We start from the raw sequence: 225,069 nt of genomic DNA on the forward strand, positions 1-225,069 counted from the left end.
CAGGACACCCCGGACGGGGCGGCGGGGCGGGAGGTACGGAGGGTCAGGCGGATCCGAGGCTGGGCAGTTCCAGGCCGAGGGCGTCGGTGGCGGCCGTCCGTTCGGCACGGATCGCCTCTTCGCGGGCGACGAGGGTCGCGTACTCGGTGATGTGTGGCGGCTCCGGTACGGCCGGCAGCCGACGCAGGAACGCCTCCACGTCCCGGGCGGCGGCGGTGTGTGCGGCGGCCGCCCGGCGGGCGGTGGCCAGCGTGCCGGTGTCGTCGGGCGGCTCTGTCTGCGTCATGTCACGGGCCATACCCGGTCGGCGCCCGTTCGCACCCGCCGCCCGGCTCCGTCCCGTCCAGGGCACGGCAAGATCCGCGTGATCAGGGGCCGCAGTGATCGACACGCCGACGACACGAGCGACTTGATCCCTGATCACGCGGATCTTGGGGGTGGGGGGCGGGGGCGTTACGGGTTGGTGAGGCCCAGGGTGTAGCTGCCGGAGCCGCTGTACGCGTGCACCCGGTAGCGGTAGTAGCCGGCGGTGCCGGAGTAGGTGACCGTCTCGTCCGGGCCGGTCGAGGTGCCGCTGGCCACGTTCAGCCAGCTGGCGCCGTTCCACTTCTGCAGGTACAGGTCGAAGTCGGTGCCGTTCGGCCCGTCCAGGCAGCCCCGGTGCTGGCCCGACGTCGACGAGTAGTAGTACGTGCCGCCCGGCTGGTAGGCGTTGCCGCCGCTGCTCAGCGAGCCGGTGTACGTGAACTCGTGGCCGCTGCACCCGGTCGGCGGGTTCGGGTTGCCGCCGGTCGACGTACGCAGGGTCAGGCCGTACGCCGACAGGATCTCGTTCAGCGGCTGGAAGTACGTCGTGCCGCCGACCGAGCAGTTGCCGGAACCGCCGGAGGTGACGCCCTGCGCCTGCTGGCCGGCGAGCCACGAGCCGCCGGAGTCGCCGGGCTCGGCGCACGCGGTGGTCCGGGTCAGGCCGCTGGCCGTGCCCTCGGCGTAGTAGACGGTGGAGTTCTTGGCCTGGACGGTGCCGCACCGCCAGCCGGTCGTGGAGCCGGAGCGGCAGACCGACGCGCCGACGGCGGCCTCGGTGTTACCGGCGACGATCACGTTGCCGCCGGCGTAGTTGTTGACCCACGGCTGCGGGGTCCAGTTGGAGTTCGTCTGCACCCAGGCGTAGTCGTTGCCGGGGAACGACGAGCCACGGAACGTGCCCTGGGAGACGTTGTTGTAGCCCTGGGTGGGGGTGCCGACGGTGCCGCAGTGGCCGGCGGTGACGAAACCGCCGGTGACCGAGAAGCCGACCGAGCAGCGGCCGCCCATGTAGTAGGCGTCGCCGCCGCGTACGTCGTACAGCGTCTTCGGGGCCTCGGTCGAGGCGACGACCCGGACGGCGGCCGCGTCGACACCACTGGCCTTGACGAAGTCCGCCGCCGCGGCGGTGCCGCCGCGGGCGAGGACGACGACGGCGTTGGTGGCGACGTCGACGTACCAGCCGGCGACCGAGGTGGCGGAGGTCTTGGCGGCGCTGCCGTCCAGCTTCGCCTTGACCGCGTCGAGTTGGGCGATGCTGCGGCTGACGATCCGGGCCTCGGCGCCGGCGGCGCGGACCTTCGCGGCCTGCCTGGCGTCGGTGACGGCGACGACGAACGAGGAGGCGTCCGCGGTCAGCCAGGCGCCGCCGAACGTGCCGCCGAGCGTCTTGCGCAGGTCGGCTTCGGTACGGCTGGCCGTGGCGTCCCTGGCGAGCCGGGTGCGGGCCTGCTCGGCGGTGAGGCCGAGGTCGCGCTGCATCGCGGCGAACATCTCCGGCGAGGCGGCGTCGGCGGCCGCCGGTGCGGGGGCGGCGTCACGGTCGGGGGCGGCGGCGGCCGGCGTGCTCGTGGCGGCGAGCACGCCGACGGGCAGCAGGAGTACCGCTGCCGCCGCGGCGAGGTGTCGGTTCATCCGTTTTCTCCTTGACAGAGGAGGCGTGGGGATCCGGCGAAGCCGGGAACGCACCCGCCTCGGGGAGCGGGTATGGGGTTGGCCCGGTCGGGGTTTGCCGCGGCCCGGTCCGGCGGCCGTGGGGGTCGCGGTCGTCGCGTGTACGGCCGTCGGATGGACGGCCGTCGGGCTCGCGGCCGCCGGGCGGACGACCGCGGGGATACGGCCGTCCCGGGCGGACGGCCGTCGGGGTACGGCCGTCCCGGTGGGCGGCCGTGGGGGTGGACGGCCGCCCGGTCGATAGAAATCGATCTACGGGCACCGTCAACTTAACGGTGGTTAATCGGCGTGGGTATATATCACCTGGCTCATACCATCGCCGATCACGGAAGGGGTCCCGACCCGCGACAGGGGCGGCGCCCGGCGCCGGCGCGAGGTGGGCGAGGCGCGGCGGTGCGCCGCGAGGTGACGTGCGGCGAGACGACGTGCGGCGAGACGACGCGGACGGCGTCCGGCCGGGCCCGCGACCATGCCGGGGCGGCGCCCCCGGGCCGGGGCGCCGGTCGCCGGGCGGGACGGGTCAGGCGGCCGCCATCTGCTGTACGCCGAACGTCGGGTTCTGCCGCAACCACGTGCGGTAGAGGGTGTTGCGGTCCAGTGAATCGCTGTAGGCGTTCATGGCATGCCCGAACACCTGGTCGGCGATCCGGGCCGCGGGCGCGTCGGGGTGCCAGCCGAGCAGCAGCCGCCAGCGCAGCGGGGCGCCGGCCAGCGGCCGGACCACCAGGCCACTGACCGCCCGGTAGGTGGCCTGGCACAGGGCTACCGCCTCGCCGGCGTCGACGAGGTCGATGCAGGCCCGGATGTCGGTCTCGTAGATCTTGCGGGGGGTGAATCCGGCGCGGGCGCAGGCGGTGGCGAAGCACTCGCCGAAACAGCCGTCGCCGGGTGCGGCCACCCACTGTTCGTCGGCCAGGGCGTCGAGCGGGACCTCGGCGGCGGTGGCGAGCGGGTGGGCCTCGGGCAGCATGACGAAGATGGGGTCGATGGCGACCGCCCGCCAGGTCAGGGCGTACTCGGCGGACGGTGTCGCGTCACCGCAGACGCCGGCCAGCACGTAGTCCAACCGTCCGCCGAGGACCATCTGCGCGAGTTCGTCGACGTACCAGGAGGCGTAGGTGCTGAGTTGGGCGTGCGGCTGGTCGGCCGCGAGCCGGTGTACGAGCCCGCCGAGGATCGGACTGTTGGCCCCGCCGAACCGGTAGCTCATGGCGGTGCCGGTGCCGGCGAGCCGGGCGGCCTCGTCCTGCAGTCCCTTCATGGCGGGCAGCAGCACCCGGGCGCGGGCGAGCACCAGTTCGCCGAGGGCGGTCGGGCGGGCGCCACGACGGTCGCGTTCGAACAGTGGCCCGCCGAGCGTCCGTTCGATGCGTTGCAGTTGTGCGGTGAGGGCCGGCTGCGCCAGCCCGAGCATGGAGGCGGCCTTCGTGACGCTGCCCGTCTCCGCGATGGCGCAGACCACCTTCAGGTGACGCAGCTCCAGGTTCATATCGTGACGGTAGGACCTTCATGGGATCGACGGGAAGACCTTCGGCCAATGAAAGATCCCCCGAACGAAAAGTGAAAAGTAACCGAACGGACACCATAGAGCATCGCAACGTGGGGTGTGGGCTACGTACGGTGATGGTCTCGCGGTGGGCGTGGTCGAAAACGTCCAGCCGGTATCGTGTGACAGTGATGAATATTTCGCGCCGGAGGGTGTAACACGGCAGCTTTTGTGGATACCGTCCGGCGCGGTCACCGCGCGTCAGTGGATCCTCCGGGGTGTCCGACGGCCACGAAAAAATTCTGTCGGATTGCCACCCGTTCGGGTGACATCCCGGCCCCCCGTGGGGCGGCCTAGGTCAGATCCTCCGGGTACGTCGTCCGGCCACCCGCCGCGTCCCGCACCTTGTCCACCACCCCGAGCGCCGGCTCGACGACCTTGTTCCACGGCGGGGTGTGCGGGGCGCCCGGGTGCGGCCGGGTCGGCGCGGCCTCCTCGGCGATCTCGACCCGGTTGCCCAGCCTGATCAGGTCCTCCATCGTGGACACCTCGAACAGCCTGGGGAACAGCATGCTGTCGGCGGCGCGGACGTGCCGGTCGAGCCGGGCGGCCACGTCACCGGTCAGTTCCGCGAACCTCGGGTCGTCGTCGGCGGCGCCCTCCAGCGCCCGCAGCGCCTCCAGCAGTTCGACGTCGGCCGCGACCTCGCGCCCGGCGAGCTGGTCGCCGTCGCCGAACGCGGCCCGCAGCCTTGGATACAGGTACTGCTCCTCCGCCGACAGGTGCCGGCTCAGCGTGGCGGTCAGCACCTCGACCAGGTCACGCCGCCGGTGCGTCGCACCCGTGGACGACACCGTGCTGCCGGCGAGCTCGCGGCACAGCGCGGTGATCCGGTCGTGTTCCTCGGTGAGCACCTCGACGATGCTGCGGCCACCCGGGTCGTGCGCCGCGTCGTCGCCCGTGTGCGGCAGCGGCGGCAGGGTCATGCCCCCACCTCGCGTTGCTCGGTCATGCGTACCCTCCGGGTTCGGTCGGCCGGCGGTGCCGGCCGATGACGGCCCCGCGATACCCCCGCCCGCGACCACCGAAACCCCGGCCCGGACAGCGCCCGGACCGGGGCCGGCGCGGGCGCCGACCCGACCCGCCCCCGTGATCCCGGCGGCGACGGCGGCACCCCCCGACTGGTAAGAAGAGCGCATGACCCTCCGCCATCCCGCACCGACCGACGAGGTCGTCGAGCTGTGCCGTGACCTGTTGCGCATCGACAGCACCAACACCGGCGACACCCGGACCAGCGCGGGGGAGCGGGCCGCCGCCGAGTACGTCGCCGGCAAGCTCGCCGAGGTCGGCGTCGAACCCACCATCCTGGAGACCGAACCCGGCCGGACCAACGTCGTCGCCCGGATCCCCGGCGCCGACCCCGGACGCGACGCCCTGCTCGTGCACGGCCACCTCGACGTGGTGCCGGCCGACCCCGACGAGTGGTCGGTGCACCCGTTCTCCGGCGAGGTCCACGACGGCTACGTGTGGGGCCGCGGCGCGATCGACATGAAGGACTTCGACGCGATGACGCTCGCGGTGGTCCGCGACTGGCAGCGCACCGGCGTACGCCCGCCCCGCGACATCGTGCTCGCCTTCACCGCCGACGAGGAGGCCGGCAGCGACCTCGGCGCGCACTTCCTCGTCGAGCGGCACCCGGAGCTGTTCGAGGGCTGCACCGAGGCGGTCGGCGAGGTCGGCGGCTTCTCCTACACCGTCAACGACAACCTGCGCCTCTATCTGGTCGAGACCGCCGAGAAGGGCATCGAGTGGCTGCGCCTGCACGCCCGCGGCCGGCCCGGCCACGGCTCGATGATCCACGACGACAACGCGGTGACCGCGCTGGCCGAGGCGGTCTCCCGGGTCGGCCGGCACCGTTTCCCGCTGGTGGTCACCCCGACCGTACGGGCCTTCCTGGAGGAGGTCTCGGCGGCGCTCGGCATCGAGCTGGACCCCGACGACCCGGAGACCGCGATCGCCAAGCTCGGCCCGATCGCCAACATCATCGGCGCGACGGTCCGGCACACCGCCAACCCGACCCGGCTCGAGGCCGGCTACAAGGACAACGTGATCCCCGGCCGGGCCACCGCCACCATCGACTGCCGCACCCTGCCCGGCGACGCCGACGAGTTCCTGGCCCAGTTGCGCGAGGTGATCGGCCCCGACCTGGAGATCGAGCACATCCAGCGGCAGCCGGCACTGGAGACCACGTTCGACGGTGCGCTGGTCGACGCCATGGCCGCCGCCCTGCGCGCCGAGGACCCGGGCGCGCGGGCGGTGCCGTACATGCTCTCCGGCGGCACCGACGCCAAGGCGTTCACCCGGCTCGGGATCCGTTGCTTCGGCTTCGCGCCGCTGCGCCTGCCGGCCGATCTGAACTTCTCGGCGCTCTTCCACGGCATCGACGAGCGGGTACCGGTCGACGGACTACAGTTCGGCGTGCGGGTGCTCGACCGGTTCCTGCGGGCAAGCTGATTCCGCCCACCCGCTCAAATTCCGCCCACCCGCGCAACCCCACTCGAAGGGACAGTCAACACCATGACCGACCAGTACGCGGAGCTCGACTCCGCCCTGGAACGGGTTGTCGAGGCCGCCCGGGGCCATCTCGCCGCCGTCAAGGCCGCCCAGGGGCGCATCGACGACGACAACGTCTGGCAGGCGTACGTCGCCCTCAACAACGCCTCCTACGCCTACGACGAGCTGCTGCTCGACGCGTTCGGCGAGGTGACGCCCTGGGACGTCGACCTGATCGACCCGGACGAGGTCGACGAGCGCTTCGCGGCCGGCGGGGCGGGCGGCGCCGAGGCGACCGACCCGCACCCCCGTGTCGTGTCGGTACGCCAGCGCCGCGACTACCGGGTGCCGAGCACCGCCGCCCTGCTGCGGGTCGCCGACGCGGCCCGCCGGGCCGGTACCCCCGACGACGTGGAGCCGGAGCCGGTGGAGAACGTCGGCGAGGCGGTGCTGGAGCTGCTGCAGAGCGGTGACGGTTCGCTCGCCGGGCTCGACGTGCCCGAGTTGGAGCCGCTCGACGGGGTCGTGCTGGTCAGCGAGATCGACGCGCCGCTGGACGTGGAGTCGTTCAGCGACGACGACAGCTCGCAGCTCTTCCAGGAGGGGCCCACCGACGTGCTGGTCGGCCGGCTCGACGAGCACCCGATGCTCTCCGACGAACTCGACCATGACCACGACCACCCGCACGACCACCCGGCGGCCCGGCCCGGCCGCTAGCCCGGCGCCCCGAACGGGGGATGTCAGTAGGACAGGCCCGGTTGCGACTTGTTGACCACGCGGCGACGCAGCACCACCTGCCGCGTGCCGTCCCGGAAGAGTCGCACCCGGGCCAGTTCCCAACCGGAATACTCGGCCTGGATCGCCAGCTGCGCCGCGGCGGTCACCCGGTCGACATTCGGCGGTAACCGCAGCGGCGCGTATTCGTAGTCCATGTGTTCCATCCTGCCGACCGCCGTTGCCGCTGACCAGTCCCGCGACTGTGGGCTCGGCGACGGAAAACGGCGGGCCCGCGCGCCAGCGCGGGCCCGGTCCGGACGGTCAGCCGTCGCGCTCGGGATAGCCGACCGGGACCGCCGACACGTCGTCGAGCGCCGCCGCGATCTCCACCGGCAGCGTCATCTGCTCCACCTGCAACGCGCCGAGCAGTTGGCCGACGGTCCGGGCGCCCAGGATCGGCGCCACCACCCCGGGCCGGTCGCGTACCCAGGCCAGCGCCACCTCGGCCGGTGAGACGCCGAGACCGCCCGCGGCGGTGGCCACCGCCTCGACGATGCTGGAGCAGCGCGGCTCCAGGTAGGTGGCGACGAACCGTTCCAGGTGTGCCGACGCGGCCCGCGAGTCGGCCGGCCGCCCGTGCCGGTACTTGCCGGTCAGCACCCCGCGCCCGAGCGGCGACCAGGGCAGCACGCCGAGCCCGAGTTCGGCGCAGGCGGGCAGCACCTCGCGCTCGATGCCGCGTTCGAGCAGCGAGTACTCCATCTGCGCGGCGACCACCGGCGCCCGGCCCGGGAACGCCGCCTGCCAGGTCGCGGCCCGCGCCGTCTGCCAGCCGGAGAAGTTCGACACCCCGACGTAGCGCACCCGGCCGCTGGCCACCGCGTGGTCCATCGCCGCGAGGGTCTCCTCCAGCGGCGTGTCCGGGTCGTAGCCGTGGATCTGCCACAGGTCGACGTGGTCGGTGCCGAGCCGGCGCAGCGACGCGTCGAGGGTACGCAGCAGGTGTCCCCGCGACCCGTCGCGCCGCCGCCCGGTGCCCGGCCGCAGGCCGGCCTTCGTGGCGATGAGCAGCTCGTCACGGGGCACCAGGGCGTCGAGCAGCGACCCGATCACCGACTCGGCGTCGCCGTCGCCGTAGACGTCGGCGGTGTCGACCAGATTGCCGCCAACCTCCAGATAACTCTTCAACTGGGCGGCCGCGTCGTCGGCGTCGGTGTCCCGACCCCAGGTCATGGTGCCGAGCGCGAGCCGCGAAACCGCCAGCCCGCTTCGGCCGAGCGGTCGCTGTTGCATGGTTGAACTTTATTCAGAACATCGCGTCACCAACATCCTTGCTTGCGTCGCATACCCGGCGGTACGCCACGCCCGGGACGGACCGGTGACCGGTGGGCGGTCGGCCCGTCCCGGTTGCGTACTCTGATGCGACTTGTGCGCGCGGCCGGGCGTCCCGTCGGGGCGTCGCGTCGTACCGCCGCGAAACGGGGAGGATTGCGTGCGACTCGGGCTCAACCTCGGATACCAGACCGCGTGGAGCACACCCGCGCACCACCTGGCGCTGGCGCGCGAGGCCGACCGGCTCGGCTACTCGGTGGTGTGGGCGGCCGAGGCGTACGGCTCGGACTCGCCCAGCACGCTGGCCTGGCTGGCCGGGCAGACCGAACGCATCGGGCTCGGCTCGGCCGTGATGCAGATCCCGGCCCGGACCCCGGCGGCGACCGCGATGACCGCCACCACCCTCGACGCGATCTCCGGCGGCCGGTTCCACCTCGGGCTCGGCGTCTCCGGCCCGCAGGTCTCCGAGGGCTGGCACGGCGTACGGTTCGCCAAGCCGCTGGCCCGCACCCGCGAGTACGTCGACATCGTCAAGCTGGCGGTGGCCCGCAAGCAGGTCGAGTACGCCGGCGAGCACTACCGGCTGCCGCTGCCCGACGGCCCCGGCAAGGCGCTGCGGCTGGGCTTCCACCCGCCGCGCGAGCACATCCCGATCTACCTCGCCGCGGTCGGCCCGAAGAACCTCGAACTCGCCGGCGAGATCGCCGACGGCTGGCTCGCCGTCTTCTTCGCGCCCGAGTTCGCCGGCGAGCAGCTCGCCGCCGTACGCGCCGGACGGGCGACCGCCGGCACCGACCTGGCCGGGTTCGACGTGGTGCCGAGCGTGCCGCTGGTCGTCGGCGACGACGTCGACGCCTGCGCCGACCTGGTCCGCTGGTACGCCGCGCTGTACGTCGGCGGGATGGGCAGCCGGAAGCAGAACTTCTACAACGACCTCGCGGTCCGGATGGGCTACGGCGACGCGGCCCGCGAGGTGCAGGACCTCTACCTCGACCGGCGGCACCGGGACGCGGCGGCGGCCGTTCCCCGCGAGTTCATCGACCGGACGTCGCTGATCGGGCCGAAGGAGCGGATCGCCGACCGGATGCGCGAGTTCGCCGCGGCCGGGGTGACGACGCTGTCGGTGTCGCTGTTCGTCGCCGACCCGGAGGCCGGGGTCGCCACCCTGCGCACCGCCGCCGAGGCGCTGGAACTCGCCGGGGTGGGCGAATGAGCGTGCCGGTCGGGGGAATCGGTGGGCGTGGTCGCGGGTCCGTGGCCACCGAGCGGAGCGAGGGTGTGGCGTGAGCTGGCTTGAGGCGATCGTCCTGGGCATCGTCCAGGGCCTCACCGAGTTCCTGCCGGTGAGTTCGTCGGGACACCTGCGGATCACGTCGGCGATCTTCTTCGAGGAGGACGCCGGTGCCTCGTTCACCGCGGTGACCCAGCTCGGCACCGAGGCGGCGGTCCTGCTCTATTTCGCCAAGGACATCTGGCGGATCAGCCGTACCTGGGTCGTCGGCATCTGGGACAAGTCGGTACGGCCGAGCCTGGACTACCGGATGGGCTGGTACGTCATCGTCGGCTCGATCCCGATCGGCATCCTCGGGTTCCTGTTCAAGGACCAGATCCGCGGCGTGGCCCGCAACCTGTACGTGGTCGCGATCGTGCTCATCGCCTTCGCGTTCGTGCTCGCGTTCGCCGAGTACTGGGGCCGTAAGCACCGGACCCTGGAGCACTTCAAGATGCGCGACGGCGTGGTCATGGGCTTCGCCCAGGCGCTGGCGCTGATCCCGGGTGTCTCCCGGTCCGGGGCGACGCTGACCGCCGGCCTGTTCCTCAACCTGAGTCGGGAGGCGGCGGCCCGCTACTCGTTCCTGCTCGCCATCCCGGCGGTGGTGATGTCCGGGGTGTTCAGCCTGCCGGACGTCTTCGACACCAGCGGCGAGGGGCTGATCCCGTCCCCGGCGCAGATGGTGGTGGCCACCGTGCTCGCCTTCGCGGTCGGCTACGCCGCGATCGCCTGGCTGCTGCGTTTCGTCGCCCACCACACCCTGTACGTCTTCGTGCTCTACCGGGTGGCGCTGGGCAGCCTGGTGCTGGTGCTGCTGACCACCGGCACGATCTCCGCCACCTGACGGCCACCCGGGCCGGCGGCGCGCACCGGGTACGGCGATCGGCCGCACCCGGCCGCGGCACCGGCCCGGCGCCCGGCCGGCAGCCGGTCGGCCGGGCTTCTGGCTAGGCTGTCGATCGTGGCGACCCTCCTGCTCCTGCGGCACGGCCGCACCACCGCGAACGCCGACGGCGGGCTGGCCGGGCGGCTGCCGGTCGAACTCGACGAGACGGGCCGGGCCCAGGCGGTGGCGGTCGGTGAGCGGCTGCGCGGCCTGCCGTTCTCCGCCGTGGTGACCAGCCCGCTGATCCGCTGCCGGCAGACCCTCGACCTGGCGCTGCCCGGTGTGGCGGCGGTCACCGACGACGGGCTGACCGAGTGCGGCTACGGCGACTGGGAGGGGCAGCCGCTGAAGAAGCTGGCCAAGGATCCACTGTGGCCGGTCGTCCAGCAGCACCCGAGCGCGGCGGTCTTCCCCAACGGCGAGGCGATGGCGGCGATGGCGGCCCGCTCGGTCGCCGCCGTACGCGGGCTCGACGCCCGGGTCACCGCCGAGCACGGCCCGGAGGCGGTCTGGCTGGCCTGCAGCCACGGTGACGTGATCAAGTCCATCGTCGCGGACGCGCTCGGCATGCACCTCGACCTGTTCCAGCGGATCGTGGTCGATCCGGCGTCGGTGACCGTGATCCGTTACACCCCGACCCGGCCGTTCCTGCTCCGGCTCAACGACACCGGGGCGGGACTGGCCGGGCTGGTGCCGCCGAAGCGGCGCCGTGGGCGCCGGTCGCGGGCCGCCGAGTCGGACGCCGCGGTCGGCGGCGGCGCGGGCGCGGGCGGTGCCGTCACCGCCGCCGACGGTACGTCGTGAGCTGGGCGATCACCCCGGACCGGCCGGTCCGGACCGGGCCGGGGCGGCCCGCCGTCGCCGCCGGGCCGGTGCGCCGCGCGGCGCCCCACCGCGCCGGATAGGGTTTCAGGCATGACGCACCAGGTGCATGCCTTCGAGCCGCCGGAGCGGTTCGTCGCGGGGACCGTGGGCGAGCCGGGGGACCGCACGTTCTTCCTACAGGCTCGAGGCGGTGGCCGGCTGGTCAGCGTCGCGCTGGAGAAGGTGCAGGTTTCCCTGCTCGCCGAGAAGCTCGAAGAGCTGCTGACCGAGGCCCACCGCCGGTTCGGCGTCGAGTTGCCCGACGCGCCGGCCGGACCGTCGGACAACGAGCCGCTGGACAATCCGGTCGACGAGGAGTTCCGGGTCGGCACCCTCGGCCTGGCGTTCGACGTCGACAGCGCCACCGTGGTGATCGAGGCGATCGCCGCCGGTGAGTCGGAGGTCGGCCTCGACCTGCCCGACGACGCGGACGACGACGACATCGACGACGAACCCGACGACGACCTCGACCGGCTCCGGGTCCGGCTGAGCCCGCAGGCGGCCCGGGAGTTCATCGACCGGGCCCGGCGGGTGCTGTCGGCCGGCCGGCCGCCGTGCCCGCTGTGCGGGCAGCCGCTCGACCCGCAGGGCCACCTGTGCCCGCGGCACAACGGCTACCACCGCTGAGTTCCGGGCATGTCCGCCGAATCGACGGGTTCCGCCGAACCTGAGACCCGGACCGCGCCGGGCGCCGAGCCGCCGGCGCTGTGCGAGCCCCGGCCGGCGGCCGACCCGGCGCCCGGTGGAACCGTCCCGTCCGGCGCCGGTGCGCAGTCCGGAGGTCCCGCGCCGGCCGGCGGCACCGCCGGGGCCGGTGGCCCGGCGGTGCTCGCCGAGGCCGACGCGCTGCCGCTGCTGCGCGCCGGCGCGTTCGAGCTGGAGGGCCGGCTGGTCGACGCCTCCAACACCACCCTGCGCGGCTTCGTGACCCTCGACGGCGTCACCGCCCGGTGCGTCTACAAGCCGATCCGGGGGGAGCGGCCGCTGTGGGACTTCCCGGACGGCACCCTGGCCGGCCGCGAGGTCGCCGCCTACCTGGTCTCCCGGGCCACCGGCTGGGGCCTGGTGCCGCCGACGGTGCTGCGGGACGGCCCGCTCGGCCCGGGCGCCTGCCAGCTGTGGATCGACGAGCCGGCCGACGGCAGCCCGCCGGTCGGCTTCGTGCCCACCTTCGAGCTGCCGGCGGACTGGTTCCGGGTCGCCGCCGCCCGCGACGACGAGGGCAACGCCTACGCGCTGGCGCACGCCGACGACCCGCGGCTGGCCCGGCTCGCCGTGCTCGACGCGGTCATCAACAACGCCGACCGCAAGGGCGGGCACATCCTGGCCGGGCCGGACGGGCGGATCTACGGAGTCGACCACGGGATCTCGTTCCACGTCGAGGACAAGCTGCGTACGGTGCTGTGGGGGTGGAGCGGACGGCGGCTGCCGGCCGAGGCGGCCGAGATGCTCGACGGCCTCGCCACGGCCCTCGCCGGGCAGCTCGCCGACGACCTCGCCGAGCACCTGACCATCTCCGAGGTGGCCCGGTCGGCCGAGCGGGTACGCCGGCTGCGGGACACCGGACGGTTTCCGCCGCCGCCGCAGGACTGGCCGGCGGTGCCCTGGCCGCCGATGTGAGCATCCCGACGGCTTGATCATCCGCCCGGGAAACGGCGGGGTGTCGGGCTGGTTACGCTTGCGGTCATGGACTCTTGGACGGGGCACGAGGTGCCGCGGCTGCCGGGGCCGGCGCAGCCGCTCGCGTTGTTCGACTCGGCGCGCCGGGGGGTCTTCCCGACCCGCCCCACCGGCGCCGCCACCATGTACGTCTGCGGAATCACCCCGTACGACGCGACGCATCTCGGCCACGCCGCCACCATGATCACCTTTGACCTGGTGCAGCGGATGTGGCGCGACGCCGGCCACGAGGTCCGCTACGTGCAGAACGTCACCGACATCGACGACCCGCTGCTGGAACGCGCCACCCGCGACGGCGAGGACTGGATCGTGCTGGCGATGCGCGAGACCGCCCTGTTCCGCGAGGACATGGAGGCGCTGCGGATGATCCCGCCGGCCCACTACGTCGGCGCCGTCGAGTCGATCCCGAAGATCGTGGAGAAGGTCGCGGTCCTGCTCGCCGACGGGTCCGCCTACCGCCTCGAGGACGGCACCGGCGACATCTACTTCGACATCTCGGCCGCCCCCGAATTCGGCTACGAGTCCAACCTCTCCCGCGAGGAGATGCTCGAACTCTTCGCCGAGCGCGGCGGCGACCCCGACCGGGCCGGCAAGCGCAACCGGCTCGACCCGCTGCTGTGGCGCGGGGCCCGCCCCGACGAACCGGCCTGGCCCGGCGACGGGCTCGGCCCCGGCCGGCCCGGCTGGCACATCGAGTGCGCGGTGATCGCGCTGGGCCTGCTCGGCGACACCGTCGACGTCCAGGGCGGCGGCAACGACCTGATCTTCCCGCACCACGAGTGTTCGGCCGCGCACGCCGAGCGGCTCACCGGCCGGTCACCGTTCGCCGGCCACTACGTACACGCCGGCATGATCGGCCTGGACGGCGAGAAGATGTCGAAGTCGAAGGGCAACCTGGTCTTCGTGTCCCGGCTGCGGGCCGACCGGGTCGACCCGATGGCGCTGCGGCTGGGCCTGATCGCCGACCACTACCGCAGCGACCGGCAGTGGACCGACGACTCGCTCAAGGTCGCCGTCGAGCGGCTGGACCGGTGGCGGCGGGCCGCCGCGGCGCCGGCCGGGCCGTCCGGTGCCGAGCTGCTGGCCGCCGTACGCGCCCGGCTCGCCGACGACCTCGACACGCCGGGCGCGCTGGCCGTGGTCGACGCGTGGGCCGACGCGACGCTCGCCGGAACCGGCGCGGACCCGGCCGCCCCGGCACTGATGGCCACGACCGTGGACGCGCTGCTCGGCATCCGGCTCTGATCCACGCCCGGCCGGTGGGGCCACCCGGCCGGCCCGGGCGCGGGGAAGGCGCGGTGCGCGCCGGGTGGCGGTGCCGGCGCGGCCGGGTCAGCCGAGGACCAGGCCGGGGTCCGGATCCGGGTCGGCGGCCGGGCCGGGGATGGCGTACTCCTCGGTGAGGGTGGTCATCGGGCCCGGCCAGGTCGCCTGGGCCACCTCGATCGGCCGCCGGTTCGCGTCGTACGCGACGTGCAGCAGGTGCAGGACGGGTGTGTCGGGCCGGATCTGGAGGAGTTCGGCCTCCTCCCGGCTCGGCTGCCGGGCGGTGATCTGGTCGGTGGCCGAGGCGTACCGCCGGCCGATCTCCTCCTCGGCCTCCTGGTAGAGCGGGCGGCCGAACGCCTCCCTGCGCTCCAGTGAGGTGCCGTTGGCGTCGTCCGGCCGGAACCAGGACGCGCCGACCTCGACCGGCACGTCGTCGGTACGCACGATGTGCCGCCGGACGAGCAGTTCGGTGCCGTCGCCGACGCCGAACGCGTCGGCGACCTCGGGCGGGGCGGGGGCCCGGCCGACCTCGGTGAGCTGCTGCCGGTAGCGGGCCGCCAGGTCGGCGTGGTAGCCGCGGTGCCCGCCGTAGCGGCCCCGGGAGAGGCGGTTGAGCCGGCGCCGGGTGCCGCGGACGTACGTCCCCGAGCCGGGCTTGGTGATCAGGATGCCTTCGACCCGGAGCTGGTCGATGGCGCGCTGGACGGTCTGCTTGGCGACCCCGAACGTCTCGGCGATGGCCGGGATCGACGGTAGTCGCTCGCCGGGCGCCCAGTCGCCGCGCCTGATCTGGGCTCGCAGATGGGCCGATATCTGCCGGTGGGGGAACTCGGCGGCGCCGGGATTGATCGACGCGGCACCCGGGTTGATCGACATGGCATCGTCCGTCCGCTCGGGAGGGGTAACTAGGTTCCTAGGATGCCCTACGGGGTGTGTGGCGTCCCACCCGACACGCCGATCGGCGGTAGAACGTTTTCTTGTCGCCCCGGTGGCGACAAACGTTCTACGTTCGCGGCCCGCACCCGGTCATTGCGCGCAGATGTGTAGGGGCATCGACGTCGGACCATCCGGCCTGTCCCAGGTGATCGTGGCAACGAGACCGATCATCGGCGGTTCTACCGGGACTGCGGCCAGCCGTTGTTGTTGATCTGGGCGGGAGTGACCTTACCCATCCCGGGTAAGGTCACTCCCGCCCAGATCAACGTCTCCTTGTCGGGCGGGCGACCTGCGAGGGCGTACCGCGCACCGGCACGGCGGCGGGACGCCGGCGACCACCGGTCCGGGCCGACGGGACGATCCGCACCACGATGGTCCCGGGGGAGAGGCGGCCCCGGGAGGGCTGACGCTGAACTGCGGGCGGCAGACCGAAACCGGGTCGTCAATCGTGAATGCGACAGGTCAAGTATCGTCACCCGCGATTCGGCCACGGGCCGATCGTCGGCCCGGTGTGAAATGTTCGATTGACAAAATCCAGCGTCCGGGCGGGCGCGACCCGGCAGAGGTGCCCGCCCGGACCAGCACGTGTACGGCCCCGGTCAGGGGCGCCGGCCGACGACGGCGCCGTTGGCGCCGGGGGCGTCGAAGGGGACGACGCGGATGTCGGTGAAGCCGGTCCGGGCCAGCCAGTCGCGGTATTCCGCGCCGGAGTAGTTCCGGCCGCCCTCGGTCTCCACCAGCATGTTCATGCCCATCAGGGCGGCGTCCGCGGGCCCGGTGCGGTCGTCGTTGAGCAGCAGTTCGCAGATCACCACGGCGCCGCCGGACGGCAGGGCGTCGAAGCAGCGGCCGAGGATGGCCAGGTTGGTGGCTTCGTCCCAGTCGTGCAGGATCATGCTCAGCAGGATCACGTCGTGTCCGGCGGGTAGCGGCGCGTCGGTGAGGAAGTCGCCGGCGACCGTGGTGATGTTGTCGGTCGGGCGCGCGTCGGCGATCTGGGCGTCGGCGAGGGTGCACACGTGCGGCAGGTCGAGGATGGTCGCCCGCAGTTTCGGGTGCCGGCCGCACAGTTCGATCGGGAAGGCGCCGGATCCGCCGCCGACGTCGAGCAGTGCCTGGTACGGGCTGAAGTCGTACGCCTCGGCCAGGGCTCGGGCGGTGAACCGGGACGTGGAGTACATGGCCTCCCAGAACAGTTCGAGCATGACCGGGTCGGCGGTGGTGAACAGCGACTCCTGTGCCTGCGGGTCCCAGGTGACCGGCTTGTTGTCCCGCAGTGCCTGGTCGACCCGGTGCCAGGGCAGGTAGGTCCGCTCGTTGCAGTAGCGGACCTGCCCGCCGAAGTAGTAGGGCCGCCCGACGACCAGGAACTCCTCGGCCAGTTGCGTGTTGCGGTAGCCGTCGCCGGCACGTTCCAGCAGGTCGAGTGACGCGCAGGCGGTGAGCAGCAGGTCGGCGGGGCGTTCGGCGATGCCCAGCTCGTCGGCTATCTCCTGCACCGTGACGGTCCGGCCGTCCGCGAGCCGGGTGAACAGGTCGAGTTCGACCGCGGTCGCGAACGTCTTGAAACTCCAGAAACCGGTCACGAGCCGCATCAGGGGAGTCGGAGTGATCATACGGACATGTGAACACTTCGATGCGTATGGTGACGGGAACTGTCAGCTATCTGACAGTTACTCCCTGCGAATCACCACGATCCGGCCGTCGGACCGGCGGAACCACCCCGCCGACGCAGGTATTTCTCGAACTCCTGCGCGATCTCGTCGCCGGTCAGCGGCTGGATGCCCGCGTCACCGACCCGCTCCTCCAACTCGCGGACGTACTCGCCCAACTCGGCGTCCTGCTCGGCGGCGGTGCGGACCCGCTGCTCCCACTCGGCCGCCTCCTCCGCCAGGTCGGCCATCGGCACGGGCAGGTCGAGGACGTCCTCGACCCGGTGCAACAGCGCCAGCGTCGCCTTCGGGCACGGCGGGTTGTTGGCGTAGTGCGGCACGTGGACCCAGAACGTCATCGCGTCGACCTCGGCCCGGTTGCACGCGTCCTGGAGCACCCCGACGATCCCGGTCGGCCCGTCGTAGCGGGTCGGCACGAGCTGGAACCGCTCGGCCACGTCCTTGTCCGACGCGCTGCCACTGATCGGCAGTGGCCGGGTGTACGGCACGTCGGCCAGCAGCGCGCCGAGCAGCACCACCCGGTTGACCTCCAGGCTGTGGCAGACCTCGAGCACCTGCTCGCAGAACGTCCGCCAGCGCATGCTCGGCTCGATCCCGCGGATCAGCACCACGTCGCGGTCGGTGCCCTCCGGGCTGGCGATCATGAACCGGGTCGTCGGCCACTCCACGCGGGGATTCTCACCCTCGGGCCGTACGATCGTCGGGCGGCTGACCTGGAAGTCGTAGAAGTCCTCCGGGTCCAGCTCGGTCACCTGGCGCGCCTGCCACACCTGTTCGAGGTGCTCGACCGCCGCCGTCGAGGCGTCGGCGGCGTCGTTCCAGCCCTCGAAGGCCGCGATCGCCACGGGCGACCGCAGCACCGGCAGCCCATCGAACTCGCTCACGGCATCTCCTTGCTGCGTTCGATCGTCGGTCGGAGCCGGACGGTGGCCCGCTCCCGGTCCGTCACGTCCGGCCCGGTCACTGAGCGCACCTTTCGTCCCGCACAACCGTCAGCCTACGTCCCACACCGGCGCGCGGCCCGACGGCCGCGCCGTCCCGACCACCGGACCGCTGGTCCCGGCCCCTGGACGGTTGGCCGTGCCACCGGCGTCGACGCCCGGTCGGCGTCGCCCGCAGGCGTCCGACGGGCGTCGCGGCGCGGGTGAGGCCGGTCACCCTGGCCGGCGGGACCGGGCGGCCACCGGCCGGTACGGGCGACACTGGACCGCACCCGGCCCGGAGGAGAGACCCGTCGTGACCACGAAGAGCGTCGCCGCCGTCCTGTTCGACATGGACGGCACCCTCGTCGACAGCGAGAAGCTGTGGGACGCGGCGATGACCGAGCTGGCGACCGAGTACGGCGGGGTGCTGTCGCCGCAGGCCCGGATGGCGATGGTCGGCAGCGCGATGGCGACCTCGATGCGGATCCTGCACGACGACCTCGGCCAGCCCTGGCGCGACCCGGCCGAGGGGATCGCGTTCCTGCACCGGCGGGTCGCCGAACTGTTCGTCGGCGGGCTGGAGTGGCGGCCCGGCGCCCTGGCCCTCCTGCGGGCCGTACGCGCCGCCGGGATCCCGACCGCCCTGGTCACCTCCACCGCCCGGCAGTTGGTCGAGGTGGCGCTCGACACGCTGGGGCGGGACAGCTTCGACGTGGTGGTCTGCGGTGACGAGGTCGGCGCCGCCAAGCCCGACCCGGAGCCCTACGTGACCGCGGCGCGGATGCTCGGCGTGCCGGTGGACCGCTGTGTGGCGATCGAGGACTCGCCGAGCGGGGTGGCCAGCGCGCTCGCCGCCGGTGCGGCGGTGCTGGCCGTACGGGGCGAGGCGCCGCTGGACCCGGCGCTCGGCGTACGCCTGCTGGAGACGCTGACCGCGGCGGACCTGGACCTGCTGACCAGCCTGCTGACGCCGCTGGAACTGCCCAGCTGACCCCGCGCGGCCGGCCTCCGCGCGGCCGACCCCACACGGCCGGCCGCGTCGACCGCCGCCCGGCACGACGCGGGGCGGCGTCCCCCGGAACGCCGCCCCGCCCTCCCGACCCCCGCCGTGCCTCGGGAGAGTCCGTGCCGGATCAGTCGTGGGCGATCGCGCCCAGCACGTTGATCCGGGCCGCCCGCAGGGCCGGCAGCGCGGCCGCGATCACGCCGATGACCGCTGCCAGGGCCAGGAACAGCGCCATCTGACCCCACGGCAGCACCAGGTCGGTGATGCCCTCGTCGCGCAGGGCGTACGTGACGGCCGAGCCCAGGCCGAGACCGACGACGACGCCGAGCAGCGCCCCGAAGACCGAGATGACGACGGCCTCGACGGTGACCATGCGGACCAGTTGCGGTCGGCGCAGGCCGATCGCCCGCAGCAGGCCCAGTTCCCGGGTACGTTCCAGCATGGACAGGGCGAGCGTGTTGACGATGCCGAGCACCGCGATCACGATGGCCAGCGCCAGCAGGATCTGGATCATCTGGAGGATGACGTCGAACTGGCTGGCCTGCTGCGCGATGAAGGAGCTGCGGTCGGCGACCGCCACCTCGGGGCTGTCGGCGACGAGGGCCTCCAGCGCCGGCTGGACCGATTCGACCGAGGTGCCCTCGTCGAGGCGTACGAACGCCATGATCGGCTGCGGGATCGCGAAGTCGGCCGCCGCCTCGCGGGGCAGCACGATCGAGCCGGGCAGCCGGTCCTGCGGGACGATCGCGGAGACGGTGTAGGTGTGCGGTTCGCCGCGCGACAGTTGCACGGTGATCTGGTCGCCGACCGACAGGCCGCGTTCGGTGGCGGTGGGAGTGCTGAGCACGACCTGGTCGGGGCGCAGCGTGTCCAGGGTGCCGGAGTCCGGCGTGGCGGTGTAGATGTCGCGCGCCACGGCCATGTCGGTGGCGGCGATGACCCAGGTCTGTTCGCCGTCGACCAGGGCGGCGTCGTTGTAGAGGCCCACGACGCCGGCGACCCCGGGCAGGGCGGCGGCCTGGTCGACGACCGCCGGGTCGAAGCTCGGCGGGCGGGGACCGGTCTGGATCCCCGACACGACCAGTTCGGCGTTGATGGTCTCCTCGGCCTGGGCAGAGAGGCTGGTCTTGGCCGAGTCGAGGATGACGGTGACGCCGGTGACGAGCGCGATGCCGATCATCAGGGCGGCGGCGGTGATGGCGGTCCGGCGCGGGTTGCGGCCGGAGTTGAGCCGGCCGAGCTTGCCCGGCACCGACCAGGCGAAGAGCCGGCCGAGCAGGGACACCACCGGCCGGCTGACGACCGGGGTCAGCAGGGCGACGCCGACGAACGAGGCGAGGACTCCGCCGAAGACGGCGGCCAGGGTGTTGCCGCCGGCGTTGCCGGTGAGGCCGAGCGCCAGCAGGGCGGCGCCGATGGCGGTGACGACGGCTCCGGCGACGGTGATCCGGGTCAGCGGCCGGTCCGGGGTGGCGACGTCCTGCATCGCGGCGATCGGTGGGATCCGGGCGGCCCGTAGCGCCGGGAGCAGGGCGGCGACGACGGTGATCAGGATGCCGACGGCGAAGGAGCTGATGACGGCGCTGGCCGGTACGGCGATGCTGGCCAGGGTGAGGCCGCCGATGAACTGGCCGGCGACGTACGCCAGCAGGGCGCCGACGCCGACGCCGGCGGCGAGGCCGAGGACCGACGCGATCAGACCGACGACCACGGCCTCGACCAGTACGGACCGGATGACCTGCCGGCCGCTGGCCCCGATGGCGCGCATCAGGGCGAGTTCCCGGGTCCGCTGCGCCACGATGATCGAGAAGGTGTTGAGGATCAGGAACGTGCCGACCAGCAGGGCGATGCCGGCGAAGCCGAGCAGGATCTGGTTGAAGAACGACAGACCCTCCTTGAGACCGGCGGCGCTGTCGGCGGAGAGCTGTTCGCCGGTCTTGACGTCGTAGTCGGCGCCGAGGGTGGCGGCGAGCCGGTCCCGCAGCTCCTGGGCGGTGACGCCGTCGGCGGTGGTGACGGTGATGCTGTTGTAGACGCCGGTCTCGCCGAGCATGAGCTGCTGGGCGACGGGTTCGGTGAAGAAGATCTCGTGCGCGCCGCCGATGCTGTCCCGGCCGCCGCTGTATTCGAAGACGCCGACGACGGTGAAGTCGCGGCGGGGTTCGAGGGTGAGTACGCCGACCCGGTCGCCGACGGCGACCTTGCCGGCCTCGGCGAGCCCGGCGTTGACGACGATCTCGTCGTCGGCCTGCGGGCCGCGCCCCTCGCGCAGTTTCACCAGGTCGTTCTCGCCGAGCCAGTTCTCGCCGAGCTGCGGCGGCCCGAACGAGGCGACGACCTTGCCGTTGGCGCCGATGAGGCGGGCGCCGTCGGCGGCGACGACGCCGGTGGCCCCGGCGACGCCGGATACGGCGCGGACCTGCTCGACGGTGGCGGCGGGCAGCGGCGGCGTGACGGCTTCGCCGCCGAACTCGCCGGCGGAGACCTTGGGCTTGCCGGCGACGTTGACGTCGACGCCGGCGTACGCGTCGGCGAACACCGAGTCGAATGAGCGGCCCAGGGTGTCGGTGAGCACGAACGCCCCCGACACGAACATCACGCCCAGCACCACGGCCAGGCCGGAGAGGACCAGCCGCACCTTGCGGGCGAGCAGGCTCTTCAGGGTCGCGCGCAGCATCAGCGGGCCGCCTCGACGAGCACGTCCAGGCGCTTCATGGTGTCGAGCACGGTTTCCGGGGTCGGGTCGAACAGTTCGGAGACGAGTTGTCCGTCGGCGAGGAAGACGACGCGGTCGGCGTGCGAGGCGGCGACCGGGTCGTGGGTGACCATGACGATCGTCTGGCCGTGTTCGCGTACGGAGTTGCGCAGGAAGTTGAGGACCTCCGCACCGGCGCGGGAGTCGAGGTTTCCGGTGGGTTCGTCGGCGAAGATGACCTCGGGCCGGGCGACGAGGGCGCGGGCGCAGGCGACCCGCTGCTGCTGCCCGCCGGAGAGCTGGGCGGGGCGGTGGCTGAGGCGGTCGCGCAGGCCGACGGTGTCGATCACGGTGTCGTACCAGGCCGGGTCGGGCTTGCGACCGGCGATCGACAGCGGCAGCAGGATGTTCTCCTGGGCGCTGAGCGTCGGCAGCAGGTTGAACTGCTGGAAGATGAAGCCGATCTTGTCGCGGCGCAGCTTGGTGAGGCCGCTGTCGTTGAGGCCGGTGACCTTGGTGTCGCCGACGAAGACCTCGCCACGGGTGACGGTGTCGAGTCCGGCGAGGCAGTGCATCAGGGTCGACTTGCCTGATCCGGACGGGCCCATGATGGCGGTGAAGGCACCACGCTCGAACTCGGCGGTCACCCCGCGCAGCGCGACGACCTGGGCCTCACCGGTTCCGTACACCCTCCATACGTCGCTCGCCCGGGCTGCCACCTGGGGGCGGCGGGGGTCGGTCGGCGTCATTGCTCCTCCATCGTCACGTTCGTGTGGCGCGGCCGTCGAATGCTCTGGACCGGCCGGACCGTCGGTCCGGCCGGCAGCTTCCATCCTCGGGGCGGCCGGCGGCCGGTACGTCCGACCTGGGGCGGACCGGTCGCGGATTTCTCGGTGCGGGTCGGCCCCGAGCGGTGCTCAGGGTTGCCCCTGAGAGCCGTTGGAAACACGCTATTGCCCGCCGGCGGCGGTGCCGTCGTGCGCGGGAACGGTCCTGCGGTACGTCGGTCGTGGTGTCCGGCTACGACCCGCGGAGTACGGCGGGCGATGCCGGCTCATCCTCGAGGTGTCCGCCGGTCGGGGTCGGGGAGGTGTCCGCCGGCCGGGGTCGGGTCGTCGTCCGCCGGCCCGGGCCAGGCCGCGCCGGACGGGGTCAGGCGCCGGGGCGGACCAGGCCCGTCTCGTACGCCATGACGACCGCCTGCACCCGGTCGCGCAGGCCGAGCTTGGTGAGTACGTGCCCGACATGTGTCTTGATCGTCGTCTCGCTGACCGTCAGCGCGCGGGCGATCTCCGCGTTGGACAGTCCGCGGGCCACGTGGATCAGGACCTCGCGTTCGCGTTCGGTCAGCACGTCCAGGCCCCGGGGCGGTGCCGCCGACGGGTCGGGCAGGGTGTCGGCGAACTGGTCGAGCAGGCGCTTGAGGATGCGGGGTGCGACGACGGCCTCGCCGGCGGCGACGGTGCGGATCGCGGTGACCAGGTCGTCGGCGGGCACGTCCTTGGCCAGGAAGCCGCTCGCCCCGGCCCGGAGGGCGCCGACGACGTACTCGTCGAGGTCGAAGGTGGTCAGGATGAGCACCCGTACGGGCAGGCGCGCGTCGACGATGGCGCGGGTCGCGGCGACGCCGTCCATCCTCGGCATCCGGATGTCCATCAGGACCACGTCGGGCAGCAGCCGGCGGGCCAGGTCGACGGCCTCGACGCCGTCGCCCGCCTCGCCGACGATGTCGAGGTCGTCCTCGGCGCCGAGCACCATCCGGAAGCCGGTACGCAGCAGCGGCTGGTCGTCGACGAGCAGGATCCGCACCGGCCGCTCGGCCGTACCGCCCGTTCCCTCGCTCCGCTCGGTCACGCGTCCACCCCGCTGCGCTCGGCGGTCGCGTGACTGCGGCCAGGTTCGTTGGTTCCCTCGCTCCGCTCGGTCACGGTGCCCCCTCGCTGGTCGGTGCGCCCAGATGCTCCATCGGGATCTTCGCGTACACCCGGAAGCCGCCGCCGGGCCGGGGGCCGGTGCGTAGCGAGCCGCCGTACAGGGCGACCCGTTCGCGCATCCCGACCAGGCCGTGCCCGAGCCGGGCCGGGGTCAGCGACGGCCCGCGGCCGGTGTCGAAGACCTCGACGACGAGCCAGTCGATGCCGAAGCTCAGCCGGACCTGGGCGGTCGCGGCGCCGGCGTGCTTGAGCGTGTTGGTCAGCGCCTCCTGGACGATCCGGAAGATCGTCAACGCGACCCCGGGATCGAGCGGCGCCGGCGCCCCGTCGACCCGCAGCGCCACCGGCAGGCCGGCGTCGCGTACCTGTTCGAGCAGGGTCTCGATGCCGGCCAGGCCCGGCTGCGGGCTGAGGTCGGCGACCGGCTCGTCGGTACGCAGCACGTCGAGCAGGCGGCGCATCTCCCGCAACGTCGTACGGCTGGTCTCCTCGATCGTGCCCAGCGCCTCGTCGGCGGTGTCCGGGTCGCGGCGCAGCATCCGTCGTGCCCCGGTGGCGAGCACGCCCATCACGCTGACGTGGTGGGCGACGACGTCGTGCAGTTCGCGGGCGATGCGCCGCCGTTCGTCGGTGACCGCCTGCTCGGCCAGTGACCGCTGGTTCTCCTCGGCGGCGCGGGCGCGTTCCTCCAGTGCCCGGTGCCGGGTCTGCCGGCCGTGCACGGTGCGGCCGACGAAGAACGCCACCAGCACGACGAGGACGTTGTTCAGTGTCAGGTAGACGCCGTTGACGTCGACCCGGTCGGGTGGCGTGACGACCAGGTTGGTCACCAGTACCGGCAGCCACAGCAGCAGGGCGGCGGCGATCGCGGGCCGCAGCCGGAACCGGGCCGCGCCGTGGTAGGTCAGCACGACCAGGCTGATGACGATGGTGAGGGCCTGGTATCCGATGGCGATCGTGGCGAGCATCGTGAGGGTGCACAGGATGATCGCCGGCCAGGCCGCGACGGTGCGCAGCGCGAGGGGTGCCGCCGACAGCACGCTCCAGGGCACCGCCAGCCACCAGCTCGTGGTGCGCAGCTCGGCCGGGCCGGTCAGCCGCAGCACCAGTTCGGCCGCGACGGCCGCGGCGGCGAACAGCAGGTCGTACGGCAGGGCCCGCCGGGCCGACCGGGATCGCCACCGGCGCGGCACCGGCGGGCCGGCGCTCGGTGCGGTGGCCGCGGTCATGACCGCGACGCTATCCGCTGGCGGGGCCGTCTCGATCGTCACCGCTGCCGAGCCGGGTCTCCTCCTCGCGGAGGATGCTCACTCGTCCGCGCCGGGCGGCAGGGCGGTGCCCGGATCGCCGGGCCGGCCGCCACCGGCGACCGGATGCTCGGGAAACGGCGGGGGAGTGCCGCCGAAGCTGGGGCAGTGCGCCTGGTGGCTGCACCAGTCGCAGAGCCGGCTCGGCTTGGGCCGGAAGTCGCGGGCGGCGGTCGCCTGCTCGATGGCCCGCCACAGGGCCAGCAGGGTCCGCTCGAAGCGGGCCAGTTCGTCGGCGTCGGGGGTGTAGTCGCAGACCTCGGTGTCCTTGAGGTAGATCAGGCGCAGCACCCGGGGCACGACCCCGCGGGTGCGCCACAGCACCAGGGCGTAGAACTTCAGCTGGAACAGCGCCCGCGCCTCGAACGCCTCGCGCGGCGCCCCGCCGGTCTTGTAGTCGACGACCCGCAGGTCGCCGGCGGGGGACACGTCGAGCCGGTCGACGTAGCCGCGGATCAGCAACTGGTCGTCGACCACGGTCGAGATCAGCGTCTCGCGTTCCGCCGGTTCCAGCCGGCGCGGGTCCTCGATCCGGAAGTAGCCGTCGAGCAGGCCGCGGGCCGAGGTCAGGAAGGCGGCCTGGCCGTCGGTGTCGTCGGGGTCGAACAGGCCGGCGAGGTCGGGTTGTTCGGCGACCAGCCGCTGCCACTGGGGTGCGACCAGGTCGCCGGCCGCCGCCGGGGTGCGCTCGTCGGCGGGCAGGTCGAACAGCCGCTCCAGGACGGCGTGCACCAGGGTGCCGCGGGCCTGGTCGGTGGTGGGACGTTCGGGCAGCCGGTCGATGCTGCGGAACCGGAACAGCAGCGGGCAGGTCTTGAAGTCGGCCGCCCGTGACGGGGACAGGGACGGCTGCGCCGGCGGCACCGGGCCCGTCGTCGCGTCCACCGTCGTCGCTGTCGTCCCGGCCACCGCTGGCACCGTCTCCGTCGTCATGCACGAAAGGCTATTCGAGGGGTACGACGGTGGCGGGGGCCGTGTGCCGGTGTCCCCGTAGCATCGACCCGATGGAGGACAACTCGTCGCCGCAGCGGCCCGCCGAACGCCGTACCGGCCTCACGGTCGGCCGGGTGTTCGGGGTGCCGGTCCACCTCAACGCCTCCATGCTGCTGCTCGCCGTCCTGGTGACCGTGCTGTACGGCTCGTTCGTGCGGGAGCGGCTCGACCTGGCGCCGCTCGCCGGCTACGCGGTCGGGTTCGGGTTCGTCGTCTTCCTGCTGCTGTCGGTGCTGCTGCACGAGCTGGGCCACGCGCTGACCGCCCGCCGGTACGGCATCGGGGTGCGCGGGATCACCCTGGAACTGCTCGGCGGCTACACCGAGATGGAGCGTGACGCGCCCAGCCCGCGCGTCGACCTGTACGTGTCGCTGGCCGGCCCGGCGGTCTCGTTCGTGCTCGGGTTCGCCGCGGTCGGGCTCACCGTCGCCCTGCCGAACGGCACCCTGCTCCACCAACTCGCGTTCCAGTTGGCGGTCAGCAACCTGCTGGTCGCGGTCTTCAACAGCCTGCCCGGGCTGCCGCTGGACGGCGGCCGGGCGTTGCGGGCCGCGGTGTGGGCGGCCAGCCGCGACCGGCACCTGGGCACCGAGGTCGCCGGCTGGGTCGGGCGGGCGGTCGCGCTGGCGACGGCGGCGGTCGTCGTCTGGCTGACGGCCGCCGGCGTGCTGACGACGTTCGGGCTGCTGTTCATGCTGCTGGTGGCGTTCACCCTGTGGCAGGGGGCCGGGCAGTCGATCCGGGTCGCCCGGATCAGCCGCCGGTTCGCCCTGGTCGACCTGGCCCGGCTGGCCCGGCCGGTGTTCGCCGTACCGACCGGGATGCCGCTGGCCGAGGCGCAGCGCCGGGCCGGCGAGAACGACGGGGCGGTCAAGGACGGCATGCCGGCGGCGCTCGGTGTCGCCGACTCGTCGGGGCGGCTGGTGGCGCTGGTCGACCCGGCCGCCGCCGACGCGGTGCCGGCCGAGCGTCGGCCGTGGGTGTCGGTCGACACGGTGGCCCGCGGCCTGGACGGCGTACGCCGCATCCCGCTGGGGCTCGACGGGGAACGGGTCGTGCAGACCGTTCAGGCCCACCCGGCCGTGCAGTACCTCGTGACGTCAGGCGAAGATGTCGTCGGCGTACTGCACGTCGCCGATCTGGCGCGGCTCCTCGAACCGAAACGGAAGATTGTCACGTGACGCAGCACAACGCGGGCACCACCACCGAGCCTCGTGCCGTACCGGCCGCCGACGGCGGCGACGAGGCGCCGGTGCCCGCCCACCGCGGCCCGTTCCGCCCCGGCGACCGGGTGCAGCTCACCGACCCCAAGGGCCGCATGCACACGATCGTGCTGGAGCCGGGCCGGGCGTTCCACACCCACCGCGGGGCGCTGGACCACGACGCGCTGATCGGCCTGCCCGACGGCAGCGTGGTGACGTCGACCGGCGGCACCACCTACCTGGCGCTGCGGCCGCTGCTGTCGGACTACGTGCTGTCGATGCCGCGCGGCGCGCAGGTGATCTACCCCAAGGACGCCGCCCAGATCGTGGCGATGGGTGACGTCTTCCCCGGCGCCCGGGTGCTGGAGGCCGGCGCCGGTTCCGGTGCGCTGACCTGCTCGCTGCTGCGGGCGGTGGGCGCCACCGGCGAGGTCCACTCGTACGAACTGCGCGACGACTTCGCCCAGATCGCCCGCCGCAACGTCGAGGCGTTCTTCGGCGGTCCGCATCCGGCGTGGCACCTGCACGTCGGTGACGTGGCCGGCTGCGACCAGGTCGGCTTCGACCGGATCATCCTGGACATGCTGACCCCGTGGGAGGCGCTCGACCTGGTCGAGCGGGCCCTGGTGCCCGGCGGGGTGTTCATCGGCTACGTGGCGACCACGCCGCAGATGTCGGAGCTGGTCGAGGCGTTGCGGGAGCGGGGCGGGTTCACCGAGCCGCGGGCGTGGGAGTCGCTGGTGCGCGACTGGCACGTCGACGGGCTCGCCGTCCGCCCCGACCACCGGATGATCGCGCACACCGCGTTCCTGGTCTCGTCGCGCCGGCTCGCCCCCGGGGTGACCGCGCCGCCGCGGCGGCGCAAGCCGAGCAAGGGCGCGGAGGCGTACGCGCTGCGCCGGGCCGCCGCCCGGGTCACCGCGGCGACCGAAACCGACACCGGGGAGGGAGCCCGCGACGTGAGCCGCAGCGGAACCGATGAGTAACCCGTCGTCCGGCGGCGGTGACCTGCCCGCCGTGTTTCCGGACTGGTCGCCCTACCAGGAGCTGGACTCGGCGGCGCGGGCCTACCTGCGTGACCCCGACGTGGCGATGGACGCGCTCGGCGGGGTGCTGCGGGGCGGCCGGGTGCTGTGCTTCACCCTCGAACGCTTCGTCAACGAGGTGAACGGGGTGTGGCAGGAGGTCGTGGTCTGCGACGGCAGCCGGCTGGTGCTGTGGCACGGCGAGGACGTGCCACCCGGCGACGGCCCGTCGGGGGCGATGACGTCGTCGCTGCGGGTCGTGCCGCTGTCGACGGTCACCGAGGTCGGTTGCCGGCGCCGGGTGACGCGTACCCCGGGCGGCAAGATCCAGGTCGACAGCATCGACGTGTATCTGCTGCTGCGGTCGCTGGACGAGGCGGGTGCGGGTGACGAGCACCACATCGGCCCGCGGCACGACGCGTTGCGGTTCGGCAAGACGCTCGACGACGGCGGGGCGGGGCAGATCGCCCGGCTGGAGGAGTTCGCCCGGCAGGTCGCCTCGATGGTCGGCCGGCCGCTGCTCTGAGGCGCGCCGTCGCCGGTCGCGGCCGGCCGCGGTCCGGACGGTCCCCGCGACGGCCGGCGGGCTGACGAACCCCGCGGCCCCGCCCGGCGGGGTCAGTCGGCGTCGGGGCCGGCGATCTCCACGTCGTCGCCGCGGCGCACGACGTGGATGCAGTCGCCGGGGCATTCCTTGGCCGCGTCGATGACGTCCAGGCGCAGGTGGTCCGGCACGTCGACCCGGCTGCCCGGGGCCAGCTTGAGGTCGCCGTCGCCGTCCTTGACGTAGGCCAGCCCGTCGACGTCGAACTCGAAGACCTCCGGCGCGTACTGCACGCACAGGCCGTCGCCGGTGCACAGGTCCTGGTCGACCCAGACCCGTAGCTCGTCGGTCTCCGTGCCGGTCTGCGTCACCACGTACCTCCCGCGATCCTCGGTCCGGCGGGCCCGGCCGCGGTGTCGCCGCGGATCCCGCCGGGCGGGCTCGCACGGGGCCGACGCTACCCGAACGGGCCGGCGACTCCCCACCGGACCACCCCCGGCGATCAAGCTTCAGTGACGAGGGCGTTGCGTGGGTTCGAATCGGCCGCAAACCGGTTAGGGTTATGGCAGAACGTTCGAGCCCCGGGGAGGTGGGACGTGGCACGCAGTGACGACGCGGACTCGCGCGCCGCACGGTGGGAGAAGGAGGCCAACGATCTCTCCACCCAGGTTGCGTTCCTCCAGGAGGAACTGGCCTTGGTGCGGCGTAAGTTGACCGAAAGCCCCCGACACGTCCGGCAGCTCGAGGAACGGCTCGCGGCAACGCAGGCGCAGCTGGCCCGGCTGACCGAGAACAACGAACGCCTCGTGACCACGCTCAAGGAAGCGCGGTCCCAGATCGTCACACTCAAGGAGGAGATCGACCGCCTGGCGCAGCCGCCGAGCGGTTACGGCGTCTTCCTGACCCGACATGAGGACGGCACGGTCGACGTGTTCACCGGCGGCCGCAAGCTGCGGGTGGCGGTGTCGCCGTCGCTGGAGGTCGACGAGCTGCGTCGCGGCCAGGAGGTCCTGCTCAACGACGCGCTCAACGTCGTCGACGCGTTCGGCTTCGAGCGGGTCGGTGAGGTCGTGATGCTCAAGGAGGTGTTGGACAACCCCAGCGGCGGACCGGGCGACCGGGCCCTGGTGATCTCCCACGCCGACGAGGAGCGGATCGTCCACCTCGCCGACACCCTGATCGGCTCGCCGCTGCGCGCCGGTGACTCGCTGATGGTCGAACCCCGTTCGGCGTACGCGTACGAGCGGATCCCGAAGAGCGAGGTCGAGGAGCTCGTCCTCGAGGAGGTTCCCGACGTCGACTACACCGACATCGGTGGACTCCAGGCCCAGATCGAGCAGATCCGCGACGCGGTGGAGCTGCCGTTCCTGCACGCCGACCTGTTCCGCGAGCACCAGTTGCGGCCGCCGAAGGGCATCCTGCTCTACGGCCCGCCCGGCTGCGGCAAGACGCTGATCGCCAAGGCGGTCGCCAACTCGCTGGCGAAGAAGATCGCCGAGCGGCGGGGCGAGGAGAAGCACACCAGCTTCTTCCTCAACATCAAGGGCCCCGAGCTGCTCAACAAGTACGTCGGCGAGACCGAGCGGCACATCCGGCTGATCTTCCAGCGGGCCCGGGAGAAGGCCGGCGAGGGCACCCCGGTCATCGTGTTCTTCGACGAGATGGACTCCGTCTTCCGCACCCGCGGTTCCGGTGTCTCCTCCGACGTGGAGAACACGATCGTCCCGCAGCTGCTCAGCGAGATCGACGGTGTCGAGGGCCTGGAGAACGTCATCGTCATCGGCGCCTCCAACCGGGAAGACATGATCGACCCGGCGATCCTGCGGCCCGGCCGGCTCGACGTGAAGATCAAGATCGAGCGTCCGGACGCCGAGGCGGCCAAGGACATCTTCTCGAAGTACATCCTCACCGGGCTGCCGCTGCACCCCGACGACCTGGCCGAGCACGGCCAGGACCCGCAGGCCACGGTCGGCGCGATGATCGAGTCGGTCGTGCTGCGGATGTACTCCGAGACCGAGGAGAACAAGTTCCTCGAGGTCACCTACGCCAACGGTGACAAGGAGGTCCTCTACTTCAAGGACTTCAACTCCGGCGCGATGATCCAGAACATCGTCGACCGGGGCAAGAAGATGGCGATCAAGGAGTTCCTCTCCTCGGGTCGCAAGGGGCTGCGCCTGCAGCACCTGCTCGACGCCTGCGTCGACGAGTTCCGCGAGAACGAGGACCTGCCCAACACGACCAACCCCGACGACTGGGCCCGGATCTCCGGCAAGAAGGGCGAGCGGATCGTCTACATCCGCACCCTGGTCTCCGGTGGCAAGGGCGCCGAGGCGGGCCGGTCGATCGAGACCGCCAGCAACACCGGCCAGTACCTGTAACGGAACGACGGTGACGGGGTGGCAGGGATGCCGCCCCGTCACCCGTATCCGGAGACCGCCGCGCCGCGACGTGGCCGGCGCGGTGGCACCGGCTCCGACTACGCTCGACAGTATGGGCGTGCAGAGCGGGGAGGCGGCGTGAGCGTACGGCGGATCATGGGCAGTGAGGTCGAGTACGGCATCTCGGTGCCCGGCCAGCCCGGAGCCAATCCGATGGTCACCTCGTCACAGGTGGTCAACGCCTATGGCGCGCGTCCCGAACTGAACCGGGGCGGCCGCGCGCGGTGGGACTACGAGGAGGAGTCGCCGCTGCGCGACGCCCGCGGCTTCACCTACTCCGGTTCGGCGTACGACCCGGCCGAGGCGCTCGCCGACGACGACCTGGGGCTGGCCAACGTCATCCTGACCAACGGCGCCCGGCTCTATGTCGACCACGCGCACCCGGAGTATTCGACCCCGGAGGTGACCAACCCGCTGGACCTGGTCCGGTGGGACAAGGCGGGGGAGCGGGTGATGGCCGAGGCGTCGCGGCGGGCGGCGACGATCCCGGGCACCCACCCGATCCACCTCTACAAGAACAACACCGACAACAAGGGCGCCAGCTACGGCGCCCACGAAAACTACCTGATGCGCCGGCAGACGCCGTTCGCCGACATCGTCGCCTACCTGACCCCGTTCTTCGTCACCCGACAGGTGGTCTGCGGTGCCGGCCGGGTCGGCATCGGCCAGGACGGCTCCCAGCCGGGCTTCCAGATCTCCCAGCGTGCCGACTTCTTCGAGGTCGAGGTCGGCCTGGAGACGACGTTGAAGCGGCCGATCATCAACACCCGCGACGAGCCGCACTCCGACGCCGACAAATACCGCCGGCTGCACGTGATCATCGGCGACGCCAACCTGTCGGAGATTTCGAGCTATCTGAAGTTCGGCACGACCGCGCTGGTGCTGACGATGATCGAGGAAAAGGCGATGACGCCGGACTTCGGCATCGCCGACCCGGTCAGCGAATTGCGGGCGGTCAGCCACGACCCGTCCCTGAAGCACCTGATGCGGCTGCGCGACGGCCGCCGGCTGACGGCGCTGGACCTCCAGTGGGCCTACTACGAGCGGGCCAGCGCGTTCGTCGAGGACCGCTACGGCACCGACGTCGACGAGGCGACCGCGGACGTACTGGCCCGGTGGGAGAGCGTGCTCGACCGGCTCGGCCGCGACGCGATGCTCTGCGCCGGCGAACTCGACTGGGTGGCCAAGCTGCGGCTGCTGGAGGGCTACCGGGAGCGGGAGAAACTCGCCTGGGCCTCGCACAAGCTGCAACTGGTCGACCTGCAGTATTCCGACGTACGGCCGGAGAAGGGGCTCTACCACCGGCTGGTGGCCCGCGGCTCGATGGCGACGCTGCTGTCCGACGAGGAGACCCGTTCGGCGATGGTGCAGCCGCCGGAGGACACCCGGGCCTACTTCCGGGGCCGCTGCCTGGCCCAGTACGCCTCCGAGGTGGTCGCCGCCAGCTGGGACTCGGTGATCTTCGACGTCGGCCGGGAGTCGCTGGTGCGGGTGCCGATGATGGAGCCGGAGCGGGGCACGAAGAAGCACGTCGGCGCGCTGTTCGACCGGTGCGTCAGCGCCAAGGACCTGCTCGAGGTCATCACCAACTGATCCGCCGGGCCGGTTTCGGTCCGGGCCACGCGGTACGACGGGAACTCCGGACAGTCCATGCCGACGGCAGGTCTCCCGCCGCCGGCATGGACGGGCGGCGCCGGTCGACGCGAAACTCCCGCCACACGGGTCGCCGTGTGGCGGGAGTTCGCTAGTCCTCAGGGTGCCCGCATATCTGCGGGAGTGGTGGTCGTACCACCAGTGCCACGACTGGGCAGCAGGGGAGCCGGAGGCGCAGGCCCAAACCTGTACCTTCGCGCCGTTTCCGCTCGTTGAGGTATCGGCATCCAGGCAACGGAATCCGGAGTTGCCGGTGTAGAGCTGGAGCGGGCCGTATGCGTACCAGTTCTGTGGCTCCGAGAAGGTCGGGCTGCAGTCCCAGAGCTGAACTTTCCCGCCTTTCCGGTCGAGTTCACGTCCTGGTCCAGGCACCGTCCACTGTGTGCGTTCTGGATGACGAACCGCTGGTCCGTGTACTGGTAGACGTACCACATCTGTAGGCTGGCTCCGGGCTGACAGTTCCAGAGCTGAACCTTGGTGCCATTGGCGCCGACAGTGGCGCTGTCCGCATCCAGGCACCTTCCGGTGGTGGCATTGCCGTTTCGGATGTAGACCTCGGCGTAGGGGACGGCGGTCTGCATCGGGGGTACGAGGTTGGCGGCGGCCCGCTCGGCCTCGGGAACGGGAACGAAACTCAGGCCGTTCGGCGTCGCCGCCTGGTTGATTCTGGTGGCCTCGTTCTGCGGAGCGGCCGTGGCCGGCGCCGCGATCGCTGTTGTGGCGGTGAGCACCGTCAGGATCAGTGCTGCCGTGGACCAGAATCTCCTGGGTCGAATCACGTGAAACTCATTCCGCAGAGGCAGCGATGCCCCGATCGATCACTGCGCCGTGTGGTCATGGTATTGCGCAGCGTATTGGCAAGCGAGGGTGATATCGCTTTGCGTCATTGTTTAATAACTGTGTGTTGGCTGCGTGCGGGTTGAATATTGGATCCTCCGGTTGATCGGCCCGCCGGCGCCGCCCCCGCCGTCCGGCCGTGGACCGTCCGGCCGCTTCGGTGGTGCCGCTGACCCCTTCGTGGCGGTCGGGTCCGGATCAGCGCAGCGCGAAACCTGGCGTGCGGTCGGGCGCCGCGGCGGCGCGGCGAGGTAGATTTTGACCAGGCGATGTTGAGGAGGCACGCACATGGCTACTCGTGACACCGGCGGTCAGTCGCAGTCCGGAAAGGCCCGTCGTGACGAAGAGGTCGACGAGGTAACGGCCGAGGCGAATCCCGAGGTCGCCGAGCGGCACGCCGAGATCACCGAAGACGTCGACGACCTGCTCGACGAGATCGACTCGGTGCTCGAGGAGAACGCCGAGGAGTTCGTCCGCGGTTACGTCCAGAAGGGCGGCCAGTAGCCGTCCGGTCCTGTTAGGACTGGTCTGTCCCGGTGGCCGGCGGTGGTACGCCGGCCGGTGGTCACCGGGACGGCCGCGGCCGGCGTCGACACCGCCGACGCGATGATCGCGTCGGCCGGACCGGCGAGATAGTCTGCTTCAACTGCACCGGCGGCCCGGGTCGTCCCGCCGACGACCGGACGGCCGTGGCCCAAAGGCGATCCAACCTGAGAGGAACCACGTGGCAGCGGGTTTTGATCCATCCGGGCGGCTTCCTGATGTGTTCACCAACGTGGGGACGTCCTCCTTCACACAGTTCCTGAGCCTGGCCGCACCCGAGCTGCTGCCGGGCCGCCGGCCGCTGCCGCCGGGCACGGCCGCCGACCTCGCCCCGCACGCGACGACGATCGTGGCCATCACCTGCGCCACCGGCGTGGTCATGGCCGGCGACCGGCGGGCCACGATGGGCCACCTGATCGCCCAGCGCGACATCGAGAAGGTCCACCCGGCCGACGCGTACTCGCTGGTCGGCATCGCCGGCACCGCCGGCATCGGCATCGAGCTGATGCGGCTGTTCCAGGTCGAGCTGGAGCACTACGAGAAGATCGAGGGCGCGATGCTGTCCCTCGACGGCAAGGCCAACCGGCTCGCCGCGATGATCCGGGGCAACCTGGGTGCCGCGATGCAGGGTCTGGCGGTGATCCCGCTCTTCGCCGGCTTCGACCTGTCGGCCGCCGACCCGGCCAAGGCCGGCCGCATCTTCAGCTTCGACGTCAGCGGTGGCCCCTACGAGGAGACCGGCTACGACGCGATCGGCTCCGGCTCGCTGTTCGCCCGCTCCGCGCTGAAGAAGCGGTTCCGGGCCGGGCTGCCCACTGGCGAGGCCGTACGGCTGGCCGTCGAAGCCCTCTACGACGCCGCCGACGACGACACCGCCACCGGTGGTCCCGACCTCACCCGGAAGATCTACCCGGTGGTGATGACCGCGACCGCCGAGGGCACCCACCGGCTCACCGACGCCGAGACGGCCACGGTCGCCGAGGCCGTCGTCGCCGGCCGGATGGAGAACCCGGGCGGCTGACGTCCGGCCGGACCGCCCGCCGTAACAACCCGTCGTCACCAGGTCGAAGGAGAGCCGCTTCGTGGCCATGCAGTTCTACGCCTCGCCCGAGCAGATCATGCGGGACCGCTCCGAGCTGGCCCGCAAGGGCATCGCCCGCGGGCGCAGCGCGGTGGTCCTCAGCTACTCCGGCGGGGTGCTCTTCGTCGCGGAGAACCTGTCCAGCGCGTTGCACAAGGTCAGCGAGATCTACGACCGGATCGGCTTCGCCGCCGTCGGCCGCTACAACGAGTTCGAGAACCTGCGCCGCGCCGGCGTGCGGATGGCCGACATCAACGGCCTCAGCTACGACCGCCGCGACGTCACCGGCCGGGCCCTGGCCAACTTCTACGCCCAGATCCTCGGCACCATCTTCACCGAGCAGTCCAAGCCGTTCGAGGTCGAACTCTGCGTCGCCGAGGTCGGGGCAACCCCGGACGACGACGAGATCTACCGGCTGACCTACGACGGGTCGGTCAACGACGAGCCGGGCCTGATGGCGATGGGTGGCCAGGCCGAGACGATCGCGTCCGCGCTGCGCGCCGACCGGCAGGACGACATGTCGCTCGGCGACGCCGTCAAGCTCGCCGTCAAGGCGCTCGGCAGCGTCGGTGGCGAGGGCGGCGCGGTCCGGACGATCGCCGCCAACCAGCTCGAGGTGGCGGTCCTCGACCGGCGCCGCACCGGGCGTACGTTCCGGCGGATCACCGGTGCGGCGCTGACCGCGCTGCTCGACGGCGACGACGCCAAGGCGGGCGAGTCGACGGCCGACGACGGGCCGAAGCAGCCGGCGGCCGGCCCGGAGAAGCCGACCGTGTCGGCCGCGTCCGCCGACCTGGAGGGCAAGCCGGAGCCGGAACCCGACGCCGGCGAGTGACGCCGCCGTGAACCACACCGCCCGCCCGGGATCGATCCCGGGCGGGCGGTCACGTGTGGAGCGCCGGGGCGCACGGGGTCAGATCCAGCGCCGGACCAGCCGCCAGTAGGCGGACATCGCCGCGTTGAGCACCCCGACGCCGGGCGGGCTGATCAGCGGGGTGTCGAACCGGTCGGTCAGCACCCGCATCCACTCCCGGTCCGGGACGGTCCGCTCGGTCTGCAGCATCCGCCGCCGGGTCCGCAGGTGCCGGCGGTGCTGCCACAGCCAGCGGTAGCCCTTCAGCTTGTCGCGCAGCCAGCCCTCCTTGGTCGCCAGCAGGAGCATCACCAGCTCCAGGGCCAGGAACGGCCCGCCGAGCAGGAAGAGGGCGCGGCCGGACCACAGGGTGCTGACGAACATCAGCCGGTTGCGTTCCACCAGGTAGTACTTGAAGCTGTTGCGGCTGAACTCGTAGCGGTGCAGGGCGACCGCGTCCGGCACGTTGACGACCCGCAGCCCGACCCGCCAGGTGCGGATCGACAGGTCGGCGTCCTCGTGGTAGGCGAAGTAGTGGTGGTCGAAGCCGCCGAGGCGGTCCCAGTGCGCCCGGCTGGTGACCAGGCAGGCGCCCATCGCTCCGGCCGTCTCGGTCGGCTCGGACCGGGTCTCCCGCTGCCGGAAGCCGCCGATCCAGCTCACCCCGAGCACGTGCACCTCGTTGCCGCTGGAGTTGAGCAGCTCCGGCTCGTCGGCCAGCCGTACGGCGCCGGCGGCGATGCCCACGTCGGGCCGGGTGACCAGTTCCTCGACCAGCCGGGCCAGGGTGGTCGGTTCGACGATCGCGTCACCGTTGACGAGGGCGACGTAGTCGCCGGAGGAGGCCGAGACGCCGAGGTTGCAGCCGGCGGAGAAACCGAGGTTCTCGCCCTCGCCGACCACGACGACGCCGGGCAGTTCGGCCAGGACGGTCACGTCGTCGGTGGTGCAGCCGTTGTCGACCAGCACCACCTCGACGTCGACCTTGGCGGAGGCGAGCAGCGACTCGACCGACCGGCGCAGCAGCGGCTCGGCTTTCCAGGCCAGGACGATCGCACTGACCCGGGGCAGCCCGCCGGTGTCGGTGTCGGACATGTGCAGGTCTCCTGGGGGATTCGGGTGCGGAGGCCGGCGGCCGCCGGCCGGGGCGGGACCGGCGGCCGGGCCGCCGGGGTTCAACCGGATTCAGGTCGGCCAGTCGCCGGACAGCGCCTGCGCCAACTGGTCGTGCCAGTCTGGCATGGGGGACAGCCCGGCGAGTGCCCAGCGGGCGTGTCCGAGGACGCTGTACGCGGGCCGGGGCGCCGGCCGGCGGAAGTGTTCGCTGGTGGTGGGGCGGATCCGGTCCGGGTCCAGCCCGCGCAGCGCGTACGCGGCCCGGGCCAGTCCGTACCAGGTGGTCCGGCCGGACGCGGTGCCGTGGTAGACCCCGGCCGGGGCCCGGCCGGCGCGGGCGGCGTCGCCGAGCGCGACCAGGCGGCCGGCGAGCGCGTACGACCACGTCGGCTGGCCGTGCTGGTCGTCGACCACCTCGAGGGTTTCCCGCTCGGCGGCCAGTCGCAGCATGGTGGCGACGAAGTTGCGCCCGTGCGCGCCGTAGAGCCACGCGGTGCGCACCACGTAGCCGGTGTCGGGCAGCAGCCGGGCGACCGCCTGCTCGCCGACGAGCTTGCCGCGCCCGTACGCGTTGACCGGCGCGGTCGGGTGGTCCTCCGGGTACGGCTCGCGGCCGTCGCCGGCGAAGACGTAGTCGGTGGACACGTGCAGCAGCCGGGCGCCGGTGGCGGCGCAGGCGGCGGCGAGATTGGTGACGCCGGTGCCGTTGACCTCGGTCGCCTCGGCCTCCCGGGTCTCCGCGGCGTCGACGTCGGTCCACGCCGCGGCGTTGACGACCAGGTCGTGCCCGGCGACCGCGGACTTGACGGCGGCGGCGTCGGTGAGGTCGAGGTCGGCGCGGGTGGCGGCGGTGACCCGCGCGCCGGGGTGCCGGCCGAGGACGGCGAGGAGATCGTGCCCGAGCATGCCGCCCGCGCCGGTGACCAGCCAGCGGGCCGGGCCGGTGCCCGGCGTGGCGGGGCCGGCGGTGTCGAGGTCGCTCACGGGTTCGGCAGTCTACGCGACACCGGCCGGGCGGCGGTAAAGCGCGGGGGACCCGGGGGAGGGTGTCGCGGCCGTGCGGCCGGTAGGCTCCGCCGGTGCGTGGAATCCTTCTGGCCGGCGGGACCGGCTCCCGCCTGTGGCCGATCACCCGGGCCGTGTCCAAGCAGCTCATGCCGGTGTTCGACAAGCCGATGATCTACTACCCGCTGTCCACACTGATCATGGCGGGGGTCAGCGAGATCCTGGTCATCACCACTCCCGACGACCAGTCGCAGTTCCGGCGGCTGCTCGGTGACGGCAGCCAGTGGGGGTTGCGGCTGGAGTACGTCGCCCAGCCGCGACCGGAGGGCATCGCGCAGGCGTTCGTCCTCGGCGCGGACTTCATCGGCGACCGGTCGGTCGCGCTGATCCTGGGCGACAACATCTTCCACGGCGTCGGGCTCGGCCGGCAGCTCGCCGACCCGGGGGAACTCGTCGGCGGCCGGGTCTTCGCCTACCAGGTGGCCAACCCCGAGGCGTACGGCGTGGTCGACTTCGACAGCGACGGCCGGGTGCTGTCGATCGAGGAGAAGCCGGCGAAGCCGAAGTCCCGGTACGCGGTGCCCGGCCTGTACTTCTACGACAACCGGGTGGTCGAGATCGCGCGCGGCCTGACCCCGAGCGCCCGCGGCGAGCTGGAGATCACCACGGTCAACGAGACCTACCGCGAGGCCGGCGAGCTGTCGGTGACGGTCCTGGACCGGGGCACCGCCTGGCTCGACACCGGCACCTTCACCTCGCTGGTGCAGGCGGCCGAGTTCGTCCGGGTGATCGAGGAGCGTCAGGGGCTGAAGATCGGCTGCGTCGAGGAGGCCGCCTGGCGGGCCGGACTTATCGACGACGATCGTTTGCGTGAACTGGCCGAGCCGTTGACCAAGAGTGGATACGGCGACTACCTGCTGGAACTGCTGGCCTGATCGGCGGGGGCGGGACGTACCCGGGATTTTTGCCGGCGGGTCGGCGCGGCGTGCCGGTCGCGACAGTGACCATCGGCGGCTCCGGCCGGCTAATGTCTGTTCATGGAACGGCGAATCTTCGGTATCGAGACCGAGTACGGCGTCACCTGTACCTACCGCGGCCAACGGCGACTCTCCCCCGACGAGGTGGCCCGCTACCTCTTCCGCCGGGTGGTCTCCTGGGGCCGGTCGAGCAACGTCTTCCTCCGCAACGGCGCCCGCCTCTACCTCGACGTCGGCTCCCACCCCGAATACGCCACCCCGGAATGCGATTCGATCGTCGACCTGGTCGCCCACGACCGGGCCGGCGAGCGGATCCTCGAAGGGCTGCTCGTCGACGCCGAGAAGCGGCTGCACGACGAGGGCATCGCCGGCGAGATCTACCTGTTCAAGAACAACACCGACTCGGCCGGCAACTCCTACGGCTGCCACGAGAACTACCTGGTGTCGCGGCACGGGGAGTTCGGCCGGCTCGCCGACGTGCTGATTCCGTTCCTGGTCACCCGGCAGTTGATCTGCGGCGCCGGCAAGGTGCTCCAGACCCCGCGCGGCGCGGTCTACTGCCTGTCGCAGCGGGCCGAGCACATCTGGGAGGGCGTCTCGTCGGCGACCACCCGGTCCCGGCCGATCATCAACACCCGCGACGAGCCGCACGCCGACGCCGAACGCTACCGGCGGCTGCACGTGATCGTCGGCGACTCGAACATGAACGAGGTCACCACGCTGCTGAAGTTCGGCAGCGCCGACATCGTGCTCAAGATGATCGAGGCCGGTGTCGTCATGCGCGACATGTCGCTGGAGAACCCCATCCGGGCGATCCGCGAGGTGTCGCACGACATCACCGGGCGGCGCAAGGTCCGGCTGGCCTCCAACAAGGAGATCAGCGCCCTGGAGATCCAGCAGGAATACCTGGCCAAGGCGACCGAGTTCGTCGAGCGGCGCGGCGGCGACGAGACCGCCAAGCGGGTCGTCGAACTGTGGGGCCGGGTGCTGCGCGCGGTCGAGACCGGCGACCTGGACCCGGTCGCCCGCGAGATCGACTGGGTCACCAAGCTGAAGCTGCTGGAGCGCTACCAGAACAAGCACGACCTGCCGCTGTCCCATCCGCGGATCGCCCAGATGGACCTGGCCTACCACGACATCCGACGCGGGCGCGGGCTGCACGGCCTGCTGGAGCGCCGGGGCCAGGTCGACCGGGTCGTCAGCGACCTCGACGTCTTCCAGGCCAAGGAGACGCCGCCACAGACCACCCGGGCCCGGCTGCGCGGGGAGTTCATCCGGCACGCGCAGGAGAAGCGCCGCGACTTCACCGTCGACTGGGTGCACCTGAAGCTCAACGACCAGGCCCAGCGCACCGTGCTGTGCAAGGACCCGTTCCGGGCGTACGACGAGCGGGTCGAGCGGCTGATCGCCAGCATGTGACACCGGCCGGGGCCGTCCGCCCACCTTCGCGGGCGGCCCGGACCGGGCGGGTTCCGGCCGGCACGGTAGGCTCTGCTGCCTATGGCCGAGCCGGACGAGGAACGCCTTGAGGACAGCCCCGAGCGGGTTCGTCAGGGCTGGGTCAACCGTCGGCGGGAGAAGATCGCCGCCGAGATCGAGCGCAACCGGCGCGGCGACTACAAGGTGCCGACGTGGGTGCTCGCCACCATTCTCCTGCTGGTCATCGCCGCCTGGGCGGCCCTGGTCATCCTGAGCTGACCGCCCGCTCGCGGCCGCTCATCCGAGCAGCGCCGCCGCGTGCCGGCCGGCCGCCGCCGCCGCGAGGAAGTAGCCGTGGTCGGCGTCCAGGCCGCGGCCCATCGTCGACAGGCCGACCGGGCTCGCCCGCAGCGCCGCGTCCAGCCCGGCCGGATCGACCCGGACGATCCGGTGCCGGTCCCGCAGCGGTGCCAGGGCCGCCTCGACCTCACCGGCCAGATCGGCGTCGAGCCCGCCGGGCAGCACCAGGTCGGCCGGCGCCAGCGCGACCCGGCCGTACGCGGTCACGCTGTGGTGCGACAGGCCCCGGTGGCGGGGGCGCGGGTCGGCGGCCGAGATCCGCAGCGACCCGACCGGCCGCCCGCCGAGCGCGGCGACGGCGTTGACCGCCTCACCGACCGCGACGCCGGAGAAGCCCCAGCGGGTGCCGGTGCCGAGGTTGCCCGGCCCCTGCGCGACGACCGCGACGTCGGCGCGCAGCGCGTGCCGGGCGGCGAGCAGCCCGCTGTGCACGTTGGTCGCCTCCAGGTCGCCACCGAACGCCTGACCGACGGTGACGGTGCCGGCCAGCGTGCCGCGCAGCCCGTCCAGGGTGCGGGAGAACCACGCCGGTAGCGCACCGCCGTCGGTCATCACGTACGCCACCCGGACGTCGGGCCGGTCGGCGCGGATGCCGGCGACGACGGCCGGCAGCGCCGAGTGCAGGTCGGCGGTGACGACCGGCATCCCGGCCACGTCGTGGGCGTCGGCGAGGACCGCCCGGTGCGGCGACGCCTCCTCGTCGGCGCCGAGCAGGATCGGCTGCAACGGGGTGTAGCGGGCCTTGACCAGGTGGCCGGCGTCGCGGGTGGTGCCGTCCTGCGGCGGGTCGGCGGGCAACCGGTCCGGCAGCGCGACGACCAGCGCGTACCCGCCGGTGCCGAGCCCCATCACCAGGGCGCCGACGTTGAGCAGCACCCGGTCGCCGGGCGCCGGGTCGCCGACCAGTTCGGGGTAGGCGAGGGCACGCAGGGTCGCCCCGTCGGGCAGGGCGACGTCGAGTTCGGCCGCCCCGTGCCACCGCCGCCGTACGGCCACCACCGTCGCCGACCGCCACCGCACCATGCGTGCACGCTATCCGTACGGCGCGGTGGGACGCCCCGGCGGGGTGTACGCACACGCGTACGGACACTGCTAGCGTCTGGGGCGTGTCCCGGACCCGCACCGAACGCCTGGTCAACCTGGTCATCTGCCTGCTGTCGACGCGCCGGTTCCTGACCGCCGCCCAGATCGCCGCCACCGTGCCCGGCTACGAGCACGACCCCGAGGACGCCCGCGACCACGAGGCGTTCCAGCGCAAGTTCGAACGGGACAAGGCCGAACTGCGTGATCTCGGCGTGCCGCTGGAGACCGGCACCGCCAGCGCCTTCGACACCGAGCCCGGCTACCGGATCGCGCAGCGCGAGTACGCCCTGCCGGAGATCCCGCTCGAACCCGACGAGGCCGCCGCCGTCGGCATCGCCGCCCGGCTGTGGCAGCACGCCGGGCTGGCCGCCGCGGCGTCGTCCGGGCTGGCGAAGCTGCGGGCCGCCGGCATCGACGTCGACCCGCAGGCCACGCTCGGTGTCGAGCCGGTCGTCACCGTCGACCCGACGTTCGCCCCGCTGACCGCCGCCGCCCGCGACCGGCGCACGGTCACCTTCGACTACCGGATCCCGGAGAACGACGCGGCCAGCACCCGCAAGCTGCAGCCGTGGGGCGTGGTCTGCTGGCGGGGCCGGTGGTACGTGGTCGGCCACGACGTCGACCGCGACGCCACCCGTTGCTTCCGGCTGTCGCGCATCGTCGGCGCGGTCAAGGCCACCGGCCGGCCGGGCGCGTTCACGCCGCCGGCCGGGGTCGACCTGATCAGCCACGTGGCCCGCTGGTCCGGGCCGGTGGAGCGGACCGGGCGGGCCCGCGTGCTGGTGCGGCCGGGCCGGGCCGCCGGGCTGCGCCGCTGGGCACAGGAGACGGAGACCGGTCCGGCCGGCGACGTGCTCGTGCTGCCGTACGCCGACCCGGAGCGGCTTGCCGGCGCGCTGGTCGGCTACGGTGCCGACGTACGGGTCCTGGAACCGCCCGAGGTACGCGAGGCCGTTGTGCAACGACTCAAGGAGATCGCCGCCCGGCACGAGGCGGCGACGGCGGGAGCGCTTCGATGACCACCTCCTCCCCGGCCCGCCCCTCCGGGCCCCGGCCGTCGGCCGACCGGCTGGCCCGGCTGCTCAACCTGGTGCCCTACCTGCTGGCCCGGCCCGGCATCGAGGTCGCCGAGGCGGCCGCCGACCTCGGCGTCACCGAGCGGCAGCTCCGGGAGGACCTGGAACTGCTGTGGGTGTGCGGGCTGCCCGGCTACGGCCCCGGCGACCTGATCGACATGGCGTTCGACGGCGACACGGTCACCATCACCTACGACGCCGGCATCGACCGCCCGCTGCGGCTCACCCCCGACGAGGCGCTGGCACTGGTGGTGGCGCTGCGGATGCTCGCTGAGACTCCTGGGATGGCCAACCGTGACGCGATCGAGCGCGCCCTGGCCAAGATCGAGAGCGCGGCCGGCGACCTCGGCGGCGCCCCGGTGGCCGTACGCATGCCCGGCGACGGCGACCGGGCCGACACGCTGCGCGGCGCGGTCGAGCGGGGCCGGGCGCTGCGGATCACCTACTACACGGCGACCCGCGACGAGACGTCCGAGCGGGTCGTCGACCCGATGCGGATGCTGATGGTCGGCGGCCACGCCTACCTCGAGGCGTGGTGCCGGCGGGCCGAGGCGGTCCGGCTGTTCCGCGCCGACCGGATCGACGCGCTGACCGAACTCGACGAACCGGCGGTGGCGCCGCCGCAGGCGCAGCCGCACGACCTCACCGCCGGGGTGTTCCAGCCGACCCCGGAACTGCCGCTGGTGACCGTACGCGTCGGTCGGGCCGGCCGGTGGATCACCGAGTACTACCCGTGCGAGCAGGTCCGGCCCGGCGACGGCGACGAGTGGCTGGTGTCGCTGCGGGTCAGCGACCTGGACTGGGCCCGCCGGTTCGTGCTCGGGCTCGGCCCGGAGGCGACCGTGGTCAGCCCGCCGGAACTGGTCGCCCAGGTCCGTGACGTGGCCCAGTCGGCGCTGGACGCCTACGCGGTGCCGTACGAGAGCGGGCCCGGGTTCGTGGTGGACGCCGCGCCGCCGGCCGTGCCGCGCCCGGCGAAGGCGGTCGCGACCCACTAGGCTGACCGGCGTGGTGAAGTGGATCGTGCTCGGGGTGGTGCTGTTCGCACTGCTCGTCCTGTTCCTGGCCGTACGGCCACTGCTGGGCCGGCTGCCGGGGTTGCAGCGGGCGGCGCTGACGTTGCAGAGCCGGCAGGCCGAGGTCGCGTCGCTGCAGCACACCGCGGTCGACCTGCAGGACCGGATCGAGAAACTTCAGGAGAAGCTCGAGGTCACCCAGCGTCGCATGGAGGTCATCCAGGCCCGGCGCGGCAAGTGATTCCAGGCCCTCGTCGGCCCGCTCCGGGCGGCCTGCTCACTGTCCGTGCGCGACGGGACGGCCCGGCGCGCACGGTTAAGCTCGTCGACGGGTTGACGCGGCCCGAGTAGTTGGTCGAAACTTCACCGACCAGGCAGAACCGTAATAGACCTGGCGGGTGGCGACTGCCGTCTACGGACGTACGATGGGGCTCGACCAGCCGAGACCGACAGAACCAACTGGAGTTTCCATGGGCGCCCTCAAGCCGTGGCATATCGCTGTACTCGTGGTGGTGCTGATCCTGCTCTTCGGCGCCAAGCGTCTTCCCGACGCGGCCCGTTCGCTCGGTCGGTCTCTGCGGATCATGAAGGCCGAGACGAAGCAGCTCGCCGACGACGACAAGGACCTCGCCGAGAAGGCCGACGCGCAGGCCGCCCGCCAGCCGCTGCCGCCGAACGCGGCTCAGCAGCCGCCGGCCGCGCAGCAGGGACAGGTCGTGGACCCGGTGCAGCGGCACCGCGACACCATCTAGCCCCACCGCCGTGCGCCTAGCACTGCCTCGCCGCCGCGGTCCCAGCAAGTTCCAGCAGGCCGCGGACGGCTCGATGACGCTCGTCGACCACATCCGCGAGTTGCGGGACCGGCTGTTCCGCGCCTCGATCGCCATCGTGCTCGGCTTCATCGTCGGCTTCTGGCTCGCCGACCCGGTGTTCGACCTGCTCAAGGAGCCCTACTGCAACCTGCCGGGGATCACCAAGGCCGACGGCAGTTGCCCGATGACGCAGCTCGGCCCGGCCGACGGGTTCCTGCTCAAGCTGAAGATCGCGCTGTGGGTCGGCCTGATCGTGGCCGCCCCGGTGTGGCTCTACCAGTTGTGGGCGTTCATCGCGCCCGGCCTGCACCGCAACGAGCGCCGCTACGCGTACGCGTTCGCGGCGATCGCGGCGCCGCTGTTCGCGGCCGGCGCCGGACTGGCGTACTTCGTCGTCGACAAGGGCCTGGCGTTCCTGCTCGAGTCCGGTGTCACCGGGCTGGACACCCAGCTCGAGGTCACCCGCTACATCGCGTTCGTCACCAACATGATCCTGATCTTCGGGGTGGCGTTCGAGTTCCCGCTGCTGGTCCTGATGCTCAACTTCGTCGGGGTCGCCAGCGCCAAGCGGCTGCTGAGCTGGTGGCGGGTCGCGGTGTTCGTGTTCTTCCTGTTCTCCGCGATCGTCACGCCGACCCCCGACCCGTTCGGCATGACCGCCCTGGCGATCTGCCTGTGCGCGCTGTACTTCATGGCGGTCGGGGTGGCGTTCCTCAACGACAAGCGCAAGGGCCGCGGCAAGGAGATCTACGCCGGGATCGCCGACGACGAGGTGTCGCCGCTGAGCCACGACCCGGAGCCGGTCGAGGCGGGCAGCCGGGCCGAGACGGTGGCCCCGGTCGAGGCGCCCAAGCCGATCCAGAGCCGCTACGACGACATGACCTGACGGACCCGCCGCCGGAGGGCGGGGCGGTACGGTGCTCGCCGTGACCGCTGACGATCAACCCTCCGGCGCCGGGCCCGCCGGTCCGCCACCGTCCGAACCCGACCGGCCGCTGGCGGTCCTGGTCAACCCCACCGCCGGACGGTCCCGGCACAGCGGGCTGCTGCCCGACATACTCGACCGGCTGGCCGCCGCCGGCCGGCCGCTGGCGGTGCTCGACGCCCGTACCCCCGAACAGGCCCTGGCCCGGTGCCACGCCGCGGTCGCCGACGGCGTCGCCGGGCTCGTCGCCGTCGGCGGCGACGGCACCGTCCACCAGGCGCTCCAGGCGGTCGCCGGCACCGGCGTGCCGTTCGGGCCGGTGCCGGCCGGCACCGGCAACGACTTCGCCGCCGACACCGGCTTTCCCACCGAGCCGCTCGCCGCCGCCGGCGCCATCGCCGCCGCCTTGCGCGCCGGCCGCGGCAGCCCCGTCGACCTGGCCCGGATGACGACCGCCGACGGCACGGTCCGCTGGTTCGGCGCGGTGCTCGCCGCCGGCTTCGACGCCGTCGTCAACGAGCGCGCCAACCGGATGCGCTGGCCGCGCGGCCCGCTGCGCTACGACATCGCGATCCTGGTCGAGCTGGCCCGGCTGCGGGCCAGGCGCTACCGGCTGGTGCTCGACGGCGCCGAACGGCACGTCGACGCGGTCCTGGTGGCGGTCGGCAACTGCGCCAGCTACGGCGGCGGGATGCGGATGTGCCCAGGCGCCGACCCGACCGACGGGCTGCTCGACGTCGTCGTGGTCGGCCCGGTTAGCCGGACCACGCTGGTCCGCGTCAAACCCCGGCTCTACAGCGGCACCCACGTCACCCACCCGATGGTGCGCACGTACCGGGCGGCGACCGTCGAACTGGCCGCCGACGGCATCGTCGGCTACGCCGACGGGGAGCGGGCCGGCCGCCTGCCGGTCACGGTGACCGCGGTCCCGGCCGCCGTACGGCTGCTGCGGTGAGGTCTCAGCCGCGCCGCCCGCCGCGTTCGGCCCAGGCGTGCAGGGCGTCGCGCTCCTGCGCGGCGTCCAGGTTGACGGCCGCCTCGATCAACGCCAGGTGGGTGAACGCCTGCGGGTAGTTGCCGAGCGCGGTGCCGTCGGCGGCGAGTTGTTCGGCGTACAGGCCGAGCGGGCCGGCGGCCCCGGCGAGCCGTTCGAAGATCTCGCGGGCGGCGTCGTGCCGGTGCGCCAGTACCAGCGCCGAGACCAGTTCGAAACAGCAGAGCAGGAACGCGCCCTCCTCGCCGGGCAGCCCGTCGTCGGCGGTGTAGCGCCGGACCAGTCCCGGGCCGATGGCCAGCCGTTCCTGGATCCGGTCGATCGTGGACAGCATCCGCGGGTCGTCGCCGGGCAGGAAGCCGACCAGCGGGATGCGCAGCAGCGCGGCGTCCAGTTCGGTCGACCCGTACGCCAGGACGAAGCCGCCGACCTGCGGGTCGTAGCCGCGGTCGAGGACCTGCGCGTGCAGGTCCGCGGCCTCGCGCCGCCACGCGTCGACCGGTGCCGTCGCGTCGCCGAGCAGGCCGGCGAGCCGGATGCCGCGGTCCAGGCAGACCCACGACATCACCTTGGAGTAGACGTACTGCTGGCGCGGTGCCCGGATCTCCCAGACGCCGTGGTCGGGTTCGCGCCACCGCCGGGCGATCGTCTCCACGTGCCGGCGCAGCGAACCCCACTGGTCGGCGGCGAGGTCGCCGGTCAGCTCGTGGAAGGCCAGCGCCGCGTCCAGCACGTGCCCGTACGTGTCGAACTGCACCTGTTCGGCGGCGCCGTTGCCGACGCGGACCGGCCGGGAGCCGGCGTAGCCGCCGAGGTGGGTCAGGATCCGCTCGTCGTCGCTGGTCGTCTCGCCGCCGATGCCGACCAGCGGGTGCAGGGTCCCGGCCGGCGCCTGGCAGACGTCGATCAGGAAGCGCAGGTAGCGCCCGCCCTCCTCGTGGTGGCCGAGCCGGAAGAGGGCGAGCAGCAGCAGCGCGGCGTCGCGGTGCCAGGTGTAGCGGTAGTCCCAGTTGCGTACGCCGCCGATCTCCTCCGGCAGCGAGGTGGTCGGGGCGGCCAGCAGCGCCCCGGTCCGGTCGAACGACAGCCCCCGCAGCACCAGGGCGCTGTGCCGGACCAGGTCGGCGCCGTACCCGGCGTAGTCGCTGCGGGCCGACCAGTCCCGCCAGGTGCCGACGGTCTCGTCGAGCAGGCTGGCGGCATCGGCCGGGGCGGGCGGTTCGCCGTAGCCGAGCAGCAGGGTGGCCCCGTCGCCGGCGGTCAGTTCCAGGTCGGCGGTGAGGGTGGTGCCGTCGGTCCGCAGCGGCAGGTCGGTGGACAGCCACAGCGGTGTGCCCGCCGCCCGCCACCGGTCGCCGTGGCGCTGCCAGCCCGCCGGCCGGGCGCCGTGGTCGGCCCGTACGTCGAGCCGGACCCGCAACCGCACCGTGCCGCTTTCCACGCTGATGTGGCGGACCAGGACGTGCCGGGCGCGGACCGGGCGGTCGGGGTGGCCGGTCGTGGCGGCGAGGAAGTCGTGTCCGACGGCGACCCCGTCCGGCGCCGTGTGCCGGGTCTGGAGCACCAGTGTGTCCGGCAGGTAGCGGCGGTCGGGGGCGTCGGCGCCGTCGACCCGCAACTCGAAGGCGCCGCCGGCCCGGCGGTCGAGCAGCCGGGCGAAGACGGCGTCGCCGTCGAACCGCGGCACGCAGAACCACTCGACCGCGCCGTCCGGCGCGACCAGCGCCGCGGTGTGGGTGTCGGACAGGAAGGCGTACGAGTCGATCGGCGGGAACGCGTCGCTCACGTCGCCTCCGGGCGTGTGGCGGGCGGCCGCCCGGTCCTCCCGTCGCGCCGGATCGCCGGCCTGTGCCGCATTATCGTCCACCGCCCCTCCTGATCTCCCGGGAAGGGGCTACCCCGGCCCGCGGCGGCGAAAACTCCTCGGCGGCGGGTCAGCGGTCGGTGACCGCCAGGTCCAGGACGGCGGCCAGGCCGTTGGCCCGTCCGGGGTCGGCGGCCGGCAGCACCAGCACCGCGCAGCCGGCCCGGACCGCCCCGGCGTCGGCCGGGGTGTCGCCGACCATCAGGACCCGCTCCGGATCGACCCGCAGCATCCCGCACGCCCGGTGGAAGATCGCGGGATCGGGTTTGCAGCGCCCGACCTCGTACGACAGCACGAAGGCGTCGACCAGGTCGGCCAGCCCCCACGCCTCGAACAGCGGCCGGACGTCGAAGCCGATGTTGCTGACCAGTGCCACCGGCACCGACGCGTCGCGCAGCGCCCGCAGGGTCGCGGCGGTGTCGGAGTACAGCAGCCAGCCGTCGGGACGCAGCAGCCGGTCGTAGAGGGCCTCGGCGAGCCCGTCCACGCCCGAGTCGACGGTGGCGGCCAGCCCGGTGTAGGCGGACCGGTGGGCGTGCTCGTAGAGGTCGCGGTCGGCCCACACCTCGGCCAGGTGGGGCGGCACCCGGTGCGGCAGCGGGCCGCCGGCCCGGCCGGCCGTCACCAGCCGGTCGGCGAGCACGGTGGCGCGGCCCCGGTCGAGTTCGACGCCGCATTCCCGCGCGCCGGCGCGTACCCAGGCGACCGGGTCCTCGACCTGGGCGAGCGTTCCGTGGAAGTCGAACAGGACGGCTTCGACCGGTCGGCGCGGGGGTGTCGCCGGGGCGGCCGTCGCGGGTCCGCTGGCGTGGCGAGGACTGGGCGGTTGGGGATGGTCCGGCACGCCGTGCACCTTACCGAGCGCGCTCACACCGGCCGTGGTCGGCGGCCCACCGCGAGTGTCGGGGCATGACGCACTAATCTTGGTGGTATGTCGAGCCCAGCCGAGCGGTATGCCGCGGCGCGCCGCCGGGCCGCACAGGCCCGCGCATATCCGGCCCTGGACGAGTTCGTTCCGGAACTCGGCTTCGACCTGGACGAGTTCCAGCGTGAGGCGTGCGAGGCGCTGGAGCGCGGCAGCGGCGTGCTGGTGTGCGCGCCGACCGGCGCCGGAAAGACCGTGGTCGGCGAGTTTGCGGTGCACCTGGCGCTGCGGGCCGGCACTGCGCGGCCGTCGGCCGTCGGCCCGGCCGGGCCGGTCGTGCCGCCGTCGGCGGTCGGGAATCTGACCGCCGGAGAGGGCGCCTCGGGCGCCGCGCCCGCCGGGCAGGCCCCACCGGGGCGGTCGGTGCCGCGCAAGTGCTTCTACACCACGCCGATCAAGGCGCTGTCGAACCAGAAGTACCACGACCTGGTCGACCGGTACGGTGCCGAGCGGGTCGGCCTGCTGACCGGCGACAACGCGATCAACGGCGACGCGCCGGTGGTGGTGATGACCACCGAGGTGCTGCGCAACATGCTCTACGCCGGCTCCAGCACGCTGGAGGGGCTGGCCTACGTGGTCATGGACGAGGTGCACTACCTCGCCGACCGGTTCCGGGGCGCGGTCTGGGAAGAGGTGATCATCCACCTGCCGGACTCGGTGACGCTGGTGTCGCTGTCGGCCACCGTCTCCAACGCCGAGGAGTTCGCCGACTGGCTGGTCACCGTACGCGGTGAGACCGAGGTCGTGGTCAGCGAGCACCGGCCGGTCCCGCTGTGGCAGCACATGCTGGTCGGGCGCCGGATGTTCGACCTGTTCCACGACGCCGACGCGGCCCGCAAGCACGACGTGCACCCGGAACTGCTGCGCTACAGCCGGGAGCAGATGCGCCGGCTGGAACTGGGCGACGGGCGTACCCACGGCCCCGGCTGGGGCCGCTCCGGGGGGCGCGGGCCGCGCTGGCGTGGCCCGCTGCGTTCCGAGGTCGTCGAGCGGCTCGACCGCGAGGGGCTGCTGCCGGCCATCCTGTTCATCTTCAGCCGGGCCGGCTGCGACGCCGCCGTGCAGCAGTGCCTGGCCGCCGGGCTGCGGCTGACCAGCCCCGACGAGCGGGCCGAGATCCGCCAGGTGGTCGAGGAGAAGATCACCGCCATCCCCGGCGAGGACCTGTCGGTGCTCGGCTACTGGGAGTGGCTCGACGGGCTGGAGCGCGGACTGGCCGCCCACCACGCCGGGATGCTGCCGGCGTTCAAGGAGGTCGTCGAGGAGCTGTTCGTCCGGGGGCTGGTCAAGGCGGTCTTCGCCACCGAGACGCTGGCCCTGGGCATCAACATGCCGGCCCGGTGCGTGGTGCTGGAACGGCTGGTCAAGTTCAACGGCGAGGCGCACGTCGAGCTGACGCCGGGGGAGTACACCCAGCTCACCGGGCGGGCCGGCCGGCGCGGCATCGACGTCGAGGGGCACGCCGTCGTCGTCTGGTCGCCGGAGGTCGACCCCCGGCACGTCGCGGGGCTGGCGTCGACGCGTACGTATCCGCTGCGGTCCAGCTTCCGGCCGTCGTACAACATGGCGGTGAACCTGGTCGGCTCGGTCGGCGCGGCGCCGGCCCGGGCGCTGCTGGAGTCGTCGTTCGCGCAGTTCCAGGCCGACCGCTCGGTGGTCGGCCTGGCCCGGCAGGTGCAGCGCAACGTCGAGACGATGGAGGCGTACGGCGTCGAGACGCAGTGCGAGCACGGCGACTTCGACGAGTACTTCGCGCTGCGGGTGGCGATCGGCGACCGGGAACGGGCCCTGGCCCGGCAGGGGCAGACGCAGCGTAAGGCGGCGGCGGTCGCGTCGCTGGAGCGGTTGCGGGTCGGCGACGTGATCCGGATCCCGTCGGGGCGGCGGGCCGGGCTGGCCGTCGTGCTCGAACCGGGCACCGGTGGTTTCGGCGAGCCCCGGCCGCTGGTCCTGACGCAGGACCGGTGGGCCGGGCGGGTCACCGTCGGCGACTTCACCGCCCCGGCCGAGGTGCTGACCCGGCTGCGGGTGCCCAAGCACTTCAACCACCGGTCGCCGGCCGCCCGCCGGGACCTGGCGGCGGCGATCAGCGGTACCGGCCTGGACCGGCACGCCGGACGGCGTGGCGGGCGGTCGCGGGCCAGCGGCGAGGACCACCAGCTCACCCAGTTGCGGGCGCAGTTGCGGCGGCACCCGTGCCACGCCTGCGAGGAGCGCGAGGAGCACGCCCGGTGGGCGGAGCGGCGCCGGCGGCTGGAACGCGACACCGACGAGTTGCGGCAGCGGGTGGCCGGCCGGACCGGCTCGCTGGCGCGTACGTTCGACCGGGTGGTCGGCATGCTGACCGCGCGCGGCTACCTGACCGCCGAGGGGGAGATGACCGACGCCGGCCGGATGCTGGCCCGGATCTGGACCGAGGCGGATCTGCTGGTCGCCGAGTGCCTGCGGCGCGGAGTGTGGGACGGGCTCGACCCGGCCGAGCTGGCCGCCGCGGTGTCGGTCGTGGTCTACGAGTCCCGCCGTGACTCCGACGAGCGGGCGTCGCTGCCCCGCGGGGCGGTCACCGACGCGGTCGACGCGACCCTGAAGATGTGGGCCGAACTGGAGGCCGACGAGGCGGCCCGGGGCCTGGAGGCGACCCGCGACCCGGATCTGGGGTTCGCGTGGCCCATCTACCGGTGGGCCCGGGGTGAGGCGCTGGCGAAGGTGCTGGCCAGCGGCACCAACCTGGACGGCGAGATGCCGGCCGGCGACTTCGTCCGGTGGGCGCGTCAGGTCGTCGATCTGCTCGGCCAGCTGTCGACGGCCGGCGGTGCCTCGGCCCGGGTGCGGGCCACGGCCAGGCAGTCCATTACGGCGATCAACCGCGGCATTCTCGGCTATCTGCCGACTGCCTGAACACCTTTCACATCACGCGGAGTAGCCGCCTCGGCCTCGGCCGGGGCGGCATGCCGGCTCCACCGTCCGGGGTGAAAACCGCCCTGTCGTCTCATTGTGAGGACCGCTCGTATTCCGGATTATCCCTTCTGAACTGCGGATAGTCCCGTCCGTGGGACCAAGGGGGCGAGTGGTGGGGGAAATAGATCATTTCGGGTACGGGTGGGTGACACCCGTTCTCAGCTATGTACTGTCGGTGATGGGAGCGATGCTCGGGCTGGTCTGCACGGTCCGGCTGCGGGACGCGCCCACAACCGGCCGCCGGACCTGGTGGCTGGTCCTGGCCGCCTGGGGGATCGGCGGTACGTCCATCTGGACGATGCACTTCATGGCGATGCTGGGCTTCCGGGTCTCCGGCACCCAGATCCGCTACGACATCGGGCTGACCGTGGCGAGCGCGGTCCTCGCGATCGTCTTCGTCGCGATCGGCCTGTTCATCGTCGGACTCGGCCGTCCCACGGCCGTCAAGATTGTGACCGGAGGTGTGCTGACCGGGCTGGGGGTGGCCGCGATGCACTACACCGGGATGGCGGCGATGCGGCTCAACGGCCGCATCGAATACGACCCGCTCCTCGTCGGGGTCTCGGTCGGGATCGCGATCGCCGCGGCCACGGTGGCGCTGTGGATGGCCGTACGGGTCCGCCGGCCGGCGGTGATCGTGGTGTCCGCGCTGGTCATGGGCCTGGCGGTGAACGGGATGCACTTCACCGGAATGTTCTCGATGTCGGCCCACCTGCACGGCACGCCCAGCCGGCTGGGCGGGGTGACCGCCGCGACGCTGATCGTGCCGATCGTCTTCGCCGTGATCGTGGTGGCCGTCGGGCTGGCGTACGCGCTGGTCGCCGCGTCGACCGACGAGGACCGGGCCGGCCTGGCCTTTCTCGAGGCGCAGATCGCCGACCGCGACACGGCGGCCGCACCGGCGCCGACACCGGCGAGGACGGGGCTGCGGGTCACCGACGCCGGCCGCTTCAACCGCCCGCGCTGACCCCGGCGGCCGGCGCGGTACTCCCGGGCCGGCCGCCGTACGGCGCGGAACTCCCGGTGCCGGCCGGCAGCCGGCGCGGACCCACCGACCGCCACCGGGCCGGCCGGCCATCGGCCCGAGACCGGGTGACCGGCCCGGTGGCGGTCAGCGTTCGGCGATCGCGTCGACCAGGCGCCGGCACGGGCCGGCGAGATTCCACCGCTGCGCCGTCGCCAGCAGCCGGTCCGGGTCGACCGGCCCGCGAGGCAGGTCGGTGACCAGGTCCGGCAACGGCACGTCGAGGGCCACCCGGACCACCTTCGGTGCCACCGCCAGGTAGTCACGGGCGGCGAGCAGCTTGCCGCGCAGCCCCGGCGCGAAACCCGACGCCGGGTCGTCCAGCGCGGCGAGGATGCCGTCCAGATCGCCGTACCGCTCGACCAGGCGGGCGGCGGTCTTCTCGCCGACGCCGGCCACCCCCGGCAGGCCGTCGCTCGGGTCGCCGCGCAGCGCGGCGAAGTCGGCGTACCCGGCCGCCGGCACGCCGTACTTGGCGCGTACGGCCGCGTCGTCGAGATCCTCCAGCTTCGCCACGCCCCGGCCGCAGTAGAGCACCCGTACGCCCCGGGCGTCGTCGACGAGCTGGATCATGTCGCGGTCGCCGGAGGCCACCTCGACCGGCCCCGGCTGGCCGGTGGCGAGCGTGCCGAGCACGTCGTCGGCCTCGTAGCCGTCGGCGCCGACGGCGGGGATGCCGATCGCCGCCAGGATGTCGAGGATCAGCGGCACCTGGGGGACCAGGGTGTCGGGGACGACCTCGCCACCGGCCGGCGCCACCCGGTGCGCCTTGTACGTCGGCAGCAGCGCCACCCGCCACGCCGGCCGCCAGTCGTGGTCGAGCGCGCACACCACCCGGTCAGGTCGCCGGGTGCGGATCAGGGTCGCCAGCATGTCCAGGAAGCCCCGGACGGCGTTGACCGGGGTGCCGTCGGCGGCCTTGGCGGCGGATTCGGGGATGCCGAAGTAGGCGCGGAAGTACAGGCTCGGCGAGTCGACCAGCAGCAGGGGGCGGGCGTCGTTCACCCGGACAGCCTGGCACAGCCGGCCCGGCCGGTCACGCCCCGACCCGCCGCCGGCCCGCACCCCGACCCGCGACGGCGACCGGTGGCCGGCGGTGCCTCAGTGGCCGAGGACCGGGTGCGGCACGTACGGCGCCTCCAACTCCGCGCACTCCTCGTCGGTCAGGTCCACGCCGACGGCCGCCACCGCGTCGTCGATCTGGCCCGACTTGGTCACCCCGACGATCGGCGCGGTGACCGCCGGCCGGCGCAGCAGCCAGGCCAGCGCGACCTGTGCCGGCGGCAGCCCGCGCCGGGCGGCGACCGCGGTCAGCGCGTCGACGACGGCGAAGTCGGACTCGGCGTACAGGGCGTCGGCGAGGGTGTCGCTGCGGGCCCGGGTGGTGTGCCGGGCACCGCCCCGGGCCCGGGTGCCGGCCAGCACGCCGCGCGCCAGCGGGCTCCACGGGATGACCCCGACGCCCTGGTCGAGGCAGAGCGGCAGCATCTCCCGCTCCTCCTCCCGGTAGACCAGGTTGTAGTGCGGCTGCATCGACACGAACGGGGTCCAGCCGTGCTCGCGGGCGACCTGCTGGGCCTTGGCGAACTGCCAGGCGTACATGCTCGACGCGCCCAGGTAGCGGGCCTTGCCGGCGCGTACGACGTCGTGCAGCGCCGACATCGTCTCCTCGATCGGAGTGTCGGGGTCCCAGCGGTGGATCTGGTAGAGGTCGACGTGGTCGGTGCCGAGCCGGCGTAGCGAGTCGTCGATCGAGGCCATGATGTGCTTGCGGGACAGGCCGCGGTCGTTGGGGCCGTCACCCATCGGGTGGTAGACCTTGGTCGCCAGGACGTAGTCCTCGCGGCGGGCGAACAGGGCCCGCAGCAGCCGGCCGGTGACCTCCTCGCTCGCGCCGAGCGAGTACATGTCGGCGGTGTCGAAGAACGTCACGCCCAGCTCGACCGCCCGGCGGACCAGGGGCAGCGCCGCGTCGTACTCCAGTACCCAGTCCCGCCACGCGGACGATCCGTAGCTCATCATGCCGAGGCAGATTCGGGACACCTTCAGGCCGGTCCCGCCGAGCCGTACATAATCCATACCCACCCGGCAGAGCCTATGCGGCGGCCGGTCGGGGTCCGGGCCGGTCCCGGTGCCGGGTGGTCGTCACCAGGCCGGTATGTGACGTACCTCCCCAGCTACCCGAACGAGCGTTAAGCTTGCGGGAAGTCGGCGCCGTCCACACCCTGGACGCCGCCGGAAGCCCGACACCCCACGGAGCCTGCCGCACCATGACAGTCGACCGGATTCTGCCCACCCCCGAGGCGTACGACCTGATCGAACTCGCCACCGAACTCGCCGACCGCGAACTCGCCGGCCGCGCCGACGACTTCGAGAACCGGGGCGAGTTCCCCCGCGAGGTCCTGCGCACCCTGGGCCGCTCCGGGCTGCTCGGCCTGCCCTACCCCGAGGAGTACGGCGGCGCCGGCCAGCCGTACGAGGTCTACCTCCAGGTGCTGGAGGTGCTCGCCAGCCGCTGGGTGACGGTCGCCGAGGCGATCAGCGTGCACACCCTGTCCTGCTACCCGGTCGCCGCGTACGGCAGTGAGGAACTGCGCAAGTCGCTGCTGCCCGACATGCTCGGCGGGGAACTGCTCGGCGCGTACTGCCTGTCGGAGCCGCAGGGTGGGTCGGACGCCGCCGCGCTGACCACCCGCGCCAAGCGCGACGGAGACGACTGGGTCGTCGACGGCACCAAGGCGTGGATCACCCACGCCCACTCCGCCGACTTCTACAACATCTTCTGCCGCACCGGCGGCCCCGGCGCCGCCGGCATCTCCTGCCTGCTCGCCGACCGGGGCACCGCCGGTATCGAGCCGCTGGCGGCCGAGCGCACGATGGGCATGCGCGGCTCGCCGGTCGCGCAGATCGCCTTCGACGGCGTCCGGGTGCCCGGTGACCGGCTGGTCGGCGCCGAGGGCGGCGGCTTCACCATCGCGATGACCGCGCTGGACTCCGGGCGCCTCGGCATCGCCGCCTGCGCCGTCGGGCTGGCCCAGTCGGCCCTGGACTTCGCCACCTCGTACGCCAAGGAGCGGACCCAGTTCGGCAAGCCGATCATCGACTTCCAGGGGCTGGGCTTCATGCTCGCCGACATGGCGACCCAGGTGTCGGCGGCCCGCGCGCTGACCCTGGCCGCCGCCCGGCTGCGCGACGCCGGCCGGCCGTACTCGATCGAGGCGGCCAAGGCCAAGCTCTTCGCCACCGACATGGCGATGCGGGCCACCACCGACGCGGTCCAGGTCCTCGGCGGCTACGGCTACGTCGCCGACTACCCGGTCGAGCGCTACATGCGCGAGGCCAAGGTGCTGCAGATCGTCGAGGGCACCAACCAGATCCAGCGGGTCGTCATCTCCCGCGCCCTCGCCCGGGCCTGACCGGCCGGCACGGCGGCGGGGGCACGCCGGGTGCTCCCGCCGCCGCGTTCCACAGGCATACCTCGGGCCGGGTGTCATGACGTCGCCGTCAAGTGATAAGCGCGCTTGTCATATAGTCAAGCTGGCTGTACTTTCTCGGGTATGACGAGTCTGAGCGTGCGTGAGCGGGTCGCGGTGGTCGCCGGGACGGTGATGTTCTTCGCTGGCGCGGTGGTGGCGGGCGTGTTGCACGCGCTCGACGCGCTGCCGCCGTGGGCGGGATGGGCGCTGGTGGTCGCCGCGAACCTCGGTCTGGTGCTGCTGGTCGCGGCGACGGTGAAGGCGCTGCTGCGTGGTGACACCGAGGGCGTGGAACGTCAGGATGCCACGCGGGCGTCGATGGTCACGGTGCTGGTGATCGTGGTCGCCGGGTTCGGGTATGCGCTACTGGAGGCGTTCGTCGGGGCTCCGCGGGTGACAGCCGCGGTGCCGGCTGCGGCCGCCGCCCTGGTGTGGACCATCGCGTTCGCGTGGGGCCGGCTGGCCGGTGAGGAGGAGTGATCACGAACCGGCTTCCGGTGTTGCGCGCGGAGCGCCGCTGGAGTCAGGCCGAGCTGGCGGACCGGATCAACGTGTCGCGTCAGACGGTCGTATCACTGGAGAACGGCCGGTACGAGCCCACGTTGAAGATCGCGATGCGCTTGTCGGCGGTGTTCGGCGTTTCCATCGAGGCGATTTTCACCCCTGACCCACAGGACCTCGGGCTCGTCCGGGTCGAGTAGCGAGGTTCGCGCGGCGAGATGACGCCGTCTGTCTGACCTCCGGACCGGCACGGCCGCCGTGCTCCGGCGGGCGTGTCCGGTCGTGTCCGGCCGGGCTCCGAACCCGGAAAGGTCAGCCGGCGTCGCGGGGCGCCGGGACGGTCGCCGCGCCGGCCGGACGCAGCGCCGCGCCGGTCGCCGGGTCGTAGAAGTGCATCCGGTTCGGGTCGACGGCCAGCCAGACGGTGTCGCCGGCACCGACCCGCTGCGTCGGCGGGGTCTGCACCTTCACCTGCCGGCCGGCGAGGTCGACGGTGAGCAGGATCGCCGCACCGGTCGGCTCGACCACCTCCACCCGCGCCGCCACCCGGTCCGCCGCCGCCCCGCCCGCGACCGCCACGTTCTCGGCGCGTACGCCGACGGTGACCTCGGTGCCGGCGTGCCCGCGCAGCGTGTCCGGACCGGGCAGGCGCTGGTCGCCGAGGACCAGTTCGACCCGGTCGCCGTCGTGGTCGACGCGGGCCGGCAGGAAGTTCATCGGCGGCGCGCCGAGGAAGCCGCCGACGAACTCGTCGGCGGGCGCGTCGTAGACCTCCAGCGGCGGCCCGATCTGCGCGATCCGGCCGTCGCGCATGACGGCGACCCGGTCGCCGAGCGACAGCGCCTCGGCCTGGTCGTGGGTGACGTAGACGGTGGTGGTGCCGAGTTTGGCGACGATCCGCTTCAGTTCGGTGCGGAACTGCATGCGCAGCAGGGCGTCGAGGTTGGACAGCGGCTCGTCCATCAGCAGTACGCCGGTGTCGACGACGATGGCGCGGGCCACCGCGACCCGCTGCCGCTGCCCGCCGGACAGTTGTGCCGGGTAGCGGTCGAGGTAGTCGGTCAGGTGCAGCATCTCGGCGGCCTCGGCGACCCGCCGCTCCACCTCGGCCTTCGGGGTCTTGCGCATGGTCAGCCCGAAGGCGATGTTCTGCCGTACCCGCATGTGCGGGAAGACCGCGTACGACTGGAAGACCATCGACAGGTCGCGCTGGCGGGCGGGCAGGTCGGTGACGTCGCGCCCGCCGATGTGCACCGAGCCGGCGTCCGGGTTCTCCAGGCCGGCGATCATACGGAGCAGGGTGGTCTTGCCGCAGCCGCTCGGGCCGACCAGGACCAGGAACTCGCCGTCGCCGACGCGCAGGCTGATGTCGTCGGTCGCCCGGTTCTTCGTACCGGGGTAGGTCTTGACCAGGTTGGTCATCACGATCTCGGCCAACGCCCGTCCTCTCTAGCCTCGGCGCGGCGCCCGCGCGCCGGTCACCGGATGGTGGTGCCCCACATGTTCAGCAGGTAGCGCCGCATGAAGGCGATGAAGATCAGCGCCGGTACGACGAGCGCGAACCCGCCCGCGAACCGGAACGCCAGCGGCGAGTCGGGCAGGGTGGACAGCACCTGGGCCGGCAGCGTGCGCCGGTTGAGGGTGAGGATCGCCGCGCCGAGCACCTCGTTCCAGCTCGTGACGAAGGTGAAGATGGCGGCGGCGGCGATGCCGGGCAGCGCCTGGGGGAGGACGACGCGGGTGAAGGCCCGGGCCGGGGTGGCGCCGAAGACCATCGCCGCCTCCTCGTGTTCGGCCGGTACGGCCACGAAGATCGCCGAGGTGATCAGCACGGTGGTCGGCAGCGCCAGCGCGGTGTGCAGCAGGGCGACCCCGTACGTCGTGTCGTACAGGCCGGTGCCGAGGAAGACCCGGGCCAGCGGTACGGACAGCACCACGATCGGCAGCGCCCGGGTGAGCAGCAGGAACAGCTGGTACGGCTCCCGGCCGCGGAACGCGTAGCGGGCGACGGCGTATCCGGCGGGTACGCCGAGCGCCAGGGACAGGGCGAGGCTGATCACCCCGACCTCCATCGAGTTGACGAAGGCGCCGGTGACCCCGGTCGAGGTCAGGAACACCCGCATCGTCTCGAACGACGGGTCGGTGGGCAGCAGCGCGAGCGGGAACTCGTTGAGCGCCTCGCGGCTGGACAGGGCGGCCAGCGCCACGAGGTAGATCGGCACGCCCATGAAGAGGGTGATGGCGATGCAGGCGGCCTGCACGAGCACGGTGTCGCGACGGGCCCGCCGCCGCCGGGCGGTCACCGCCGTCCTGCCGGTGCCGGTCATCGCCGCCCCTGGATGCTCGGGTCGCGCAGCACGCGCAGGTACACCATCGCGGTGCCGATCGACACGGCGAGGATGACCAGCGCGATCGCCGCGGCGACGCGCTCGTTCTGCAGCACGACGTACCACTGGTAGGTCTCGCCGACCAGAAGCGGGAAGTTGCGGCCGGTGAGGGCCTGGGCGACGGCGAACGTCTGCAGGCCGAGGATGGTCCGCAGGATCAGCGCGACCTGGAGGCTGGGCCGCAGCTGGGGCAGGATGACGTGCCACAGCCGCTGCCAGTAGCCGGCGCCGAACACGGCGGCGGCCTCGTCGTAGTCGCGGGGGATGTTCTGCAGCCCGGCGACGACGATGACCAGCACCAGCGAGGTGGCCCGCCACAGTTCGGCGAGCAGGACCGCGACGAACATCGTGGTCGGGTTCTGGTAGGACAGCCAGGCGAAGCCGTCGCCGAGGCCGAGGTGGGCCAGCACCGAGTTGAGGTAGCCCCGGTCGGTGAGGATCGACAGCCAGATCAGGCCGGCGGCCAGGTCGCTGACCGCCAGCGGCACGCACCAGACGTAGAAGTAGAACGACGACAGCCGGGGCCGGCTGCGCAGCAGCAGCGCCATGGCCAGCGCGAACGCGAACTGCAGCGGGATCAGCACGACGATGAGCAGCGCGGTGTTGCGTACGGCCGGCCAGAAGTACGGGTCGTCGACCATCCGGCGCAGGTGGGCCAGGGTGGCGCCGTCGGTGCCGGTGAACGCCTGGCTGACGCCGACGACCACCGGCCACAGGAACAGCGCGGCCAGGAAGACCACCGACGGGGCGATGAGCAGCACCGGCACCGGGAGCCGGGGCCGACGCCGGGCGGCCCGGGCCGGGCGGTCCGGCCCGGCGGGCTTACGGTCGGGTGGTCGGGGCACCGTCGCCGGTGCGGCGCCCCCGGCGGCGCCGCCCGGGTCGCCGGTCACGCCACCCGGCACGTCTGCTCCGCGCCGACCGGGTCGGGCCGCCAGCACGGCACCTTGACCTCGTCGAGGATCGTGTTGAGCTGGGTCGCCTGCGCGTCGAGCACCTGCTGCACGCCCCGCCCGTCGAGGCAGATCTCCTTGAAGGTGTTGAGGAAGATCTGCGACACCTCGCCGTCGCGGGCGCCGATCCCGACCGGGGGCAGCGCGACGATGGTGCCCTCGGCGTCCTGCTGGCGGCGTACGGCCTCGGCCTCGAGGGCGACCGCGGGCGGCAGGTCGGCGGCGGGCGGCGCCTCGACGACCGGGAAGAAGGCGTTGCGGCGCAGCACCTCGGTCTGGACGTCGGGGGTGGTCAGCGCCTCGATGACCGACTTGGCGAGGTCCATCTCGGGTGCTCCGCGCGGGATTCCGAGGCCGGCGACGATCAGCATGTAGCCCAGGCCCTTCGGGCCGCGCGGCGCGGGTGCCATCACCCAGTCGTCGGGGCTCGCCGCCGGGGCGTTGACCAGCCGGGCCACGTGGTCCCAGGCGACCAGGACCTCGCCGCGGGCGAGCGGCTCCTGCATGTACTCGAAGTTCGTCGAGGCCGGTGCGGTCACCGACCACAGTTCCTTCATGTACTGCCAGGCGGTCACCGCGTCCGGGTTGCGGAAGGTGGTGATCTGTCCGCCGGTGAAGCTCGGCAGCAGGTAGCCCTGGTAGAAGCGGTGGGAAAGGCCCTTGGGGCCGCAGGGCAGGCCGAGCACCGGCTTGCCGCCGTTGCCCCGTCGCGCGTCGCGCATCCAGGTCAGGAACTGGTCGTACGTCAGGTTCTGCACGTCGGCGCCGGCCGGCAGCCACTCCAGCGCCCGCTTGTGTACGGCGAGCACGTACGACGCCTGCATCCACGGGATGTACATCGTGCCGGCGCCGCCGATCCGGCCGAGTTCGGCGATCTCCTCCGGGAACCGCCGGTCGGCGAGCTTGTTGGCCAGGTCGTCGAGGTTTTCCAGCCGGTGGGCGTGCGGGGCGAGGTTGCCGTGTACGCCGCCGACGAGGCTGATCTGCATGTTGCCGCTGTCGGCCTGGGTGGTCAGGGTCGAGGCGAAGACGCCGGGGTTGACCGGGTTGAACGCCACCGGGGCGACCTTGACCCGTTCGCTGAGGATCGTCTCGAACCGCTGGCGTTCCTCGACCGGGGTGAATTCGGTGGACAGGAAGTTGACCGCGCCCTCGCCGCCGTCGGCGCCGCTGGTGGAGGCGCCGCCGCAGGCGGTCAGCAGCGGCGCGGCACCGGCGGCGAGGCCGAGTCCGAGCAGGGTACGTCGGGCGAGTCGGGCGTCGGCGAACGATCCAGGTAGAGCTGCCATCGTGCCTCCCCGTATGGGTGGCCGGCGTCGGCGCGGGTCACGCCGGGGCCGACCAGAAACGGTCGGGTTCCCTTGGTGTCACAAGTGGACATATTTGTTGGCCTATGTGTCAAGCGGAGGAAACATTTCCTCGTCGTGTCGACTGTCGGGTTACCGTCAGTAGGCGCGCGGGTACGGGTGCACACTGGCTTGTGACGACGGTCACATGATCGCTGTCGGTGCCGCACCCGTCGGGTGAACCACTTGCCACGGCCCGCCCGGCCGGGTCACCACCGGCTTCCGGCACCCGCCGGAAACCGGACCGACCGGATCCCAACCGACCGCAGGCGGGCGAGGGGGCCACACCTTCGGCGGTCGGGTCCGGTTCGGCGACACCACGAGGCGGTCCGCCGCCGCCCGTCAGTGACCGGCGTCGGCGCGCTCCCGCCGTATCGTGACCTTCTTGCCCTTGACGGTCGTGCCGCGCAGCGCCGCGATCACGTCCCGCGCCGCCGACTCCGGCACCTCGACCAGCGAGAACCGGTCGGCGATCTCGATCGCGCCGATCTCGCGGCCGGACAGCCGCGACTCCCCGGCGATCGCACCTACCAGGTCCTGCGGCCGGATGCCCGCGCTGCGCCCGGCACTGACGAACAACCGGGTCATGCCCTCGGCGGGAGCCCGCCCCCGCCGGTCCTCCCGGCCACCGGGCCGGGACCGACCCCGACCCGCCGGCCGGGCCTGGACCGCGACCTCCGGAATCTCCTCCTCGTCGGCCGCCGCACCGCTGGCCTCGTGCGCCAGCTTCACCGCCGCGAGCGCCACGTCCATCACGTCGAACTCGTCGGTCAGCGACTCCACGACGACCCGGAACCGGGTCAGGTCGTCCTCCAGGATGCTCTCGTGCAGCGCCGCCCGGGTCAGCTCCAACCGCCGGGCCCGCAGGTCCGCGGTCGTCGGCACCTTCTCCATCGCGATCCGCTGCCGGGTCACCCGTTCGATGGTCCGCAGCATCCCGTGCTCGCGCGGCTCCGCCAGGGTGATCGCCACCCCCTCACGACCGGCCCGACCCACCCGGCCGATCCGGTGCACGTACGACTCCGGCGCCGACGGGACGTCGTAGTTGACCACATGGGTGAGCTGCTCGATGTCCAGGCCGCGGGCCGCGACGTCGGTGGCGACCAGCAGGTCGGCGGTGCCGTTGCGCAGCCGGGTCATCACCCGGTCGCGCTGTTCCTGGCTCATCCCGCCGTGCAGGGCCTCGGCCCGGTAGCCGCGCCCGTTGAGCGTCTCGGTCAGCTCGTCGACCTCGTCCCGCCGCCGGCAGAACACGATCGCCGCGGTCGGCGCCTCGACATCGAGGACCCGGCCCAGCGCGGCCGGCTTGTGGGCCCGCGCCACCAGGTAGGCCGCCTGCCGCACGCGCGGCGTCTCCCCGGCCGGCGCCGGCTCGCGCCCGATCTGGATGCGGACCTCGTCCCGCAGATGGCTGCGGGCCAGCGCGTCGATCCGCGGCGGCATGGTGGCCGAGAAGAGCACCGTCTGCCGCCGCTCCGGCACCTCCTGCAGGATCGCCTCGATGTCCTCGGCGAATCCCATGTCGAGCATCTCGTCGGCCTCGTCGAGCACCACCGTCCGGATGTCGGACAGGTCGAGCGTGCCGCGCCCGATGTGGTCCAGCGCCCGCCCCGGCGTGGCGACGACCACGTCCACCCCGCGTTCGAGGGCCCGCAACTGCCGTACGATCGGCTGCCCGCCGTAGATCGGCAGCACCCGCGCACCCAGCTCGCGGCCGTAGCGGTGCACCGCCTCGCAGACCTGGATGGCCAGCTCCCGGGTCGGCACCAGGACCAGCGCGTCCGGGTTGGGGCCACCGCCCTCGGCCCGCATCCGGTGCAGCAGCGGCAGCGCGAACGCCGCCGTCTTGCCGGTGCCGGTCGCCGCCTGACCCAGCAGGTCACGGCCGTCGACCAGCGGCGGGATCGCCTCCCGCTGGATCGGGGTGGGTTCCTCGTAACCGAGACCGGAGATCGCGCGCAACAGTTCCGGCCGCAGTCCCAGTTCGGCGAAGCCGGTCGCGTCGTCCATGTGTTCCCTTCCCCATTTTTGCTTTGTGGCGCGGCCACCGCACCACCGGCGGCGCCCTCCACATCCTCCCCTGCCGGCCGGCCCGCCGCTGCGGCACCCGTCGACCGCCGCCGTCGACGCCACCGCGCGTCGGCCCGGAGACCGTACCGTGCCTGGTACCACCGGGCGTACCATCGCTGGTATGGCAGAGAAGGTCACGCTCAGCCTCAACGCCGATACCCTGGCCCGCGCCCGAGTCGCCGCCCGGCACGCCGGGCTCAGCCTGTCCGCCTGGATGGACCGGGTGGCCCGGCGGGAGGCACTACGCGACGCCGCCCGCCGGCAGGACGACTGGATGGCCGCCAACCCCGGCATCCGCGAGGAACTCGACGGATTCGACCGGCTCGCCGACCGGATCGAGGCCGACCGGACCGGATCCGGCTGGACCGACCTGTCCGAGGCGGCGTGAACCGCGGCGAGATCTGGACGATCGGCAGCGGTCGCGGAGATATGCGGTACCGGGTCGTCGTACTGTCCGGAGACGCGCACAACGACCGGCCGAGCGCGGCGCCGTACTGCGCGCCGATCGTCCGCCAGCGCGGCGCGACCGAACTTCCCCCGTTCGTGGTGCCGCTCGCCGAGAGCGACCCGCTGTCCGGGGTCGTCGTCGTCAACCGCATGCGCCGGATGCCGATCGTCGCCGGCGCCGAACGGCTCGGCATGGTGACCGGCGCGAGCATGGTCCGGCTGGGCGAGGCGATGCGCGACCTGTTCGAGCTGTGAGCGGCGCACCCCGTCGGTGACAGCGCGCGGGAGCGGCGCGGGCCGGTCGTCGTGGTGGCGCCGGGATCAGCGGGCCGGCCCGCGCGGGCGCGCCCGGCGCGGCCGGATCACGGCGGGGGCGGCGTGGGCGCGGTGATCGTGCTGATGCACAGTCCCACCGGAACCCTGCTGACGGCTGTTCCGTGGCTGGTCCCAAACAATCCGGAGTAGGACAGGGTCCAGGGCGTCTGCGTGTAGCGGACGGTGAGGTTGAGAACGGTGCGCGCCGGGATCGCCAGGCTGATCTGCTCGCTGAGGGAGACGGTCTGCTCGTTGGTGTAGCTGATCTCGGATTCGACCACCCCCACGCCGCCGCTGATCGAGGCGCTGATCGTCACCTTCGAGGTCGTGGTCGTCGTCCGGGTGTACTGGACCGGAGCCTGGGTGCTGTTGGCGTACGACGACACGTCGGCGCTGCTCGCCGCTGCCGAGGTCCGCAATTGATCGACGGTCGTGAGTTTATCAGTGGGCGGTCCGCCGCCACCAGACAGCCGTGTCGGGTAGTGGCGGCCCCGCCTTCCGGGTTTGTCGGCCGGCCCGGTGGGGAGTCCCGGTACTCGGCGACCGCCGGCGGTTGGAGGCGTGCATGACCACCGAAACGACCCGGATCCTGCCCGACAGCGAACTCGTCGCCCTGCGCGACCTCGCCGCCCAGCTCAGGGTCGACTCGATCCGCAGCAGCGGTGCGGCCGGCTCCGGCCACCCGACGTCCAGCCTGTCGGCGGCCGACCTGCTCGCCGTCCTGCTCGCCCGGCACCTCCGCTACGACTGGTCCGCCCCGAAGGCCCCCACCAACGATCACCTGATCTTCTCCAAGGGGCACGCCTCCCCGCTGCTGTACTCCGTCTTCAAAGCCGCCGGCGTGATCAGCGACGACGAACTCGTCGGGACGTACCGCAAGTTCGGGTCGCGGCTGCAGGGCCATCCGACCCCGGCACTGCCGTGGGTCGACGTCGCCACCGGCTCGCTGGGCCAGGGCCTGCCGGCCGGCGTCGGCATCGCGCTCGCCGGCCTGCGCCTCGACAAGCTGCCGTACCACGTCTGGGTGCTCTGCGGCGACAGCGAGACCGCCGAGGGCTCGATCTGGGAGGCGCTCGACAAGGCCGGCCACTACGGGCTGCGCAACCTGACCGCGATCGTCGACGTCAACCGGTACGGCCAGCGGGGGACCACCGAACTCGAATGGGACCTCGACACCTACCGCCGGCGCGCCGAGGCGTTCGGCTGCCGTGCGATGGTCGTCGACGGCCACGACCTGACCTCGATCGACGACGCCCTGCGCACCGCCCGTACGGCCACCGGCCCGACCGTGCTACTCGCCCGCACGATCAAGGGCCGGGGCGTACCCGACGTCGAGGACAAGCCCGGCTGGCACGGCAAGGCCCTCCCGGCCGACATCGCCGACCGCGCCGTCACCGCCCTCGGCGGCGTACGCTCGATCACCGTCGCCGCGCCGATGCCGGCCCCCGGCCAGCCCGCCGTGACCACCCCCGCCCGCGGCCCCGCCCCCGACCTGCCCCGCTACGAGCGCGGCGCCAAGGTCGCCACCCGCAAGGCGTACGGGGAGGCGCTGCTGGCGCTGGCCGCCCGCCCCGACGTCGTCGTACTCGACGGCGAGGTCAGCGACTCCACCCGCACCGAGGCGTTCGCCGACGCCTTCCCGGACCGCTTCTTCGAGATCTACATCGCCGAGCAGCAACTGGTCGGCGCCGCCGTCGGCCTGCAGGTACGCGGCTACCGGCCGTTCGCCGCCACCTTCGCCGCGTTCCTGTCCCGGGCGTACGACTTCATCCGGATGGCCGGCATCTCCGGCGCCGAGATCAAGCTCGCCGGCTCCCACGCCGGCGTCGAGATCGGCGCCGACGGCCCGTCGCAGATGGCGCTGGAGGACATCGCCGCGCTGCGGGCCGTGTACGGCTCGACCGTGCTCTACCCCAGCGACGCGGTCTCCTGCGCGGCGCTCGTCGCGCAGACCGTGGACCTGCCCGGCGTCAGCTACGTGCGCACCACCCGCGGCTCCTACCCGGTCCTGTACGACAACGGCGACACCTTCCCGATCGGCGGCAGCAAGCAGCTGCGCGGCGGCCCCGGCGACCAGGTCGCGCTCATCGGTGCCGGCGTCACCGTGCACAACTGCCTGGCCGCCGCCGACCGGCTGGCCGCCGACGGCATCGCCGCCCGCGTCATCGACCTCTACTCCGTCAAGCCCATCGACCGGGACGCCCTGGTCGAGGCGGTACGGATCACCGGCGGCCGGCTCGTCGTGGTCGAGGACCACTACCCGCAGGGCGGCATCGGCGCCGCCATCCTGGAGGCGCTCGCCGACCTCGGCGAGCCGATCCGGATGAGTCACCTCGCGGTCCGCGGCCTGCCCACCTCGGGCACGACGGCCCAGCTCATGGACGCCGCCGGCATCGGCGTCGACGCGGTGACGGGAGCCGCCCGTACCCTCGCCGCCCGCTGATCCCGCGCCCGGCGTCCGTCGGGGCCGGGAGGAACGGCGGGACCGGGCGGGCGAAACCGATCAGGCGAGCACCCTGGCCGCGATCTCCGTCGGTGGCAGAGCGGCGTCGACGCAGATCAGCCTGCCAAGCGACTGGTAGTGGTCGACCACGTGCGCCATGTGCGCCCGGTACGACCGGAGTTGGTCGGCGACGAGATCGGCGTCGTCGTCCGGACGCTGGAAGATCTCGCCGCCGCAGCCGTCGCAGACCTCACGGCCGGGGACGGCGTCGTCGGCCGACCAGCGTCTGCTGCAGCCCCGGCAGACGCGGCGCCCGACGATCCGGCGGACCGCCTCGGCGTCGGGCAGGACCAGGTCGACGACCCGGTCGACGGTCGCCCCGACGTCGGCGAGCATGACGTCGATGGCCTCGGGCGATCCGGCGTGGCTCGGGAAACCGTCGAGGACGAATCCGGTGACGGTGGCGGGCCGCGTCAAGCGGTCGCGGAGCAGGGCCAGCCCCACCCGTTTCGGTACGAGACGGCCGGTCCTCATCAGGCGCATGGCCTCGACCGCAGCGGGGGTGTTCGCCCGGACCCCGCTCTGAAAGGTGTCTCTGGCGGTGATCGTCGGGACACCCATATCCGCGGCGAGGACTTCGGCGACAGTTTCCCGGCCGGAGCCGGGTGGCCCGAGGATGATCAGGCGCATCGAAGCAGCCTAGCTGTCCGCGTCCCGTGCGTCCGCGCCCTCGCGATCGAGGAGAAGTCGTGCCGGAATGTCCTGACGGGGGCTCGGGTCCCAGGATTGCCCGGGGGCACGTTCCATCGAGGGCACGTACTGCTGTCCGCCCCCACAGCGAAAACGGCGTATCGACAGCGAATTTGCTGTTGCCCGCGACAGCGGCACCGGCAATTGCCGGTCCGTCGAGCGTCGACCCGCTCCGCCGGCCACCTTGCCAGCCGGCACCGCCGCCCGGACGGGCGGCTGCCGTCCGTCGTCGGGATGTGAGCCGGCCCACCGTTGCGCCGGGCGGGAATGATCCACCGGGAGCCGGTCTTGGTGGACGGTGGGACGTGTTCCCACCCATTGCCGCCACCCGGACGGAAGACAGCCATGACCTCGGTCGACAGCCGTGAATCGGCGCCCCCCGCACCGGCGATGCCGGGCGACCTGATGACGCCGTGGCAGCGGGTGAAGACGGTGCTGGTGCTCGGCTCGCTGATCGCGGTGGGCCCGCTCACCATCGACATGTATCTGCCGGCGCTGCCCGCGATCACCGAAGACCTGCTCACCAACGCCGCCGCGGTCCAGCTCACCCTCACCGGCACGCTCGCCGGTGTCGCACTCGGCCAGTTGCTCATCGGCCCGCTCTCCGACGCCGTCGGCCGCCGCCGCCCGCTGCTCGCCGGCGCGGTCGTGCACGTACTCGCGTCCCTGCTCTGCGCGGTGGCGCCGAACGTCGCGGTCCTCGGCGCGCTGCGGGTGGTCCAGGGGTTGGCCGTGTCGGCCGCCGCCGTCGTCGCCATGGCCGTCGTACGGGACCTGTTCAGCGGCCTGGGGGTGGCCCGGGTGCTGTCCCGCCTGATGCTCGTCATGGGGGTCGCCCCGGTCCTCGCCCCGACCCTCGGCGGCGAGGTGCTGCGGTGGACCGACTGGCGGGGCGTGTTCGTCGCCCTGGCCGGCATCAGCGTCATCCTGCTCGCGGTGACCGCGTTCGGGCTGCCGGAGACGCTGCCGCCCGAGCGTCGCCGCCGTGGCGGGATCGCCGGCACCGCCCGGGCGTACCGCTCGTTGCTGCGCGACCGGGTCTTCGTCGGCCTGGTCCTGGTCACCGGCCTGGCGATGGCGGCCGTGTTCGCGTACGTCTCCGGGTCGTCGTTCGTCTTCCAGGAGCAGTACGGGATGAGCGAACAGGGCTTCGCCGTCGTCTTCGGCCTCGGCGCGATCGGGCTGGTCGCCGCCAGCCAGGTCAACGTGGTGCTGCTGCGCTACTTCCGGCCGGCACGGATCCTGGCCGCCTCCGTGGTGGCCGGGGCGCTGTGCGCCCTGTTCCTGCTGCTGTTCGCGGTTACCGGATTCGGTGGCCTGCCCGCCATCCTGGTGCCGCTGTGGGGTGTGCTGGCCACCGTCGCGCTGATCAACCCCAACGCGGCGGCCCTGGCGATGAGCCGGCACGGCGAGGCGGCCGGCACCGCCGCCGCGCTGCTCGGTTCCGCCCAGTTCGGTGTCGGTGCGGTCGCCGCGCCCATGGTCGGCGCGATCGGCACCGGTGGCGGCGCCATGGCGGCCGTGGTCGCCGCCAGCATGGTGCTGGCGCTGGCCGCCTTGCTGCTGATCGTCCGCCCCGCCCGCCTGGTCACCGAAGTCCCGGCCGTGGCACCGGTGGCCGCCCACTGACCGACCCGGCGGCGCTTGCCGACGGCCGCGCGACCGGCGCACCGAGTGCGGCGGTGACCGACGCCGCGAGCCGACCGAGCGCCGCCGCACCGTCTGGAGCCCGAGGACATGCGGCGAAGCCGTCATGCCCGCAGGGCGAAGACGGTGCACTTAGGCGGCGCGAAGCGGAGCGAGCCGCCCGAGCGAAGCGAGGGCCAGAAAATTCAGCGCCGCTTGAAGCGGCTGGCGAGGTTGCGCAGCTTCTGCTGGTTTTCCGGCTTGGAGAGCTGCTGCTGGGCCTGGGAGGTCAGCTTCCGCCCCTGCGGGCTGGACAGGAACGTGCGGATCTTCTGGACGATCGACATCTGCTGCTCCGGTGGTCAGGTGGCCGGTCGTTAGGTGGCCATCCGTCGCAATGATGACAGTCGAAGCTGGCAGTTTGCTGCGAGTACGCGTCGCCTCACGCTCGGCCGCACCCCGGCGGGCACTCGGCCGTGCGGGACGGTGCCAGCATCACCGGCGACGGTGTGACGTGGCGGGCACGCCTGGCCCTTCCGCAATGAACGGTGTCCCGGTGTGACGGAGTTGATCTGGGCGGAAACCACCGAACGGGCGGCGGATAGGGTGGCTGGCGCCCAGATCAACGACGACAGCTTGCGGTGACACCGGCCGGGCCGGAGGGGCGATGGGGGCACTGGATACGGCCGTACTCGTGGCGGCGACCGGCACGGCCGGCCTGCTCGGCGGGCTGTTCTACGCGTACGCCTGCTCGGTCATGCCGGGGCTGCGCCGCACCGACGACCGCACCTTCGTCGAGGCCATGCGGAACATCAACGTGGCGATCCTGAACGGCTGGTTCGCGCTCAGCTTCGGCGGCGCGCCGCTGCTGGCGATCGTCGCCGTCGTCCTGTTCTGGGGCACCGGCGGGCCGACCCTGTGGTGGATCGTGGCGGCGGTCGCCTGCCACGCGGTGACGCTCGGGGTCACCGGTGCGGTCAACGTGCCGCTGAACAACCAGCTCGACGCGGTCGGCGAGCCGGCCGATCTCGGCCCGGTCCGAGCCGCGTTCGAGGCGCGGTGGGTCCGCTGGAACCTGGTGCGTACGGTCGCGTCGGTCGCCGCCTTCGGCTGCCTGCTCGGCGCGCTCCTGCACGGGTAGCGCGGGCGGCGGGGCTCACCCCGGCGTCAGGAGCCAGTGGCCGTACGGGTTGTAGAAGAAGTCGTCGTCGGCGTACCGGTGGCAGGCGCGTCTGGTCAGGATCCAGCGTGGTGCCTCGGGGGCGAGCCGGAAGCCCTCGCCGCTGCGGATGTCCGGGGTCCTGACCTCGGTCAGCAGGTAGACGGCCAGGCCGTCGATCAACTCGACCCAGTCGTCGAGCCGCTCCCGATCGGCGAGCCCGTCCGCCTCGATCTCGACGTCCGGTTCGCCGAGCAGGTGCATCCCGCAGGTGTACATGCGGTCGTCGTCCGACAGCGGCCGTTTCACCCAGGCGTAGTAGAGGATCTTGGTCAGGTCGGCGAGCGACGGGGCGTCGGCGGCGAGGTCGGCCAGTTCCAGCCAGCGGTCCCGACCGTGGGTCAGGCCGCTGCTCTCGCATTTCACGGCGGTGGCGCCGGCCCGCAGCAGCGCCGCGGTGAGGGCCAGCATCCGGGCCGCGACGAGGAACGACACGTCCTTGTCGCCCATCGGTGGCGACAGGATGTAGGCGACGGAGTCGTGACCGGACACCGCCTGCCGGTCGGCGGCGGTGAAGGTGGCGTTGGTCAGGCAGGACTCGAACGACTGGAGCATCCGGGGGTCGGGCGTCGTCATGACGAACTCCCGGTCCAGGCTGAAGCCCGGTCCGCCGACCTCGGCGACCAGTTTCTCGACCAGGTCGAGGTCCAGTCCGGCCCCGAGCACGCAGATGACCTGCCGGGGTTTCACCGCATGATTCTCGACGAACACGGCGCAACCGTAGCTAAGCCCTGCCAGCGGCCCCGATGAAGAGCCGACCGATCCGGCCCAGGTGCTCGCGGAACTCGGCCGGTTCGAGCACCTCGAATTCGGCGCCGATCGCGGCGAGCAGCAGCACCGGCCAGTCGAACTCGTCGACGTGCATGGTCAGCACGCAGCCCTCGCCGTCGGCCTCGACCTCGGCCCAGCGGCCGACGACCCGGGCCACGTGGTCGGTGCCGGCCTCGACGCGGATCCGTACCCGGTGGCGGGTCGGGATCGACGACAGGCCGGCGCGGACGAACTCGGCGGCGTCGGCCGCCGGCAGGTCGCGGGGGCGGAACCGGGCGCCGGTGGTCCGGGCCGCCGACAGGCGGTCGACCCGGAACGTACGCCAGTCGTGGCGTTCGACGTCGAACGCGACCAGGTACCAGCGCCGGCCGTACGACACGAGCCGGTGCGGCTCGACGAGCCGGGTGGTCGGGGCGCCGTCGCGGCTGGTGTAGTCGAACGCCAACCGCTCGTCGTCGCGGCACGCCTGCGCGATCAGGGTCAGGGTGGTCGCGTCGACGGTCGGACCACCGCCGGTCAGGGCCGGTTCGGTGTACGTGTGCAGTGCGTCGACCCGGCGCCGCAGCCGGGGTGGCATCACCTGCACCACCTTGGCGAGGGCCCGTACCGAGGTTTCGGCGATGCCGGCGACGGCGCCGCCGGCGGCGGTGCGCAGCCCGACCGCGATGGCGACCGCCTCCTCGTCGTCGAGAAGCAGCGGCGGCAGCGCGGCGCCGGCCTGTAGCTGGTAGCCGCCGGCGACGCCCCGGGCGGCGTCGACGGGATAGCCGAGTTCACGCAGCCGGTCGACGTCGCGGCGCAGGGTGCGTTCGCTGACCGCGAGCCGGCCGGCGAGTTCGCTGCCGGGCCAGTAGCGGTGGGTCTGCAACAGCGACAGCAGTTGCAGCATCCGGGTGCTGGTGTTCGCCATGAATCGAGGTTCCCGCGCATTGAGGTCAGGTTCTGGCCGGAATCGATTCTAGCGTGGTGGACATGACCACGACGATGATCGAGGCGAAGGGCCTGACCAGGCACTTCACCGTGAGGAAGACGACCGTCGAAGCCGTACGCGGCATCGACCTGACGGTCGGTACCGGCGAACTGGTGGCGCTGCTCGGCCCCAACGGCGCCGGCAAGTCCACCACCCTGCGGATGCTCACCACCCTGATCCCGCCGACGTCCGGCACGGCAAGGGTCGCCGGCCACGACATCACGACCGACCCGCGCGGGGTCCGCCGCCGGATCGGGTACGTCGGCCAGGGCAACGGCGCCGGCCACAGCCAGCGCGGCCGGGACGAGCTGATCAACCAGGGCCGCTGCTACGGGCTGAGCCGGACCGACGCCCGCACCCGTGCCGCCGATCTGATCACCACCCTCGACCTGGCCGGCGTCGCCGACCGGGTCGTCTCGTCGCTGTCCGGCGGCCAGCGCCGCCGGCTGGACATCGCGATGGGGCTGATCCACGCTCCCGAGCTGCTCTTCCTCGACGAGCCGTCGACCGGGCTCGACCCGCAGAACCGGGCCAACCTCCAGGACCACATCCGCAAGCTGCGCGCCGACCACGGCACGACGGTGGTGCTGACGACGCACTACCTCGACGAGGCCGACTCGATGGCCGAACGCGTCATCGTGGTCGACAACGGCCGGGTGATCGCCGACGACACCCCGGCCCGGCTCAAGGCCGACCTGGCCGGGGACCGGGTCACCCTGGTCTGCGCCGACCCGGACGCCGCTCGGCGGGCCGCCGTACGCGCCCGCGAGGTCGCCGCCCGCGCCGGCGGTCCGGCCGGCCGGGCCGCCCTGGCCGGACCGGCGGGTGCCGCGGTCGAGCAGATCGGCGACACGGCGACGGTCCGGGTGCCGGACGGCCCCGGCCTCCTGCCCGGCCTGCTGCGGGCGCTCGCCGACGACGGCGTCGACGTGGTCCGCGCCGACGTCGCCCGGCCCACCCTCGACGACGTATTCCTCAACCTCACCGGCCGCAGCCTGCGTGAAGGCGGCATCGCCGGCACCGAACAGGAGAGCAACCGATGAACGGCAGCCTGGTCACCGACACCGTCACCGTCTTCAGCCGGGAACTGCGCCCGGTGCTGCGCAACCCGTTCTCGGCGATCTTTGGCATGGTCCAGCCGCTCGTTTTCCTCGGCCTGTTCGCCCCGCTGCTGCCGGACGCCGTCGGCGCCGGTCAGGGCTCGGCGTTGCAGTGGTTCGTGCCCGGCATCGTCGTCATGTGCTGCCTGTTCGGCACCTCGATGACGGGCTCCAACCTGCTCTTCGAAATCCAGACCGGCTCGCACGAGCGGATGCTCGTCGCGCCGCTGCGCCGGCCGGCGCTGCTCATCGGCCGGGCGCTGAAGGAGATCGTGCCGGTGCTCGTCCAGGCGCTGATCATTGTCGCGGTGACCGTGCCGTTCGGGTTCGAACTGCACCCGGCCGGCGCGCTGCTCGGCCTGCTGATCCTCGCGCTGTTCTGCGTCGGGCTCGGCGCGCTGTCGTACACGCTGGCGCTGGCGTCGAAGAACCAGGAGTGGTTGTTCTGGACGGTGCAGCAGACGCTGCTGTTCCCGTTGCTGCTGCTGGCCGGGATGCTGCTGCCGGTCGACTCCGGGCCGGGCTGGCTGGCGACGCTGTCCCGGTTCAACCCGCTGACGTACGTGGTGGACGCCGAGCGGGTCCTGTTCGCCGGTGAGATCGCCTCGGTGACGGTGCTGTGGGGCATGCTCGCGGCGGTCGCGGTCGCCGGGCTCGGGCTGGCCGTCGGCACCCGCGCCATGCGTCGCGCCGTCTGACACTCCCGTCCGCCGGCCGGTGCCGTTCCGGGTCAGCCCGGCCGGTGCCGGCTGGCGTACGCGCGTACCTTGGCCCGGTTGCCGCAGGCGGCCATGCTGCACCAGCGGCGCCGGCCGCGCGGGTCGAGGAACAGCCAGCCGCACATCTCGCCGGGGCAGGCCCGCACCCTGGTCCGGTCCGGCGTGGACAGCAGGTCGGCACCGGCGCGGGCGGCGGCGAGGACCGGCAGGGCGGGGCCGGTGTCGGCGGGCAGCGTCCAGCGGGCGACGCCGTCCGGCCCGTTCTCCAGCACCGCGTGGCCGGCGGCCCGCCGGGCCTGCGCCGCGACGTGCCGGAACGCCGCCTCGTCGGTCGGGTCGAGCAGTACGTCGTGCAGCGCGGACCGCAGCCGCCGGGCGTCGTCGACGGCTTGACGGGCGCCGGCGGGGTCGAGATTTCCGGCGTCGCGCAGCCGGCGCACGGTGTCGGGGGAGAGGAGCCCGGCGTGGCCGGCCCACACCGCGAGCCGGTCGAAGTCGCCGAGCCAATCCTGGTCCGGCCGCTCGGGCGTCGGGGGAGCGTCGGGCGTCGGGGACTGGCCGGGTGTCGGGGGGCGGTCGGGCGTCGGGGGTGTGTCCCAGCCGGCCCAGGTGTTGCAGAAGTCCAGGGCCGGGTGCCCGCCGAGCAGGACGGGCATCGGGTAACCGTCGACCTCGACCCAGTGCACGCCGTCATTATGCCTTGACGCGCTTCGGTTAACCAGTAATCTGCCAAACACCGGTTAACTCGCATCTACTGGTTAGGTGATCGTATGGTTCTCGAACGTCGGGCCCTCGTCGGGGCTCTCGTCGTTTCCACCCTTGCCCTGGTCCCCGCCGCTCCGGCCGCCGCCGCCCCCGCGTCCGCGTCCGTCCCCGCCGTCACGGCCGCCGCGCAGGCCGCCGGCTGGACCGGCCACCGGCCCGAACCCTGGCGGCCGTGGATCCAGGAGGAGTGGACCGCGCCCGCCGGCCGGTACTGCTCCTTCCCGCTGGAGGTGCGCGTGGTCTCCCAGGACATCCGGGTCCGGGTGCTCGCCCGCCACCCCGACGGTGCCGTCAAGCGGGAGGAGTTCGCCGGGCCGCTGACGGTCGACTTCGTCAACGCCGACACCGGAGCGTCGGTACGCCGTGATGCCGGCGGCTCCGGGGCGGCCGAGTACCGGCCCGACGGCAGCTACGCGTGGTACACGATCGTCGGCCCGGCCGGCTTCGGTTTCCGGGCCGGCGACGGCCTGCCGAAGGGCTACTACATCCTTGACGGCCTGCACGTCATCTCGTTCGACGCCGACGGCACCCGCCGGCTCGCGGTCGGCATCGGCGACCGCGAGAACGTCTGCGACCCCCTCGCCTGACTCCGTAGCCGTCTTTCCCCATGTATCCCCGCGATCTTGCGCTTGTCTCCTCCCTTCGCGGCTTTTGTCCGGCGACAAGTGCAAGATCGCGGGGGAGGTGGGGGTGGGGCGGGGTGGGGCGGGGGTCGGGAGACGGCTTGGTTCAGCCAGGCCCGCCAGGCATTCTCGGCTCCCGCAGGCGGGGCGAAGAGGTGGTGGCCGGCCCGTACCGTCTCGGGGTGGGCGTGGAAGCGGTAGAGGGCGTCGGTCGTACGGATCCCGAGCATGTTGGGCGTCGCGTAGTCGGCGACGCCGTCGATCGGCGGTAGCCCGGCCGGGGCGACACGCACCGGGTCGCCCGTCGCCACGGTGTCGGGTACGCCGAGCGCCCGCCGCACCACCGCCAGCGGGCCGGCCGGGTCCGACGTCTTCGGGCTCTCTCCGTAGACGAACGTCGCGGTGCGGCCGGTGAAGTGGGTCAGGTACCGGACCAGGGTGTGCAGGTACATGTCCCGGCCGGCCGCCGACTGCGCCTCGAACTCGTCGCCCCAGTCGGGGCTGGCCAGTCCACTGTGTACGAAACGCGGCACGGTGGCGCCGCCGTCGCGGCTCTCGATGAGAAACTCCATCGCCTCGACGAGCCGTCCTCGGCCGCCGGCCCCCGGAACGCGAAGCGGTACGGCGGCTCCCACACGGTCACCGTCGAGTCCTCGCGCTCGCCGCCGAGTTCCACCGTGACCCGGCCGCCCGCACGGGGCTCGACCTCGTACGGCATCAGCCACGAGGTGATGCCCGGACCGGGTCGCGACCGCCTCCCACACCTGCTCCGGTGTCGCGTCGAGGGGTATGTCCTGGCGGATCTCGAACTCGCGGGTCATCGCGGTGCGCTCCTCGCTGGTCAGGTGTGCCGGTCGGCTCGACCCTCGCGCCGACAAGAAAAGTTGCCAAGGAGGCCGACCGGCGCACGTTCCGGAAGGTGCAGGTGCCACGTCGGCCGCGAGCGGCACCAACTCGCGGCCGACATAGGGCAGCCGTGCCGATCGTGATCAGGTGGCGCGCCGCCGACGATGATGAATCCCGCGTAGCGGCAACACCACCGAGGCGAGAACCGCGGCGGTGGCCGAGGCGATCAGAACGGCGCCCTTGGCGTGGTCGAGCATGCGCTCGTTGCCGGGGTAGGACAGTTCGGCGATCAGAAGTGACACGGTGAAGCCGATCCCGGCGAGCATGGCCATGCCGACGATGTCGAGCCAGCCCAACTGTGGATTCAGTTCGGCGCGGCTGACCTTGGTGGTCAGCCAGGCACCTCCGGTGATGCCGACGACCTTGCCCACCACCAGGCCCACGAAGACAGCGATCGCGACCCGGTCGGTGGCCAGACTTTCCGCACCCGTGAAGGCGACGCCGGCTGCGAAGAACGCGAAAACCGGCAGGACCAACCCTGCCGTCCAGGGCCGCAGGACATGCTCGGCACGATGGCTCGGGTCCGACATCTCTCCGGGAAACGTCGTGGTCCGCATCAGCAGCCCCATGGCAGCGCCGGCGATGGTGGCGTGCACGCCACTGGCGTGCATGACGGCCCAGATCACGACAGCCAGCGGCACGATGACCACCCAGGCCGGAACCGGGCCGGTCCACAACCGGCGGGCAGGGCCGCGCCCCGATTGCAGCCACCCGAAGACCACGAGCAGGACGATGGAGCCCAGTAGCGGTGCCCAGGCCAGACCGGCGGAGTAGAACACGGCGATTACGATGATCGCCACAAGGTCGTCGACGATCGCGAGCGTGAGCAGGAACGTGCGCAGCGACGGTGGCAGGCCTCGTCCCACGACGGCGAGGACGGCGACCGCGAACGCGATGTCGGTGGCCATCGGGATACCCCAGCCGGCCGCCGCGTCACCGTGGCCCGCCGTGATCGCGGCGAAGATCAGAGCGGGTACGGCGACCCCGCCCACAGCGGCCACGATCGGCAGCACCGCCCGCCGGGGGTTGCGTAGCTCGCCGTTCACGAACTCCTGCTTGAGCTCGTTACCGACCACGAAGAAGAAGACCGCGAGCAGGCCGTCAGCCGCCCACGCGTGTGCCGGCAGATCGAGGTGCAGGCTGGCCGGGCCGAATGTCACCGCACGCAGCGCCTCGTAGGCGCTGGCCCAGGGAGAGTTCGCCCAGCCCAGGGCGATCACCGCGAAGACCACGAGGAGCATTCCGCCGACCGTGTCCTGGCGCAATGCCCGCGCCGTACGGCCCAGCAAACCGTTACTCGGCCGAGGCGCGCCCAGCCCCGGATCGTCGACGCTCATGAAACCACCTGCGGCGGGGTGTGGGATGGCCGCACGGCGAACCGTGCCGGGAAAAACGACATGGAAACCTTCCAGCAAGGCGACCGGCGGCCACGCCGCGAACTCGGATGACCATCCGAGTGACGACGCGCGGCTACCGGAGAGGGGAACGGGGCTCGCCCTGACACGGGCGGGTCGATCGAGCGCGCTTACGCACGCAGCCCTACGCCCGGCGGGCAGCCGGCGATCTCTCCATGCGCGTTCGTACCCCAGGACGACAACCAGCCGTTCGTGCCCGGATGCCGCAACACCCCAGGCGGCCGGGTCGGCTCCCAACGCTGCGCAGCCCCCGGTACGCCCCTTGCGGGGACGACGCGATCGGGGCAACTGCTCACCTGCGTAAGTCTAGGGCGTCTCTGCTTGCGCACCCCGTCAGATGTGGCCAGCGGAGCTGGCAGATGTCGTCCTCTCGTTCGCGTTCACCAGGCCTCTCGCGATGCGCCTGGATTCGCGTGGACGGTTCGGTTCGAGGTGGATACCGTCGCGCGGTGGAGCGCACCAGGCGGTACCGCTACGTCGGCCCCGCCGAGTTGCGCGATCAGGCGATCGCGGCGGACGCCGTAGCCGTCGATACACCCACCGTGCTTGCCCGCTGGCTCGCCGCGCGGAGGCGGGGTGAACTCGCCGAACCCGTCACGTTCGTCGTGGCGCTCGACGGCGGGCTCAGGCTGGCGCCTCGTCGCACCGAACACGTGGCCCTCGCCGGCGGGCGGGACGTTCTCGCCGCCGGGGAAATGATGTTCGCCCCGACCGCCTCGGGTTGGGGCGTGGTCGAGGTGACCAACCAGTCGACCGGGTACTGCCCTGATCCGGATTCCTGGCCGGCAGTCGGCAGCGCGCTCGACCGTATCGGCGTCGAACATCCCGGCGACTTCACCGACAAGGTCATTTTCCGATGCTGCCCGGCTTGCGGCGAACGCAATGTCGTGCGGGACAAGGACTTCACCTGCGCACTGTGTGAGAGCGCCTTGCCCACTTGGTGGAACTTCACGTCGACCTGATCCACAGTGATCGGCCAACCGTTACCAGTGTCAGTGTTTCCGCCGGCGGATCTTGATGTCGTCGAGGTCGGTCGACACCGACCTTAGGTCGCGGTAGCCGGCACCGAGTTTCGAGACGGCGGCCGCGGCGAGCGCTTCTGCCTTGCCGATCACGACCGCTTCGGTGTCCTCTTCGGCGGCCGGGACCACGCAGCGGAAGGTGAACGCGAGCAGGGACCGCTCGTACGTGACGGTGCCTTCCTCGGTGAACCTCGCCCGGAACACGTCGTGTTCGTCAGCCCGGGCGAGCAGCGCGGTCCGCTGCTCGCCATCGAGTGGCGCGAACCTGCCGCGCACGATGACCTGATAGGTCTTGTGGGCCATTGCCGGAGGCCTCCGGATCCGGCTGAGCATCACGACATCGGTCGGCGGGCTGGAGCGACGGGCAGGTCACCGTCGTCCTGCCGCTGCCCGAGCAGTACGGTGCTGGCGACCATACTCGGAAAGAACGCCGGAACGCATGGGCGTTTTCACGGCGGTTGACCGGCCTGTCCCGCCGAGCGTCTCGCGGATGGAACCCTGGCGAAACCGGGTTGCGGCTGTCGGCGAGGGCTACCAGGCTGCCAGTCGTGCGGATGCACGAGGACCAGATCAGCGTCGCCGACGAGACGGTGCGTCAGTTGGTCGACGCCCAGTTTCCCCGGTGGCGACGCCTGCCGATCAGGCGTGTGGCCGCGCAGGGAACGGTCAACGCCATCTTCCGGCTCGGGGAACGGCTCACGGTCCGGTTCCCGCTCCAGCCCCGTGAGGTCGGGTCGGCGCGGCGCTGGCTGGAACGGGAAGCGGAAGCGGCCCGGGAACTGTTGGGGCGTACCCGGTTTCCCACTCCGGAGCCGGTCGCGATCGGTGCACCCGGCGCCGGTTATCCGCTTCCCTGGTCGGTGCAGACGTGGCTGCCCGGGGTGGTGGCCACCGACCGCGATCCGGGTGACTCGTTCGCGTTCGCCCGCGATTTGGCCGAGTTCATCGAGGGCGTACGGGCCATCGACACCGGGGGACGCACCTTCGAGGGCCAGGGGCGCGGGGGCGAGTTGTGGGTGCACGACGAGTGGATGGAGACCTGCCTGCGGCACAGCGAGGCACTGCTGGACGTCCCGCCGCTGCGCCGGTTCTGGGCGACGATGCGGGAGTTACCCCGGGGCGGGTCCGCGGACCGGACGAATCACGGTGATCTCATACCGGGGAACGTCCTGGTCGCCGACGGACGGCTGGCCGGGGTCCTCGACGTGGGCGGCCTCGGGCCGGCCGATCCCGCCCTCGATCTCGTCGGTGCCTGGCACCTGCTCGAGCCCGGGCCACGCCAGACGCTGCGGCGGCAACTCGGCTGCGACGCTCTCGAATGGGAACGCGGCAGGGCGTGGGCTTTCGTGCAGGCGATGGGAGCGGTCTGGTACTACGACCGGACCAATCCGGCGATGAGCCGGATGGGCCGGCGTACCGTCGCGCGCATCGTCGCCGACCCGCCGGCCGGGTGAGCCGGGCCGGCGTGGTGGGCCGTCTGGCAGGATGAGCCGTACATGACCATGCTGGACCTTTGTTACGACAGCCTGGACGGACTGTCGGTGGGCGACGCGCTGGGCGCCCAGTTCCTCCTTTCCGGCGGCGTTTCCGTACGGAGCGACTGGTACCTGCCGGAGCCGCCGTGGCGGTGGACCGACGACACCGAGATGGCCTGCTCGATCGTCGACGAGTTACGGGAACACGCCGGTATCGACCAGGATCGACTGGCCGTACGTTTCGCCGGACGCTTCGATCCCTACCGTGGCTACGGCGGAGGTACGGCCGTTCTGCTGCGCCAACTCCAGGAAGGTGTGACCTGGCAGGCGGCGGCCGGCGCCGCGTTCGGCGGCCGGGGATCGATGGGCAACGGAGCGGCCATGCGGGTGGCGCCGCTCGGTGCCTTCCACGCCGGGGACAGCCGTACCGCCGCACTGCAGGCCATGCGTTCGGCGCAGGTCACCCACACCCACCCCGAGGCCGTCCTCGGTGCGGTCGCGGTGGCGGTCGCCGCCGCCGAGGCCGGATGGGCCCGGCTGACCCGGCACCGGCCCGATCCCCACGAACTGTTCGAGGTGGTGCTGGCCCACCTCATCGACAGCCGGGTCCGGACCGGGATCGTCCGGGCCGGGCGACTGCGGGGCGTGGGTGTGGCCGAGGCCGCCTACGAACTCGGCAACGGCTCGAAGATCCTGGCCTTCGACACGGTGCCGTTCGCGTTGTGGGTCGCCGCCACCCGGATCGACGACTATCCGGCGGCGATCCGGGCGTGTGTCGAGGCCGGTGGCGACGTCGACACCACCGCGGCGATCGTGGGCGGCATCGTCGGGTCGTACACGGGGGTCGGGCCGGGCGGGATTCCGGCCGGATGGCTGGAACACCGCGAGCCGCTACCGGGTGTTCTGCCGCCGGCGACATGACGCCGTGCCACGAGGGTCTTTGGCTTCGTCACCAGTGCGGACGACGTGTGGTCGGGCGATCAGGCCGTGGGGCCGCCGGTGTTCCGGATCATCTGCCGGAGCACCTTCAGGGCCGTGACGTAGTCGGAATCGTCGATTCCCTGGTGGATCTGGTCGCGGATGGCCGGGGCGTGCTTCTTGAGGTCGGTACGGGCCTCGTCTCCGACCTCGGTGATCCACAAGCGGTTCGCGTCGTCCCGGGTGAGCCAGCCGCGTTCCAGTAGGACTTCCGCCTCGGCCACCAGGTCGTCCCCGGGCCGAAGGTAGGTGCTCATCGCGTGTTCGAGTTCGGGGATCGTCATGCCGTGGCCGTCGGGCGAGATGTCGTTCTTCGACAGGTTGCGCAGCAGCCAGAACTGGGGCTGGGTGAAGCCGAGCTCGGCCTGTCGGGCACGGGTGAAGGCGATGAGGGCCTCGTATGCCACGCCGGTCCAGTATGCGGCCGGTTGAGCGGCGAGTCCGGCGTCGGAAACGTGCTGCGTCGTCATGTGCGATGCCTCCGGTGACAGATGGCTGGTGGGACGAACGTAGAAGCTCAAGTTCGGTCGAGGTCAAGAGCCGGGACCGATACGGCGACGTTCATCCATGGCCTGGTCAGCGGAAGACACCGGCGGTGGTGGGGCATTACCACCGCTCCACGAGGTGTTCCCGGCCCGGTGGCGGTTCGTACGGTTCGGGCCAGTAGTCGACGACCCGGCTGATCAGGCCGTGCTCGGACACATCGAGCCAGACGCACGCGTCCTGCTGGTCGGCGCCGACCCGGAAATCGAGCCACAGGGCGGCGACCCGGCCGTCGGCGGCCAACTGCCGTATCCGTAGGTGCCAGTCGCCGGGATACTCGATGTTGAACCGCACGAACGCGTCCCTGCCACGGAGTCGCTCCCGGGTCTGTGGCATCTCGTAGACGACGTCGTCGGTGAGCAGGACGGCCAATCCGGGCCAGTCGCGGTTTTCCAGACGATCGACGTAGTCGAGCGCGGCCTGCCGGGTCGTCGAGGTCTCATCCACGGCGTGGACCCTAGCGTCCACCGATGACATTTCCTGGCTGGGAACCGGTGTCTGAGGGTAACCGGAAGGAGTGCGACGACTCCCTGCCACTCTCAACGTATAGCGCACCGGGGGGCTTGCGGCAAGACCCGGGTTGTGCCGCAGAATCGCCGGCCGAGGCCAGAACACCAGGCCGGAACATAAGCAAGCGGGGCGTGAAGGTGCGTCTGTCGATGCCGACGGCCCGCGATCGGAGCTGATGACATGAACCCGCCGACCACCAGCGCGTTCGATCTTCCCGACCACCTCTCCGCCAAGGCCGACCCGGGGCTGGTCGCCGCCGACGAGCGGCATTTCGCGGCGATCGCGGAGAGCCTCGAGCGGTCGGTCGCCGACCTGTCCGACCGCCTGGCCGCCGCCCGCAGGGCGCCCGGCGGCCTGGGCCAGTCGGCGCTGGACCGGGACCAGGAGGTCCACCGGCTGACCGCACGCCTGCGCACCCTGCGTCGCTTCGGCCTGGACCTGTGCCTCGGGCACATTGTCCTGGCGGACGACCCGGAGCCCGTGTACGTCGGACGGCTCGGCCTCACCGACAGCGCGGGCCGCCGGCTGCTGGTCGACTGGCGGTCACCCGCGGCGGAGCCGTTCTTCGGCGCGACCCACGCCAACCCGATGGGTCTGACGAGCCGCCGCCGGTACCGCTGGACCCGTGACCGGATCACCGACTACTGGGACGAGGTGTTCGTGCCCGACGAGTTCACCGGGCATGCCGCCGCGCTCGACGACCAGTCCGCCTTCATCGCCAGCCTGAGCGGCAGCCGGTCGGCCCGGATGCGGGACGTGCTCGGCACCATCCAGGCCGACCAGGACGCCATCATCCGGGCCGGATCCAGCGGCGCTCTGGTCGTCGACGGCGGCCCGGGCACGGGAAAGACCGTCGTCGCCCTGCACCGCACCGCATACCTGCTGTACTCCGACCCGCGCCTGGGGCACCGCCGCGGCGGCGTGCTGTTCGTCGGGCCGCACCAGCCCTACCTGGCCTACGTCGCCGACGTCCTGCCCAGCCTCGGCGAGGAGGACGTACAGACCTGCACGCTGCGGGACCTGGTCGCCGAGGGAGCCGCCGCGGCGGTCGAGACCGACCCGGACGTGGCCCGCCTGAAGTCGTCCGCGGACCTGGTCGAGGCGATCGAGGCGGCGGTCCGGTTCTACGAGGAGCCGCCGACCGGCGGGATGAGGATCGCGACCGACGAGTCCGACATCCGGCTGACCGCCGACGACTGGGCCGAGGCGTTCGAGGCGCCGGCACCGGGGACCCCGCACAACGAGGCGCGCGACGAGATCTGGGAGGAACTGCTCACGATCCTGGTGGACAGGTACGACGGCGACGAATCGCCCGACCTGGTCCGCGGGTCGCTGCTGCGGAACAGCGAACTGCGTACGGCGTTCAACCGCGCGTGGCCGCTGCTCGAAGCCGCCGACCTGGTCGGCGACCTGTGGTCGGTACCCGCCTACCTGCGCCGGTGCGCCCCCTGGCTCGACGCCGACGACGTCCGGCGGCTGCAACGCCAGGACGCCCAGGCGTGGACCGTGTCCGACCTGCCGTTTCTCGACGCGGCGCGGCAGCGGCTCGGCGACCCGGAGGTGTCCCGACGCCGACGTCGGCACAGCGCCGCCGTCGCCGCCGAGCGTGAGCGCATGACCAGGGTCGTCGACGACCTGATCGAGTCCGTCGACGACGAATACGGTGTGGGCCTGGTGACGATGCTTCGTGGCGAGGACTTCCAGGACGCCCTGGTCGACGAGACCACGTTGCCCGCCGGCGCGCCGGACCGGCTCGCCGGCCCGTTCGCGCACATCGTCGTGGACGAGGCGCAGGAGTTGACCGACGCGCAGTGGCAGATGTTGCTCCTGCGGTGCCCGTCGCGGAGCTTCACCATCGTCGGGGACCGGGCCCAGGCCAGGCACGGGTTCACGGAGTCGTGGCGGGAACGGCTCGAGCGGATCGGACTCGACCGGATCAACCTGGCCTCGCTGACCATCAACTACCGCACGCCGAAAGAGGTCATGGCACAGGCCGAGCCGGTCATCCGGGCCGTGCTGCCGGACGCCAACGTACCGACCTCGATCCGCGACGGTGACGTCCCCGTCGTACACGGGTCTGCTTCGGATCTGGGCTCGATCCTCGACACCTGGCTCGCCGCGCACGCCGAAGGGATCGCCTGTGTCATCGGGGATCCGACGTTCCGGGCCACCTCCCGGGTCCGGTCGTTGACCCCGGAACTGTCGAAGGGGCTCGAGTTCGACCTGGTCGTCCTCGTCGATCCGCAGTCGTTCGGCGAGGGCATCGAGGGAGCGGTGGACCGCTACGTGGCGATGACCCGGGCGACCCGGCAACTCGTCATTCTCACGAGTTCCTGACCTCGGCCGGGACAACGTGAGCCGCGTGGCTGAACAGCGCGATTCCCGGCTGGTCGTGGCATCGGCCAGGGACAGGCGGTCGTGACGACAGGCGGGCGGACTGTGCTCGAGGAGGGGCCGGCGCCAGGACCGGGCTGGAAAGTGGCTACGGTAGTCGGCCCGGCGGGACCCGGTAGGGTCGCGGCGTGCGTGCGGTGGTGTTCGACGAGTTCGGCGTACGACCCGAGGTGCGGACGGTCGCCGACCCGGTGCCGCCGCCGGGCGGCGCGGTGGTCCGGGTGCTGGCCACCGGCCTGTGCCGCAGTGACTGGCACGGCTGGCGCGGGCATGATCCCGACATCCGTCTGCCGCACGTGCCCGGTCACGAGTTCGCCGGTGTCGTCGAGGCGGTCGGGGCGGGGGTGACCGGTTGGCGGCCCGGCGCGCGGGTCACCGCCCCGTTCGTCTGTGCCTGCGGCCGCTGTCCGGCCTGTCTGGCCGGCGACCAGCAGGTCTGCGAGCGGCAGACCCAGCCCGGCTTCACCCACTGGGGTTCGTTCGCCGAGTACGTCGTGGTCCGGGACGCCGACGTCAACCTCGTCGGGTTGCCCGACGGGATCGACTTCCCCGCGGCGGCGGCGCTCGGCTGCCGGTTCGCCACCTCGTTCCGGGCGGTCGTGCAGCAGGGCCGGGTCGCGGCGGGGGAGTGGGTGGCGGTGCTGGGGTGCGGCGGGGTGGGCCTGTCCGCCGTCATGATCGCGGCGGCGGCCGGTGCCCGGGTCGTCGCCGTCGACGTCGCCCCGGCCGCCCTGGACCTGGCCCGGCGGTTGGGTGCGGCGGAGGTCGTGGCCGCCGCCGGGCTTGCCGGGCCGGACGAGGTGGCGGCGGCCGTACGGGACCGTACCGGCGGTGGGGCACACCTGTCCCTGGACGCGCTGGGCAGCGTCGACACCTGCGTGGCGTCGATCGCCGGGCTGCGCCGGCGTGGCCGGCACGTGCAGGTCGGCCTGCTGCCGCCCGCGCTCGGCCGGCCGGCGGTGCCGATGGAGCTGGTCATCGCGTACGAGCTGGAGGTGCTGGGCAGCCACGGCATGGCGGCGCACGCCTATCCGGGGCTGCTCGGCCTGATCGGCGCCGGGCGGCTGCGTCCGGCTGACCTGGTCACCGGCACGCTGGGCCTGGCCGACGCGCCGGCCGCGCTCGCCGCGATGGAGGGTCCGACCCCGGCCGGCGTACGGCTGGTCGACCCGGCCGCCTGACCCGAGACCCGGCCCGGTGCGGGGTCCTCGCACGGCCGAACCAGTTGTTCATATGAACAGTGTTCTTGCGTGTTCGTACAGTGATGCGTATCTTTTTCCGTCATGGACGTGCAGGAGCGGCAGCGCCGGATCGAGCAGACCGTCGCGACCGAGGAGGCGGTCACCGTCGCCGACCTCGCCGCCCGGCTCGCCACGTCGGAGGCGACGATCCGCCGCGACCTGATCGAACTCGACCACAAGGGCGTGCTGCGGCGGGTGCACGGCGGCGCCCGGCGGCTCGCGCTGCGCGGCGCCGAGCTGTCGTACGCCAGCCGGGCCACGGCCAACGTCGACGCCAAGGCCCGCATCGCCGCGGCCGTCGCCGACCGGCTCGGCACCGACGAGGCGGTGCTGCTCGACAGCGGCACCACCTGCGTCGAGATCGCCCGTGCGGTCGGCGACCGGCCGCTGCGGGTCATGCCGCTGTCACTGACCGCCGCGAACGTGCTCGCCGGCCGGCGCGACGTCCGGCTGATCTGCCCCGGCGGCGAGGTGCGGGCCGGCGAGCTGGCCTTCGTCGGGCCGCTCGCCGAGGCGGGCATCCGCCGGCTGCGGTTCGACACCGCGGTCGTCTCCGGCTGCGGGGCGTCGGTCGCGGGCGGGGTCACCGCGTACGACCTCGGCGACGCGGCGGTCAAGACGGCCGCCATCGACTGCGCCGAGCGGGTGATCCTGGTCTTCGACCGCTCCAAGTGGGAGAAGTCCACGTTCGCGTGGGTCGCCGACCTGAAGACGTTCGACCTGGTGGTCACCGACCACCGGTTCACCGCGGCCGAGTCGGCCTTCTTCGAGCGCAACGGTGTGGAGGTGGTCGCGGTATGACGACCGTGAAGAGCCCGGCCGGTGATCCGGCCCGGCTGCGGCGGGCCCGGGTGTCGGTGTTCGGCACCTTCGGCGTCGGCGGGCTGCTGCTGGCGATGTGGGTGGTCAACATTCCCGCCGTGCAGCAGCGGACCGGGGTGTCGCACGCGACGCTGGGCCTGCTGCTGCTTCTCATCGGCGCCGGTGCCTTCGCCGGGATGCAGGTCAGCGGTCCGCTCGCCGACCGGATCGGCTCGCGGACCACGACCGTCGCCGGTGCCGCGCTGCTGTGCGTGACGGTCAACCTGCCCGGTCTGGCGTACGACGCGGTGACGCTCGGGCTGGCGCTGTTCTTCTTCGGGTTCGCCAACGGGGCGCTGGACGTGGCGATGAACGCCCAGGCCGTCGTCGTCGAACGCGCCTACCGGCGGCCGATCATGTCGGCGTTCCACGCGCTGTTCTCGATCGGCGGGGCGGCCGGTGCGGTGCTGGGTGCCGGGCTGATCGCGGCCGGCTGGTCGGTGTCGGCGATCCTGCTGGCGTCGGCGCTGGCCGGCGTCGTGGTCATGGCGGCCTGCGTACCCGGCCTGCTGCCCCGGGGCGACGAGAACGCCCCGACCGCGCAGGCCGCGTCCGGGGTCCGTCGGCGGGCCGGCATCCCGCGTACGGTGTGGCTGCTGGGCGCCACCGCGTTCCTGCTGATGCTCGCCGAGGGCGTCGCCAACGACTGGAGTGCCCTGCAGATCACCGAGCATCTCGGCGAGGCGGAGTCGGTGGCCGCGCTCGGTTACGGCGCGTTCGCGGTGACGATGACCCTGGGCCGGCTGGTGACCGACCGGATCGTGATGCGGGTCGGTCCGGTCGCCGTCGTCCGGTACGGCTCGCTGATCGGTGCCGCCGGTCTGGTCCTGGTCACCACGTCGGACTGGCTCTGGCTGACGCTGGCCGGCTGGGCGGTGCTCGGCCTGGGGCTGTCCGGCAGCGTTCCGCAGCTCTTCACCGCGGCCGGCAACCTGCGCGAGGGCACGCAGGGCGTGAACATGTCGCGGGTGGTCGGCATGGGCTATCTTGGCCTGCTGGCCGGCCCGGCCCTGGTGGGCTGGATCGCCGAGTTCACCTCGCTGAACGTGGCGCTGTTCGCGCCGCTGCTGTTCTGCCTGGTGGCCGCCGTCCTGGCCGTGAGCCTGCGGCCGACGTCCGCCGAGCCGGCGGCCGGTTCCGCCGTGGGTCCGGCCGTGGACGCGCCCGTGCGCTGAGGCGCGGACCGTCCGGTGCCGGGTTACCGTCGGCGGACATCCGGATCAAGGCGAGGGAGCGGCCGGTGGCGTACGACGAACTGTTCGAGTTGGAGGAGCAGGGCTGGCGGGCGCTGTCGTCCACCCCGGGGGAGGCGGCCGCGTTCTACGGCCGGGTCCTCGACGACGAGGTGGTCATGCTGCTGCCCGGCGGGCTGGTGATCGACGACCGGGCGGCGGCGATCGAGGCGATGTCGGGGCAGCCGTGGTCGTCGTACCGGCTGGAGGAGGTGCGGGTCCGGCGGCCCACCCCGGACACGGCACTGGTCGCGTACGGGGTGGTGGCGGTGCGGGTGGGCGCGGCGGAGTATTCGGCGCTGGTCGGCAGCGGCTACGCGCGCCGGGAGGCCGGCTGGCGGCTGACCTTCCACCAGCAGACGCCCCGCTGACCCGGGCTCCGCCGACCGGGGCGGGTCCGGGGTTCAGCCGGAGGGGACCGGGCCGGTCGAGTCGCGTACGACGAGCTGGTGGCCGGTCGACTTGCGCCGGGGGCGTTGCGACTGCGGCTTGAGCGCCATGGCCAGGGCGAGTTCGCCCATGGCGGCCATCGGCAGCCGTACGGTGGTCAGGCTCGGGGCGAGGTCGGCGGCGACGGAGACGTCGTCGAGGCCGACCACCGAGATCCGGTCGGGCACCGCGATTCCGTGTGCCCGCAGCGCGGACAGCACGCCGATGGCCATCGCGTCGGTGAGCGCGATGATCGCGGTGGTCTCGGGATGGTCACGCAGGATCTGTTCGGTCGCCTGGAGTCCACTGTCCCGCGTAAAACTGGTGGGTATGACCGGGATGTCCGACCAGGTCAGTCCGCCCCGCTGGATGGCCCCCGCGATGCCGGCCAGCCGGTCCTCGACCGTGGTCAGGCTGTCGGGGCCGGACACCACGGCGATGCGGCGGTGGCCGAGGGAGAGCAGGTGTTCGGCGGCCGAGCGGCCGGCGGCCTCGTTGTCGGGCAGCACGGCGTCGGCGGTGAGGTGGTGGCGGCCGATCACCGAGACCCGGCCGCCGCTGGCCTGGAACGCCGTCAGGGCGGCCTTCGAGCGGGCCTGTGCCCGTGGGTCGCAGTAGCCGGAGCCGGCGACGATGATGATCCCGGCCCGGTGCGCGATGATCGTCTGGATCTGCCGGAACTCCTTCTCCGGGTCCCGGCCGGAGTGGCAGATCTGGACCATGAGGTCCCGCTCGCCGGCGACCCGGATGACGCCGCTGGCGATCTCGGAGAAGTACGGGTCGCCGATCTCGTGGACGATCAGCCCGACGGTGGAGGTCGAGCCGCCGGCGAGGGTGCGGGCGTGCATGTTGGCCACGTACCCGAGCTGGTTCGCGACCTGGCGGACATGCTCGGCGACCTTGTCGCTGACGCCGTCGCGACCGGCTAGCGCGCGCGAGGCCGTGGCCAGCGAAACGCCGGCCAGCTCGGCTACATCGGCGAGCCGCAAGGCTGATCGAGATCTAGGCATGTTGACGCCCCTTCACGCCGGTGACTCGGGACCGAAATCTCCTTGTGACGCTTGCCACCCCATGGGTGCCGTAGTTATCTTACGGAAGCGCTTTACGAAAGCGCTTCCGTAACACGGATGCGAGGAGTTACTCATGAAGGCAACGGCTCGAGCCCGGCGGGGTGTGATCGCTGGAGCCGCGGTCGCGGCACTGGCCCTCTCCGGCTGCTCCGCCGCGGGCGGCTCCGGCGATTCAGCAGACGATCCTATCGTGATCGGCATATCCCTCCCGTTGACCGGCGACTTCTCCGAGCCCGGCAAGGGTGTCCAGCGTGGCTACGAGGCCTGGGCGAAGGTCGTGAACGACAAGGGCGGCCTGCTCGGCCGCCAGGTCGAGTTGAAGATCCTCGACGACCAGTCCAGCGCCGACCGGGTCGTCGCCGACTACGAGCAGTTGATCGGCCGTGACAACGTCGACCTGGTCTTCGGCCCGTTCTCCACCCGGCTCGTGGTGCCCTCGGCCCGGGTGGCCGAGGAGTACGGCATGCTCTACGTCGAGCCGGCCGGCGCCGCCCCGGAGGTCTTCGAGCAGGGCTTCAAGAACCTGTTCTACGCCGCCCCCGCGGTCGCCAACGACCACTACAACTACCTGGCCGAGTACATCCTCGCGCTGCCGGCCGACCAGCGTCCGCAGACCGCGGCGTACGCGGCCATGGACGACCCGTTCGCCCAGGGCACCGCGTACGGCCTGAAGGAGAAGCTCGAGGCCGGCGGTGTGCGGACCGTGGTCGACGAGGTCTACCCGCCGAACACCACCGACTTCAACAGCATCGCCGCGAAGATCGCCTCGTCCCGGGCGGACATCGTCGTCGGCGGCACCCAGTACCAGGACGCGGTCAACCTGATCGTCGCCCTCCAGCAGCTCAACTACCAGCCGAAGCTGGCCGCGTTCTCGACCGCGCCGACCAACCCCGAGTTCAGCAAGGCGATCGGGGCCAAGACCGAGGGCATCCTCGCCCCGACCGGCTACACCACCAAGGCCACCTACCCCAGCAACACCGAGTTCGTGCAGGCGTACACCGCGCAGTTCGGCACCCCGCCCGGTGAGGACGAGGCCAACGCGTACACCACCGGCCAGGTCGTCGCCGCCGCCGTCGAGGCGGTCGGCTGCGCCGAGCAGGGCGACTGCCAGCAGAAGCTGGTCGACTGGCTGCGCGGCAACACCGTCGACACCGTCGTCGGCCCGCTCTCCTGGGACGCCCAGGGCCGCCCGCAGGGCGCCCACATGATCCAGCAGTACGTCGACGGCCAGATCCAGATCGTGCTGCCCGGCGAGACCAAGGAAGCCGACATCATCTACCCCAAGCCGAGCTGGTGATCATTTCGTGTCCGGCACCCTGATCTTCCAGAGCATCGTCCTGGGCATCCTGCTGGGCGGCCTGTACGCCCTGCTCGCCGCGGGCCTGACGCTCTACTTCGGCGTCATGCGGGTGGTGATGATCGCGCACTCGGCGTTCCTCATCCTCGCGGCCTACCTCGCCTGGTACTTCCACCAGCAGACCGGGCTCGACCCGCTGCTGTCGCTGTTCGTGACCGTCCCACTGTTCTTCCTCGTCGGCGTGGTGATGCAGCGACTGCTCATCACCCGGCTGCGGCCGGCCACCCTGACCATGATGTCCGTGCTGCTCACCTTCGCGATCGCCCTGATCATCGAAGGCATGCTCGGGTACGTCTTCACCGGCACCCAGCGCCGGATCAACCTGAGCTACAGCGGTTCGAGCCTGGACCTGTTCGGGGCCCGGGTCGCGGTGGTCAAGCTGATCGCGTTCGGCCTGGCGGCCGTCTCGCTGCTCGCCCTCTACCTGCTGCTGAAGAAGAGCCGGTTCGGGTGGGCGCTGCGGGCCACCATCCAGCACAAGGAGGCCGCCCAGCTCACCGGCATCGACACCGACCGCATCGCAGGGTTCGGCTTCGGGCTCGGCCTGGCGTCGGCCGCGATCGGCGGCACCGCGCTGTCGCTGGACTCGACCATCTACCCCTCGCTGCACTGGCACTGGATCGGCCCGCTGATGGCGATCATCGTGGTCGGCGGGCTCGGCAGCGTACCCGGCGCCGCGATCGCCGCCATGGTGCTCGGCCTCGGCCAGAGCCTGCTGCAACTGCCGCTCGGCACGACCTGGGCGCAAACCGTCTTCTACGTCGCGCTGTTCGGCACGTTGGCCTTCCGGCCGCAGGGATTCTTCGGAGGTCGCCTTGCCCAGAGGTTCTGAAACGACCGCGCCGGCGGGCGGCCTGCTGCCCGCCCGGCTCGGCACACCCGTACGGCTGATCGCCCTCGTCGTCGGTGCGGCGCTGGTGCTGTCGTTCCCGCTGGTGGCGCCGAACCCGTACATCCTGTCGGCCGGCGTCGTCGTGCTGAACTACGCGATCCTGTCGACCGCGTGGAACTTCGTCGGCGGCTTCACCGGCTACATCTCGCTCGGGCACGCCGCGTACTCCGGCCTCGGCGGGTACGCGACCGGGCTGCTGATCACCAAGGCCGGCGTACCGAGCTTCGTCGCGCTGATCCTGGCCGGTCTGATCGTCGCCGCGCTGGCGGTGCCGATCGGCATCGCCGCGCTGCGGGTCCGCGGCGCGTCGTTCGTGATCGTGTCGATCGCGCTGGTGCTGATCCTGCTGCTGGTCTTCCAGAGCTGGGCGGCGTTCACCGGCGGCTCGAACGGCCTGGTCGTACCCCGGCCGTTCCCGGACCTGCTGCGGCCCGAACACCACATGGTGTTCTTCTACCTGTACGCCGGCCTGATCGCGATCGCGCTGCTGGCCTGGTGGGCGATCGACCGGTCCCGGTTCGGCATGGGCCTGAAGGCGATCCGCGAGGACGAGGACAAGGCCCAGTCGCTGGGTACGCCGACGTTCACGTTCAAGCTCATCGCGTACGTCGTCTCGGCGCTGTTCACCGCGCTCGGCGGCGGCCTGTACGCGCTGTGGTTCGGCGACCTCGACCCGATCTTCCAGTTCTCCATCCTGACCGGCTCCTACATGGTGCTGATGGCGCTGCTCGGCGGCATCCGGCACCTGTTCGGTCCGCTGCTCGGCGCGTTCATCGTCGGCACCGCGCTGGAGATCTTCAAGCTGGAGTTCGGCAGCACCCAGCTCCACCTGGTCGCGGCCGGCCTGCTGTTGGGCATCGTGGTGCTGTTCATGCCGGACGGCATCATCCCGGCGGTCGGCAACCTGGTCAGACGGTTCCGGCCGACGGAGAGTTCGATCCGGGAGGTCACCGCGGCCGAACTGCTGGAGCAGAACAAGGCCCGGGCGGCGGCCGCCGGCAAGCCGGCGGCGCCGGCCGCCGACGCCGACGCGGCGTCCGAGACGAAGGCGGAGGTCAAGCGATGACGGCCCCGACGAAGAGCGGGATCCGCAGCCTGGAGACCGTCGAGCTGACCAAGTCGTTCGGTGGCGTCACCGCCGTCAACAAGGCCACGGTCACGTTCCACCACGGCAAGGTCAACGCCCTCATCGGCCCCAACGGCTCGGGCAAGACCACGTTCTTCAACTGCGTCACCGGCATGATCAAGCCCGACTCCGGCCAGGCCACCTACCGGGGGCAGGACATCACCGGCAAGGCGCCGCACAGGATCGCCCGGGCCGGCATCGGGCGCAGCTTCCAGCTGTGCCGGGTCTTCCCCCGGATGACGGTGCTGGAGAACATGCTGGTCGCGGTCCGCAACACCAGCCTGCGGGCGCAGCTCGCCAGTTCCCGGCACTCCGGCGACATCGAGCGGGCCCGCGGGCTGCTCAACCGGGTCGGCATCGACCACCTGGAGCACGCCGAGGCCCGCAACCTGTCGTACGGGCAGCAGAAGCTGCTCGAGCTGGCCGGCGTGCTGATGGGCGACCCGGAAACGATCATGCTGGACGAGCCGGCCGGTGGCGTCAACCCGGCGCTGATCGGCCGGATCGGCACCCTCGTGCAGGAACTCAACGCCGAGGGCAAGACGTTCCTCATCGTCGAACACAACATGGACATGGTCATGAGCCTCAGCGACCACGTCGTGGTGTTCGACCGTGGCCGGCCCATCGCCGACGGCCCGCCGTCGGTGATCAAGACCGACCCCCGAGTGCTGGAGGCCTACCTTGGCGTCTGAGTTTCTCCTCGAGCTGAACGACATCGAGGCGGGCTACGGCCGGGCCGCCCTCGTGCTGCGCGGGCTGACCGTCAAGGTGCCGCCGGGCACCGTGGTCTGCCTCGTCGGCCCGAACGGCGCGGGCAAGTCCACCGTGCTCAAGGTCGCCAGCGGGCTGCTCAAGCCCCGCTCCGGAACGATCAAGGTCGACGGCAAGGACGTCACCGGCCAGGGACCGCAGCAGATGCTGCGCTCCGGGCTGGCACACGTCCTGCAGGGACACAGCGTGTTCCGCGAGATGACGGTGGCCGAGAACGTCAACCTCGGCGCGTACACGCTGCGCGACAAGGCGGTCATCAACGAGCGGATCGAGTTCGTCAAGGAACTCTTCCCGGTCGTCGCCGACCGCTGGAAGTCGCTCGCCGGCCTGCTCTCCGGCGGCCAGCAGAAGCAGGTCGAGTTCGCCCGGTCGCTGATGGTCAGCCCGAAGGTCGTGCTCCTCGACGAGCCGTCGATGGGGCTGGACCCGAAGACCACCAGCACCGTGTTCGAGCAGGTGGTCCGGATGCGTGAGGCCGGCGTCGCCGTACTGCTGGTGGAGCAGAACGCCCGGCGGGCGCTGGAGACCGCCGACATCGGCTGCGTGCTCGACCTGGGGCGGGTGCACATCACCGGCCCGGCGCCGGAACTGCTCGCCGACCCCAAGCTCGGCGAGTTGTACCTCGGCGGCCGGCCGGCCGACTCGACCGCGGACAAGGCGCCGGCCGGCAAGGGGGTGACCGTCGATGGCTGAGCGGCTGATCCGGGTGGTGATGAACGGCGTCACCGGCCGGATGGGGTACCGGCAGCACCTGCTGCGCTCGGTGCTGGCCATCCGCGCCGACGGCGGCGTGGTCACCCCCGACGGCGACCGGGTCCAGGTCGAGCCGGTCCTGGTCGGCCGCAACCGCGACAAGCTGGCCCGCATCGCCGCCGACCACGACGTGGCCGAGTACACCACCGACCTGGACGGGGCCCTGGCCGACGACACCGCCACGGTCTACTTCGACACCCAGACCACCAGCGGGCGCAAGAAGGCCATCCTCAAGGCGATCGCCGCCGGCAAGCACGTCTACACCGAGAAGCCGGTGGGGGAGACCGTCGCCGACGCGCGCGAACTCGTCGAGGCGGCCGCCACCGCCGGCATCATCAACGGTGTCGTGCACGACAAGCTCTACCTGCCGGGGCTGCTGAAACTCAAGCGGCTCGTCGACGCCGGCTTCTTCGGCCGGATCCTGTCGGTACGCGGCGAGTTCGGCTACTGGGTCTTCGAGGGCGACCTCCAGCCGGCCCAGCGGCCGAGCTGGAACTACCGCGCCGAGGACGGCGGCGGCATCGTCCTGGACATGTACTGCCACTGGAACTACGTGCTGGAGAACCTGTTCGGCAAGGTCCGGGCGGTGACCGCCAGGGCGGTCACGCACATTCCGGAGCGCTGGGACGAGCAGGGCAACCGGTACGACGCCACCGCCGACGACGCCGCGTACGGCATCCTCGAACTCGAGGGTGACATCCTGGCGCAGATCAACTCGTCGTGGGCGGTCCGCGTCGACCGGGGCGAACTGGTCGAGTTCCAGGTCGACGGCACCCACGGCTCGGCGGTCGCCGGCCTGTTCGGCTGCAAGATCCAGCCCCGGGTCCGGACCCCGAAGCCGGTCTGGAACCCGGATCTGCCGACCGACCAGGACTTCCGCGCCCAGTGGGAGCAGATCCCGGACAACCAGGAGTTCGTCAACGGGTTCCGGGCCCAGTGGGAGCAGTTCCTGCTCGACGTCGACGCCGGGCGTCCGCACCGGTACGACTTCGCCGCCGGCGTACGCGGTCTCCAGTTGGTCGACGCGGCGCTGCGATCGTCGAACGAGGGGCGCCGGGTCGAGTTGCCCGGCCTCTGACGGCGTGACCGGTGCCCGCGGTGGTGACGCCGCCCGGGCACCGGTCTTTCACCAGTGCAGGCGTTTGGCGTTAAGGTCGACGCCGCGGTATTCGCGCCCCGGGTCGGTCGGCCGCCACCAGACGAGATACGCCACCAGCATCGCCACGGCCTGTAGCGCCCACAGGGCGATCTGCCAGTTCGTCGCATCCGGGTCGAGGACGAACGCGCGAATCGTGGCGAGGACCAGGAAGGCGCCGGTCGCGGCCCCCGCGACGGCCCTCCGCCCACTGCTCATCAGCCGCCACCGTCGCATGACGAGAACCTACCGGCCGCCACCGCACGGGCACATCCGGTGATCGGCGGATGTCGACCCGCCGGCCCGCGAACCGGTCGGCGGCCCGCGACGCCTGATTTGACCGGGTCTGGCATCATCTGACAGATGCCAGCTCTGGATTGTGGTATTTCCATCCCCCCGACCGGCTCATGAATCCATGACCTCACCGGCGTGGACCCACGCCGGTGCCCCCGTCGACGGGAGACAACTGTCATGGCGATTTCGGGTAGCCGACTTCGACGCGCGGCGACGGCCCTGCTCGCCGGCGTGGCCCTGGCCGGCCTGCTGGGTGCCACCGCGACCGCCGCACCGCCGGAGGCCACACCGGACCGGCTCATGACCGTCACCGACGTCTGGATGAGGGACGTCGCCGGCGACGTCGGACTGCAACCGCACTCGGGCTACGTGATCTGGGCCAGCCCGGACCTGAAGATCTGCCCGACCGCGGCGGGGTGCTCCAGCAGCGTCCCCCCGGTCGTCGGCGGGACCAACCACATCGTCACCACGTTGCGGAACCCCGGACCGTACGGCGAAGGCGCCGACAGCGGAACGCTGGCGTTCTACCGCTCGTCCCCGAGCGGCAGCCTGGTCTGGCCGACCGCCTGGACATTCGTGACCTCGGTGATCGTCACCGTCCCGCCCGGTGTCACCACGGTGAGCGTCCCCTGGATCAGCGTGCCCGGCCCCGGTCACTTCTCCCTGATCGCCGTGTGGCAGTCACCGACCGACCCCCTGGTGCTGGTGACCCCCGACATCCTCACCAACGTCCGGCACAACAACAACATCGTCTGGCGGGACCTCGACTCCGTCGCCCTCCTCGCCGGCGGTGGCCTCGGAGCGAAGCATCCGCCGGCGGTGCGCACGACGTCGGTGGGCTAGCCGGGCGCCCGGGGTTCGTGCCAGTTCGTGGACGGCGGCACGAACCCCGAGTGCGGTCCGTCCAGGCGATGGCCAGAGACCGTCCAGCGCCCGTCGATACGTTGCGGCCAGCCGGCGGTCCGAGGGTTCTGCGACAGGTGGCCGCCACCGACCTCGGAGGAGGACACATGCCCCATTCCCACGTACGAAGGCGCCTGCTCGCCCTGGCCACGGCCGCGATGTGCGTCGTGGCCCTGCTGCCGGGGCAGTCGGCGGTGGCGGCGCCCGCCGATCCCGCCGCGCTCCCGCTGTCGCAACGCGCGCTGCCCGAGTCGTGCGCGCCGCGGCTGGCGGAGGCGTCCCGCGAGGCCGCCGGTAAGGGCGGCACCGGGACCTGTGTCGAGATGGGCAAGCTGAATCGCGCCACCGCCCCCGCCGACGCGGCTTCGGGCGGTGCCGGTACCACGGCCGTCACCTGTGGTAACGGAGCCTGGGCGATGGCCCGGTTCGGAGCCTGTGCCACCGCACCGGTCAGGCTCTACGTCTACCTCGTCCCGTCCGGGGCTCTGGTCGGCATCATCGACATGACGGCCACCTTCATGGCCGACCTGGGATCGATCGACGGCCGGCCCCGGTACAACGTCACGGTGCGGGCCACCGCCCTCGCGGGCCAGGTCCTCGGGACCCTGATCACCCACGAGGGCTACTGCGAGTACGGCTGCAACGGGTTCACCGGCGGCAGCGCCTACCGCTTCGACTACGTCGGGGCACAGGCGAACTTCCTCCTCAACGCCGCGCCCGGCGCCACCGCGCCCGGTGCCGTCCACACCGCCCAGATGATGCTGTACTTCTGGTTCGTCAACGCCGCCTGGAGCCCGCCGGCGTCCAACGCCGTCGGCGCGTCAAGTCCGCAGTTCCGCTGCGACAACGCCGTACCCGGGTTGAACCAGCCGGGCTGCGTCTATCCGTCGATCCGGCCGGTCTACACGCCGAGCCCGGCCAACAACAGCTACCGGCAGCACATCCAGATGGCACTCGCCCACAACCTGCCCCGGACCCTGACCCGGACCACCGACTCCTTCAACCAGACCCAGAACCACAACCGGGCCTGCCCCGGCATGCACACCGCCCCGGCCGGATACAGTTGCGACGAGTACCCGTTCCAGTCCACCCTGCAGGGCGCCTTCACCGGCGGGCACGCCTACGGGCGTACCTTCTCGGGCTGTCAGATCAGCTGGGTCGACATCCGGCAACCCGGTGACAGCGGCGGGTGGAACGTCTGCTACATCCCGGCGTTCGAGAACAGCAGCGGTGGCAACGAGCTGAACCGCTTCTACGTGAACAACCGCGTGATCAACAACGACTCGTTCGACGTCGTGGTCTGAGCCGTCGGCCGGGCGGCCGCCTTCGGGCCGCCCGGCCGACGCGCGCGACCGTCGACCAGGTCGCCGGGAGCGTCAGTGTGCGAGCCGGTCCTGCCCGATGCGTTGAAGCGCCTGCGCGGCACGGTCCCGCTCGTCGTGGTCGCCGGTGTCGGTGGCGATGGCCAGCGCCAGCCGGTGCCGCTCACGGGCCTCGTTGTCGCGGTGCATGGCGTGCAACGCCTCGCCCATCGCGTTCAGGACGCTCGCCTCGCCGTAGCGGTGCCGCAGCCCGCGGAAGATCTCCAACGCCTCCTCGAAGTGGGCGATCGATTCCCGGTGTCGGCCCTGCCGGCTCAACGCGGTGCCGAGGTTGCTCAACGCCGTCGCCTCGCCGTCGCGGTGTTCGATCTCCCGGAAGAGCCGCAGGGCCGCACGCAGGTGCCCGGCGGCGACGGCACCCTCGCCGAGCATGTTGTGGATCTCGCCGAGATTCGTCAGCGCGATCGCCTGACCGGCGCGTTCGCCGAGTGTGGCGAAGAGGTCGTGAGCCGCCCGGAACCGTTGTGCCGCCGGCCCGTGCCGGCCGATGGAGGATTCGAGGTTGCCGAGGTTGGTCAGGGCCGACGCCTGCCCGAATAGATCGTCGATCTCCTGGTAGAGCGCGATGGCCTCGCCGTGACGGGCGATCGAGGAGGCGAAGTCGCCGAGCCGTTCCTCGATGATGCCGAGATTGGACAGGGCCCGGGCCCGGCCGTGCCGGTTGTCGGTACGGCCGTACAGCGCCAGCGCCTGCCGGAGTTGCGCGGTCGCGGCGGGGTAGCGGCCGAGCAGGCGTTGGACGACTCCGGCGTTGGTGCGAAGGTGCGCCTCGGCGACGACGTCGCCCATCGCCCGGGCGGCCTGGACGGCGTGGTCGTGGATCGGCACCGCTTCGACGCCGTGGCCCGCCTCGAGGTAGCGGTAGAGGGCCGCGGCGAGGTGGACGGCATGTTCCGGCCGCCCGTTGCGCAGGGCGATCTGGCACACCGTGGCGAACGACGGCAGCTCGGCGTCCAGCCACGACAGTGCCGTGGCCGGTGACATCGGTGCGCCGTCGGGTTTGAGGGCGAGCCCGGCGTGCCGCCAGCTCGCGCTCCACCCCGGATACAGGACGTCGCTGGCGGCGATGGCGGTCGCGACGTAGTGCCCCAGCAGCCGGTCGACGGCGGCGGCCCGCTCGGCCCCGCCGTCGACCGCCAGGCTCAGCTCGCCGGCATAGGCGCGCAGCAGATCGTGCGGCGCGTATCGCCCGAGCGGGTCGCAGCGCAGCAGGTGCGCGCTGGTCAGCCGGTGCAGCAGCCGCGCCGCGGCGATCTCGTCGACGTCGCCGAGCGCGGCGGCGCAGGCGAGGGTGGCGGCGGCGGGGGTCAGGCTCAGCAGGCGGAACAGGCGTTGCGTCTCGGCGTCCAGCCGCTGGTAGGAGCAGCCGAAGACCTGCCGGATCGCGGTGCCGCCGCCCGGATCCAGCAGGTCCAGGGGGCCGGCCCGGTGCAACTGCGACACGATTCCGGACAGCGGCAGGTGCGCCTGCGCGCCGGCGTACTCGGCGGCCAGGCGCAGGGCGAGGGGGAGCCGGGCGCAGACGGCGGCCAGCGAGTCGACGCTGTCCGGTTCGGTGCTTGCCCGCTGACCCACCAGTCTGGCGAGCAGGTCGACGGCGTCCGCCGGCGGGAGCAGGTCGAGCGCGATGCGGCGGGCGCCGTGCAGGGCGACCAGCGCCGCCAGGCTGTCCCGGCTGGTGATCATCACGAGGGTGTCGTGGTTGCCGGGCAGTAGCGGGCCGACCTGCTCGGCGGAGGCCGCGTTGTCCAGCAGGACGAGCAGCCGGCGGCCGTCGGTCTCGGTACGCCAGCGGGCGGCGCGCGACTGCGGGTCGGCCGGGATCTCCTGGTCGGGTACCGCGACGGCGGTGAGCAGGCGGCCCAGCGCCTCGTGGGGCGGCGTGGCCTGTTCCGGGTCGTCGCCGCGCAGGTCGAGGTAGATCTGGCCGTCGGGGAAACGGTCCCGGTGGAGGTGCCCCCAGTGCACGGCGAGCGCGGTCTTTCCCACCCCGGCCGTGCCGCAGACCATGACGATTCCGCAGCTGCGGGTGCCGTACGCGGCATCGAGCAGGACGAGTTCGTCGGCCCGGCCGACGAAGTCGGGAACCGGTGCCGGAAGCTGACGCGGGGTTCTCGACCCGGGGAGGGGCACCGTCTCCTCGACCAGATCGCGGTGGGCCCGGGACAGGTCCGGCCCCGGGTCCACGCCCAGCTCGTCGGCGAGGGTACGTCGGGTCGTCTCGTAGCGTTCGAACGCGAGCGTTCGTTGTCCGGTGGCCTGGTAAGCCCTGATCAGGGTGGCCTGCACCGTCTCGTCGAGCGGCTGGGCGGCACCTTCCAGTGTCAGCGCGGCGACGATCTCCGCGGCGTTGCCGGTGCGCAGCATCAGGTGCCAGTAGGACAGTTGGACCCGGCGCCGCTCCGCCTTGAGGGCCGAGACCTCCGGGTGGCTCTCCAGCGCCGGTACGTCGCAGAGCGGATCGTCCTCCCACAGCCGCAACGCCTCGCGCAGCAGCGCCATCGCGCCGGCCGTGTCGCCGTCGCTCTCGGCCGCCCGGGCGGCGTACGCCAACCGGCGGAAGCGGCGCAGGTCCAGGGCGTCTTCGGGTAGCCGCAGCAGGTATCCGTCGCCTACGGTCGCCAGCACACCGTCCTGGCCGCGTGGGCTGCGCTTCGGGTCCAGCAGCCGGCGCAGGTGCTTGGCGTGGGTGTGCAGGACGTTGACGGCGCTCGGCGGCGGTCGCTCGCCCCACAGCGATTCGATCAGCTCGCGCCGGGTGGTCAGCCGTCCGGCGTTGAGTGCGAGGACGCCGAGCACGAGGCGACGCGCGGGCGGGCCGGTGTCCACTTCGCGATCACCGTGCCACACGCGTAGGCGGCCGAGTACCTGGATCGCCAACACCGCCGACAGTGTAGTGGTGAGCGTCGATTCCTGGATAGCGGTTGCCCGCGCTTGGCGCCCCTGAATCCAGTGGGAGGACGCGCCTTTGCGGTAAGGGCTTGAATTCGGTACCCGGGTACAGCCTTACCGTCGAACGCGAAGGACGGAAGTGACTGTTGGAGGTCAAGGATGAATCGGGTCACGCGTGACGATCCCCGCCGCGGCGCGTGCGGTGGGCAGGGCAGGTCGAGGGAGGGTGCGGGCCGCCGGGTGACGGTCGTGGGCAGTGCCCTGCTGCTGGCCGGGCTGCTTGCCGTCGGGCAGCCGCCGCAGGCGTCGGCTGGCGAGCACGGGACCGCGAACACCGCCGGCACGGACCTCCAGGTCGGCTTCGACGGGGCGGACCGGACCGCGCCCGGCCAACAGTTCGGCTACGCGCTGCACCTGATCAACCACGGGCCGGAAGCCGCGGTCGCCAGAGCCACCGTACGGCTGCCCGGGGGAACCACGTTCGTCCGCGTCGCCACCAGGGGCATGACCTGCGACGCCCCCACGCCCGCAGCCCCACGGGTGCTGACCTGCGGCACCAGCGGCAGCCTCCGGCCCCGCAGCCTCGCCGGTCCGACGCTCATCACCGTCACCACCGACGCACCCGCCGGGTCGAGCCTCACGGCCACGGCCGTCGTCTCCTCCGACCAGCCCGATGTGAACCCCGCCGACAACACCCGACAGGTCGTCACCAACGTCATGTGACGCCGGCACGGCAGGCGCTGCCGGTGTGCCCGCATGGCGCACCTTCGGGGCGCCGGTGCCGATTCTCGCCAGCGGCCGTCGGATCAGCGGAGGTGGAGGACGACCACCGCGATCGAGGCCAAGCCGAAGGCGGCCGCTGGCAACATCCTGGCCGCAGGATCACCGGCACGGAGGTGAACGATGACCGCTCCGGCCATCATGAGCGTGAATCCGATCGCCGCGGCCACGCCGATGGGCTTCCAGATCAGGCCGAGGCCGAGGGCCGCCGCGCCGAGGATCTGCAGAACTCCCAGCGCCCGGTAGTTCCGGGCGGAGAAGCCGAGGTGTTTGCCGTGCTCGATGGCGCTCGGCTGCCCGGTGGCCTTGGGCAGGCCGGTGAACAGGAACGACACCGCGAGGATGATGGCGAGGGTGTTGGCCATGTCTTTCCAGATCGCCTTTCGGATGCGTGTCGGGCCCTCTCGCGGGGCGGCGACAGGTGGGAGATCGGTCGCCGTCACCCGTCCAGGGTGATCCGGTAGCGTCGTACCGGGACGTTCCCGGTGTCGCGGATGCCCTCCAGTACGCCGCCGTTGCGTTCGATCGTGCGGGCCGAGCCCGCGTTGTCCGCGAGGCAGACCACGAGGACGGCGTCCAGGCCCAGGGCGTGGGCCTCGCCGAGCATCTCGCCCAGCGCCCAGGTCGCCAGGCCACGGCGGCGTGCGGACGGGCGTACGCCGTAGCCGATGTGCCCGGTGTCGTCGTTGAACCCGTGCCGCAGGGCGATGGCCCCGAGTACCTCGCCGTCCTCGACGATCCAGCGGGGCGAGCCGTGTGGTTCGTCGGGGCAGGGATCGCCGGCCGGGTGGGTCAGCCGGACCCGTCGGTGCACCCAGGTGGCGAAGCCGGCGGGTGAGTCGACATCGTCGTCCGTGCCCAGGCCGAAGCCGTCCTCGTGGACGCCGGGACCCCAGTCGTCGCGGCACCGTAGGAAGGCGGCGTGCAGGCGGGTGGTGGGCAGGACCAGTTCGGGCATGTGGTGATCCTGCCGTGGCGGTCGGGGCGCGGCCAGTGTCGCCCGGGGACGGGTCCGGCAATCGTGGGTGGCCAGACACCGGATGTTGGCCTCGCCGTCCACCGCAGGTCAACGAACGTGCGTAGGCAGAGCAGGCCAGAACTGCCCATACCCTCGACGGAGCATTGATGCCTCTCCCCACATCGGCCGCCCGGCGTACCCGGGCGGCCGCGGCCGCCGCCGCCCTCGGGCTCGTCGCGCTGCCGGCGCTGGTCGCGCTGGCGCCGGCCGCCCAGGCGGTGCCGCCGCTCGGTGCCGCCCGCGCCACCGACGCCCCGGCCTTCCAGCGCCTCGCCACCGTGCCGGCCTACCTCAACAGTTCGATCGACGACGAGGCCGTCGCCGAGATCAGCGCGGTGAGCGCCGACGGCAACACCGTCATCTCCACCGACAGCGCCGGCCGGCGGGTCGGCTTCATGGACATCAGCGACCCGGCCAACCCCCGGCCCGGTGGCGTATTCGACCTGCCGGGCGAGCCGACCTCGGTCGGCGTACACAAGGGGTTCGTCCTCGTCGCGGTGAACACCAGCGAGAGTTTCACCGACCCGTCCGGGGTGCTGGTCGTGCTCGACCTCGCCTCCCGCGAGGTGGTACGGGAGATCGACCTCGGCGGCCAGCCGGACTCCGTCGCGGTGGCGCCGAGCGGCGGGTACGCCGCGATCGCCATCGAGAACGAGCGTGACGAGGACCTGAACGACGGCGAGATCCCGCAGTTGCCGGCCGGGTGGCTGACGGTCGTCGACCTGTCCGACGACGTCGACGCGTGGGAGCTGTCGAAGGTCGAGCTGACCGGCCTCGCCGGGGTCGCGCCCGGCGACCCGGAACCCGAGTACGTGTCGATCAACGGGCGGGACGAGGCCGTCGTCACCCTCCAGGAGAACAACCACCTGGTGGTCGTCGACCTGGCCGGCAAGGAGGTCGTGCGGGACGTCTCCGCCGGATCCGTCGAGCTGTCCGGTGTGGACACCGTCGAGGACGGCAGCATCGTCTTCGACGACGCCGTCACCGTGCCCCGCGAGCCCGACGGGGTCGCCTGGATCAGCGACACCATGTTCGCCACCGCCAACGAGGGCGACTACCGGGGCGGTTCGCGCGGCTTCACGATCTGGGGCGCCGACGGCCGGGTCGTCTACGACGCCGGCAACTCGTTCGACCGGCTCGCCGCCGCGCACGGCCTCTACCCGGAGGGCCGCTCCGACGCCAAGGGCAGCGAGCCCGAGGGGATCGCCTTCGGCCGCTTCGACGGCCGGCCGTACCTGTTCGTCGCCTCGGAGCGGGGCAACTTCGTCGCCGTGTACGACGTCACCGACCCGGCCGCACCGGCGTTCGTGCAGATCCTGCCGACCACCAACGGTCCGGAGGGGGTGACCACCGTCGCGTCGCGCGGGCTGCTCGTCGTGTCCAGCGAGGAGGACCTGCCCGACGACGGTATCCGCGCCTCGGTGCAGATCTACCGGATCGGGCAGGCCGGTGCGTTCCCCTCGATCCGGTCGGCGTACGAGCCCGGCCAGCAGGCGGCCCCGATCACCTGGGGTGCCCTGTCCGGCCTCAGCGCCGTGCCGGGCCAGCCCGACAAGCTGGTCGCCGTCAACGACAACGTCTACACCCCGACCCGGCTGCTGACCATCGACGTCGCCCGGACCCCGGCCTTGATCGAGAAGGAACTGACCGTCACCAGGGGCGGCGCCCCGGTCGGCTACGACGCCGAAGGGGTCGCGGCCCGGGCCGGGGGCGGCTACTGGATCGCCGTCGAGGGCGCCCCGGCGTCGGACGACGACCCGGCCACCCCGAACCTGCTCGTCCGCGTCGACGACGCCGGCGCGGTGCGGGACGAGGTGCCGCTGCCCGCCGACGTCGCCGCCGCCGTCGGCGGCAACGGGCTGGAGGGTGTCGCGGTGACCGGTGCCGAGGGCGCCGAGCAGGTCTGGGTCGCCGTACAACGGGAACTGAAGGGCGACCCGGCCGGCACCGTGCGGATCGGCCGGTACTCGGTGGCCGACGGGAGCTGGGCGTGGCTGTCGTACCAGCTCGACGCGGCGCCGGCCGGCGGCTGGGTCGGCCTGTCGGAGCTGGTGGCCGTTGACGACGACACGTTCGCGGTCGTGGAGCGGGACAACCGTCGCGGCCCTGCCGCGACGGTCAAGAAGGTGTACGCCTTCGACGTGCCGGACGGGTTCGGTGCCGGCGACGACATGCCGGCGGTGACCAAGCGGCCCGCCGTCGACCTGCTGCCGCTGCTGCGGGCCGACAACGGCTGGGTGCAGGACAAGGTCGAGGGGATGGCGATCGCCGGCAACGGCCAGGTGTACGCGGTGACCGACAACGACGGCCTCGACGACGCCACCGGTGAGACGGTGTTCCTGCGGCTGGGCAAGGCCACCGACGTCTTCGGTGCCGACGGCGGTGGCGGCGGTGGCCTTCCGGTGACCGGTGCGCCGGCCGTCGCGCTCGCCGGTGCCGGCGTACTCATCGCGGCCGGCGGGATCCTCGCGGTGGTGCGGGCCCGGCGTAACCACATCCGTTTCACCGCCTGACCGGTGCGGCCGTCGCCCCCGCCGAAGCGGCGGGGGCGACGGCCGGCCACGCCGAGGACTCTTGACATCGGGGGAGTCCGATGCCCTACGATCCATGATCCTGAAGGCCATTGAAGGCCGTCGTTCGATCGTCGGAGGGCGACCGACCGCATGCGATCAGCCGATGAAACACCGTTGGAAGAAGACGGACCGGGCCTCGACCGCCGACACCTGCTCGGCCTGGTCACCGCGGCGCTCGCCGCCGGCATCATCCCCGAGGCCTGGCTCGCGGAAGCGGCGTACGGCGCCACCCCGAGATGGAACCGACCGTTCGACCGGTGGGTGCCGATCACCTCGACGTTCGGGCCCCGCCGAGACCCGATAACCGGCGAGACGAGGCAGCACAACGGCACCGACTACAGCTTCTCCGGAATCCTCGGCTACCCGATCCGTTCGATCGCGGCCGGCACCGTGAGCGGCGTCAGCTACAACGCCAGCGGACTCGGCCACAACGTCACCATCACCCACGCCGACGGCTGGCGGAGCGTCTACGGACACATGCGGGCGGCTCCCGTGGTCGGGACGGGCACCCAGGTCGCCGCCGGCCAGCACGTCGGCAACGTCGGCTCGACCGGCCGTTCGACGGGCCCGCACCTGCACCTCGAGGTCGTCCACCCCAACGGCGGGAGAGTCGATCCCGAGTCGGTTCTCGCCGGAGCCCCGTACGCCGGGGCACCCGGAACTCCCCCTGAAATCCTCACCAAGGACGGACTCATGTACCTCATCTGGAGCACCGGCGGCACCGGCTACCTGGTCACCCCGAACCGTGTCATCGGGCTGCGGTCGATGGCGCACTACAACCTGTTCAAGCGGATCATCAACTCCAACCAGGCCGCCGACCAGCCGGAGGTCTTCAACGCGCTGGAGATCGACCAGATCAAGGCGTACCTCGCCGGGACGGTGCCCGCCTGACACCACCCCGGCCCCGAGCCGCCGCCGGCGGGCCTACCGGCCGGGCGCGGGCACCTCGTGGAGCGCGCCGTTGTCGGAGCCGGCGAGCAGGGACCGGCCGTCGGGAAACCACCACACCCGGTGGACCAGTGGTGGGGTCGGCAGTTCGTGGACCATCTTGCCGGCGTCGAGGTCCCACAGGCGGATCGCGTCGAGGTGCGGGGCCGCGAACACACCCTCGGCGGACAGGTCGCCGTACCCGGTGAACTCCGGCGTCTCGACGCGGTCGTGCCGGACGGTGCCGTCGGACAGGTCGGTCACGGCGAGCCAGTGCCGGCACGACGGGTCACGCCTGTCCGGGTACGAACACATCTCGACCAGCATCGACCGGCGCGGGTAGAGGTGGTGGCTGCGGGCGTACGGCCGGCCGCTGTACGTCCTCCACCGGCCGAGACGGTGCGCGACGGTGTCGTACTCGACGGCGCCGAGGTCGCCGCGCAGCAGCAGGCGGTGCTCGTCGAGCGGGTCGGCGGCGTGGACGGTCCACTCCAGCGCCGACCGCTCCACGACGGACAGGGTGGTGGCGTCGAGCAGGCACAGCGCGCCGGAGCCCCGCTGGGCCGCGCGTACCGCCGCCAGCACCAGGTCGCTGCCGGGAAGCCGTCGGATCAGCGTCACGTCGTACCGTAACGGGGCGCTCTGCGCCGCGGTCGTCGCCGGATCGTCCAGCGACCACCGTTGGACGCAGCCGCCGAAGCCGGTGTAGAGGTCGTCGCCGGCGAGGTGGACCGCCTCACCCGGCCGGTCGTGGCGGGCGCCGTCGATGACGGCGGCCGAGTCGGCCCGACCGCGTGACCACACGTACGCCCAGCGGTCACCGGCGACCGTGGCGAACCGGTCGCCGTCGAAGGAGACGTCCCGCACCGGGCTCTCGTGGCCGGCCGGCGGCCGGGGGGCGTCGCCGTGTGCGCGGAGCAGTCCGACCCGCGCGTCCCAGCCGAACGCCACGAGTCGGGGCGTGACCGCGTGGACGAGCACCGGCCCCCGTACGGGCCAGGTCCGGCGGACCGTACCGGCTTCCGGGTCCCGGTCCTCGACCTCCGTGTACCCGGCCCAGATCAGCCGGTCGCCGGCGAGGGCTACCCGCGACGCCCAGCTCATCTTCTCCGACCACACCACCTGTCCCGTCGCCGGGGCGACGGCGGCGACCAGATGGCCGTCGTGGGCGAGAACGAGCCCGCCGGGTGTGACGCCGAGAACCGTGGCCCGGTGCTTCTCGAAGGTGTGGAGCACGATCGCCTTCGGCACGGCCGTCGAACGCCGGGTGCCGGTCGCCGACCCGGTCGCGGGCGGCAGGGGCCAGGCGAGGAGCCGGTTGCCGGCGGCCGCGACCACGAGATCGCCGCGTACCGCCACCGACCCCACCGCCGCGCGCGGGCCGCTCAGGGCGTACCGGACGGTGCCGGTCACGGCGTCGACGACCAGCACCCTGCCGGTCCGGCCCTGGGCGGTGCCGACGACGACGATGGCGCCGTCGTCGGAGACCGCCGCGCACAACGGTGTTCCCGCAACGTCGACGTGCCGAGCCTGCCAGGTGCCGGTGTCGAGCACGACGAGCTTGGCGGACCTGCGGCACGGCATCGCCACCGTGCCGCCGGCGGCGGCTAGCCGGTCGTCTTCGACGGCGGGCACACCGACGGGCACGGTACGCACCCGAGCGAGGTCGCGGATCCGGTACACGCCGAGCGTCGACGGGTCGTCGGCGGGCGTGGCCACGACGAGGTCGCCGACCGGCACGAAATCGAGGACCGCGTCACCGGCCACGATCGCGCCCGTGTCGGTGTCCATGGCCTGCAGAAGTGTGCCGGGGGCGGGCGCGTATCCGTTGTGGAGCAGCAGGGTGCGGCCGTCGGCGGCGAACATCGCCCGGAACGAGCGGGACAGCGGGCGGAACGCGTCCGAGCCGTAGCGGTGCATCCCGCCGACGGTAGCAACGGCGCGACTGTCCGCTGTGGACGGAAGCTGACCGGTCCGGCTAACTGTTCGGATGCCTGACTGCCGGGTTCAAGTGGCAACTATGCGATGGGCATGCGAACCGCTTCGTCGACGAGTGCCTGGAGCCGGTCCCGGCAGCGCAGCAGAAGGCCAGTGATCTCGTCGATGGTCACCGCGTCCACCCGGCTGCGCTCCGACCACATAGCTCGAACGGCTCGCTGGCTCTGCGTCAGATACAGTTCTGCGGAGTCGAGCAACCTGCTGAACTCGTTGTGGTGGTCCGCGGAAGCGAACCGGACCGAGCCGCGTGCGGCCAGCAGGGACGCCCCGGGGGCGGCGAAGAGAGGGGCAGGATCGTCGCCTGCCTGATCGGCGGCAACCCGCGCGAGGACATATTCAAGTTCGGCTGCGGCCAACGTCAGCCTGCCGACCGCCAGGACCGTCTCCTCGGTGAGCCGCTGCATCGGCTCACCGTATCGGAGCGTCGGTCCATGCGTCCTTGCGGCCAAGGTGCCTCGGTGTCATGTTGGCCGGTTCCTCACCGGCTGGCGAGGTGTGTCCGGTTCGGGTTCGCCGTACGCCGACGTCGCCGAGGTCGACCGCTTGGCGAGCGCGTCGCGCGCGGTTGTGAGAGGTTGGAGTGGCCCGGTGAGGCCGTAGCGGCCCCGAGGCACCGGTCAGCCGCGACCCGGGCGTCGGGGCCCGCGCCGGAAATGTCTGCACCGAGACCGGCAAAACTTGATTGACTCCAGAAGAGTGGGCTATGTTTGCCGCATGACGTCCGACTTCGAGGCTCAGCTGCGGGCGGTCTCGTTGCGCGTGACTCGGCCCCGGTTGGCGGTGCTCGCGGCGCTGCGCGACCACCCGCACGTCGACACCGACACGGTGATCGCCCTGGTCCGTGCGGAGCAGCCCACGGTCTCCCACCAGACGGTTTACGACGTGCTGCGGGCGCTCACCGACGCCGGTCTGGTGCGGCGGATCCAGCCCGCCGGCGCGGTCGCCCGGTACGAGTCCCGGGTGGGGGACAACCACCACCACGTCGTGTGTCGTTCCTGCGGCGTGATCGCCGACGTCGACTGCGCTGTCGGCCACGCCCCCTGTCTCACCGCCTCCGACGACCAAGGCTTCGCGGTCGACGAGGCGGAGGTCGTCTACTGGGGCATCTGCCCCGACTGTGCGACCGAACCTACCTCCCAGTGATCGGCCAGTCGGAAGGAAACAGATGAGCGACACCCATGAAAACACGCCTGCGAGCGCCCAGGGTGTGGACCAGAAGGCAGCCGCCGGCTGCCCGGTCGCGCACGACTCGGTGACCGCGCACGGCAGCGAGAGCGAGAACCCGGCGATCGACTCGCCGACCCCGAAGACCGGCGGGCGTCCGCGTACCAACCGGGACTGGTGGCCCAACCAGCTCGACCTCTCGGTGCTGCACGCCCAGTCGGCCAAGGGCAACCCGCTGGGAGAGAACTTCAGCTACGCCAGGGAGTTCGCCAAGCTCGACGTCGAGGCCCTCAAGCAGGACATCGTCGAGGTGCTCACCACCTCGCAGGACTGGTGGCCGGCCGACTTCGGTCACTACGGCGGCCTGATGATCCGGATGAGCTGGCACGCCGCGGGCACCTACCGCATCCACGACGGTCGCGGCGGCGCCGGCGACGGCGGCCAGCGGTTCGCCCCGCTCAACAGCTGGCCGGACAACGCCAACCTGGACAAGGCCCGCCGGCTGCTCTGGCCGGTCAAGCAGAAGTACGGCCAGAAGATCTCCTGGGCCGACCTGCTCGTGCTCGCCGGCAACGTCGCCCTGGAGTCGATGGGCTTCAAGACCTTCGGCTTCGGCTTCGGTCGCGAGGACGTGTGGGAGCCCGAGGAGATCTTCTGGGGTCCGGAGGATGCCTGGCTCGGCGACGAGCGCTACGTCTCCGAGAAGGAGATGTCGACCGGCGTCGGGGCGACCGAGATGGGTCTCATCTACGTCAACCCGGAGGGCCCGCGCGGTAACGCGGACCCGGCCGCCGCGGCGCACTTCATCCGCGAGACCTTCGCCCGGATGGCGATGAACGACGAGGAGACCGTCGCCCTCATCGCCGGCGGCCACACCTTCGGCAAGACCCACGGCGCCGGCGTCGCCGACGACCACGTGGGTGCCGAGCCCGAGGGCGCCCCGCTGGAGGCGCAGGGCCTGGGCTGGCTGAGCACCAACGGCAGCGGCAAGGGCGCGGACACGATCACCAGCGGCCTCGAGGTGACGTGGACGGACCTGCCGACGCAGTGGAGCAACCGCTTCTTCGAGATCCTCTTCGGCTACGAGTGGGAGCTCACCACGAGCCCCGGTGGCGCCAAGCAGTGGGTCGCCAAGGACGCCGAGGCGATCATCCCGGACGCCCACGACCCGTCGAAGAAGCACAAGCCGACGATGCTCACGACCGACCTGTCGCTGCGCGTCGACCCGGCGTACGAGAAGATCTCGCGCCGCTTCCTGGAGAACCCGGACGAGTTCGCGCTGGCGTTCGCCAAGGCCTGGTACAAGCTGCTGCACCGCGACATGGGCCCGGTCAGCCGCTTCCTCGGCCCGTGGGTCCCGGAGACCCAGCTGTGGCAGGACCCGGTGCCGGCCGTCGACCACGAACTGGTGGGTGACGCCGACGTCGCCGCCCTCAAGGCGAAGGTCCTGGAGTCCGGCCTCACGACCGCCCAGCTCGTCTCCACCGCCTGGGCCTCGGCCGCCAGCTTCCGCTCCACGGACAAGCGCGGCGGCGCCAACGGCGCGCGGATCCGTCTCGAGCCGCAGCGCGGCTGGGAGGTCAACCAGCCCGAGCAGCTCGCGACGGTACTGAGCGCCCTCGAGGGCATCCAGCGCGAGTTCAACGAGGCCGGCGGCGCGAAGATCTCGCTCGCCGACCTGATCGTGCTCGCCGGCTCGGCCGCCGTCGAGAAGGCGGCGCGGGACGCCGGCGTCGAGGTGACCGTGCCGTTCCGCCCGGGGCGCACCGACGCCACCGCGGAGCAGACGGACGTCGAGTCCTTCCGGGTCCTCGAACCGCGCGCCGACGGGTTCCGCAACTACCTGCGTGCCGGGGAGAAGACCCAGCCGGAGGTGCTGCTCCTCGACCGTGCGTACATGCTCGACCTGACCGCGCCCGAGATGACCGTCCTCATCGGCGGCCTGCGCGCCCTCGGGGCCAACCACGGCGGTACGGCGCACGGCGTCCTCACCGACCGGCCCGGTGTGCTCACCAACGACTTCTTCACCAACCTGCTCTCTCCGGGCACGCGGTGGAAGGCGTCGGGCTCCGACGAGCACGTGTACGAGATCCGGGATCTGGCCACCGACGAGGTGAAGTGGACCGCGACCGTGGTCGACCTCATCTTCGGCTCCAACTCCCAGCTGCGGGCCCTCGCGGAGGTCTACGCCAGCGAGGACGCGCGCGACAAGTTCGTGGCGGACTTCGTCGCGGCCTGGACCAAGGTCATGGAACTCGACCGGTTCGACCTCGCCTGATCCGACCGCACCCGACGAGCCCCGGTCGATCCGCCAAGGATCGACCGGGGCTCGCCCGGGCATGGGTTCGCTGAATCGCCAGGGGCGACGCCGGCCTGGCGAGGTCGCGGGAGCTACGCCGGCGCGGTTTCGCAGGAGGAAGCGCCCCGGCCGGGGCCGGTGGTGGCGGTCAGGCGCGGCGGTGCAGGTAACGGGCGCGCCGTCCGGCGTCGTGGAAGCCGAGCCGTCGATAGAGGGCGGCGGCCGGGTTGTCGTCGTTGACGCAGAGCCACGCCTCCCGGGTACCGTCGGCGGCCAGCGACCGCAGCGCGATCGCCACCAGGTGGGCCCCGACCCGCCGGCCCCGCCAGGCGGGAACCACGCCCACCTGGTCGATCCAGTTGTCGATGACGTTGAGGAAGCCGACCGCCGTGCCGTCGGGACCGCGTGCGATCAGCGACAGGTCCGGCCGGTACGCGTCGTCCTCCCGTAGCTCGTCCAGCCACTCCTCGGCCACCGGCTCGACGAATCCGGGCCGGTCCGCGAAGGACGCCCGGTAGGTCGCGAACAGCTCCGAGTCGAGCGTCACCGGCCCGGTGGCCACGCCGTCGGGGTGGGTGACCTCCGGCAGGGCGGTGAGCTCGTGCCGTAGCACCCACTCGGTGAAGGTCCGCTCGAAGCCGCGTGCCGTGAACAGGGCGTCCGCCCCTGGACTCCACGACTCGGTGGTCGACAGCAGGTCGGCGCCGCCGGCCTGCTCGTCCGCCCAGCTCAGCAGCCGGCTACCGACGCCCTGCCCGCGCCAGGCCGGATGCACCAGGCCGGTGCTGGTGGCCGGCTGCCGGTCGGTGCCGACACTCACGGCCGCGATCAGGCCGCCGTCGTACCAGGCGCCGAGGGTACGGGCCTGGAGCAGCCGGGCCCGCAGCAGCGCAGAACCGGTGAACAGCGGCAGCCCACCGTCGACGGCCAGGCACGCCTCGGCCAGGTCGGTCAGCGCGGTGAGGTGTTCCTCGCCGAACTCTTTCCAGGTCAACACGTCCATGCCCGGGTCCGCCATCATCCTTTGCCCTTCACTGCCGTCGATTGCCCGCCCGCCGGCCCTGGCGGCTGACGCCGGGCCGGCGCGACGGCGCCGTTGGGCAGTAAGTAGGCGTCCCCGCCGGTATCGCTGTCAACGCGGTTTCAGCCCGTCCGCCCGGGAACGACAGCAAGAAGACGGACTGTCGGTGAGTTGGAACTCTGGGCATGAGGGGGTCTCGACGGCCGGCTCGGTGCCTTGTCGTCCGGCTGGCCCGTGTCTACTGTGCGGTGATGTTCTCGCGCCTCTTGACGGTGACCTTCGATGCGCACGACGCGACTCGCCTGGCGCGGTTCTGGGCCGGCATGCTCGGCCGGGGAGTCGTCGAGGACGCGGATGGTGCGCTGCTGCCCGGCGACGACACCCAGCTCAGCCTCCGGTTCGTTCCGAGCCGCACGGAGACGGTGGGGTCGAACCGCATGCATCTTCACCTGACCAGCGCCAGCCGCGCCGACCAGGAGCGCATGGTGGCGACGGCGCTGGGGCTCGGCGCCGGCCACGTCGACGTCGGGCAGCGCCCCGAGGAGGGGCACATCGTCCTGGCCGACCCCGAGGGCAACGAGTTCTGCGTGATCGAGCCGGGCAACGCCTTCCTCGCCGGATGCGGCCTGCTCGGAGAACTCGCCTGCGACGGCACCCGGGAGGTCGGCCTCTTCTGGAGCGAGGCACTGGGCTGGCCGCTGGTGTGGGACCAGGACCAGGACCGCGGTCCAGTCACCGTACGGCGGCACGAAGGTCGCGTGGGGAGGCCCACCCGTGGCCCCGAAGGAGGCGTGGAACCGGCAGCGCTTCGAACTCGCCCCGGTTGAGGGCGACCAGCAGGCGGAGGTCGACCGGCTGGTCTCCCTCGGCGCCACCCGGCTCGAGGTGGGGGCGGACGGCGCGGTCGTGCTGGCCGATCCGGACGGCAACGAGTTCTGCGTGAAAGGGAACTGATCACATTCCACGGAGGTGCCCCTGAGGGCGGGGGGTGGGGTGACCTGGTGAGCCTGTGATCGGGAGGTCGTGGTTACCGCGGCGCATCCGGTCGACGATCGACCGGGTAGCCCGGGGATCCGGACATCCAGAAGAGGGAGCAGAGCCGATGCCACGTAAACCGATCGACATCACCCTCCCCGGCCTGTCGGGGAAGCGCGCCGTCGTCACCGGCGCGAGCGACGGGATGGGGCTGGGGATGGCCGTACGGCTGGCCGCGGCCGGTGCCGAGGTGATCCTGCCCGTCCGCAATCCGCGCAAGGGCGAGGCCGCGATCAGCACGGTCCGGCAGGCCGTGCCCGGGGCAAAGGTCTCGTTGCGCAGCCTCGACCTGTCCTCGCTGGAGTCGGTCGCGGCCCTGGCCGACGCCCTTCGCGGGGAGGGCAGCCCGATCCACATTTTGATCAACAACGCGGGCGTGATGCGACCGCCGAGCCGGCAGACCACGGCCGACGGGTTCGAACTGCAGTTCGGCACCAACCACCTCGGCCACTTCGCGCTGGTCGCCCGGCTGCTCCCGCTGCTGCGCGCCGGCGGTGCCCGGGTGACCTCGCAGGTCAGTGTCGCCGCGCGTCGTGGCCGTATCAACTGGGACGATCTGAACTGGGAACGTTCGTACGACGGCATGCGTGCCTACAGCCAGTCGAAGATCGCGTTCGGGTTGTTCGGCCTGGAGTTGGACCGCCGCAGCAGGGCGCACGGTTGGGGCATCACCAGCAACCTCTCGCACCCCGGGGTTGCCCCCACCAGCCTCCTGGCAGCCCGCCCCGAGCTCGGCCGCAGCCAGGACACCCCCGCGATACGCCTGATCCGGGCGATGTCCGCTCGCGGCATCCTGGCGGGCACCGTCGAGACCGCGAAGTTGCCCGCGCTCATGGCCGCGACCGACCCGGATGCCAAGCCCGGTGTGCTCTACGGGCCCAGCGGCCCTGGCAACCTGGGCGGTCCGCCGGCCGAGCAGCGGATGTACACGCCGCTGCGTAGCAGCGAGGAGGCCCAGCGCGTCTGGCAGGTGTCCGAGCAGCTCACCAGGACGTCCTTCGTCAGGGCCTGACCACCGGTCGCCCGACCTCTCCCGAAAAGCCACACGGGTCCTCGTGGTCGGCGCGACTCCATCGCCACCCTCGGCCGCTACCCATCCCGGGCTGTCACCACTGCCCGGGCCAGGGATGAGCCCTGAACTGGATCGGGGGCTGATACAGCACCGGAGGCCGGCACCGCACCCGCGGCTACCTCAGCCTTGCCGTTCATGGGTACACCGTCACGACTTCTGCCGGAGCCCCGGGCGTGGCGCCGCGATCAAGGCGACCGTCTCCATGGGCAGCTCGGCCCTCCGTTCGATCTCCAGGCCGGCCCGGTTCAGCAGCGTGGTGATCCGGTCAACGGTGCGGTGGCCGCCGCCGGTGGTCATCAACAGGTGCAGATCCCACAGCGCGGGCAGCACGGTCGGGGCCTCATCGTCGACGAAACGGTCGAGGAGCAGCAGTCGCGACGAGGAGTCGACCATGGCGCGACGGCACTTCTCGAAGACCTTGACGACCGCGTCGTCGTCCCAGCCGGCCAGAACGCGACAGAGGATGTAGACGTCTCCGCCCTGGGGGACGTCGGTGAACATGTCGCCCCCGACCAGTTCGACACGGTCGAGTCCGACGGCGGCCGCTAGGTGCTCACCCGCCTGGGGCAACATGTGTTCGCGGTCGAAGAGCGTGCCCCTGGCATCCGGTGTGGCGCCGAGGATCGTGGCGAGCAGTTGGCCGCCTCCGCCACCCACGTCCACGACCATCTTGCCGGAGAAGTCGAAGATCTCGGGTACCTGGTGGAAGAACATGCTTGCGGCGTTCAAGGTGTGCTGGAATCGCCGGGCGGTGGCCGCGTCCTCACCGAGGTATTCGTAGAACGGCCGGCCGTAGGCGGCCTCGAAGCCCGAACTGACCGTGCTTATCGCGTTATGGGCGTGCCCCCAGGCGGAATAGAACTCCTCGCCGTAGAGCAGGCACATGCCGCGCAGGGACTGAGGGCCGTCGAGCAGTGCTGCGCTCACGTCGGTGTTCCTGTAACCGGTCGACTCGTTGCCCTCGAATACGCCCATGGCCACCAGAAGGCGCATCAGGCGGTGAATGCCCTCTTCATTTGCCCCGGTTGATTTAGCCAGTTCGCCGCGGGTGGTGCGGCCGGCCTTGATGTGATCCGGCAATCCGAGTTTGACCGCGGTGTAGAGGGCCTGTGCCCGCCAGCCGCCGGTGATCATTTCGATTACGTCTCGAGTGGCCTGCAAGTCGACTGTCATTCCGCCCCGCTAACCGACTGATATCAACGTTTGTCACTGTACCGCAAAGACGATCGCCGGCGGAAGGGTCTCACTTGCCCGGGGTGAATCCGGCAAGTAATCCGACGGTCTACTGTGGGCTTGTGAACACTTGGTGACACTGTCTGGGTGCATGGTTGGACGACGATTGTCGTAGGACTACGTCCGCCCCACGAAGCGTGGTGCGGGGAATGCGCTATGCGTACAGCGTTCCCCGGGCGACGACGACGGCGGACCCCGCCACCTGGACCGACTCGATCCGTTCCGGCGTTCCCGTGGCCCGAGCCCGCATTGTCGAAGGACGGCCGATCTCGACGCCCTGGCGGATCTCGATCCATTCCCCGAAAGGGATCAGACCGTGCCGGGCCAGGTGCACCGCGAGCGAGCCGGCGGCCGAGCCGGTGGCCGCGTCCTCGACCACGCCATAGGCGGGCGAGAACATCCGCAGTCTCCATCGCGTGCCCGATCCCGCGAAGCAGTTGGCGGCCATGTCGGGCAGCCTGGCGAGAGTCCGTTGGTCTGGCTCCACGGCGGAGAGCGTGGCCACGCTGCCCAGGCCGACGAACACGTGTCGCGGCCCGTTTCGGTAGACCTCCACCGGCAGGGTGCAGGCGGACGCCGCCAGGCCGAGACCGGCGAGCAACTCGTCCGCGCGGTCGTAGGGCTCCCACGTGGGGATGGGTTGCCACATGCTGGCCGTGCCGGCCCGGCCGCCGCCGGCACACTCGAGATCGAACGCCACGGTGCCCATGGCGGTCTCCATCCGGATCCTCTGCGCCGGGTTCGACTCGCCGAGCACAATGGCAGTGCCCAGGGTCGGATGCCCGGCGAACGGCAGCTCGTTCACCGGGGTGAAGATCCGGACCCGCACGTCACCGTCGTCTTCCGCCGGGAGGACGAAAACGGTCTCCGACAGGTGCATCTCCTGCGCGATCCGCTGCATGCGCTCGGGAGAGAGATCGGCGGGATCCACGAAGACCGCGACCGGGTTACCTTCCAGCGGAACTTCGGTGAAGACGTCGGCCACGACATACTCGTACGTACCCATAGGTCCCCCTTCTCGAAGGTCAGTGGGTGTCGGACAGGGTCTGGTACGCCCTGCCTACGGTGTTGCCGCGGCCGGTGCGTACCACCGGCATGCCGGCGAAGACAGCGACGCTCAGTTCGGTGTTCTTCGCCGGGTCGACCATTCCGAACGGCGACATGCCTTCACTTCTTGTGCAGGTGATTGGGCAGCTTTCAGGTAGGGATCCCGCCACGCCTGATCACTGGCACCTCGATCCCCAGTGCACGCAACTGCTGGAACGGGTTCATGAACTCGCGGTTCTGCTTGATCTTTCCGTTCTCGAGCAGGAAAGAATGGATGAAGTGGTTCCTGTAGTAGCCGGGCGGGTAGTCGGGATAAAGGATCTGTCCTTCTCCGTCACACTCGACCCAGAACCTGTTGGGGTCCTGCGTGTCGAAGATCTCCACGTTCTTCCATTCCCAGTCGGGGAACATCCGCAGTGACCATTCGCCGTGCGCCTTGAGTTTCTCGTGGCCCTGGGAGGCGACCGGTTTGCCGGTATCGCTAGTCCACAGGCCGGCGCTGCCGTCCTCGGTGAAGAGCAGGTATCGCGTCAAGCGGTTCTCGCCCTTGCGGCTCATGTAGTCCGCGACGACGGCACGGTTGCGGTCTCTCAGGTCGAGGTCGGTGGCGAACGCCTCGGACTGGGTGTGGTTCGTCGTCAATTCTGGATCCCTTCGGCTCGTGATTGCGTGCATCGGTGTGCTGGTTATCGTCCGGCGTTCGGTGTCGGAGCCGGAGTTGGAGCCGGTAGACAGTGCGTTGTCCCGGGCGCGGTCAGGGCTGCAGCCGGCCGGTACGCCAGCCCGTTCCGTCGCGTTCGTACAGCAGCCTCTGGTGCAGGCGGCCGGGGTCGGCCTGCCAGAACTCGACCGATCCGGGTTCGAGCAAGTAACCCAGCCAGGCGGCCGGGCGAGGCAGCGGCAAGCCAGCACCGGCCAGTTGTTCGGCCCGTCTCCTCAGTTCGTCCTCGTCCAACAGGGGTGCGCTCTGGTGTGAAGCCACCGACATCGGGTGCGTGCTGACCGGCCGGGCGGCCCACAAGGCATCAGCTTCCTCGTTGGGCAACGCATAGGCCGGACCGGTCACGATCACCTGGCGGCCGGCCTCGCGCCAGTAGAAAACGCCGGAGGCCCAGCCGTTCTCGGCCAGGTCCCGGCCCTTGCGACTGTTGGCGTGCGTGGCGAACACCAGACCCGTGTCGCGGACCTTGAGGACCTGCACGATCCGGTTGGAAGCGTGGCCACGGGCATCCGCGGAGGCCAGCGCCAGCGCACCCGGCTCACGGACGCCGTCCGCGACCGCGCGGTCGAACCAGGCCCGGAGCAGGCCCATCGGTTCGGCGGGCGGGGTGGAGAACTCATCGGTGCTCAGGGGGTGGGTGGATGTGCTCACTACGACTTCTTCACCGGCTCGAAGGCCAGGCCGCGGTCGAGCAACTCGCCGGAGTGGACACCTTCGATGATGGCCTCGATGTCGGTCTCCATCCGGTGATTCGGCGGGTATCCGATGAGTTCGGTGGCCCGGTTCGGGGGCATCGGCGCCGTCAGGTCAGCTGTGGACTCCCACAGCGTCACCGCACCCCAGCGGTTGGCCTGCCGGTCGGAGATCCAGAACTTCAAACGCAGTCCGTGGATCCGCTCCCACGGCTGCACGCCCTCTTCTCGCAGGTAGACGCGCAGGGAGTCGATGGTCTGGCCGGACCCGGACAGGTCCCACCAGGAAATGCTTGCTTTCATACGTTCAGTACCTCCTCGGTCTGTGTCAGCGGCGCCAGCAGCTCACCCAGGACGCGTTCGCCGTCGCGGGTGAGTACCGACTCAAGGTGGAACTGCACCGAAGCAAAGTGCGGCCCTCGTAGGGCATGCACCTCGCCCGTGCCGGCGTCCAGGCTGGCCTTCACCCCGCCGATGCCAGGACACTCCAACTGCTCAGCGCGTCCGTAGGCCTCGTAGGAGTTGTAGAAGCCCACCTGTTCCCGCGAGCCGAACAGGTCGATCTCGCGCTGGGTGCCCTGGTTCGGGACCGTCCGGCGCCTCAGCCGGAGCCCGAGGCGCCGGCACAGCAACTGGTGGCTCAGGCACACCGCAAGGAACGGGATGCGTCGGGACAGCAGGTGCTCGATCGCCGACGTGAGGTGGGCCATCCTCGGGTCATCGGCGTCCCGTGGGTCGCCGGGACCCGGGCCCAGGATGACGAGATCGTGGTCGTCGAAGCGGTGGGGCGCGTCGAAGCGGTCGAGTCGCACCGTCAGCCCGATGGCCCGCAGTTGGTGGGCCAGCATCGAACTGAAGGTGTCCTCGGCATCGATGATCAGCGCCCGGCGGCCGCTCAGCGCCGGGTGTGGCTGTGCGCGCGAGCCGGCGTCGCTGAGCCAGAAGCGCGCGATGGTCGCGTTGCGCCTGCCCAGCGCCTCGCGGATCCGCGGGTCTCCGTTGAGACGCTCGTTGGCACCGAGCGCCGAGAGCAGGCCGGCGGCCTTGGTGCGGGTCTCGGCGACCTCGGCGGTGGGGTCGGAGTGCCGGACCAGGGTTGCCCCGACCCCGACCTCGACGCGAGCGCTGTCATCGAGCTCCGAGGTGCTGATGTCGGCGGTGCGGATGAGAATGGCGGAGTCCATCGTCCGCGCGCCATCGGCGTCACGGCCGATGAGGGCCGCGACGCCGCCGTAGTACCCGCGGCCGCGCGGCTCGTAGCGGGCGATCACTCGGCAGGCGTTCTCCAGCGGACTGCCGGTCACGGTGGGCGCGAACATCGTCTCCCGCAGGATGTCCCGGGGATCGAGGTCGCTGCGCCCCTCGATGACGTATTCGGTGTGCGCGAGCCAGGCCATCTCCCGCAGGAACGGACCCACCACCCGGCCACCGCCCTGGCAGACCCGGGCCATCATCTTCAGTTCCTCGTCCAGGACCATGTACAACTCGTCGGTCTCTTTGCCGTCGTCGAGGAAGTCCATGACCTCCGACAGGACCGGTCCCGTCGGCGGGTAACGGTAGGTGCCGCTGATCGGGGTCATCGCCGCGACGCCGTTTCGCAGGCTGACGTGGCGCTCCGGTGTGGCGCCGACGAAGGTCCGGGTGCCGGTGTGCACGAGGAACGTCCAGTAGGTACCGGTCTCCCGGGTGAGTAACCGACGGAACAGGCTCAGCGCGCTGCGCGTGGAGTAGCCGGTGATGGTGGTGACGAACGTCCGCTTGATGACGAAGTTCGAGCCCTCTCCGGTGCCTATCTCGTTGTCGAGGACCGCGCGAACGATGTCAGCGTAGGCGTCGTCCTCGGTGTCGAACCGTCCACCGGTCAGGGCGATCGGCTCGTCCGGGAGGTGTCTCAGCGCCTCGGTGGTGGAGATCTGGCCCTGGTCCGTCACCGACATCGCGAGCAGCGGTGAGCCGTCCGCGGCGGCGGCGAAGCCGCGCTCGGTGATCTGCCGGTGAGGCACCAGGACCAGCGCCTCCTGACGAGCCTCGCCGGGCCGCCCGGCCTGGTCGGCCAGCGGGATGTCAGCGAGCCGGGCCGGCGTGCTGACCCGGCCCAGCAGGATCTCCAACCGGTCCGGGCCCAGGGTCTCCGGGCGGTGCAGCAGGGCGAAGGCGCCCGGATCGGGTCTCAGCACCTGCTCGAGCAACTGCTGCGGCTTCATGCGAAGACCTCCCCGGTGGTGGTGACCACCGAACAGCGAGTGGCCGCGTAGTCGAGGGCCAGCCGGTGATAGTCGGCCGAGAAGTCGCCGAGAGCGTCGGCGACCAGGAACGACTGGATGTCGTTGGTGAACGCGTCGAGGGCCGTCGCCAGTACACCGACGTGCGCGTACACCCCGCAGACGATCAGCTGGTCGCGGTCCTGCTCGCGCATCTGCGCCAGCAGGTCCGAGCGGAAGAACGCGCTGTAGCGCCACTTGGTGAGCACCCGGTCCGGCGGCCGCGGTGCAAGCTCGGCGACGATCGACCGATCGAGGGGGTCGACGCTCATCCCCGGGCCCCAGATGTCCTTCAGCAGGCCGCGTTCCTGCTCGGTCATGCCACCGGGCTGCGCGGTGTAGAACACCGGGATCCCGAGCGCGGCGCAGCGCTTCCTCAGTTGCACGCAGTGGCGCACCAGCGTGTCACGCACCGCCGGGGGAAAGGGTGCGAGGAAGTAGCGCTGCATGTCGTGCACGAGTAGTACCGCCCGGCGTGGGTCGGGGGTCCACCGTGCGGTGCTGACGGGCAGCTCACCGCTCGTGGGAAGTGGGTAGGCGGGGATCGGCGCTATGCCCGGCACGGTGTCTCCTCGGCCCGGTTCATCATCATCGCGTCTGCCAGGCCGAGACCACCGCTACCGCCTGGCGAGGGTTGAGACGCGGGTCGCACAACGTCGTGTATCTCTCGTCGATCCGGCCGGTGTCGTGGCGGACGTCGATGCATTCGGTCACGTCGTCGGGGCTGGTTTCGAGGTGCATTCCTCCCGGTGTTCCGCCGGCTGCGCGAACCGCTGACTGGAACGCCGTGACCTCCCGGATGATCGTCTCCACGACTCGGGTCTTGCGGCCCTCGGCGGTGGTCACGGTGTTGCCGTGCATCGGGTCGACCAGCCAGATCGCCGGGTGTCCGGCGGCACGCACGGCGCGGACCAGTGGGGGAAGCAGATCCATGGTCGCGTCAGCGCCCATCCGAGCGATCAGGGTGAGTCGGCCCGGTTCCCGTTCCGGATCCAGCCGCGTACACAACGCGAGCAGGTCGGCGACCGTCGTACGCGGCCCGATCTTGCACGCAACGGGGTTGATCACATTCGCGAGTAGCGAGACGTGCGCCCCCTCGACCTCGCGGGTGCGTTCCCCGATCCACGGCCAATGGGTGGAAGTGAGCGCGGCCCGACCCTGCCGGTCCCGGCGTAGCATCGGGATCTCGTAGTCGAGCAGCAGAGCCTCGTGACTGGTCCACACGGCCGGCTCGATACGCGCCTCCGGCGTCGGGGCGAGGTGGTCCATGAGTTGGCTCGCCGCCCAGTATCCCGCCAACATGCGTAGTGGATCGGGCCGCCGCACCTGTGGGTCCGGCTCGGGACCGTTCACCATGTGCCCTCGGTACACCGGGATCTCGACGCCGTCGACCCACTCGGTGGCCGCCGACCGGGGTTTGGCGTACTGGCCCGCGATCCGGCCCACCCGTACCACGGGCTGGTGCGTGACAGCGCTCATGACGCCGGCGAGCACGTTGAGGAGCCGGGTCTTCCGTTCCACGTCACCCGCGGTGCATTCGGCGGGGTCCTCCGCGCAGTCACCCGCCTGCACCACCTGCGCCTGGCCGGCGGAAACTCCGGCGAGCAACCCTCGGAGCCTGCTCAGGGATTCGACCTCGACGAGTGGGGGAAGGCTCGCCAGCACCGCCCGGACGTGCTCGACCTGTGCCGGGTCGTCCCATTCAGGCTGCTGCCGCGCAGCCAGGGGGTGCGAAACCTCGAGCGAGGTGGCGTTCAAGTTTTCTCCAAACCACGAACATGCCGGCAACTCGTTATTCGCGCATCAATGGGGTGGCCCGCCGGCGATGGCCTCCGGCCGGTCCATCGAGGTGGCAGGGGGTGGGGTTGTCCTGGATGCAAAGCCGCGTACCGTTCGGCTGTTCACGAACGATGTCGCCGAAATTACCAGTGCGTTTCTGAACCGTCCCGGTCGACGATCGCTGCTTCGGGATCCTGGCGGGCGACGATCCCGTCCCGGTCCTTGGCGGCGATCCTTTCGCTCAATAGTTTGAGCAGCGCCTCCGGGTTGGCGGCGCCTTTTGCGAGGGTGTCGGCCGGGGCTGTGACGGCAGTCGAGCCGGTCGTGGCCGGCGACATCTGCGCGCGATGATGCCGACCGCGAACGTGCGGGTGACTTGGTTCATGACATCTTCCCTGAACTGGAGATGGCAGTCAGGTGAATACGGCACGTTTATCCAGTGCCGCCCTGTTTGCCATCCTGATCTCGCTACGGCATTCATATAACAGTGCGTAACTGGCTCGTGTCAAGGTTCGGATGGCTATGACGAGTGTCAATGTCTTTCTTCATTCGGTAGAGAGTCGAAGCCTAATGCCCGCATGGCGACTCCCACCTGCGGGAACATGGTTCCGGAAAGTTCTGCCCCGGCATGAGGTCCGCGCCCCGGCGCCATGCGGCTCGGGTTCCTACAGTTGCGGATCTTCACGGCTCGAATGGCTTCTGGGCGCTTTTCCTGTATGCGCAGTGTCGACAATCCGCCTAAATCGCAGGCGGTCGCACGGTCTGTGCGCGCGGATCACGCAAGTTGGCGATGGTTGCGGGGGTGGGCAGGGGAAGGCTCGGTCACCCGGACCCTCTGCCGGCTGTTGAAGGCATGCCTGTCCGGGCTCGTCACCTCGGCATCCGCCGTGCTGTCGAGGACGGTCCCGGCTTCGGTGTGCAGAGCCGCGCGAAACGCGTGGGCGAACATGCATGCGGTGACGGTGTGGTGCCAGGCGGTCCATGTGCGGACCTGATGCTGGTCGATGCCGATGAGGCCCTTGCCCTGCCCGTCACCCTCCTTGATCCTCTGTGGGGTCTCCGCGATGCGCCGCAGGACAGGCACGGACGCGCGGTGGCGGGCGTGGGCGAGGAAATAGGTGACTTCGCCCGGATCGCCGACCGAACGCCGTACCAGCAGGGTGTGCGCGAACCCGTCGGCGGGGATCTCATCGCTGACCCGCAGGTTTCCGCCGAGACTGATCAACGCCCAGTCGTGGGAGCGATCGTCTTCACCGCCCCGCGCGCGGGTTCGGGGCTGCCAGGCGCTGTCAGCGATCCGGGTGAGCAACTGACCGACACGGGTGACCGGGACGGTTCCGGGTGCGACGCTGATCTGCGTCAGCGGCAGGGCCGCCGACACGGCTACCACGTACGGCAATGACCGCTGCGCACACCAGTTGCGGACCCGTGGATGCTGCCCGTACCCGTCGGCCATGGTGACCCACCCGAACGGGACGGCCGCGTCGGCCGCCTCGGTCAACAGTTCGACGGCCTGGTCGTGTTTCGTGGCGAACCCGACACCCACCGGAATGCCGGCCTCACGGCAGCGCCCCGGATCGTCGGTCCACTGTGTCGGCAGATGAAGGCGACGACCGATGTACGCGTGCCCGGCCCGGCCGGCGTACGACAGCATGACCGCGACCTGGCAGTTCTCGATCCGATTGGTGGCGGCGCAGTACTGCGGGGCCACCCCCACCGACTTGTCACCCTTCTTCGGCAGCTGGGTCTCGTCGATGATCAGCACCCCGTTCGGGTCACCGAGATGCTCCACCACATGGGCGCGGACCTCGGCCTCAAGAGCGTCGGCGCTCCACGCGCCCCGCGACAGCAACGCCTGCATCCGGCCCGGGTGGGTGTGCCCGGCCCGCCGGGCCAGGGTCCAGCAGTTCTTCCTGTCCAGATCCGACAGCAGCCCCTCGATCAGATCATGGAACACCTCTCGAGGCTCCGGCCGGGCGAACAAGTGCCCCACCTTGCCCGTCAGCTCCCGTAGCCGCAGCTCCCAGCCCGACATCAGACCAGCCATCCCGCGAAAGTGCCACCCCGGCGGCGCCCAGACGCGACGCCAGCGCGCCGTAGTGCGGGATCAGTTTATCCGCATCGATGGCGTGGACGTTGAGCCGGACGAGGTCCTCCAGGGAGATTCCGGCCGCGGCGATTCCTCGTTGAGCCGAAGACCGACCTGCTCTCCCCGAACCGGCACAGCGACCGAGCCAGGTCGATCTCGGCCGGGCCTGGCGGGAGCACCGAGGAGCCTGACGCAAACGGCTGGCTGCGGCTGGAGGTGACCCTCCAGGATCTACGCCATGCCGAGTGGGCACTGTGGCAGCTCGGCGTGCGTGCCGAAGCGCTGCCCCGCAGCCGTTGCGTACCGCCCTGCGCAGCCGCGCCCGTTCGCCGCACGCTACGAAGAGACATGCTGAGAGTTGTCGCCTGGTGACCCGTTTTCCTGCCGACGAGCCGGGTCGATCGGCCTCGGCCAGCGAGCTTGGTCGCTTACGGCTTGCACCCGCGGCGGTAGTGGGCTGATGACGGGTGGCCGTCGGTGGAGAATGGGGACGCGTGTACGGTCCGCCGCAAACACCCGTTGGCCGAAGCGGAAAGGCACCTTGCTCTGATGGGGTTCTTCCTCGGCATCGGCGTCGGCTCCTACGACGGCGACCGGCATCCACTGCTACGCCGCGCCGTCCCCGACGTCGAAGCGCTCGGCGAACTGCTTGGCACCGCCTTCACCCCGCTGCTCGTTCCCGACCCCGACGAGGACCAGGTACGCCAGCGACTTCGAGCCCTGGAAACCACCCCGACCATCGGCGGAGACGACGCCCTGGTGCTGCTGTGGAGCGGACACGGGCGCGCCGCACCCAACGGCCTGCGCCTCCTCGCCCGTGACAGCGGCACCAGCCCGGCGGCCGGAATCGGCGTGGACGACATCGCCGGCTACATCGCGGTGTCCGGCGCCAGTCAGCTGCTCCTGATCCTTGACACCTGCTTTTCCGGCAAGGCCCTGCCTACGACGGAGGTCGCCGGCAAGGTACTCGAGCTGGTGCCGCCCGACGGCCCGCACGTCTGGGTCGGCGTACTGAGCTCATGCCACGATCTCGAAACCGCCCAGGACGGGCTATTGGGGCAGCGACTGCGGACCCTGCTCCGCGACGGACCGTGCACGCCGGCGCTACGGGTGCGGTGGTCGGTACACAACGAGTTCATCCGCGGCGACGACCTCTGCGACGCCATCCTCAAGGAGTGGGACAGCGACCGCCAGACCCCGCAGTTCCAGGGCCGGGGGAGCGCCTGGTGGATGTTCCACAACCCGCTGTACGACCCGGGCGCACCCGAACAGGTCGTCGAACACCTCCTGCTCGCCGCCCGCGGCGGCCGGCCGGGCGACGAACGGTCCTGGTTCACCGGCCGCACTGTCGAGGTCGACCAGGTCGTTGACTGGATCCGCAGCGGCAAACCGGGTGTATACGTCGTGACCGGCGCGGCGGGCACCGGTAAGTCGGCGATTGTTGGCCGAGTTGTCAGCCTGTCCAACCCCGACGAACGCGCGCGACTGCTCGCCGACGGCCTGGAGTGGATTCACGCCGATCCTGGCGAGCGGTCAGTACACGCTCACCTGCACGCCCGTGGACTGGCTGCGGATCGAGCAGCAGAGGTCATCGGCGGTCAGATGGTTGGTCGTCGGATGCTGGCTGCTCAGGCCGATCGCCGCAATGCGCCGGAGTTGGTAGGGCAGATACAGCGGTTCGTTGAGGCGGGAAGAAAGCCGCCGGTCGTGGTGGTCGATGGGCTGGACGAGGCGAGAAGCGCCGCGTTTCCGCTCGCGGAGGAACTGCTGGCCCGCCTTGCCCGGCACGCAGTGGTCGTGGTGGCCACCCGGGATTTGCCACATCCCGGCGGGGGCATCGACCTGGTGGCGTCACTGTCCCCGGCCGCCGTTCTGGATCTGGACGTAGAGGGAGCACGCCAGCGGCTACGAGCCGACCTCACCGACTATGTCCGAGCCAGGCTGGCCGGGGTCGACTCCCGGATGGATCCGGAACTGGTCGCTACCCACCTCGCCGCCGACGTCGACGGTGGCCAGGCGTTGGCCGGCAGCCCGTTTCTGCTCGCCCGGATCGTGACCGACCAACTCCGTGCCGATCCCGTCGATACCTCCATCGGCGGATGGCGAGATGAGTTGGTCGGATCAGTCGAAAAGGCGCTCGACAGGGATCTCGGAAGCGTCAGCACGGCACCGGTACTTGCATGGGCGGACGGGCTTCCGGCCGCGAACGCGGCGAGGCTGCTGTTGGCGGCGCTAACCCGGGGCTATGGTGCGGGGCTGCCCGATCAGGAGTGGCTGACGGTGGCCAACGCCGGCCGGCCGGAATCGGCATGGTTCGGCCAGGACGACCTAACCTGGGTACTCGGTCAGCTCGGTCGATACGTCGTACAGGACGGCGAGGCCGGGGAAGCGGTGTACCGGATGGCACATCAGAGCCTGGCCGACCACGTACGCCCGCCCTATCAGGCGGTGCACGAGACGCCGTTTGACCCGGACGCACTGCCGATCGCGGCGGCACTGGCTGAGCGATATCGGAGCCTGCTCGGTGACGGGAGCGTCGCCGTTACACCCGGATACCTGCGGCGGTACCTCTGGCAGCATGCAGCGGATGCAGGGATTCCCGGGCTGGCGCTGATGCGGGAACTGGCTGACATGGACAGGACGCTGAGTAGCGATGTGGGGATGGTGGCGCAGGCAGTCGCAGAGCGGTTCGCGCATTGGGGGTACTGGCAGGAGGCCGTGGCGCCGGTTGAAGAGGCGGTGGCGACGTACCGTGGATTGGCGGCCGCTAACCCGGCTTTCGCGCCCGATCTTGCTGCTGCACTGGACAACCTTGGTAACTGCTACAGGGAGGTTGGGCGTCGGCTGGAGGCGGTGGCGCCGGTCAAGGAGGCGGTGGAGATCTCCCGTGGGCTCGCGGCGGCTGACCCGGTGTTTGCGCCCTACCTGGCTCGCGCGTTGAGCAGCTTGGGTGGACGCTACGGCGACGTCGGGCTTCGGCAGGAGGCCGTGGCGCCGGCTGAAGAGGCGGTGGCGTTGTACCGCAGGCTGGTGGCTTCTAATCCGGCTTTCGCGTCCGATTTGGCCGGCGCGTTGACCAATCTCGGTTTTGCTTACCGGGAGGTTGGGCGCTGGCGAGAGGCGGAGGCGACGACTGAGGAGGCGGTGGAGGCATACCGTGGGCTGGCGGCTTCTAATCCGGCATTCATGCCCAACCTGGCTGTGGTGTTGAACAACCTCGGTGTCGTCATCAGAATCAATGGGCGCCGGGGGGAGGCGGTGGCGTCAACCGCGGAGGCGGTGGAGATATACCGTGGGCTGGCGGCTTCTAATCCGGCTTTCGAGTCCGGCCTGGCTATGGCGTTGACTAACCTCGGCATCCGCTACAGGGAGGCTGGGCGCCGGGTGGCAGCGGTCCTGGCAAGCGCGGAGGCGGTGGAGCTTCGCCGGAGGCTGGCGGCCTCTAATCCGGCCGTCGTGTCCGATCTAGCCGGCGCGTTGACCCACCTCGGTCTTGCTTACCGGGAGGTTGGGCGCGGGGAAGAGGCGGTGGCGCCCGTCGAGGAGGCAGTGCAGACGTACCGTGGGCTGGCGGCTTCTAATCCGGCTTTCGAGTCCGACCTGGCAATGGTGTTGACCCACCTCGGTGCCGTCTACAGCGAGGTTGGGCGTCGGCAAGAGGCGGTGGCGGTGACTGAGGAGGCAGTGCGGATGTACCGCCGACTGGCGGATGACACCCCACGGTTCGTCGCCGATCTAGTGCTGTGACCGGAAACGTTGGCCGGGTTGGGTGACACGCCGGTCATCGTTACCGGTTCGGTGTCGGGCGGGGTTCAGGCTGTCGGGATGGCAGATGCTGTTCGGGCGCGTCGGCTCACCGATGACGAGGGTCGGCGACTACAACAGATCGTGCGGCGTGGGACGGGATCACCGGTCCGGCTGCGACGGGCGATGGTCATCATGGCCTCGGCCAGTGGGAACACCGTCCCGGCGATCGCTCGTTTGGTCCAGGGCGACGAGGATGCGATCCGTGAGGTCATCCACCGGTTCAACAAGATCGGTCTGGCCTGCCTGGACCCTCGGTGGGCGGGTGGCCGTCCCCGCCGGATCAGTGAAGACGACGAAGCGTTCATCGTCGCGACGGCCCGTACCAGACCCCAGGCGCTCGGTCAGCCGTTCACCCGGTGGAGCCTGCGCAAACTCGCCGACTACCTGGCCCACAACCGCGGTCCGCGCCGCGTGGTGGTCGGCCGGGAACGGCTGCGGGAGTTCCTGCACCGGCACGACATCACGCTCCAGCGAACCAAGACCTGGAAGGAGACCAACGACCCGAACGCCGAGGCGAAGCTCGCTCGGATCGAGGCGGTGACCACCGCGTTCCCGGACCGGGTCTTCGCCTTCGACGAATTCGGCCCGTTGAGCATCAGGCCGCACGCCGGCGCGTCGTGGACGCCGGCCGGGCATCCGGACCGGTTGCCCGGCAACTACCACAAGCTGCACGGCGTGCGGCAGTTCCACGCCTGCTACAGCGTCGGCGACGACACCATGTGGGGCGTCGTGCGGCGCCGCAAGTCCGCGGCGAACACCCTGGCCGCGCTCAGGTCGATCCGCAAGGCGCGGCCGGACGGGGCCCCGATCTACGTGATCCTGGACAACCTGTCCGCGCACAAAGGCAAGAAGATCCGGGCCTGGGCCGCACGCAACAAGGTCGAGCTGTGCTTCACCCCGACCTATTCGTCCTGGGCCAACCCGATCGAGGCGCACTTCGGACCGCTACGGATGTTCGTCGTCGCCGGATCGAACCATCCCAACCACCCGGTCGCGACCCAAGCCCTGCACAACTACCTACGCTGGCGTAACGCCAACGCCCGCCACCCGGACATCCTGGCCGCCCAACGCCGCGAACGCGCCCGCATCCGCTCCGAACGCCAACGACGCTGGGGTCAGACCACCGCCCGGGCAGCGGCCTGACCAACCCGGCCAACGTTTCCGGTCACAGCACTAGCTAGTGCGTTGACCAACCTCGGTGTTTTCCAGGGCGAGGTTGGAAACCGCCAGGATGCGATGACATTGACTGAGGAGGCGGTGGAGCTTCGCCGGAGGCTGGCGGCTATTAACCCGGCCATGGTGCCCGAACTTGCTATGACATTGGGCAACCTTGCTAGCGGATACATGAAGGTTGGACGTCAACAGGAGGCGGTGACGGTGACTGAGGAGGCGGTGCAGATCTACCGTCAACTGGCCGCTTCCGACCTGACTTTCCTACCTTACCTGGCTGACACGCTGAACTACCTTGGTGCCCGCTACACGGAGGTTGGGCGCCCAATGGCAGTGGAACCGGTGTGGCGTGCCGTGCTTGCCGACGTCGCACCGGAGGTCGCCGCCCGACTGCTGCTGGCACGTTGCGCTTCGGCCGACGCCGGCGACGGCCAAGCCGCTGGCTGGGTGGCGACAGCGCTGCCACTTGCGGATGGAAATAGGCGCTTGACCGCTGCTATTCGCGAGCAGGCACGGCGTCACCGCGATGCCGACTCAACCTCATTTGACGCACACTGGACCGGACCCCGGCCGGATTGGCTGACGGTCGACACCCATCTGCTGGCCGTGGCCCGTTCCTGGGTCGCGACCCCGACGTTGCTCGACGAACGCGACTTCCTGATCACGCACATGGAGCTTCTGGGAAAGGAAGCCGACAGCGCCGTAACCGAGGCACTATTCATCCTCGAAGATCAGGAAGCCCAGCGATACGACGGCCTGCGGACCCGTGCCCGAACCGAGGGGGTGGCAGCTGCGTATGAGCCGCTGCTGCTAGGCGAGCTCGCCTACGAGTTCGTCACAGCCGACCCGGCCGGGCAGGCGACGCTGATGACCGACCGTCGCGACGGCCTGCTGACTGACACCGTTCGTACCGCCATCACGGAACTGGCGGGACGCAGCAATGACGTCCGCCCCGCCCGGGCCCACGCGCTGCTGGAATTGGCAGCGGTCGGCGACGGCGAGCCCGGCCTTCTCGCTCTGGCGGAACCGGCCCGGTTCCCGGCACTACTGGAACAACTCGCCACCGGCGACGATATCGCTCCACTTGGCCCCACTGCGCAGTTGGCGTCGACTGTGGCCGCCACCGCCTCCGACCGGGCATGCGCCGTCTTCCACCTCGCAGTCGCTACCGCCGTCAGCGGCGACACCGATCAGGCAAAGACGCTCCTTGCCCAAGCCCGCCAACTCGACCCCGACCGGACCGGCGACTGGAAGACGAAGCTGGTCCGGATCGGGCAGCGCCACCCGGTAGTACTGCCCCTCCTCGCATTACTCACCCAGCCTTTCGATGACACATCCGGAGCCGATTGATGACCATGCCGACCGACTTCGTCGTCGTCCTGCCCGGCATCCTCGGCAGCACCCTGCGACATGACGACCACGTCGTCTGGGCGCCGTCGGCGGGCTCGGCCGTGCGCGCCATCAACACCTTCGGCCGGTCCCTCAAACGCCTGCGACTGCCGGATGACATCGGAGACGAACCCCCCGAGGACGGGGTGCAACCGGTCGGGCTGATGCCAGACCTGCACGTGCTGCCCGGCCTCTGGACCCCGGTCAAGGGCTACGACCGGCTCCTGAAACGGCTCCGGTCACTCGGCTACCAGGAGGCCACCGCCGACCCGGATGCCCCGCCCGGCAACCTGCTCCCGGTCGCCTACGACTGGCGGCTGTCGAACCGGTACAACGGCCGCCGGCTCGCCGGAATCGTCGAACCAGCCCTCGAACGCTGGCGGGCTCAGGGCGGCCCCTACGCCGACGCCAAGATTACCTTCGTTTGCCACTCCATGGGCGGCCTGGTCGCACGCTGGTACATCGAACACTGTGGCGGCCACGAGATCACCACCAGGCTGATCACCCTCGGCACCCCGTACCGCGGCTCCGCCAAGGCCCTAGAACAGCTCGTCAACGGCGCCCGCAAGGGACTCGGCCCGCTCGGCGTGGACCTGACCGACCTGGTCCGCAGCATGCCGTCGATGTACCACCTGCTTCCCGAGTACGCGTGCATCGAGCACGCCGGTGACCTGGCCAAGACCGTCGAGACGACGCTTCCAGAACTCGACACCAAGCGGGTCGTCGACGGGGCACTGTTCCACCGCCAGCTCGCCGACGCCGAGGCCGCCCGGCCGGACAGCCTGGACAGCACCCACGCGATCGTCGGGATCCGGCAGCCTACGGCGACCACGGCCCGGCTGTCCGGCGGCCGCATCGAACTGGTCGACGGCTACCGGGGCCAGGACCTGTTCGGTGACGCGACGGTTCCGCTGGTCGCGGCCTGCCGCGGCGACGTGTGGATGGACAGCCCGCTGCTGCGCCGGATCCCGGACCGGCACGGCAACCTGCAACGCAACCGCGCCGCCCTCGACGAGATCGAGGGCATCCTCACCGCCCGTCCGATCGTGATCCGCGCGCCCGGCACCGTCGACCTGTCCGTCGACATGCCGGACCTGATCCTCGCCGGCGAGGACCTTGCGGTGGGGGTGGCTACGGTCGACGGGAGCCGGCAGGCGGTACGAATCACCGTCACCGACGAGATCGGCCGAATGGTCGACTCCCGCACCCCGAAACCTGCCCCCGGCGGAACCGTCACCACGATCACCGACCTGCCTCCGGGCGCCCACACCGTCGAGGTGGGCGGCATTGCTCCTGGCTCGCCTGTTTCCCCGGTCACCGGAATGGTCCTGGTCTGGGGCTGACGGCTCCCCGGCTGCTCCGGACTGTCAGCCGACGGGGCCGGGATCGGAAACGCGAACTCCGCGTCGATCTGGTCTGTGCCAGGGACCGGCGGTAGCCCGTATCCGGTCCAGGCGTCGTGCGGCCAGTTCCACGCGAACTTGGAGGCGGGGGCGGCGTCGAACCACAGCACCTCTTGCCCGGCGCGGTGTCGCTCACGGTCGCGGCGTGACCTCGGCTGGGCCGTAGCGGGCGAGGAAGGTGGCGGTGGCGGCGTCGGCTGTGGCGGTCAGGTCGTCCGGTGGTGTGACGTCGCCGCGCAGGGTGTGGTCGTTCAGGGCCGCGCCGAGCAACAGCCAGGTGAACTGTTGCGCCGCGACAGCCGGGTCGTCCACCCGGAGGCTGCCACGGTCGGCCAGCTCGGCGAGGGCGGCGGCGAGAGCGTCGATGTTGCGGTCCCAGCTCTCGGCGACGTAGCGGGCGGCCACCTCGGGGTGTCGGTCCGCCTCGGCCGCGACCAGCCGCCGCATGCGGAGCACGCCCGGGCTCAGCACCGCCGCCTGCAGCGTGCGCCCGAAGCGGCCGAGCGCGGCCGGCAGGTTCTCCGCGGCGAGCAACGCGTCGAGATGCGGCCGCATCGCGTCCCGTCCCCGGCCCGCCCAGCCGACGACCACCGCGGCGTAGAGCGCGTCCTTCGACGGGTGCTGTGCATAGAGTGACGCCTTGGAGATGCGAGCCGCGGCGGCGACGGTGTCCATGGTCGTGGCCGCGAACCCGTGCTCGAGGAACAACTCACGGGCGACGCCGAGAAGCTCGGCGCCGCGGCTGCCGCTGGGACGTCCACGCCGGCGTGCGGTGGATGCGATGATGGCCGACCTCCAATTGAGTACTTGACGGTACTTTAATCGCGCTCCTATGCTGGTCGCAATAAGTACTAGTGGGTACTGAAAAGAGGGCGAAGCCATGGTCGTCGTGGGGATCCTGGTCGCGACGGTGGTGGCGTTCAGCATCAGCTTCGCGTTCTACTCGGTCGCGCCCGCGGCGCCGGCCACGGTGGAGACCCCGCCCGCGCGCCCTCGGGCGTGGCAGGTCATCGTCGAGGTGCTCCGGAGCGCGGTCATCGCCACGCTGGTCACCGGCCTGCTGGTCGCCGGGGCCTGGTCGGGCCCAGCCGCCGGTGCGCTGCTGGGCCTGGCACTCTGGGCCCTGCCGGTCGTCCTGCTGACGGGCTCGGTCGTCTGGGAGCACGTCCCGGTTCGGGACGCGGCCTTGCACACCGTCGACTGGCTGATCAAGTTGCTCGCCATCGGCGCCATCATCGGCGCCTTCGCCTGACCCTCCTCCCGACGTCGGACCGACCCGAAAAGGACCTGTCATGGCCGCCGGACCGCTCGACATCACCTTCACCGCGACCCTCGGCAAGATCAGCGAGGGCGACACCTGGACCTGCGTCAAACTGCCCGGCTCGGCCGAGATCTTCGGCACCCGGGGCCTCGTCAAGGTCGCCGGCACGGTAGACGGTGTGCCGTTCGAGGGTGCCTTCATGGCGCTCGGCGACGGCACGCACAAGTTGCCGGTGAACGGCGCGGTGCGCAAGGCGATCGGCAAGATCGACGGCGACGAGGTGGTCGTGCACCTGACGCAGCGCCGGAACTAGGGGGCGATCTGACCTTGGACCCGACGCGTCCACCGGCCTACGACGTAATGGTGTCCTCGCGAGTGGGCAGTGTGCGCGACGTGCCGTAGGTGGTGCCGGCCCGGTCGCGCTCCAGCCAGCCGGTGTCGACCAGCATCCGCCGGGCGCCGGCCACGTCGTCGGTGACCGCGGACAGCCGCCGGTTGATCTCGTCCTCGTCGCACGGGCCGTCGAGGTCGAGGAAGCGGGTGAGCATCTCGGACAGCAGCTCCCACCGCTCCGACAGGGTCGGCGGGAAGGTGGTCAGCCGGCCGTGCGAGAAGAAGTTGCGCAGCTCCGGATACACCACGAGCAGGCGGCTGATGGGCTGCTGACGGTCCAGGTCCGCGGCGGCCTCGCGCAGGGCGTCGAGCCGGGCCCGGTAGACGCCGGTCCCGGTGCCGGTCACCACGCCGATCGCCTTGAGCCGGGCGAGCGCGTGCCCGGCCTTCGGCACCGGGACGTCGAGGGCGTGCGCCAGCTCGGCGGCGGTCGCGCCGTCCTTGCCCCGGCGGGCGAGCTCGGCCAGCGCCCGCAGGCGCCCGGGGTCGGACAGCTGGGCGAGGACCTCCGCGGCGTGCGCGGCTTCGGCGGACATCCGGTCATTCTGCCCGGCGTCGCTCACGGCCGGCGACCATGTTTCATGCCGGGCGGGGCAGCGCGACCGCCCTCCACGGTGGGCCCCCGGGGCGGGGTCACCGCGGCCCGTACGGGTCGGAAGGTCCTTCGAGCGCGAAGACCGCCAATGGTCTGACCTGCCCATACGACGGTCAGGGCGCTTGCTTCTTTCGTCCCCTGTGGCTGGTCGGGTGCTCGGAGGGTGCGACGAGCATCCTCCTGCCGCTGTCTGTCGGTGGAAGCGTCAGGGTGAACACCGCGCCGGCACCGGGCGTGCTGCTCACCCTGAGATCCCCGGCATGGGCCTGCGCCAGCTTCCGGGCGATGGCCAGTCCGAGTCCGCTGCCGCCGGTGGTACGGCTGCGGGAGGCGTCGGCTCGCCAGAATCGGTCGAAGACGCGTGGCAGATCCTCCGGCGCGATGCCCGTTCCGGTGTCCGCCACCTCGGCGCCGTGTGGGACGGGCCGCAGGGTGACGACACCGCCCGGGGGAGTGTGCCGGATGGCGTTGGAGACGAGATTCCCGATGATCTGCCGCAGCCGGTCCGGATCGGCCACGACGTACGCCGGTGGCCCGTCCGGAAGGGACAGCGTGACCCCGGCGTGCGCGGCCGTTCCGCGATGGGAAGCGGCGACCTGTTCCAGCACCTCGTGCATGTCGCAGGCGACCATGTGCAGCCGCAGGTCGCCGGCGTCCGCGGCGGCCAGGTCGCGCAGGTCGTCGATGACCCGCTGCAGCAGCACCGCCTCCTCGAGGAGCAGGTCGACCAGGGTCCGATCGATCAGGGCCAGCCCGTCCTGGGCCGCCTCCAGCCAGCTGCGGATGTTGGTCAGCGGCGTGCGCAGCTCGTGCGCGACGTCGCCGACCATCTCGCGTCGGCGCCGCTCCACCGCGATCCGCCGGGCGTCGAGGTCGTTCAGCGCGGCGGCGAGGTGGCCGATCTCGTCCCGGCGGTCGACCGCGACGACCGGGAACCCGCCGGTGTGGGCCGCGGCCTCGGTGAGCCGGGTCAGTGGCCGGACCAGCCGTCGCCCGGCCACGATCGCCGGCTCGGCTTCGTCTTCCAGCGCTTCCACCTCACCGACGGTCTGACCGCGGCAGAGAACGTGGCCGTCGGGCTGCTCTACGCGGGCGTACCCCGGCGCCGGCGGCACGCGATGGCGTTGTCCGCGATCGCCCGCGTCGGCCTGTCGCACCGGGCCGGGCACCGCCCGCACCAGCTCTCCGGCGGCGAACGGCAGCGGGTGGCGATCGCCCGGGCGCTCGCCAACGACCCGGCGCTGGTGCTGGCGGACGAGCCGACCGGCGCGCTGGACACCCAGAACGGCCGGGCCGTGCTCGCGCTGCTGCGCCGCCTGCACGCGGAGGGCACCACGATCGCGGTGATCACCCACGACCGGGAGATCGCGGCGTCGATGCCCCGGTGTGTGGAGATCCGCGACGGCCGGCTCGTCTCGGACACCGCCGCATGAGCCCGGTCGACCTGCTCGGATTGGGTCTGCTCGGCCTGCGCACCCGTCCGGCGCGCGCCGCGCTCTCCGCGCTCGGGATCGCGATCGGCATCGCCACCATGGTCGTGGTCACCTGCATCCCGGCGTCGAGCAGCGCCACGCTGATGCGCGAGCTCTCCACGCTCGGCACGAACATGCTGGAGGCCACCGCCCCCGCGGGACAGGCGGCCCTGGTGCCGTTGCCGGAGGAGTCGGTGTCCATGGTGGAGCGTATCGGCCCGGTGGACGCCGTGAGCGCCGTGGCGAACACCCACACCGTGGTACGCCGTTCCGACCGCTCCGATCCCGGTGACGGGGCCGGGCTGACCGTCCTGGCCGCGCACCTGAACCTGCCGCAGGTCCTGGAAGCGCGCGTCGACCGCGGGGCGTGGCTGACCGAGGCGACCGCCCGATTCCCGGCCGTCGTTCTAGGCGCGGTCGCCGCGACCCGGCTCGGCATCACCGACCCGGCCGTGCCGGCGGGCGGGCCGCAGGTGCGCATCGGCGATCACTGGTTCACGGTCGTCGGCATCCTGGCGGCCACGCCGCTGTCACCGGACGTCGACCGGTCGGCGCTGATCGGCTGGGAGTCCGCCCGCGCCCTCACCGGCTTCGACGGGCACCCGACCGTGCTGTACATCCGGGCACACGAGCCGGCCATCGAGGACGTACGGGCCGTACTACCCGCCACCATCAACCCGCAGAGCCCGGCGAACGTGCAGGTGACCCGCCCGTCGGACGCGCTGGCCGCGAAGCGGGCCACGGAGAACACGTACGCCGGGCTGTTTCTGGGGCTGGCCGCGGTGGCGCTGCTGGTCGGCGGCGTCGGGGTGGCGAACACGATGGTGGTGTCCGTGCTGGAACGCCGTGGTGAGATCGGCCTGCGTCGCGCGCTCGGCGCCAGCCGCTGGCACATCCGGGCCCAGTTCCTCACCGAGTCGGTGGCGCTGGCAGCGCTCGGCGGTGTCGCGGGCACCACGTCGGGCGTGCTGGCCGGGGCCGGATGGGCGGTGCACCAGGGCTGGCTGGTGGTGATCCCGGCGTCCGCGACCGCGGCCGGGCTCGGCGGTGCCCTGCTGGTCGGTGTGCTGGCCGGTGTCTATCCGTCGTCGCGGGCGGCCCGGCTCACCCCGGTCGAGGCGCTCGCCTCCGCGTGACACAGGTTTCACACACTTTTCGAGAAGGATCATCACCTATGAAGTTATTTGCGCGTATTGCAGTAGTTGTTGCGGTAGCCGGCGCGCTCGCCGCCTGCGGGGAGGCGGACACCTCCTCACCCGGGGTGGTGACGCTTCAGTCGCCCGGCGTCGGCACGACCGGCGGCACGCCCGCAGCCTCGGGGGAGGAGCGTCCGGTGATCCGGCCGGACGCCACCGAGGGCGACATCCAGTTGCTCTGGAACGGCTGGGGCAAGTGCCTGGAGGACGCCGGCGTGCCGATGAACAAGGACGCGGCCGGCAACTACGGTAAGCCGGACGGTGACCTGTACGGGCAGTACCGGCCGGCGGCCGACAAGTGCGCGGTGAAGCAGCCGGAGAGCTGGATGGACCGGGAACGGCGCAGCGATCCCGCCTTCGCCGACCGGCTACGCGACGCCGTCGGCTGCCTGAAGGAGAAGGGCTACCAGGCGCGCGTCGACCCGGAGGGTCCTCGGATCGCCTATTCCAGCACCGAGGAGTTCGCCCGCGCCGACGCGGACCAGGCCGCGTGCGAACGCGAGGCGTTCAGTGAGGCCATCGCCAGCTACGGCAACGGCTGAACCGCCGTCCGGGACGCGGCCGGCCGGGCGGCCCGGCCAGCCCTTCGAGCCGACGACACGCGAACGCGGGACAGGACGAGCCGCCGCCGGCGGGCCGAGCATTGGGCGTGACCTCCCCGCCGGGTTCGGCCGTCGAGAACGGCCCGCGTGCCGTCGTGTCCGGCACCGATCCGGTCGGCCCCTCGTGTCGTCGGGGCCGGCACGGACCGCCGGACACCGCCGGCGACCTGGAGGAGTGGTTCGCGGTCGTCCTGCGGGCCACCCACGGGTTGCGGACGGCGGCCGTACTGCGGCGCATGAGTGCCGCCGCCGCCCTGCTGCACACCACCGAGCAGGTCGACGAGGCGCTGGACCGGGCGATCCTCGAAGTGGTGCGGCAGGGTGTCCCGCCTTTACGGGACGTGTCATGACCGGCAAGTGATCCGATCCTTACTGTCAGCCATCGATCAGCCCTGTCGCCGACGGTCCAAGGAGTCGGATAGTGGAATCCGGTCACCATCCCGGCCCGCGTACCCGGTTCGGTCATCCGGACCAGGATGCCCTGCCGCCGGTCACCGAACTTCTCGGCCGACCGGAGATGGAGATCGACATCTCCGCGTCCGCGCAGTTCGTCTCGGGCCGACGGGTCCTGGTCACCGGTGCCGGTGGATCGATCGGCTCGCAACTCTGCCAGGCGCTGCTGTCGCTGGCGCCCGCGGAGCTGATCATGCTCGACCACGACGACTCGGCGCTCGAAGCCGTACGGCTGGCCATGCCGCCGGATCACGCGCGGGCCGCGCGCCTCGTGCTCGCCGACATCCGGGACGTCGGCCGGATCGAACGGGTGGTCCGCGCCGGCGGGCCGGACGTGGTGTTCCACGCGGCCGCGCTCAAGCACGTCCCGCTGCTCCAGCACCATCCGGAGGAGGCCCTGCTCACCAACGTCTTCGGCACGCACAACGTGCTGCGGGCGGCCGCACTGAACCGGGTGCCGCTGGTGGTCAACCTCTCGACGGACAAGGCGGCGGACCCGATCAGCGCCCTGGGACACACGAAGTACATCGCCGAACGGCTCGTCGCCTGGTACGCGGAACAGGGCAGGGAGACGAGGTACGTCAGCGTCCGGCTCGGGAACGTGCTCGCGTCACGCGGTTCCGTCCTCGAGGTGTTCGCGGTCCAGGCCGCCACCGGACAGCCGCTCACCCTGACCGACGAGCGCGCCACCCGGTACTTCATCACCCCCGCGGAGGCCGTCGGCATGCTGCTCACCGCCTGCGCCGTAGGCAGGAGCGGGGACACCCTGCTCCACAACCGGGGCGTCCCGGTCAGGATCAGCGACACCGTACGACGGTTCATCACGCACCACGGCGGCGACATCGACCTCCGCCAGACCGGCCTGCGGCCCGGCGAGAAGCTGCACGAGGTGATGTCCGGGGTCCACGAGCGAATCGAGGAGCCGGACGGGTCACCGCTGTCCCGGGTCCGCGTCGCACCCCTGGAACCGACGGCGGTCCGGTCGGCCTACCAGTCGACCGAGGGCGCGGTCACCGTGGGGTGGCTGCTGCGGTTCGTCCGGACCACCGGCGCGGCCGTGGCCCGGCACGCACCGCCGGCGTCCGGCGGCGACCCGGGCCACGGGCATCCCACCCAGGACCGGTTCGGGTTTCCGATGGCGTGGGCGATCGACTTCCGGCGGTCGATGCACCGCTTCGACCGGACCGTGGCGCGGTGGCGCCCCGAGCAGGCCGCCTCGGTGCGGGCCGCCACGCTGCTCTGCGACGGCGAGGACCGGGCCGCCCTCGACGTACTGCGCGCCGGTCCGGGGGAATCCTTCCGTGACCTGTTCAACGCCGGTGTCGCGTACGAACGGCTCGGTGACCACCGGGCCGCGGGCCGGTCGCTGGACGCGGCCCGCCGCCTGCGCCCCGACACGTTCGCCGCCCTGCGGGCACAGCCCGAACTGCGGCGCGCGACCCTGGTGCTGCCGTTCCCCGTCACGAGCGGAGGAATGCGGGTCCAGGTGAAGGTCGCCCGAACCCTCATGGAGATCGGCTTCCGGGTCACCGTGTGCCAACTGCGCGGCGACCCGACCTGGATACCGGACGCACAGGACTTCGAACGTGTCGTCGCCGTGGACAGCCACGCGGAACTCGCCGGCGAACTGGGGCGTTTCCCCGATTCCCTGACCCTGGTCGGATGCTGGGTCGACTACCTGCCCGCGCTGGCCGCCGCCCGTGGGCCGGTGGTCGGCTACTCCGGCGGCGAACCGACCCTCAACGAGTCCGACGGGTTCGACGACGCCTTCCTCTCCTACCGCCACGAAGCACACCGGTTGCCCGTACGGTTGCTGACCTGCTCCCGCTTCATCCAGCGGACCTACCGGGAGAATTTCGGGCGCCCCTCCTCCTACGTGCCGGCCGCGCTGGACGAGCGGGCGTTCCTGCCCGGCCCGGAGAAGGCACGCCGCCCGCTACGGGTCCTCCTCGTCGCCCGGGACGGGATCAAGGACAAGGGGCTCGGCTTCGCCGTCCCCGCCCTGGTGAACCTCCAGCGCCGTGGCCTCGACATCGAGATCGTCTGGGTGACGCAGCAGCCCCCGGAGGTGTTCGTCGACCTGCCGTGCGAACTGCACGTCGACCCGCCCAAAGACCTCCTGTACGACATCTTCCGCAGCTGTCACGCCCTCGTGTACCCACCCCTGGTCGACGGACTCGGGCTCCCGCCGATGGAGGCGATGGCCGCGGGGGTGGCCGTCGTGGTCACGGCGAGCGGCGGCTCGGGGGAGTTCATCCAGGACGGCCTGAACTGCCTCGTCGTCGAGAAGGGGAGCGTGCCGGCGATCGAGAACGCGGTCGAACGCCTCTACGTCGAACCCGCGCTCCTCGCCCGGCTCGCGGAAGGCGGCCGCCGGACGGCGGCGACGTACCGGCCGGACAACGCCGCGGGCCTGCTGCGCCGGTGGGTCGACACGTTGAACTCCCCGGTCTGCACGGAACTGCCGTGAACATCGCCGAGCACGTCGAGCGGGGCCGGCGGCTGTTCCCCGACCGCGTCGCCGTCCAGGCCGGCGACGCCCGCTGGACCTACGCCGACCTCGACGCGTACACCGGCCGTCTCGCCGCCCACCTGCGCTCCACCGGTGTCGCCTCCGGCGACCGGGTGGCGCTGCTGCTGCCGAACACGGCGGTGTTCGTGGTGGCCTACCTGGCGGTACTGAAACTCGGGGCCACGGTGGTCCCGGTCAACACCCGGCTACAGGCCGTCGAGATAGGGCACATCCTCGACGACAGCCGCTGCGCCCCGGTGCTGACCACCCCCGACCTGCGACCCAAACTGCCCCGTACGGCGGCGGTCCGCGTCCTTCCCGCCCGCGGCGCACCGGCCGACTTCGACTTCACGCCCGACGGCGGCGTACCGACCGCCCAACTCGACCGGGACACGCCCAGTACCCTCCTCTACACCTCGGGCACGACCGGACAACCCAAGGGCGCACTGCTCTCACACGGCAACGTCGTGTCGAACATGAACGCGAAGGTCCGGCACACCGGGATGGGCCCGGACGACCGGCTGATGCTGTTCCTCCCGCTCTACCACTGCTACGGCCTCAACGCGGTTCTCAACGCCGGGCTGAACGCCTGCGCGTCGGTCGTGGTGCTGCCGTCGTTCGACCGTGGACGCTGCCTCCGGACGATCCGCGACGAGCGGATCACGATGTTCTTCGCCGTTCCGTCGGTCTACCGCCTGCTGCTGGACTCCGCCGTGTCCCCGGACGAACTGGCCGGCATCCGCTATTTCATGTCCGCCGGCGCGCCGCTGCCGGTGACCACCCAGTCGGCCTGGGCCGAGCGGTTCGGCACCGTCATCAACGAGGCGTACGGCCTGACCGAGACGTCGCCGTTCGCCTGCTACAACCACCAGTTCCGGCACCGGATCGGATCGATCGGCGCACCGATCGAGAACGTCGAGGTACGGGTGGTGGACCCGGCGACCGGCCACCCGCTGCCGGTGGGCGAGATCGGCGAGATCGTCGTCCGCGGGCCGAACGTGATGCTCGGTTACTGGAACGCGCCGCAGGCGACCGCGGCGGCGATCGTGGACGGTTGGTTCCGCACCGGCGATCTCGGGCGGGTGGACGAGGACGGCTACTTCTACCTCGTCGACCGGCGAACCGACCTGCTGATCGTCGACGGGCAGAACGTCTACCCGGCGGAACTCGAACGGGTGCTGCGGGCACACCCCGGGGTGGCCGACGTCGTCGTCTACGGCCGCCCGCACGAGGTGGTCGGCCACATCGTCTGCGCCGGCGTCGTCCCGGCCCGCGACGCGCCGCCGACCCGGGCCGACCTGCGCGCCCACTGCGCCACGCGGCTCGCCCCGTACAAGGTGCCCAAGATCTTCACCTTGCTCGACGAGATACCCCGGGGCGAGACCGGGAAGCCCCTCAGGAACCTCCTCGCCGGCACCACCGCGGACGGTCGGCCCGGCCCCCGTCCGGTCCCCCCGGGGCACGACGGCGACGATCCCCGATTGGAGTACGTCCGATGACGGACCGCGACGTGACCGAGCAGATCCACCAGGTCATCGAGGACGAGCTCAGGTGGCCGATCCCGGAGGAAGGACTGACGGACGCGACCAGGATCGGCGCCGACGGACTGGACCTCGATTCCGTGATGCTCATCGAACTCGCCGTGCGCCTCGAACAGCGGTTCGGCTTCACCATCCCGGACCACGAGATGTTCGAACTCGCCGAGCGGTCGATCGGGGAGGTGGCGGGTTACGTCACGGCACGGCTCGCCACGAACAGCGTCGCGAACCAGGCGACCTGACGTGAGCGCGGCTGACGGCGGCCCCGAGCCGGGGGTGGACCCGTCCGACCAGGTCTTCCTCGGTGTCGCGCTCGGCCCGTTCGATCCGGCGGTCGCGGCGGTCCGGGCAGGACAGGTGGTGGCGTACGCGGAGGAGGAACGGTTCGTCCGGAGCAAGCACGCGATCGGGCGGTATCCGAGCCGGGCACTGCGGTACTGCCTGGAAGCCACCGGTCGCCGGCTCGACCAGGTGGCGGCCGTCGCGGTGGGCTGGGACTGCGCCGCCTACAGCGACGGCCGGATGGCCGCCTTCTACGACGCCCTCGCCGGGGAATGGGACCTCGATCCGGCGACCGTGCGGTGGCAGCGGTCGACCCTGCGGCGGTTCAGCGTGGACGGGATGCGCTCCTACCACCACCGGCACTGGCGGCGCGAGTTCGGCGACCTGGAGTTCCCACCACTGCGCCATTCCCCGCACCACTACACCCACGCGTTCCAGGCCGCGATGGAGTCGCCCTTCGAGTCCGCCGTGACGCTCACCGTCGACGGGTCGGGCGACGCCGACACGACGGTTCTGTGGCTCAGGGAAGCCGACCGGTTGCGTCCGCTCCGGCGGATCCGCATGCCCCACTCGTTGGGTTGGTTCTACGCGGCCTTCACCGAATACCTCGGATTCGAGGCGTACGACGGTGAATACAAGGTGATGGGACTGGCGGCGCACGGGCGGCCCGACCCGGACCTGTCCGAACTGGTCGGCCAGGTGCTCATGCCCGCGCCGGACGGGATCGAGTTCCGGCTCGACCCCACCTTCATCCATTATGGACAGCACACCTACTCCGACCGGTACACCGACAAGCTCGTCAAGCTCCTCGGCGCGCCGCCCCGACTGGCCGACGGGGAGGTTTCCGGGTGGCACATGGACCTCGCGTACGCCGTGCAGCACGCGCTCGAGGAAGCGGCCAGCCGCCTGGTGCGGTGGGCGGTACGGGAGACCGGCGTCGGCAACGTCTGCGTCGGCGGCGGGGTCGGCCTCAACGTCCGGATGAACTCCCGCCTGCTCGACCTGCCGGAGGTGGCCGACGTGTTCGCGCACCCGCTGTGTGCCGACGGCGGTGGAGCGGCGGGTGCCGCCCTGGTCGCGTCGTTCCGCCAGACCGGTCGGCTGCCATCGCCGCTGACCACGTTGGCGCTCGGACCGGAGATCGACACCGCGGCCGCGGAGGCCGTGCTCCGCACCGCGCACATCCGTTACGAGAAGCCGGCCGACCTCTACGCGACCATCAGCCGGGAACTGGCCGACGGCCGGATTGTCGGCTGGTGCCAAGGACGGATGGAGGCCGGCCCCCGGGCCCTCGGACAGCGCAGCATCCTCGCCGACCCCCGCACCGCGGCGGTCCGGGACCGGGTCAACCGGGTGATCAAGTATCGGGAGATGTGGCGCCCCTTCGGCCCGGCCATGCTGGCGGCCGCGGCCGGCCGCTACCTCGACCGGGCGACCGACTCACGGTTCATGACGATGGCCTTTCCCGCGAGCGGGGCGCTGCGGTCGGCGGCACCCGCCGTCGTACACCGCGACGGCACGTCGCGGGTCCAGTTGGTCCATCCCCGCAGCAGCCCCGGCCTGCACCGGCTGCTGACGGCGTTCGACGAACTCACCGGAGTGCCGGTCCTGCTCAACACCTCGTTCAACGTCCGCGGTGAGCCGATCGTCTGCACCGTCGAGGACGCCGTGCGGACCTTCTTCGCCACCGGCCTCGATCTGCTGGTGCTCGGCGACGTGGTGGTACGCAAGGACCCGGCCCCGGAGGGAGCGCGATGATGGACGTCCTCGTCATCGCCCCGCACCCTGACGACGAGTGTCTCGGCGCGGGCGGCACGATCGCCGGCCTCGCCGACGACGGCGCACGGATCACCGTGCTCACCGTCGGCGGCCACCTGCCGCCGCTGTATCCGCCCGGGGTCCACGAGGAGGCGGTGGCCGACGCGCGGCGCGCCCACCGGATCCTGGGTGTCACCGAATCGGTCTTCCTGGACTTCCCGGCGGTCGTCCTCGCCCGGTATCCGGTCGCCACCCTCAACGGCGCCGTGCAGGAGGTGGTGGACGCGACCCGGCCGAGGATCGTGCTGATCCCGTTCCCGGACCGCCACGTCGACCACCGGGCGGTCTTCGAGGCCGCCATGGTGGCCACCCGCCCCGTCCGGGCGGGCCGCGACACGACGATGGTCGCCATGTACGAGACCCTCTCCGAGACGTACTGGAACGCGCCGGGAGCGGAACCGACGTTCAGTCCGACCTGGACGGTCGACATCTCGGCCACCATCGACCGGAAGACACGGGCCCTCGCGGAGTACCGCGCCCAGGTGAGCGAGTTCCCCGGGCCCCGATCCACCGAGGCGGCCCGGGCGCTCGCGCTCTTCCGCGGCAGCCAGTCCAGCGTGCCGTACGCCGAGGCCTTTCAGATCGCCCGCGCCACGTTCGCACCGACCGCCCTGATCCGGCCCGGACCGGGACGCGAGGGTGACCGGGAACCCGCCGCCGAGCCCGATCGGGGAACGACACCATGACCTCCAGCGGCCCGGGACACCCCGACGTCGTCGTCGTCGGAAACGGCGCGCTCGGTCTCTTCCTGGCGAGGGCCCTGGTCGGAGCCGGCGTCACGAAGGTCGCCGTCGCCGGACCGCCCGCCCGCCCCGGGGCGGCGAGCACGGCGGCCGGGGCGATGCTGGGCTCGTTCGGCGAGGTCACGAAGGACACCTTCGGAACCGCCGCCGGGCGTGCCAAGTTCGATCTCGGCCTGGCGGCACACGAACTGTGGCCGGACGTGCTGGCCGAACTCGCCGTCCTGGCCGAGGAGGCGGGGGAGCGGCTGCACCGGGTCGCGGACACGCACGTCGTCCTCAACGGCTGCGGCGGGCCGCTGGACACCGTGAACTACGCCGCCATCGTGACCGCGTTGGGGACGTACGTTCCGCGCTGGCGCGAGGTCGACGGGGCGGACATCCCCGGCTATCAGCCGCGGCCCGACGGGCGGGCGCTGCGCTGCCTGCTCATCCCCGGCGAAGGCGCGATCGACGGCAACCAGGTCATCCGGCTCATGGACCGGCATCTGGCGGCGAGCGGGGTCCGGTACCACCCACGGGCGGTGCGGCGGCTGCTCGTCCGGCACGGCCGGGTCGCCGGCGTCCAGTTCGACGACGACGAGACGCTCACCGCCGGCGTGGTCGTGGTCGCGGCCGGCGCCCGTACCGCGGAACTGCTGCGCACCGCACTCGGACCGACGGAGGTGCAACCCATGCTGGCCGGCACCGGCACGGCGGTCGTCCTGGACCGCACCGCCGGCCGGCCCTTCGAGACGGTCGTCCGCACCCCCAACCGGGGCGGCGCCTGCGGGCTGCATCTGATCCCGCTCGGCGGCGACCGGGAGTACGTGGGCGCCAGCAACCTGCTGGCGTCGGCGCCCCGGCTGAAGGGCACGGTCGGCACCACCGCCGCGATCCTCCAGCAGGTGGCCCGACAACTCGACGAGGGGGCGTCGGGCCACGAGATAGCCGAGTGGCGGGTCGGCAACCGGCCGGTCGCCCTCGACGGGTTCCCGCTCGTCGGCTGGACCTCGGTGCCCGGTCTGTACGCCCTGAGCGGCACCTACCGCGACGGCCTGCACGCCGCCCCCGCCCTGGCCGGGCACGTGACGGCCGAGATCACCGGCGGGAAGGTGACCCTGGACCTTCCGTTCGCGCCCGGCCGCGAACCGGTCTCCACGCTGACCGTCGAGGAGTCCATCGACGAGTACGCCCTGCACATGACCTCGCTGTGGTTCGAACTCGGCGGCCACGCCCCCAGCCAGCTACCGACCGCCGCACTGACGGGGTGGTACCGCGACGAGGCCCGGCAGGTCTACCGACGTACCGGCATCACCCTCGGGCTCAATCCCGACGTCCTGTGCCACCTCGTCACCCCCGGCGGCCGGTCGGCACTGCCGGGACTGCTCAGGTACCTGCGCGACAAGGGTCACACCCAGACGCCGTCCCGGGCATCCGCCGGACCCGGAACCGAGCCCCAGGAGTGGACATGACCATCACCGGAAGCGCCCGGGTCGACGCGACGGCGGTTCTGGGCCGGGGCGTGACCCTCGGCGCACACGTCCGGATCGGACCGTACGCCGAGATCGGCGCGGGCACGCGGGTCGGCGACGGTGCCTGGATCGGGCCGGGGGCCCGGCTCGGCGACGGCGTCACGATCGCGCCCGGGCTGCGTGTCGGTGTCGACGCTGCGGTGCGTGACGCGGCCGTGGTCCGCGACCACGTGCCCGCCCTCGCCGTCGTCGCTGGTTCCCCGGCCCGGGTGGTGTCGTACGCGCACAACTCGGTGGCGCGGCTTCCCGGAACCGCCGGCCCGGACGGGAACACCGCTCCGTCGCCATACCTACGGCTCCTGCCCGAGGTCGTCGAGGACCGGGGCGCACTGGTGGTCCTCGACCGCGGCCCCGACCTGCCCTTCGAACCGCGCCGCTGCCTGCTCATCCACGGGGTGCCACCCGGCGGCCACCGCGGTGACCACGCCCACCGAAGCCTGCACGAGGTCCTGGTCTGCGTGCACGGCCGCTGCCTGGTGCTGCTCGACGACGGGCGCGGCCGGCGCGAGGTCGTTCCGTTGACCCGGCCGGGCCTCGCCGCGCTCGTGCCACCGCGTACCTGGACGGCGCAGTACGACCACTCGGCGGACGCCGTACTGATGGTGCTCTCCTCCGCCGCCTTCGACCCGGACGAACACGTCGAGGACTACGGCGAGTTCCGGAACCTGGTCGGTGCGGCGTGAAGCGGGTGCCGTTCCGCGACATCCGCGCCGAGAACGCCGCCTTCCGCGACGAACTGGTCGCGGCCACGACCACGGTCGTCGACGAGGGCGCCTTCGTGCTCGGCGAGCAGTGCGCGCTGTTCGAGGCGGAGTGGGCGGCGTACTGCGCGACCGCGCACGCGGTGGGCGTCGGCTCCGGCCTGGCCGCGCTCGAACTCATCCTGCGGGCGTACGACCTGGGACCCGGCGACGAGGTCCTCGTACCCGCGTACACCTTCATCGCGACGTGGCTGGCCGTCTCCGCCACCGGCGCGACACCGGTGCCGGTGGACGTGGACCGGCGCACCGGCAACATCGACCCCGGCGCGACGCTGGCGGCGGTCGGTCCCCGGACGGCGGCCGTCATCGCCGTCCACCTGTTCGGCACCCCGGCGCCCATGGCCGAGCTGCGCCGCGTCGCCGACCGGCACGGGCTGCTGCTGATCGAGGACGCGGCCCAGGCGCACGGCGCGACGTACCACGGGCGCAGGTGCGGGTCGCTCGCGGACGCGGCCGCGTTCAGTTTCTATCCCACCAAGAACCTTGGCGCCCTCGGCGACGGCGGCGCCGTCACCACCGACTCGACCGCCGTCGCACAGCGCGTACGCCGGCTGCGCAACTACGGGATGTCGACCCGGTACGAACACCAGGAGCGGGGAACGAACAGCCGCCTCGACGAGATACAGGCGGCCATGCTGCGCGTCAAACTGCGGCGACTGGACACCCTCAACCGGGCACGTCGGATGGTGGCGGCACGTTATCTGGCCCTGCTCGCGGACAGCGCGATCCAGCTACCGCCGCAGCCCGACGACAGCGACCCGGTGTGGCACATCTTCAACATCCGCCACCGGGAACGCGACCGGATCCGTTCGGCGCTGCACCGCGACGGGATCGACACCCGCGTCTACTACCCGGAACCGCCGCACGAGAGCCGGGCGTACCGGGCCGCACGCCCGTGGCCCGAGCTGCCCGTGGCCGGTGAACTCGCCCGGACGTCGCTGGCGTTGCCCTGCCATCCCCACGCGGCCGACACCGCGCCGCGCGTCGCCGCGTCGGTCCGCGCCGCGCTCACCGCGAACGGCCGCGGCACCGGGGGATCGGACGTCGCCGCCGTCGAAGGTGTCGCGTGAACGTGGGACAGGCCGGCGCGACGGTCGTGTCCCACAGTTGAGGAGCCTGGGGTGAATCCGCAGACGACCCACGAGGAAAGCGGGCGAACACCGTGATGGAAGCCACCGTCTGGGACCTTGTCAACGGCACCGACGCCGCCCGGATCACCCTGGACGAGGACGAGCGGGCCCGGATGGACGCGAGCGCGGACCGGTTCGACCAGGCGATCGCCGCCGACGAACCGGTGTACGGGGTCACCCGCGGCTTCGGTCCACTGGTGAGGTTCGCGGCCGACCCGGACAACGCCGCACAGGGGCTCAACCTCATCCACCACCTGGCGGCCGGGCTCGGCCCCGCGCTCGCCCCGGACAGCACCCGGCTGATGCTGCGACTGCGGATCGAGGGCATGAAGAAGGGCTACTCGGGAATCCGGCCCGCCGATTGGGGCAATCTCGCGCGTGCCTTCAACGCCGGCTTCCTCCCGGTCGTTCCGGCCAAGGGCAGTGTCAGCGCCAGCGGCGACCTGCTCCCGCTCGCCCACGCCGCGCTGGCCCTGGCCGGGCACGGCGAGGCCTGGCGCGAGCAGGACGGCGTCCTCTCCACCGAGCCGGCGGCGGACGCCCTGGCCCGGCTGGGACTGCCGGCGATGCGCTGGGGCGCCCGGGAGGCCCTGTCCTTCGTCAACGGCAGCAGCGCCAGCCTCGCCGTGGCCCTGCAGAACCATGCCACGACCCTGTCCCTGAGCCGGATCGGCGCCATGCTCACCGGCCAGACGGTCGACCTTCTGGGAGCCTGCACCGAACCCTACGCCGACGCCGTGGTGCGGGCCCGGGGCCAGCTCGCCGGACACGCGCGGGCGGCCCGGTGGATCCGTGACGAGCTTGCGGTCGACGTCGCCGCCGGCAAGGCCCGGTCCGTGCAGGAACCGTACTCGCTGCGTTGCGCGCCGCAGATCATCGGCTCGGTCCTGGACTACCTGCGATCCGTCGAACCGCTGCTCCTGCAGGAGGCGCACGCCTGCTCGGACAACCCCGTCGTGGCCGCGGAGGCGGTGCTGCACGCGGGAAACTTCCACGCGATCAACGCCGGTGTGGTCTCCGACCTGCACGCGGTACTGGTGCACCAGTTGGCCTTCCTCGCCGAACGGCAACTCGCGCTCGTACTGGAACCGGGCACCAACGGCGGCCTGCCCGCCCTGCTGGCCGGCTCGCCGGGAGCCACCAGCGGCCTGGCCGGACTGCAGATCTCGGCCACCGGGCTGGTCGCCGAGATCCGGCAGAAGTCGGCACCCGCCACGACGACCGCACTGCCCACCAACCTGTCCAACCAGGACATCGTGCCGATGTCGCTGATCGGCGCCCTGCGCACCCGGGAGCAGGGCGAGCTGGCCGCGCTGGTCCTGGCCGCCCTGGCGATCGCCGTCGCGCAGATCAGGCACATCCGTGGGGTGACACCCACCGCCGGACTCTGGGCCGACATCCTGCGTGCCTGCCCGCGCCTGGTCACCGACCGGCCGCTCTCGGCGGAGGTCAACACGATCCGCGACCTGCTCCTGACGTGGGCCGCCGCCCGCGGGCCCGACGACCGGCGGATTACCGGTACGCAACGATCCCGCGCCCGGACCGCGGTGCGATGAGGGTTCTCGGCATCGGCGGCTCGGTGCACGACTTCTCCTGCTGCCTGGTCGAGGACGGCAGGGTCGTCGCCGCCGTCGAAGAGGAACGGATCTCCCGGGTGAAGTACCACCCACTGGGCCGGATCTCCGTCGACCAGATGCGGCTGCGCAGCGTCGACTACTGCCTGGACATGGCCGGGCTGACCATCGACGACATCGACCACGTCGTCGCCAACGACCTGGTGTTCCCCGCGATGCTGCGCGGCCTGCCCCGGGTCGAGCGGATCAACCACCATCTCAGCCACGCCGCGGCCTGCTACCTCGTCTCGCCGCACCGCGAAGCCGCCATCCTGGTGATCGACGGCTTCGGCTCGTTCAGCGCCGACGGCGCGGAGACGGTCAGCTACTTCACCGGCAGCGGTGCGGACATCACCCTGGAACTGCGTCACCACGGCGTGGTGCGCCGCAAGCGGCAGGATGCTCCCTTCAGCTGGCGCAACTTCGACTTCGTCGAGGACTCCCTGGGGGTCTTCTACAGCCACGTCACGGACCTCCTCGGCTTCGGCGCGTACGAGGAAGGCAAGACGATGGGGCTCGCCGCGTACGGCGGCACCGGGTTCGTCGCCGCGTTCGACGACCTCGTCCGGATGCGCGACGACGGGACCATCGTCTACCGGCGTCGGGAGCGGGACGCGGTCGCCCGGTTCGTCTCGTCCCGGCTGCGGTCGGCGGGGACCGGCGACCGCGACGACTTCCGGACCCGGGCCGACATCGCCCACGCCACGCAGCTGATCCTGGAACGGGCCGTCCTGCGGCACGCGACCCTCCTGCACGAGCGCACCGGCGCGGACACCCTGTGCGCGTCCGGCGGCGTGTTCATGAACTGTGCCGCCAACTACCGGCTGGTGACCGAGGGGCCGTTCCGCGAAGTCTTCATCCACGGTGCGAGCGGCGACAACGGCACGGGCATCGGGGCGGCCCTCTACGGCTACCACCGCACGTCCGGGCTGCCCCGCACGCCGACCCACGACCCGGTCATCTACACCGGGCGCAGCTACGACGAGACCGAATGCCGCGCCGCGCTGACCAGGCGACGGGGCGAGGTGCGCTTCCACCGCTCGGACGACCCGCCGCGCGACGCGGCCGTCCTGCTGTCGCGGGGAAACGTGACCGGCTGGTTCCAGGGCGGCTCGGAGTTCGGCGCGCGCGCCCTGGGAAACCGCAGCATCCTCGCCGACCCCCGCAAACCCGGGATGAAGGACCGGATCAACGCGATGGTGAAGGGGCGGGAGGCGTTCCGGCCGTTCGCGCCGTCCGTACTGGCCGAACGCCAGCACGAGTACTTCGATCTCCGGCTCGACTCGCCGTACATGTGCGTCAACGCTCACGCGCTCGGCGGCGGCGCGACCGTTCCCGCGGTCACCCACGTCGACGGCAGCGCGCGTTTCCAGACGGTCGGCCCCGCCGTCAACCCGGCCTACCACGCGTTGCTCCGCGAGTTCGCGCGCCTGACCGGGGTCGGGGTCCTGCTGAACACCTCGTTCAACGAGCGGGAACCGATCGTCGAATCGCCGGACCAGGCGCTCGACTGCTTCCTCCGGACCGACATGGACTGCCTCGTGCTCGGCCCGTTCGTCGTCACGAAACCGGGCTCCGCCGCGCGGCCCGGCTGAGGGGACACCGGCGGACCGGCCTCCGCCAGCCGACCACCCCGGCCACCGAGCCGGGCCACAACGAGGAGCAGTCGATGCGGGAGATGACGCCGAACCACGCCGGCGGCGGCGCCGCCCACTTCCTTTCGGTGTACATGCAGGCACCGGACATCACGGCCCTGACCATCATGCGGCACGACCTGTGCGCCGCGCTGTGGCGGCAGACCGGCGACACGGTGACCCTCCAGCGGTACTGGGAGTTCGAGCGGTTCACCGGCCTGAAACACCACCGCCTCCCGCTGCGGCGGGCGGAGACCGCCCGCGCGTTCCTCGACGACCTGCTGGCGGAGGAGGGCCTCTCGCTCGACGACATGGCCGCGGTGTGGGGCACCCCCCATCTGTCGACCGACGCCGAGTTCGCGAAGCGTCAGGTCCCGGCCGGCCACACGGTGCACAGCATGTCGCACCTGTTCTCGGCGATCGGCATGGACTGGCGGCTGCTCCGGGAGGGCACGATCCTCGGGCTCGCCCTGGACGCCGGACCGGACTTCCAGCTCGACACCGCACCGCCGGAGGCCATCTATTCGGGGTGCGTCGTGGACCGGGGCGAGATCACCGTGTTCCCGATCGAGTCGCCCGGCCCGATCTGGTTGTTGGCGCGGGGAAGGTTCGGACGCGAGGAGGGCACCCTGATGGCGCTCTGCTCGGCCACGACCTGCTCCGTCGAGTTCGACGTCCGGTCGCTCGTCGACGAACTGCCGTTCCGGACCCAGGCGGAGGTGTTCCACGGCGCGGACACCCTCATCGACCGGACCCTCGCCGCGGTCACGGAGGCGCTGGCGACCCCGCACGGTCGGGAGCGCAGCCGGTACGACCCGCGGTTCGACCTGGTCGACAACGTGCAGAGCGCGGTCATGAAACTCCTCGAGGAGGCCTCGTTCCGGATCGTGGACCGCACCATCGACCGGTTGACGGCCGAGTACGACCTCGACCTGTCCCAGACGCACCTGGGTATCTGCGGCGGGTACGCCCTCAACTGTCCGAACAACTCCCGGCTGATGGACAAGTACGGCTTCCGTGGCCTGCTCGCGCCACCCTGCGCGAACGACGGCGGCCAGGCGCTCGGCCTCGGACTCATGGCCCTGCACGACCGGGCCGCCACGGCCGTCGGCGACTTCCGGCTGCGCCACGCGTTCCACGGCCGGCAGCGGCTGCGGACGGCCGAGGCGTTGGCCCAGTTCGCGCCGGTCGTGGCCGAGGCCGGCCCGTTCGACGTCGGCCAGGTGGTGACCGACCTGATCACCGAGCCCGTCGCCTGGGTGCGTGGTCCGGCGGAGATCGGACCACGGGCGCTGGGACACCGCAGCATCCTCGGCGACCCACGCCGGGCGGAGACCAAGGACGTGATCAACCGGATGAAGGGGCGGCAGTGGTGGCGGCCGGTCGCGCCGATCGTGCTGGAGGAGCACGCGGCGGACTGGTTCGAAACCGATCGGCCGTCGCCGTTCATGCTGGAGGTGTTCCGCGGGCGTGACCGCACCCGCGACCACGCGCCCGCGGTGCTGCATCTCGACGGCACCGCCCGGGTGCAGACCATGAACGCGGCCGACGACGAGACGCTTCACGAGGTGATCTCGGCCTTCCACGCTCTCACCGGGGTGCCGATCCTCGCCAACACGTCGCTCAACGACAGGGGGGAACCCCTGGTGGACAGCGCCGCGGAGACGTTGAACTTCTGTGTGCGCAAGGGTCTGCGGGTCGCCTATCTGGGCGACGTGCGGGTCGTCCTGCGCCCCGACGCCGGGCGGATTCTCGATCTGGACGCACCACACCCCCGACGCGACGAACTGTTCACGCGGGAGGCCGCCCGGTGGTCGGCGCTGTGGAGCGAATGGACGGCCTGGAATCTGTCACCCGCTTCGCTGTTCGTCTATGCCTGGAATCCGCGCCTCCGGGACGCGGTCGACCCGTTCTCGGCGACCGGGGCACGCACCGTGGAGATCGCCAGCTCGGCGTTTCTCGCCGGTGCCAGTGACCGGGAACGGCGGTTCGTCGCTCACCTCGTCCGCTGCTTCGGACCCACCGCCGACCCGATCAGGTCGGCGGCTTCGGACGACTTCGTGGGTGGGGGTTGAACCGGCCCGTCGCGACCGTGCCCGGCCCTGTCCGGGGCACCCGGCCACAGACCTTCTCCCTCAAGGTAGTTGAACAGCGCCGACGCCGCCCGTAGACGGCGCCAGCTCAGCTCGTTTAGGTTCCGCAGGCGGGCCTCCAGGGCCGTCCGGGTACGGGTCGAGTCGCCCTGGTCCATGGCGTCCATGACGGCCTTCGCGGCCGGCAGCGGATAGCCGGAACCGCGTAGCATCGCGATGACCCGGGCCCGGACGAGTTGCTCCCGGTCGTAGAGGCGGTATCCGGTCGACGGTTCACGCGCCGGTGCGAGAAGGCCGAGTTCCTCCCACACCCGCAGCGCCGACGGTCGTACGCCGGCGATCGCGGCGGTGTCCCCGATGCGTAGCGGTCCGGACGTCCGCAGCACCGCCGGTGGCTCCTGGTCGAACGTCCTGAGCAGTGCCTCCGCCGCGGCGCGTTCGTGATCGAGTTCGGCGTGCCCGCGGTCGACGGCGGCCAGCGCGCCGGCGGTGTCACCACTGTGTACGGCGCTCAGCACGGCGACCGCGGTGTGCCAGCCGTATCCGTCGAGCAGGATCCGCGCGACCGTCAGCGCCCGCGCGTGCCGGCCGGTGAAGACGCGGTAACCGTTGGCGGCGCGTTCGGCCGGCGGGAGGAGCCCGACGTCCACGTAATTGCGGATCTGCTGCACGGACAACCCCGCCGAGCGGGCCAGGTCGACGCCGCGCATTCTGGATTCTCCAATTGAGGGTTTCATTCGCTCGAACCGGTGACCGGACCGCCGTTGAAGTGGATTGTCATTGTGGTCATTTGGTAAAAGTATCAAACGGTACTTGAATGATATCGTCGATGTTCCTGGTCGTTGTCGAACAGGAGGTCCGACGGGTGTCGTCCGTCGTTGTCGAGGATCTGTCCATGACCTACCGGGTGCCGGTCCGGCAGGCCGGATTGATGTCCGCCCTGCGGTCGGTGGTCCGGCGGCGTTACCGGGACGTCCACGCGGTGCGGGACGCGTCGTTCCGGATCTCCAGTGGTGAGGTCGTCGGATTCGTCGGCCCCAACGGGGCGGGGAAGACGACCACCATGAAGATCATGTCGGGACTGCTGCACCCGACGGCGGGTGAGGTACGGGTGCTCGGCTTCACGCCGTGGCAACGCAGGACCCCGTTCCTGAAGCAGATCGCACTTGTCCGCGGTAGCCAGCCCACCGGTGGCTCCCAGGAGTTGACGCTCCTCGACGCCCTGCAATACCAGCGCGTGCTCTACGAGGTTCCGGCCGCCGACTTCCGCCGAAACCTCGACGAGCTCTGCGAACTGCTCGAACTCGGCCCGTTGCTGGAACGGCAGCTGCGGGCGCTGAGCCTGGGCGAGAAGATGCGGGCCGGACTCGCACTGTCCCTCTCGTACCGACCGAAGGTGCTGTTCCTCGACGAACCGACGCTGGGCCTGGACGTGTCGGCGGCGACCACGATCCGTCGGTTCCTCGCCTCCTACGCGACACAGACCGGGGCGACGATCCTGCTCACCAGCCACTACATGGCCGACGTCGAAGCCACCTGCCGTCGCCTGATGCTGATCGACCACGGCAGCGTGCGGTACGACGGTCCGCTCGGGCAACTGTCGGCCCGGCTGTCCCCGTACAAGCTGGTCCGGATCAGCGCGGCAGACGCGACCAAGGAGGTCCTCGCCGAGATCGCCGAGGTCGTGTCGACCTCCGGCATGAGCTGGACGCTGCGGGTGGCCCGCGCCGACGTGGCCAGGGTGACGTCGGTCCTGCTCGCCACGTTCGAGGTGGCGGACCTGGCGGTCGAGGAGCCCACGCTGGAGGACGTGATCGATCGCGCCTACCGGGACGGCGTATGACCCGCCGGCTGCGGCGCCTGGTCCTCCTGCGGATCCGCAACCAGTTCCTCGACTGGTCCGGCGCCTGGTGGTTCACCGTGACCCTGGTGGCCAGCGAGGCGGTCGGCCCCCTGCTCGGGCTGGTCGTGTGGTCCGCGGTGCTTCCGGGCGATCCGGCGGTCGCCGGCTACTTCGTCGCGCTGGTCGCCGTGCAGCTGCTGACCGCCTCGTACGAGAACCACACGTTCTCCGAGGCGATCTACGAGGGCAAGATCAGCCACGACCTGCTCCGGCCGCAACCCGTCATCGTCGCGCCCATCGGCGAGAACGTCGCGATCCGGATCTGGCTCGGCATCTTCGGGCTGCCGCTCACCCTCGTGACCGCGCTGGCGGTCGGCGTCTCGTACGACTGGACGGCGCTGGCGGCGGCGGTCCCGGTGCTCGTCGGCGCCGCGGTGCTGCGATTCCTGTGGACCTGGCTGCTCGCGCTGGCCGCGTTCTGGACCGGGCGCGTACATGCGCTGGTGACGTTGGGAGGAATGATGATCTTTCTTCTCGGTGGCGGTGCCGCCCCCGTCTGGCAGCTACCGGACGCCTGGCAACCCGTCGTCGGTGCCCTGCCGTTCTACGCGATGCTGGGCCTGCCCGCCGACGTCGCGACCGGATCGGTGCACGGCTCGGCCCTCGCCGTCGCGTACCTCGTCCAGCTGGCCTGGAGCGCGGCGTTCGCCGGTGTCGCCGTCGTGGCCTGGCGTGCGGGCGTACGACGGTTCACCGCCGTCGGGGCGTGACCCGTGCGCGTGCTGGTCAAGATGGTCCGCCTGCTGGGCATCGGTTTTTCGATGTCGCTGCGCAGGACGTTGGCGTTCCGGGTGGACCTGCACTTCGACGTCATGATGTCCGGTATCTCGTTGGCGTCCACGCTCGCCGCCGTGTTGATCATCTTTGGCCGTACCGACCATCTCGGGGGATGGACGCGACCGGAGATGTTCGTGCTGGTCGGCACCTTCGAGCTGCTGACCGGTGTCAAGGCGGCGTTCGTGGACCCGAATCTGTCGCTGCTCGCGAACCGTGGCATCCGGGAGGGACGGCTCGACCATCACCTGCTGGCGCCGGCGCCCGGTCTGTTCCTCGCCACGTTGGGTACGGCGGCGCCGTTGTCGTGCATCCACGTCCTGCTCGGACTCGGCGTCGTCAAAGTCGGGGTCGGCATGACCGGCCGGGCTCCGGAGCCGGTGGCGGTCGCCGTCTGGCTGCTGCTGCTCCTCCTCGGGACGGCCGCCACCTGGGCCGTCGGGACACTGATCGGCTGCATCGCGTTCTGGGCGCCCAAACTCGACCTGCAGAGCATCTACGGCACCGCATGGCAGTTCGGCCGCTATCCACCGGACATCTACGCCCGACCGCTACGGTTCCTGCTCTCCTACGTCCTGCCGCTCATGCTCGTCGCCGCGTTCCCGGCCGCCGCGTTGCTGCGGTCCCCGGACTGGACCACGGTCGCGGCGGCGGCCGCCACCGCCACGACAGCGGTCCTGGCCGCGTTGGCGGCGTGGCGGGCCGGGTTGCGGCGGTACGTCGGGGCGACCAGTTGACCCTGGCCGGGTGTCCGGTCCCGCGCTATCCGGTCCGGCGCCAGTAGATCGAGTACGGGTCGATGAACCGGATGGGGTCGGTGATCCGGTTCCGGTCCCGGAACTCGTGTACGGCGGCGGCGCAGGCGGGTATGCCGTAGTCGTCGACGATCAGGAAGCCTCCCGGCGACAGCCTGGGGTACAGGTGCACGAGAGCGTCGGTCGTCGAGCGGTGCAGGTCGCCGTCGAGCCGGATGACGGCCAGGCGGTCCAGCGGCGCCGACGGCAGCGTCTCGCTGAACCAGCCGCCCAGGAACCCCACCTGATCGTCGAGGAGGTCGTAACGCCGGAAGTTCTCGCGTACGCATTCCTCCGACACGGCGAGGACGTCGTTCTTGTCGTGCAGGCCGAGTTCGACGTCGAGGGGGTGGCTTCCGGCGCCGGCGGAGGGCACGCCCTCGAAGGAGTCGGCCACCCAGACCTTCCGGTCGCGTACGCCGTGTGCGCGCAGGATGGCGCGCGCGAAGATGCAGACGCCGCCACGCCAGGCACCGGTTTCGATGAAGTCCCCGGGAACGTCATCCTCGATCACCTGCTCCAGGCACTCCTGCACGTTGTCGAGCCGCTCGACCCCCACCATCGTGTGGGCGACATTGGGCCACCGGGCGGTCCGTTCCCAGTCGGAGGAGTAGGAGACCGCGAAGCCGGGGTTCCCCTCGAACCAGGCGATCGGAGCGCCGCGGTAGATGGAGTTGGTGAGGATCCGCTTCATGAGATCGAGATAGAGCGGTGCGTCGTTCTTCAAGAACGTTCTCCTCGTTCGTCGCGGTGGCTGGCCGCGGCACGGGTTCGGGCTGTCGACGGTCGGTGCCCGGTCCGGGCCGGCGGAGGCTCACTCGGTACTCCAATGCTCCAGCTGTTCGGTGAAGTCCTCGCACGCCCTGGTGCACTCCCGGACGACCTTGGCGACGAGTTCCGTGCAGTGCGGTGGAACCGCCGAGATCGAGTCACGCCACCTGGCGGCGGTCGCGCAGGCGGTCAACCACCGCAGGAGCGCCCGCCCGGAGTCCGAGTACCGCAACGATGGGTCGGACCTCAGCCCGTCGAGTACGGCGGCCACGTCGACCGCCTCCTGCGCGCCGTCCGTACGGGCACCGCCGCGTGCCGGGGACACCGGATCGACCGGCGGCTCCGACGCGGCCGGCGGCACCCGCTGCGCCGCCGGCACCGGATCCTCGCCCCGGCTCACCCTGGCCCGGACGTCGCGTGCCGTCCCGACCGACACGCCGGCTGCCCGCGCGATCTCGCGCAGGGACGCGTCCGGCCTCTGGACGATCATGCTGCCGGCGATGAGCCGGCCCTGCGCGGTGCTGAGCGGCCTGACCCGCCCGTCCCTGCCCAACCGGGCCTGCTCGGTCGAGCCGCCCGCCGTGCGGTGGCGGATCGCCGCGACGGTCCGGGCGGCCAGGCCGGTGCTGCCGGCGATCGCGCGGTCGGAGAGTTGGGGGTGGGAGCGCACTATGCGCTCGGCCGCGGCCCGCCGGTCCGCCGGGGTGAGTGGGAGACCGTGTTCCACGTTCGCCTGTACGGCCAGCCGGAACGCGTCGGCAAGGCTGCTGCGGACGAGGATCGCGTCGATCTCCGTACGACCGTTCATCCACGCGGCGGCGACGCGGTGCATTCCGTCGATCACGGTCATCGTCTCCTCGTGGACGATGACGGGAGGCAGGTCGGTCTCGACGTCGGCCAGGATGCGTACGTGCTCGGCGTCGACGCCGTTCAGTCGAGGGGAGTCCCCGCTTCTCAACTCGTCGAGCCGGAGACGGACGGTTCTGCCGCCCGCCAGTCTTCTCGGCGAGGTCGGTTCGACGATATCGGAGCCCGGATTCGAACTCATGCTCGCGCCGGAAAAGGTGGGATCATCAGGATCATCTCCTCCCGGAATGGTCCCGTGATCGGGTTGTCGCGGTAGCCGTGCGACCCTATTTCACGGGCGCCCGCAATGAGGACGGTGGCTGCCTTGTTGATATCGACGTGGCAGCGCGCGGGTGCCGTACCCGACGGTGGGTGGCGAAGAATGTTGGCGGCTGGGTGGCAATGGCCCAAACGACTTGTCCCCGTTTCTTGCACATCGTCGAAGCGGTTCGACCAGGCTCAGTCCAAGAGCCTACCTACATGCCTTTGATGTCGACAAGAGTCGATGTCGATCGCTCGGTGAACCGTGTGGGGGCGCCGTCATCCCCGTACGGGGCCGGACCGTATCGCCTTTGCGAGCGCGCCCACGACGGCTTCCTGCTGTCCACGGGTGATCTGGGGATAGATCGGCAGGGACAGGATCTCGCGTGCCGCCGCCTCGGCGGCGGGGAAGTCACCCGCGCCGTACCCGAGCCCGGCGAACGCCGGCGTGCGGTGGATCGGCCGGGGGTAGTGGACGGACGCCCCGATGCCGAGGGAGTTCAGTTCCGCGACCACCGCGTCGCGGGCGGCCGCGCCGCGGCCCGGCAGTCGCACCACGTAGAGGTGCCAGACGTGGTCGTTGCCCACCAGCGTGGTCGGGCGGACCACGTCGTGTCCCGCCAGCAGTTCCGCATACCGCCGCGCGGCCGCCCGGCGGGCGGCGTTGCCGGCCGCGAGCCGGCGCAGCTTCGCGCGCAGCACGACCGCCTGCAGGGCATCCAGCCGGCTGTTGCAGCCAGCCACGTGATGCTGGTACTTCGCCAGCCCGCCATGGTTCGCGAGCATCCGCACCCGCGTCGCCAGCCGTTCGTCGACGCACAGGACCGCCCCGGCGTCGCCGTAGGCGCCCAGGTTCTTTCCCGGGTAGAAGCTCGTCGCCGCGATGCCGCCGGCGCCGGCGTGGCGACCGAAGCGGGTCGCGCCCTGGCACTGCGCGGCGTCCTCCACGACGGCAACGTCGAGCCCGGCGAGCCGGCGGTCGAGTTCCTCCAGTGGTACGAGTTGCCCGTACAGGTGCACCGGCACGACGGCGCGGGTGCGGCGGGTGACGGCTGCCGCGACCGCCCCGGTGTCGATGAGGTAGCTGTCCGGTCGCACGTCCACGAGCACCACGCGGGCCCCGATACGGGCGACCGCTTCCGCCGTGGCGATGAAGGTGTTGGCCGGAAGGATCACCTCGTCACCCGGCCCGGTGCCCACCGCCCGCAGGGCCAGTTCCAGTGAATCGGTGCCATTCGCCGTACCGATACAGTGCGGAATCCGGTTGAAGGCGCCGTACTCCCGCTCGAATTCCTCGACCTCCTCGCCGCCCACGAAGGCCGTACGTTCGATGACCCGCTGAAAACCGATCTGTATCTCGCCGGCAACTTCGGCGTGTGCCGCACTGAGATCGACCAACGGGATATTCGTCACGACGGTGGCACCTCCAGTGGCCAACCTTCTCGTCGGGGTCGGTGTGCACGGCGGGCACCGGTCTGTTCGGTCGCTTCGCGGGCCGCGTTGTGGTGTATTCGTTGGCATCCCGCCGCCGTGCCATGGCGACAGTGTGCACCGGTCGATGTGAAAGGACAATTGATGAAGGTTGCCGTCATCGGAGTCGGTTACTGGGGTGCGAAACTGCTGCGGAATCTCGTCCGACTGCTCGGGCCGGACCGGGTGGTCGTGGCCGACTCCGATCCCGACCGGCTCGTGCGCCTGCGACAGCAGTACCCGTCGGTACCCGCCGTGCCGGATCTGTCCGCGGCACTGCGGCACCGTGACGTGCGGGCCGTCGTCATCGCCACGCCCGTCTCCACCCACGCCCGGCTCACCGCCGAGGCGTTGCACGCCGGCCGGCACGTACTGGTCGAGAAGCCGTTGGCCGTGTCGGCCGCACGCGCCCACGCGCTGTCGGAACTGGCGCGGCGGCACGGTCTCGTGCTGATGGTGGGGCACACGTTCCTGTTCAGTCCGCGGGTGCGCTGGATCGCCGGTGAACTCGCCGCCGGTGGCCTCGGACAGTTGCAATACCTCACGTCCTCGCGGCTCAACCTGGGGCCTTACCGCGACGACGCCGACGTCATCTGGGATCTCGCCCCGCACGACGTCTCGATCGCCCTGCACCTGTTGAAGGAGATGCCCGAATCCGTCCACGCGACGGCCCGGAGCGTGGTGCGGGCCGGCGCCCCCGACGTCGCGTTCCTGGAGATGACATTCCCGTCGGGCGTCCTCGCCTCGGTCACGGTCTCCTGGCTCGCGCCGCGGAAGACGCGGACCCTGACGATCGTCGGCGACCGGAAGATGCTCGTGTACGACGACATGGCGGCCGAGGAGCCGGTGAAGGTCTACGACAAGGGACTGACCCCGGATCACGCTACCGGATCCGGTGCGTCCGGGATGGCGTGCCGCCACGGTGACACCGTGGCGCCGCGCATTCCGGGGTACGAACCGATGGCCGAACAGCTCGACCACTTCCTCGGGTGCGTACGCGGCGGCGGCCGGCCGGAGTCGGACGGAGCGTTCGCCACCAGCGTCGTCGCGGTGCTGGAGGCCGCCGACCGTTCCTGGCGGGAGGGTGGCCGGCGGGTGCCGGTCGGCCCGGGGCCGGCGGGTGTTTTGGCGCGGCGGGGTGTGCAAGCGCCGACGGTCGGCAGTTATACGGAGGCGGTTCCGTAGCGTCCGGAACCGTGTCCGCGGCACCCGGCGTCTCGCTTGACATCGAACCTGGTCGATAGAGAACCTTGGGTCCGATCGATTTCCCGCCGCACGGATGCGGTGTCTCTCTTCTTCATTGCGTGTTCGGAGGTGCGTGTGACGCGCGTTACTGTGCTCATGTCCGTCTTCGGCGAGCACGTCGGCTGGGCGACGTTGCCCGCGGTGGTTGACGCGTGGCTCGACCAGGACCTGTCCTGCGACGTCGTCATCGCGACGTCCGGCGAACTCGACCTGGCCGGCAGCCTGCCGGCCGACGTGGGAGACCGCGTCCGGGTGGTCGAGACCGACCATCCGCGGCCCACCGTCAGCCGACTCATGAACGCCGCGGCCGCGCACGCCACCGGTGAATGGCTGTACCTGAGTGACGCCGACGTGGCCCCGCTGGGCCGTGACTACCTGACCAGAGCCGTGGCCGCCGCCCGCGGCGTCGGCGGCGCGTTCACCAATCCCAAGATGTTCCGCCTGGTCGGTCCGTCACCGGACGGACCGGCCTCCCGGTGGCAACCACCCGCGGACTGGATGAGCGTGTGTTTCGTGCGTACGGAGCCCGACGGGCGGTTGGCGCGGTATCCCGGGGAGTCCTACCGGGTGCACGACGACCGGACACTGTGGGCGGACCCACCGCCGGACGCGTTCGTGCTCGAACCGTTCGAGTTCTCGCGCCGGCCCGCGCTGCACTGGGGTGCCACGGTCGTCCGGCGCGAGGACCTGATCGCCGTCGGCGGCTACTGCGAGCAGTACGAGGGCTGGGGCTGCGAGGACGAGGACCTGCTCCACAAACTGGCCGCCAGGATGAACGTGATCCAGGCGTGCGTCGAGATGCCCGAGATCCTCTGCGTGCACTTCGAACACCGGCGTCCCTACGACACCCCGGACTACGCGGCCAACCAGGCCCGTCTGGTCAGCCGTCGGGAAGCCGGTCCGGAGGCGATGATCGCCGCCGACCTCGACGCTGCCGCGAAACGTGCCGCGGCCGGCGCGCAACGATCCGTCACCACACGTTGAGCGGATGCCACCTCCCGCAAGGGCCCGGTCCAGCAGGGGGCGCCCCGATGAGGATTGCCATCGTCGACGAATGGCCGGTGTTCGCGCTCGGTCTCACCCAGGTCCTGTCCGAATCGGGGTTCCAGGCGTTCCCGACCTCGCCGCGGATGTTGCAGGACAGCGGGCGGGACGGAGTCGACGGCATCATGCTGGCGCCGGAGGCCGTTCCGGAACTGCCCATCCACGAGGCGGTGACGAAAGCGGCCGCGATCGCGCCGGTCCTGCTCCTCACCCAACGACCGGACGCCGACGTACGGCAGGTCGGCAGGGCGAGCGGCGCCAGGGGCATCGTGCACCGCGGGGTGCGGGTGGAGGTGTTGAGCGAAGCGGTACGGACCGTGGTCCGTGGCGGTGAGTTCTTCGATCCGTGCGACGCCGTGGGTGAGGACGCTCCCGCCGTCCCCGGTTCCGCCGTGCTGTCGCTGCGGGAGCGGGAGGTCATCTGGCACATCGCCCGCGGCAAGACGAACCAGCAGATCGCCCGGATCCTCAAGATCAGCCCACACACGGTGGACACCTACATCAGGCGCGTCCGCTCCAAGCTCGGCGTCGGCAACAAGGCCGAACTCGCGTGTGTCGCCCTCCGATACCCGGCCACCGAGCCCACCACGGGACGGGGCCTGAACTGACCGGCCCGGGCCCGGCCTCCCCGCCGGCTTCCCGTTTCTTTCGATAGGAGAAACTCTGATGCGTGTCCAGATGGCCCGGACGCTCCTGTCACGTAACTCCTGGTCGAGCATGGACCACCTGACCGCGATCTACTGGGCGCTGTCGTCGGTGCTCGTCTACCAGCGGCCGGGCGCCGTGCTGGAGGTGGGATGCCACGCGGGCCGCACCAGCGTCTGGTTGCAGCAGATCATCCAGGACCACGCCCCGGACCGCGACCTCCACCTCTTCGACTCCTTCAAGGGCCTGCCGGAGCCGGGGCGCCACGACTCGTTGCTGACCGCGGGCGACCTCGCGGTCTCCGAGGACGACGTGCGGGCCAACTTCACCGAGTGGGCGTTGTCGATGCCGACCATCCACCCCGGATGGTTCGATGAGACACTTCCCGCCGGGTGCCCCGACACGGTGTGTTTCGCCTACCTCGACGGCGACTACTACGACTCGATCCTCACCAGCCTGGAACACGTCTACCCGCGCCTCGCACCCGGCGGCGTGATCCTGATCGACGACTACTGCGACCGGGACACCAACCCCCAGGCGTGGGACGGCTTCCCGGGGGTCAAGCTGGCGTGCGACGACTACTTCAGGGACCGGCCGGACGAGGTCCGGACCCTGGCCGGATCGGGGCCGCTGGCGATGGCGCTGATCCGTAAGCCGTTCCAGGCCGCCCAGCACCCGCCGGCGGCCCGGACGGCATCGGCGACCGGCCAGACCAGGTAGCGGTACGGACCGCAGGATGACATCTCCAGGCGTACCGGGGCCGCGATCCGCGCCGCCGGACACCCGATCCGCCGCCGGCGGGAGCGGCGCCGCACCCGGTGCCGCCGCCGAACAGCTGCTGGGCAGGCTGACGCTGGACGAGAAGCTCCAGATGCTGCACCAGTACGCGCCGGAGCTGCCCCGACTGGGACTGGCGAGTTTCCGTACCGGCACCGAGGTGCTGCACGGCCTGGCATGGCTCGGTCCCGCGACGGTGTTCCCCCAGGCCGTGGGACTTGCCGCGACCTGGGACCCGGATCTGCTCGAAGCGGTGGGCGACGCGGTCGGCCGGGAGGTCCGGGAACGGCATCGGGATACGCCGGCGGTCGGCCTGAACGTCTGGGGCCCCGTCGTGAACCTCCTGCGTGACCCTCGCTGGGGACGAAACGACGAAGGCTACTCGGAGGACCCCTACCTGACCGCCGAGTTGGCCATCGGCTACTGCCGCGGGCTGCGCGGCGGCGGCTCGGGGGAGCGGCCGGCGGTGCTGACGACCGCTCCGACGCTGAAACACTTCCTCGGCTACAACCACGAGACGGACAAGGCGACCACCTCGGCCGACATCCGACCGCGGATCCTGTACGAGTACGACCTGCGGCCGTTCGAGTGGATCATCAAAGCGGGCGTCGTCTCGGGACTGATGCTCTCCTACAACCGGGTGAACGGCCGGCCGTGCCACACGACCCCGCTGCTGGGTCTGCTGCGCTCCTGGCAACCGGATCTCGTGGTCGTGTCCGACGCGTACGGAACGAAGGGCATGGTCGAGGACCACCGCTACTTCCCGGACCATCCGCACGCGTACGCCGCGGCCCTGCGCACGGGCCTCGACAGCTTCACCGAGGACTCGGGCAGTCCCGCCGACACCGTGGCCGCGCTCCGGGAGGCCATGGCGCTGGGGCTGATCAACGAGGCCGACGTCGACGCGGCGGTCCGGCGCCTGCTGCGCATGCGGATCCGCCTGGGCGAGGGGACCGGCTGCACCCGCGCCCCGGCAGGGGAGAACACGAGCGTCGACCACCGGGCACACCAGGACCTGGCCCTGGCGGCGGCCCGGAAAGCGGTCGTACTGCTCAGAAACGACCGCGACCTGCTCCCGCTCGACGGACCCGGCCCGGGGCGCATCGTCGTCATCGGTCCCCACGCGGACAAGGTCCTCGTCGACTGGGTCAGCGGAACCCTGCCGTACGAACGCGCCGTGGTGGACGTCCTGCGGGACAGGCTGGGGCCCGACGCGGTCGACTTCATCGAGGGCGTCGACCGGGTCGAGTTGGTGCTCGACGGCGGTCTCGGCCACGTCGTGGCCGGGCCGGTGCCGGACGGATCGCCCCTGCGCGCGCGGTCCACGACGTCGGGGGCCGACCGGTGGTTCGACGTGCTCGACTGGGGCGACGGGATAGTCACCCTCCGGTCGGTGGCCAACCACCGCTTCGTCTCGCGCGGCGACGACGGCGTGCTCGCGAACACCGCCGCGATCCCGTACGGATGGTTCGTCCCGGAGGCGTTCCGCCTCGTCCCCGCCCCGACCGAGGGGTGGTCGTACCTACGGCACGTCTACTCGGGACGGTACGTCACCGTCGTCGACGGCGTGGTCGTCGCGTCCGCCAAAGCCCCGGAACAGGCGACGCGCCTGCGCCTGGCGACGGTCTCCCGCGCCACCGACGGCATCGCGGACCGGCTCGCGGACGCGGCCGCGGTGCTGGTGGTGGTCGGCACCCATCCGCTGATCAACGGCCGGGAAGGTCAGGACCGGACAGAGCTGTCCCTGCCCGCGCGCCAGGAGGAGGTGGCCCGGAGCGTGGTGTCGGCCCGGCCGGACGCGGTCGTCGCGATCGTCAGCGGCTGGCCGCCGGCGATACCGTGGTTGGCCGGGCACGCGCGGGCACTGCTCTGGTCCGCACACGGCGGCCAGGAGCAGGGTACGGCGATCGTCGACGTCATCCTGGGAACCCACGCACCGGCCGGACGGCTGCCGCAGACCTGGTATCACGGTGCGCACGCCCTCGGCGAACACCTGGACTACGACATCATCGGCAGCCGCAAGACCTACCTGTACGACCCGGCCGAGCCGCTGTTCCCGTTCGGGCACGGCCTCACGTACGCCCGGTTCCGGTACGGCGAACCACGGATCACCCCCACGACCCTCCGGGACGGCGACCGGTGCCGGGTGAGCGTCGAGGTGACCAACACCGGACCGGTCGACAGCGACGAGGTCGTCCAGCTCTACGTGCGTACGCCGGGTGAAGCGGTCCGCCGGCCGGTGCGGGAGCTACGGGGCTTCCGGCGGGTCCATCTCAAGGTCGGGCAGACCGTCCGGGTGTCCTTCGAACTGGCCGTCGCCGACCTGGCCTACTGGGACGTGGCCAACGGGCGGTTCGCCGTGGAACCCGGTCGCTACGAGGTCGAGGTAGGGCGCTCGTCGACGCACTGCGAGGGACGTGCCCCGTTCCAGGTCATCGGGGCACCGCCGGCACCTCGTGACATGAGCCGGCGCCTGGTGCGCGCGGTCGACCACGACGACGCGGTGGGCGTCGCGACGGTGGACGAGGCGCGCGGCGGCGGCGACGCCGTCGAGGCCCGTCGCCCCGGCGCCTGGCTGTGCTACCGCAACGTCGAGATGTCCGGCGTCAACCGGCTGGTCGCCCAGGCGTCGAACACGACGCCGTCGACGGCGACGGTCGAGGTCCGCCTCGACGATCCGTTCGCCGGTGAACTGGTGGGAGCACTCGAGGTTCCCGTCGTCGACGGCGAATGGAGTTGGCGGACGGTCGAGGGGCCGGCCCGGGGCGACGGAAGGCACGACGTGTACGTCGTCCTCCCCGCGCATGTCCGCCTGGCCAGTATCGGCCTCGTCAACGCACCGCGACCGCTAGGGGAGTTGGAGGCCCACAACGGTGAACGTTCTCGGAATCTCGGCGCTCTACCATGACGCGGCGGCCGCGGTGTGTATCGACGGACAGCTCGTCGCCGCGGCCCAGGAGGAGCGTTTCTCCCGCCGTAAGCAGGACCGGACGGTTCCCTGGCGTGCCGCCCGCAGCTGTCTGGACGTCAGCGGGCTGAGCATCGCCGACATCGACTGCCTGGCCTACTACGAGGAGCCGTCGCTCAAACTCGACCGGCAGCTGTCGATGCTCGCCGCCGAGGTGCGTCCAGAACCGGCGGCGGAACTGCTCGCCCGCATCGACCCGACCCGGGTGTACCGGGCCATGCGCGAGGGCCTGGGCTACGACGGGCCGGTCCGGTTCATGCCCCACCACCTGTCGCACGCCGCGAGCGCGTACTTCTTCTCCGGTTTCGCGGAGTCGGCGGTCCTCGTGCTCGACGCGGTGGGGGAGTGGACCACCTCCTCGTACGGCACCGGGTCGCCGGGTTCGGGAATCAGGCTCGTCGAGTCCGACCGCTTCCCGCACTCCCTGGGCCTGTTCTACAGCACCGTCACGGCCTACCTCGGGTTCGAGGTCAACGAGGGCGAGTACAAGACGATGGGTCTGGCGCCCCTGGGGCGGCCCACCTTCGTGGAGCAACTGCGGAAGACCATCTCCTGGACCGAAACCGGGGAGGTGACTCTCGACACCGCGTACTTCGACTTCACGGGGCTGCGCCGGATGTGGTCCGACGCCCTGCCCGGCCTGCTGGGCATTCCGCCACGGGAGACCGGGCAGCCGCTCGACGGGTGCCACGCCGACCTCGCCCGCAGCGTCCAGCTGCTGCTCGAGGAGGTCGTACTGGCCAAGGCCCGGGCGGCCAGGGCGGCGACCGGCGCGCGGAACCTCTGCATGGCCGGCGGTGTGGCGCTGAACTGCGTAGCCGTCGGGAGGTTGCGTGCCGCCGGACTCTTCGACGACATCTTCGTGCAGCCCGCCGCGGGCGACGCCGGTGGCGCGATCGGGGCCGCCGCCCAGGCCTCGTACGATCTCGGCACGCCGCCGCCGGTGGAACGCCTCGCCCACACCTACCTCGGTCCCGGCTTCTCCACGGCGCGGGACGTCGTTCCCGCCCTGCGGGCCGCGGGGCTGCCGTACGTCGACCACGGCGACGACCTCGACGGCATGTTCCAGGACGTCGTACGCCGACTGGCCGCGGGACAGATCATCGGGTGGTTCCAGGGACGGATGGAGTTTGGGCCACGGGCGCTCGGCAACCGGTCGATCCTCGCCGACCCACGTCGTCCCGACATGCGTGACCGCATCAACGCGTTGGTGAAGATGCGCGAGGCGTTCCGGCCGTTCGCGCCGAGCGCGCTCGACAAGCTCGCCTCCCGCTACTTCGACTGCCCGGGCGACCTTCCGTTCATGCTCGAAACGGTGCGGGCGCGCACCGACACGTTGCCGGCGGTCACCCACGTCGACGGTTCGGCCCGGCTCCAGACGGTGTCCCCGGAAACCAACCCCCGCTTCGCCGAACTGCTGGAGAGGTACGCGTCGGCGACAGGATGCGGAGTTCTGCTGAACACCTCCTTCAACCAGCGCGGGGAACCGATCGTCTGCTCGCCGGTGGACGCGATCGCATGCTTCGCGCGGTCGGGACTCGACGCGCTGGTCATCGGCGAGGTCGTGGTCGACGGTCGCGAGGTTCCGGACTCCTGGCGAACGGCCGTTTCCGCCAAGGGCATCACGTCGGCACACAGCGACGAACCCGGGGTCGATCACGAGTTGGCGGTCTACGAACTCGCGTGACGCCCCGAGAGGACGTACGGCCGCGCGACCGCGCCGGTCCACGTCCGGTCAAACCCCGAAGGAGACATCCCGGATGCGCATAGGAATTTGGGAACGCCGTGCCGGTGGTGACCGGTACGAGCGGATCGCCGGCGACTGGCCGAACTGGTCGGACAGCGAGGGATTCTCCCGCAACCCCGACCGGCGGCGGGTGGTCCTGCTCGGTGAGTCGGTGGCCCGTGGACTGTTCTACGAGCCGACGGTGACCCCCGCCAAGCTCCTCCGGTCGGCTCTGGACACGGCGGCCCCCGGTGCGGCGGAGGTCGTCGACCTGGCCAGAAGCGGAGCCCGGTTCCAGGACATCCTCGACCTGGCGGACGCGGCCCGCGACCTGTCGCCGGACGCGGTGATCGTCTTCGCCGGCAACAACTGGAAGTACGAACTGACCGAGTGGGTCGCCGCCGAGCGGCTGGACGGCGATGCCCGGGCACTCGGGCGCGACGGGATCGCGGGCGTGCTGCGGCGCCGCGAGGCGGCGCTGGCCGACGCCGTGCGGGACTTCGTGACACGGCTGTGCCGACTGTTCGACGGCTCCGCGTCGATGATCTTCGTCCTGCCCGAGTCGAACCTGCTCGACTGGCATCCGCAACCCCTCGCCCCGGTGCTCGGCGGCGACCGCGATCTCGCCTGGTGCCGGCTGATGGGCGAGACGCGGGCGAGAGCGGACTCCGGCGACTGGGACCGGGTCCTCGAACACTGCGACGCCCTGCACGAACTCGACGGCGCGGTGTCCGACCAGCCCTTCCGCTACCGGGCCGCGGCCCACCTCGCGCGCGGTGAACGGGCGAAGGCGCTGGCCGATTTCCGCCGGGCCCGCGACGTCCGTCTGTGGTGCGACGGTATCGACCCCTCCTGGCTACCCTCGACCGGTGTCGCCGCCGCCCGCCGCGCCGCCGTCGCCGCCGGCGCGGACGTCGTCGACCTCACGCGGCTGCTTCCGGCACACGCGGCGAGCGGGATACCGGATCGCTCGCTCTTCGCCGACTTCTGCCACCTGAACGGCCGTGGCCTGGTCGTCTCCGTGGCAGAGATCGCCTGCGCCGTGGGCCCGAGGATCGGCCTGCCCGTGGACCGGCAGAGGTGCCCGGGACCGGGGGACGTTCCGCCGCGGGTCGAGGCGGGAGCCGCGTTCGCCGCCGCGTTCGTCAACTCGGACTTCGCCCAACCGGCGGAGATCATGAACTTCCACGCCCGGCGGGCGGCCGAAGCGGACCCCGATGTCGTCTCGGCGATGGAGTCCTACTGCACCGCACCGGCGATCCCCGTCCCGTGGTGGATGCGACCGCAGGACGTACCCGGATTCGGTAACGCCGAACGGTTCCTGAGAGGGATCGGCCGCGTCGGCCGGTACCTCTACGACGACGATCTCGTCGCGTCGTTCACCGCACAGGTGAACGCACGGCGGGCCCGAGACGGTGCCGCGCCGCTGCCCCCGCGCGTGGACGGCGCACTGGTCGCCGGTACCCGGACGGATCTCCTCGATCCGATCTACGCGCCGGCCTGGCGGCCACTGGACTGGGAAGGGCTGCTGGGCACCCTGCCCGGCCGACCGACCGGCTACCGCCACTACTTCAGAGCGCACTCCGAGCGCAGCCGCTTCACCTGCGTCGTGGCCGATGCCGTGCCGGTCGACATCGACCTGACCCTGCGGCTGGGATCGCCCGGCACCGGAACGGCGACGATTCTCTTCAACGACCGGGAGGTCGACCGGGTCGAGCTGACCCGGCGATGGCGTCGCGTCCGGCGCCGGATCCCACCGGAGCACGTGACGAGCGGTCGCAACGAGTTGGAGATCAGGTGGTCGCGGACGGCCCTCGGAACCATGCCGGTCCCGGTCCTCGCCCAGCGGATCACGCAGGGCCTGGGCCAGGAGTTGTCGGTCGTGTACGGCGAGGTGCACTCCATCCACGCCTCGCCCGCTCCGGCGGGACCGCCCCGGTGAGGGCGGACGCGCCCCGCCCGGGACGGCGCGGGCAGTCCCACGTGATCGAGTTCTCGGGGTGGCCGGCCGGAACCTCCGGCCTGACGTGGAGCCAGTCCGCGATGTGGGACCTCATCGGGTGGCGGGCGCCGCACGACGCGTACCTGAACATCCCCGCCACCATCGATGTCACCGCGGCCAGCGACCCCGCCCAGGTGGTGGCCGCCCTCACCGCGGTCCTGCGCCGCCACGACGCGCTGCGCACCCGCTACGGCTTCGACGCCGACGGTGAGGCGACCCAGACGGTCGCGGGTCAGGGCCGGCTCGTCGTCACCGTCGACGAGGCAGATGCCGGCCAGGACACCGCGGCCACGGCGATGACGGTCGCCCTCGATCTGGGCCGGCTGCCCTTTACCGCGTCCGAGTTGCCGGTACGGGCCTCGGTCGTCACCGTCGCGGGCCGGCCCCGGTTCCTCGCCATGTCGATCTATCACGTCTCGGTCGACCTCTGGTGCCTCGACGTCATCGAACGGGACGTCCAGCAGAGCCTGGCGGCCGTGCTCGACGGGGTGCCCGCGCCGACGCTACCGCCGGCGCCGGCACCGGCCGAGCAGGTCGAACATGAGCGGGCCACCGTCACGAGAAACCGGAGCGAACGCGCACTCCGCTACTGGGCGCGCGAGCTGCGGGCGCTGCCGAACGAGCAGTTCCCGGCCCCCCGCCGCCGGCCCGACACGCCCCGCTACCGGGAGGCGGCCCTGCGCTCGGAGGCGGTCACCGTGGCGTCACGGGTGCTGGCACGACGTCTGCGCGTCGGCCCGCCGGCGGTGCCGCTGGCCGCCTTCGCCGTCCTGCGGGCGCTGATGGCCGACAGCCCGTCCTGCCACTTCAACGTACTCACGGCCAACCGCCACGCGCCGAGGAGCCGGGAACTGGTCTGCGACCTGACCCAACCCGTACCCATGCGGGTCGAACTGTGCGGGGAATCCTTCGCCGACGCGGTGGTGCGCACCGCGCGGGCATCCCTCAACGCCTACCGGCACGGGCATTACGACCCGCGGCGCGTGCCCGCGCTGGTCGACGCGATCCGCGCCGAATGCGGCCGCAACCTCGATCTCGGATGCACCGTCAACACGGCCCGCATCGACACGGCTGCCGGGTGGCGGGCCGGACCGACGCCCACACCCCAGCAGATCCGCCGGCTGCCGGCGGCCTCGACGTTCTGGTGGCGGGGGACCCACGACGATCTCGACCTGGCGCTGCTGTTCCAGGTCATGCCGTGGCAGGACGGAACGCTGCTGTCCCTGTGGGCGGACACCGAGCGGCTGTCCACCTCGGACATACGGGCCATGCTCCTGACGATCGAGCAGATCGTGGTCGAGGGCGCCGCCGACGATGCGCTGGGTATCGGTGACATCCGACGGATGTGCCCCGGACTGCTGCGGACGCCGGATCCCGGCCTGGTACGGGTCGGACCGGCCTGGATCGACGTACCGGCGGTGCGGGAACTGGTGCGGACGGCACTGCCCGCTCCGGACGTGGCGGTGTTCGTGCGCCGGCGCCCCGACGCGGACGCCACGGTCGAGGCGTACCTCGTCGCCGAACACGAGGGCATGACACCGGAGCGCGCACACGAGGCATGCGTCGCCGCCCTCGGCCGCGAGCGCCGCGTGGCCACCCCGGACCGGTACGTCGTCTGTGCCGCCGCCCCGGACGACCGGACCGACCGCGAGGGATGGCTGCGGCTGGCGGTCCGCTCCGGCTCGGGCCGGCCGGCCACCGTGGTCGCGCCGGACCCGGTCGACACCCGGGCGCGGTGACCGCGTCGGCGACCCGATGGCCAGGCCAGCGGTCTGCTACACCGCGACGACGGTCGTCCCGCGTACGACCGGCTCCAGCCACGACGTCCCGGCACGGCACCGGTGCCGCACCATGACGCCGGCCTCTCCGGAGACGTGGACGAGCCGGTTGGGCAGGCCGCCGAAGCAGAACTCCCGGTAGCCGGCGGGCAGGAACTCACCGGCCAGCAGGGCCATCGACAGGTCCAGCGGCTTCCAGACCCCGTCGCTGTCCCGGACCTCGGCCCACCGGTGCACCCGCGCGGTGTGCCCGCCGAAGAGGAAGCCGTCGCCGGTGCGGGCCGGGATGCCCTGTGCGCCGAACTCCGCCACCAGCAGCTCGGACAGCGCGGTGCAGTCGCCCACCCGCCGGCGCCGGGTCGTCGGCACCTCCGCCGCCAGCGGCGGACTGGTGTAGTGGTACCGGTACGACTCGACCGCCGAACGCCAGAGCGCCCCGACCGGGCGGTGCCGGATCGTCGAACGGATCCCCGACTGCCGCACCTCCCCGGCCCAGGTGGCGGATCCCCGATCCACCGCCGACCGGGTCCAGCGGGCGCCGGTGATCTCCGGCCGGGACCAGAGCGTGCTGTCACATCCGCCGCCGCTGGGACACGTCGCCGCCAGGGTGAACCGGAAGTCGACCGGGCCGGTCCAGTCACCGTCCACCGTGAGAAGGCGCCGATGATAGGCCATCTCCAACTCTGGCCTGCTCGCGCGGGAACCGGAGTACAGACCGACGTTCCACACGTCGAACGCGTCGAACGTCTCCCCGCCGGTGCCCATGATGTCGCGCAGGGTTTCGAGTTCCGCATCCGAGCACCGCAGGACGGCCCGCACGAAGGCCACGTCGACCGGCCTGCGGTGGGCGGCCGGCGTCCGGACGACCCTTTCCAACGCGTGCCCCCAGTTCGGGGGCGGCCGACTGACACCCGGGCGCGGCATACGGTGAACGATACGGTCGCCCGAGGTCGTCCGGCGATGGATCCCACCGTCGCGTGAACTCGGGACAGGTCGCCGGCGCCGCGAACTGTCAGGCTGCTCCAGACACCACCGCCAGCTCTTGTCGCGCGCCTCCGACAGGTTTCGAGGAGTCCCACATGGCCAGTTCCGGGTGGCCGCCGGTGTTCGAGGAGATCCTGCGTTCGTACCTGCCGCTCCTGCCGCGGGAGGCTCCGCTCGCCGCGGACTCCGACCTGATCGAACTCGGCCTCGACTCGCTCGGCATGGTCAGCCTGCTGCTGGCGGTCGAGGAACACTTCTCGGTGACGTTCCCCGAGGGGCAGCTCGGCGCCGAGATGTTCGCGACCCCGGGCGCCCTCTGGCGGGCGCTGTCCGTCGTACGGCCTCCGGACGGCGTCGATCCGGCGGCACCGGACACCGGCGAACCCGTGTCCGCCCCGGATGGACTCGTCACCGTCCGGTCCGGCGTCTCCGCCATGTGGCTGTCGCCGGGCGAGGGCGCAGACGTTGCCCCGCACGACGTCGTCGGACCCGGGTGACCAGGCGGCGACCGGGACGTTCAACGGGCTTTCAGCGCGGCGATGCCGGTCCGGAGGGCGAAGAGAACGAGCTGCACGCGGTCGCGTGAGCCGGTCTTGGCGATGAGGTTCCCGATGTGGGTTTTGATCGTGGGCATGGACAGCCACAACTCGGTGCAGATTTCCTGATTCGTACGCCCTTCGGCGATCAGGGAGAGGATCTCGCGCTCGCGCGGGGTGAGTTCCGCGACGGCTTGCGTATCGCTACCACGGGATGGGGTCCGGCTTTCGGCGGGACGGCGCCGGAACGTGGCGAGGAGCCTGCGGGTGGGGCCGGGCGAGATGACGGCGTCACCGCTGTGCATGATGCGGATCGCGGCGATGAGCTGATCGGGTGGGATGTTCTTCACCGGGAACCCGGCGGCGCCGGCCTCGACCGCGGTGAGCACGTGCTCGTCGCTCTCGAAGGTCGTGAGAAGCTCCTGAAATCCTTCGCCGCGCCCGTCGCGATCTGCCTTCTCGGCTGCGTCGTCGGCGTCGCCACCGTCACTTCGGTCGCCCTCCGGCCGCTGAGCTACGTTCTGCCCCAGGCCATCAACACCCGTCCCCTGAACCTGGGCTCCACAGCCCTCGCGGGCTCCGGCGGCCTCACCGCGGGCGATGTGCTCCCGCTCCTGTGCACGGCGCTCGTCCTTGCCGGCGTGGCCGTGGTGTTGGCCCTCGGTGCGATTCGCGTGTTCAAGCTCCGATAGGGCAACACGACGTCCGATTGCCGCGAGCAACCGGGGTGACGACTGGGCAGGATCGTCGCCATGCATGTCACCGTTGATCTGAAAGTTCTGTACTTCGGAACCCCGGTGGTGCTCATCGGCTCGCGCAATCCCGACGGCACCGCCAACATCGCCCCCATGTCGTCGGCCTGGTGGCTGGGCCACAGTTGCATGCTGGGCCTGGGCAACAGCGGGCAGACGACGGCGAATCTGCTGCGTGAGCGTCAGTGCGTGCTCAACCTGCCGTCGGCGTCGATGGTCGACGCCGTGGACCGGCTCGCGCTGACCACCGCGGCACCGGTCGTGCCCGCCCACAAGGCGGCGATCGGATACCGGTACGAGCCCGACAAGTTCGCTGCCGCCGGGCTGACCGAACAGGCCGCGGAGTTGGTCGCGGCGCCGCGGGTGGCGCAGTGCCCGATCCAACTGGAGTGCGAGGTGGACGCCGCTCACCAGTTCGGGGGACCGGAACCACACGCCACCGCGTTCCAGGTGCGGGTGGTCCGGGCGCATGTCGCGCAGGACCTGCTCGTGCCGGGGACACACTACGTCGACCCGGTGCGGTGGGATCCACTGATCATGAAGTTCTGCGAGTTCTTCGGCGGCGGGGACAACGTGTATCCGTCCCGGCTGGCCGAAGGCTGGCAAATGCCTCACCAGCTACGACCGACCATGGCGTAGCCGCTTGCGATAGGTCGCCCGTCATGACCGAACTCGGACCGGTCGCCTGGCCACCTGCCCCGATCAGGACCGAGCGGCTCGTGCTCCGCGAGCCCGGGGCACGGGACCGTCCGGCGGTCATCGAACTGTTCGCCTCGCCGCAGGTGGGCACCTACATCGGTGGCGCCCGACCGCGTGACGAACTCGAGCAAGCGGTGCCCGAGGTGCCCAGGCGACGACCCGGCCATCTCGTGGTCGATCTCGACGGGGCGATGATCGGCATGGTCACGTTCGATCGGCGCGACGCGGAGGATCCGGGCCACGCCCTTCCGGGTGGCGGAAGGGCCGAACTCGGCTACCTGTTCCTGCCGGCGGCGTGGGGACGCGGATATGCCGCCGAGGCGTGCGCGGCGGCACTCGGGCGGGAGTGATCCTCAACGCAGGACAAGGCCGGCGACCGCCGCCGCGAGCAGCAGCGCCGGGGACGCGGCGGCGGTGCCGAGCACAACCGCCGAGCTGGTCCGGCTTCTCGCCGGGAGCCACCGGAGCAGGAGCAGACCAACCAGCAGGGTGGCAACAAGAGCCGGTGCGATGACGTAGGCACCGAAGACCAGCATGTCCTCGCGCGGTGAGTTGTCCCCCAGCTCGCCCGTCCCGGACACCTGGTAGACGAGGACGAGGTAGGCGACGACCATCAGGCCGTGCCAGCCGAGCATGACCAGGTACGCCGACCGTCCACTATCGACCCGCACGAAGGCACCCTATCGCTCGGCAGTCCCGGGCTGGCTATCCGTCAGCGGCGGACTTCGACCGGGGTCAGTCCGCTTCCGCCGCGGCATCCGTCAGGGCCTCGATCAGGGCACGTGGCACGGGCTGCGTCAGCGCGACCTCGCGTACCGCGACGCAGATCGCCCTGACCGGCTCCGGGTGGCGTACCGGGCGAACGGCGACGCCCGGGTGGCGGGTTCCCAGACCGAGTCGGGGAACGAGGCTGACGCCGAGACCGGCGGCGACGAACCCCTGCGCCGTGGCGTAGTCCTCCGACTGTGCCACGAAGTCCGGGGTGAAGCCGGCCGCGGCGCAGCCGTCCATGATCGGTTCCAGGCAGGGGCCGGACGGTTCGCTGCCGACCCACGGCTCGCCGGCGAGGTCGACCAGGTCGATCACCCGCCGGGCGGCGAGCCGGTGTCCGCCGGGCACCACGGCCCGGTACGGGTCGTCGCGCAGGTGCACCACGCGGATGCCCGGGGGAGGGGCGTCACCGGTGCGGTGGACCACGATGGCCAGGTCGGCGTCCCCGCGCTCCACGTCCGGCAGCGGATCTCCCGAACCGATCAGCCTGGGGTCGATCGTCACCCCCGGGTGCTCGCGCCGCAGGCGGGCGAGAGCGGGTGCCAGCAGGGTCGGCCCGACCGAGGCGAAGTAGTGGATCGTCAGCCGGCCGGTACGCCCCGCCCGCAGGTCGGCCAACGCGGTCTCGGCCTCTGCGACGTGCCGGCCGATGACGGCCGCGTGCGCGCTGAGCAGCCGACCCGCGGCCGTGGGCCGTACGCCCCGGCCGACCCGTTCGAGCAGCGCGATCCCGGCCTCCCTCTCCAGCGCCGCCACCTGCTGGCTGACGGCGGACGGTGTGTAGCCGAGGTGGGCCGCTGCGGCAGTCACCGATCCGCTGGTGACCACCGCCCGCAACACCTGCATTCGTCGTACGTCAAGCATGTAGCGGAGCTTAATCGTCGTACAGAATCTTTCGCTTTTTCTTTCCGGTTGGAGCCGGCACGGTGGGCACCGTGAACAGGCTGCGAACATGGACCCAGGTGGGCGGGCTCGCCCTGCTGTGGGGATCGACCTTTCTCTGGATCGACCTGGCTCTCGAGGCGATGACCCCGGTCCAGGTCACCCTCAGCCGGTGCGTCCTCGGATCGGGCGCGTTGCTGGTCGCGTGTTTCGCCTCCGGGCGGCGGCTGCCCCCGTGGGGGGCGACCTGGTGGCACCTCGCCGTGGCCGCCTTCTTCTGCAACGCCCTGCCGTTCGCCCTGTTCAGCCTCGGCCAGCAGACCGTCGACTCCGGGGTGGCCGGCGTCCTCAACGCGACCACCCCGCTGTGGGCGGTGCTCATCGGCGTCGTCGTCGGCACCGAACGCGGCCTGCGGCCGGTCCGCCTTCTCGGACTCCTGCTCGGCTTCACCGGGGTCATGCTGATCTTCGCTCCGTGGCGGTCGACCGGACCGGTCGGCGGCGGCGCTCTCGCCATCGTCGCCGCCGCGGCGAGCTATGCCGTCGGCTTCGCCTACGTGGGTCGCCACCTGGTCGGCAAGGGCGTCCCCACCATCTCGGTCGCGGCGGCGCAGCTCGTCGCGGCGACCGCCCTGACCGCGCCGCTCCTGCCGGCCGGCGGCCTGACACCGGTCCGGGTCGGCGCGCAGACGCTGATCGTCGTCGTGATCCTCGGCGTCGTCGCCACCGGAGCCACGTTTCACCTCACCTACCGGATCATCGCCGCCGAGGGCGCCACCAACGCCGCCGCGGTCGGTTATCTGCTGCCGGTGGTCTCGGTGGCACTGGGCGTCGTCGTGCTCGGCGAGGGTCTCAACCCGCGGATCGTCGCGGGGACGGTGGTCGTGCTCGGCGGGGTCGGTCTGATCCGCCGGCACCAGCGGCCGCGGTCGGCGCCCGCGCCGGCCGCGACGAGCGGCTGACCGGCCGCCCTCGGGCAGGACCGGCGCGTCCCGGCCCGGGGTGCCCCGGGCCGGGACGGCGTACGTCAGCCGGCCCGCTCGGCGGCGCTGCGCTCGACGCAGAACTCGTTGCCCTCCGGGTCGGCCAGCACCACCCAGCCGCTGCCGTCCGGCCGCCGCTGGTCGGCGACCTGCGTGGCACCGAGGCCGATCAGGCGTTCGACCTCCTCGTCCCGGGTGCGGTCGGTCGGTTGCAGGTCGACGTGCAGCCGGTTCTTGACCTGCTTCGGCTCGGGTACCCGCAGGAAGAGCAGCACCGGACCGGTGCCGCCGCCCGTCGGGGAGAGCGCCACCTCGGGATCGCCGGGGTGGTCGTCGTCGCCGAGCCGGTAGTCGAGCACGGCGGCCCAGAACCCGGCGAGGGTGTACGGATCGGCACAGTCGAAGTCGACGTGCCGGATGAGCGAGGTCATGGTGATCCTCCACGTGTGGATGGAGCGCCTCGCCGGATGGGCAGGTGTCAGCGTGGATGGCGAGGCGCGGGCATGGACTGGCTGGACATCGACCGCACCTCCCTTCGCCGATCACGGCTGACCGGTCATGATCATTGCACAGCCGTCGTCCTGGCCACGATCCGGGTCTGGCCCGCGACCGCCGGCATTCCCCGCCCGGGCCGGACCAGTCCGGCCACCTCCGCTCCGCCCGGTCGCCGCTCCCCGCGCCGCCTGATCCCTCGTTTCCCGCCCGGAGCGATGGGAACGGTGGACACGCCGAACGGGGTGCCCCGCACCCAGCGGGGCACCCCGATCGACGACGGTCAGATCCGTGGCCGGAGCAGGTCGGCGAGCGCCCGTTCCGCCAGGTCCAGCGCCGTCTCCGCCATCGTCCGGTCGACGATGGTGGGGCGATGCAACCCGCCGGGTTGCCAGTTGTAGTCACCGTAGTGGTGCCGGACCTCGTTGCCGATGGTTTGTTGCTGCCCCGTCACGGTGCGGCCATCGAACGTACACCTGACGGTGAGCAGGCCGGTCGGGTTGAAGATGGAGTCCTCGCAGGTCGGCCTGACGTTGCCGATGATGTGTTCCAACGCCTCCTGGTACTCGGCGTACATGACTCTCATGGTGGGGATTCTCGCCTGGGCGATGAGCAGCACGTCCCACTGCGTGATCAGGGCCTTGCCGACGATGTCCCGCTCCGCGTCGCCGTCGAACTCCGTGAGTTTCTCGCGCGCGTTGATGGTCCCCTGAAGGACCGTGTTCATGTACATCGGGAGCATCGGCGGGATGTCCATCATCTGGGTACCGGTCACCGCGTAGCGCACCTGGCCTCTGATGTCGGCGATCTGCAGGTTGTTGAGCTGCGTCAACAGATCGGTCTCGACGCCGGCCAGCGCGCCCCTGATGTCCTGGGTGAACTGGATGAGTTCGTTGGCGGTGAGCCCGTCGGCGGCCGAGTCCAGGAAGGCCGCGGTCACCCGGATCATGTCGAGGTACCGGTTGTAGTCCGCGGCCACGGCCGGTCGCGCCGTGCCCACCAGGAGCAGGACCGTTCCCATGACGGCCGCGAGAATCCGGCGCTTCATGCGTTGGCCCGGATCTGCTTCAGCTGCGGCAGTTCCCGCAGGACCGAGGGACGCACGGTGTTGCGCATCACGTTCGTCTCCACGAAGACGTAGTCGATCGGGTTCATGATCTGTGAACCTGCCTGGAGTTCGGTCCACGTTTCGACGTCGCCGGTGTGTGCCTGGCAGGAGTAGGTGTGTTCGGTGACCCAGGCGAACTCGGGGTCCCAGATGGTGCCGTAGGAGTGGACACACCACGGCTTGATCTTGTTCAGCACGGCCTCGTAGCTGGCGATCAGGTCGTCGAGCAGGAGCGTGCTGTCGAAGCCGAACTTCGCGAACGTGACCATCGCGATCGAGTAGATCTCGCCCATCACCCGGGCGATGTGGTCCGCCGCGCCGAGGTCCTGGACGGCGTCGAAGTAGGCCGACGACAGCGTCGCGCAGTCGAGCGTGCTGTCCAGGAACACCGACAGCGTGTAGATGTCCATCTGGTCGATGTTCGGCATCAGAAGGGTGTTGGAGCGGGCGCACGCGCGTACGTCGGCGGCGGCGATGCCGTCGATGTGGGCGAGGATCTCCTGCTGCGACCGGTTGATCGCGCCCAGGATCTCCTGCTTCGCACGTTCCAGATCGGCCGGGGTCACCCCGCCGCCACCACCACCGCCGAACAGGCTCCCCGCCACCACCACGGCGACGTTGATCCAGAACGACGCGTCCACCGCCTTGGCCGGTTTGGCCGGCCCTCCCGCCACGATCGATGCGGCGAGGCACACGGCCAGCAGGCCACCGAGAAATCGTCTTCGCATCATGTCCTTCCTTCGGTCGCTATGCATCGACATGAGTCGAACTGCCGGGCGTAGCTTCGTCCGGAGCACTGGACATCGACTGGACATCGGCTGGACGCTCATTCGCCGCCGAACCTGGAAGACCGCCCGGCGCCAGCACCGGATCGGTGCTGGCGCCGGGAATTCAGTGGGTCAGGACTGCTGGGACGCCTTCTGTACCAGTCTCATGTGCGTGACGAAGTCGCTGACGGCGGTCAGCCCCTCCCGGTACGCCCCGCTGGCCAGCCGGGCCGACTCGGCGGCGTACTCGCCACGCAGCGCGGAGACCCGGGCCGCGCCGGCGAGCCGGACGCAGTGGGTGACCGGGTCGGCGAGGGTGGTGTCGTACGTCGGCCGACCGCAGGTCTTGCCGAACGCGCCCGGTGCGCCACCGCGCGGGTCGTACCAGGTGCCGACCGGGCACCCGCCGGCCGCGTCGAGCGTGCAGTGGCCGTACGCGGTCAGTGCGCCGGTGAACGCCTCCCGGAAGTGGTCCGAGTAGCCGGTGCCCGCAAGGGTGAAGCGGCCCGGCAGGTGGTCGCCGCCGAACAGCAGCGCCCGCAGCGACTCGTTGTGCTCCAGCGCCTTGGACCAACCGACCTGCGTGTACGCCTGGAGCAGCATCAGCGTCTCGTCGAGCCGGTCGAGCGCCTTGCGTAGCGGGCTGGTCGGGTCGTCCATCCGCTGCAGCACGGTGGCGTAGTAGACCTTCTGCCTGGCGTGCAGCGAACCCATGGCCCGCATCCAGGCATCGTTCTCGGCGACCGCGACGTTGCCGATCGACGCGCGGTCGGCGAACTGCTCACGGTGCGCCGACCAGAGCTGGCCGACCTTCTCGTTGGTGTCGATGGTGCGCTGGTAGCCGGTCTTGTGGTTCACCCATTTGATCCGGTCCGCGTGCGTGGTGTAGGTCAGCTTGCGGGCGTCGGTCCAACTACCCTGCGGCCACTTCACCTGGATCTTCGCCGTGATCGTGATGTCGGCCGTCGTCACCGTCTCGACCCGCCCGTCGGTGGTTTCCTGGTTGCTGTACACCGCCTCGTAGCAGGTCCGGAACTCGGGCCGCTGTCCTTCGGCGCGCAGTACGTACGCGGTGTGGTAGGCGTGCGGTAGGTGCTTCGTCGTCGTGTTGGCCGCGATGGCAAGGGTGTTGCCGGGGCCGCCGACCGTCGTGCTGCACGGCGCCATCGTCTCGACCTCCGGCACCCGCGCCGGTGGCGGCTGGCTCGCGTCGATGAACGGGTTGTAGGCGCCGTCGAGGGCGACCTCGTCGCGTACCTTTTCCAGTTCCTCCGAGACCGCGCCCAGCTTCGATTCGTAGTCGTTCATCAGGTTGGTGAACAGCTTGTTGGTGGTGCCGTTCTGCGGCGCGCTGAACGTCGCCGCCGTCTGGTTGACCTTCGTGCCGACGGAGACGATCTCGTCCCAGACCGATCCGCTGACCGACCTGGCGAACTGCGGGTTCTCCGCGGCGAGTTGCGTCCAGGCGTGTGCCGAGACCGACCAGACACCGGCGTTGGGGACGCCCCGTCCGCTGCTCACCGACGGCATCGGCAGGTCCGGGTCCCAGCCACGGCTGCGGGCGAGCCACGCCAGGTAGTAGAGCGAGCCGAGCGGGGTGTGCTGGCGTACGGCGTCGGGTGTCACCGACGGCGCCATCCCGTCGGTGATGGCCAGCGGTGCCGAGGCCGCGGTGGTCTTGGCGGTGAGGGAGAACGTCGACGCGCCCTGCCAGTACTCGGTGAAGTTCGGCACCGGCTGCCCGGTGCGGCCCTGGTAGTCGAGGTACCGCTCGGCGGCGAGTTCGAAGTCGTGCATGGCCTGGGCCTCCAGGGCCGCGTGGGTCGACGCGGAGAGGGCCACCAGCCTGGTGTCCAGCGACAGCAGTTGGCTCTGGATGTCGCCCAGCTCGCGGCGTACGTCGTCGATCGCCCCCTGGAGCCGGGTGAACTGCGTCATCATGTCCGCGTAGACGGTGCTCAGTGCCTTCTCGATCGCGTCGAACCGCTGGTGCATCTCCGTACGCAGGTTCTCGATGTCCTCGCGCACCTTGGCGATCTCTTCGAGGATCATCTGCTCCGGCGACGGGCCGGATCCCATGAAGATGCTGGTCAGCGTCATGACGGCGCCGAGGATGTTGCCGGTCATGACCACGGTGCCGATCGAGGTCAGTGCCTCGGCGACCCCGAGCCCGGCGATCTTGGGGATGTAGTCGCTGATCGACTTGGCGATCGTGATCGCCGCGGAGCCCACGGCCTGGATCTCCCGGGCCGCCTTCGGGTCGGCGAACCCGATGAAGGTGGTGAGCACCGACAACCCGGATGCCAGGCCGGCGAGGACGACATCGCGTTGCGCCGCCTCGGCCAGCGCCCGCGTGTACGCCTCCGGCGTCGGCTTCGGCCCCGGCCCGACCGGGTACTTCAGCGACTGGCGGGCGAGCTCCGCCCGGATCTCCTCCTCCTTCGCCTGGATCCGCCCGAACGCCTCCTCGGCCATGCGACGGGCCTGCGCGAGATAGGTGGTCTGGTTCTGCGTGTTGGCCATCAGCGCGTCGACGTTGACGTACGTCCTGAGCAGTGGGTCGGCCATCAGTTGGTCCAGCGACGCGTTCAGCCGTACGCCCACGTGGGTGCCGACGAGGCCGTCCCAGGCGTCGGCGAACGTCGGGTCGTCCACCCCGGCGGCGGCGACCAGCGCCCAGACGCGGTCCTGCACGCCGTAGTAGCTGTTGGTGAAGACGTAGTTCTGGTAGGCCCCGGTGACCTGGTTGCGGAACGCCTCCCGCGCCAGGACGTCGTTGCCCCACAACTCCTTGAGCAGCAGCTTGGCCCCCGGCGCCGCGAGGTTGACGAACGGCAGCGCGCTGATCGCCTCCACGCCGTTGACGACCAGGGAGTAGGGACTGGTGTTCTTGACCGATTGGTACCTCGCCAGGACCGCGTTGTTGAGCATCACCCCGGCTTCGATGATCTCCTCGCGGGTGGCGTTCGGGTGGGCGGCACGCCAGTCGGTCAGCGACGCGGAGACCACCATCGCCCGGATGCCGTCGGCCCCGCGGCTGTGCATACGCATGTGCGCCGCGAACAGGTGTTGGCGGGCCGTCTCCTCGTCGTAGTCGACGGCGGCCGACGCCTTGACCGCGTTGCCCAGAACCAGGGCGGTGACCGTGACCAGGATGACGGCCAACCTGCGCGGCCACCTCCGGTCGGGCGGGTGTGTGAACACGGGTCGATACCTACCTCTCTCTGAAGTGGAAAGCAGCACGGTGTCGGAGACGACTGGTGTCCGGCTGGTGCCGGGCGTACCTCGGACGACCAGCCGTACTCCGCTCCGGGCAGGGGCTAGTCCATGCACGGCTGCTCGGGGTCGGTGCCGGAGAATCTCGGCGCGTCCGGTGCGGGGGCGAACTCGCCGGAGTTGATGCCGCCCACCAGCTTCTCCGAGAAGCGGGCGTTCTCCATCGTCATGACGTAGAACTTGTAGAACGTGGTGTGGTCGAGGTTGCGGATGGTGTGGCTGTAGCGTTCCCGGCCGGCCTGCGCGGGGAGGTCGACAGACTCGCTGAACGTGCCGGTCTCCCAGTAGCCGGTCTTGAGCTTGCAGTTCCACTTCCACTTGCGTCCCACCCAGTCGTAGGTGATGCGGAAGCCGTCCTCGCTGTCGGAGGGATCGGTGAACTCGACGGTGATCCGGTGTTCGTCGCCCACCTTCCACGGGGTGAGGACGAGACCGGTCGGCGTGGTCGGCTTGATCACGTACCACTCCGGGTAGAAGGTGATGCCCTCCGCAGCCGGTGCCGTGCCGTTCGGCACGTTCGCCACCACCACCTTGAGTTGGTGGCTGCCGACCGTCGCCGGAGCGGGGAACGTGATGCTGAACCCGTGGTTTCCGCCCTGTCCGGTGTGCGGCAGGGTGGCCTGCACCGTGCTCTTGAGCAGGGCGTTGGAGTAGGCCCTGACCGTGACCGGGCCCCCGTCGGCGTCACGCGCCCAGCCGGTGATCCAGATGACGCCGCCGTAGCGGGAGTAGTAGTCGATCTTTCCGGTCGGTGCCGCGTCGTCGAGCGGGGTCGGATCCTCCGGGAACTCACCGTTGCAGATCGGTCGCGGGTCGCCGAGTTGGCAGCCGGGATCGGCCGGAGCGCCGCTCGGCGTGGCGAGCGTGAAGGCGGTGAACAGTAGTGTCGCGGCGACGGCGGTGCTGAGTCGTCTCATGCGGACCAGCGTCGGGTTGCCCGCTGCAACCTGACTGGCAAGCGCCGACGGCGGCGCTCCGAGGTACGACCGCACGCTGTACGGCAGGCGGTACCGGCACGGCAGGCGTCCGGGATCGGCGAGCACCAGGGAGTGGTGGATGAGTTCGACCAGGGGAGCCGTGGCGGCCGGCCCTCCGCCGACCCGCTGCGCGTCGGCGAGGGTGAAAGGGCCGTCGAAGACCCGGAGCCGGTGCAGCAGGCGGCGGCCGGCATCGGTCAACAGTCGACGGCTGGCCTCGATCTCGTCGTCGAGCAGCCCCTCGTCGAGGGTCGCCAGGACGTCGGCGGGGGCCAGCGCCGCGCAGCGCGCCGCCACCCGCTCGATCCCGAGCGGGAACGCGTCGAGCCGGCGGCAGATCTGCGCCGCGAGCGCCGGCTCCAGAGCCGCGCCGCCCGCGGCCGTGACCCGGTCGCCGAGCAGGCGTACGGCGTCCGGCTCGGACAGCGCGGTCACGGCGACGACCCGCTCGCCCGGTGTCTCCAGCGCGCGTCGGCCGGTGACCAGGACCCGCAGCGCCGGGCAGCGGGCGAGCAACCCGGTCAGCACCGGTACGGCCTCGGCGCGCAGGTGGTCGGCGTTGTCGACGACGACGAGCGCGGCCCGGTGGCCGACGCGGTCGGCGAGCGCCGGGACGGTGGTGGCGGGTACGCCGATCGCGTCGGCCAGGGCCGCCACCACGGGCGTGCCGGCGGGCAGTCCGGACAGGTCGACGTACCAGGGGCCGTACCGGTCGGGGCGGTGCCGGGCCGCCTCTTTCGCCAGCCGGCTCTTGCCGACTCCGGCCGGTCCGGTCAGCGTGACCAGACGGCCGGCGTCGAGGGCGGCGCCCACCACGGCCAACTCGGTCGCACGGCCCACGAACGACGAGATCGCCACCGGGAGATTGCCGGCCCCCACCTCCGGTCGCCCACCGAGGACGGTGTCGTCCTGGCACAGGATCGCCATCTCCAGGCGACGCAGCTCCGGTCCCGGGTCGATACCCTGCTTCTCGGCGAGGTGCGTACGGGCCCGCCGGAGCACCGTCAACGCGTCCGCCTGCCGTCCGGACCGGTAGAGAGCCGTCGCCAGCAGTTGCCAACCGCGCTCCCGTAGCGGTTCCTCGGCGGTGTGGACCTCCAGCTCCCCGATGGCCGTGTCGTGCTGCCCGACCGCCAGCAGCGCCACCATCCGCCGCTCCACCGCGGTCGCCCGCAGCACGTCGAACCGGGCCCGTTCGGCCACCGCGAAAGGGGCTTCCCCGACATCGGCGTAGGCGGGACCGCGCCACAGCGCCAGTGCCTCGCGCAGGACCGACTCGGCCCGCATCGGCAGGCTCTCGTCCAGCAGGGTGCCGCCGCGGCTCACCAGGCCGGCGAACCGGTCGGCGTCCAAACTCTCCGGCGGGAGCCGCAGCGCGTACCCGGGGCCGTCGCGGACCAGCAGCCGGCCCTGCCCACGGCTCGGGCGCCCCGGCTCCAGCGCGCAGCGCAGCCGGGCCACGTACCCGTGCAGGGTCGTCCGGCTGGCCGTGGGCCGGTCGGCTCCCCAGACCAGGTCCTCGATCCGGTCCGCCGGGACCATGCGTCCCCGGGCGGCCAGCAGCACCGCGAGTACCGACCGCTGCCGCCTCCCGCCCAGCGGGACCGGCTGGCCGTCCCGTTCGGCGGCGAGTGGGCCCAGCACGGACAGCCGTAGTCCCTCCATTGTGTCCTCCCCGTCGGCACGGAGGTCAGGATCGCCACGCCGCACTCCCAGATGCCAGGGACCACCGTCCCGGCGGGCCGGGACGTCGCCGGCTCGGACGAACGGTGGAGCCGCACTGGGTATCCCGATCAGTCGGGATGCCCGGCTCTGGTGCCCGGGCCGTCCCGGTCGGCAAGCTGGGGCGCCCCACCACATGAGGAGAGCGCATGGATCCACGACCGTCCGACCGGGCGCGTCCGGTCGCGGCACGCGCGGTGCTGGTCGTCACGGGTGTGCTCAGCGCCGGTTCGGTGGCCGCGTGGTTGGCGGCCGCGCCGCCGTGGCACCCGTGGATGCTCTACTCGCTGGTCGATCTCACGGTCGGTGCGATCTACGGCGTGGTGGCGTGGCTGACCCTGTCGCGGCGGGCCCACCTGGCGGCCTGGATCATGGCGGCGGCGGGCATCGGTGGTGCGGTCTCGGCCGCCGCGGCCGCCTGGGACATGGTGCGCTACCGCTGGCCCGAGCTGGACCTGTCGGTGCCGCTGGCCGGCGCCGCCTACTGGGCCTGGGTGCCGGGCTTCTACGCGTTGATCGTGGTGATGCCGTGGCTGCTGCCGGTGCGCCCGCTCCGGGCGGCGACCCGGTTCACGATCGGGGCCGGCGTGCTGCTCGTCGTACTGGCCCAGGTGTGCGCGGTCACCGTACCCGGAGCGCCGTGGGCGCTGCCGCTGGGCGGGCCGGCGGCGGCGGTCCGGGCAGCGGTCGACCCGTGGCTGGAACCGGCACTGGTGATACTCGGATCGGTCGCCGCCGCCGGGGTGCTGTGGCGGCGGCACGCCGCGCCGCCGGCCCGCCGGCACGGGCTGGGTTGGCTGGCGGTCGGCACCCTGCTGCTCGCCGCGGCCTTCGTGCCGCTGGCGCTCGACCCGCTGCTGCCGGTACGGGTGCCGACACCGGCCGCGCCGCTGCTGATGCTCGGCGCCCAGGCGTTCTTCCCGGCGTCGGTGCTGGTCGTCGTGCTGCGCCAGCGCCTGTGGGGACTGGATCTGGTGGTCCGCCGGACGCTGGTGTGGGCGCTCATGACGGCACTGGTGATCGCGGCGTACGTCGGGGGCGTCCTGATCCTGCGGGCCGTACTTCCGGCCCCGTCGGCGGTGCCCGAGGTGGTGGTGACGGCATCACTGGCCGCGGCGTTCCAGCCGCTGCGCCAGTGGGTGCAGCGGCGGGTCGACCGGCTGGTCCACGGTGACACCGGGCAGCCGCTGATCCGCCGGGTCGCCGACGGGCTGCGTGACACCGACCGCGGCACGCCGATGCTCGACGCGGTGGCCGACGGGATCGCCGCGTCGCTGCGGCTGGCCGAGGTCCGCATCGTCCTGCGCGGCGACCCCACCCACCTGTCGCCGACATCGATCGCCCTGGTCAACGGGGACCGCACCGTGGGTACGCTGCACGCCTGGCCCCGCCCCGGCGAGAAGCTGGACGGCCGTGCCTCCACCGCCCTGACCGACCTCGCCCCGGTGGTGACCGCGCTCGCCGAACTCGCCGCCGCCCAGCGGGATCTGGAGCGGTCCCGGCAGGGCCTGGCCCGTGCCCGCGACGAGGAGCGCCGTAAGCTGCGTCGGGACCTGCACGACGGCCTCGGCCCGGCGCTCGCCGGCGTCTCCCTGGCGCTGGCGGCGGGCCGCAACATGCTGCACGCCCACCGTCACCTGCCCGAGATCGCGGCCGCCGACGACCTGTTCGACCAGCTGGTGGCGGAGGTGGACCGCCAGGCGGCCGGGGTACGGGAGATCGCCCGCGACCTCCTGCCACCGGTGCTCGACGACGGTGACCTCGGCCCGGCGCTGGATCGGCTGCGCGAGCGGTACGCCGCCGCCGGGCTGACCGTCCGGGTCCGCGCACCGCACCTGCGCCTGCGAGAGGAGGCGGCCATCGCCGTGTACGGCATCGTGGCGGAAGCCGTCCGCAACGTCCACCGGCACGCCGGCGTCGACCACTGCTGCGTCGACGTCCGCGCCGTGCCCGAGGGCCTGACCGTCAGCGTGGCCGATCACGGGGTCGGCATCGGCGCCGGGGCGGGCACGGGCGTCGGCACCCGGGCGATGCGCGAACGCGCGGAGGCGATCGGTGCCGGCCTGACGATCGGCCCGGCCCGTACCGGTCACTCCCGGCCCGGTACGCGCGTGCGCCTGTTCCTGCCGGAGGCCGCCCGATGACGGCCGCGATGGCCGGCGGTGGCCCGGACCGCGGCGTGATCCGGGTCGCCGTGGTGGACGACCATCCCGTGTTCCGGCTCGGGATGACCGCGCTGCTGGGGACGCTGGACGGGATCGTCTGCGTCGGTGAGGCCGTCGACGTGCCGTCGGCACTCGCGCTGGTGGAAACCCACGATCCCGACGTCGTGCTCATGGACCTGCACCTCGGCGACCGCTCCGGCGTGGAGGCGACGCGACTGATCCGGTCCCGGCACCCGGCCGTGGCCGTACTCGTGATCACGATGCTCGACGACGACGACTCGATCTTCGGCGCGTTGCGGGCCGGCGCGTCCGGCTACCTCCTCAAGGGGGCGTCACCGCCGCAGGTGGAGCGGGCGGTACGGGTGGTCGCCGACGGCGAGATGCTGCTCGGACCGGGGATCGGGACGCGTACGGTCAGCTTCCTCACCCGGGGAGCCGGCGTGGTGCCACCCTTTCCGCAGCTGACCGACCGGGAACGGGAGATCCTCGACCATGTGGCGCGCGGGCTCGACAACCGCGTGATCGCGCAGCGGCTGGCGCTCAGCCCGAAGACGATCCGCAACCACCTGTCGAACGTGCTGGTCAAGCTCGGGGTCAGTGACCGTGGCCAGGCGATAGTGCGGGCCCGGGAGCAGGGGCTCGGCCGGGGCTGACGTGGCCTCGACGCCGTCACGTTCTTCCGGGGACGCCCGGCGTGCCGTTCAGGCCCGCCGCGGGCGGCGGCTGCGGGCCAGGGCCGACCCGCCGAGTACGACACCGGCCAGCCCGAGGACCACGGCGACGTAACCGCCGACGATGCCGTTGCCTGTCCCGGGACCACCGTCGGCGGTCACGACCACGAACCCGCCGACGATGACGCCGATCGCCGCGGCCACCAGTGCGACAACCGCGCCTCGGCTGCCGGCACCGGCGCGGCTGGTCGGGCGGACCAGGGCCAGGCCGCCGATGATCACGCCGGCGAGAGCCACGAAGGCGGCGGCGGTCGCGATGACACGGTCGGTGGTCGGCGTACCCGCGCCGACAGTGGACGTGGCGAGCAGGTGGGCGGTCAGCATGAGACGGTCCTCGGCTTCCTCACGGTGGTGCACGGGACGGTGGTGTCGTCGATCGTGTCCTCCGCGCCCCGGACGTGTCGTCGTGCCAGCGTCGACATTCGACGCTGCCGCGTACGGGCGATCCCGCTGCCACGGACGCGGGGCGCGCCGCGGAGGACTACCGCGTACGTGGTAGCGGACCACTGCCGCGCTGGTACGACTCGCCGGTGCCGGGTGTGCGGTTAGGGTGCGCGCATGAGCAGCGCACGGATCGGTGCCCGGGACTGGCTGGTCGCCGCCGGTGTCGCGGTGATCCTGCTGGCCATCGGAGTGTCCGGCCACCCTGATACGACAGGCGGACGGGCCGTCGAGGATCTGCTCGGCCTGCTGCTACTGGCCGCCGGCGGGCTGGCGCTGGCGTGGCGTCGGCGGGCACCGGTCGCGGTTCTGGCCGCCACCGGGCTCTGCGCGCTCGGGTATCAGGCGGCCGGATTCGACGTCTTCGCCGTGGCGTACCTGATCGCGGTGTACGCGGCGGTCCGGGCGGGGCGCCGCACGGTGACCGTGGCGGTGAGCGTGGCCATGCTGGCGGCGCTCCCCGCCGTCACGATGATCACGGGCCCGTACGACACCACCGCGGCGTTCGCGCGGTCCCGAGGTGTGCTGGAGCTGGCCTGGCTGATCGCGGCCGGCGCGGCGGGCGAGGCGCTGCGGCAGGCCGAGCGCCGGGCGGACGAGGCCGAGCGCACCCGGGAGGAGAACGCGCTGCGGCGGGCCGGGGAGGAACGGCTGCACATCGCGCGGGAACTGCACGATTCGCTCACCCACCAGATCTCGGTGATCAAGCTCCAGGCGGAGGTGGCCGTGCACCTGGCCCGGAAACGGGGCGAGCCGGTGCCCGAGGCACTGCTGGCGATCCGCGACGCGGGCCGCGAAGCCGCCCGCGAGCTGCGCGCGACGCTCGAGGCGCTACGTGACGACAGCACGGCGGCACCCGGGATGGACCACGTACCGCAGCTCGTGCAACGGGCCCGCACGGCCGGCCTGGACGCGACCCTGACCATCGCCGGCGACCGCGCCGGCATACCGGCGGCGGTGGACCGCACCGCGTACCGGATCGTGCAGGAGGCGCTGACGAACATCGCCCGCCACGCCGCGGCCGCCACCGCGTCGGTGCGCATCGACTGCCTACCCGGCAAGGTCGTGGTGCAGGTCGACGACGATGGCACCGCCACGCCGGACTCCGCCCCGGCCCCCGGCGTGGGATTGCTCGGTATGGGGGAGCGGGTCACCGCGCTCGGCGGCCGGCTGCGTGCCGAACCCCGCGACAGCGGCGGCTTCACCGTCCGTGCCGAACTGCCCGTGGAGCGGACGCCGTGATCCGGGTCCTGCTCGTCGACGACCAGCCCCTGATCCGCCGTGGCTTCCGGGCACTGCTCGACGCCGAGGACGGCATCCAGGTCGTGGCCGAGGCCGCCGACGGCGCCGAAGGCGTGGCGCTGGCCCGCCAGCACCTGCCCGACATCGCGCTCGTCGACGTACAGATGCCCGGCGTCGACGGCATCGAGGCGACCCGGCGTATCGCGGCGGACCCCGCCCTGGCCGGGGTCCGCGTCGTCGTCCTCACCAACTACGGCCTGGACGAATACCTCTACCGGGCACTACGCGCCGGAGCGGCCGGCTTCCTCGTCAAGGACGTCGAACCGGAGGACTTCCTGCACGCCATCCGCGTCGCCGCCCGCGGCGACGTGCTGCTGGCCCCGTCGATCACCCGCCGTCTCATCGAGAGGTATGTCAGCCAGCCGCCGGCCCGGCAACCGGGCATCGTGCTGAAGGAGCTGACCAACCGGGAACGCGAAGCGGTCGTCCTCGTCGCGCGGGGCCTGACCAACGAGGAGATCGCCGATCGAATGGTGATCAGTCCGGTGACCGCGAAAACCCACGTCAACCGCGCCATGACCAAACTGCGCGCCCGCGACCGCGCGCAACTCGTCGTCATCGCCTACGAATCCGGGCTCGTCACACCGCAAACCTGGTGATCGGTGCGGTCGACCCTCCTAATACTGCAACGGCGGTTCGTCACGTACGATGGTCTTTGAAGTGTTTGTGGTAGTGGCTGGCTTTCGCTTGGGCTTGTCGGCGGCGACGCCAGCCGGACCAGTGCAGCACGTGTCCGGCCGTGGCCCGTCCGATGAGGACGAGTTTGCTGAGCAGGCGGCGGATTTCGTTGCTGCTCAACGGGATCAGCGTGTGCTCGCCGTCGTCGGTGCCCCCTTTGCCACCTCGCGGGCCCGGGTGGCGACCAAAAACGCGGCGGCGAGCATGGCCAGGGTGATGTGGGCGTACCAGGCGTCGTAGCGGCGGACCTGGTACTGGTCCAGGCCGACCTCGTTCTTCGCAGTCTGGAACGACTCCTCGACCGCCCACCGGGACCCGGCGACCCTGACCAGCTCGCGCAGCCGGGTGCCGCGCTTGCCGAAGCACACGTAGTAGGCGATCTCGGTCGGGTCGCTGACACTGCGCCGCGCGAGGACCCAGCCGCGACGGCCGTGCAGGAACGGCCGGCGGATCGGCAGCCAGGCCCAGTCGTAGACCCGCGGCCCGTGCGCCCCGTCGCCGCAGGACATACGCCGCCACGCACCACCCGGCACCTTGCCGATCAGCGCGTCGACCCGGGTGGTGGTGTGCAGCCCGGAGGCCACCTCGTCATCGCAGCGGGTCGCCATCGCATACGAGACGTCCTGCTCCTCCAGCCAGCCGCGCAACCCGGGGTTCTGCCCGTAGAGCTCGTCCGCGGTGAACCAGGCGAACGGCACACCCGCGGCGATCGCCCGTTCAAGCATCATCCTGGCCTGCTGTGGCTTGGTCGCGAAGGCGACCTCGTCCGGGACCGCCGCCTTGCGGCACCTGGCACGGTCGTCAGTCCACGACACCGGCAGGTACAACTCCCGGTCGAGCAACGCCCGACCCTTCGGTGTGGCGTAGGCCAGAAACACCCCGATCTGGCAGTTGTCCGTGCGGCCCAGCGTGCCGGAATACTGCCGCTGAACCCCCGCCGAGGCTCGGCCCTTCTTGGCGAAACCGGTCTCGTCGGCGATCAGCACCCCGTCCGGGTCGCCGATGTGTTCCACCACGTAGTCGCGTACCTCGTCCCGCACCGCGTTGCGGTCCCAGCACGGGCTGCACAGCAACGCCTGCATCCCGTCCGGCGAACCATCACCGGCCTGCTCGGCCAGGGTCCACCCGTTGCGCCGCTCCAGCGGCGCGAGCAGCCCACGCACATACGCGAACGCCCGCTTCCGCGACTCCACCCGCGAAAACCGCCCCGCAATCCGCGCCAGCAGATCCCCAAGCTCAACGTCCCACGACTCGACCAACCCGACACTGACCACAATGAACTAACTTACGACAACCACAGAAGGTTGCGAAACGCCGTTGCAGTACTAACCGCCGGTGGCCGGACGTCGTAACGACGCGTCCAGGGTCCGCAACAGTTCTCCTACCCGGCCGCGACCGCCCGGGGCGTCCGGATAGCGCGTCAGGACACTGATCACGGTGGGGCTGGCCAGACTGCGTGCCTTCTCGATGTAGTCGGCGCCGACGTTCCGGTCGTCGCCGGCATCGAGTTCGAAGGCTCGACCGGCGTGCGCGGCCGGGCCGAGGATGTGCAGGACCTGAGTCGCTTTCGCCAGGGGGTGGAGGAAGGCGGCACTGGCCGCGGCAACGGCCGCGCGTGCGGCGTCGCTCGCCGCGGCCTGCCCGGCGTCGCGTGTCTCCTGGTACGCGCGCTGCGCGGCCCAGGCACTGTCACGGATCACCTTGTTCCGCCTGCCGCCCTCCGCGAACGCCCGCGCGGCGTCGACCGCGGCTCGTGGGCGTCGATCGTCAGGGCGCTCACGCTCGAAGATCGCCATTGCGGGCTGTGCGCAGGCCACGGCATAGCTCGTGATCTCGCGCAGTTCGGCCATGGTGAGTTCGATCCTCAGATTCTCGTCAGCCACCATCACCCCATAAACGGTATCGTTGAACCGTCGGTTAAAGCTCTCTCGCGATGCTCGTACGACAACGCGGCGAAACCCTCAAAGTGATCGGCAGACCATGGTCTGCCGGCCGGATGCGAGGTCAGGTCGACGCCGAAGGCCCGGCACCCGCGATCCGGTGGGACGGCCATCGCGCCGAACGGTCAGGTGTTCGCCAGGTGCAGAGACAGGACCAGCGCGGCGGAGACCGCCAGCTCTCGGTCGAGCAGCTCGTCTCGAGGAACGAACACCATGGCCCGTCCTTCGCCGAGTACCACGTCCTCCTGCCGTGCCCTGGTGGAGCCACTGAACGCGTGGACCGTCACGGTGTGCGGAAAACCGGCCTCGTACGGACGCGGACCGCTCCACAGGAGGCGCAGCCCATCCGCTGTCAGACCCGTCTCCTCCAGCAGCTCCCGGCGGGCCGCCTCCTCAGGTGACTCGCCCGGCTCGACGTGGCCGCCCGGCAGGCTCCACTGATTCGGCGAGACGGCCGCGTACTCGTCGCGGTGCTGTAGGAGCACCGCGCCGGACGGGTCGACAAGCAGCACGAGTGCGACGTCATAGGTGGCCACCGTAAGAGGGTGTCACCTTCACAAGCGCTTCCACCACGAAACACGGGCCGCCCACCGGTTACGGTGGACGGCCCGGATCGGCGCCGGTCGTCTACGGCCGGTAGACGTAGAGGTCGTAGGTGTAGTAGCCGTTGAACCGGCACTCGTAGTTCGTCCAGAGTCCCTGGACAATGCCGACCTCGCCGGTCGCGATGCAGGCGCCGCGCGCGACCGAGGGAGCCTCCACCGAGGTGAACGTGTCCCACCATTGCCAGTAACCGAGCGCGGAAGCGGCCGTGTCGGCCGGAGCCGGCCGTTCCGGAGCGGCCGCCTGCGCGGCCGCGGCCGAACCGAAGGTCAACATCCCGGCCAGTGCCAGACCAGCCAGAATCCGTATGGCAGTACGCATCGACAACCCTTCAGCTTGATGTTGCCCATGGTCCCCCGTCGCAGGAGGACCTTCTGGCGATCGGCCGATCCCGCGGTCAATGTTGCCGTCCCACGCTGTATCGGCCAACGAAAATCCGATACGGATCCGTGCCCGATCAATGCAGAAGCGGTTATCGATGCGGCGTCCGGTCTGGCCCGCGCCGAAGCCGCCGGACCGAGCCGCCGCTAGCGGCGAGGCCCACCTCGGTCCGCTTCGGCGATTCCGCGGTAGGCGTCGGCGACGGCGTGGAAGGCCTGTTTGCGTTGGTAGGTGCCGTCGGAGCGGGCAGCCATGACCCCGAAGCCGGCCTTGTCGAGATCGAGGTGCGGATCGTCCACGTGGAGGAAGTCGGGCATGGCGAAGGTGAAGACGAAGCAGCCGTGTACCCCTTGAGAGCCGTAGAGGTCGATGAGGTCTGTCAGGTAGCGGGCCTGGACGCTTTCGTCGCGGGGATGGTCGCCGGAGATGCGGGGCGGGTCGGTGAACCAGTTGACGATCTGAAAGGAGCCCGCGCCGCGCTGTTCGGCTCCGGTGAAGGCGCCGCACCCGAACTCGGTGATCACGACCGGTCTGTCGTGGCGCCGGACGAGGTCGTGGACACGATCGGCATAGGTGGCGGCGTTGCGGCGGGATCGGTAGAGGCTGACCCCGACCACGTCGAAGAGAGTCCAGTCGACGTGTTCCCAGGCGGCCGCGGAATAGGTGATCGGCCCGTTGAAGCGACTCCGGGCGACGGTCACGGCGTCGGCGAGCAGTGTGTGGAGCCGTCGGTCGATACGGTGTCGCATCAGGCGGCGGAACCGGATGATCAGTTGCAGCCGTAGGAACGACCGTGGTCCGGGGACGATGCCGGGCGCGGTGTGCGAGAACTCACTGCCGACCACGAGCGTGACGCGGTCGGGGTACTCACGACGAAGAAGCTCGGCCGCCACGGCGGCCGCGTCCAGTCGCTCCAGCATCGTCGTCCGAGGCAGTTCGGTGGGATCGGGACGCAGGTAGACGTCCAGGCCGAGGTCGAGCGCGCGGCCGGCGGCCGTCACCAGTCGCGGCACGTCGCCGCTGATGAGCATCACGGTGTCGCAGCGCAGGTCCCGGGAGATGATCTCAAGGTCGCGCCGCAGATCGTCCGGATGCGTTTCGCCGACGAGGTAGGAGATGCCGCGAAGCTTCAGCACGCGTTCGGCTCCTCTCGGCGCGGTCGTCGAACGGTCAGCAGGAGCAGGCGACGCGCCGCCGGCTGCGGCCACGGCGTGGCGTGGTTCCCGGCCCCTGGGGCGCGACCGGTCGCCGTCGGCGTCCCGAGTTTCGGAGCCGTCATCGCCCTGTCCTGTGTACGGCCAGTTCGAAGGTCATGGCGAGCTCGGCCGCGTAGACACCCGGATCGGTCTCGGGCTTGGCCCGCAGCTCCCCGGGCACGGCTTCGAGAGCGGCCAGCAGGGTCACCGCCATCAGCCGGGTCGGGAAGGACCGGAACTCGCCAGCTTCCTGACCACCGCGCAGAAGTTGCTCGAAGTCGGCGATCGACCGCTCCCGCGCCTCGGCGGCCCAGCCCTCAGCGTTCTCGATCTGTCCGACGGCGAGGATCCCGGCGGGCCGGTCGGCGCAGTACCGGACGAACCCCTCGATCAACGCCTTCACCGTGCCGGCATGGTCGTCGGCGTCGCCGGCGCGCGCCTCCACGAAGCGTTCCATGTCGGCGTTCACCTCGGTGACCACCTGCTCCATCAGGTCCTGCTTGCTACTGAAGTGGTAGGAGATCAACCCCTGGCTGATGCCAGCGCGGGCCGCGATACGCGTCAACGAGGTCTTGGCGTATCCGACTTCGGCGAGAGTCTCGATCGCAGCTTCCACGATCTGCCCTCGCCGGGCGGTTTCGATGAACGATCGACCATCCTGGGCGTTCGAGCTATTTGTTGGTCGCACGATCAGTAATTTACGGACTCGATCAGCTCCGCGCAAAGCCGACCGCGTACGACCGGCGTCACCCCCTGGACCAGCGAGTCGGTTGAGAGGCGCTTCCGGTGGCGTCGAGTGGAAACTCCGGGTACGGCAAGTGTCGATGGTGGCGCGGAACCGCGCCCGGGTGCGCGGAGGCGTCTTCGTGGGGGCATTAGGTGCCGTCAGTGGATTCGGCGGGCCCAGAAAAGCTGGTGGCCGCTGTTCCCCTCGGGTACGAAGTGTTCGGACTCGACGCCCAGGCCGGCTTCGGTGATCCAGGTGCGGTAGGTGGCCGCGTCGGGATGGCTCCACCACATGGTGGCGGTGCCGCCGAGCCAGTTGTCCTCGGTTCCGGTCCATTGCCCGGCTCCGGTCGTTGCCAGGAACAGCCCGCCGGGTCGTAGCCAGGTGGCGATGCGGTGGAGCAGGTGGGGCTGTGCGTCGATCGGCATGTGGATGAGTGCGTAGAGGCAGACGACCGCGTCGAACGTTCCTGCGGGAAAGGCGACCAGCGTGGCGTCGGCGTGCAGGAACGTGGCGTGGGGGACGAGTCGGCGGGCGCGCGTGATCTGGACCTCGCTGAGGTCGACGCCGGTCACCCGGTGGCCGCTGTCGGCAAGTGTCTTGGTGACCGGGATGCCGCAGCCGCACCCGAGGTCCAGCACGCTGGCCCCGGTCGGGAGTTGCCGTTGCAGGTCGGTGAGCCATGGTGCGTACTCGGCGGGGGCGTCGTGGTCGCCACGGTAGCGGTGGGACACGCTGTCGTAGCCGCGTCGGACGATTTCGGTGGGATCGGAGACGTTCACAGGTACAACCCTGGTCCAGGCGACAGGTGTTCGTCGATCCGGTTCGGCGCCGCTCGGCTTCCGCTCCTGCCGGGTGGCGGACGTCCGGTCCGGCATGTTCCTGTTGACGTCAACCGAGGTTCAGCTGCTGCACTGCGGAGCGTGAATTTCGACGGACTTCGGGTCGCCGTGACCGGCGCCGCACGTGACACCGGACGACTGCTCGCCGAGGCCTTCGCCGACCGTGGCGCGTACGTCTGTCTCTCGGCCCGGAACCTGGCGGTGGCCGAACAGGCCGCCAGTGTGATCAACCAGCGCGGGCCAGGGCGGGCCGACGCGTTTCGGTGCGACCTGGCCGAGCCGGACTCGGTGCGGGCGTTCGCCGCGGCCGTGGCTGACCGTACGGAGCGCATCGATGTGCTGATCAACAATGGCGCCGTCTACATCGAGGGCGACGACCTCACGCATGCCCCGGACGACAAGATCGAGAACGTGATGGCCGTCGGTGGCACCGGCACCCTGCTGTTGACCAAACATCTACTGCCGCTGTTGCGGGCGTCGGCGAGACCCGACATCGTCAACATGATCTCCGCTTGCGGCGAGACCGGGCATCGCCGGTCCGGCGCGCATCCCGCCTTCTACGCGGCCAAGCATGCCCACGCCGGGCTCGCCGAGATCCTGTCGCACCGGCTCCGACCGGAGGGTATCCGGGTGATCTCGCTGTTCCCGCCGGACTTCGTGCAGGATGGGCCACGGCAGGCCAGCGGCGACCTCACTGCACGCTCGGTCGTCGACTGCGTGCTGTTCGCGATCGGCCAGCCGCGGGACTGCTTCATCCGTGAGTTCCACTTCGAGCAGGTGCGACCGTCCCGAGGCTGAAGCCCGCCCACCGGGTAGCCGGCGGGGTGCGGGTGTTCACGGCACAGGGCCGGCGCGCCTCCCAGTGTGCTGACGGGTGGCGCGCCGGCCGGGTCGTCGATGCTGCCCGGGTCGTCCCAGGCGGGTTGGTCACGCAGGTTCTACGGGTAGCCACAGCTCGCAGGTCGCGGTGCTGAAGTCGTCCGCGCGTTCGAGGACCGCGACGATCGAAGGACCTGGCCGCAGCCGCCACGGGTTGGACGGGAACCACTCGGTCGCGGTCGCGGCCCAGGTCGTCTGCAGGGCCTGCGGATGGGGGCCGGCGGTGCGGAAGACCGCCCACCTGCCGGCGGGTGCCTCGATGGCGTCGAGGTCGTCGGGAGCCGGCGTGTTTCGGGAGACGGCGACCCCGTGCAGGTAGGTCAGTTCGCTGCCCTCGATGTCATCGGGGTCGACATCGTCGCAGACCTGGAGGAGGCCGGCCGGCTCGGTGTCGCCGAGGGCCTTGAGTCGCAGGTGCTCCTCCTGCGGCAGCGCGGTGATGTGCTGCTGGATATGCGGGCTGATGCCCTGGTGGATCAGCGGAACCCGGGCGGCGTGTCCGACGAGCCGGAACGCGGGGCGGTCGACGATGCGGGTGTCCATGGGGATGCTCCCTTCGACGGTCAGGCGGAACCTGAGCTGTGGTTGTGTGCGAAGGGGGCCTCCGTCGCGGCGGACATCACCGGGGCCGGCGCCGTGGACGGCCCGGAACGCCCGTCCGAACGCCTCGGTCGAGCCGTACCCGTGCCGTACGGCGATGCTCAGCAGATCGTCCTCGCCCTTGACGACGTCGGCGGCGGCGACGGTCATGCGACGCCGGCGTACGTACTCCGACAACGGCATACCGGCCAACGACGAGAACATCCGGCGCAGGTGGTATTCGGTCGTGCCGAGCGTCATGGCCAGTCCGCTGACGTCGAACTCGCCGTTGAGGTGCTTCTCGACAAGGTCGATCAGCCGGTTGAGTGCCGCGATCACGAGGCCTCCCTTCGACGTCAAGCCTGGCCGAAGGACCGCCGGCGGCGCCCGACCGCCGCTGTCCGGTTCGATCAGGTGCCTGGACGGTGCGGCGTCGCCTGCGCCGGGCACGGACGCCGGCGGCCTCGATGCCCTCACTTCGAGTGGGACAGGGCTGTCGGACCGTGACACTAGCCTGTCGACCATGGCGATTCCCGACCGTGTGCCGATCGCGTACGAGCCCGACTATCGCACCGACACCATCGGCCGGTATGACGGTGGGCAGTTCTTCGGCTCCGTCACGGCGACCCTCGAAGGCGGCGCGGGGCGCAACTCCGACTGGTACCGCTTCAAACGGTGGTACGCCGTACTGCACCGGTTCGACGACCAGGGCGGCCACATCGACTCGCAGATCTGGTTCGCCGGCACCGGTGAGCACCGAGCCGACTCGGTCGAGAAAGCCCAGAGCTGCCTCGCCGGCTGGCTCGACGCTCTACCCGGACGCGTCTTCGGCGACATCAGCATCAAACCGTTCCAGGTCGAGGCAGACGGACACGTCTTCGGGCTCGTCGACCAGTCCGAACCCCACGACGGACGGGACCATGCCGAGTTTCTCCCCGACGGCCTCGGTTTCGCCCCGCCCTGGGACGGCTTGTACGACACCTGACCCCGACGCCTGCGGCTGGCGGCGTTACCCGGTGCCTTCCGCCAGCGCCTTGAGTCTCAGGAGGCTGGCCTGCCAGGTGGTCGCGACGGCTGACATCCACTGTGCGGTCTCGATCAGTCGGGACGGGTTCGCGCTGTAGAGCACCTCACGCCCGAGTCGGCGACTGGATACCAGTTCGTGCTGCTGCAGCGTGATGAGGTGTTTGATCACCGCCGGTCGGCTGACCGGTAGCGAGCCGGCCAGCCGGGTGGCCGTTTGCTCGCCTTGTTCCGCGAGCAGTTGCAGAACGTGCCAGCGGGTGGGGTCGGCCAGTGCCGCCAACACCTCAGTTCGTGGTCGGGACATCGTCACGGGAGCTGCCCGTAGCCGCGTGCTCCTGCAACGCCGACAGGCCGCCGGACCATCCGTCGGCCGTACCCTGGATGTGCATGCGCCGCTGTTCGGTGTCCATGGCCAGTTCGTCGAACCCGCTCTCGACGACAGTGAGGCGGGTGCCATCGCCCTCGGCGGCAAGGTTGAACGTCACCAGGGTCTGGTATCCCGGTCGGGGTTCCTCGTCCGGCACCGACGAGTACCGGTAGGAGAAGACCGTGGGCGGGTCGATCCGCTCGATGACGCCTCGGAAGGAGCCGTGCTCTTTCCAGGTGTGGACGAGTGTCCCGCCCGGACGTAGGTCGACCTGCGCGCCATCGAAGGCGAACCAGACCTGGATGTGCTCAGCCTGAGTGATCAGCTCCCACACTCGCTGGACTGTGGCGTTGATGGAGATCTCGCGCTGGATACGGTCCACGACGCCTCGTTCCCTGATCGGTAGTGTCACCCGGAGGTTACACATGCGCCCCGGCCAGGTGCAACCCAGCGGTTGCACTCCTGGGTGTCGCGTCCTGGCTCGAACGGCGAACCTCTCCGCTGCCGGCAACGTGCGGCCTCCTGTGGCGCGACCGCGCGCATTCATCTTGGACCCTCCGCCAAAGTCCCGTTCAACGATTGTCGAAAGAATTCAAACGCATTGACAGTCATAAAATTGATCTGAAGAATTTGCGGCCATGGGTTCTCTTTTGCGGAGAGATCGGCTACGCGTACAGCGCCCCGCCGGCAGCACCCAACCGGGCGTTCTACCGGTGCCTCGTCCGCGGCAACGGGGAGCACTTCGACTCCGTCGATCCGAACTGCGAGGGCCAACGGCCCGAAGGACTGCTCGGCTACCTGCACCTCTGACGGGCGACGGCTGCGGCCGGGTCCGCGGAATCGCACCGCCACCGGCGTCACCGGCGCACCACCTCGACCGGGGCGGTGCGCCGGGCCGACCGGGTGACCGCCGCGCGATGGACGGGCGCGGAAGCCGCGCGAGAAATTTCTCGGCGGGATGTCGAGAACGCGCGGCCGGCTCCGTCCCCGGTGCGAACTCGGCCACAATGGCCGTACCGCATCGAGGAGAACATGATGGCCAAGTACCTGCTGCTCAAGCACTACCGTGGCGCGCCCGCGGCGGTCAACGACGTGCCGATGGACCAGTGGACGCCGGACGAGGTCGACGCGCACATCCGGTACATGCGTGACTTCGCCGCTCGGCTGGAGGGCACCGGCGAGTTCGTCGACGGCCAGGCGCTCTCCCCGGAGGGCACGTTCGTCCGTTACGACGGCGAGGGGCGGCCACCGGTCACCGATGGCCCGTTCGCGGAGACCAAGGACCTGATCGCCGGCTGGATGGTGATCGACGTGGAGACCTACGAGCGCGCGTTGGAGTTGGCCGGCGAGCTGTCCGCGGCTCCGGGGGCGGGTGGCAAGCCGATCCACGAGTGGCTCGAGGTGCGCCCGTTCTACGGCGTGCAGTCCACCGCCACCGAGTGAACGAGTCGCTGCTGCGGGAGCTGGTGCCCGCGGTGATCGGTGTTCTCGTCCGTCGCGGAGCCGACTTCGCGGCGGCCGAGGACGCCGTGCAGGACGCCCTGGTCGAAGCCGTACGCGGGTGGCCGGACGACTCGCCGCGCGACCCCAAGGGCTGGCTGGTCACGGTGGCCTGGCGCAAGTTCCTCGACGCCGTCCGCGCCGATGCCTCCCGGCGGCGGCGGGAGGAGTTGGTCGAGGCCGAGCCGATGCCCGCCCCGGGCGAGGCGGTGGACGACACGCTCGCGCTGTACTTCCTGTGCGCGCACCCGTCCCTGACACCGGCCTCGGCCGTCGCGCTCACGCTGCGCGCGGTCGGTGGCCTGACCACCCGGCAGATCGCGCAGGCCTACCTCGTGCCGGAGGCGACCATGGCCCAGCGGATCAGCAGGGCCAAGCGGACCGTCTCCGGCGTCCGGTTCGACCAGCCCGGTGACGTCGCCACGGTGCTGCGCGTGCTCTACCTGGTCTTCAACGAGGGCCACTCCGGCGACGTCGACCTCGCCGCCGAGGCCATCCGGCTCACCCGCCAACTGGCGGCCAGGGCCAACGACGAGGAGGTCACGGGCCTGCTGGCGCTCATGCTGCTGCACCACGCACGGCGCCCGGCACGCACCGGCCCCGACGGCAGGCTCGTGCCGCTCGCCGAGCAGGACCGCAGCCGGTGGAACACCCACCTGATCGCCGAGGGCATCGACATGCTCCAGGCCGCCCTCGCCCGCGACCGCCTGGGCGAGTTCCAGGCCCAGGCGGCCGTCGCCGCGCTCCACGCCGACGCCCGGACGACCGAGGAGACCGACTGGGTGCAGATCGTCGAGTGGTATGACGAACTGGTGCGCCTCACCGACAGCCCGGTGGCCCGCCTCAACCGGGCCGTCGCGGTCGGCGAGGCCGACGGCCCGCGGACCGGCCTGGCCGCCCTGGCGGGACTCGACCCCTCCCTGCCGCGGCACGCCGCCGTCGCGGCATACCTGCACGAGCGTGATGGTGATCCAGCGACCGCGGCACGGCTCTACGCCCAAGCCGCCCGATCAGCGCCCAACATCCCCGAACGGGATCACCTGACCCGCCAGGCCGCCCGTCTCAACGCGCAACTGCGCGGTTGAGCGGCCATTCCTCCGGAACCGTGCGGTGGGCTATCGTATTGACAAATGACGATTTAAATGGTGGCAATCCGGTGATCGCCGCCCGTCGAAAGAGCTTTGGGAGGCTCCGATGTTGCGATCCACCTCTGGCGCCGCTCGGCTGGCGCTCGGGCTGTTCATGACACTGGTGCTGGTGCTGATCGGCGGCCAGCCGGCCGCTGCCGCGGACACCACCACGTCGGCGGCCAGTTGGCGCCTGACGGACATCGGGCAGCGTATCTGCATTCCGGCCGGCCAGTCCTGGTGGACCTATTTCTGGATCACCATCGACGGGGAGTGGTCGACGCCCATCGAGGTCGGAGCCCGCAACCTACCCACGGGCACGACCACGAGCCTGCCGCATCCGCCGATCCCGCCCGGTTCGAGCGACGGTCACAACGCGCTCAACCTGATCGCGATGACCCTGCCGCCGCTACCGTTCGGGGTGTACCGGCCGGAGCTGACGGCGTCGGACGGGGTGGAGACGCAGAGCGTCCCGGTCACGATCCAGGTGCAGGAGACCTGGGGCTGCGCCTAGGCTTCAGCGGATCGGCCCCACGGCAAGGCCCCACGGCACGCGCCCGGCGGCCGGCATTGCGGCCGCCACTGTCGGCCAGCCGTCGTATCCCGGCCACGATCGGGACCCTCATGTTGTCGACACTCCGCGCCGAGACCACGGATGAGGTACGACACCATGACATCTCCACTGCGGGCATTCCCCGCCGTAGCCACCGAACTGTTCATGCAGCAGGGACCGTCCTGCTGGCTCTTCGTCGTCGAGGCGGTCGCGCACGCCCGGGGCAAGGGGACCCGCTACCTGCGGGCGGTCATGAACTCCTACCCGAGCAGCGACGCCGTCGAGGAGGCGATGAACGCCCACCCGGCGCCGAAGCCGAACCGGCGTACCCTCGCCCTCCGGCTGACGGAGCAGAACCTCGACGCCCTGGTACGGAAGCTGCTGCTGTGGGACGCCGGCCCGGGGGGCGACCACGACCGCGGCCTCATCGACCGGACGGTCGTGGCACGGTACGCCCGCGACGCGCTCGGCTCCACCGGTTCGGTCGACGTCCTGCTGCCCGAACCCGGCCGGTACGAGGTTCCGTACGTCGTCGCCGAATACCACCAGGCGCACCAGCGGGCGGTGAAGCTGGTCCAGTTGGCCGCCCAGGACACCAACGAGGTCGCCGCACTGCTCAATACCGGCTGGTCCGAGATCGGCGGCGGCCAGGCGGCGGACGACGCGCACGTGGCCCTGTGCGAGCAGAGTGTGCCCGCGTACGCCGGCGTCCGGCGCCGGTTCAAGCTCCGGAGCACCGACCGGGACGACGTCCTGGACTGCACCGGCCGGCCGGTCGCTGAGATGGAGCCGACGGTCCATGCCGTGCTGCTCCAGTCCTACGACCCGAAGACCAGGGTCGTCTCCTACAAGGATCCGAACTACGGCAACATCGAGATCCGGGTCTCGCTCACCCAGTTCCTCGCCATGGCCGGCGACGAGTCCGTCAGACTGCGCCCGTTCTTCTCCGACGGGGTGCAGAAGTCCCGTCTCGCCGACGTCCTCGACTGATGGCCGGCGGCCCGCCGGCACCGGCGCCGGCGGGCCGCGGCGTCGGCCCGGCTCAGGGCGATGGAGCCGTACGCGACCGCGACGAGCGCGTTCCGCAGCCGTGATCAGGGCTGGGGGAGCCGGGCGAGCGCCTGGCGGAGAAACGCGTCGCGGCGCCTGTTCAGGGTGGTGGCGGTGAGGTCCCGTCTGCCCTGATCGTGGATGGCGGGGGCGAACACGGCGATGTCTCCTGGCATGTTGAGCGCGGTGACCGCGTCCCAGAACGCGACGTCCCCCGCCGGTTCCCCGGTCGCGTCTTCCCATCCGGCCAGCACCTGTTCCGCCGCATCGCCGCCGAACATGAGCGCCGCGTCCAGGCGCAGCGAGGACAGGTCGATGCCGTTGTGGCCGACCCCGGCCATGTCCCAGTCGACGATGCCGGTGAGCGTGTCGCCGTCCCACAACGTGTTGCCCTGCCAGAGGTCACCGTGCACGAGCACCGGCCTGCCCGCCGGTGTCGGAAGCCGACTGACGTGCGCGTCGGCCGCCTGGAGCAGCGGTGTGGTGGGGTCACGGCCGAGCCGGCGCTGCCGGGCGAAGTCACTGGCCGGGATCGGGCGGGTGCGTACCGGCAGATTCGGCGAGGGGACGGCGGCGACAGCGTGGAGCGCGGCGGCCGCCGCGCCCAGCGCGCGCAGCCGTCGCGGTGTCGGCTCGACCGGAATCGTGCTGCTGCCGGGCACGACGGTCTCGACTACGGCCGCGGTGCCGTCGGCGCCGGTGTCGAACCCGAGGATCGTCGGTGCCCCGACGCGGCGATCCTTGGCCACGCCCAGTGCTGCGATCTCGGTGGCGAAGCCGCCTGGATCGTTCGGGGCGGTTACCTTGAGGACCGCCTCGCTGACGTGCCCGTCGTGCCGGATCCGCAGCAGCCACGGGTTGCCGCCCTCGCGTAGCCCTTTGACCACGACCGCTGTCGCCTTTTCGCCCACCTGCCGGGCGGCCCAGGCGAGTACGGCGCCGGTGGGCTCCGGGGGTCTCATGGTGGCAGCCTATGCGTGCCCTGTTCCTGCCGCCGCACCGTCGACCGCGGCGCCGAGCCACCGCCGACGGTACGACCCGGTCTGGTGCGGCATCCCGGGCGGTTCAGTTCCGCGATGCCAGGTGGCTGAACGGCGACGTGCCGTTCAGCCACTGACTGTTCGTGCTTCGCTGATCGTGATGCGACGCCGGAGGGCGCTCGCTCCTCGGATTCCTAGGCGCGGGCCCGTTGGATGGCGGAGCAGTACTTCGAGGTGCCCTTGACCATGCAGACCCGGAGTGCGACGAGGGTGTTCTCGGCGATGTTCCCGCTCTGCCAGCCACTGCAGTAGGGGGAGTTGTGGCCCTGGGTGGTGGCGATGCGGTCGACCTGGAAGGAGGCTCCAGGGTTGATGTCCATTTGCATCTCGACCCCCCAGCCGTCGGCGTGCCGGTCGCAGGCCCGGATGGCGTCACCCGGAATGCCGCCAAGGGGGTCCGAGTTGAAGTCCCCCCCATCCCACGTTGCTGGTGACCGCGTTGGTGATCGTCAGGTAGGCGTCGTAGGACTCTGACCAGTCCGCCCCCCGCAGTTCGAACTGCACGTACAGGTCGTGCCCGTCGGGTAGCGCCGCATGTGCCGGCGACTGGACGACGAGCACCATCAGGGCGGCGGCGAGGGCGGCGAGCAGTGCTCGCATCGGTGCCATGGTGCGCTTGACCATCAGGAATCCTTTCTTGATCGACCGCTCTTTCGCTGTCCGGCCAGCCGAGCGGACGGGGCTGGTTCGGTGGTCGGATCGCCCCGGGGCGCCGCGAGCGGGGCGGCGTCGGCGACGAGATCGGCGCATGGCCGAGGGGTCACCAGCAGTTCACCGGGCCGGCCGCCGGCCAGACGAAGGTCCGGTCCGGGGTGACACCGGCGGCATCGGCGATCGGCAGATTGACGTAACGGCGCAGGTCCACGGTGACGGGCCGGGCGCTGCTGTCGGACGTGTCGTCGGTCATCGCATCGTCCGGATGCCAGTTGGCGGTGGGGCGTCCGGAGCGGGCGCTGATATGGACAAGGTCGGGTGCGGGAGGGTCCCGTCGTGACGCGCACAAGATCCCTACTCCGTTCTCCAGACCTCCGGGCCGGTGTAGCAGCGCTGCCATCCGGACGAGGAGGACCCGTTGTAGTAGAGGTCGACACAGACTCGTCCCCGTGCGACGTCGCCGCTGGTGGAGCCGGACCAGTTCGGCCACCAGTTCACGACCGCCGTGCCTGTGTTGTCGAGGGCCCACCGGCAGTTGAAGGTGTTGCGGGGGCCTTCCCAGGTGCTCGTCTGACCGGCCCGCCGGAGGATCAGCCAACCGGTGATCTTGCAGCCGGTCGCCGAGGTCGCGCTCGATCCGAAGGAGACCGAGGTCTGCAGGCCGACGTACTGGTAGAAGGAGACATCGACGCCGAGGTCGATCCAGTTGCGTTGCTCCAGGCTCCCGCCTACCCGGTGCCAGTTCGTCGACCTCGCGGCGAACGCCGACGTGCTCGGTATCAGGATCGCCGCGGACGAAAGAAGCACGACGATAATCGCGTGCGCGAACGACTTCCTGCCAGCCATCGTTTCTCCCGTGGTGATGAGCGTTTCCGCCGGTGCGTGCCGGAGAGGCAAGCATGGTTGCCGGCGGTAGCGGCACGGTTGCGCGACGGTAGCGGCACATGATCGACATGCGGCTATACTCCCTACGGCCGGCGGAGGCGGGTCGTGCCAGGAGGTGAGCAGGAGTGGTCTCCTTCGGTGTTCTCGGACCTCTGGCCGTGTCGCGCGAGGGCCGTCCCGTCGGTCTGGACGCGCCGATGCTGCGTAGGCTCCTGGCGCTGCTGCTCTGCCGCGCGGACCAACCGAGTTCCGCCGACTACCTCATCGAGGCGCTGTGGGGCGGCGTGCCGCCGGTGAGTGCCCGCAAGACACTCCAGGTGTATGTGCGCCGCCTCCGGCAGGCACTGGGCGACGCGGACCGGATCCGGCACGGCTCGGGCGGCTATCTGCTCTCCGTGGACCGCGACGAGGTCGACGCGCGACTGTTCGAGCATCTCCTGACCACCGCGCGATCGGTGCGCGGCAGTGACCTGGGCCGGGCCCGTGCGCTGCTGGCCGAGGCACTGGACCTGTGGCGTGGCGAGCCGTACGCCGACGTGGCGACCACCTGGCCCGTCGCCCGGGAGGCGCAGCGCCTGAACGACGTACGAATCGCCGCGGTCGAGGAGAAGGCGTCGCTCGACCTGGAGTCGGGCGACAACGCCCAGGTGATCGTCGACCTGGAACCGCTGGCGACGGCGCATCCGTTCCGGGAGGACATGCACCGGCACCTCATGACGGCGCTCTACCGGATCGGCCGGCGCGCCGAAGCGCTCGAACTCTACCGTCGACTGCGCGATGTCCAGGTACGCGAACTCGGTGTCGAGCCCGGGCCGGAACTTCAGCGCCTGCACCAGGCCATGCTCCGTAGTGACCCCGAGTTGTCCCGGCCGGACAGTGCCCCGGTGACCGTCGGGCACGGAGAGGACTCCGCGGGCCGACGACCACCTCAGTTGCCGGCCCCCGTGCCGATCTTCGTCGGTCAGGGGGCCACCCTGGCCTGGCTCGACGAACAACTGGACCGCCCCCGCCACGGTTCGGCGCCGACGGTCATCGCCCTCGATGGTGCGGCCGGCGTCGGGAAGACCGCGACCGTCCTCGTCTGGGGACGAACCGTCGCACACAGATTCCCCGACGGCCAGGTCTACGTTGACTTCAGAGGATATGCCCCGGAGGCGCCGATATCGGCCGTCGAAGCGATGGCCACCGTCCTGCGGGGATGGGCATCGCCGCCGAGCAGATACCGACGACCGCCGAGGACGCCGCCGCACTGCTGCGCGCGTCCACGGCCGATCGGCGGATGCTGCTGCTCGACAACGTCCGCACCGTCGGACAGGTGCGGCCGCTGCTCTCCGCCGGTGGTCCCGCCGTGATACTCGTGACCAGCCGGGCCCGGCTCACCGGACTGGTCGCCCAGCACGACGCGAGCCGTCGGACGGTCGACCCGCTCGCCCCCGCGGAGTCCCGGGAACTCCTGGTCCGCATCATCGGCCGGGCGCGGGCGGACACCGCACGGGCGCCCATCGAGGAGCTGGCCCGAGCGTGCGGACACCTCCCGCTGGCGTTGCGGATCGCGGGCGCGAACCTCGCGGACCATCCACGGTGGACGACGGCGGACTACGTCGCGGCGATCACCTCCGACAAGCGCCTCGCCCGGCTGACCGTCGAAGGGGAGGAGAGCATCGCCGTCCGGGTGGCCCTCGACCATTCGTACGCGGTGTTGACGCCCGAGGAACAGCAACTGTTCCGTCTGCTCGGCGTGCTGCCGACGCCCAGCTTCGACCCGGCCACCGCCGCCGCACTGTCCGGCGCGACCCGGGACGTCACGGAACGTCTGCTCGACCGGCTCGTCGCGATCAGCCTGGTCGAACCACGAGCCGGCGAACGGTACGCGTTCCACGACCTGGTGCGGCTGTACAGCAGGGAACGCGCACAAGACAGCGAGCCCGCCGCCCACATCGACCACGCCTGGGGCCGGGTGCTGGAGCACTACCTCGGCCTGGTCGACCAGGCCGCCCGACTGCTCTACCCCAACCTGCTGCGGCCGGAGACCGGCCGCGCCCCGGCACCCAGCACGTCTTTCGCGGACGACTCCGGCAAGGCGATCGCCTGGCTCGACGCGGAACGCGCCAACCTGGTCGCGGCGGTCCGACATGCCACCACCACCCGTCCGTACGACGGGTGGATACTCGCCGACGGGTTGCGCGGATACTTCTGGCTACAGCGCCACATGGTGGACTGGCTTGCCGTCGCAGAGGCCGGCCTGGCCGCGGCGGACTCGATCCACGACGACCTGGGACTCGCGACGGCGCACCTGTGCCAGGGCAACTACGCCGTCGCGACGCGCCACTACACGCTGGCCCACCGCGGCGCGGAGGCCGCGGACTGGCTGGAGGGCCAGGCAGCGGCCATGGGCGGACTCGGCACCGTCAACCTTCAGTCCGGTCAGTTGGAACTCGCCGCCCGCAGCTACCGCGGGGCGTTCGAGGCCAACCAGAAGCTCGGCCGCATCGCCAACCAGGCAACCAATCTCAGCAATCTGGGGCTCGTCTACCTCGATCTCGGCCAGGCCCGGGTCGCGGCGGATCACTTCGGCGCCGCGCTGGCACTGCACCGTGAGGCCGGATCGGTCACCGGACAGTCCTATACGCTGACGAACCTCGGCGAGTCCATGCGGATCCTCGGCGAATTCGCGCAGGCGACCACATGCGCCGAGGAATCCCTGGCCCTCGCCCGCGCGGCCGCCTACCGCTCCGGCGAACTGGTCGCGCTGGGCGTCCTGGCCCTGATCGACCGTGACACCGGGGCGCTGGATCGGGCGCTCGATCGAACCAGAACCGCGCTGGCCGGTGTGGAGGAGAGCGGTGACCGGTCGAGCGAGGCAGACATCCGAAACACCATCGGCTCCATCGAACTGCTGGCCGGCGATCACACGGATGCCGAAGAGACGTACCGGGTGGCTCTGGACATCGCGTTCGCGGCCGGCACCCGGTATCAGGAAGCCGATGCCCGGATCGGGCTCGCCGAAACCGCGCTCCGGCAGGGCGACATCAAGGCAGCCCTGTCCATGGTCGACGGCGCGATCGAGATAGCGACCGCGACGGGCTATCGCCACATCGAAGCCCGCGCCCGCGCCGTCCTCGCCGAGGTGCACCGCGCCACCGGCGGCATCGCCGAAGCGCGTACCCAGGCTGCCCAGGCACTGGCTCTCCACGAGCAGGTCGGGCACCTGCTCGGCATCGACCGTACGCGTGCACTCCTGCGCCGGCTGGCGGCCGACGAGACGGCCGTACGCGACACCGAGGGCTGACCGCCGCTGGTGTCGTGCTGGCCGATCCCCACCCTCATGCCGACAGATGCCTAGCAGTAGGGATATCCCATTCCGTAGCGGTCGGGACGGTCGACTGGAGTCAGGGTGAACCCTGTCGAGAGCTTCCAGATTTCCTCGTAGCGGGCATGGCCTTCGCTGGAGGTGTGCCCCCGCGGATCATGCCGGCTGCGTTGCGTGCAGTTCAGGGCGGTAAGCGCGAACGGCACGCCTTGGTTGTCTATGACAAGGCGCTTGGCCTGACCGCCGATTCGGTAGTCGACGCCTATCTCGAACGTCGCCGCGCCCTGGTCGATGATCGACTCGATCACAACGACCTCCTCGACCTGGTCGCCGACCTCCAACGTGTGGTGTTCGAAGAACAGATCCCCGGGCTCGTTGCCGACGCCCCCGTCGGGCACGGCGATCCGGGCGCGGGGGTCGGCCTCGTCGAAGTCGAACATCATTCGGATGGTCTGCCCGGACGATTGCGGCGGGATGTCGAGCAATGTGCCCGAGTGGGGATCGGTACGCCGCAGACTGATCGGCCGAACGTCGTCTATGCGAATCGGCTGATTGCGGCGCCCCTCGAGCGTCACCCGGAGGGTCAGGGTGTGCGGGTTCGCGGCACCGGCGGCGCGAAGGTCGGCTTGCAACTGACGGAAGCCGTCGATCTCGTCAGGGAAATTCCTGAGGACCTGCCGCTGCGGGTCGGTCAGTCTGAAACCGCGCGGGAGGACGAGACTGTCACCTTCGTCGAAGAACTCGATGCTGTAGCGCAGATCGTCGTCGGACTGGAACGCCTCCCGTATGCGGTCCTTCGCCGCATCGCGGTCAAAGGTCTCGGGCAGTACCCAGCCGACGACGAACAGAGCGGCGACCACCAGTACCCCCGCCGTAGCGGTGGCGAGCCGTCCGAGGGAAAGTGCCCCGCGCCCGCGTACCTCACCGTTACGCCCGCCAGATCGATGCACGATCAGCCCGGTCTGCGAGTCAGCAGGATTCCGCTCCTGCCCGCTGCCGACCGGCCTGACCTCAAGGTGCAACTCGTACCACGCCACCGCCTCCCCAGGTACGGTTCCGGCCGCCAGCGCTCTTCGCACCTGTGCGCCCAGGGAGTAGTTCCGGTCAGCGAGCTTCGCGAGGTATCCGTTGAGGGCATGCTCCGCGTCCATCAGCGCGCGAGCGCCACGCATGTGCTGGATGTTCTCCGCGTAGCTCCTGAGCAGGTTCAGGAACTCGACGATGAGGTCGCCGTCCCCCTGGGGAAGGTGGTTTGGATAGGTGTAGCTCGTCGCCGGGCACTCCACGAACAGGTTCCAGAGCCGGCTGCCCGTTGCGAGGGTCTCGCTGGCCACCGGCTGGGCAAACCTCGGATCCGGCACGAGTACCGGCTGATTTCGTGGCGCGAGGGCGGCGTTCCACGCGGCGTGGTCGCGTTTGATTCTCCGTAACTCTTCGACCGGGTAGCGAAGTGGTTGATCGTCCACCTGCTTGTGGTGCTTGCTGCAGAGCAGGAGGAGGTTGTCGTGACTGTCGAGCTTGCCCGGGGCGAGGCCGCCCGCGCGGGGACCACCGGGGGAGCGAGCCACGATGTGGGCCTCCTCCCCGAAGACGGAAGGGTCATCTGTCGCGGTTCCCGGCGTCAGCACCAGAACCTTGCAGATGGCGCACCGGCCACCAGCCTCGACCCAGATGATCTTTCGCGTCTTCTCCGAAATGGACACCGAGGGACAGTAGCGAGCGACAACATCGAGGACAACAGGGTGCCGATCCGATGACTGGTTGCCGTCGCGTTTCCTAATAGGGTTGCCCGGTCCAGGGGGTAGCCCTACCGTAGAGATCAGCACCAAGACGAACCGACCAGGTCAGGAGACCGACATGTTGTGGCACACCTCGATCACACCGCGATGGCTGACGCCGCGCGGCGAGGTCGCCACGACCTGTGCCGGCCGATCCGGCTTCCTGGCCGGCAGCGAGAAGAACCACCACCTGGGCAGGTGGCATGGCTAGCGACCGCTAGCGATCCGCGCGCCGCCCACCCAGATCCGGGACCGGGCGGCGTTTCCGTTTCCGGACCTGCTCGACCAGTTTCTTTCCATCGACCTACGGGTGTAGCTCAACCGGCAGAGCACCGGTCTCCAAAACCGGAAGATGCGGGTTCAACTCCTGCTGCCCGTGCAACCGCCCCGGCCCCGGCCGGCGGCACGGCTCGTTGAGAACTCCACAGTGGATGGCACAGCACCGACGCCGCGCACGAGTGCGCCGCGTCGACATCGTGTTCCGGCCGCCGGCACATCCGCCGGCGGCCGGACGATCCGGAGCGAGGGAGACGGCAACCCGCGCGCCTTGGGAGCGCGAGACACCCCGTTCGACTCGGGGGTCCGGACGTAGGGGCTTGTGGCGCAGTTGGTAGCGCACCGGTTCGGCAGACCGGGGGTCGGCGGTTCGAATCCGCCCAGGTCCACGAGCGGTCGACCAGGACGACCGGCCGGGAAACCGGTACGGCACCTGGGCCAGACCGTGCGGTAGCCGGGTCGAGTCGCCGAGAAAGGCGTACCCGACCGCTTCCGTTTCGTCCTCGTAGCTCAGCGGATAGAGTACCGGATTACGGATCCGGGGGTCGGGAGTTCGAATCTCTCCGAGGACGCCGCCGGCACCGTACCGGGAGCCCGACACACCGGTCGACGGCTCGTGCGTGGCTGTAGCTCAGCAGGTAGAGCGTCGCCTTGCCAAGGCGAAGGTCCCGGGTTCGAGCCCCGGTAGCCACTCCATCGCAGGTGCGGATCCTCCGCCCGCGGTTCACCCCGCCCTCGTAGCCCAACGGCAGAGGCCCGACGTTGAGGACGGCGCCAGTGCGCGTTCGAATCGCGCCGAGGGCACGCACCATGCCGGCGCAGCACGACAGGCCGTGCAGCCGACTTGTAATCGGCAGGCAGCGGGTTCGAGTCCCGCCGCCGGCTCCACGCCCGGGTAGCCCAACGGCAGAGGCACGCCGCTCAGGACGGCGCCAGTGCGCGTTCGAATCGCGCTCCGGGTACGCGACAACGCAGCGCCACCAGAATTCGACTCCCGGCGGCGTACGCCGCAGGGTAGAGGAGTTCGGTCGTCCTCGCCGGCCTCATAAGCCGGAGACCGCGGGTTCGAATCCCGCCCCTGCTCCCGTCCCGATAGCTCAGCAGGTCAGAGCGCCGCCCCGACACGGCGGAGGTCGCTGGTTCGACTCCAGCCCGGGACACGCCACGGTCGTATGCCCGAGTGGTCAGGGGACCGCCCGCAAAGCGGTAGACGCCGGTTCGAGTCCGGCTGCGGCCTCGACGCTGTGCCATCCGAGGTGGAGGAATCGTCAATACCTGTGGATGAGGTAGCTACTACGCGGCGATGGTGTCTTCGGGTCGTTCGACGAGTTGGCCGTTGACGAAGACCGCGCCGGTGCGGACGAGGGCGACGAGGTGGGGTGCGTTGACGGCGCGCCATCGGTCTTGGGCGGCTTCGATGAGTTTGAACGCCATGGCGAGGCCGGCGGTGCGGCTTCCGGGGCCTTTGGTGACGCGGGTGCGGTGTCGGACGGTGGCGAACGTGGACTCGATCGGGTTCGAGGTGCGTAGGTGCACCCAGTGTTCGGCCGGGTAGTCGTAGAAGGTGAGCAGGATGTCGAGGTCGTCGGTGATCTTTGCGACCGCTTTGGCGAACTTCGCGCCGTAGAGGTCGACGAACCGTCTCGCGGCGAGCTGGGCGTGGGTCTTGTCCTCGGCGCTCCAGATCTCGGCCAGGGCGGCCTTCGCGCCCGGGTGCGCGGACTTCGGTAGGGCGGCCAGGACGTTGGCGGTCTTGTGGACCCAGTCGCGCTGTTGCCGGGTGTCGGGGAAGACCTCGCGCAGCGCGGCCCAGAATCCGAGTGCGCCGTCACCGACGGCCAGGACCGGGGCGCGCATGCCCCGGCGGGCGCAGTCCCGCAGCAGATCGGCCCAGGAGCCGGTCGATTCGCGGTAGCCGTCGGCCAGGGCGACCAGTTCCTTGGTGCCGTCGGCGCGTACCCCGACGATGACGAGCAGGCAGAGTTTGTCCTGTTCGAGGCGGACGTTGACGTGGATGCCGTCGGCCCACACGTAGACGTAGTCGACGCTCGACAGGTCCCGCCGGCGCCAGGCGTGGTAGTCGTCGGTCCACTGGCTGGTCAACCTCGTGACCGCCGCCGCGGACAGGCCTGCCGCGGAGCCGAGGAACTGTTCCAGGGCGGGTACGAAGTCGCCGGACGACAGGCCGTGCAGGTACAGCAGCGGCAGTACCTCGGCCACCTTCGGGCTCTTACGGCACCACGGCGGCAGGATCGCCGACCGGAACCGCCTGCGTTGTCCGGTGACCGGGTCGACGCGCTTGTCGTTGACCCGCGGCGCGACCACCTCGATCGCCCCGGCACCGGTCACCACCCGTCGCGGCTGGGCGTGACCGTTACGCACCACCATCCGGCGGCCCCGCTCGTCACGCTCGGACGCCAACTCGGCCAGGTACGCGTCGACCTCGGCCTCCAACGCCGCGGCCAGCATCCGCCGGGCACCTTCACGAACAACATCGTCCAGCAGCGAGACGCCATCGCGTCGCTGCCCGTCCTCGGCGACTACAGTCAGCACGGGCGTGCCTTCCCGACCGACGCGCCAACGTCGGCCTTGCTCGAGACCTACACGAATCGATCACCGGGAAGGTACGCCCCTTCCCGGCCGATCCACAGGTCTTGAGCATTCCTCTCCGAGGTGGAGCAGCCGTCCCTGTTGGGACACCCGGCGGCCGTGCCGGCCAGTGACTGGTCCGGCACGGCCGCCGAGGCGTCAGGTCAGCGGCTCGATCCAGATGTTGCGGTATTGCACGGTGTTCTGGTGATCCTGGAGGCGGATCGACCCGGTCGCCGGTCCTTCCGGGATGTTGCCGCCGGTCGGGCCGGTGATGGCGACGTCGTCGTGGACGAGTACGCCGTTCCAGACCACGGTCACCCGGGCGTTCTCGGTCTTGTTGCCCGCGCTGTCGTAGCGCGCGGCGCGGTACTCGATGTCGTACGTCTGCCAGGTCTCCGGTGGTGTCGCGGCGTTGACGTCCGGCGCCTTCTGCAGGTAGATCGCGCCGGCCTCGTTGTTGTCCAGGGTCGGGTCTCCGTAGGAGTCGAGGACCTGGATCTCGTACCGCTCCTGGAGGTAGACGCCACTGTTGCCGCGGTTCTGGCCGGTGACGTCCGGTGGCAGGAGCGGCACCTTGAACTCGACGTGCAGCCGGAAGTCACCGAACGCCTGCTTGGTGCGCAGGTCGCCGCCGTAGACCTCCATCGCGGCGCCGTCCACCCGCCGCCAGGTCGCGCTGCGCCCGTCGGTGTGCTGCCACTCCGACAGGCTGTTGCCGTCGAACAGCGTGATCCGTTCACCGGGTTTGCGTACGGTGATCAGATCCAGGTTGACGTGTCCGGTGTCGGTCGCGTCCACCCGGTACTGGATCGCGTTGACGCCGCGGCGCAGCGTCAGCTGCTCGGTCTTGGTCGCCCACTCCTTCCAGGTGACCGTCGTGGGCAACACGGTCTGCTTGACCTTGCGGCCGTTGACGTAGATGCTGATCGTCTTGTCGCCCTGGAACGGGTTGGGGCCGTTGCTGTAGCGCAGCCCGACCTCGTACTCGCCGGCCCGCTTCACGTCGACGTGGACGGTGGTGGAGGCGTTCAGCCCACCGAAGTTGTCCACGAACCCGACGCCCGAGTGGCCGGCGTGCTCGGTGTCGAACCCGGCGCCGCCCTCCCGGTTGCCCTCCTCGGCCTCGTAGAAGATCTGGTCCGGCTGCGCGCCCGGGATGGCGTTGAGGGTGTACCAGGCCTCGGTGCTCCACAGTTCCTCACCGTTGGACGCGGTGAACGAGCGCGGCGAGCGCAGGTGCACCACCCGGTTGGGCTGGAGGCCGTCGATGGTCAGGGTGACCGTCCTGCGGTCGTTGGAGACCTTGACCCCGGTGACCGTCAGCGTCTCCTCGTCGACCTTCGGTCCGCCGTACGTCGGGGACGGGACGTAGCGCCACTGCTTGACCTGGTAGCGCCGCGCGATGTCCTGGATGGTGGCGGTGGACAGCGGCCGGGTGTATTCGATCTTGAAGCCGTTCGGGGTGGCGCTCATCGACTTCATGTCGAAGGTCCGGTTGTCGTTCGGCGTCAGCTTCTGCAGCCCGTACCGGAGCTTGCCGGCCTGGCCCCAGTTGCCGTCGGCGCCGAGCCCGCCCACGTAGATCGCGCCGTCGGGGCCGAGCGAGACCCGGTTGACGCCGGCCTCGAGTCCCTGGGTGTGCCGGAACACCGCGCCCTGGTACTCGCCGTGGACCTTCTCCAGGTACGCGCGCTGCAACCCGCCGTAGGTGACGTCACCGATCAGGAACTGCCCCCGGTACGGACCCTTCTTCAGCAGCACCGGCGTGCTCGGCGAGTTGCCGATCTCGTTCTGCGGCAGCCACAGCACCGGCCGGGTCACCGGATTGGCGTCGTACGGTCCGTCGGGATTGGTGTAGTGGTGGAAGAACCTGTCCTGCTCGATCCGGACCAGCTTGGAGGCGGGCAGGTAGCCGCCCTGGTTGTCGGTGACGAAGAGTTCCTGCTCCGGTCCCCATCCGATGCCGTTCGGGGTGCGCAGGCCGCCGGCGACGTAGCTGATCTTGCCGGTGCGCCGGTTCACCACGACGCTGGTGCCGCGGCCGACCGGCTGCGGGTCGGTGGTGGCGCCGCCGTAGTCGATCGCGACCGAGAGGTTGAGGTAGAAGTTGCCGCCCTTGTAGAGCAGCCCGAAGGCGAACTCGTGGAAGTTGCCGCCGTACGGCCAGGTGGCCACCGTACGGTGCTCGTCGGCGACCTCGTCGCCGTCGGTGTCGCGCAGTTCGGTCAGCTCGTGCTTCTGCGAGACGTAGATGGTGCCGTCGACCACCGCCACGCCCATCGGCTCCCGCAGCCCGCTGGCGACCCGCTTGTAGGTGACCTGGTCGGGGCCGGTCGCCCCGGTCACGTTCTCCACGATGTACACCTCGCCGAGCACCTGGTTGCTGCCGCCCCAGGTGGCGATGACCAGCCGGCCGTCGGGGGTCCAGTCCATGCCCGAGACCTGCGGCTGGAAGCCGTCCGGCCGCAGGTCGGTGACGGTGTAGTCGGGGTGCACGGAATCGAGCGGAAGCCCGTCGCCCGGGGTGTCGGCGACACCCTCGCACTCCTTGCGTCCGGGCGAGACCACCCGCACCGCCTCGGCGTCCGTGCTCAGCACCGAGGTGGGTACGACGGCGAACCCGGCCGCGCCCGGCGGCTGCCACGACAGGGTGAGCTGCTGGCCGCCGCCGGCCTCGAAGTATTCGACCCGCAGCGCGTGGTGCCCCTCGGTCAGCGTGACGCTGCCGTCCTTCGACGTCGCGCCGTGCAGCCCGTCGTGGTCGACCACCACCGCGTCGTCGATGTAGAGGCGGGAACCGTCGTCGCTGGTCAGCCGGAACGTGTACGACCCGGCGGTGGGGATGTGGATGTAGCCGAGCGCGTGTGTGACGAAGTTGTTCTCCAGCCCGAATTCGTCGGCTGTGGACCAGTCGATGTCCGGCATCAGCTTGTCGATGTTCGGGGTCTGGCTCGGCTTGAGGGTGCAGATCTCGGTGAGTGGCACCCGCACGTCGTACGTACGCAGCGTCACCCCCGGCTGCTGGGGTGGCAGGTCCGCGGCCTGGGCGGCGGCCGGCGACGTGGCGACGACGGCCAGCGAGGCGAGCAGCGCGACGCCGAGCAGCATGGCCGGCCGGTTCGTTCGTGATGGGCGTGGAGACATTCCCTCCCCCTTCGACGGTGCCCTTGGGAGCCGCCGTCGGGACCATCGCCGAGGGCGCCTGCTCGGGGGACGAAGATGTTCCTCGATTGGCGGCTGGGGGAAATGATCGGCCACATTCGTCGAACCTGCAAGACCTTTGCGGCGTGGGAGTCAAACTTTTGCTATCGCGAGACGAAAGGTCTGAGGGTGGCGCCACTGGCGGGACGCGGGACGGATCAGACCGACTCGAACTCCTGATCGACGCGCCCGGACGACCGGTCGCCGGGGCGGACGGGTGCCGGTCGGCCGCTCTTGCGGGTGAGCCGGATCGCCTGGTGGACGAGGAAGATCCCGAGCAGCACCATGCCGGCGCCGTTCGGCCCGACCAGGCCGAAGAACGATCCCGCCGGGACGCTGAGGTCGACGTGGTCGACCGCGGTGGCGTCGCCGAAGGTCTTGGTCAGGCCGGCGAGGAGAAGTGCCGGGACCCCGTCCTCTGCCGGCCTGGGTGGGCAGGTGGCCTTCCGGATCGGTCTCGGCATCGCTGGCCTCGGCTGCCTTGGGGGGAACCGCTGGGACCCCAGCGTGAGCCGCGACTACCAGGGCGCTCCGGCGAGTGTCCGAGGGCCGACTCGCTACCGGGGCTCGGGTTTCGCCGGCGGTTGATCGCCCGGTGCGGCTGCTTCCGGGGAAGGCCCGCTCCGTGCCGCCCGGGACTGCCACGGCCAGCGCCCCTCGAGCTCCACCTCGAGGGTGAAGCTGAGAAGCGTACGGACGACGACGATCAGGGCGAGGACACCGACGCTGTGGAATGTCGGGGACACCGCCACCGACCGGATGATGTCGCCGGCGACGAGCAGTTCCAGTCCCAGCAGGATCGCCCGCCCGACCCCCTGCCGGTACGACCGGTAGGCGTCGCCCCGCTGGCGGTCCCGCCGGTAACCGCGCAGGAAGGCCACCGAGGTGACGAGCACGCCGACCGCGATGACCAGGACCCCGGCGAGGTCAAGCAGACCGCCGATCCACTGGACGACCTCCCTGGCCGACACCGCCACCCCCGGACACGAGCCGCGCCGCCCCGGCACGTGGCCGCGCCGGGCGATACCCACCATCGCCCATCCGGCGTACGGGCCAGGCGGGTTTCGCCATCTTCGGCTGAAGGGGCTGCCGGATCCGGGACGCGACGCCTTGACAGGCAAGTGACTGCTTGCCTATAACTGTGTGTGTGGAGGCGAACCCCGACCTGTTCAAAGCCCTCGGCGACGCGACGCGACGGATCATCCTGGACGAGCTGGCCGACAGGGACGGCCAGACGCTCTTCGAGATCTGCGGCCGGCTGACCATGAAGCATGGCCTGGCCTCCTCGCGTCAGGCGATCTCGCAGCACCTCGCGGTGCTCGAACAGGCCGGCCTGGTGCACACCCGGCGACAGGGCCGATTCAAGTTCCACCACATCGACACGAGCCCGCTGCGCTCGATCGTCGCGCGGTGGCCCATTGACCGAGAGGAACCGAACCCGTGATTCGTATCAACATCACCAGCGTGCTCGTCGACGACCAGGCCAAGGCACTCGCCTTTTACACCGAGAAGCTCGGGTTCATCAAGAAGACCGACGTGCCGGCCGGCGGGGCCCGCTGGCTCACCGTGGTGTCGCCGGCCAACCCCGACGGTGTCGAGCTGCTGCTGGAGCCGGACGGCCACCCGGCCGCGGGTCCGTTCAAGAAGGCCCTGGTCGACGACGGCATCCCGTACACCCAGTTCGCTGTCGACGACGTGTACGCCGAGGTCGAACGACTCAAGGGCCTCGGCGTCGAGTTCACCCAGGAGGCGACCGACCTGGGGCCGGTGGTCACCGCCGTATTCGACGACACCTGCGGCAACCTGATCCAGATCGCCGCCATGAAGTAGCGGCGGCATCGCCGAGCGGGTGGCCAAGGGTGGAGAAGGCGATCCGATGCCTATCGGTCGATGCGTGGCGGTGCGGTGGGCAATTTCACCGCGAGGCGGAGCCCACCCGCCGGGCGCGAGTCGACGGCCAGGGTTCCGTCGTGTGCGTCGACGATGCTTTTCACGATCGCCAGGCCGAGGCCGACCCCCGCGTGGTCGTTTCCCCGGATGCGTTCGGTGCCGCGCCGGAACGGCTCGGTGAGTGTCGAGACCAGCCGTGGTGAGAGCCTTTCGCCGGTGTTCTCGACAGTGAGCATGACCGATTCGGCGTGGACGGCGGTGCTGACCCAGACCGCGCCATTGTCGGGGAGGTTGTGCGAGATCGCGTTGTGTACGAGGTTCGTGGCCATCTGCAGCAGAAGCGCCGCCGAGCCGACGGTGCGGGCGATGTCGCCGGAGATGTGGAGGAGGACTCCACGTTTCTCGGCCAGCGGCAGCAGCGTCTCGACCGCCTCCTCCACGACCAGGGAAAGGTCGACGGGCTCCCGGGCGAAGGATCTCTGGTCGGCGCGGCTGAGCAGCAGCAGCGCCTCGGTGAGTTCGATCGCCCGCCCGTTGACCGTGTGAAGGCGCTCGACCAGTTCACCGGCGTCTCGGGTCGGATCGTGGCGTGCCACGTCGAGCAGGGTCTGGGTGATGGCGAGCGGCGTACGCAGTTCGTGGGAGGCGTTGGCCGCGAACCTTCGCTGTTCGGCGACGTGTGCTTCGAGCCGCGCGAGCATGGTGTCGAAGGCGTCGGCGAGCTCCCGGAACTCGTCGTCGCGGCCCGCCAGCCGGATCCGGTGGGAGAGGGATCCGTTCGCGGCCGACCGGGTGGCATCGGTGATGCGATCAAGAGGTGCGAGCATCCGGCCGGCGAGGATCCACCCGCCCAGGAGGCCGAACACGAGCAGGAACGACAGCACCGCGGCAGCCGCCGGGGCGAAGGCGCGTAAAAGGTCCGAGCGGTTGGGTACGAAGCCCGCGGTGGTGTTGATCGCACTGTCCGGCACGTAGCGCAGCAGGAACACCCACACGGCGGCGAGCAGCAGGACACCGGCGAGGACGAGGAACCCGGCGTAGCTCAGCGCGAGTTTGAGGCGGACGCTCATCCGGGTGACCTAACCACGGCCGGCTGTGTCGCCGTCGGTGCCCGGTCCCGCGTCGATGCGGTATCCGACGCCGGGCACGGTGGCGATCAGCCACGGCTCCCCGAGGCGCTTGCGCAGTGCCGAGACGGTGATGCGGACCGCGTTGGTGAACGGGTCGGCGTTCTCGTCCCACGCGCGTTCCAGCAGCTCTTCGGCGCTGACGACGCCGCCTTCAGCCCTGACCAGGACTTCGAGTACGGCGAACTGCTTGCGGGTCAGTGCGACGTAGCGGCCGTCGCGGTAGACCTCGCGGCGGAAGGGGTCCAGCCGCAGGCCCGCGATCTCCCGTACGGGCGGCCGGTGCTGGGGGCTCCTGCGGTCGAGCGCTCTTATCCTGAGGACGAGTTCGCGGAGTGCGAAGGGTTTCGTGAGGTAGTCGTCGGCGCCGAGTTCGAATCCGGAGACCTTGTCGTCGAGCCGGTCGGCGGCGGTGAGCATGAGGATCGGCGGGCCGCTGCCGGAGGCGACGATGCGTGCCGCGATCTCGTCGCCGGACGGGCCGGGGACGTCCCGGTCGAGCACGGCGATGTCATAGGTGTTGATGCTCAGCAGCGCCAGAGCGGTGTCGCCGTCGCCGGCGATGTCCGCCGCGATCGCCTCCAGGCGCAGCCCGTCGCGGACGGCCTCCGCCAGGTAGGGTTCGTCCTCCACGATCAACACGCGCATCCCGCGATGTTACGGGCCGGCGCATATCGTCGGCATATCGGAAACCGCATACGGGCTGGCAACACTGTTTCGCCTCGACTGGAGGCATGAACCCCAGCGCACCAATGCGAACAGCACCCCGCCGGAGCCCGAAGACGGTTCTCGTCATCCTGGCGGTCGTCATCGCCGGGATCGCCGCGTCCATCGGCTACCGTTCGCTGACCTCGTCATCGTCGTCGGCCTCGTCACCCGTCGACGTACTGTTCGGGATCTGGGGGGATGCGCCCGACGAGGCTGACGGGGTGATCCCCGACGGTGTGGTGGTGTCGGTGTTCGATGACCGGATCCCGGCGGTGGCGAACCTGGATCCGGATCTGCGCGATGCCCTTCACCGGGCGGCGACGGACGCCGCCGGGAGCGATGTCGTCTTCCGGGTCAACAGCGGATGGCGGTCGCCGGAATACCAGGAACAGCTGCTCCGGGAGGCTGTCTCCGTGTACGGCTCGGCGGAAGAGGCGGCCCGCTGGGTGGCCACGGCCGAGACCTCCGCCCATGTCTCGGGGGACGCGATCGACATCGGGCCGTTCGACGCCACGTATTGGCTGTCCCGGCACGGCGCCGGATACGGGCTGTGCCAGATCTACGGCAACGAGTCCTGGCATTTCGAACTGCGCCCGGAAGCAGTCGATCACGGCTGCCCACCCATGTATCCCGATCCCACCCACGACCCCAGGACGCGCCCGGATGCACCGCCTTTCGGCGGCCCGCTCTGAAGCCGATCCCGGACGGGGATCGGGGCGAACTCACCGGTACGGCCGCCGTGTCACGGATGTGGCGGCCGTACCGTGACGAGCACGAACTGCGGAAGTGGCGTCAGTAGTACATGAAGCTCGGGACCAGACCCGAGGACTGCGGCTGGGCGATGAGTTCGCCGGGGCCGATTCCGCCACCGTTCGCGACGGCGACCACGTCGTAGACCGAGCCGTAATTGCCCATCCAGTGCCATCCCGGGGCTGCCGCGTCGGCCCGGGCCGAGCATTTCTTCACGAGCGCGATCCCCTCCTCGACGGTGAGGATCTTTTCAGCGTCGGGCGCATTGCAGGTGGAGCTCGCCACGGCCGGCGCCGTCGAATGAGAGGCATTGGCGGTCGACGCGGACAAGACCGCCGATCCGATGAGCAGCGCGAGGGGAGCGGCCGCCAGGGTGGCAATTCGCTTCCGGTGCATTGTTGACCTCCAAGAGAATTGACAGGTGCCCGGGATCGGACACCAGAACCGAAGCTAGCCACGCCACGGTGACCCGTCGTGAGTAGCGCGGTACTCAATCCGTGCGACCAGGGTCCGCGCCCCCGGAGTTGGGACGCTGTCGTCCGGCGTTGCCGTCGATGTCTTCTTTGGCATCCAAGAACGTCAATGATGGCTACACTGGTGCCGCGACCAACGAGGTGTATTGCGGTGGGGGGCGGCATGGCGGTATCGCCCGGCGGTGACGGCCGACCTGACCCGGCTGCCGCGAGCACGGCGGCCGAGTTCGTGGAGGCCCTGCGGCGGTTGAAGAGCTGGTCCGGGGTCGGCTTCCGGCGGCTGGAGAGCCGCGCCGCCGCGGCCGGTCGGATGCTGCCACGCAGCACGGTGACGGCCGCCCTGGCGCGGGACACCCTTCCGCGGGAAGATCTCGTCATCGCGCTCGTGCGTACCTGCGGCGGCGACGACGAAGAGGTGCACCGCTGGGTGACCGCCCGGCGCCGTCTCGCCGCGCTGCGCCCGGCACCGGTGGCCGAACCCGCCCCCGGACCAGCCCCGGCCCGCTGCACCCTGCCCGCCGACCAGGCCGTGTTCGTGGGGCGGGACAAGGAGATCGAGCAGATCGTCAGCACGGTCGCCGACGCCGCCCGTGCCGGGGAAGTGGTCAGCATCCATGCCATCGACGGCATGGCCGGCGTCGGCAAGACCACCCTGGCGGTGCACGTCGCACACCGGCTCAAGGACCGGTTCGGCGACCGGCAGCTCTTCCTGAGCCTGCACGCCTACACCTCCGGCCGGCATCCCGCCGACCCCGCCGATCTGCTCGCGGACCTGCTGGCCGCCGACGGGGTGGACGCCCGGTTCCTGCCGCCGACCCTGGACGGGCGGGCCGCCCTGTGGCGCGACCGGATGAACGGCCGTCGTCTCCTGTTGGTCCTCGACGACGCCGCCAGCACCAACCAGGTCCTGCCGCTGCTTCCCGGGACGCCGGGCTGCCTGGTTCTGGTGACGTCACGCCGG

At 71.3% G+C, this 225,069-nt stretch carries 213 protein-coding genes, 10 tRNA genes and 6 pseudogenes (1 of these 229 cut by a window edge); 127 read left to right on the forward strand and 102 right to left on the reverse strand.

Going from position 1 to position 225,069, the window contains the following annotated elements:
• Positions 1 to 43: 43 nt before the first annotated feature.
• The 4 genes from QCD66_RS13710 to QCD66_RS13725 all read right to left on the reverse strand — a co-directional run bounded on the left by QCD66_RS13710 (position 44) and on the right by QCD66_RS13725 (position 4,452).
• Entirely contained in the window at positions 44 to 286 is a 243-nt protein-coding gene (locus tag QCD66_RS13710; RefSeq protein ID WP_357543597.1) for a hypothetical protein, read from the reverse strand.
• A gap of 167 nt (positions 287 to 453) precedes the next feature.
• Positions 454 to 1,941 (reverse strand): S1 family peptidase, encoded by a 1,488-nt coding sequence (locus tag QCD66_RS13715; protein WP_375736660.1) that lies wholly within the window; start codon positions 1,939 to 1,941, stop codon positions 454 to 456.
• Positions 1,942 to 2,500: 559 nt separating this feature from the next.
• Positions 2,501 to 3,469 (reverse strand): LysR family transcriptional regulator, encoded by a 969-nt coding sequence (locus QCD66_RS13720; protein WP_357543601.1) that lies wholly within the window; start codon positions 3,467 to 3,469, stop codon positions 2,501 to 2,503.
• Positions 3,470 to 3,819: 350 nt separating this feature from the next.
• Positions 3,820 to 4,452 carry a hemerythrin domain-containing protein gene (locus tag QCD66_RS13725; protein ID WP_364218601.1) on the reverse strand — a complete coding sequence of 211 codons (633 nt, stop codon included), beginning with the start codon at positions 4,450 to 4,452 and terminating at the stop codon, positions 3,820 to 3,822.
• A 211-nt stretch (positions 4,453 to 4,663) separates the two neighbouring features.
• On the opposite strand from QCD66_RS13725, the gene QCD66_RS13730 reads away from it, so the two are divergent.
• Together QCD66_RS13730 and QCD66_RS13735 are read left to right on the forward strand one after the other, a co-directional pair.
• Positions 4,664 to 5,980, forward strand: coding sequence for a M20/M25/M40 family metallo-hydrolase (locus tag QCD66_RS13730; RefSeq protein ID WP_364218599.1), 1,317 nt, complete (start codon positions 4,664 to 4,666; stop codon positions 5,978 to 5,980).
• Positions 5,981 to 6,043: 63 nt separating this feature from the next.
• On the forward strand, positions 6,044 to 6,736 hold the full coding sequence (locus QCD66_RS13735; protein WP_357543607.1) for a hypothetical protein: 693 nt from the start codon (positions 6,044 to 6,046) through the stop codon (positions 6,734 to 6,736).
• A 23-nt stretch (positions 6,737 to 6,759) separates the two neighbouring features.
• Here QCD66_RS13735 and QCD66_RS13740 read toward each other — a convergent pair whose 3' ends face one another.
• Positions 6,760 to 6,951 carry a DUF5703 family protein gene (locus tag QCD66_RS13740; protein ID WP_212819372.1) on the reverse strand — a complete coding sequence of 64 codons (192 nt, stop codon included), beginning with the start codon at positions 6,949 to 6,951 and terminating at the stop codon, positions 6,760 to 6,762.
• A 106-nt stretch (positions 6,952 to 7,057) separates the two neighbouring features.
• Positions 7,058 to 8,029 carry an aldo/keto reductase gene (locus QCD66_RS13745; RefSeq protein ID WP_357543609.1) on the reverse strand — a complete coding sequence of 324 codons (972 nt, stop codon included), beginning with the start codon at positions 8,027 to 8,029 and terminating at the stop codon, positions 7,058 to 7,060.
• A 199-nt stretch (positions 8,030 to 8,228) separates the two neighbouring features.
• Between QCD66_RS13745 and QCD66_RS13750 the strand changes: the two genes are divergently transcribed.
• From QCD66_RS13750 to mshC, 6 genes are all read left to right on the forward strand, one after another.
• Positions 8,229 to 9,281: an LLM class F420-dependent oxidoreductase gene (locus QCD66_RS13750; RefSeq protein ID WP_357543611.1), complete on the forward strand. Its 1,053-nt coding sequence runs from the start codon at positions 8,229 to 8,231 to the stop codon at positions 9,279 to 9,281.
• Between the two features lie 70 nt (positions 9,282 to 9,351).
• Positions 9,352 to 10,185, forward strand: coding sequence for an undecaprenyl-diphosphate phosphatase (locus QCD66_RS13755; RefSeq protein ID WP_364218593.1), 834 nt, complete (start codon positions 9,352 to 9,354; stop codon positions 10,183 to 10,185).
• A 108-nt stretch (positions 10,186 to 10,293) separates the two neighbouring features.
• Entirely contained in the window at positions 10,294 to 11,031 is a 738-nt protein-coding gene (locus QCD66_RS13760; RefSeq protein WP_375736662.1) for a histidine phosphatase family protein, read from the forward strand.
• A gap of 111 nt (positions 11,032 to 11,142) precedes the next feature.
• On the forward strand, positions 11,143 to 11,718 hold the full coding sequence (locus tag QCD66_RS13765) for a DUF3090 domain-containing protein (RefSeq protein ID WP_357543615.1): 576 nt from the start codon (positions 11,143 to 11,145) through the stop codon (positions 11,716 to 11,718).
• Between the two features lie 9 nt (positions 11,719 to 11,727).
• Positions 11,728 to 12,711 carry an SCO1664 family protein gene (locus QCD66_RS13770; protein WP_407567150.1) on the forward strand — a complete coding sequence of 328 codons (984 nt, stop codon included), beginning with the start codon at positions 11,728 to 11,730 and terminating at the stop codon, positions 12,709 to 12,711.
• 66 nt (positions 12,712 to 12,777) lie between these two features.
• A complete protein-coding gene (gene mshC, locus QCD66_RS13775) occupies positions 12,778 to 14,016 on the forward strand; it encodes a cysteine--1-D-myo-inosityl 2-amino-2-deoxy-alpha-D-glucopyranoside ligase (protein WP_375732998.1) in 1,239 nt (412 codons plus the stop codon).
• 87 nt (positions 14,017 to 14,103) lie between these two features.
• On the opposite strand, the gene QCD66_RS13780 is transcribed toward mshC, so the two are convergent.
• The 3 genes from QCD66_RS13780 to QCD66_RS13790 all read right to left on the reverse strand — a co-directional run bounded on the left by QCD66_RS13780 (position 14,104) and on the right by QCD66_RS13790 (position 17,533).
• Positions 14,104 to 14,916, reverse strand: coding sequence for a GntR family transcriptional regulator (locus tag QCD66_RS13780; protein ID WP_407567151.1), 813 nt, complete (start codon positions 14,914 to 14,916; stop codon positions 14,104 to 14,106).
• 659 nt (positions 14,917 to 15,575) lie between these two features.
• Positions 15,576 to 16,592: a methyltransferase gene (locus tag QCD66_RS13785; protein WP_375732995.1), complete on the reverse strand. Its 1,017-nt coding sequence runs from the start codon at positions 16,590 to 16,592 to the stop codon at positions 15,576 to 15,578.
• 71 nt (positions 16,593 to 16,663) lie between these two features.
• Positions 16,664 to 17,533, reverse strand: a complete 870-nt coding sequence (locus tag QCD66_RS13790) for a PAC2 family protein (RefSeq protein ID WP_375732994.1) — start codon at positions 17,531 to 17,533, stop codon at positions 16,664 to 16,666.
• Between the two features lie 352 nt (positions 17,534 to 17,885).
• Here QCD66_RS13790 and QCD66_RS13795 point away from each other — a divergent pair, with 352 nt between their 5' ends.
• Positions 17,886 to 18,563 (forward strand): HAD family phosphatase, encoded by a 678-nt coding sequence (locus QCD66_RS13795; RefSeq protein WP_364218582.1) that lies wholly within the window; start codon positions 17,886 to 17,888, stop codon positions 18,561 to 18,563.
• A gap of 142 nt (positions 18,564 to 18,705) precedes the next feature.
• Here QCD66_RS13795 and QCD66_RS13800 read toward each other — a convergent pair whose 3' ends face one another.
• The 5 genes from QCD66_RS13800 to QCD66_RS13820 all read right to left on the reverse strand — a co-directional run bounded on the left by QCD66_RS13800 (position 18,706) and on the right by QCD66_RS13820 (position 25,447).
• A complete protein-coding gene (locus QCD66_RS13800; protein ID WP_375732993.1) occupies positions 18,706 to 21,255 on the reverse strand; it encodes an ABC transporter permease in 2,550 nt (849 codons plus the stop codon).
• Positions 21,255 to 22,022: an ABC transporter ATP-binding protein gene (locus tag QCD66_RS13805; protein WP_212819350.1), complete on the reverse strand. Its 768-nt coding sequence runs from the start codon at positions 22,020 to 22,022 to the stop codon at positions 21,255 to 21,257. The genes QCD66_RS13800 and QCD66_RS13805 overlap by 1 nt, the downstream gene beginning before the upstream one ends.
• A gap of 403 nt (positions 22,023 to 22,425) precedes the next feature.
• Entirely contained in the window at positions 22,426 to 23,127 is a 702-nt protein-coding gene (locus tag QCD66_RS13810) for a response regulator transcription factor (RefSeq protein ID WP_357541454.1), read from the reverse strand.
• A 70-nt stretch (positions 23,128 to 23,197) separates the two neighbouring features.
• Positions 23,198 to 24,436 (reverse strand): sensor histidine kinase, encoded by a 1,239-nt coding sequence (locus tag QCD66_RS13815; protein WP_364218577.1) that lies wholly within the window; start codon positions 24,434 to 24,436, stop codon positions 23,198 to 23,200.
• Positions 24,437 to 24,514: 78 nt separating this feature from the next.
• Entirely contained in the window at positions 24,515 to 25,447 is a 933-nt protein-coding gene (locus tag QCD66_RS13820) for a RecB family exonuclease (protein ID WP_375732992.1), read from the reverse strand.
• Positions 25,448 to 25,518: 71 nt separating this feature from the next.
• Here QCD66_RS13820 and QCD66_RS13825 point away from each other — a divergent pair, with 71 nt between their 5' ends.
• From QCD66_RS13825 to QCD66_RS13835, 3 genes are all read left to right on the forward strand, one after another.
• Positions 25,519 to 26,688: a site-2 protease family protein gene (locus tag QCD66_RS13825; protein ID WP_375732991.1), complete on the forward strand. Its 1,170-nt coding sequence runs from the start codon at positions 25,519 to 25,521 to the stop codon at positions 26,686 to 26,688.
• A gap of 71 nt (positions 26,689 to 26,759) precedes the next feature.
• Entirely contained in the window at positions 26,760 to 27,695 is a 936-nt protein-coding gene (locus tag QCD66_RS13830) for a tRNA (adenine-N1)-methyltransferase (protein ID WP_375733002.1), read from the forward strand.
• Complete coding sequence (locus QCD66_RS13835; protein WP_357541460.1) at positions 27,688 to 28,260, forward strand: hypothetical protein; 573 nt, start codon at positions 27,688 to 27,690, stop codon at positions 28,258 to 28,260. The genes QCD66_RS13830 and QCD66_RS13835 overlap by 8 nt, the downstream gene beginning before the upstream one ends.
• A gap of 92 nt (positions 28,261 to 28,352) precedes the next feature.
• Here the strand turns inward: QCD66_RS13835 and QCD66_RS13840 are convergent, their stop codons facing one another.
• A complete protein-coding gene (locus tag QCD66_RS13840) occupies positions 28,353 to 28,649 on the reverse strand; it encodes a ferredoxin (protein ID WP_357541462.1) in 297 nt (98 codons plus the stop codon).
• Positions 28,650 to 28,874: 225 nt separating this feature from the next.
• Between QCD66_RS13840 and arc the strand changes: the two genes are divergently transcribed.
• The gene (gene arc / locus QCD66_RS13845) at positions 28,875 to 30,656 is read left to right on the forward strand and encodes a proteasome ATPase (RefSeq protein ID WP_357541464.1); all 1,782 of its coding nucleotides are present in this window, start codon (positions 28,875 to 28,877) and stop codon (positions 30,654 to 30,656) included.
• Positions 30,657 to 30,794: 138 nt separating this feature from the next.
• Positions 30,795 to 32,309 carry a depupylase/deamidase Dop gene (dop, locus tag QCD66_RS13850; RefSeq protein ID WP_364218571.1) on the forward strand — a complete coding sequence of 505 codons (1,515 nt, stop codon included), beginning with the start codon at positions 30,795 to 30,797 and terminating at the stop codon, positions 32,307 to 32,309.
• 195 nt (positions 32,310 to 32,504) lie between these two features.
• On the opposite strand, the pseudogene QCD66_RS13855 reads toward dop, so the two are convergent.
• Positions 32,505 to 32,801: pseudogene (locus QCD66_RS13855) on the reverse strand (RICIN domain-containing protein); the annotation flags it as partial.
• Positions 32,717 to 32,950: pseudogene (locus tag QCD66_RS13860) on the reverse strand (RICIN domain-containing protein); the annotation flags it as partial. The pseudogenes QCD66_RS13860 and QCD66_RS13855, both read right to left, overlap by 85 nt.
• A gap of 544 nt (positions 32,951 to 33,494) precedes the next feature.
• Here QCD66_RS13860 and QCD66_RS13865 point away from each other — a divergent pair.
• The 3 genes from QCD66_RS13865 (at position 33,495) to prcA (ending at position 35,665) form a co-directional block, all read left to right on the forward strand.
• Positions 33,495 to 33,710 carry a ubiquitin-like protein Pup gene (locus QCD66_RS13865; protein WP_212819336.1) on the forward strand — a complete coding sequence of 72 codons (216 nt, stop codon included), beginning with the start codon at positions 33,495 to 33,497 and terminating at the stop codon, positions 33,708 to 33,710.
• Positions 33,711 to 33,930: 220 nt separating this feature from the next.
• Positions 33,931 to 34,770 carry a proteasome subunit beta gene (prcB, locus tag QCD66_RS13870; protein WP_364218568.1) on the forward strand — a complete coding sequence of 280 codons (840 nt, stop codon included), beginning with the start codon at positions 33,931 to 33,933 and terminating at the stop codon, positions 34,768 to 34,770.
• A 61-nt stretch (positions 34,771 to 34,831) separates the two neighbouring features.
• Complete coding sequence (gene prcA / locus QCD66_RS13875) at positions 34,832 to 35,665, forward strand: proteasome subunit alpha (RefSeq protein ID WP_375732990.1); 834 nt, start codon at positions 34,832 to 34,834, stop codon at positions 35,663 to 35,665.
• A gap of 78 nt (positions 35,666 to 35,743) precedes the next feature.
• Here prcA and QCD66_RS13880 read toward each other — a convergent pair whose 3' ends face one another.
• Positions 35,744 to 36,778, reverse strand: a complete 1,035-nt coding sequence (locus QCD66_RS13880; RefSeq protein ID WP_357541482.1) for a glycosyltransferase family 2 protein — start codon at positions 36,776 to 36,778, stop codon at positions 35,744 to 35,746.
• Between the two features lie 90 nt (positions 36,779 to 36,868).
• Entirely contained in the window at positions 36,869 to 37,783 is a 915-nt protein-coding gene (gene rfbD, locus QCD66_RS13885) for a dTDP-4-dehydrorhamnose reductase (protein WP_375732989.1), read from the reverse strand.
• Positions 37,784 to 37,878: 95 nt separating this feature from the next.
• Here rfbD and rfbA point away from each other — a divergent pair, with 95 nt between their 5' ends.
• The 3 genes from rfbA (at position 37,879) to QCD66_RS13900 (ending at position 40,479) form a co-directional block, all read left to right on the forward strand.
• A complete protein-coding gene (rfbA, locus tag QCD66_RS13890; RefSeq protein WP_364218561.1) occupies positions 37,879 to 38,739 on the forward strand; it encodes a glucose-1-phosphate thymidylyltransferase RfbA in 861 nt (286 codons plus the stop codon).
• A gap of 102 nt (positions 38,740 to 38,841) precedes the next feature.
• The gene (gene pafA, locus QCD66_RS13895) at positions 38,842 to 40,200 is read left to right on the forward strand and encodes a Pup--protein ligase (RefSeq protein ID WP_357541488.1); all 1,359 of its coding nucleotides are present in this window, start codon (positions 38,842 to 38,844) and stop codon (positions 40,198 to 40,200) included.
• A gap of 81 nt (positions 40,201 to 40,281) precedes the next feature.
• Positions 40,282 to 40,479 (forward strand): hypothetical protein, encoded by a 198-nt coding sequence (locus QCD66_RS13900; RefSeq protein WP_364218558.1) that lies wholly within the window; start codon positions 40,282 to 40,284, stop codon positions 40,477 to 40,479.
• An 18-nt stretch (positions 40,480 to 40,497) separates the two neighbouring features.
• Here the strand turns inward: QCD66_RS13900 and QCD66_RS13905 are convergent, their stop codons facing one another.
• Positions 40,498 to 41,583, reverse strand: a complete 1,086-nt coding sequence (locus QCD66_RS13905) for a DUF3866 family protein (protein WP_375732988.1) — start codon at positions 41,581 to 41,583, stop codon at positions 40,498 to 40,500.
• Between the two features lie 83 nt (positions 41,584 to 41,666).
• Between QCD66_RS13905 and QCD66_RS13910 the strand changes: the two genes are divergently transcribed.
• The 6 genes from QCD66_RS13910 (at position 41,667) to QCD66_RS13935 (ending at position 46,427) form a co-directional block, all read left to right on the forward strand.
• Entirely contained in the window at positions 41,667 to 42,662 is a 996-nt protein-coding gene (locus QCD66_RS13910) for a WYL domain-containing protein (RefSeq protein WP_357541494.1), read from the forward strand.
• On the forward strand, positions 42,659 to 43,717 hold the full coding sequence (locus tag QCD66_RS13915) for a YafY family protein (RefSeq protein WP_364218554.1): 1,059 nt from the start codon (positions 42,659 to 42,661) through the stop codon (positions 43,715 to 43,717). Before QCD66_RS13910 ends, QCD66_RS13915 begins: the two co-directional genes overlap by 4 nt.
• Before the next feature lie 10 nt (positions 43,718 to 43,727).
• Positions 43,728 to 43,976 carry a hypothetical protein gene (locus QCD66_RS13920; RefSeq protein ID WP_364218552.1) on the forward strand — a complete coding sequence of 83 codons (249 nt, stop codon included), beginning with the start codon at positions 43,728 to 43,730 and terminating at the stop codon, positions 43,974 to 43,976.
• A gap of 229 nt (positions 43,977 to 44,205) precedes the next feature.
• Positions 44,206 to 44,487 (forward strand): Sec-independent protein translocase subunit TatA, encoded by a 282-nt coding sequence (tatA, locus tag QCD66_RS13925; protein ID WP_357541500.1) that lies wholly within the window; start codon positions 44,206 to 44,208, stop codon positions 44,485 to 44,487.
• A gap of 73 nt (positions 44,488 to 44,560) precedes the next feature.
• Positions 44,561 to 45,433, forward strand: a complete 873-nt coding sequence (tatC, locus tag QCD66_RS13930; protein ID WP_375732987.1) for a twin-arginine translocase subunit TatC — start codon at positions 44,561 to 44,563, stop codon at positions 45,431 to 45,433.
• Positions 45,434 to 45,473: 40 nt separating this feature from the next.
• Positions 45,474 to 46,427 carry a diacylglycerol kinase gene (locus QCD66_RS13935; RefSeq protein WP_375732986.1) on the forward strand — a complete coding sequence of 318 codons (954 nt, stop codon included), beginning with the start codon at positions 45,474 to 45,476 and terminating at the stop codon, positions 46,425 to 46,427.
• Between the two features lie 4 nt (positions 46,428 to 46,431).
• Here the strand turns inward: QCD66_RS13935 and QCD66_RS13940 are convergent, their stop codons facing one another.
• Both QCD66_RS13940 and QCD66_RS13945 read right to left on the reverse strand, forming a co-directional pair.
• On the reverse strand, positions 46,432 to 48,333 hold the full coding sequence (locus QCD66_RS13940) for a glycoside hydrolase family 15 protein (protein WP_375732985.1): 1,902 nt from the start codon (positions 48,331 to 48,333) through the stop codon (positions 46,432 to 46,434).
• A 67-nt stretch (positions 48,334 to 48,400) separates the two neighbouring features.
• Positions 48,401 to 49,078, reverse strand: a complete 678-nt coding sequence (locus QCD66_RS13945; protein WP_375733001.1) for an HAD family hydrolase — start codon at positions 49,076 to 49,078, stop codon at positions 48,401 to 48,403.
• 183 nt (positions 49,079 to 49,261) lie between these two features.
• On the opposite strand from QCD66_RS13945, the gene QCD66_RS13950 reads away from it, so the two are divergent.
• Positions 49,262 to 52,153 carry a DEAD/DEAH box helicase gene (locus tag QCD66_RS13950; protein WP_375732984.1) on the forward strand — a complete coding sequence of 964 codons (2,892 nt, stop codon included), beginning with the start codon at positions 49,262 to 49,264 and terminating at the stop codon, positions 52,151 to 52,153.
• Positions 52,154 to 52,391: 238 nt separating this feature from the next.
• Positions 52,392 to 53,180 (forward strand): MHYT domain-containing protein, encoded by a 789-nt coding sequence (locus tag QCD66_RS13955; protein ID WP_375732983.1) that lies wholly within the window; start codon positions 52,392 to 52,394, stop codon positions 53,178 to 53,180.
• Positions 53,181 to 53,324: 144 nt separating this feature from the next.
• On the opposite strand, the gene QCD66_RS13960 is transcribed toward QCD66_RS13955, so the two are convergent.
• Both QCD66_RS13960 and QCD66_RS13965 read right to left on the reverse strand, forming a co-directional pair.
• Positions 53,325 to 54,242 carry a 5'-3' exonuclease H3TH domain-containing protein gene (locus tag QCD66_RS13960; protein ID WP_375732982.1) on the reverse strand — a complete coding sequence of 306 codons (918 nt, stop codon included), beginning with the start codon at positions 54,240 to 54,242 and terminating at the stop codon, positions 53,325 to 53,327.
• 96 nt (positions 54,243 to 54,338) lie between these two features.
• Positions 54,339 to 55,316, reverse strand: a complete 978-nt coding sequence (locus tag QCD66_RS13965) for an aldo/keto reductase (RefSeq protein WP_375733000.1) — start codon at positions 55,314 to 55,316, stop codon at positions 54,339 to 54,341.
• A 191-nt stretch (positions 55,317 to 55,507) separates the two neighbouring features.
• On the opposite strand from QCD66_RS13965, the gene QCD66_RS13970 reads away from it, so the two are divergent.
• The 3 genes from QCD66_RS13970 (at position 55,508) to QCD66_RS13980 (ending at position 57,414) form a co-directional block, all read left to right on the forward strand.
• Complete coding sequence (locus QCD66_RS13970) at positions 55,508 to 56,653, forward strand: acyl-CoA dehydrogenase family protein (protein ID WP_375732981.1); 1,146 nt, start codon at positions 55,508 to 55,510, stop codon at positions 56,651 to 56,653.
• 141 nt (positions 56,654 to 56,794) lie between these two features.
• Positions 56,795 to 57,193, forward strand: coding sequence for a hypothetical protein (locus QCD66_RS13975; protein ID WP_364218535.1), 399 nt, complete (start codon positions 56,795 to 56,797; stop codon positions 57,191 to 57,193).
• Entirely contained in the window at positions 57,190 to 57,414 is a 225-nt protein-coding gene (locus QCD66_RS13980; protein ID WP_375732980.1) for a helix-turn-helix transcriptional regulator, read from the forward strand. Before QCD66_RS13975 ends, QCD66_RS13980 begins: the two co-directional genes overlap by 4 nt.
• 112 nt (positions 57,415 to 57,526) lie before the next feature.
• Here the strand turns inward: QCD66_RS13980 and QCD66_RS13985 are convergent, their stop codons facing one another.
• From QCD66_RS13985 to QCD66_RS14005, 5 genes are all read right to left on the reverse strand, one after another.
• Complete coding sequence (locus tag QCD66_RS13985; protein ID WP_375732979.1) at positions 57,527 to 58,651, reverse strand: ABC transporter ATP-binding protein; 1,125 nt, start codon at positions 58,649 to 58,651, stop codon at positions 57,527 to 57,529.
• A 41-nt stretch (positions 58,652 to 58,692) separates the two neighbouring features.
• On the reverse strand, positions 58,693 to 59,541 hold the full coding sequence (locus tag QCD66_RS13990; RefSeq protein WP_364218531.1) for a carbohydrate ABC transporter permease: 849 nt from the start codon (positions 59,539 to 59,541) through the stop codon (positions 58,693 to 58,695).
• Positions 59,538 to 60,506: a sugar ABC transporter permease gene (locus QCD66_RS13995; RefSeq protein ID WP_364218529.1), complete on the reverse strand. Its 969-nt coding sequence runs from the start codon at positions 60,504 to 60,506 to the stop codon at positions 59,538 to 59,540. The genes QCD66_RS13990 and QCD66_RS13995 overlap by 4 nt, the downstream gene beginning before the upstream one ends.
• Positions 60,491 to 61,843, reverse strand: coding sequence for an ABC transporter substrate-binding protein (locus tag QCD66_RS14000; RefSeq protein WP_375732978.1), 1,353 nt, complete (start codon positions 61,841 to 61,843; stop codon positions 60,491 to 60,493). Before QCD66_RS14000 ends, QCD66_RS13995 begins: the two co-directional genes overlap by 16 nt.
• A gap of 399 nt (positions 61,844 to 62,242) precedes the next feature.
• A complete protein-coding gene (locus QCD66_RS14005) occupies positions 62,243 to 63,910 on the reverse strand; it encodes a DEAD/DEAH box helicase (protein WP_357541527.1) in 1,668 nt (555 codons plus the stop codon).
• Positions 63,911 to 64,091: 181 nt separating this feature from the next.
• Between QCD66_RS14005 and QCD66_RS14010 the strand changes: the two genes are divergently transcribed.
• A complete protein-coding gene (locus QCD66_RS14010; RefSeq protein WP_375732977.1) occupies positions 64,092 to 64,358 on the forward strand; it encodes a hypothetical protein in 267 nt (88 codons plus the stop codon).
• Entirely contained in the window at positions 64,355 to 64,672 is a 318-nt protein-coding gene (locus tag QCD66_RS14015) for a type II toxin-antitoxin system PemK/MazF family toxin (RefSeq protein ID WP_357541531.1), read from the forward strand. The genes QCD66_RS14010 and QCD66_RS14015 overlap by 4 nt, the downstream gene beginning before the upstream one ends.
• Before the next feature lie 107 nt (positions 64,673 to 64,779).
• Here QCD66_RS14015 and QCD66_RS14020 read toward each other — a convergent pair whose 3' ends face one another.
• Entirely contained in the window at positions 64,780 to 65,151 is a 372-nt protein-coding gene (locus QCD66_RS14020) for a hypothetical protein (protein ID WP_375732975.1), read from the reverse strand.
• A 146-nt stretch (positions 65,152 to 65,297) separates the two neighbouring features.
• Between QCD66_RS14020 and QCD66_RS14025 the strand changes: the two genes are divergently transcribed.
• Positions 65,298 to 67,175 (forward strand): transketolase, encoded by a 1,878-nt coding sequence (locus QCD66_RS14025; RefSeq protein WP_375732974.1) that lies wholly within the window; start codon positions 65,298 to 65,300, stop codon positions 67,173 to 67,175.
• A gap of 60 nt (positions 67,176 to 67,235) precedes the next feature.
• Here QCD66_RS14025 and QCD66_RS14030 read toward each other — a convergent pair whose 3' ends face one another.
• Positions 67,236 to 67,865: an adenylate kinase family protein gene (locus tag QCD66_RS14030; protein ID WP_375732973.1), complete on the reverse strand. Its 630-nt coding sequence runs from the start codon at positions 67,863 to 67,865 to the stop codon at positions 67,236 to 67,238.
• Positions 67,866 to 68,270: 405 nt separating this feature from the next.
• Here QCD66_RS14030 and QCD66_RS14035 point away from each other — a divergent pair, with 405 nt between their 5' ends.
• Positions 68,271 to 69,554, forward strand: a complete 1,284-nt coding sequence (locus tag QCD66_RS14035; protein WP_364218516.1) for a multidrug effflux MFS transporter — start codon at positions 68,271 to 68,273, stop codon at positions 69,552 to 69,554.
• 203 nt (positions 69,555 to 69,757) lie between these two features.
• Here the strand turns inward: QCD66_RS14035 and QCD66_RS14040 are convergent, their stop codons facing one another.
• Positions 69,758 to 69,898 carry a hypothetical protein gene (locus QCD66_RS14040; RefSeq protein ID WP_357541541.1) on the reverse strand — a complete coding sequence of 47 codons (141 nt, stop codon included), beginning with the start codon at positions 69,896 to 69,898 and terminating at the stop codon, positions 69,758 to 69,760.
• A 320-nt stretch (positions 69,899 to 70,218) separates the two neighbouring features.
• Here QCD66_RS14040 and QCD66_RS14045 point away from each other — a divergent pair, with 320 nt between their 5' ends.
• A complete protein-coding gene (locus tag QCD66_RS14045) occupies positions 70,219 to 70,692 on the forward strand; it encodes a DUF1772 domain-containing protein (RefSeq protein WP_375732972.1) in 474 nt (157 codons plus the stop codon).
• A 15-nt stretch (positions 70,693 to 70,707) separates the two neighbouring features.
• Here QCD66_RS14045 and QCD66_RS14050 read toward each other — a convergent pair whose 3' ends face one another.
• Positions 70,708 to 71,460 (reverse strand): hypothetical protein, encoded by a 753-nt coding sequence (locus QCD66_RS14050; protein ID WP_375732971.1) that lies wholly within the window; start codon positions 71,458 to 71,460, stop codon positions 70,708 to 70,710.
• Positions 71,461 to 71,494: 34 nt separating this feature from the next.
• On the reverse strand, positions 71,495 to 72,451 hold the full coding sequence (locus QCD66_RS14055; RefSeq protein ID WP_364218509.1) for a YafY family protein: 957 nt from the start codon (positions 72,449 to 72,451) through the stop codon (positions 71,495 to 71,497).
• A gap of 74 nt (positions 72,452 to 72,525) precedes the next feature.
• Between QCD66_RS14055 and QCD66_RS14060 the strand changes: the two genes are divergently transcribed.
• Together QCD66_RS14060 and QCD66_RS14065 are read left to right on the forward strand one after the other, a co-directional pair.
• The gene (locus QCD66_RS14060; RefSeq protein WP_364218710.1) at positions 72,526 to 73,554 is read left to right on the forward strand and encodes an ATP-binding cassette domain-containing protein; all 1,029 of its coding nucleotides are present in this window, start codon (positions 72,526 to 72,528) and stop codon (positions 73,552 to 73,554) included.
• The gene (locus QCD66_RS14065; RefSeq protein WP_375732970.1) at positions 73,551 to 74,309 is read left to right on the forward strand and encodes an ABC transporter permease; all 759 of its coding nucleotides are present in this window, start codon (positions 73,551 to 73,553) and stop codon (positions 74,307 to 74,309) included. Before QCD66_RS14060 ends, QCD66_RS14065 begins: the two co-directional genes overlap by 4 nt.
• A 32-nt stretch (positions 74,310 to 74,341) precedes the next feature.
• Here QCD66_RS14065 and QCD66_RS14070 read toward each other — a convergent pair whose 3' ends face one another.
• Positions 74,342 to 75,016: a CGNR zinc finger domain-containing protein gene (locus tag QCD66_RS14070; protein WP_364218505.1), complete on the reverse strand. Its 675-nt coding sequence runs from the start codon at positions 75,014 to 75,016 to the stop codon at positions 74,342 to 74,344.
• Between the two features lie 84 nt (positions 75,017 to 75,100).
• Between QCD66_RS14070 and QCD66_RS14075 the strand changes: the two genes are divergently transcribed.
• Positions 75,101 to 75,682: a hypothetical protein gene (locus tag QCD66_RS14075; protein WP_375732969.1), complete on the forward strand. Its 582-nt coding sequence runs from the start codon at positions 75,101 to 75,103 to the stop codon at positions 75,680 to 75,682.
• On the opposite strand, the gene QCD66_RS14080 is transcribed toward QCD66_RS14075, so the two are convergent.
• Together QCD66_RS14080 and nhaA are read right to left on the reverse strand one after the other, a co-directional pair.
• Positions 75,577 to 76,290 carry a hypothetical protein gene (locus tag QCD66_RS14080; RefSeq protein ID WP_375732968.1) on the reverse strand — a complete coding sequence of 238 codons (714 nt, stop codon included), beginning with the start codon at positions 76,288 to 76,290 and terminating at the stop codon, positions 75,577 to 75,579. The two genes, QCD66_RS14075 and QCD66_RS14080, sit on opposite strands and share 106 nt — an antisense overlap.
• Before the next feature lie 417 nt (positions 76,291 to 76,707).
• Positions 76,708 to 78,276: a Na+/H+ antiporter NhaA gene (gene nhaA / locus QCD66_RS14085; RefSeq protein WP_375732967.1), complete on the reverse strand. Its 1,569-nt coding sequence runs from the start codon at positions 78,274 to 78,276 to the stop codon at positions 76,708 to 76,710.
• Positions 78,277 to 78,488: 212 nt separating this feature from the next.
• Here nhaA and QCD66_RS14090 point away from each other — a divergent pair, with 212 nt between their 5' ends.
• Positions 78,489 to 79,001 (forward strand): hypothetical protein, encoded by a 513-nt coding sequence (locus tag QCD66_RS14090; protein WP_375732966.1) that lies wholly within the window; start codon positions 78,489 to 78,491, stop codon positions 78,999 to 79,001.
• 30 nt (positions 79,002 to 79,031) lie between these two features.
• On the opposite strand, the gene QCD66_RS14095 is transcribed toward QCD66_RS14090, so the two are convergent.
• Complete coding sequence (locus QCD66_RS14095) at positions 79,032 to 79,364, reverse strand: DUF6204 family protein (RefSeq protein ID WP_375732965.1); 333 nt, start codon at positions 79,362 to 79,364, stop codon at positions 79,032 to 79,034.
• A gap of 251 nt (positions 79,365 to 79,615) precedes the next feature.
• Between QCD66_RS14095 and QCD66_RS14100 the strand changes: the two genes are divergently transcribed.
• A complete protein-coding gene (locus QCD66_RS14100) occupies positions 79,616 to 80,515 on the forward strand; it encodes an aminoglycoside phosphotransferase family protein (RefSeq protein WP_364218708.1) in 900 nt (299 codons plus the stop codon).
• 42 nt (positions 80,516 to 80,557) lie between these two features.
• On the forward strand, positions 80,558 to 81,457 hold the full coding sequence (locus QCD66_RS14105) for an ADP-ribosylglycohydrolase family protein (RefSeq protein ID WP_375732964.1): 900 nt from the start codon (positions 80,558 to 80,560) through the stop codon (positions 81,455 to 81,457).
• 59 nt (positions 81,458 to 81,516) lie between these two features.
• On the opposite strand, the gene QCD66_RS14110 is transcribed toward QCD66_RS14105, so the two are convergent.
• Positions 81,517 to 81,984, reverse strand: coding sequence for a MarR family transcriptional regulator (locus tag QCD66_RS14110; RefSeq protein ID WP_375732963.1), 468 nt, complete (start codon positions 81,982 to 81,984; stop codon positions 81,517 to 81,519).
• Positions 81,985 to 82,120: 136 nt separating this feature from the next.
• Positions 82,121 to 82,534 carry a nuclear transport factor 2 family protein gene (locus tag QCD66_RS14115; protein ID WP_375732962.1) on the reverse strand — a complete coding sequence of 138 codons (414 nt, stop codon included), beginning with the start codon at positions 82,532 to 82,534 and terminating at the stop codon, positions 82,121 to 82,123.
• Positions 82,535 to 82,747: 213 nt separating this feature from the next.
• On the opposite strand from QCD66_RS14115, the gene helR reads away from it, so the two are divergent.
• The 5 genes from helR (at position 82,748) to QCD66_RS14140 (ending at position 88,666) form a co-directional block, all read left to right on the forward strand.
• Complete coding sequence (helR, locus tag QCD66_RS14120; RefSeq protein ID WP_375732961.1) at positions 82,748 to 84,904, forward strand: RNA polymerase recycling motor ATPase HelR; 2,157 nt, start codon at positions 82,748 to 82,750, stop codon at positions 84,902 to 84,904.
• A gap of 185 nt (positions 84,905 to 85,089) precedes the next feature.
• The gene (locus QCD66_RS14125; protein WP_375732960.1) at positions 85,090 to 86,142 is read left to right on the forward strand and encodes an alcohol dehydrogenase catalytic domain-containing protein; all 1,053 of its coding nucleotides are present in this window, start codon (positions 85,090 to 85,092) and stop codon (positions 86,140 to 86,142) included.
• A gap of 102 nt (positions 86,143 to 86,244) precedes the next feature.
• Positions 86,245 to 87,003, forward strand: coding sequence for a DeoR/GlpR family DNA-binding transcription regulator (locus QCD66_RS14130; RefSeq protein WP_375732959.1), 759 nt, complete (start codon positions 86,245 to 86,247; stop codon positions 87,001 to 87,003).
• Positions 87,000 to 88,238 carry an MFS transporter gene (locus QCD66_RS14135; RefSeq protein WP_375732958.1) on the forward strand — a complete coding sequence of 413 codons (1,239 nt, stop codon included), beginning with the start codon at positions 87,000 to 87,002 and terminating at the stop codon, positions 88,236 to 88,238. Before QCD66_RS14130 ends, QCD66_RS14135 begins: the two co-directional genes overlap by 4 nt.
• A gap of 65 nt (positions 88,239 to 88,303) precedes the next feature.
• The gene (locus QCD66_RS14140; protein ID WP_364218476.1) at positions 88,304 to 88,666 is read left to right on the forward strand and encodes a nuclear transport factor 2 family protein; all 363 of its coding nucleotides are present in this window, start codon (positions 88,304 to 88,306) and stop codon (positions 88,664 to 88,666) included.
• A 33-nt stretch (positions 88,667 to 88,699) separates the two neighbouring features.
• Here QCD66_RS14140 and QCD66_RS14145 read toward each other — a convergent pair whose 3' ends face one another.
• Entirely contained in the window at positions 88,700 to 89,734 is a 1,035-nt protein-coding gene (locus tag QCD66_RS14145; RefSeq protein WP_357541585.1) for a LacI family DNA-binding transcriptional regulator, read from the reverse strand.
• A gap of 250 nt (positions 89,735 to 89,984) precedes the next feature.
• Here QCD66_RS14145 and QCD66_RS14150 point away from each other — a divergent pair, with 250 nt between their 5' ends.
• From QCD66_RS14150 to QCD66_RS14175, 6 genes are read left to right on the forward strand one after another with little or no spacing between them, the layout of a single operon-like run.
• Positions 89,985 to 91,091 carry an amino acid ABC transporter substrate-binding protein gene (locus tag QCD66_RS14150; RefSeq protein ID WP_364218474.1) on the forward strand — a complete coding sequence of 369 codons (1,107 nt, stop codon included), beginning with the start codon at positions 89,985 to 89,987 and terminating at the stop codon, positions 91,089 to 91,091.
• A 7-nt stretch (positions 91,092 to 91,098) separates the two neighbouring features.
• Complete coding sequence (locus QCD66_RS14155) at positions 91,099 to 91,983, forward strand: branched-chain amino acid ABC transporter permease (RefSeq protein ID WP_364218472.1); 885 nt, start codon at positions 91,099 to 91,101, stop codon at positions 91,981 to 91,983.
• Positions 91,967 to 93,109: a branched-chain amino acid ABC transporter permease gene (locus QCD66_RS14160; protein ID WP_364218470.1), complete on the forward strand. Its 1,143-nt coding sequence runs from the start codon at positions 91,967 to 91,969 to the stop codon at positions 93,107 to 93,109. The genes QCD66_RS14155 and QCD66_RS14160 overlap by 17 nt, the downstream gene beginning before the upstream one ends.
• The gene (locus QCD66_RS14165) at positions 93,106 to 93,861 is read left to right on the forward strand and encodes an ABC transporter ATP-binding protein (protein WP_364218468.1); all 756 of its coding nucleotides are present in this window, start codon (positions 93,106 to 93,108) and stop codon (positions 93,859 to 93,861) included. Before QCD66_RS14160 ends, QCD66_RS14165 begins: the two co-directional genes overlap by 4 nt.
• Positions 93,851 to 94,633, forward strand: a complete 783-nt coding sequence (locus QCD66_RS14170) for an ABC transporter ATP-binding protein (protein ID WP_357541595.1) — start codon at positions 93,851 to 93,853, stop codon at positions 94,631 to 94,633. Before QCD66_RS14165 ends, QCD66_RS14170 begins: the two co-directional genes overlap by 11 nt.
• Complete coding sequence (locus tag QCD66_RS14175; protein ID WP_364218464.1) at positions 94,626 to 95,771, forward strand: Gfo/Idh/MocA family oxidoreductase; 1,146 nt, start codon at positions 94,626 to 94,628, stop codon at positions 95,769 to 95,771. The genes QCD66_RS14170 and QCD66_RS14175 overlap by 8 nt, the downstream gene beginning before the upstream one ends.
• A 48-nt stretch (positions 95,772 to 95,819) precedes the next feature.
• Here QCD66_RS14175 and QCD66_RS14180 read toward each other — a convergent pair whose 3' ends face one another.
• Positions 95,820 to 96,047, reverse strand: a complete 228-nt coding sequence (locus QCD66_RS14180; protein WP_375732957.1) for a hypothetical protein — start codon at positions 96,045 to 96,047, stop codon at positions 95,820 to 95,822.
• 252 nt (positions 96,048 to 96,299) lie between these two features.
• On the opposite strand from QCD66_RS14180, the gene QCD66_RS14185 reads away from it, so the two are divergent.
• Both QCD66_RS14185 and QCD66_RS14190 read left to right on the forward strand, forming a co-directional pair.
• The gene (locus QCD66_RS14185) at positions 96,300 to 96,965 is read left to right on the forward strand and encodes a hypothetical protein (protein WP_375732956.1); all 666 of its coding nucleotides are present in this window, start codon (positions 96,300 to 96,302) and stop codon (positions 96,963 to 96,965) included.
• A gap of 167 nt (positions 96,966 to 97,132) precedes the next feature.
• Complete coding sequence (locus tag QCD66_RS14190) at positions 97,133 to 98,329, forward strand: hypothetical protein (protein ID WP_375732955.1); 1,197 nt, start codon at positions 97,133 to 97,135, stop codon at positions 98,327 to 98,329.
• Between the two features lie 72 nt (positions 98,330 to 98,401).
• Here QCD66_RS14190 and QCD66_RS14195 read toward each other — a convergent pair whose 3' ends face one another.
• The 3 genes and pseudogenes from QCD66_RS14195 to QCD66_RS14205 form a co-directional block, all read right to left on the reverse strand.
• Entirely contained in the window at positions 98,402 to 100,594 is a 2,193-nt protein-coding gene (locus QCD66_RS14195) for an ATP-binding protein (protein WP_407567244.1), read from the reverse strand.
• Positions 100,568 to 101,035 (reverse strand): annotated as a pseudogene (locus QCD66_RS14200) (BTAD domain-containing putative transcriptional regulator); the annotation flags it as partial. The gene QCD66_RS14195 and the pseudogene QCD66_RS14200, both read right to left, overlap by 27 nt.
• Positions 101,015 to 101,290 (reverse strand): annotated as a pseudogene (locus QCD66_RS14205) (winged helix-turn-helix domain-containing protein); the annotation flags it as partial. The pseudogenes QCD66_RS14200 and QCD66_RS14205, both read right to left, overlap by 21 nt.
• A gap of 258 nt (positions 101,291 to 101,548) precedes the next feature.
• Here QCD66_RS14205 and QCD66_RS14210 point away from each other — a divergent pair.
• Complete coding sequence (locus tag QCD66_RS14210; protein ID WP_375732952.1) at positions 101,549 to 102,022, forward strand: hypothetical protein; 474 nt, start codon at positions 101,549 to 101,551, stop codon at positions 102,020 to 102,022.
• Between the two features lie 83 nt (positions 102,023 to 102,105).
• Here QCD66_RS14210 and QCD66_RS14215 read toward each other — a convergent pair whose 3' ends face one another.
• Both QCD66_RS14215 and QCD66_RS14220 read right to left on the reverse strand, forming a co-directional pair.
• On the reverse strand, positions 102,106 to 102,522 hold the full coding sequence (locus QCD66_RS14215) for a DoxX family protein (RefSeq protein ID WP_375732951.1): 417 nt from the start codon (positions 102,520 to 102,522) through the stop codon (positions 102,106 to 102,108).
• Positions 102,519 to 103,037 carry a GNAT family N-acetyltransferase gene (locus QCD66_RS14220; RefSeq protein ID WP_375732950.1) on the reverse strand — a complete coding sequence of 173 codons (519 nt, stop codon included), beginning with the start codon at positions 103,035 to 103,037 and terminating at the stop codon, positions 102,519 to 102,521. The genes QCD66_RS14215 and QCD66_RS14220 overlap by 4 nt, the downstream gene beginning before the upstream one ends.
• Before the next feature lie 167 nt (positions 103,038 to 103,204).
• On the opposite strand from QCD66_RS14220, the gene QCD66_RS14225 reads away from it, so the two are divergent.
• Positions 103,205 to 105,610, forward strand: a complete 2,406-nt coding sequence (locus QCD66_RS14225) for an esterase-like activity of phytase family protein (RefSeq protein ID WP_407567152.1) — start codon at positions 103,205 to 103,207, stop codon at positions 105,608 to 105,610.
• A gap of 174 nt (positions 105,611 to 105,784) precedes the next feature.
• Positions 105,785 to 106,561, forward strand: a complete 777-nt coding sequence (locus tag QCD66_RS14230; protein ID WP_375732948.1) for a M23 family metallopeptidase — start codon at positions 105,785 to 105,787, stop codon at positions 106,559 to 106,561.
• 33 nt (positions 106,562 to 106,594) lie between these two features.
• On the opposite strand, the gene QCD66_RS14235 is transcribed toward QCD66_RS14230, so the two are convergent.
• Together QCD66_RS14235 and QCD66_RS14240 are read right to left on the reverse strand one after the other, a co-directional pair.
• A complete protein-coding gene (locus QCD66_RS14235) occupies positions 106,595 to 108,517 on the reverse strand; it encodes a hypothetical protein (RefSeq protein ID WP_375732947.1) in 1,923 nt (640 codons plus the stop codon).
• Positions 108,518 to 108,615: 98 nt separating this feature from the next.
• Entirely contained in the window at positions 108,616 to 108,999 is a 384-nt protein-coding gene (locus QCD66_RS14240; protein WP_375732946.1) for a hypothetical protein, read from the reverse strand.
• Between the two features lie 310 nt (positions 109,000 to 109,309).
• Here QCD66_RS14240 and QCD66_RS14245 point away from each other — a divergent pair, with 310 nt between their 5' ends.
• Together QCD66_RS14245 and katG are read left to right on the forward strand one after the other, a co-directional pair.
• Positions 109,310 to 109,738 (forward strand): Fur family transcriptional regulator, encoded by a 429-nt coding sequence (locus QCD66_RS14245; RefSeq protein ID WP_357542351.1) that lies wholly within the window; start codon positions 109,310 to 109,312, stop codon positions 109,736 to 109,738.
• Between the two features lie 22 nt (positions 109,739 to 109,760).
• A complete protein-coding gene (gene katG, locus QCD66_RS14250) occupies positions 109,761 to 112,037 on the forward strand; it encodes a catalase/peroxidase HPI (RefSeq protein ID WP_375732945.1) in 2,277 nt (758 codons plus the stop codon).
• 169 nt (positions 112,038 to 112,206) lie between these two features.
• Here the strand turns inward: katG and QCD66_RS14255 are convergent, their stop codons facing one another.
• The gene (locus tag QCD66_RS14255; protein ID WP_375732944.1) at positions 112,207 to 113,061 is read right to left on the reverse strand and encodes a GNAT family N-acetyltransferase; all 855 of its coding nucleotides are present in this window, start codon (positions 113,059 to 113,061) and stop codon (positions 112,207 to 112,209) included.
• Positions 113,062 to 113,402: 341 nt separating this feature from the next.
• On the opposite strand from QCD66_RS14255, the gene QCD66_RS14260 reads away from it, so the two are divergent.
• From QCD66_RS14260 to QCD66_RS14270, 3 genes and pseudogenes are all read left to right on the forward strand, one after another.
• Positions 113,403 to 113,906, forward strand: coding sequence for a VOC family protein (locus QCD66_RS14260; RefSeq protein WP_407567245.1), 504 nt, complete (start codon positions 113,403 to 113,405; stop codon positions 113,904 to 113,906).
• A pseudogene (locus QCD66_RS14265) lies at positions 113,812 to 114,033 on the forward strand (VOC family protein); the annotation flags it as partial. The gene QCD66_RS14260 and the pseudogene QCD66_RS14265, both read left to right, overlap by 95 nt.
• A 148-nt stretch (positions 114,034 to 114,181) precedes the next feature.
• Positions 114,182 to 115,126, forward strand: a complete 945-nt coding sequence (locus QCD66_RS14270; protein WP_375732942.1) for an SDR family oxidoreductase — start codon at positions 114,182 to 114,184, stop codon at positions 115,124 to 115,126.
• Between the two features lie 207 nt (positions 115,127 to 115,333).
• Here QCD66_RS14270 and QCD66_RS14275 read toward each other — a convergent pair whose 3' ends face one another.
• From QCD66_RS14275 to QCD66_RS14325, 11 genes are all read right to left on the reverse strand, one after another.
• On the reverse strand, positions 115,334 to 116,359 hold the full coding sequence (locus QCD66_RS14275) for a methyltransferase (RefSeq protein WP_375732941.1): 1,026 nt from the start codon (positions 116,357 to 116,359) through the stop codon (positions 115,334 to 115,336).
• 214 nt (positions 116,360 to 116,573) lie between these two features.
• Positions 116,574 to 117,425, reverse strand: a complete 852-nt coding sequence (locus QCD66_RS14280) for a PhzF family phenazine biosynthesis protein (protein ID WP_375732940.1) — start codon at positions 117,423 to 117,425, stop codon at positions 116,574 to 116,576.
• Positions 117,426 to 117,444: 19 nt separating this feature from the next.
• Entirely contained in the window at positions 117,445 to 117,582 is a 138-nt protein-coding gene (locus QCD66_RS14285) for a hypothetical protein (RefSeq protein ID WP_375732939.1), read from the reverse strand.
• A gap of 34 nt (positions 117,583 to 117,616) precedes the next feature.
• Positions 117,617 to 118,108 carry a PhzA/PhzB family protein gene (locus tag QCD66_RS14290; protein WP_357542367.1) on the reverse strand — a complete coding sequence of 164 codons (492 nt, stop codon included), beginning with the start codon at positions 118,106 to 118,108 and terminating at the stop codon, positions 117,617 to 117,619.
• 112 nt (positions 118,109 to 118,220) lie between these two features.
• Entirely contained in the window at positions 118,221 to 118,838 is a 618-nt protein-coding gene (phzG, locus tag QCD66_RS14295; RefSeq protein ID WP_375732938.1) for a phenazine biosynthesis FMN-dependent oxidase PhzG, read from the reverse strand.
• Positions 118,838 to 119,182: a hypothetical protein gene (locus QCD66_RS14300; protein ID WP_364217214.1), complete on the reverse strand. Its 345-nt coding sequence runs from the start codon at positions 119,180 to 119,182 to the stop codon at positions 118,838 to 118,840. The genes phzG and QCD66_RS14300 overlap by 1 nt, the downstream gene beginning before the upstream one ends.
• Positions 119,179 to 121,083, reverse strand: coding sequence for an anthranilate synthase family protein (locus tag QCD66_RS14305; protein ID WP_375732937.1), 1,905 nt, complete (start codon positions 121,081 to 121,083; stop codon positions 119,179 to 119,181). The genes QCD66_RS14300 and QCD66_RS14305 overlap by 4 nt, the downstream gene beginning before the upstream one ends.
• Entirely contained in the window at positions 121,080 to 121,703 is a 624-nt protein-coding gene (locus QCD66_RS14310; RefSeq protein ID WP_364217211.1) for an isochorismatase family protein, read from the reverse strand. The genes QCD66_RS14305 and QCD66_RS14310 overlap by 4 nt, the downstream gene beginning before the upstream one ends.
• Before the next feature lie 25 nt (positions 121,704 to 121,728).
• Positions 121,729 to 122,898 carry a 3-deoxy-7-phosphoheptulonate synthase gene (locus QCD66_RS14315; RefSeq protein WP_375732936.1) on the reverse strand — a complete coding sequence of 390 codons (1,170 nt, stop codon included), beginning with the start codon at positions 122,896 to 122,898 and terminating at the stop codon, positions 121,729 to 121,731.
• A gap of 164 nt (positions 122,899 to 123,062) precedes the next feature.
• On the reverse strand, positions 123,063 to 123,257 hold the full coding sequence (locus QCD66_RS14320; protein WP_375732935.1) for a hypothetical protein: 195 nt from the start codon (positions 123,255 to 123,257) through the stop codon (positions 123,063 to 123,065).
• A 437-nt stretch (positions 123,258 to 123,694) separates the two neighbouring features.
• Positions 123,695 to 124,966, reverse strand: coding sequence for an IS701 family transposase (locus QCD66_RS14325; protein ID WP_407567153.1), 1,272 nt, complete (start codon positions 124,964 to 124,966; stop codon positions 123,695 to 123,697).
• A gap of 591 nt (positions 124,967 to 125,557) precedes the next feature.
• Here QCD66_RS14325 and QCD66_RS14330 point away from each other — a divergent pair.
• The 4 genes from QCD66_RS14330 to QCD66_RS14345 all read left to right on the forward strand — a co-directional run bounded on the left by QCD66_RS14330 (position 125,558) and on the right by QCD66_RS14345 (position 132,717).
• On the forward strand, positions 125,558 to 128,755 hold the full coding sequence (locus tag QCD66_RS14330; RefSeq protein WP_375732934.1) for a tetratricopeptide repeat protein: 3,198 nt from the start codon (positions 125,558 to 125,560) through the stop codon (positions 128,753 to 128,755).
• Positions 128,756 to 128,833: 78 nt separating this feature from the next.
• Positions 128,834 to 129,958 carry an IS630 family transposase gene (locus QCD66_RS14335; RefSeq protein ID WP_407567154.1) on the forward strand — a complete coding sequence of 375 codons (1,125 nt, stop codon included), beginning with the start codon at positions 128,834 to 128,836 and terminating at the stop codon, positions 129,956 to 129,958.
• A 42-nt stretch (positions 129,959 to 130,000) separates the two neighbouring features.
• Positions 130,001 to 131,335 carry a tetratricopeptide repeat protein gene (locus QCD66_RS14340; RefSeq protein WP_375734472.1) on the forward strand — a complete coding sequence of 445 codons (1,335 nt, stop codon included), beginning with the start codon at positions 130,001 to 130,003 and terminating at the stop codon, positions 131,333 to 131,335.
• On the forward strand, positions 131,335 to 132,717 hold the full coding sequence (locus QCD66_RS14345) for an esterase/lipase family protein (RefSeq protein WP_375734471.1): 1,383 nt from the start codon (positions 131,335 to 131,337) through the stop codon (positions 132,715 to 132,717). Before QCD66_RS14340 ends, QCD66_RS14345 begins: the two co-directional genes overlap by 1 nt.
• A gap of 192 nt (positions 132,718 to 132,909) precedes the next feature.
• Here QCD66_RS14345 and QCD66_RS14350 read toward each other — a convergent pair whose 3' ends face one another.
• On the reverse strand, positions 132,910 to 133,704 hold the full coding sequence (locus QCD66_RS14350; RefSeq protein ID WP_407567155.1) for a TetR/AcrR family transcriptional regulator: 795 nt from the start codon (positions 133,702 to 133,704) through the stop codon (positions 132,910 to 132,912).
• Between QCD66_RS14350 and QCD66_RS14355 the strand changes: the two genes are divergently transcribed.
• Together QCD66_RS14355 and QCD66_RS14360 are read left to right on the forward strand one after the other, a co-directional pair.
• Positions 133,658 to 134,029, forward strand: a complete 372-nt coding sequence (locus QCD66_RS14355) for a DUF1761 family protein (protein ID WP_375734469.1) — start codon at positions 133,658 to 133,660, stop codon at positions 134,027 to 134,029. The genes QCD66_RS14350 and QCD66_RS14355 overlap by 47 nt on opposite strands.
• A 40-nt stretch (positions 134,030 to 134,069) precedes the next feature.
• The gene (locus QCD66_RS14360) at positions 134,070 to 134,351 is read left to right on the forward strand and encodes a DUF1905 domain-containing protein (protein WP_375734468.1); all 282 of its coding nucleotides are present in this window, start codon (positions 134,070 to 134,072) and stop codon (positions 134,349 to 134,351) included.
• A gap of 37 nt (positions 134,352 to 134,388) precedes the next feature.
• Here QCD66_RS14360 and QCD66_RS14365 read toward each other — a convergent pair whose 3' ends face one another.
• Positions 134,389 to 134,967 (reverse strand): DUF2087 domain-containing protein, encoded by a 579-nt coding sequence (locus QCD66_RS14365; protein ID WP_375734467.1) that lies wholly within the window; start codon positions 134,965 to 134,967, stop codon positions 134,389 to 134,391.
• Between the two features lie 172 nt (positions 134,968 to 135,139).
• Entirely contained in the window at positions 135,140 to 136,141 is a 1,002-nt protein-coding gene (locus tag QCD66_RS14370; protein WP_407567156.1) for an ATP-binding protein, read from the reverse strand.
• Between QCD66_RS14370 and QCD66_RS14375 the strand changes: the two are divergent.
• From QCD66_RS14375 to QCD66_RS14445, 15 genes and pseudogenes are all read left to right on the forward strand, one after another.
• A pseudogene (locus tag QCD66_RS14375) lies at positions 136,034 to 136,459 on the forward strand (ABC transporter ATP-binding protein); the annotation flags it as partial. The gene QCD66_RS14370 and the pseudogene QCD66_RS14375 sit on opposite strands and share 108 nt — an antisense overlap.
• Positions 136,456 to 137,634: an ABC transporter permease gene (locus tag QCD66_RS14380; RefSeq protein WP_375734465.1), complete on the forward strand. Its 1,179-nt coding sequence runs from the start codon at positions 136,456 to 136,458 to the stop codon at positions 137,632 to 137,634. The pseudogene QCD66_RS14375 and the gene QCD66_RS14380, both read left to right, overlap by 4 nt.
• 197 nt (positions 137,635 to 137,831) lie before the next feature.
• Positions 137,832 to 138,236, forward strand: coding sequence for a hypothetical protein (locus QCD66_RS14385; RefSeq protein WP_375734464.1), 405 nt, complete (start codon positions 137,832 to 137,834; stop codon positions 138,234 to 138,236).
• Between the two features lie 107 nt (positions 138,237 to 138,343).
• Positions 138,344 to 138,646 carry a hypothetical protein gene (locus QCD66_RS14390; protein WP_375734463.1) on the forward strand — a complete coding sequence of 101 codons (303 nt, stop codon included), beginning with the start codon at positions 138,344 to 138,346 and terminating at the stop codon, positions 138,644 to 138,646.
• Positions 138,647 to 138,717: 71 nt separating this feature from the next.
• Positions 138,718 to 141,219, forward strand: a complete 2,502-nt coding sequence (locus QCD66_RS14395) for a polysaccharide biosynthesis protein (protein ID WP_375734462.1) — start codon at positions 138,718 to 138,720, stop codon at positions 141,217 to 141,219.
• Positions 141,216 to 142,760, forward strand: coding sequence for a class I adenylate-forming enzyme family protein (locus QCD66_RS14400; RefSeq protein WP_375734461.1), 1,545 nt, complete (start codon positions 141,216 to 141,218; stop codon positions 142,758 to 142,760). Before QCD66_RS14395 ends, QCD66_RS14400 begins: the two co-directional genes overlap by 4 nt.
• Positions 142,757 to 143,041: an acyl carrier protein gene (locus tag QCD66_RS14405; protein WP_375734460.1), complete on the forward strand. Its 285-nt coding sequence runs from the start codon at positions 142,757 to 142,759 to the stop codon at positions 143,039 to 143,041. Before QCD66_RS14400 ends, QCD66_RS14405 begins: the two co-directional genes overlap by 4 nt.
• A gap of 1 nt (position 143,042) precedes the next feature.
• Positions 143,043 to 144,839, forward strand: coding sequence for a carbamoyltransferase (locus QCD66_RS14410; protein WP_375734459.1), 1,797 nt, complete (start codon positions 143,043 to 143,045; stop codon positions 144,837 to 144,839).
• Positions 144,839 to 145,585 carry a PIG-L deacetylase family protein gene (locus QCD66_RS14415; protein WP_375734458.1) on the forward strand — a complete coding sequence of 249 codons (747 nt, stop codon included), beginning with the start codon at positions 144,839 to 144,841 and terminating at the stop codon, positions 145,583 to 145,585. The genes QCD66_RS14410 and QCD66_RS14415 overlap by 1 nt, the downstream gene beginning before the upstream one ends.
• A complete protein-coding gene (locus tag QCD66_RS14420) occupies positions 145,582 to 147,093 on the forward strand; it encodes an NAD(P)/FAD-dependent oxidoreductase (protein ID WP_375734457.1) in 1,512 nt (503 codons plus the stop codon). Before QCD66_RS14415 ends, QCD66_RS14420 begins: the two co-directional genes overlap by 4 nt.
• Entirely contained in the window at positions 147,090 to 147,836 is a 747-nt protein-coding gene (locus tag QCD66_RS14425; RefSeq protein WP_375734456.1) for a WxcM-like domain-containing protein, read from the forward strand. The genes QCD66_RS14420 and QCD66_RS14425 overlap by 4 nt, the downstream gene beginning before the upstream one ends.
• Entirely contained in the window at positions 147,833 to 148,984 is a 1,152-nt protein-coding gene (locus QCD66_RS14430; protein ID WP_375734455.1) for a DegT/DnrJ/EryC1/StrS family aminotransferase, read from the forward strand. Before QCD66_RS14425 ends, QCD66_RS14430 begins: the two co-directional genes overlap by 4 nt.
• A 95-nt stretch (positions 148,985 to 149,079) precedes the next feature.
• Positions 149,080 to 150,600 (forward strand): aromatic amino acid lyase, encoded by a 1,521-nt coding sequence (locus tag QCD66_RS14435; RefSeq protein ID WP_375734454.1) that lies wholly within the window; start codon positions 149,080 to 149,082, stop codon positions 150,598 to 150,600.
• Complete coding sequence (locus QCD66_RS14440) at positions 150,597 to 152,252, forward strand: carbamoyltransferase (protein ID WP_375734453.1); 1,656 nt, start codon at positions 150,597 to 150,599, stop codon at positions 152,250 to 152,252. The genes QCD66_RS14435 and QCD66_RS14440 overlap by 4 nt, the downstream gene beginning before the upstream one ends.
• 74 nt (positions 152,253 to 152,326) lie before the next feature.
• Positions 152,327 to 154,366: a carbamoyltransferase C-terminal domain-containing protein gene (locus QCD66_RS14445; RefSeq protein WP_375734452.1), complete on the forward strand. Its 2,040-nt coding sequence runs from the start codon at positions 152,327 to 152,329 to the stop codon at positions 154,364 to 154,366.
• Here the strand turns inward: QCD66_RS14445 and QCD66_RS14450 are convergent.
• Positions 154,288 to 155,094, reverse strand: a complete 807-nt coding sequence (locus tag QCD66_RS14450) for a MerR family transcriptional regulator (protein WP_375734451.1) — start codon at positions 155,092 to 155,094, stop codon at positions 154,288 to 154,290. The two genes, QCD66_RS14445 and QCD66_RS14450, sit on opposite strands and share 79 nt — an antisense overlap.
• Positions 155,095 to 155,213: 119 nt before the next feature.
• Between QCD66_RS14450 and QCD66_RS14455 the strand changes: the two genes are divergently transcribed.
• From QCD66_RS14455 to QCD66_RS14465, 3 genes are read left to right on the forward strand one after another with little or no spacing between them, the layout of a single operon-like run.
• Positions 155,214 to 156,227 (forward strand): ATP-binding cassette domain-containing protein, encoded by a 1,014-nt coding sequence (locus tag QCD66_RS14455; RefSeq protein WP_375734450.1) that lies wholly within the window; start codon positions 155,214 to 155,216, stop codon positions 156,225 to 156,227.
• On the forward strand, positions 156,224 to 156,997 hold the full coding sequence (locus tag QCD66_RS14460; RefSeq protein ID WP_375734449.1) for an ABC-2 family transporter protein: 774 nt from the start codon (positions 156,224 to 156,226) through the stop codon (positions 156,995 to 156,997). The genes QCD66_RS14455 and QCD66_RS14460 overlap by 4 nt, the downstream gene beginning before the upstream one ends.
• A 3-nt stretch (positions 156,998 to 157,000) precedes the next feature.
• Positions 157,001 to 157,798: an ABC transporter permease gene (locus QCD66_RS14465; RefSeq protein ID WP_375734448.1), complete on the forward strand. Its 798-nt coding sequence runs from the start codon at positions 157,001 to 157,003 to the stop codon at positions 157,796 to 157,798.
• Positions 157,799 to 157,823: 25 nt separating this feature from the next.
• Here QCD66_RS14465 and QCD66_RS14470 read toward each other — a convergent pair whose 3' ends face one another.
• The 3 genes from QCD66_RS14470 to QCD66_RS14480 all read right to left on the reverse strand — a co-directional run bounded on the left by QCD66_RS14470 (position 157,824) and on the right by QCD66_RS14480 (position 161,146).
• Positions 157,824 to 158,582: a TylF/MycF/NovP-related O-methyltransferase gene (locus QCD66_RS14470; RefSeq protein ID WP_375734447.1), complete on the reverse strand. Its 759-nt coding sequence runs from the start codon at positions 158,580 to 158,582 to the stop codon at positions 157,824 to 157,826.
• An 87-nt stretch (positions 158,583 to 158,669) separates the two neighbouring features.
• A complete protein-coding gene (locus QCD66_RS14475; RefSeq protein ID WP_375734446.1) occupies positions 158,670 to 159,584 on the reverse strand; it encodes a transcriptional regulator in 915 nt (304 codons plus the stop codon).
• A gap of 428 nt (positions 159,585 to 160,012) precedes the next feature.
• Positions 160,013 to 161,146 (reverse strand): DegT/DnrJ/EryC1/StrS family aminotransferase, encoded by a 1,134-nt coding sequence (locus QCD66_RS14480; RefSeq protein WP_375734445.1) that lies wholly within the window; start codon positions 161,144 to 161,146, stop codon positions 160,013 to 160,015.
• A gap of 162 nt (positions 161,147 to 161,308) precedes the next feature.
• Between QCD66_RS14480 and QCD66_RS14485 the strand changes: the two genes are divergently transcribed.
• The 8 genes from QCD66_RS14485 to QCD66_RS14520 all read left to right on the forward strand — a co-directional run bounded on the left by QCD66_RS14485 (position 161,309) and on the right by QCD66_RS14520 (position 173,349).
• Entirely contained in the window at positions 161,309 to 162,388 is a 1,080-nt protein-coding gene (locus tag QCD66_RS14485) for a Gfo/Idh/MocA family protein (protein WP_375734444.1), read from the forward strand.
• 135 nt (positions 162,389 to 162,523) lie between these two features.
• Entirely contained in the window at positions 162,524 to 163,432 is a 909-nt protein-coding gene (locus QCD66_RS14490) for a galactosyltransferase-related protein (protein ID WP_375734443.1), read from the forward strand.
• Between the two features lie 47 nt (positions 163,433 to 163,479).
• Positions 163,480 to 164,100, forward strand: coding sequence for a DNA-binding response regulator (locus QCD66_RS14495; RefSeq protein WP_375734442.1), 621 nt, complete (start codon positions 163,480 to 163,482; stop codon positions 164,098 to 164,100).
• A 58-nt stretch (positions 164,101 to 164,158) separates the two neighbouring features.
• Positions 164,159 to 164,857 (forward strand): TylF/MycF/NovP-related O-methyltransferase, encoded by a 699-nt coding sequence (locus QCD66_RS14500; protein WP_375734441.1) that lies wholly within the window; start codon positions 164,159 to 164,161, stop codon positions 164,855 to 164,857.
• 16 nt (positions 164,858 to 164,873) lie between these two features.
• A complete protein-coding gene (locus QCD66_RS14505; protein WP_375734440.1) occupies positions 164,874 to 167,822 on the forward strand; it encodes a glycoside hydrolase family 3 C-terminal domain-containing protein in 2,949 nt (982 codons plus the stop codon).
• Positions 167,788 to 169,569 (forward strand): carbamoyltransferase, encoded by a 1,782-nt coding sequence (locus tag QCD66_RS14510; RefSeq protein ID WP_375734439.1) that lies wholly within the window; start codon positions 167,788 to 167,790, stop codon positions 169,567 to 169,569. Before QCD66_RS14505 ends, QCD66_RS14510 begins: the two co-directional genes overlap by 35 nt.
• 73 nt (positions 169,570 to 169,642) lie before the next feature.
• Positions 169,643 to 171,550: a hypothetical protein gene (locus tag QCD66_RS14515; RefSeq protein WP_375734438.1), complete on the forward strand. Its 1,908-nt coding sequence runs from the start codon at positions 169,643 to 169,645 to the stop codon at positions 171,548 to 171,550.
• Between the two features lie 41 nt (positions 171,551 to 171,591).
• Positions 171,592 to 173,349 (forward strand): condensation domain-containing protein, encoded by a 1,758-nt coding sequence (locus QCD66_RS14520; protein ID WP_375734437.1) that lies wholly within the window; start codon positions 171,592 to 171,594, stop codon positions 173,347 to 173,349.
• A gap of 36 nt (positions 173,350 to 173,385) precedes the next feature.
• On the opposite strand, the gene QCD66_RS14525 is transcribed toward QCD66_RS14520, so the two are convergent.
• Positions 173,386 to 174,312 carry a transglutaminase-like domain-containing protein gene (locus tag QCD66_RS14525; protein WP_375734436.1) on the reverse strand — a complete coding sequence of 309 codons (927 nt, stop codon included), beginning with the start codon at positions 174,310 to 174,312 and terminating at the stop codon, positions 173,386 to 173,388.
• Positions 174,313 to 174,467: 155 nt separating this feature from the next.
• On the opposite strand from QCD66_RS14525, the gene QCD66_RS14530 reads away from it, so the two are divergent.
• Complete coding sequence (locus tag QCD66_RS14530) at positions 174,468 to 174,869, forward strand: phosphopantetheine-binding protein (protein ID WP_375734435.1); 402 nt, start codon at positions 174,468 to 174,470, stop codon at positions 174,867 to 174,869.
• A gap of 20 nt (positions 174,870 to 174,889) precedes the next feature.
• Here the strand turns inward: QCD66_RS14530 and QCD66_RS14535 are convergent, their stop codons facing one another.
• Positions 174,890 to 175,666, reverse strand: a complete 777-nt coding sequence (locus QCD66_RS14535; protein ID WP_375734434.1) for a LuxR C-terminal-related transcriptional regulator — start codon at positions 175,664 to 175,666, stop codon at positions 174,890 to 174,892.
• Here QCD66_RS14535 and QCD66_RS14540 point away from each other — a divergent pair.
• Positions 175,661 to 176,299, forward strand: a complete 639-nt coding sequence (locus tag QCD66_RS14540) for a flavin reductase family protein (protein WP_375734433.1) — start codon at positions 175,661 to 175,663, stop codon at positions 176,297 to 176,299. The genes QCD66_RS14535 and QCD66_RS14540 overlap by 6 nt on opposite strands.
• Before the next feature lie 23 nt (positions 176,300 to 176,322).
• Positions 176,323 to 176,709 (forward strand): GNAT family N-acetyltransferase, encoded by a 387-nt coding sequence (locus QCD66_RS14545; protein ID WP_375734432.1) that lies wholly within the window; start codon positions 176,323 to 176,325, stop codon positions 176,707 to 176,709.
• Positions 176,710 to 176,712: 3 nt separating this feature from the next.
• Here QCD66_RS14545 and QCD66_RS14550 read toward each other — a convergent pair whose 3' ends face one another.
• The gene (locus tag QCD66_RS14550) at positions 176,713 to 177,030 is read right to left on the reverse strand and encodes a hypothetical protein (protein ID WP_375734431.1); all 318 of its coding nucleotides are present in this window, start codon (positions 177,028 to 177,030) and stop codon (positions 176,713 to 176,715) included.
• 64 nt (positions 177,031 to 177,094) lie between these two features.
• Positions 177,095 to 177,994, reverse strand: coding sequence for a LysR family transcriptional regulator (locus QCD66_RS14555; protein WP_375734430.1), 900 nt, complete (start codon positions 177,992 to 177,994; stop codon positions 177,095 to 177,097).
• Between the two features lie 71 nt (positions 177,995 to 178,065).
• Between QCD66_RS14555 and QCD66_RS14560 the strand changes: the two genes are divergently transcribed.
• Positions 178,066 to 178,974 (forward strand): DMT family transporter, encoded by a 909-nt coding sequence (locus QCD66_RS14560; protein ID WP_407567157.1) that lies wholly within the window; start codon positions 178,066 to 178,068, stop codon positions 178,972 to 178,974.
• Positions 178,975 to 179,039: 65 nt separating this feature from the next.
• Here QCD66_RS14560 and QCD66_RS14565 read toward each other — a convergent pair whose 3' ends face one another.
• From QCD66_RS14565 to QCD66_RS14585, 5 genes are all read right to left on the reverse strand, one after another.
• Positions 179,040 to 179,426 carry a VOC family protein gene (locus QCD66_RS14565; RefSeq protein WP_375734428.1) on the reverse strand — a complete coding sequence of 129 codons (387 nt, stop codon included), beginning with the start codon at positions 179,424 to 179,426 and terminating at the stop codon, positions 179,040 to 179,042.
• 344 nt (positions 179,427 to 179,770) lie between these two features.
• On the reverse strand, positions 179,771 to 180,535 hold the full coding sequence (locus QCD66_RS14570; protein WP_364217187.1) for a hypothetical protein: 765 nt from the start codon (positions 180,533 to 180,535) through the stop codon (positions 179,771 to 179,773).
• Complete coding sequence (locus QCD66_RS14575) at positions 180,532 to 181,323, reverse strand: hypothetical protein (RefSeq protein WP_364217185.1); 792 nt, start codon at positions 181,321 to 181,323, stop codon at positions 180,532 to 180,534. The genes QCD66_RS14570 and QCD66_RS14575 overlap by 4 nt, the downstream gene beginning before the upstream one ends.
• A 171-nt stretch (positions 181,324 to 181,494) precedes the next feature.
• On the reverse strand, positions 181,495 to 184,527 hold the full coding sequence (locus QCD66_RS14580; RefSeq protein WP_375734427.1) for a hypothetical protein: 3,033 nt from the start codon (positions 184,525 to 184,527) through the stop codon (positions 181,495 to 181,497).
• Positions 184,528 to 184,682: 155 nt separating this feature from the next.
• Positions 184,683 to 187,280 carry a BTAD domain-containing putative transcriptional regulator gene (locus QCD66_RS14585; RefSeq protein WP_375734426.1) on the reverse strand — a complete coding sequence of 866 codons (2,598 nt, stop codon included), beginning with the start codon at positions 187,278 to 187,280 and terminating at the stop codon, positions 184,683 to 184,685.
• A gap of 206 nt (positions 187,281 to 187,486) precedes the next feature.
• Here QCD66_RS14585 and QCD66_RS14590 point away from each other — a divergent pair, with 206 nt between their 5' ends.
• Together QCD66_RS14590 and QCD66_RS14595 are read left to right on the forward strand one after the other, a co-directional pair.
• Positions 187,487 to 189,481, forward strand: coding sequence for a sensor histidine kinase (locus QCD66_RS14590; RefSeq protein WP_375734425.1), 1,995 nt, complete (start codon positions 187,487 to 187,489; stop codon positions 189,479 to 189,481).
• Positions 189,478 to 190,155, forward strand: coding sequence for a response regulator transcription factor (locus QCD66_RS14595; RefSeq protein ID WP_364217177.1), 678 nt, complete (start codon positions 189,478 to 189,480; stop codon positions 190,153 to 190,155). The genes QCD66_RS14590 and QCD66_RS14595 overlap by 4 nt, the downstream gene beginning before the upstream one ends.
• A gap of 48 nt (positions 190,156 to 190,203) precedes the next feature.
• Here the strand turns inward: QCD66_RS14595 and QCD66_RS14600 are convergent, their stop codons facing one another.
• The gene (locus QCD66_RS14600; protein WP_375734424.1) at positions 190,204 to 190,557 is read right to left on the reverse strand and encodes a DUF6223 family protein; all 354 of its coding nucleotides are present in this window, start codon (positions 190,555 to 190,557) and stop codon (positions 190,204 to 190,206) included.
• Between the two features lie 234 nt (positions 190,558 to 190,791).
• Between QCD66_RS14600 and QCD66_RS14605 the strand changes: the two genes are divergently transcribed.
• Together QCD66_RS14605 and QCD66_RS14610 are read left to right on the forward strand one after the other, a co-directional pair.
• Positions 190,792 to 191,916: a sensor histidine kinase gene (locus QCD66_RS14605; protein ID WP_375734423.1), complete on the forward strand. Its 1,125-nt coding sequence runs from the start codon at positions 190,792 to 190,794 to the stop codon at positions 191,914 to 191,916.
• Entirely contained in the window at positions 191,913 to 192,575 is a 663-nt protein-coding gene (locus tag QCD66_RS14610; protein ID WP_375734422.1) for a response regulator, read from the forward strand. The genes QCD66_RS14605 and QCD66_RS14610 overlap by 4 nt, the downstream gene beginning before the upstream one ends.
• Positions 192,576 to 192,615: 40 nt before the next feature.
• On the opposite strand, the gene QCD66_RS14615 is transcribed toward QCD66_RS14610, so the two are convergent.
• From QCD66_RS14615 to QCD66_RS14650, 8 genes are all read right to left on the reverse strand, one after another.
• The gene (locus tag QCD66_RS14615; protein WP_375737403.1) at positions 192,616 to 192,774 is read right to left on the reverse strand and encodes a hypothetical protein; all 159 of its coding nucleotides are present in this window, start codon (positions 192,772 to 192,774) and stop codon (positions 192,616 to 192,618) included.
• Positions 192,775 to 192,779: 5 nt separating this feature from the next.
• On the reverse strand, positions 192,780 to 193,913 hold the full coding sequence (locus QCD66_RS14620; protein ID WP_407567234.1) for an IS701 family transposase: 1,134 nt from the start codon (positions 193,911 to 193,913) through the stop codon (positions 192,780 to 192,782).
• A 66-nt stretch (positions 193,914 to 193,979) separates the two neighbouring features.
• Positions 193,980 to 194,540, reverse strand: a complete 561-nt coding sequence (locus tag QCD66_RS14625; RefSeq protein WP_364217165.1) for a putative immunity protein — start codon at positions 194,538 to 194,540, stop codon at positions 193,980 to 193,982.
• A 179-nt stretch (positions 194,541 to 194,719) separates the two neighbouring features.
• Positions 194,720 to 195,130, reverse strand: coding sequence for an NUDIX domain-containing protein (locus tag QCD66_RS14630; RefSeq protein WP_364217162.1), 411 nt, complete (start codon positions 195,128 to 195,130; stop codon positions 194,720 to 194,722).
• Between the two features lie 91 nt (positions 195,131 to 195,221).
• Entirely contained in the window at positions 195,222 to 195,518 is a 297-nt protein-coding gene (locus QCD66_RS14635) for a hypothetical protein (RefSeq protein ID WP_364217159.1), read from the reverse strand.
• Between the two features lie 206 nt (positions 195,519 to 195,724).
• On the reverse strand, positions 195,725 to 196,714 hold the full coding sequence (locus QCD66_RS14640; protein WP_364217156.1) for a glycoside hydrolase family 113: 990 nt from the start codon (positions 196,712 to 196,714) through the stop codon (positions 195,725 to 195,727).
• A 139-nt stretch (positions 196,715 to 196,853) separates the two neighbouring features.
• Complete coding sequence (locus tag QCD66_RS14645) at positions 196,854 to 197,498, reverse strand: TetR/AcrR family transcriptional regulator (RefSeq protein WP_375734161.1); 645 nt, start codon at positions 197,496 to 197,498, stop codon at positions 196,854 to 196,856.
• 161 nt (positions 197,499 to 197,659) lie between these two features.
• Positions 197,660 to 198,283 carry a class I SAM-dependent methyltransferase gene (locus tag QCD66_RS14650; protein ID WP_364217150.1) on the reverse strand — a complete coding sequence of 208 codons (624 nt, stop codon included), beginning with the start codon at positions 198,281 to 198,283 and terminating at the stop codon, positions 197,660 to 197,662.
• Between the two features lie 141 nt (positions 198,284 to 198,424).
• Between QCD66_RS14650 and QCD66_RS14655 the strand changes: the two genes are divergently transcribed.
• Positions 198,425 to 199,141, forward strand: a complete 717-nt coding sequence (locus QCD66_RS14655) for an SDR family NAD(P)-dependent oxidoreductase (RefSeq protein ID WP_375734160.1) — start codon at positions 198,425 to 198,427, stop codon at positions 199,139 to 199,141.
• 129 nt (positions 199,142 to 199,270) lie between these two features.
• Here the strand turns inward: QCD66_RS14655 and QCD66_RS14660 are convergent, their stop codons facing one another.
• Positions 199,271 to 200,140, reverse strand: coding sequence for an AraC family transcriptional regulator (locus QCD66_RS14660; protein WP_364217144.1), 870 nt, complete (start codon positions 200,138 to 200,140; stop codon positions 199,271 to 199,273).
• A 184-nt stretch (positions 200,141 to 200,324) separates the two neighbouring features.
• Between QCD66_RS14660 and QCD66_RS14665 the strand changes: the two genes are divergently transcribed.
• Complete coding sequence (locus QCD66_RS14665) at positions 200,325 to 200,786, forward strand: hypothetical protein (RefSeq protein WP_375734159.1); 462 nt, start codon at positions 200,325 to 200,327, stop codon at positions 200,784 to 200,786.
• A gap of 24 nt (positions 200,787 to 200,810) precedes the next feature.
• Here the strand turns inward: QCD66_RS14665 and QCD66_RS14670 are convergent, their stop codons facing one another.
• Both QCD66_RS14670 and QCD66_RS14675 read right to left on the reverse strand, forming a co-directional pair.
• Positions 200,811 to 201,110 carry a metalloregulator ArsR/SmtB family transcription factor gene (locus QCD66_RS14670; protein WP_364217138.1) on the reverse strand — a complete coding sequence of 100 codons (300 nt, stop codon included), beginning with the start codon at positions 201,108 to 201,110 and terminating at the stop codon, positions 200,811 to 200,813.
• 1 nt (position 201,111) lies between these two features.
• Entirely contained in the window at positions 201,112 to 201,576 is a 465-nt protein-coding gene (locus QCD66_RS14675; protein WP_375734158.1) for an SRPBCC domain-containing protein, read from the reverse strand.
• 248 nt (positions 201,577 to 201,824) lie between these two features.
• Between QCD66_RS14675 and QCD66_RS14680 the strand changes: the two genes are divergently transcribed.
• From QCD66_RS14680 to QCD66_RS14700, 5 genes are all read left to right on the forward strand, one after another.
• Positions 201,825 to 202,004 carry a hypothetical protein gene (locus tag QCD66_RS14680; RefSeq protein ID WP_375734157.1) on the forward strand — a complete coding sequence of 60 codons (180 nt, stop codon included), beginning with the start codon at positions 201,825 to 201,827 and terminating at the stop codon, positions 202,002 to 202,004.
• Between the two features lie 225 nt (positions 202,005 to 202,229).
• A complete protein-coding gene (locus QCD66_RS14685) occupies positions 202,230 to 202,637 on the forward strand; it encodes a YciI family protein (protein WP_357542497.1) in 408 nt (135 codons plus the stop codon).
• The gene (locus QCD66_RS14690) at positions 202,634 to 203,779 is read left to right on the forward strand and encodes an RNA polymerase sigma factor (RefSeq protein WP_375734156.1); all 1,146 of its coding nucleotides are present in this window, start codon (positions 202,634 to 202,636) and stop codon (positions 203,777 to 203,779) included. The genes QCD66_RS14685 and QCD66_RS14690 overlap by 4 nt, the downstream gene beginning before the upstream one ends.
• Positions 203,780 to 203,888: 109 nt before the next feature.
• Complete coding sequence (locus QCD66_RS14695) at positions 203,889 to 204,335, forward strand: DUF5980 family protein (protein ID WP_407567158.1); 447 nt, start codon at positions 203,889 to 203,891, stop codon at positions 204,333 to 204,335.
• 156 nt (positions 204,336 to 204,491) lie between these two features.
• On the forward strand, positions 204,492 to 205,364 hold the full coding sequence (locus tag QCD66_RS14700; protein WP_407567159.1) for a hypothetical protein: 873 nt from the start codon (positions 204,492 to 204,494) through the stop codon (positions 205,362 to 205,364).
• A 104-nt stretch (positions 205,365 to 205,468) separates the two neighbouring features.
• Here QCD66_RS14700 and QCD66_RS14705 read toward each other — a convergent pair whose 3' ends face one another.
• From QCD66_RS14705 to QCD66_RS14725, 5 genes are all read right to left on the reverse strand, one after another.
• Positions 205,469 to 206,386 (reverse strand): aminoglycoside phosphotransferase family protein, encoded by a 918-nt coding sequence (locus QCD66_RS14705; RefSeq protein WP_375734154.1) that lies wholly within the window; start codon positions 206,384 to 206,386, stop codon positions 205,469 to 205,471.
• A gap of 212 nt (positions 206,387 to 206,598) precedes the next feature.
• Entirely contained in the window at positions 206,599 to 206,784 is a 186-nt protein-coding gene (locus QCD66_RS14710) for a hypothetical protein (protein ID WP_375734153.1), read from the reverse strand.
• A 52-nt stretch (positions 206,785 to 206,836) separates the two neighbouring features.
• The gene (locus tag QCD66_RS14715; RefSeq protein ID WP_375734152.1) at positions 206,837 to 207,088 is read right to left on the reverse strand and encodes a hypothetical protein; all 252 of its coding nucleotides are present in this window, start codon (positions 207,086 to 207,088) and stop codon (positions 206,837 to 206,839) included.
• A 136-nt stretch (positions 207,089 to 207,224) separates the two neighbouring features.
• A complete protein-coding gene (locus tag QCD66_RS14720) occupies positions 207,225 to 207,371 on the reverse strand; it encodes a hypothetical protein (RefSeq protein ID WP_375734151.1) in 147 nt (48 codons plus the stop codon).
• 101 nt (positions 207,372 to 207,472) lie between these two features.
• Positions 207,473 to 207,964, reverse strand: coding sequence for a hypothetical protein (locus QCD66_RS14725; RefSeq protein ID WP_375734150.1), 492 nt, complete (start codon positions 207,962 to 207,964; stop codon positions 207,473 to 207,475).
• A 236-nt stretch (positions 207,965 to 208,200) separates the two neighbouring features.
• Between QCD66_RS14725 and QCD66_RS14730 the strand changes: the two genes are divergently transcribed.
• Positions 208,201 to 209,355: a BTAD domain-containing putative transcriptional regulator gene (locus QCD66_RS14730; protein ID WP_375734149.1), complete on the forward strand. Its 1,155-nt coding sequence runs from the start codon at positions 208,201 to 208,203 to the stop codon at positions 209,353 to 209,355.
• 1,037 nt (positions 209,356 to 210,392) lie between these two features.
• Positions 210,393 to 211,292, forward strand: a complete 900-nt coding sequence (locus QCD66_RS14735; protein ID WP_407567246.1) for a tetratricopeptide repeat protein — start codon at positions 210,393 to 210,395, stop codon at positions 211,290 to 211,292.
• A 50-nt stretch (positions 211,293 to 211,342) separates the two neighbouring features.
• On the opposite strand, the gene QCD66_RS14740 is transcribed toward QCD66_RS14735, so the two are convergent.
• The gene (locus QCD66_RS14740) at positions 211,343 to 213,016 is read right to left on the reverse strand and encodes an HNH endonuclease (protein ID WP_375734148.1); all 1,674 of its coding nucleotides are present in this window, start codon (positions 213,014 to 213,016) and stop codon (positions 211,343 to 211,345) included.
• 154 nt (positions 213,017 to 213,170) lie between these two features.
• Between QCD66_RS14740 and QCD66_RS14745 the strand changes: the two genes are divergently transcribed.
• The 11 genes from QCD66_RS14745 to QCD66_RS14795 all read left to right on the forward strand — a co-directional run bounded on the left by QCD66_RS14745 (position 213,171) and on the right by QCD66_RS14795 (position 214,604).
• On the forward strand, positions 213,171 to 213,302 hold the full coding sequence (locus QCD66_RS14745) for a hypothetical protein (protein WP_375734147.1): 132 nt from the start codon (positions 213,171 to 213,173) through the stop codon (positions 213,300 to 213,302).
• 95 nt (positions 213,303 to 213,397) lie between these two features.
• Positions 213,398 to 213,470 (forward strand) — tRNA-Trp (locus tag QCD66_RS14750).
• Positions 213,471 to 213,683: 213 nt separating this feature from the next.
• Positions 213,684 to 213,756: transfer RNA gene (locus QCD66_RS14755), tRNA-Ala, on the forward strand.
• A gap of 110 nt (positions 213,757 to 213,866) precedes the next feature.
• Positions 213,867 to 213,939 (forward strand) — tRNA-Arg (locus tag QCD66_RS14760).
• Between the two features lie 48 nt (positions 213,940 to 213,987).
• Positions 213,988 to 214,063, forward strand: a tRNA-Gly gene (locus QCD66_RS14765).
• A 35-nt stretch (positions 214,064 to 214,098) separates the two neighbouring features.
• Positions 214,099 to 214,171: transfer RNA gene (locus QCD66_RS14770), tRNA-Leu, on the forward strand.
• Positions 214,172 to 214,179: 8 nt separating this feature from the next.
• Positions 214,180 to 214,255 (forward strand) — tRNA-Thr (locus tag QCD66_RS14775).
• A gap of 1 nt (position 214,256) precedes the next feature.
• Positions 214,257 to 214,329, forward strand: a tRNA-Leu gene (locus QCD66_RS14780).
• A 46-nt stretch (positions 214,330 to 214,375) separates the two neighbouring features.
• A tRNA-Met gene (locus tag QCD66_RS14785) sits at positions 214,376 to 214,451 on the forward strand.
• Positions 214,452 to 214,453: 2 nt separating this feature from the next.
• Positions 214,454 to 214,527: transfer RNA gene (locus QCD66_RS14790), tRNA-Val, on the forward strand.
• Between the two features lie 6 nt (positions 214,528 to 214,533).
• Positions 214,534 to 214,604 (forward strand) — tRNA-Cys (locus QCD66_RS14795).
• Positions 214,605 to 214,660: 56 nt separating this feature from the next.
• On the opposite strand, the gene QCD66_RS14800 is transcribed toward QCD66_RS14795, so the two are convergent.
• From QCD66_RS14800 to QCD66_RS14815, 4 genes are all read right to left on the reverse strand, one after another.
• Positions 214,661 to 215,920, reverse strand: coding sequence for an IS256 family transposase (locus QCD66_RS14800; protein WP_375734146.1), 1,260 nt, complete (start codon positions 215,918 to 215,920; stop codon positions 214,661 to 214,663).
• 195 nt (positions 215,921 to 216,115) lie between these two features.
• Positions 216,116 to 219,067 (reverse strand): family 16 glycoside hydrolase, encoded by a 2,952-nt coding sequence (locus QCD66_RS14805; RefSeq protein ID WP_375734145.1) that lies wholly within the window; start codon positions 219,065 to 219,067, stop codon positions 216,116 to 216,118.
• 251 nt (positions 219,068 to 219,318) lie between these two features.
• Entirely contained in the window at positions 219,319 to 219,624 is a 306-nt protein-coding gene (locus QCD66_RS14810; protein ID WP_375734166.1) for a hypothetical protein, read from the reverse strand.
• Positions 219,625 to 219,717: 93 nt separating this feature from the next.
• On the reverse strand, positions 219,718 to 220,194 hold the full coding sequence (locus QCD66_RS14815) for a DUF1622 domain-containing protein (protein ID WP_375734144.1): 477 nt from the start codon (positions 220,192 to 220,194) through the stop codon (positions 219,718 to 219,720).
• 113 nt (positions 220,195 to 220,307) lie between these two features.
• On the opposite strand from QCD66_RS14815, the gene QCD66_RS14820 reads away from it, so the two are divergent.
• Positions 220,308 to 220,604: a metalloregulator ArsR/SmtB family transcription factor gene (locus tag QCD66_RS14820; protein WP_357542821.1), complete on the forward strand. Its 297-nt coding sequence runs from the start codon at positions 220,308 to 220,310 to the stop codon at positions 220,602 to 220,604.
• Entirely contained in the window at positions 220,604 to 220,990 is a 387-nt protein-coding gene (locus QCD66_RS14825) for a VOC family protein (protein WP_357542931.1), read from the forward strand. The genes QCD66_RS14820 and QCD66_RS14825 overlap by 1 nt, the downstream gene beginning before the upstream one ends.
• Positions 220,991 to 221,040: 50 nt before the next feature.
• Here the strand turns inward: QCD66_RS14825 and QCD66_RS14830 are convergent, their stop codons facing one another.
• Entirely contained in the window at positions 221,041 to 222,120 is a 1,080-nt protein-coding gene (locus QCD66_RS14830) for a sensor histidine kinase (RefSeq protein ID WP_375734143.1), read from the reverse strand.
• 9 nt (positions 222,121 to 222,129) lie between these two features.
• Positions 222,130 to 222,825, reverse strand: coding sequence for a response regulator transcription factor (locus QCD66_RS14835; RefSeq protein WP_375734142.1), 696 nt, complete (start codon positions 222,823 to 222,825; stop codon positions 222,130 to 222,132).
• 281 nt (positions 222,826 to 223,106) lie between these two features.
• On the opposite strand from QCD66_RS14835, the gene QCD66_RS14840 reads away from it, so the two are divergent.
• Positions 223,107 to 223,577: a M15 family metallopeptidase gene (locus tag QCD66_RS14840; RefSeq protein WP_375734141.1), complete on the forward strand. Its 471-nt coding sequence runs from the start codon at positions 223,107 to 223,109 to the stop codon at positions 223,575 to 223,577.
• A 100-nt stretch (positions 223,578 to 223,677) separates the two neighbouring features.
• Here the strand turns inward: QCD66_RS14840 and QCD66_RS14845 are convergent, their stop codons facing one another.
• Complete coding sequence (locus QCD66_RS14845; RefSeq protein WP_375734140.1) at positions 223,678 to 224,031, reverse strand: hypothetical protein; 354 nt, start codon at positions 224,029 to 224,031, stop codon at positions 223,678 to 223,680.
• 240 nt (positions 224,032 to 224,271) lie between these two features.
• Here QCD66_RS14845 and QCD66_RS14850 point away from each other — a divergent pair, with 240 nt between their 5' ends.
• On the forward strand, positions 224,272 to 225,069 hold the beginning of the coding sequence (locus QCD66_RS14850) for a tetratricopeptide repeat protein (protein ID WP_375734139.1). 1,905 nt of this gene lie beyond the right edge of the window; the window shows 798 of its 2,703 coding nt (coding positions 1–798); the start codon lies at positions 224,272 to 224,274; its stop codon lies beyond the right edge, outside the window.

This window comes from Polymorphospora sp. A560, assembly GCF_045781765.1.
In the GTDB taxonomy this organism is placed as follows: Bacteria; Actinomycetota; Actinomycetes; order Mycobacteriales; family Micromonosporaceae; genus Polymorphospora; species Polymorphospora lycopeni.

Excerpts from the sequence above, each read along its gene's own strand:
- QCD66_RS13710 (WP_357543597.1), bottom strand. The coding sequence starts at position 286 with ATGACGCAGACAGAGCCGCCCGACGACACCGGCACGCTGGCCACCGCC.
- QCD66_RS13715 (WP_375736660.1), bottom strand. The coding sequence starts at position 1,941 with ATGAACCGACACCTCGCCGCGGCGGCAGCGGTACTCCTGCTGCCCGTC.
- QCD66_RS13720 (WP_357543601.1), bottom strand. The coding sequence starts at position 3,469 with ATGAACCTGGAGCTGCGTCACCTGAAGGTGGTCTGCGCCATCGCGGAG.
- QCD66_RS13725 (WP_364218601.1), bottom strand. The coding sequence starts at position 4,452 with ATGACCCTGCCGCCGCTGCCGCACACGGGCGACGACGCGGCGCACGAC.
- QCD66_RS13730 (WP_364218599.1), top strand. The coding sequence starts at position 4,664 with ATGACCCTCCGCCATCCCGCACCGACCGACGAGGTCGTCGAGCTGTGC.
- QCD66_RS13735 (WP_357543607.1), top strand. The coding sequence starts at position 6,044 with ATGACCGACCAGTACGCGGAGCTCGACTCCGCCCTGGAACGGGTTGTC.
- QCD66_RS13740 (WP_212819372.1), bottom strand. The coding sequence starts at position 6,951 with ATGGACTACGAATACGCGCCGCTGCGGTTACCGCCGAATGTCGACCGG.
- QCD66_RS13745 (WP_357543609.1), bottom strand. The coding sequence starts at position 8,029 with ATGCAACAGCGACCGCTCGGCCGAAGCGGGCTGGCGGTTTCGCGGCTC.
- QCD66_RS13765 (WP_357543615.1), top strand. The coding sequence starts at position 11,143 with ATGACGCACCAGGTGCATGCCTTCGAGCCGCCGGAGCGGTTCGTCGCG.
- QCD66_RS13770 (WP_407567150.1), top strand. The coding sequence starts at position 11,728 with ATGTCCGCCGAATCGACGGGTTCCGCCGAACCTGAGACCCGGACCGCG.
- mshC (WP_375732998.1), top strand. The coding sequence starts at position 12,778 with ATGGACTCTTGGACGGGGCACGAGGTGCCGCGGCTGCCGGGGCCGGCG.
- QCD66_RS13780 (WP_407567151.1), bottom strand. The coding sequence starts at position 14,916 with ATGTCGATCAACCCGGGTGCCGCGTCGATCAATCCCGGCGCCGCCGAG.
- QCD66_RS13785 (WP_375732995.1), bottom strand. The coding sequence starts at position 16,592 with ATGATCACTCCGACTCCCCTGATGCGGCTCGTGACCGGTTTCTGGAGT.
- QCD66_RS13800 (WP_375732993.1), bottom strand. The coding sequence starts at position 21,255 with ATGCTGCGCGCGACCCTGAAGAGCCTGCTCGCCCGCAAGGTGCGGCTG.
- QCD66_RS13805 (WP_212819350.1), bottom strand. The coding sequence starts at position 22,022 with ATGACGCCGACCGACCCCCGCCGCCCCCAGGTGGCAGCCCGGGCGAGC.
- QCD66_RS13815 (WP_364218577.1), bottom strand. The coding sequence starts at position 24,436 with ATGACCGCGGCCACCGCACCGAGCGCCGGCCCGCCGGTGCCGCGCCGG.
- QCD66_RS13820 (WP_375732992.1), bottom strand. The coding sequence starts at position 25,447 with ATGACGACGGAGACGGTGCCAGCGGTGGCCGGGACGACAGCGACGACG.
- QCD66_RS13825 (WP_375732991.1), top strand. The coding sequence starts at position 25,519 with ATGGAGGACAACTCGTCGCCGCAGCGGCCCGCCGAACGCCGTACCGGC.
- QCD66_RS13835 (WP_357541460.1), top strand. The coding sequence starts at position 27,688 with ATGAGTAACCCGTCGTCCGGCGGCGGTGACCTGCCCGCCGTGTTTCCG.
- QCD66_RS13865 (WP_212819336.1), top strand. The coding sequence starts at position 33,495 with ATGGCTACTCGTGACACCGGCGGTCAGTCGCAGTCCGGAAAGGCCCGT.
- QCD66_RS13880 (WP_357541482.1), bottom strand. The coding sequence starts at position 36,778 with ATGTCCGACACCGACACCGGCGGGCTGCCCCGGGTCAGTGCGATCGTC.
- pafA (WP_357541488.1), top strand. The coding sequence starts at position 38,842 with ATGGAACGGCGAATCTTCGGTATCGAGACCGAGTACGGCGTCACCTGT.
- QCD66_RS13900 (WP_364218558.1), top strand. The coding sequence starts at position 40,282 with ATGGCCGAGCCGGACGAGGAACGCCTTGAGGACAGCCCCGAGCGGGTT.
- QCD66_RS13905 (WP_375732988.1), bottom strand. The coding sequence starts at position 41,583 with ATGGTGCGGTGGCGGTCGGCGACGGTGGTGGCCGTACGGCGGCGGTGG.
- QCD66_RS13915 (WP_364218554.1), top strand. The coding sequence starts at position 42,659 with ATGACCACCTCCTCCCCGGCCCGCCCCTCCGGGCCCCGGCCGTCGGCC.
- tatA (WP_357541500.1), top strand. The coding sequence starts at position 44,206 with ATGGGCGCCCTCAAGCCGTGGCATATCGCTGTACTCGTGGTGGTGCTG.
- tatC (WP_375732987.1), top strand. The coding sequence starts at position 44,561 with ATGACGCTCGTCGACCACATCCGCGAGTTGCGGGACCGGCTGTTCCGC.
- QCD66_RS13950 (WP_375732984.1), top strand. The coding sequence starts at position 49,262 with ATGTCGAGCCCAGCCGAGCGGTATGCCGCGGCGCGCCGCCGGGCCGCA.
- QCD66_RS13955 (WP_375732983.1), top strand. The coding sequence starts at position 52,392 with ATGGGAGCGATGCTCGGGCTGGTCTGCACGGTCCGGCTGCGGGACGCG.
- QCD66_RS13965 (WP_375733000.1), bottom strand. The coding sequence starts at position 55,316 with ATGGATTATGTACGGCTCGGCGGGACCGGCCTGAAGGTGTCCCGAATC.
- QCD66_RS13970 (WP_375732981.1), top strand. The coding sequence starts at position 55,508 with ATGACAGTCGACCGGATTCTGCCCACCCCCGAGGCGTACGACCTGATC.
- QCD66_RS13975 (WP_364218535.1), top strand. The coding sequence starts at position 56,795 with ATGACGAGTCTGAGCGTGCGTGAGCGGGTCGCGGTGGTCGCCGGGACG.
- QCD66_RS13990 (WP_364218531.1), bottom strand. The coding sequence starts at position 59,541 with ATGACCGGCACCGGCAGGACGGCGGTGACCGCCCGGCGGCGGCGGGCC.
- QCD66_RS14000 (WP_375732978.1), bottom strand. The coding sequence starts at position 61,843 with ATGGCAGCTCTACCTGGATCGTTCGCCGACGCCCGACTCGCCCGACGT.
- QCD66_RS14005 (WP_357541527.1), bottom strand. The coding sequence starts at position 63,910 with ATGGACGACGCGACCGGCTTCGCCGAACTGGGACTGCGGCCGGAACTG.
- QCD66_RS14010 (WP_375732977.1), top strand. The coding sequence starts at position 64,092 with ATGGCAGAGAAGGTCACGCTCAGCCTCAACGCCGATACCCTGGCCCGC.
- QCD66_RS14025 (WP_375732974.1), top strand. The coding sequence starts at position 65,298 with ATGACCACCGAAACGACCCGGATCCTGCCCGACAGCGAACTCGTCGCC.
- QCD66_RS14030 (WP_375732973.1), bottom strand. The coding sequence starts at position 67,865 with ATGCGCCTGATCATCCTCGGGCCACCCGGCTCCGGCCGGGAAACTGTC.
- QCD66_RS14035 (WP_364218516.1), top strand. The coding sequence starts at position 68,271 with ATGACCTCGGTCGACAGCCGTGAATCGGCGCCCCCCGCACCGGCGATG.
- QCD66_RS14040 (WP_357541541.1), bottom strand. The coding sequence starts at position 69,898 with ATGTCGATCGTCCAGAAGATCCGCACGTTCCTGTCCAGCCCGCAGGGG.
- QCD66_RS14045 (WP_375732972.1), top strand. The coding sequence starts at position 70,219 with ATGGGGGCACTGGATACGGCCGTACTCGTGGCGGCGACCGGCACGGCC.
- QCD66_RS14055 (WP_364218509.1), bottom strand. The coding sequence starts at position 72,451 with ATGGCGAACACCAGCACCCGGATGCTGCAACTGCTGTCGCTGTTGCAG.
- QCD66_RS14060 (WP_364218710.1), top strand. The coding sequence starts at position 72,526 with ATGATCGAGGCGAAGGGCCTGACCAGGCACTTCACCGTGAGGAAGACG.
- QCD66_RS14065 (WP_375732970.1), top strand. The coding sequence starts at position 73,551 with ATGAACGGCAGCCTGGTCACCGACACCGTCACCGTCTTCAGCCGGGAA.
- QCD66_RS14075 (WP_375732969.1), top strand. The coding sequence starts at position 75,101 with ATGGTTCTCGAACGTCGGGCCCTCGTCGGGGCTCTCGTCGTTTCCACC.
- QCD66_RS14080 (WP_375732968.1), bottom strand. The coding sequence starts at position 76,290 with ATGGAGTTTCTCATCGAGAGCCGCGACGGCGGCGCCACCGTGCCGCGT.
- QCD66_RS14095 (WP_375732965.1), bottom strand. The coding sequence starts at position 79,364 with ATGGCCCACAAGACCTATCAGGTCATCGTGCGCGGCAGGTTCGCGCCA.
- QCD66_RS14100 (WP_364218708.1), top strand. The coding sequence starts at position 79,616 with ATGCACGAGGACCAGATCAGCGTCGCCGACGAGACGGTGCGTCAGTTG.
- QCD66_RS14105 (WP_375732964.1), top strand. The coding sequence starts at position 80,558 with ATGACCATGCTGGACCTTTGTTACGACAGCCTGGACGGACTGTCGGTG.
- QCD66_RS14110 (WP_375732963.1), bottom strand. The coding sequence starts at position 81,984 with ATGACGACGCAGCACGTTTCCGACGCCGGACTCGCCGCTCAACCGGCC.
- QCD66_RS14115 (WP_375732962.1), bottom strand. The coding sequence starts at position 82,534 with ATGTCATCGGTGGACGCTAGGGTCCACGCCGTGGATGAGACCTCGACG.
- helR (WP_375732961.1), top strand. The coding sequence starts at position 82,748 with ATGAACCCGCCGACCACCAGCGCGTTCGATCTTCCCGACCACCTCTCC.
- QCD66_RS14130 (WP_375732959.1), top strand. The coding sequence starts at position 86,245 with ATGGACGTGCAGGAGCGGCAGCGCCGGATCGAGCAGACCGTCGCGACC.
- QCD66_RS14135 (WP_375732958.1), top strand. The coding sequence starts at position 87,000 with ATGACGACCGTGAAGAGCCCGGCCGGTGATCCGGCCCGGCTGCGGCGG.
- QCD66_RS14145 (WP_357541585.1), bottom strand. The coding sequence starts at position 89,734 with ATGCCTAGATCTCGATCAGCCTTGCGGCTCGCCGATGTAGCCGAGCTG.
- QCD66_RS14165 (WP_364218468.1), top strand. The coding sequence starts at position 93,106 with ATGACGGCCCCGACGAAGAGCGGGATCCGCAGCCTGGAGACCGTCGAG.
- QCD66_RS14175 (WP_364218464.1), top strand. The coding sequence starts at position 94,626 with ATGGCTGAGCGGCTGATCCGGGTGGTGATGAACGGCGTCACCGGCCGG.
- QCD66_RS14180 (WP_375732957.1), bottom strand. The coding sequence starts at position 96,047 with ATGAGCAGTGGGCGGAGGGCCGTCGCGGGGGCCGCGACCGGCGCCTTC.
- QCD66_RS14185 (WP_375732956.1), top strand. The coding sequence starts at position 96,300 with ATGGCGATTTCGGGTAGCCGACTTCGACGCGCGGCGACGGCCCTGCTC.
- QCD66_RS14190 (WP_375732955.1), top strand. The coding sequence starts at position 97,133 with ATGCCCCATTCCCACGTACGAAGGCGCCTGCTCGCCCTGGCCACGGCC.
- QCD66_RS14220 (WP_375732950.1), bottom strand. The coding sequence starts at position 103,037 with ATGCCCGAACTGGTCCTGCCCACCACCCGCCTGCACGCCGCCTTCCTA.
- QCD66_RS14225 (WP_407567152.1), top strand. The coding sequence starts at position 103,205 with ATGCCTCTCCCCACATCGGCCGCCCGGCGTACCCGGGCGGCCGCGGCC.
- QCD66_RS14235 (WP_375732947.1), bottom strand. The coding sequence starts at position 108,517 with ATGCACCGCTACGGCTCGGACGCGTTCCGCCCGCTGTCCCGCTCGTTC.
- QCD66_RS14240 (WP_375732946.1), bottom strand. The coding sequence starts at position 108,999 with ATGCAGCGGCTCACCGAGGAGACGGTCCTGGCGGTCGGCAGGCTGACG.
- QCD66_RS14245 (WP_357542351.1), top strand. The coding sequence starts at position 109,310 with ATGACGTCCGACTTCGAGGCTCAGCTGCGGGCGGTCTCGTTGCGCGTG.
- katG (WP_375732945.1), top strand. The coding sequence starts at position 109,761 with ATGAGCGACACCCATGAAAACACGCCTGCGAGCGCCCAGGGTGTGGAC.
- QCD66_RS14255 (WP_375732944.1), bottom strand. The coding sequence starts at position 113,061 with ATGGACGTGTTGACCTGGAAAGAGTTCGGCGAGGAACACCTCACCGCG.
- QCD66_RS14260 (WP_407567245.1), top strand. The coding sequence starts at position 113,403 with ATGCTCGGCCGGGGAGTCGTCGAGGACGCGGATGGTGCGCTGCTGCCC.
- QCD66_RS14270 (WP_375732942.1), top strand. The coding sequence starts at position 114,182 with ATGCCACGTAAACCGATCGACATCACCCTCCCCGGCCTGTCGGGGAAG.
- QCD66_RS14275 (WP_375732941.1), bottom strand. The coding sequence starts at position 116,359 with ATGACAGTCGACTTGCAGGCCACTCGAGACGTAATCGAAATGATCACC.
- QCD66_RS14280 (WP_375732940.1), bottom strand. The coding sequence starts at position 117,425 with ATGGGTACGTACGAGTATGTCGTGGCCGACGTCTTCACCGAAGTTCCG.
- QCD66_RS14285 (WP_375732939.1), bottom strand. The coding sequence starts at position 117,582 with ATGTCGCCGTTCGGAATGGTCGACCCGGCGAAGAACACCGAACTGAGC.
- QCD66_RS14300 (WP_364217214.1), bottom strand. The coding sequence starts at position 119,182 with ATGAAAGCAAGCATTTCCTGGTGGGACCTGTCCGGGTCCGGCCAGACC.
- QCD66_RS14305 (WP_375732937.1), bottom strand. The coding sequence starts at position 121,083 with ATGAAGCCGCAGCAGTTGCTCGAGCAGGTGCTGAGACCCGATCCGGGC.
- QCD66_RS14320 (WP_375732935.1), bottom strand. The coding sequence starts at position 123,257 with ATGTCGCCGGCCACGACCGGCTCGACTGCCGTCACAGCCCCGGCCGAC.
- QCD66_RS14325 (WP_407567153.1), bottom strand. The coding sequence starts at position 124,966 with ATGGCTGGTCTGATGTCGGGCTGGGAGCTGCGGCTACGGGAGCTGACG.
- QCD66_RS14330 (WP_375732934.1), top strand. The coding sequence starts at position 125,558 with ATGGGGTTCTTCCTCGGCATCGGCGTCGGCTCCTACGACGGCGACCGG.
- QCD66_RS14335 (WP_407567154.1), top strand. The coding sequence starts at position 128,834 with ATGGCAGATGCTGTTCGGGCGCGTCGGCTCACCGATGACGAGGGTCGG.
- QCD66_RS14345 (WP_375734471.1), top strand. The coding sequence starts at position 131,335 with ATGACCATGCCGACCGACTTCGTCGTCGTCCTGCCCGGCATCCTCGGC.
- QCD66_RS14355 (WP_375734469.1), top strand. The coding sequence starts at position 133,658 with ATGGTCGTCGTGGGGATCCTGGTCGCGACGGTGGTGGCGTTCAGCATC.
- QCD66_RS14350 (WP_407567155.1), bottom strand. The coding sequence starts at position 133,704 with ATGCTGAACGCCACCACCGTCGCGACCAGGATCCCCACGACGACCATG.
- QCD66_RS14360 (WP_375734468.1), top strand. The coding sequence starts at position 134,070 with ATGGCCGCCGGACCGCTCGACATCACCTTCACCGCGACCCTCGGCAAG.
- QCD66_RS14365 (WP_375734467.1), bottom strand. The coding sequence starts at position 134,967 with ATGTCCGCCGAAGCCGCGCACGCCGCGGAGGTCCTCGCCCAGCTGTCC.
- QCD66_RS14380 (WP_375734465.1), top strand. The coding sequence starts at position 136,456 with ATGAGCCCGGTCGACCTGCTCGGATTGGGTCTGCTCGGCCTGCGCACC.
- QCD66_RS14405 (WP_375734460.1), top strand. The coding sequence starts at position 142,757 with ATGACGGACCGCGACGTGACCGAGCAGATCCACCAGGTCATCGAGGAC.
- QCD66_RS14415 (WP_375734458.1), top strand. The coding sequence starts at position 144,839 with ATGGACGTCCTCGTCATCGCCCCGCACCCTGACGACGAGTGTCTCGGC.
- QCD66_RS14420 (WP_375734457.1), top strand. The coding sequence starts at position 145,582 with ATGACCTCCAGCGGCCCGGGACACCCCGACGTCGTCGTCGTCGGAAAC.
- QCD66_RS14425 (WP_375734456.1), top strand. The coding sequence starts at position 147,090 with ATGACCATCACCGGAAGCGCCCGGGTCGACGCGACGGCGGTTCTGGGC.
- QCD66_RS14435 (WP_375734454.1), top strand. The coding sequence starts at position 149,080 with ATGGAAGCCACCGTCTGGGACCTTGTCAACGGCACCGACGCCGCCCGG.
- QCD66_RS14440 (WP_375734453.1), top strand. The coding sequence starts at position 150,597 with ATGAGGGTTCTCGGCATCGGCGGCTCGGTGCACGACTTCTCCTGCTGC.
- QCD66_RS14445 (WP_375734452.1), top strand. The coding sequence starts at position 152,327 with ATGCGGGAGATGACGCCGAACCACGCCGGCGGCGGCGCCGCCCACTTC.
- QCD66_RS14450 (WP_375734451.1), bottom strand. The coding sequence starts at position 155,094 with ATGCGCGGCGTCGACCTGGCCCGCTCGGCGGGGTTGTCCGTGCAGCAG.
- QCD66_RS14455 (WP_375734450.1), top strand. The coding sequence starts at position 155,214 with ATGTTCCTGGTCGTTGTCGAACAGGAGGTCCGACGGGTGTCGTCCGTC.
- QCD66_RS14460 (WP_375734449.1), top strand. The coding sequence starts at position 156,224 with ATGACCCGCCGGCTGCGGCGCCTGGTCCTCCTGCGGATCCGCAACCAG.
- QCD66_RS14485 (WP_375734444.1), top strand. The coding sequence starts at position 161,309 with ATGAAGGTTGCCGTCATCGGAGTCGGTTACTGGGGTGCGAAACTGCTG.
- QCD66_RS14495 (WP_375734442.1), top strand. The coding sequence starts at position 163,480 with ATGAGGATTGCCATCGTCGACGAATGGCCGGTGTTCGCGCTCGGTCTC.
- QCD66_RS14500 (WP_375734441.1), top strand. The coding sequence starts at position 164,159 with ATGCGTGTCCAGATGGCCCGGACGCTCCTGTCACGTAACTCCTGGTCG.
- QCD66_RS14505 (WP_375734440.1), top strand. The coding sequence starts at position 164,874 with ATGACATCTCCAGGCGTACCGGGGCCGCGATCCGCGCCGCCGGACACC.
- QCD66_RS14515 (WP_375734438.1), top strand. The coding sequence starts at position 169,643 with ATGCGCATAGGAATTTGGGAACGCCGTGCCGGTGGTGACCGGTACGAG.
- QCD66_RS14525 (WP_375734436.1), bottom strand. The coding sequence starts at position 174,312 with ATGCCGCGCCCGGGTGTCAGTCGGCCGCCCCCGAACTGGGGGCACGCG.
- QCD66_RS14530 (WP_375734435.1), top strand. The coding sequence starts at position 174,468 with ATGGCCAGTTCCGGGTGGCCGCCGGTGTTCGAGGAGATCCTGCGTTCG.
- QCD66_RS14540 (WP_375734433.1), top strand. The coding sequence starts at position 175,661 with ATGCATGTCACCGTTGATCTGAAAGTTCTGTACTTCGGAACCCCGGTG.
- QCD66_RS14535 (WP_375734434.1), bottom strand. The coding sequence starts at position 175,666 with ATGCATGGCGACGATCCTGCCCAGTCGTCACCCCGGTTGCTCGCGGCA.
- QCD66_RS14545 (WP_375734432.1), top strand. The coding sequence starts at position 176,323 with ATGACCGAACTCGGACCGGTCGCCTGGCCACCTGCCCCGATCAGGACC.
- QCD66_RS14555 (WP_375734430.1), bottom strand. The coding sequence starts at position 177,994 with ATGCTTGACGTACGACGAATGCAGGTGTTGCGGGCGGTGGTCACCAGC.
- QCD66_RS14565 (WP_375734428.1), bottom strand. The coding sequence starts at position 179,426 with ATGACCTCGCTCATCCGGCACGTCGACTTCGACTGTGCCGATCCGTAC.
- QCD66_RS14570 (WP_364217187.1), bottom strand. The coding sequence starts at position 180,535 with ATGAAGCGCCGGATTCTCGCGGCCGTCATGGGAACGGTCCTGCTCCTG.
- QCD66_RS14575 (WP_364217185.1), bottom strand. The coding sequence starts at position 181,323 with ATGCGAAGACGATTTCTCGGTGGCCTGCTGGCCGTGTGCCTCGCCGCA.
- QCD66_RS14585 (WP_375734426.1), bottom strand. The coding sequence starts at position 187,280 with ATGGAGGGACTACGGCTGTCCGTGCTGGGCCCACTCGCCGCCGAACGG.
- QCD66_RS14590 (WP_375734425.1), top strand. The coding sequence starts at position 187,487 with ATGGATCCACGACCGTCCGACCGGGCGCGTCCGGTCGCGGCACGCGCG.
- QCD66_RS14595 (WP_364217177.1), top strand. The coding sequence starts at position 189,478 with ATGACGGCCGCGATGGCCGGCGGTGGCCCGGACCGCGGCGTGATCCGG.
- QCD66_RS14600 (WP_375734424.1), bottom strand. The coding sequence starts at position 190,557 with ATGCTGACCGCCCACCTGCTCGCCACGTCCACTGTCGGCGCGGGTACG.
- QCD66_RS14605 (WP_375734423.1), top strand. The coding sequence starts at position 190,792 with ATGAGCAGCGCACGGATCGGTGCCCGGGACTGGCTGGTCGCCGCCGGT.
- QCD66_RS14625 (WP_364217165.1), bottom strand. The coding sequence starts at position 194,540 with ATGGTGGCTGACGAGAATCTGAGGATCGAACTCACCATGGCCGAACTG.
- QCD66_RS14635 (WP_364217159.1), bottom strand. The coding sequence starts at position 195,518 with ATGCGTACTGCCATACGGATTCTGGCTGGTCTGGCACTGGCCGGGATG.
- QCD66_RS14665 (WP_375734159.1), top strand. The coding sequence starts at position 200,325 with ATGGCGATTCCCGACCGTGTGCCGATCGCGTACGAGCCCGACTATCGC.
- QCD66_RS14685 (WP_357542497.1), top strand. The coding sequence starts at position 202,230 with ATGGCCAAGTACCTGCTGCTCAAGCACTACCGTGGCGCGCCCGCGGCG.
- QCD66_RS14695 (WP_407567158.1), top strand. The coding sequence starts at position 203,889 with ATGTTGCGATCCACCTCTGGCGCCGCTCGGCTGGCGCTCGGGCTGTTC.
- QCD66_RS14700 (WP_407567159.1), top strand. The coding sequence starts at position 204,492 with ATGACATCTCCACTGCGGGCATTCCCCGCCGTAGCCACCGAACTGTTC.
- QCD66_RS14705 (WP_375734154.1), bottom strand. The coding sequence starts at position 206,386 with ATGAGACCCCCGGAGCCCACCGGCGCCGTACTCGCCTGGGCCGCCCGG.
- QCD66_RS14710 (WP_375734153.1), bottom strand. The coding sequence starts at position 206,784 with ATGGACATCAACCCTGGAGCCTCCTTCCAGGTCGACCGCATCGCCACC.
- QCD66_RS14715 (WP_375734152.1), bottom strand. The coding sequence starts at position 207,088 with ATGGTCAAGCGCACCATGGCACCGATGCGAGCACTGCTCGCCGCCCTC.
- QCD66_RS14720 (WP_375734151.1), bottom strand. The coding sequence starts at position 207,371 with ATGACCGACGACACGTCCGACAGCAGCGCCCGGCCCGTCACCGTGGAC.
- QCD66_RS14725 (WP_375734150.1), bottom strand. The coding sequence starts at position 207,964 with ATGGCTGGCAGGAAGTCGTTCGCGCACGCGATTATCGTCGTGCTTCTT.
- QCD66_RS14730 (WP_375734149.1), top strand. The coding sequence starts at position 208,201 with ATGCTGCGTAGGCTCCTGGCGCTGCTGCTCTGCCGCGCGGACCAACCG.
- QCD66_RS14735 (WP_407567246.1), top strand. The coding sequence starts at position 210,393 with ATGGGCGGACTCGGCACCGTCAACCTTCAGTCCGGTCAGTTGGAACTC.
- QCD66_RS14745 (WP_375734147.1), top strand. The coding sequence starts at position 213,171 with ATGTTGTGGCACACCTCGATCACACCGCGATGGCTGACGCCGCGCGGC.
- QCD66_RS14805 (WP_375734145.1), bottom strand. The coding sequence starts at position 219,067 with ATGCTGCTCGGCGTCGCGCTGCTCGCCTCGCTGGCCGTCGTCGCCACG.
- QCD66_RS14810 (WP_375734166.1), bottom strand. The coding sequence starts at position 219,624 with ATGCCGAGACCGATCCGGAAGGCCACCTGCCCACCCAGGCCGGCAGAG.
- QCD66_RS14815 (WP_375734144.1), bottom strand. The coding sequence starts at position 220,194 with ATGGTGGGTATCGCCCGGCGCGGCCACGTGCCGGGGCGGCGCGGCTCG.
- QCD66_RS14830 (WP_375734143.1), bottom strand. The coding sequence starts at position 222,120 with ATGAGCGTCCGCCTCAAACTCGCGCTGAGCTACGCCGGGTTCCTCGTC.
- QCD66_RS14835 (WP_375734142.1), bottom strand. The coding sequence starts at position 222,825 with ATGCGCGTGTTGATCGTGGAGGACGAACCCTACCTGGCGGAGGCCGTC.
- QCD66_RS14845 (WP_375734140.1), bottom strand. The coding sequence starts at position 224,031 with ATGCACCGGAAGCGAATTGCCACCCTGGCGGCCGCTCCCCTCGCGCTG.